The sequence below is a fragment of the Picosynechococcus sp. PCC 73109 genome (assembly GCF_001521855.1).
Lineage (GTDB): Bacteria > Cyanobacteriota > Cyanobacteriia > Cyanobacteriales > MRBY01 > MRBY01.
Genome location: NZ_CP013998.1, coordinates 2,341,701 through 2,572,386, shown reverse-complemented (window position 1 = coordinate 2,572,386; position 230,686 = coordinate 2,341,701). Strand labels below are relative to the sequence as shown.

Here is a 230,686-nt window from a genome sequence, read left to right as displayed (position 1 = left end):
GCCAAGTGCCTGGAAGTGTTGGAGTTTTCTGCCCGGAAGGTCGGCCCAAACGTATAAACATCTTTGAAAGCCATCGCCATCACTTCCGCTTCCAACTGACCGCTGACGGTGAGATAAGCCGGTCGCCCAAAGAAGTCTTCGGCATAGTCAACGGCTCCCTCTTTTGTCCGCTTCGGATTGGCCAGATCAAAATTGGTGACCGCAAACATTTCCCCGGCCCCCTCGCAATCACTGGCGGTAATAATCGGCGTGTGAGCCCAGATAAAGCCCCGTTCCTGGAAAAATTGGTGAATTGCGGTGGCACAGGCATTCCGCACCCGCATCACTGCCCCCATGGTGTTGGTCTTGCCCCGCAGGTGGCCGATAGTGCGCAAAAATTCAAAGCTATGGCGTTTTTTCTGGAGGGGATAGGTTTCCGGATCCGCTTCCCCGTGAACAGTGAGTTCTTTGGCCTGGAGTTCGATGCGTTGCCCCTTCCCCGGAGATTCCACCACTAGGCCCGTGGCTGTGACCGAAGCCCCTGTATTGAGCTTTTTAATGATGGCTTCGTAGTCGGCCAGATTGCCATCGATAATCACTTGGAGGCCATTCATCGTAGAGCCGTCGCTAATTTCAATAAAAGAAAATCCCTTTAATTCCCGTTTGGTTTTGACCCATCCCTCGGCGGTGATGGTGCTGTTGATGGCAGCGGTGTTGAGGATTTCCTTAATACGCATGGTCGTTGATCAAGTCTGAGGTAGAGGAACTGAAAACAAGTGCGCCCTTTATCTTATCGAGTTTGAGGGTTTCAGGGCAGAAATGGGGACGGTTTTGTAAAATCCATGGTGCGGCAGGTGCGTTGGCCAAACCAGCGGTAACGATTAGTCGCCACAAGCCGATAGAGCCAATCCCGGAAATTTTGCGGTAACGGTCGAGCCAAGGTGAACAGTTGCCAGGGGCCGCCCAGCCTTTGACAGATAGCTAAGCAAGCATCGGACGCATAATAGGTGTTCACTCCATCAAAATAGGCGATCGCCCAGTCTTCTGGATCTTCAGGGAGGGGTGGTAAATATTGCTGGGCCGTTTTCCCCTGGAGGGGGGCGAGATAAAACTTTTGGTCTGGGTCGATTTTAAGCATCAAATCCACAAAACCATTGCAAAGATTGCATTCCCCGTCAAAAAAAATAATCGGTTTTGCTTGATCAAACATTGAAGTATTTCGCAACGGGGTGGTAGGTAATGATCGCTGAAGTGGATTGTTCGGGATAAATTTGCTCACTTTCGTCCATGTACATGCCAATGCGGTCGGTTTTCAGGAGCTCTAACTGGGTGTATTGATCCAAAATATTCGGACAAGCCGGATAACCAAAACTGTAGCGAGAGCCTTGGTACCGCTGTTTCAACATATCTTTAATGTTGCCGGGTTCAGCATCCCCAAAGCCCAATTCCCATCGAATCCGAGCGTGACACCATTCTGCAAGGGCTTCCGCCGTTTGGACAGCGATGCCGTGGTAGTAGAGATAATCGGTGTATTCGTCGGCGGCAAAGAGTTTTCGGGCGTATTCCGTCGCAACTTCCCCCACGGTCACTGCCTGCATGGGAAATACATCTAAAACTCCCGATTCGGTAGACGCAAAGAAATCGGCAATGCACAGGCGTTTGCCGGATTTTTGCCGGGGAAATTCAAAGCGGGCTACTTCGCTAAGGGTCTGTTCGCTGACATATTCGTCGGGATCATAAATGATCAAGGTGTTGCCTTCCGATTGGCAGGGGAAATAACCATAAATCACTGTCGGATCAAGGATTTTTTCGGCGATCGCCTTTTGTTTCCATTGTTCTAAAAGCGGATGGACGGTGTCTTGAATGAACTGGTCATATTCCTCTTTAGATTGTTCTTTGGTTTTGCGGAATTGCCATTGACCCACAAATAATGCCTGAAGATCGAGATGCCAGAAAATTTCCTCTAGATCAATGTCTTCAGCCCGGAGAATTTTTGTCCCCCAGAAGGGAGGCCGGGGACGGGCGATATTATCCTCGACAAATTCAGAGCGACGGGTATCGATAACTTCTGGTTCTTGGGATTTGGTTTCTTCGACTGTAATTTCTTCGCCATCGCCGCTATAGGTGCGCTGGTTTGCCTCGGCATAGTCCCCTAGGAAACCATCAAAATCGTCCCATTGCTGCTCGGCCTTAGCGGGCATAAGTTTATCCATGAAATGGAGATCCGCGAAGGCATCTTTCCCGTAAATTACTTGTCCTTTGTAGGTATTTTGACAGTCTTGATAAACAAATTTTGGTGTGAGGGCCGCTCCCCCTAAAATCACGGGAACGGTAATGCCTTTTTCGTTAAAGGCTTCTAAATTGTCCTTCATAAAGGCAGTGGACTTTACCAACAACCCACTCATGGCAATACAATCTGCACCATTTTCTTCGTAGGCTTGGATAATGTTTTCAACGGGCTGTTTAATACCTAAATTAATCACTTTATAACCGTTATTGGACAGAATAATATCGACTAAATTCTTACCAATATCATGGACATCGCCCTTCACGGTGGCAATGATAAATGTGCCTTTGCCGCTATCATCACCCTCTTCTTTATCCATGTAGGGTTCGAGGAAAGCAACAGCAGCTTTCATGGTTTGGGCTGACTGCAAAACAAAGGGTAATTGCATTTGGCCAGAGCCGAACAGTTCACCAACAACTTTCATGCCGTCGAGCAGGAAAATATTAATAATATCAAGGGGTGGATATTGCTCCAGAGCTTCAGTTAAAGCCTCTTCTAAACCAAGTCGTTCGCCATCAATAATGTGCTGTTTTAAGCGTTCATTAACAGGCAGATTTTTATCAATGGCTTCGGATTTTTTCGCTTTTTTACCAGCAAATAATTCAGTGAGTTTTGTTAGCGGATCGTAGGTGCAAACTTCCCCCTCAAATTCGCGGCGATCGCCAATCAAATCGCGACAAATTTTGATATGCTCTGGATCAATTTTTGCCATCGGTAAAATCTTACTGGCGCTCACAATCGCTGAATCCATCCCCAACTGCATCGCATCATGCAAAAAGACAGAGTTCAACACCTGGCGCGCTGCCGGATTTAGGCCGAAGGAAATATTAGAAACCCCAAGGATAATGTGACAACCGGGCAATTCCTTGTGGATTCTTTCAATCGCGTCGAGGGTTGCCTGTCCGTTGTTTCTGTCTTCCTCAATCCCTGTGGAAATCGGTAAAGCCAAGGGATCAAAGAACACTTCATGGGCGGGAAGGCCATAGGCGATCGCCGCATCATAGGCACGTTTGGCAATCTCAAATTTCTTCTCGGCGGTGCGGGCCATTCCTTCTTCGTCGATGGTACCGATTACCACCCCGGCCCCGTATTTTTTCGCCAGGGAAAGCACCTGATAAAAACGCTCTTCGCCGTCTTCATAGTTGGTGGAATTGAGAATACATTTTCCGCCAGCCACCTTTAAACCAGCCTCCATTTTTTCCCATTCGGTGGAATCAAGCATCAAGGGCAGGGTGACGTTATTCACCAAGCGGGAAGCCAATTCATGCATATCGTGCACCCCGTCCCGCCCGACATAATCGACGTTCACATCGAGGACATGGGCACCTTCTTTTACCTGGGATTTGGCGAGGGACACCAGGCTGTCCCAATCTTCTTCGTTTAATAATGTGCGGCATTTTTTCGAGCCACTGGCATTTAAGCGCTCGCCAACAATTAAAAAGGAGTTGTCTTGGGTATAGGGTTGGGGACTATAGATCGAGGCCGCAGCGGGTTCATATTCAGGGTGACGCTCTTTTGGCGTGAGTTCAGCCGCAATTTCTGCTAAGGCTTGAATATGTTCGGGGCGCGTGCCGCAACAACCGCCGATCACCTGGACACCGAGATCCTCGACGAAGTGCATCATTGCCATCTTCATTTCGAGGGGGGTGAGCTTGTAGTGGGCCTGGCCGCCAACGTTTTCGGGCAATCCAGCGTTTGGGATACAAGACACGATGAAGGGGGAATGCTCCGACAAATATTTAACGTGTTCCTTCATCAGGTCGGGGCCAGTGGCACAGTTCAACCCTAAAATGTCGATCTTGTAGGGTTCGAGAATGGCAACGGCGGCGGCAATCTCAGTGCCCACCAGCATCGTGCCCATGGTTTCCATCGTCACCGAGACCATGATCGGCAGGCGATCGCCTTTTTTCGTGAAGGTGCGTTCAATGCCATTGAGGGCCGCTTTAATTTGCAATACATCCTGACAGGTTTCTACGAGCATCAGATCCGCGCCGCCATCATAGAGACCTTCGGCCTGTTCCGCAAAGGCATTTTCTAGGGTGTCGTAATCAATGTGGCCCAAGCTCGGTAATTTTGTCCCTGGCCCAATAGATCCGGCGACAAAACGGGGTTTTTCGGGAGTCGAAAATTCTGCCGTGACGCTTTTGGCGAGTTCTGCGGCCGCTTTATTCAACTCATAGGCTTGGTCAGCAAGGTCATATTCCGCGAGCACCACCGATGTACCACCAAAGGTATCCGTTTCGATTACATCGGCCCCAGCCGCCAGGAAAGCACGATGTACCGTCGCCACGGCTTCCGGCTTGGTTTTGACTAAATATTCATTACAGCCCTCATATTCGGCCCCCCCAAAATCTGCCGCCGTCAAATTCTGTACTTGCAGATTGGTGCCCATTGCCCCATCAAACACAAGGACAGGACGCTCAGGACTATGTAGGCGATCGAGGAAGGCACTTTTCATGGAGAAATGTTTCGGCGGTATTAGGATAAAAATAGATAATGGCGTCCTATATTTTAACCTGATTGCCCGGCCTGGGTTTGCTCATTTTCTCCAATTAATTGCGCAAAAGAGCTGCTGGAAGACTAATTTTCCAGACCTTCATCCAGCAACAATTGCAAAGTTTCCTACATCTCTGTTACGGAAGTCGTCGCTGTGCCAAAAGTTCTCACAACAATACTCGCACCAAGGTTGCCCAAAACCGTTGCTTCCCAAGGTGTTGCCCCAGCACAAAAACCTAGAACCCAAGCGGCGACCACCGTGTCCCCAGCGCCTGTAACATCGAAAACGTCAGTCTGATTGAAGGCTGGAATATATTCTTCCTGTAGTTGATTATCTACAGAATGGAAAAGGCTCATGCCATCTTCCCCACGGGTAATTAACATAAATTTCGCTTGAGTTTGCTCTAGAAGCGTTTGAGCCGCTTGATTGAGGGCAGTGGGGGTTTCGATGAGTTGTCCAACGGCCTGTTCTGCTTCTGGTAAGTTCGGTGTAAAAACCATCGCTCCCCGAAAACGGTGTAAATCCCTTTGGGCATCGACAATCACATGGGGGTGCTCAAGGGCAGCTTCAATAACAGCTGCGTTGAAAACACCATCCCCATAGTCAGAGCAGACCACCGCATCAACGTGGGGAATTTGACTGCGTATATAAGCGACTAATTGGCTTTGAATTTCGTGACTGGGGAGGGCGTCGGATTTACGGTCAATGCGGACAATTTGCTGGGTGACAGACTGGCGGGCATGGCCTGAGATTCGGGTTTTGGTAACGGTTGGACGCTGGGCTTCATGGATAATACCAGTGGTATCGATACCCGCAGCAGCAAAAATTCGGCAAAGGGCTTCTCCCTGGGAATCCTGGCCGACAATCCCAGCTACTTTAACCTGAGCACCAAGTTTTGCAAGATTGTAGGCAGCGTTGGCTCCACCGCCTGGAATTTGTTGGGTATGCTCATGGCGGAGGATTAACACTGGAGCTTCTCGAGATAGTCGCTCCACGGCACCTACCAAAAATTCATCGAGGGTTAAGTCGCCGATGACGAGCACTTTAACCCGCTGAAAATCAGCCAGACAGGCATTAAGGCGATCCTGGTGCGCCTGTAGTTTTTGGAAAAAAGCTGGGGTCATTGCAGGGATAAGTTAGGGAGTTTCATCGGGGGCGATCGCCTCAGTTTCAGTTGAAGCCTCCGGTGCTTTCGGGGTCGTACGCGCTGGGGCTGGCGGATTAGCCGGAGTCGAGTTTGTTGAATTGGTGGGGGCAGGTTGGGGTTTTGGCATAAACGCCGCACAAAAAGCAGGTTCGTATCTATAGTTCACGCTGACCCGGTAGTTGCTATTTTTCCCATCAAAACGGGCGTTACGAATATCTTGACTCGCTTGGTTATCCAAGGCATTTGTCCCAGAGCTTTGCACCAGGTTCCATTGGGAAGGACTACCTTCTGGGGACACGGTGACATTGTAAGTCGCGGTACCGCTAGCTTGGCTACTACAGGCCCCCTTGGGATAGTTTCCTGTCAGGCTACGATTGACTGCCGCTGTATTGCGGGCCGCCGTTTGGCTTGGGGGCGGTGTGTTGGCACTGGGTGTAGGAGGGCGGTTATTCGTATTATTCGTGCCACTATTACCGTTATTATTGCTACTGCCATTGTTATTGCGCAGTTCCCGTGGTTTAAGCAGATCGGCATCAAAGTACACTTCGCCCCTGTTGGGGTTATTGGTGCGGGGTTGGAGGGCGATCGCCGCTTCTTCCTCGAGTCGCCGTTGCCGTTCCACTAATTCCGGGTCGGGTTTGGTGGGAATCGTGAACTGTTGCTGTTGGCCAGAATTTCCATTGGGTCTGGGGGGTGTCAAGGTCGGTAAAGCACCCCGCTCTGTCTCTGTTGGTGCATTAGGAAGCTGGGAACTGGTCTGGTTCGGAACGTTCGGTGGTGGCGGTAAAAAGCTCATATTCCGGGGGGGCGGCGGTGGTGCAAACCCGGTATAGCTACTGGAGATTGGGGGTGGACTGAGGGGAATAAAGGAAAAACTATCTTGCCCTAAACTGGGAGCCATGGGTGTTGGTAGGGTATTGAGGCCAGTAATGTACGTCCCGTTGGGAGTCATTCCCTGACCATTTAAGCCAGACAAGTCCAAATTAAAATCTGGGCTCGCCTCGAAAATTGATAAATCTAAAGATGCTGTTGTCGAAGGGAGACGATTTTGCACCTCCGGGGGTAAATCCACCACCCTCACTACCGAACGCTCCTGGGACTCTGGGGGCGCATTGTCAAAGCTGGCCCACAGGGGAATCGTCGCTGCCGCCAACCCATGCAAGGCAATGGAACCGATGACGGCTGCTCCCTGGGGACGCCGGGCATAATCACCCAAATTTCTGAAGCTTTGGAAGAATTGGTCTCTGGGGCTAGCGAGGCTTTTGTCTAACATGAATCCAAAGGGGGCCGAGGGCAGATAGATGGCAAAAGATTGCTGTTCGATTCTAACTGATCACTCCAGCAAATTTGGCACAGAATCCATTCGCTAGAATGCCTTTAGAAATTCTTTCCAGGAGCAGCACTTTCCATGGCGAATCGCTTGGCCGACACCAAAAGTCTCTATCTCCGCAAACACGCGGATAATCCCATCGACTGGTGGTATTGGTGTGATGAGGCTTTGGCCCAGGCAAAGGCAGAAAATAAGCCCATTTTTCTCTCCATTGGTTATTCTTCCTGCCATTGGTGCACTGTGATGGAAGGGGAGGCGTTTTCTGATCCAGAAATTGCAGCTTATTTGAATACTCATTTCTTGCCGATTAAGGTGGATCGCGAGGAACGGCCAGACATCGACAGCATCTATATGCAGGCGTTGCAACTGATGACGGGCCAAGGGGGCTGGCCGTTGAATATTTTCCTGACGCCGACTGATTTGATGCCGTTTTATGGGGGTACCTATTTTCCTGTTTCCCCCCGGTATAATCGCCCTGGATTTTTGGATGTGCTGACGTCTCTGCGACGGTTCTTTGATGAGGAGCCGGAGAAACTCCAGGAGATTAAAACTGAAATTTTCACAATTTTAGACCGTTCTGCTCAACTGCCCCAGGGCCAAGCGCCCCTCGATCAAAATCTGTTTCTCAAAGGTCTAGAGCCTTGTACTGCCATTGTGGGCCGGGGTGATGCGGGGCCAAGTTTTCCGATGATCCCCTACGGGGCGATCGCCTTACAGGGAAGTCGTTTTACCTCGAATGCGCGCCATAACGGTTTGTTAGTGAGTACCAAACGGGGTTTAGACCTTGCCCTGGGGGGAATTTATGACCATGTGGGGGGCGGCTTCCATCGCTATACTGTCGATCCCCATTGGACGGTGCCCCATTTTGAAAAAATGCTCTATGACAACGGGCAAATCACTGAGTTTCTCACCAATCTGTGGGCGGAGGGGGTGACGGAGCCGGCCTTTAAAACGGCCCTAGAGGGAACCGTCGCTTGGCTCGCCCGGGAAATGACAGCCCCCCAAGGCTATTTTTACGCGGCTCAGGATGCCGATAGTTTTCTCGATGCCGGGCACCCAGAACCAGAAGAAGGCGCTTTCTATGTCTGGGATTATGACGAGCTCCAGACGCAACTCACTGCGGCACAATTTGCTGAATTGGAACAGGCATTTTTTATTGCGCCGGACGGTAATTTTGAGGGGAAAATTGTTTTAAAACGACGGCAATCCACAGCAATTTCGGAGAGCTTGCAAGGCATTCTTGATCAATTATTTACAGAGCGCTATGGTACGCCCCGGCAGACCCTCGATCAGTTTCCCCCCGCCCGCGATAACACCGAAGCAAAGGCAACAGCTTGGCCCGGCAGAATTCCGGCGGTTACAGATACGAAATTAATTGTGGCCTGGAATAGTTTGATGATTTCGGGATTGGCACGGATTTATGGGGTTTTGGGTCTCGAAAAAGCTTGGGAATTAGCCGTCAACTGTGTCAATTTTGTCCTCGAACACCAGTGGCAAGGGGGGCGTTTATATCGGCTAAATTTTGACGGGGAAGCAGACGGGATGGCCCAGTCGGAAGATTATGCTTTCCTCATCAAAGCTTTGTTGGATTTGCAGACTAATCACCCTGAGCAGACGCATTGGCTCGAAAAGGCGATCGCCCTCCAGACAGAATTCGATCAGCAGTTCTGGTCAACGGATTTGAAGGGGTATTTCAACAATCGCCAAAGTCCCGAACTCTTAATCCAAGAACGCAGTTACCAAGACAATGCCACCCCTGCGGCCAACGGCGTTGCCATCTGTAATTTGATGCGTCTTTTCTTGCTCACAGAAAACACCCAGTACCTCGACCGAGCCACGGATGCGTTGCAGGCCTTTGGGTCTGTGCTCGAAAAATCCCCGCAACAGTGCCCCACATTACTTTTAGCCCTGGATTGGTATTTGCATGGCACCATTGTGAAAGCGGAGTCGGCGCAACTGTTCAAGCTCAGAAAAACTCTGTTAAATACGGTGGTGCTCAAGCCTACCCAGGAGTTGCCAACGGGGAGTATCGCCCTCGTGTGTCAGGGGTTAAATTGCCTAGAACCGTGCCACAGCGAAAGCCAATTGACGACTCAACTGCAAGCCAGTTTACAGCGGTGAGGGGGGTGAATTAATCAACTTCGGTTACGCTGGATTTGCGATTCGATCTATATTCTTTCCATAAACGCCATGCCAGAGCATAGTCATTCTTCGCACCACTTGCCCCAAGATAATCGTCGGGAGGTACGGCGGGTGTTGTGGTTAACGCTGTGGCTGAACTTGCTCGTGATGACGTTAAAGGCTGTGGTCGGTTTGATCACAGGTTCCCTGAGTCTCCAGGCGGATGCTCTCCATAGTTTTACGGATAGTGCGAATAATGTACTGGGCTTATTTGCCAATAAGTTCTCTTCGCCGGAACCCGACCGAGATCACCCCTATGGCCACCAAAAGTTTGAAGCAGTCGGCGCTTTGGGGATTGGGATGTTTCTGGGGATTGCCTGCTTTGAAATTTTACAAGGGGCGATCACCAAATTAATTGCTGGGCAAAGTGAGATCAGCATCAGCCTGGGGGAACTGAGTTGGCTCATTGTCGTGCTGGGAATCAATATTTTTGTGGCATTCTATGAGCGGCGGGCAGGCCAACGGGTAGGCAGTGCGATTTTACTCGCCGATGCCAAACACACCATGAGCGATATTTGGGTGACGATCCTTGTGATGTTGGGTCTCTTAGGGGTCTGGCAAGCGAAGGTTTGGGGGCTGCCACAACTGCAATGGTTAGATGTGGTGCTGGCATTTCCCGTGGCCGCTTTAGTATTTAAAAGTGCCTGGGAAGTGCTCACTGATAATTTGCCCTGGTTAGTCGATGAAATGGCGATCGCCCCCGAAGCAATCCACAAACAAGTGATGACAATTCCTGGGGTGATTAACTGCCATGACATTGCATCACGGGGTTTGCGCGGTCGGCAAGTCTTTATTGAAATGCACCTTATTGCCGCCGCTGAGGATGTGGCCACTGCCCATGCCATTAGTGAACAGGTTGAACGCCATCTAGAACAAGTCTTTGCCCCAGCGAGGGTCACCGTTCACATCGAACCCAAAGCCTATAGCTCCGATCACATCGGCTTTGATGGCACCTCTTCTCACCCATAAAAAAGCCCCCACCAAAGGAGGCAATCCTTCCGTCAGGTATTGTGAAAATTCAGCTCTATTGCTGACGATTTTCCATTAAATTAGCCAGACGTTCGATGGCCGCCGTGAGGTTTTCTTGGGCCACAACTGCTGGATCGGGTGCAGGTGGCGGCGCGTCTATTTCTTCCATGGCTTTCGCTCGGTTAAATCGCCGTTGCATTTTTTCGATGGCCCGAATAACCAAGAAAATCGCAAATGCAATCACCAAAAAGTTAATTACAGCCGCCAAAAAAAGACCGTATTTAATGCCATTAAAAGACAATTCGCCCAGGGCATCTAAATTAGCTGCACTTAAGGCGGGTTGTAAGATCGCCGGCGTAATAATATCTGCAACTAAAGAATTGACAATTTGACCAAAGGCCCCGCCGATCACGACGGCCACTGCCAAATCAATCACATTTCCCCTCATGATGAAGGCTTGGAAATCACTCCAAAAACTACTTTTTTTTGCCATAAATGCTCATCCCTTAGTGATGGATTAAAAACGACAAACAAAGATAAAAATGTTATCGTCCCTATAAAGATAAGCGACCCGATCCAGCAAATCAATTTTCTTAACCAATTCTTAAAAAGAACCGGGGCGAAAAAGCAAAATCTAGCTGAAAACAAACCTTTAAATCAGCGCCGTCAACCGTCAAACAGTCGAAAATAAAATTACAAATTTTGTGCCCAACTTTACTTTAGGGCCGACAATCAATCACTTGTTGGCTATTTAGCCACCACTCCATAAACAATATACTTCACTGGCAAAAATTCACGAATAATGGCGTTGTAATATTTGTGTTACTTAATAGTGTTGCCGTTAATTTTTTATCTTAATTATACTTAAGAAGCCTGTTTTCTCAGTTGCCATCTACTAACTTCCTAATTTAATGAATAAAAGCACTGTGCTCTTGGCTCTAGGTCTTGCCGCGATGCTCTCCGGCACAGAGGCGATCGCCCAAAATCAGCCAGCAAAAACGATTACCGTGGGGGTTTATCAAAATGATCCCAAGGTTTTTATCGATTCAGGTGGGCGGCCCCGGGGCTTTTGGGTAGATATTACGAGTGACATTGGGCGTGTGGAAAATTGGGCAGTGACCTATGTTCCCTGTGAATGGAATCAATGTCTCCAACAAATTGAACAGGGGCAACTCGATTTGATGGTGGATGTCGCCTATTCCGACACGCGAGATGAAGTCTTTGATTTTAATACCATCATCGTTTTGTCAAGTTGGTCACAGATTTATGCACGACGAGGTGTTCATTTAGAGACGATTTTAGACCTCGACCAACGGAGAGTCAGCATCCTCGCCTCTGGGATTCAACAGGAAGTCCTCCGAGAAAGAATTAAAGCCTATGGCATTCAGCCAGAACTGGTGCCCATCGATAGTTATCCCGGGATGTTTGAGCAGTTAGAGACAGGGGAAGTTGATGCTGCCATTGTCAATAATTTTTTTGGGAATAAATTTAGTCCCGACTATCAAGTCAATAAAACCAATATTCTGTTTAATCCGGCCCGGTTACATTATGTCGTTCCCGAAGGCGATCCCAAGCAGCTCCTGCCTGGCATTGATCGGCAAATGAGTCGCCTCTTACAAGATCGTGATTCTGTCTATTATCAGGCGATCGCCCAATGGTTAGAGCCGCCCGAAAAATTTAATTGGATCAGCTTACAAAATTTTTTCTTTAGCCTAATTGTCTATCTACCATTTCTCTTTTTAGGATGGTTTATTCTCCGTAACTATAGCCTGAAAAAAGAAATTAAACGACGCAATCAAATTGAGACTAATCTCCTTGAAAGTCAACAGCGATACGCCAACCTCGCTAATACCGTTCCCATTGGGATCTTTCGCACTAATTTGCGTCATGAATGTATTTATGTCAACGATTACTATTGTAAACTGCTGGCAATTCAACCCGAAGAGGCTCTCCATAAAGGCTGGTTAGAAAAAGTCTATCCCGACGACATTGACTACGTTCGAGAACAATGGCTAAAATCTATTACTAACCAAGAACTATTTACCCTAGAATATCGATTTCAGCGCTCTGACGGTTCGATACTTTGGGTATATGGCCAGGGCACCGCTGAGCTTGATAGTAAGGGTGAACCCCAAGGCTATGTTGCGACCATTACCGACATCAGTACCCGGATCAAAATGGAGCAACAACTCAAACATGACGCCCTCCATGATCGTCTTACTGGCCTCGCCAATCGTAACCTACTAATTGAACGGCTCAACCTAGCCCTAAAACGTTATAAGCGATATCCCATCCATGAATTTGCAGCCCTGTTTTTAGACCTGGATAATTTCAAAGTAGTCAATGATAGTCTGGGCCATGTTGTTGGGGACGAATTACTCATCGAAGTCGCCCATTTACTCAAATCTTTTATTCGCGATACAGATTTAGCCGCCCGCCTAGGGGGAGATGAATTTGTCATTCTCCTAGAGGAAATTCACGGGGTAGAAGATGCTGTGCATATTGCCGATCGCATCCTCAATACATTGAATATGCCTTTCCAGATTTCTAACTACGGCGTTTTTATCACGACGAGTATTGGAATTATCATCGGTGACTCTCGCCATGAATCAGCCCAGGATCTGCTCCGGGATGCCGATATTGCCATGTACCGGGCCAAACAAAATGGGAAGTCACAGTACGCAATTTTTGATCCCCAGATGCACCTACAGGCGATGAAGCGTCTCCAATTAGAAGGGGAAATCAGATCTGCCATTGAAGAAAAGCAATTTGTTTTGTACTATCAGCCGATTATTAATTTAGAACAAGGCAACATTGAAGGGTTTGAAGCATTAATTCGGTGGCAACATCCCCAACGGGGTTTGTTATCCCCCTATGAATTTATTGATGTTGCCGAAGAAACAGGGCTCATTATTCCCCTTGGTGAATGGATTTTAGACGCGGCATGTCGTCAATTATTTGAGTGGCAACAAGCGTTTAAAACGCCCCTGAAAGTCCATGTCAATTTATCGGTTAAACAACTCCAAGATTCGCTGTTATTTTCACTGGATCGATTATTAGAACGCTATCCGGTTTTTCCTAACACCTTAGGATTAGAAATTACTGAGAGTATGCCAATTCAAAATATCGACATCACTTGTCGTTTGTTAAACCAAATTCGCCTCAAGGGAGTTTTTATTAGCGTTGATGATTTTGGCACGGGGTATTCTTGTTTAAGCTATTTACACCAGCTCCCCATTGATGCGCTAAAAATTGACCGGAGCTTTGTAAATATTTCTGAGTTGAATGACCGCAACCGGGTAATTGCAGAATCGATTCTCGCCCTTTCTAAATCCATTGGGATTAAAACTGTGGCAGAAGGTATCGAAACGAAACAGCAATACCAGTGGTTAAAGAGCCAGGATTGCCAGTTTGGTCAGGGTTATTTATTTTCTCGGCCTGTTTCTTTGGATCAAGCAACAGATTTGCTACAGGGTCACTCCTTCGAGGTGCTAGAGAAGTTGTGCTCTTCCTCGTAATGTTGCTCTGGGCAATTTCTTGGACAGGGTTTGCCGGAAATGTCAGACTAAAGGACAGTAACAAGTTTTGAGGTTTAGTTATGGAAATTCGCGGTAGTTCGCAAACGGCAGCGGCTTGGGCTGGTGAGGCGATCGCCTTGGGTTTTTTTGAAAGTGAAACGGTACTCACGGTACCCGAAAGTTTGACGGCCCTGGACGAACGCTTATCGGGGGTGATCTCGGAAGTAATCGTTGAAACGGAATTTAAAGGTAAATCCGGCGAGCTATCGGTGACCCGTCTTGGGAGTGGTGCGCCAATTAAGAAATTACTCTTGGTGGGTCTGGGCAATGCCGAGAAATGGAATAGTGCCGTCTTACGGAGTACCGCAGCGGCGATCGCCCGGGCTGTGAAAGGGGACAAAGCCATCACAACTTTGGGTTTGCAGTTGCCAGTGGCCGAAACTGAGGCGATCACAGCGCAAATGGTCACAGAAGGGATGTATCTGGGCTTTTATGAAGATAATCGCTTCAAATCAGAACAAAAAGACCCCCCAGCCCTCGAAGCTGTTGAAATCCTTGGCATTGGCGACCAACCAGCGGCGATCGCCTTGGGCACAAGTCTTTGTGAAGGGGTGATCTATGCGCGGGAATTGGTTAACGCTCCGGCTAACATTATTAACCCTGTGACCCTGGCCGCTTCCGTGGAAAGCCTCGCCAGCACCTACGGTATGGAACTGAATATCCTCGAAGAAGCAGACTGCGAAGCAGCAGGAATGGGATCTTTTCTTGGGGTGGCGGCGGCCTCGGATTTACCCCCAAAATTTATCCACCTCGTTTATAAACCCCCAGGCACACCCCGGAAGAAAGTGGCGATCGTCGGCAAAGGGTTAACCTTTGATTCTGGTGGCTATAACATCAAGCCCTCTGGCCCCAGCATCGCGATGATGAAAATGGACATGGGGGGCGCAGCGGCAACCTTTGGGGCGGCAAAGGCGATCGCCGAACTCAAACCCGATGTGGAAGTGCATTTCATTAGTGCGGCTACTGAAAATATGATCAGTGGTCGGGGGATGCGTCCGGGGGATATTCTCACGGCCTCCAACGGTAAAACCATCGAAGTGAACAACACCGATGCCGAAGGTCGCCTCACCCTCGCCGATGCCCTCGTTTATGCTGAAAAGCTAGAAGTTGATGCCATTGTGGACATTGCCACCTTGACCGGAGCCTGTGTCATTGCCTTGGGTGACGATATTTGTGGCCTGTGGAGTGACAATGATGATTTGGCCCAGGCGATCGCCACCGCATCAGAGAAAGCGGGCGAAAAATTCTGGCAGATGCCCCTCGAAGAAAAATACTTTGAAGGCTTAAAATCTCCCATCGCCGACATGAAAAACACCGGGCCACGGGAAGGCGGTTCGATTACGGCAGCGTTGTTCCTCAAGGAATTTGTCGAAAACACGCCCTGGGCACACCTCGATATTGCCGGGCCAGCCTGGTCAGAAAAAGACGCCGACATTTACAGCAAAGGCGGCACAGGGTTCCCGGTGCGTACCCTTGTGCATTGGGTACTGAGCTAATTTTTGCATCTAAAAGTTTAATTAAAAACCCCCTTGGCCAATCATTCCAGGGGGGCTGTTTTATGGAAATTATCTATTTCAGTAGTCTGAGATTAAAGGGATAACGATACATTTGCCCTTCTTGAACCTTGGTCGCCGCCAAGATCACCACCGCGATCTGAAAAATGGCGATCGCCACAATCAGCGCCAAAAAGATAAAGAAACCAATCCCCGTCACAATTGCCACCAGGGCAGCAAAGGGATTATTGCTGCCACCAATGCCCAACAGGATCATCAAAACAACTCCGGCGATGATCAAAATACTAAGAATAATTCCCGCCGCCAAACCATAAATGGTCATCGAAATCTGGAAATTAACCGATTCCTTTCCGTGGGCATCGATCAGCTCGGACTCCTCTTTTTTGAGATACCAGACCACCGCCGGCGCAATCACATTGACAAAGGGAATCGCCCCAATGCCGACAAAGGCCAAGACGATCCAAGCCAAACTCGACAGATGGCAGGCGATCGCCCAATTTCTTTCCTGTTCTGCATCCATAAATTTATAGTCCCTCCATATCTACCCCAAATATATAGCAGACCCCAGCTTAACTGACATCAAAAGCAACATTAAGCAATTTTATGGATTCAGCAGTAAAAGCAAAGACTTTACGAATTGATTCTGATGTGAGGGATGGATGATTTTCTAATATTTCAGCTTCAGACCATCCATTTGCAAAAAGACTTAAAAGGAATTCAACAGAAATTCTGGTTCCTTTAATTAATTACAGGCTTACCGACTAAAACATTAGAATCTGAATAAATATAACTTTGCCAATTCATAGTAGCTAGAGTCCAACATTTTTCAATAAAAAACAATTGCTTTTCTTTACTTTTTTATCTATCAATTTAGTGCTCAAATCTAATTGTATCTATAAAAATCCCCCTGAAATGAATCAGAGGGATTAAGTTAACTTAAATTAGCTTTGCAGATTTTGGAGTTGAAACTTCAGTCTTAGTAGTCGAAGTCACCGGCACCAGGAGCCGCACCAGCCTTATCTTTTTCAGGCTTGTCAACAACGATGCACTCAGTGGTGAGAACCATGCCAGCGATGGAAGCCGCATTCTGGGTTGCAGAACGGGTTACCTTAGCGGGGTCAACGATACCAGCGGCGAGCATATCAACGAATTCGTTAGTTGCTGCGTTAAAACCAGTATTGAAGTCTTTTTCCTTCACACGCTCAGCGATTACCGCACCGTTTTGGCCAGCATTTTCAGCAATGCGCTTCAGGGGGGCAGTCAGGGCACGGGCCACAATCAAAGCACCAGTGAGTTGCTCAGCAGTGAGGTTATCATTCGCCCAAGCTTCCAATTCGGGAGCGAGGTGCGCCAGAGTTGTACCACCACCGGGAACAATCCCTTCTTCAACGGCTGCTTTGGTCGCGTTGATCGCATCTTCGAGACGAAGTTTGCGGTCTTTCATCTCAGTTTCGGTTGCTGCACCGACTTTGATCACAGCGACACCACCGGAGAGTTTCGCGAGACGTTCTTGGAGTTTTTCTTTGTCGTAGGAAGAATCAGATTCTTCGATTTGACGGCGGATTTGCTCACAACGGGTCTTAACTGCCTGCTCGTTACCATCGGCCACAATGGTGGTGTTGTCCTTGGTGATGGTGATGCGGCGGGCTTTACCGAGCATATCAACGCTGGTGTTGTCGAGCTTGAGGCCTGCATCTTCGGTGATCAGTTGGCCACCGGTGAGTACAGCGATATCTTCGAGCATTTGCTTACGGCGATCGCCAAAACCAGGCGCTTTAACCGCAGCAACGTTGAGGACACCCCGGAGGCGGTTGACCACGAGGGTAGCAAGGGCTTCTTTCTCGATATCTTCAGCGATGATCACGAGGGGCTTACCTTGGCGAGCAACCTGTTCGAGGATTGGAACGAGGTCTTGTACCAGGGTGATTTTTTTGTCAGTGATGAGGATGAAGGGATCTTCAAGAACCGCTTCCATGCGCTCGGTGTCGGTGACGAAGTAGGGGGAAGTGTAACCCTTGTCGAAACGCATCCCTTCGGTGATTTCGAGTTCGGTTTCCATGGATTTCCCTTCTTCGAGGGAGATCACACCTTCTTTACCGACTTTGTCCATGGCCTTGGCGATCATGTCACCAACTTCCTTGTCGTTCCCCGCAGAGATGGCACCGACTTGGGCGATCGCCGTCGAATCTTCTACCGGACGTGCCTGGTCTTTGATGCGGCCAACGAGGAATTCAGTCGCTTTATCAATACCGCGCTTGAGAGCAATGGGGTTCGCACCAGCCGCGACGTTGCGGAGACCTTCTTTGACCATGGCGTGGGCAAGAACCGTTGCTGTAGTGGTTCCGTCACCGGCCACATCATTGGTTTTAGAAGCCGCTTGGCGAATCAAAGAAACACCGGTGTTTTCGATGTGGTCTTCGAGCTCGATTTCCTTGGCAATGGTCACACCGTCATTCACGATCTGGGGTGCGCCAAATTTCTTTTCGAGCACAACGTTCCGACCTTTGGGGCCGAGGGTTACCGCAACAGCTTCAGCGAGGAGGTCGATCCCTTTTTCGAGGGCGCGGCGAGCATCTTCGTTGTAAATAATAGATTTAGCCATAATGATTGAATTTCTAGGTTGAGCGTTTTACGAGAAAAAATAGAAAAATCTGAAACGATTGCTTAGGTCAAACCTAAAAATAATTACGCAACGGTTGCGAGGATATCTTTCTCAGAAAGAAGCACGTAGTCATCGCCACTGAGTTTGATATCAGTACCAGCGTACTTGGAGTAGAGAACTTTATCGCCAACTTTGACATCAACGGCGGAACGGCTACCGTCATCATTGCGCTTCCCTTCACCAACAGCCACAACTTCACCGATTTGGGGCTTTTCTTTGGCGCTATCGGGGAGGAGGATCCCACCAGCAGTTTTCTCTTCAGATTCGCTAACCTTTACGAAAACGCGATCGCCGAGGGGCTTGAGGGTAGAAACATTGATGCTAATTGCTGCCATGGATAATTTCTCCAGATCAATAAACGACTAAATTTAGCTAGATTGAAGTTTAGCACTCTCAATCTCTGAGTGCTAATTTAGCGGAGAAAATTAAATCCAGACAACTCCTGATAATGTACGGGTTCCCGAACTTTAGATCGCTCCAAAAATTGAACTGTATTGCTTCTCAGGGGAAACCCTGACAGAGACAGAAAGCTGTCTCTGCCATGACTCTAAAAATAAACAAGGATCTACTGTTTAACGATCGCCCCGAAATCTGCCAGAACCCGCGCGTGGTTCCGCAACAGCCCAAGGAGATTGAGGCGATTTTCCCGCACAGCAGGATCTTCTGCCATCACCAAAACACTATCCTCTCCATCAAAGAACCGTTCAACCGTGGGTGCCAGGGCCGCTAACCCATCGATCAGTTTTTGGTAATCCCGTTCGGTGCGGGCCGCTTCGGTGGTAGGTACGAGTTCCACTAAGCCGGCGTAGAGATCGCGCTCGGAATTTTGCGCAAATTTCTCCGGGTTAATTACCCCTGTCGGATCGAGACTATCCGTGCTGAGGTTCCCCTTGGCGGCCAACTTTGCAGAACGGTTCACAGTGGCGTAGATTTTTGCGAGTTGGCCATCGTCACGAATGCTCTGTAAAAAGGCAGCGCGATCGCCGACATCCAGTAAATCCGTTAAGGCCCGTTCAGTGTATTCTGTATCATCACCGAGCACCGCATTCACCAGGTCATAATCAATACCTTTTTCATCTTGGAGCAGAGTCTGAATCCGCTGAATAAAGAAGCTTTGCAGGGCTTCGAGGGGAGACGTTTTATCGGGGTGAGCCGTAACAAAATCCTTCGCCCCCTGGGCTAACAGTTCTCCAAGGTCAATTTCCAGACCCGCGTCCCAAGCGACGGTAATAATTGCATTGGCCGCCCGTCGCAGTGCAAAAGGATCCGAGGAACCAGAAGGAATCATCCCCAGACCAAAAATACTAAGCAACGTATCCAGGCGATCGCCCATGCCCACCACTTGACCCGCAAGGGTTTGGGGCAAAATATCATCAGCATTGCGGGGCAGATAATGCTCAAAAATCCCCTCGGCCACGGCAGGTGCTTCCCCACTGACCAGGGCATATTTTTGACCCATGATGCCTTGGAGTTCTGGGAATTCATAGACCATCTGGGTCACCAAATCCGCCTTACAGAGCATAGCGGTGCTGGCAATAATTTCTTTGTCCGCCTCAGACAGGCCAAGCTGTTCCGCAATCTGCTGGGAAATTTCCATAATGCGGTCTACCTTGTCCCGCATCGTCCCTAGTTCTTCCTGGAAGGTGACGGCTTCTAGTTGGGGCAAATAGGTTTCTAAATGTTCATCGCAATCGGCCCGGTAGAAAAATTGACCATCGGCTAACCGCGCCCGGATCACCCGACCATTCCCCGCAGCGATGATCTCTGATTTCTTAGGATCACCATTGGAAATCGTAATAAATTTCGGAAGAAGCTTCGTTTTATCTTGGCGATCGCGCACCGCAAAATACCGCTGGTGAGTGACCATCACCGTCGTAATCACCTCTGTGGGTAGCTCTAAAAACTCCGCTTCAATGTCCCCGACCACTGCCGTGGGATATTCCACCAAATTCACCACTTCAGCGAGGAGATCAGCGGGCATTTCTGCTTCACCACCAATCTCTGCCGCCGCCGCTTTGACGCCAGCAACAATTTTTTCTTCCCGCACCTGGGGATCAACTTCCACGAAAGCTTGTTGCAAAGTCGCCACATAATCAGCCGCATTGCTCAGGGTCACCTCCCCTTGATGTAAAATCCGGTGCCCACGAGAAATACGACCCGCTTCTAACTTACCGGAGCCATTCACCAATTCCAGGGGTAAAACAGCATCATTCCAAAGGGAAACCAGCCAGCGAATCGGCCGCGGAAAGCGCAGATCCCCATCGGCCCACCGCATAAAGCGCCGCCCTTCGAGGGCCGTAAACCAACCTAAAACCAGTTCCTGCAAAATTTCTGGGGTGGGGCGACCGAGGGTTTTCTTTTGGACAAAAACAAAGTCTCCTTTTTCCGTGGGGCGCACCTCCAGGGCGGAGAGTTCAACCCCCTGTTTGCGGGCAAAGCCTTCAGCGGCCTTGGTGGGTTGACCTTCTTTGAATGCGGCGGCAGCGGGGGGGCCTTTAATTTCTTCTTCCCGATCAGCCTGCTGGTCTGGCAACCCTTGGATTAACACAGCCAGGCGTCGGGGGGTTCCGTAGACTTCGATTTCGTCTGGGGTGAGAAAATACTCCGTGAGGCTATGGGAAACGCGGTCTTTTAATTGGGCGATCGCCGCCGCGACAAAATCAGCAGGGAGTTCTTCTGTACCAACTTCAATGAGGTAGGTTGCCATGGGAAACGAAATCAGGTCAATAATGAATCTTGATTAGTTTACCGTGAAGCCACAGGAAAAATAGTGCCCATGGCAATTCATTACCCGCGTAGTAAGAAAAAACGGGCGATCGCCGTTCTCGAAAAACTCCACGAACTCTATCCCGATGCCACCTGTAGTTTGGACTATGAAACCCCCGTGCAATTGATGGTGGCAACCATTCTTTCGGCCCAATGTACCGACGAGCGAGTAAATAAAGTTACACCGGCGCTCTTTGCCCGATTTCCTGATGCGGCGGCCTTTGCGGGAGCAGACGTGGCAGACATTGAACAGCTAGTGCGCTCAACGGGATTTTATCGAAATAAGGCGAAAAATATTCAGGGAGCTTGCCAGCGAATTATGGCGGTTTTCAATGGGGAAGTGCCGCAAACCATGGAAGAGCTTCTGACCTTGCCCGGTGTGGCCCGGAAAACGGCCAATGTTGTTCTGGCCCATGCTTTTGGGATTTGTGCGGGGGTGACGGTGGATACCCATGTGAAACGGCTGAGTAATCGTTTGCGCCTGACAAAATCTGAGAATCCGGTACAAATTGAACGGGATTTGATGAAATTAATTCCCCAGCCGGAGTGGGAAAACTGGTCGATCCGTCTGATTTACCATGGTCGTGCCGTCTGTAATGCCAGAAAACCTCAATGTGAGATTTGTGCGATCGCCAACCTTTGTCCCTCAGCCCCTAAACCCCAGCCAGTTTAAAGCTCTCATCAAAAGATAAAGCGACTAGGCACAAGCTGAATCCGGCCCGCATCCATTTCTGCCATCAAAAGTTCGAGGGCTTCATAATCCGCATCGGAAACATGGCCAAGGCGTGTCAACTCGGAGTTGATCGCGTTTTCAATTTCGGGGGTCATCTGTTTAATGAAAAGGGCTTTTTCCACTAAACGACGAATCATAAATGGCGTACTCACAATAGTAATGTTTCCCTAAATGAGGAACTGATTTCATTACAAAAGAAAGATTCTCTTATTGTCGCTGATTAAGGGTAAATAATGAATGGTCTAAATAGCGTAAAGTGGTGGAATTTGTTTAGGTCATGGTTCCATTTTCGAGGTGTTTACACAATTTCTCCCCGGTCTTAAATAATTTTTAAACTTCGGGCTTCTTTTTTTAGAAAAAATGTAAACAAACATACCGTTCTCGAAGCAATAAAGGATCTTTTGGTAACGAGATGTTTTTGTTCAGGATAAGTTATCATCACACCTGATTTTTGAGTCTCCCCCATACAATGGTTCTATCCCAAATCAAATGTTTAGCAGCCTTTTCAGGGTTTTCTCAACCGAAAAAGTTGTTTGATTTTTGTATAAAAGTTGTGACTAAGACGATGGGTAAACAGGGAAGTTCCCCTGGGGAGAGTCTACCGATGGATAAAAACCAACAGCCTGTTATTCTGCGCCCAAATTGTGCTTTGACAACCTCAAATCTTGACGTATTTTGGCGATCGCTCCATGGGGCCATTAACGACGAATTCAGTCGAGAAATTTTAGTCGATCTCCAGCAGGTAGAATTTATCGACAGTGCGGCGGCGGTGGTGCTCAGTCAGGGCACAAAATTGGCAGAATCCCATGGTAAACGCCTCGGCTGTTGTGGGATCAATTCCCAGGTGCGCATGGTATTGGAGCTGACCCAAATGGAGCAGTTTGTGCGCATTTTCAAAGATGAAGCCGCATTTTTGACACAGACATCCCAGTTACTCGCGGCCTAGCATCTCGAAAGCTCTCCGGTATAATGGGGGACTGAATTGTTTCCCTCGACTCCCTTGGAGGTTCATTACCTGTGGCAACGGCTCCCTGTCTTCCTCAACCGGCTGATTACGAAGCGCTGATTACGACGGATATTTTCAAACCAGCGCGCTACTTGGGTAATGAACTGGGGGCAATCCATAAGCCTTGGCAAGGGGCGGTGGTGCGTTGGGTGCTGACCTATCCGGAAGTCTATGAGGTGGGTTCCTCAAATTTGGGCCATATTCTGCTCTACAACGTGATTAATGCCCAACCTCGACAGTTGTGCGATCGCACTTATCTACCCGCCGCTGATCTGAGCGAGAAGTTAAAGGAAAAAAATCTGCCGCTGTTTGCCCTCGAATCCAGGCGATCGCTGTTGGAATTCGACATTCTCGGTTTTAGTTTGAGCTACGAGCTCGGGGCGACCAATATTCTGGAAATGCTTACCCTTGCCCAGATTCCCCTCACTTGGCAGGAACGGGAAATGGGGGATTATCCCTTTATTTTTGCGGGGGGGCAAACCGCTACATCCAACCCTGAACCCTACGCCGATTTTTTTGACTTTATCGTTCTGGGCGATGGCGAAGAACTTTTGCCCGAAGTGGGTTTCATCCTCGAAGAAGCCAAGGTGAACGGTTTGACTAAAGAAGAAACCCTTTTAGATTTGGCCCAGGTGCCGGGGGTTTATGTGCCTCGCTTCTATGCAATGGCGGCGGATGGTTCTGTGCACCCAATTCGTGACGAAGTGCCCAAACGCATTCTGCGCCGTGTCGCCACGCCAATTCCTGCCTATTCCATCGGCCTCGTGCCCTATGTGGAAACAGTTCATGATCGCCTGACGGTGGAAATTCGCCGGGGTTGTACCCGGGGCTGCCGCTTCTGCCAACCGGGAATGCTAACGCGACCTGCGACGGATGTCGAACCAGAGAAAGTCGTCGATGCTATCGAAAAAGGAATGCGGGCGACAGGTTACAACGAATTTTCTCTACTTTCCCTCAGTTGTTCTGACTATCTCTCGTTGCCAGCGGTAGGAGTCGAGATTAAAAATCGCCTCAAGGACGAAAATATTTCCCTATCTCTGCCCAGCCAGCGGGTGGATCGTTTTGATGAAAATATTGCCAATATTGTCGGTGGGACGCGTAAAGCGGGTTTGACCTTTGCTCCAGAAGCAGGCACCCAACGAATGCGGGATGTGATCAATAAGGGTTTGACCAATGAAGAACTGCTACGGGGTATCCAAACCGCGGTAAAAGAGGGTTGGGACAAGGTCAAGCTTTATTTCATGATCGGTCTCCCCGGAGAAACGGATCTTGATGTGTTGGGCATTGCGGAAACGGTGCAATGGCTGCGGCGGGAATGTGCGTCCCTGAGCAATCGCCGTTTAAACTTCAACATCACCATTTCTAATTTCACCCCAAAACCCCACACGCCTTTCCAATGGCATTCGGTTTCAACGACGGAATTTAAGCGTAAACAGGAACTGTTGCGGGAAGCTTTTCGACCGATTCGCGGCGTGAAGGTAAACTATACCGATGTGCGCATTTCAGCCATGGAGGATTTCGTTGGCCGAGGCGATCGCCGTTTGGGTAAAGTCGTCCGCCGAGCCTGGGAACTGGGGGCTGGCATGGATTCCTGGTGGGAGAATTTAGACAAAGCCTATGGCGCTTGGGAACAGGCGATCGCCGAATCCGACCTCACCTGGAAATACCGCAAAGTCGAAAGTGGCGAGTGGAATATCTTTGAAACCACCGACAATGATCCCCTCGACGCCCCCTTGCCCTGGGATCACCTCAACACAGGCATTGACAAGCAGTGGCTCAAGGACGATCTAAAGCGAGCCCTCGAAGCGGCAACCATTCCCGACTGTGCCTTTGATGGTTGTTCCCATTGTGGCGTCTGCAGCACCGATTTTGGCCATAATGTCGTCTATCAACCGCCCGAAATTCCCGAATTTGTCGGCCAATTCCAAAAGGATCAAGAACGCCTACAACGGTTCCGGGTTTGGTTTGGTAAGCAAGGGGATATGCGCCTGGTTAGTCACCTCGATTTAGTCCGTTTATTTGATCGAGCCGTGCGCCGCGCCTCAATTCCCGTGGCCTTTACCAACGGCTTTCATCCTAGCCCCCGCATTTCCATCGCCAATGCCCTATCATTAGGAGCCACCAGCTCAGGAGAAATTATTGATTTTGAGTTGCGCCAAGTTTTGGATCTAGAAGATTTCCGGCGACGACTCGCTGAACAGTTGCCCATCGATATGCCGATCTATCGCGTCGAGGAAGTGCCCGTCCGTTCTAAGGCCGCCACTGCGCTCCTTACGGAAGCAGAATACCTAATTGATCTTGAAACCGAAGAACCTGTTTCTCCAGCACAATGGGAAGCCTGGCTCGAAGCCATCCGTCAGACTCCGGAAATTCTCCTCGAAAAGAAAACAAAGTCTGGCAAAATTAAGCAACTGAATCTCCGAGAAATGTTAACGGCGATCGCCCTCGAAAAAGTCATTAGCCCCACCCAAGTCCAACTCCGCTATCGAGGTAGTTGCCGCAATGATGGCACTTTATTACAAGCAGATCATATTCTTTATATGATGCATACTATGAGTCAGCAAAATATAAAATTGCTTAAGGTACACCGCTTTACTCTGTACTTATCTGAAGATATTTAATCTAGCTTAATTGATATTATCATTTCGCTTAAATATAACACCATCATCTGACTCGACTTCTCTCATTTATGTTCAAAAGACTGTCGTTATTCAAAAAGCAGTTGATAGGTGAACAAAAAGCCATTTTGAGTAACATTTCGTGGTTGTCATTTGAATATGCTGTTCGGATGATAATCGGTTTTTTTATGAGTGCTTGGATGGCAAGATATCTAGGAGCTGCTCAATTAGGTACATTGAATTATGCCGGGGCAATTATTATTTTACTTCACCCCCTATCCAAGCTTGGATTAGATACTTTAGTTATTCGTTCTCTAGTTAATTTTCCTCAAGAAAAAAATAAAATTTTAGGCACTGTATTTTGGCTCAAACTTGTGATATCCAGCATTATTTCACTTGGGCTTATTGCTACAGGAGTTTATCTTTTTTTGAGAACAGACAATACTGAATTTAGCTTGATTTTTCTAATACTAAGTTCAAGTATTTTATTTCAAGCTTTTGAAGTCGTTAATTTTTGGTTTTCTGCTCAAGTTCAATCTAAATATATAGTTGCCATTAAAATTCTTGTATTCATAGTTGTCACTCTCAGTAAAGTTGCGCTCTTAATTCTACAAGTTCCATTGATTTATTTTGCCTGGATTATATTTGGAGAAGCTGCTCTGGAAGCAAGTGGTTTTGTCTTAGTTTATCAATTAAAAAAATGCCCGTTCAAACTTGAATGGAATACTGAAATTGCAAAATCGTTACTTCATGAAAGCTGGCCCTTAATCTTATCTGGTTTGAGCATCATCTTATATATGAAGACAGACTTAGTAATGTTGGGGAGCATTGTTGGAGAAGAAGCAGTTGGCATTTATTCATCCGCAACTAAAATATCTGAAATATGGTATTTTATTCCTAATATAATTATTGCTTCAGTTTCCCCTTCAATTTATGCAGCAAAAGAAAAAAACAAAAAACAATATTACGAAAAAATCAAAGACTTACTATCCTTTTTGATTCGTCTATCTTTGATGATTTCACTTCCCATTTTGTTCACTGCATCTCCTCTTATTTTGATGATTTATGGGCCAGAATATTTTGCTGCAGGGACAATCTTGAAAATTCATATCTGGGCAACATTATTTGTATTTATGGGAACAGGAATTTCTCCATGGTTTATTGCAGAGAAACTAAGCAATTATTCCTTCTGGATAACTTTTTCTGGTGCGTTACTTAATATCATTCTAAATATCTTTTTGATTCCTAAATATTCTGGCGTCGGTGCAGCAATTTCTACAGTTATTTCTCAGTTATTTTCTGGATTTTTAATTAACGCTTTTTTTTCACAGACAAGAATTGTATTTCGTCTTCAATTAAATACTTTAAATCCATTAAAATTTCCAAAAAAAATCAACAAAAACACCTAAAATGCGTCTTTAATATGATACTCGTAAACTTATCTATCTTATCTAAAAAGCCGACAGGGATTAGTATTTATGCTCGCAATATATCACCATACCTTTCTCAACTAAACTCTAAATTTCTTGTTTGTAATTTTGATAATCAATTTACAACTTTTAATTCTTATTTAATTCCAAAAGAACTTAGTCCAGATTTTGGCTTAAAGGGACATCTTAAACGGCTATATTGGACTCAGTTTAATTTGCCAAAGATTTATCAAAAACTAGAATCAAACTTGATTTTTTCTCCTTTACCAGAATCACCTATTTATACCACTGCTAAAACTGTTGTTATGGTTCATGATTTAATTCCATTACGCCATCCAGACAAGCGCTCTCCATTACACTATTATCAGAAATTTGTTTTACCTATTGTGTTAGATCAAAGTAAGCATATTATTTGTAACTCCCAAGCAACTGCAGATGACTTGATGAATTTTTTCAATATTTCTGCTACTAAAATTACACCCATTTATCTTGCTTATAATCCTAAAAATTTTTACATGCAATCGAATAAGTCAAAATCTAAAAAGCCTTATTTTTTATACTTGGGTCGCCATAACCCACACAAAAATCTCCCTAGAATGATTAAAGCATTTTCTCTGCTTAAGGATAAAGAAGATTATGAATTTTGGCTTATTGGGCCTAAAGATAAACGTTACACGCCACAGTTAATTGATTTGGTGAAAAATCTAGAATTAGAAAATCAAGTCTTGTTTAAAGATTATGTTTCCTTTCAAGACTTGCCTATGATTCTTAATCAAGCATTTTGTTTAATGTTTGTAAGCCTTTGGGAAGGCTTTGGCCTCCCTTTATTGGAAGCAATGGCTTGCGGATTACCTGTCATCACATCTAATCAATCTTCATTAGTCGAAGTGGCAAAAGATTCTGCCATCTTAGTAGACCCAAAAAATGTTCAAGAAATACGTAGTGCGATGGAACGCATCACCAAAGATGATAATCTTTATGCTGATCTAATGCAAAAAGGACTCCAAAGAGCAAGTATGTTTTCATGGGAAAAAACAGGACAAGAAACTAGACAAATTCTCCGGAATTTAAGTTGATTTTCGGGCTTGTTTTTTGATCTACTTTTTTAAGCCGCGTTAGGAGTAATTATTTAGAAGAAAGCCAACCATTTAATCTACCTTGAAAAATAAGCCAATGGAATTTAGCCCGCCATCCCTGCATTTTAGTTGCATAATATAAAGTTCCCAAAATTGGTCTTAATAAAGCGATTGCAACAAACCAAAATGGATAACTATGCTTTTTTAATACACGGCCCGTTCCTGGAGCATACCTTTTTGCGCGTGCCAATGCTTGTTGGTTATACTGGGTAATTGGTTCAAGATGGTAGACTTTTATTTCTGTATCATAATATAGTTTCTTATTTTGTGATAGCAAGTTTAGAAGATAATCAGTCTCATCCGAGCATTGCCAAGGAGAGTCTGCACCTGGTCCAAGTGTCTCATCAAAACCTTGGGCGTTTGCAAGTGCATAGGTTCGCAAAAAAATGGATGAAGTAATTCCTCTACGCCAGACATTAAACTTATGAATTTCTCCTGGATTCTTATCCCATCTGCTTGTTGTCAAATTTTCTTTTAGATCAATGGTACAACCACTTAAAGCATCCCAATTAATATTATTTAAAAACCAAGTATTGACTGACATTAAAAGTATATCTGGATACCAGCAATCGTCATCAGGAAAACTGACAATTTCACCAGATACATACCTAAATCCAAAATTCCTCCCCGCTGACACCCCCCTTTGATCATGCTTCAGGTAAATCAAATTGATCTCATTAAAATAACTTTCTAATGTTACTTTGAGTTTTGAAGTCTCATTTTGATCGACAATAATCAATTCAAAATCCTGATGTTTTTGTTTTATTAAAGAGTGAATTAGGCGCACGATTTTATCATGCCTATCTTCACCTAATGTGCTGGTGATTAAGGAGAATTTCATTTTCTAGAGAACACTTATAAAAAAAAAGGAGTTAAAATATAGCGGTTCCAAATAAAATATAAGAGTATTGCGACTTTATTTTCAGAACTACATGTAATGAAGATTCTTTTATAAGAATTTATTTAATCTAACAAAACTTTCAACAGAGCATAGTTGGATTTTTAATTTTATAATTCTATTTTCACGATTAGAGAAAGCTGTTACTGATTATCTCTCTTAAAAATTAAAATTCCTCGGCACATGCCGAGGAGAGTCAAGTCCAGACGAGAAATTCAGGTTTATTTTTTACCCAACACTTGAGACTTAAGAGAATTGAATTCTGCCAGCAATTCATCACGGTTTGAAGCTTTAAGTAAATAGCGATAGACAAACCATGCTGTGTAAGAGATACCAATCAGCTCAAAGGTGGGTGCTAATAGGGGAATATCGTTAATGGCACCGATTAGTGCGAAGGTCAGCTTGACGGTGATCAAAGCTGCCACGATCAAACCGACGGTGATCAGGGGTTGCTTATAGTCGGCGAAAAATTTCCCTAGCTCCTCAGGCAGTTCAGACAGAAAATCCGTGATGGGTTTGACTGCTTCTTGCCAAGGCTGCTCGGTTTGGGGGGAGGTCATGGGACCGGGTGCTTCGTTGTTAAACGGAGTTGTACCAGTTTCTACTTGGGTTTCAGGCTGTTGTTCCATCTTTCAAACCTATCCTTAACGATTTATATAGTACAGAGTGGTGATGGGGCAGTCTCACTAGGATGCAGCGGAGGTGCCTTTCAGATTTTGAGTAAGGGACGAATGATGCCCATATTATCAGACATATCTATAAATCTCTGTCTACATCCTACCGAGAGAATCAAGAATAGCTGATATAAAATGGCCTTGGCGATATCTCTTCCTTAATTTATTGGAAAAGAACTTTGGAAAGGCTGTCAATTTTTTGGTTTGTGCTGCGCCTAAACGCTTAAGATGCCTATGCTATGATGATGCCAATTTTTATGAAATCGCGTAGAACGTATCATAGATCTTAGCTATCCATGTCTGCAAAATTTTAGCCTCCGGTTTATATGAGCCAGAAACCTGATCCCTCGCAAGTGCAATCCGTTTCTCCCGTTGGCACCCAATCGCAGCCAGTGTTATCGACTGAAGCAGGTTTATCGGAAGTGTCTGGGACGCAAGATTTAAGCATGGAAACGACGGCAATCGCCAATGGGGATCCAGAGCAAGCAACGGCAGAGACAGAGACAGAAATCCTTGGGGTTCCGCGTAAACGCCAATTTCTTCTCCCCAATTGGCAATGGTTAGGGTTGCTCTTAATTTTCCTATCAGGGGGGGTCGGTTTTCTAGCGACATCGGTTCTCTTGAGCTTTAATGGCAGCAACAATTGCAGTGCCCTATTCTTGCCTTTAGCCTCCGCCACCACCCGCTTATATTGCGCCCAGATCGAAGCGGAGAAACAGACCCTTACCAGCTACCTAAAGGCGATTCGGATGGTGAGTGGTTTTTCGGAGAATCACCCCCTCCGGGCGGATATTGACCGCAACATTGAGGTGTGGGTTTCGCAAATTATTGCCCTTGCTGAGGTGGAATTCCAGGCGGGAAAGTTAGATGAGGCGATCGCCATGGTGCGCGATATTCCCGAAAAGGCCGGTTTTCAAGCAGAAATCGAGGCCCAAATCACGGCCTGGGAAGACATTTGGCAAGAGGGAGAAGCGATTCTAGCTAGCCTGCAACGGCAACTCGAAGCAGGAGATTTAAGCCAGGCGATGCGGACAGTCGTCCAACTCAGTTATTTAGACAATCGCTACTGGGCTACGGTGAAGTACGATGAGGCCATGGCGCAAATTCAGTTGGCTCGCAAGGAAACGGAGCAGCTAGAAGGGGCCTATGCAGCCCTGCGTCGGGGCGGTTTAGAAAATTGGCTCCAGGCGATCGCCCAGGCGAGCAACATTAGCCAAGATAGCTATGCTTACCCCCAGGCCCAACGTTTAATTAGTGACGCCCGCGAAAAAATCATTGACTACACCGACAACATCATTGATGAACGCCGCTGGGATGACTTACTGGCCCTCTGCGATCGCCTACCGGATCAACTGAACCTCGACAACGTGGTGGTCGATTGGCGAATTCTGGCCCAAGCTGGCCTTAGGGCGAACCAAGGAACCGTTAAGGATCTCGAAACAGCCCTGGTGCAAATCCAAAGTATTCAGCCCGCCAGTGCTGTCTATGACCAGGCCCAAGGTCTGATTAGTCGTTGGCAACGGGAAATTGAGGACGTGGCGCTCCTAGAACAGGCTGAGGAATTGGCCCAGGGGGGAAATATCGCCGACTATGAACGGGCGATCACCCAGCTCAACCGTGTCCCCTCAGGCAACCCCCGTTACGATGAAGCCCGCCAAAAAATTCGCCAATGGCGTCGCCAAATTGAAATCGCCGAAGACTCTCCCACCCTGGCCTATGCAAAAGATTTAGCGGCGACCAATCGTCTCCAGGAGGCGATCGCCGAAGCCCGCACGATCCAATCCGGTCGCGCCCTCTACAACGAAGCCCAAGAAAATATTCGTCAGTGGCGCAACACCATTGAACGGACTGAAGATCAGCCGATCTTTGACCGAGCTGTGGCCCTCGGCCAACAAAAACGCTTCGATGAGGCGATCGCCGTTGCCAACCAAATTGCCCCGAACCGTGTTCTTTATGACGAAATGCAGTCTAGGGTCAGGAGTTGGCGTCAAGAACAAACCGCGATCAATAATCTCAATCGCGCCTACCAAGTGGCCAATGGTAACTCTGTCTCTGCCTGGGTAGAAGCCATTAACCTTACCCAAGAAATTCCCAGCAGCGCTAGCCAACTGCGGGCCGAAGGAAAACAGGCCGCTGACCAATGGAGCTATCGGATCCTCTCTGTAGCCCAGAGCCAAGCCAATATCTCAATCCCCCAGGCGATCGCCACCGCTCGTCAAATCCCCCGCAATACCGCTGCCTACGACGCCGCCCAAACCCAAATCAACACCTGGCAACGTCTCACCACCCCCAGCCCTAGTCCCCAAACCATCGACGTTCCGACCAACCTCTAAGCCCCCCTTCTTCAGTTGCTCATGACCACCGAACACCCCCTTGGCTCTGTAATTCAAGGTTCTCTAAGCCAAGGCCTCGAAGTCCGTCTCCATGGCGATGTGTCCGTCGAAGAAATGCGCGTCGGTAAATTTCTCGTCGTCAAAGGGAGCCGCTCCCAATTTTTCTGTCTCCTTACCGATGTTTCCCTAGGCACCTCTAGCCCCCGCATCCTCGCCGATCCGCCCAATCCCAACGACGATTTCCTCCAAGCCGTCCTTGCCGGAACCAGCACCTATGGCACCGTCGAACTCGCACCGATGCTAATGTTTACCCCCAGCCAAGCAGAAGAGCACGAAACAGAAAACTTTGAGACCCTTGAACTACTGCCCGTAAAAACGATCCCCAGTCACTTCAGTCAAGTTTACGAAGCCAACGAACAGGACTTTCGACGAGTATTTGGTTGGGAGGACGATCCCCACCACAAAAAATTTGCCATTGGCCGTCCCCTCGATATGGATGTGCCCATTTGCCTTGACCTTGACCGCTTTGTGGAACGAAGTAACGGCATTTTTGGTAAGTCTGGCACCGGCAAATCCTTCCTAACCCGGTTATTGCTATCTGGCATTATCAAGCGACGGGCCGCCGTAAACCTGATGTTTGATATGCATTCTGAATACGGTTGGGAGGCCATTGAAGAGGGCAAAGGCGTCAGTACCGTTAAAGGTCTCCGGCAGCTTTTCCCCGGTCAAGTTGAAATCTACACCCTCGATTCAGAATCCACCCAACGGCGGGGGGTACGCGATGCCCAGGAACTTTACCTCAGCTTCGATCAAATTGAAATTGAAGATATTCGGCTCGTTGGTTTTGAGCTGGGGCTATCTGAGGCGAGTCTCGATAATGCCAACGTCCTCTATTCTGAGTTTGGTCGTACCTGGATTGTCAAACTTCTGGAGATGAGCAATGAAGATATCCGCCTCTTTTGCGAAGAACGCCAAGGCCATGCTGGTTCTATTATGGCTCTGCAGCGGAAATTAAAACGACTCGAAAACCTTAAATATATCCGCCAAACTTGCCCCTTTAACTACATCGACCAACTGCTTCAGAGCCTCGATGCAGGGAAACACGTCATCATCGAATTTGGCTCTCAATCTAATATGCTGTCGTACATGTTGGCGACAAATATGATTACCCGACGCATTCACGCCGCCTATGTGAAAAAAGCAGATCTGTACCTACAAACCAAAAACGTCCAGAATAAACCGACGCCCCTGGTGATCACCATTGAAGAAGCCCACCGATTTTTAGATTCTAAAATTGTCCACCAAACTATTTTTGGCACGATCGCCAGGGAAATGCGGAAATATTTTGTTACCCTCCTGGTCGTCGATCAGCGTCCTTCCGGCATCGACAACGAAGTCATGTCCCAAATTGGCACGCGGGTAACTTGTTTGCTCAATGACGAAAAAGATATTGATGCGATTTTTACGGGGGTCTCTGGGGGCGGCAACCTACGCTCTGTCCTGGCCAAATTAGATTCCAAACAACAGGCCCTCGTGCTTGGCCATGCCCTCCCCATGCCAGTAGTGATGCGGACGCGCTCCTATGACCAGACGTTTTACCAAGAAATTGGCTGCCATGACTGGCAAACTGTGACGGATGAAACCTTATTTGTCGAGGCGGATTTAGCGAAAGCGGATCTCGGCTTTTAGGAAGTTTGTTAAAAAAGTTTACAATAAATAAATATTTTATTGACCAAGTAGTCAAAAAGAACGATTAAATCCATGACAACGACTTTTGCAACCCTGCTAGAACCCTTTCACCTCTGGGATCTCCCTTTGACAAACCGTGTAGTAATGGCTCCCATGACCAGGGCCCGGGCCGGCAAAGACCGCATTCCCAACGCGCTCATGGCGGAATACTATGGCCAACGGGCTTCGGCGGGTCTAATTATTGCAGAGGCCACAACCATTTCAGAACAGGCCAATGGTTGGAATGAATCGCCAGGTGTTTACACGGACGCCATGGTTGAAGGATGGCAACTCACCACCCAAGCCGTCCACGCCAAAGGCGGCAAGATTTTCTTGCAATTGTGGCACATGGGCCGCGCTTCCCATAGCAGTTTCCATGGGGGTCAATTGCCGATCGCCCCTTCCGCAATCAAAATTAATAACGGCGAAGAAATTCATACGCCCCTTGGCAAACAGCCCTATGAAGTCCCCAGGGCCATTGAAACAGAAGAAATCCCTGGGATTATTGAGGAGTATCGTCAGGCGGCAATCAGGGCAAAAGCAGCGGGCTTTGATGGTATTGAGATTCACTCCGCCAACGGCTATTTACTCGATACATTCCTCCAATCGAAAACGAATCATCGCACGGATGCCTATGGGGGTAGCGCCACGAATCGTTGTCGTTTACTCCTCGAGATTTTAGATGCGGTAACAACGGTCTGGGATTCCCGTCGTGTGGGTGTTCGTTTTTCCCCCAATGGTTCCTTTAATGATATGGGTTCGCCCGATTTCCGTGAGCAGTTTACCTACGCTGCTAGTCAACTGAATCGGTACAATTTGGCTTACCTCCACGTCATGGATGGTTTGGCCTTTGGCTTCCATGAATTGGGAGAGCCGCTGACCTTGGCCGATTTCCGGGCCGTTTATGATGGTGTTCTAATGGGCAATTGTGGCTATGATCAAAAGAGTGCGGAAACGGCGATCGCCACTGGGCAAGCTGACCTAATTGCCATTGGCCGTCCTTTTATTAGTAACCCTGACCTCGTTGAACGTTACACCAATAACTGGGCCTTAAACCCCGATGCAGATATGGCCACTTGGTATGCCCCCACAGGCACGGAAGGCTATACCGATTTCCCGACCTATGCCGCCTAGGATGCTGGTCGATTTCCATTGCTGATAGGCAATTTAGCAAAAAGGACAGCCCTAGGGCTGCCCTTCTTTTATGTTTGAGATTGCGACACTACAATCTCAAATTGCCTTAAATAAAGCTGGGTTGGTGACGAATCAAGTTGAGAAACTCTTCACGGGTTTTTTGTTCTTTCTGGAAGCAGCCAATCATGGCACTGGTAACTGTCCAAGAACCGGGCTTTTGGACACCCCGCATGGACATACACATGTGAATCCCTTCCATCACCACCGCAACCCCTTGGGGGTCAAGGATTTCTTGGACCGCTTCTGCAATTTGTCGGGTCAGGCGTTCTTGCACCTGGAGGCGGCGGGAATACATTTCGACGATCCGTGCTAATTTGCTGAGGCCCACAACTTTTTGATTCGGGATATAGGCCACGTGGGCACGACCCATAAAGGGCAACATATGGTGTTCGCAGAGGCTAAAGAAATCGATGTCCCGCACCAATACCATTTCATTGTGCCCTTCATCGAAAATTGCACCATTGACGATGTCTTCAAGGGACTGGTTATAGCCTTGGGTCAGAAACTGCATGGCTTTTGCCACCCGCAGCGGCGTCTTTAGGAGACCTTCACGGTCAGGATCTTCGCCAACGGCTTCTAGCATCGTATGCACAGCCTCTGCCATTTTCTGCTGGCTTTCTTCTGTGGCAGGGCGGATGCTTGCTGCTTTGCCATTGTGGCTATTGCGGTCTGGCCGAGTCACCAGATCATTGAGGTCACGACCTAGAGCATCAGTCGCCATGGTTTTTGTAGAACCATTGAAGCCGCTTGAAGAAGATGTTGTCATAATTCGGTATGGAATGAAGAAGTAAAAGGAACTGGGGCAGGGGAGAGTAGATCCTCGCTAACAATAAACTGTTGGATTCCCTGCTTTAGAGATCATGGTCAATTCTTCAATACTGGGCTCAACGGATGGTCGAATCCCTTGAAGAATACTTTGGGGACGCTTTCGGAAATAAAAATCCTGGAGCGGCCAAAACTTTAGCCAGACATGACTAAGCTGCGTCATTCGATGACGGCACAGCCGGGTGGGTCTGGGGATCAGGAGTTGCGGAATGGCAATGGATGAGGCGTTAAACAAAATCCCGAACCTGCCATGCTGTTGAACATTGAGCTTGGATATCAGGGGGGCTGCCATCGCAAAGGAAGGAAGAAGGGCCAAGGGTTTGCAAGAATTTAGGGGCAGAGGCGATCGCCAAAGGTGGACAGAAGAGATCATGGGCAGGGAACTGCACTCAACATAGCGCGATGGGTGGGCAAAAAAATTAGCTTAGTCCATAGAAAATCCCAGAAAAAATGTCCACGACCTAAACTCTGTTTACCAATGGAGACGAAAGGATATTGGTGATTTCACTGCCTTTTGGGAGAACAAAATTGGGGGAAAGTCCCATAGTTCACATTAGGGCTCAGCGGCTTCTTATCCTAGCAAAATTTCGGAAATGTTACAAAATATTGCTAAATGATTAGAATCAGTACCCATGAATGCCAAACCAGATCCTAAAGTTAGGAACTCTCTAAAAACACACCAATTTTCCGGAACCGCTGGTAGCGCAATTCACGGCGGCGTTCTGGCGTCAGCTTCAGCAGGGTTTGGAGGTTATCTTGGATCGCTGCTTTCAGGAGTTGGGCGGCCCCAATGGGATCGGCGTGGGCGCAGGAGGCTGGCTCTGAGACAATTTCATCGATAATCTCAAGGCTTTTCAAATCCTCTGCTGTAATCTTTAGGGCGGCGGCGGCCTGCTCTGATTTCCCGGCATCTTTCCAGAGAATGGCGGCACAGGCCTCTGGGGTCGCCACTGTGTAAACGGAATTTTTTAACATCAAGACGCGATCGCCGACGCCAATCCCTAAGGCCCCACCGGAACCGCCTTCGCCAATGACCGTGCAAATAATCGGCACATCGAGGCTAAACATTTCCCGGAGGTTAAAGGCGATCGCCTCCCCTTGGCCCAATTTTTCCGCTTCTAAACCAGCCCAAGCCCCAGGAGTATCAATAAACGTTAAAATCGGCATCCCAAAGCGGTTCGCATGGTCCATCAGCCGCATCGCCTTACGGTAGCCCCCAGGAGCCGGCATGCCAAAATTCCGGGCGACATTATCCTTCGTATCCCGTCCTTTTTGGTGCCCTAGCATCATCACCGGTTGACCATCAAAGCGGGCCACCCCGCCAATGAGAGCCGGATCATCAGATCCACCGCGATCGCCATGGAGTTCAAACCATTCGTCCGCCATCATTTGAACATAATCAAGGGTGCTGGGACGCCGGGGATGCCGCGCCAATTGCAGCCGTTGGGCCGGGGTGAGGGTACTAAAAATTTCTTCCCGAAGCTGGTCTGCCCGCGCCTCTAGCTGTTGAATCTGTTCTGAAACATCAACATTATTCTCCGCAGCAAGATCACGAATTTGATGGATGCGTGATTCTAATTCCGAAAGAGGTTTTTCAAAATCAAGCAGAAACGTCCGGCGCTCCGTTTTCGGCATGGTGAGTTCAATTCACTGACAACTGTTCACAAATTAAACTCTATTATCCCCGGAAGCCTCCCCAACAGTAAAGGAATCCGTACTGCCACCCCCGAAAAGTTTTGCCAAAATAGAAAGTAAGCAGTTTTAACTTTTCAAGCATCAAATCACTTATTTATGAGCAACACCAGTAATTTTCGTGACGCCATTCGGCAGGCCAAAGGTCAAGCCCTGGTTGGCCCAGAAGTCATTAAAAATGCCCTACCCTACTTGGGGGGCGGCCTACTCCTGACAGCCCTCGGAACCTATGGTGGTTTGGGAGTAATCCAAAACAATCCTAGCATCTTTATGCCCACCTTCTGGGTTGCCCTGATCGCTGAATTGGCCCTCTTTTTCGTTGCCCGCGGCGTCGCTGAAAAGGGAAATAATAGCGTCGCCCTCCCTCTCTTGGCCGGCTACAGTCTACTTTCTGGGTACACCCTCACAGGGATTGTTGCCCTCGCCATTGGTACTGCAGGAGTTGGGATCCAAGGGGTTGGGATCGCAGCCCTCGGCTGTGGTATTACTTTCATCATTGGGCGCAATATTGGCTCAAACCTCTCCGATGAAGATGGTTTAGCCCTGGCCCAAACAGTACGCCTCGGAATTATTGCCTTGTTTGTGGTGCTGTTGGCCCAGCTTGGTTTTGCTTTCTTTGGAGTTTACACGCCCAGTTGGTTAGAGGTCGGGATCTCTGGCTTAGGGACACTATTATTTGCTGGTTCGGCGGTAGTTGACTTCTATGTGTTGCCTCGTGCCTACCGTAATGAGCAATATCTCTCGGCTGCTCTGTCGATGTATTTGACCTATATCAACCTATTTGTGTTTATTCTGCGCTTGTTGATTGCCATCAATAGCCGAGACTAACCCCCTTTGCCTTCGGCATCTCCCCCAGGGGAAGTTAGCCCCCACTGTCTGCGACATCTCCCCCTGGGGAGAATGGGCTCTCTGGTTCATCGGCCAGGGGGCTTTTTTATTGGGGTTGCAGCACCATCAGGGCGAGATCGAGGGTTTCTCTAAGGTGTTCGGGGTTAGGCAAGCCTTTAATGCGGGTGTTTAATCCTAGAAGGACATGGTAGAGATAACGGGCAGTTTTCGGGCTGTCAAAAGCGGGGGGCAGTTCTCCTTTGGCGATCGCCTGATTGAGGGTACTCGTAAAAATTTGCTCGACATTGGTGGCAATATCTTCCACGAGGGCGGCCACCTGGGGATCGTGGGGCGCGAGTTCAATCATTGCATTGACGACAAAACAGCCCCGACAACCGAGGAGTTTGGCATTGTCGGCGGTTTGATAAAACAAATTTCGGAGATTTTCGAGGGGGGAAGCGGAATAATTGAGCCGCTCTTCTAGCTGGCGCACTGCGATTTTGCCGTAGTAGGCGATCGCCTCCAGGAACAAATCATGTTTATTGCCGAAAGTATTGTACAGACTTTGCCGCTGGATCCCCATGTAGTCCAAAAGTTCCGCAAGGCTTGTGGCGCTATAGCCCTTTTCCCAGAACAATTCCATTGCCTTTTCAAGAGCGGCATTACGGTTAAAAGCAAGCTTTCGGCCCACCATGGCACAACCTAGATACAGTGCAGAAAAACTGGTTTTATCCTAAAGGAAATTTCTCTGCACCGTCAAAAAATCTTGTGATCAAGGGCAAGTGCCAGACCAGGGTATTGGTCGGTTTAGGGAGTTGCCATAGACCCCTTCAAACTGACAAGGCGTCGTAAAGGTCATCTCAAAATCTCTCACAGGGCCACCTAAAGGGGCACCAAGGAGTCCTAGTTGAACAGTTCCTTTGATTACATAGGCATTTTGATTTGCATCCCAACCCTCTGTGGTGATAGTCATGAAATCAGTGCTATCCGGGCCAAAGACCGTCGACAATCCCCAATCGATAGAGCCCTGCAGTTCCCCATTGGTATAGCTGTAAGTAGTTTCCCAAATTCCCCTTAAAGCAGGCCGGAATTGCCCAGAACCAGAAGGATTTCCGCTGGTAAATGAACCATTTCCAGTATTTCCCGTATTTGCGGTATTTCCGGTGTTAGACGAGTTGTTATTATTATTCGTGTTCGGCGTGCCAGGATTACGAGCCCGCTCATTGGCGTTGGTGGTGGTAGGGGGTACCGGAGCCGTGCCTAAGCCAACCACCTGCATACAGCCTTGAGTATTATCGTTAAACACTCGGAGTGTCGTAGATTCGCTACTTTGCATGAGTTTGGGGAGATACTGGGCAGCACGGACACCAGTATCACAAATCACATTCGGTTCTCCGGGACGAAGGGCGCGATCTTGCCAACTACATTCTCCCGGTTGCAGGCCTTGGGGAGCACTGCCCGTTGCTGGCCGGAAGACAATTTTCACCTTGTTACCGCTGGTATTGGTAATGCTTAAATTCCCGCCACCTCGACAGGTCAGGGGATAGTTTTGTTGGGCTTGGGCCGGGGCGATCGCCCCTTGGACAATTAGGAGAGAGGACATACCCAGATAGGCACAGGCTTCTTTAAAGACAGACATCGATTTCAGTCTCCAAAATAATGCTCAAGATAATGACATGGACAAAAAAACAAAAAGCGATGCAGAGGAGAAGCTTGAAGCCTATTTCAATTCCCCCTGCATCTTTCAGCCAAGCAGCGATTAGGCCACAACCATTTTATTGACAGGAACCAGTCCAGCCGCCACTTGTGCCGTTAGGGCGACTCCAGCTACCGGAAAACTCGCAAGCGGAGCTAAATGTCATTTCAAATGGCCCGGCATCATTACTATTTGTGCGACCCCAACGCCCTTCGACAACATAGGCATTACGATTACTGTCCCAACCTTGGGAAGTGATAGCAATGGTCTGGGTTTGGTTGCGATACCAACCTTCTTGCCAGTGGATATTGCCATAGTTAGACTGCCAAATCTGATTTAAGTTAGGGCGAAATTGTACTGCCGTTGGGATTCCAGGGGGGACATTGAGCACAGGGGGGTTGTTAAGGATCGGTGCATTAGCTTGCATACAGCCCTGGTTGTTATTAAAAACTTGGAGGGTTGCATATTCATTGCTTTGGACAAGTTTGCTGACATATTGCACTGCCCGGGCACTGGTATCACAAATGACAGTCGGCTCCCCGGAACGAAAGGCGCGATCCTGCCAACTGCATTCCCCTGGTTGTAGACCTTGGGGGGCACTACCAGCAGCGGCTCGAAAATTGATTCTGACGTTATTGTTGCCCGTATTGACGATGCTTAAGCCACCACCACCCCGACAGACGAGGGGGTAACTTTGTTGGGCTTGGGCCGGGGCGATCGCCAGGGGAATTGTCAACAAAGAAGCGGCACTGCAAAAAGCAGATATTTGTTTGTAGAAAGCCATGGTTTAGGGATTCCAGGAGGATAACTAAGGGACGAGATTACTTTAGTTGTAGTTCCCCTAAACAAATGCAAATATCTCGTTTTTTAACTAATTGCAGTGAATTTCTATGACGTTTATGGTGTTTTCCGTATTTTGGCGGAGGCTTTTTAAAAAGATCAAGCTAACAGAGATGGCATCAATAATTCTCCCTAATTGTCCAGGGTATTTGAGATTTTTTCGAGGGCGAGTTTTGCTGCGCCGACCATACCGGCATTGTTACCTAACTGGGCCTTGGTCAGTTTTAAATCCACCCGTGAAGAAGGCAGCACCCGCCGTTCAATTTCGGCGATCGCCGCTGGGAGGAAAAAGTCACTGCTGGCACTGATGCCGCCCCCCAGAATAATCATTTCCGGGGTGAAAATATAGATTAAGCTCGTCAGCCCGGCCCCCAACAGTTTGCCGTAGGTTTGCCAATGGGCGATCGCCTCAGCATCTCCCGCCTGGGCCAGTTCTCCTAATTCCCCAGGATCTTTACCAGAAATCCGCTTAACGCCATTGATCGAACAATATTGCTCGAAGGAACCATTATTACCGCTATTGCAGGGGGGGCCATCGGGATTGAGGGTAATCAGGCCCAACTCGCCAGCGGCACCGTAATGGCCCGTAAAAAGTTTTCCGTTGAGGATTACCGCCCCACCGACTCCCGTTCCTAGGGTAATGAGCAGGAGATTTTGGCGATCGCGCCCCGCCCCCAACCATGCTTCTCCCAGACCGGCACAGTTGGCATCATTATTTAACGTGGTGGGTAAACCTGTTTTTGCTTCCACCCAATCGGCGAGGGGCACATCCTGCCAACCACTGAGATTGATCGCAACCTTGGCAATGCGCGCTGTACCATCTACCGGGCCAGGAATGCCGATCCCCACCGCTTTACAACTACGATCTGAGTTGAGTTCATTGACTAAATTGGCGATCGCCTCGGCGACAGCGGTTGGGGTACTGGGTTGGGGCGTAGGTACTGCTTTTTCCGCTAAACAAAGACCAGCGAGGCTAAATTTCCCCCCTTTGATGGCCGTGCCCCCCAGATCAATCCCAATCACTGTGCTCATCTAGTCCAATGCTCCATCTACCAAATTATTCAGACCATACACATGACGACGACCCGCCAAGGCCACTAATTCTACGTCCTTTTCGTCACCGGGTTCAAAGCGTACTGCTGTGCCCGCCGGGATATTTAAACGCATTCCTTTTGTAGCCGCCCGGTCAAACCGCAGGGCACGATTGACTTCAAAAAAATGGAAATGAGATCCCACTTGAATGGGGCGATCGCCCGTGTTGGCCACCGTAACCACCTTTGTTTCTCGGCCTGCATTCAGTTCAATTTCCCCGGCTTGGGGGCGTAGTTCGCCTGGAATCATCGCCATGTCGCTCCAAAAACTGTTTTTATCCTACGCAATTATCAGGAAATGCAACAGAGCAAAAAGTCGCCAAAATATCCAAGCTAGACTGAAAAAAATTTACGGGGGCGATCGCCGATGAGCGGAACCTACACCATCAGAACCATGACCCGAACGGAACTGGATTTAGCCGTTGAGTGGGCGGCCCAGGAAGGTTGGAATCCCGGCCTACAGGATGCCGCCAGTTTCTATGCCGCCGATCCCACGGGATTTCTGGTGGGCTTGCTCGATGGGGAGGCGATCGCCAGTATTTCGGCGGTGAAATATGCCCCAAATTTTGCGTTCATTGGTTTCTATATCGTCAAACCAGAGTACCGTGGCCAGGGTTATGGTTGGCAAATTTGGCAAGCAGCGATCGCCTCCGTGGCTGGTCGCAATGTTGGTCTCGATGGGGTCGTCGCCCAGCAGGAAAATTACAAAAAATCGGGCTTTAATCTGGCCTATAACAACGTGCGTTACAGTGGCCTCGGTGGTGGCCAGGTTTCGGAATCTCCGGGCTTGAAGCCCTTGGCAGTGGTCAATCTTGAAGAAGTTTTTCAGTATGATCAGCGGTTTTTTCCAGGCGATCGCCGCTCCTTTTTAAAAGCTTGGCTGCAGCAACCGGACAGCACCACCTGGGTGATGGTCAATAATACTGAAATTACAGGCTATGGCATGGTGCGTCCCTGTCGTCGGGGTTATAAAATTGGCCCCCTCTTTGCTGACAATGCTGAAATTGCAGAAATTCTCTTTCTCGCCCTCAAAGGCAGTCTTCCCGCTGGTAGTGAACTTTTCCTCGATGTGCCCATGGTTAATCCAGAGGCGATCGCCCTGGCCCAACGCTACCAACTACAGCCCGTGTTTGAAACAGCACGGATGTATACCCAAGCGCCCCCAACAATTCCTGTCCAAAACATTTTTGGGGTGACCAGTTTTGAGTTAGGCTAGCCCATTCTGGAGTTTCAGGTCATGAAAAAAGCATATGTTTGAACACATATGCCTACCGTAAAAATTATTTAACTGACTTATTCGCCGTATTCGTTAAGAATTTCCTTTGCTTCCCGGACTGCATCCGCATTTTTGTTCTGGGCATCTTGCTGCTTGAGCATATGTCTCGCCCAAACCCGTTCCATCGCCCGGAGGGTTTCATTTTTTTCTTTACGCATCCGCATAGCCTTAAACTCCCTTTAAGAAAAACTTGATTTAGTTACTTTTGATACAGAAACTATCTTTTCTATATTATATGTAGCCACCGTCAAAGATTCAAGGGCTTTTTTGGGGTACAAGTCTTCTGAAAATGGGCAAAAAAAATCAGCGGCGATCGCTGACTTATACATTGATTGTCCCTAAAGGAAGGGCAACGAGCTCAACGGTCTAGAAAAGATCAAGGACACTCTGGGTATTTTCCCGGCGGCGCTCGTCCTTCGCTTCATATTCGGCCATGCAGCCATTTTGTTCGACCATCACACAACTGAGATAATCAGTGGCTTCAATCAAGGCCGCCCGGAGCGCTTGGCCAACGGGAGCGCGATTTGTTTCGGTGCGATCGCCACCAAGATTAATGCCAGCAAAACTCGCTGTTGCACCTCCGGAAGTCGAATCAGATTTTGCCTGTCCTTCAATGGTACGCGCATAGAGAACTTCCCCAGTGGTAGAGTCAACAACCCGTAGATCCACGGCAACGTAGGCTTCTTCACTAGAGCCACGGCCACCACCGCCGAGCCGGACGCCACCGATCCGAATACCACTGAGCCCAAAGCCAGTCGATTCTTCCTTGACCCCTTCTTCGTAGGAGGTGATCTGACCGAGCACGATGTATTGCGCCCCTGTGACTTGGCCCCGTTGGGCTCCCGTTTCTGGGCGAACAATTCCCAATTCAGCTAATTCCTGTTCTGACAGGACGGCCCCTAGGTTTTGCCGTTCAACGACGCGGAAGTTGCCAGTGGCAGTAAGCTCATTGCTGAGGGCATCGGCTAGTTCTTGGGAGGTGCTGCTGTTCCACCACCAATAGCTGCCATTGGTTTCGTTTTTAAATTCTGGGACAGAAATAGTCGGTTGCCACTGGGCCAGTGCTTTTTCGCCCCCAAGTCCTAGGGTAAGTGCGAGAAAGGCCAGGGCAGTAGAGCGACTTACGGATGTTAAAAGCTGATTGGTTTTCATGGGTTTCTTTCAGATGCTACGGAATAAGGACAAAGTTTTGGATGGTGCCGTATGCTTGCCCTTATATTTATACGCTTGTGTGTATATGCCGCATACTGACACTGATGCACTTCACTGCACTTAAACATATATTGACGCTTTTGTCCCCTGCTGGGGTTCCCGGTTTGAGGATTTTGTGGGGTGAAATATACTAAAAGGTCTGGAATTCGCTAGAAGCTGGCATTTTCGGTTTGACCACTGCTTTGGAGAAGGGAGTCCCCATGGCCCGTTACGCGCTTGTTCATGAATGGTTGACGCCCTACGCCACGGGGGGTTCAGAGCTGGTGGTGCGAGAAATGCTCCAGGACATTGAGGCGGATCTTTTTGCTCTGATTGATTTTGAGTCGTCTAACCCTGATAGCTATCTCTATGGTCGGGCGATCGCCACGAGTTTTTTACAAAAGTTTCCCCGGGTCAAGTACAGTTTACAAAACTATCTGCCGCTAATGCCCCTGGCGATTGAGCAGTTTAACCTCGAAGCTTATGACGTAATTCTGTCATCGTCCCATGCGGTGGCGAAGGGAATTTTGACACGACCCCACCAGCTACACATTTGCTATTGCCATACACCGATGCGTTATGCCTGGGATTTGACCTTTGATTATTTAGATCATTCTGGCCTCGGCAAGGGCGTTAAAGGAATTTTGGCGCGGTATTTTCTCCATCGACTACGGCAATGGGACGTGATCAGTGCCAACCAGGTGGATTATTTTATTGCCAATTCCCACTGGACAGCCCAAAGGATTTGGCGCTGCTATCGGCGACGGGCGACGGTGATTTATCCCCCGGTAAATTTGGAGCGCTTTGCCTACCGAGAGGAAAAGGATGATTTTTATGTGACGGTGTCGCGGTTGGTGCCCTATAAGAAAGTGGCGTTGATTGTAGAAGCGTTTAACCAGTTAGGCAAAAATTTGGTGGTCATTGGTGGCGGGCCAGAATTAGAAAAGCTGCAAAAGATGGCAAAACCCAATGTGCAAATCCTGGGGCGGCAACCGGATGAAGTAGTGGAAGATTATCTGGCACGGGCAAAGGCCTATGTTTATGCGGGCTGTGAAGATTTTGGCATTGTTTTAGTCGAAGCCCAGGCCTGCGGTACGCCAGTGATTGCCTTCAATCGCGGGGGGGCGGCAGAAATTGTCGCCGATGGGAAAACGGGGATTTTGTTTCCCCAGCAATCGGCCCAGGCGATCGCCAATGGAGTCGAGCGTTTTGAAGCCCAGGCCCAAGATATTCAGCCGGAAGTTTGTTTTGTGAGAGCTCAGCAATTCGCCGCTAACATTTTTCGGCAAAGCTATGTAGAATTTGTAGACAACTGTCAAGAAAAATGGCGCAAATGGCGATTGCCCCGCTCTATTTTTCCAGGGTTCGACCAGTGGTGAGGCGTGACCCTAACGGCCAGGCAGTTTTTGGTGTGTGGAGAGGATCGTAATGGCAGTTTATCGGCAGTTTGATGCGCTGAAATTTGTAGCTGGGCTAGCACGACAAGGCTCAGAATTTTTGTTTGCTCCCAGTGATCATCGCTCCCTGTCCCTGCGGCGCTGGCTCGATGGGGCGGTGGCGAAGCGCAGCTTTGATATTTGTTTTTCCTTCGGCGTTCTGGTGCTATTTTCTCCCCTCTATTTGGCGATCGCCCTGATTATTAAACTCACCTCTCCCGGCCCTGTTTTTTATGTACAACGGCGGGTCGGTAAAGATTTTCGCCCCTTTGGCTGCATCAAGTTTCGGACGATGGTCATTAATGCTGACGCCGTACTCGAAGAAATGTTGCGGCGATCGCCAGAGTTGCGCGCCGAATTTGAACAGGATTTTAAGCTCAAAAAAGACCCCCGCATTACTGGCATTGGCCATATTTTACGCCTCACCAGCCTCGATGAATTTCCCCAATTTTGGAATGTTTTAAAAGGCGATATGAGCATTGTTGGCCCCCGACCCCTCGTCCCCAAAGAGCTTTATAAATACGGTCGCCACATCGACAAAGTTTTGACCATTCGTCCGGGTCTCACGGGGCTATGGCAGGTGTCTGGGCGCAACGATATTCCCTACGGCACAAGGGTACGGATGGATTCTTATTATGTGCACCATCGCCATTGGTTTATGGATTTGTGGATTGTCTGTAAAACTGTTTTTGTGATGCTGTTCCCGAAAAATAACGGTGCCTACTAGGGCGAACTTTCTCGATAAAGCTTTTTGAGAATCGGGATTGTTTCCCACTGCTGGGGGCGAATCTGCTGCCAATCAAGGCCTTGGGGTTGCGGCTGGTTGTGGTGCGTTTGATAAATAGTTGTGGGGGTACAAAGCCAATCCAGGGGCCAGTCGTGGGCTTCTAGGGGTAACGCTGCGGGGGGCACCACCTGCAAATCGTGCACCGTGGTCACAATGGTCGTTTTTTCGTTCATCAGGCCAAAGTGCTGAAGCATCGCTAGTTCTAAATCGGCGAAACCTGCTCCTTTCCCCGTACGCCCGCCGGCCACACTCACCGCTACACAGCCCACCACTGCCAAATCAATGGTTTTCATTTCCGCGAATCTAACGGGACGGCCATATTTGAGGATGTTGTTTTTTTTAGCGACGATCGCCAAATCGAGACCTTGGGGTAGCTGCTCCCGCGTGATGGCAACAAAGCAAGATTCATTCACCAACTGCGGCACCGCCATATACAAGGTTTTTCCCGCAGCTAAGGCTTGGTGACGTACAGAGGCCTGGGGCTGATCGGGATTGCATTTAATCACCGTGGCCTGTTGCCAACTTGCCAAAGCAGTTAACCTCTCAGCGGCGGCGATCGCCCCGACGAAATTCGGAATATGGCCATGGGGAAGCGTTACCGTTGCTCCAGCCGTTGCCAAGCGATCCCAAATGGTCTGCCTAAGGCTTGCTTTTGCGGAGTTGTAATGCTGCCAAGGAGAATCTGCCATTGGTACTATTTGCGGTGGACGGGAAAATCGCGCCTGCGCCACAGTTGCCACCCCCAAACCCCAACAATTAGGGACGTAATCCCCGCATAGAGGGTGCCGCTGGGAAGCCCCGAAAAGGCGATCGCCAAACTCCCTGCCCAGAGGGTAAGGCCATAGATAAATAGAACCGTAGTGCGATGGGAAAAACCTGCTGCCAAAAGTCGGTGGTGCAGGTGCCGTTTATCCGGTTTGAAGGGGGAAGAGCCGCTACTAATCCGCGAAAAAACCACCGTGGTCATATCGATCAAGGGCACTGCCAAAATCACATAGGGCAAGAGCACCGCTGCCGCCGCCGTCGTTTTCACGAGGCCCACCACCCCCATCGCCGCCAGGGTAAAGCCCATAAAATAAGAGCCACCATCCCCCATGAAAATTTGGGCGGGGTTGAAGTTGTAGCGCAAAAAGCCGAGGGCCGATCCCGCTAAGGCCGCCGCAATAAAAGCCACCATGGGTTCGTTGAGATAGAGGGTCGTCACTAACAACACCGCCGCCGCAATCCCCGAAACCCCCGCCGCTAGACCATCGAGGCCGTCAATCCAATTGATCGCGTTGGCCATGCCCACAAGCCAAATTAGGGTCAAAGGTAGGCTCAACCAGCCCACAGAAAACACTTCCCCGGTAAACGGAATCGTCAAAAATTCGATTTGTACCCCCATTAACCAGGCGATACCCGCTGCGACGAATTGCATCAACAGTCGAGATAAGGCGCTTAATTCAAATAAATCGTCCCCAAAGCCAATCCCAAAAAAGGCGATCGCCCCGAACAGCACCCCCAGGATCGGCCATTGTTCCCCAGGAAACAAAGGGGGGAACCAATCCATCTGCCAAGCCGTCCCTAGGGAGACGAGGGTGCCCATAAAAATCGCCACGCCACCCAAGCGCACCATCGGTCGGTCATGGACTTTCCGCTCGTTGGGTCGGTCTACCCGGCCACTCCGTAAGCCAATCGCTTTCACAATGGGGGTACTAATCAGCACCACAACCAGGGCGATTAGACTCGTGACTAAATACAACAATTCCTTCGGCATATTGGCGTTGGCTAAGAACAGAGAGAGTAGAGCAAAACCGAAATAAGAAAAAACCCAGGTTACCTTTTTCATTAAACCTGAGCTTTCCATTATTTAAAAAGATATTAAAGAATTTAGGCGATCGCCGCTACCGGAATCTGCAAATGGGGGTAGAGGGGGAACTTTTCACAAAGATCCGCAACGCGACCCAGACAATCCTGTTTCACCGCTTCATCATCGGGATTCAACAGACGATCCGCAATGATGTTGGCAATTTCGGCAAAGTCCACTTCCTTGAGGCCCCGGGTGGTCATCGCCGGAGAACCGAGACGGATGCCGCTCCCAATCCAAGGCTTCTCAGGATCGAAGGGAACGGTGTTTTTGTTGGCGGTGATGTTGATCTCACTGATCAAAGCATCAGCCCGCTTCCCGTTCATGCCAATGGAGCGCATATCCACAAGCATCAGGTGGTTATCTGTCCCGTTAGAAACGAGTTTGAAGCCACGGCTGACGAGGGTATTGGCCATCGCCTGGGCATTAGCAATTACCTGGGCAGAATAGGCTTTAAATTCCGGCTTGAGGGCTTCGCCGAAGGCCACCGCTTTACCCGCAATCACATGCTCAAGGGGGCCACCTTGGCTACCGGGGAACACCGACTTATCAAATTTCTTGCCCAGGTCGGCGTCACGGGTCATGATCAACCCCCCCCGGGGGCCACGGAGCGTTTTATGGGTGGTAGTCGTCACCACATCACAGTGGGGAATTGGGTTGGGGTGATGGCCTGTTGCGACTAACCCCGCAATGTGGGCAATGTCCGCTATCAAATAGGCACCTACTTCATCGGCGATCGCCCGGAATTTATCAAACTCAATAATGCGCGGGTAAGCAGAATAACCACAGATGATCAGCTTCGGTTTTTCCCGCAGGGCAATTTCGCGGATTTCATCATAATCGAGGCGTTCTGTTTCTTTGTTCACGCCATACTGCACCACTTCAAACCATTTCCCCGACACATTCACTGGCGAACCGTGGGTCAAGTGGCCCCCATGGGACAAGTCCATCCCCATAATTTTGTCACCGGGTTCTAGGAGCGTTAGGAACACCGCAAAGTTTGCCTGGGCGCCGGAGTGGGGTTGAACATTGGCGTGGGCCGCTCCAAACAGTTCCTTGACGCGATCAATGGCAATTTGCTCTACTTGATCGACAAATTCGCAGCCACCGTAATAACGCTTATTGGGAAGACCTTCGGCATATTTATTCGTGAGGACAGAACCCTGGGCCGCCATCACCGCTGGGGAGGTGAAGTTTTCGCTGGCGATGAGTTCGAGGTGTACCCGCTGGCGGTTGAGTTCACTGGCAATCATCCCAGCAACAACGCTATCGGTTTGGGCTAAGAAATCAAGGTTAGTTTGGGTCACGGTGAGGTCTTCCTTTCGCAATCGCAAATAAAATTTAAAAATACTTCCTGCGGATGGCGCATTATACCATCGGCATCGCTAAAATTTTAACAAACATTCCTCGGCGGGCCGGACTAGGTGAATGGCGCTATGGCCCCCAAGGTTAAGCAGTGTAGCAAGTTTAACGAATTTATCAGCAGTTCCCTTTACAATAAAAATTAAGCAAGAGTGGTTGTTGGGTCCCATGGGAGGCAAGCGCAGATGTTGATGATCCTTACGGATGGACAGATCTTACCCACTGATCAAGTGTGCCAGGGCTGTTTAATGGCCGATCAAAGTGGCACCCCCCGCGTACGCCAGGGCAAATTATGTTGCGGCCATCTCATCAATGGCAATTTTCCCAAGGTGGCGACGACCTATGAGTGCCAGATGGGTTTTCGGATTGCGGATGTTGGTGATTAGGCTCCCTGTCTCCAGCGGACTTAATTCCAGAGATTGACCATAAAAAATCCCCCCAATTTTGAAAAATCAAGCGATGGGGGAAATATCAGGTAAAGATTATGTCTGGTATAGGCCTAAGCGATCGTCGGTGCCCCAGTACCCGTTGTATCTTTTGTTTCGCTAAAGAAAGCACTGTAGGCATATCCTGCGGCGATCGCCCCAAAAATAGGTGCTACCCAAAAGAGCCATAGCTGACCGATTAATTCGACGTTGCCACAAAAGAGAGCGACGCCCGTACTCCGAGCCGGATTGACCGAAGTATTTGGTGATTGGAATACTGATCAGGTGAATCAACGTTAAACCGAGACCAATGGCAACTGGGGCAAAACCAGCGGGGGCACGGCGATCTGTGGAACCCAAGATAATCATCAAAAACATAAAGGTCATGACAATTTCGGTAATCAAAGCCGCCAGTAAGCCATAGCCACCTGGAGAATGACTCCCAAAGCCGTTGGTAGCTAGGGGATTCGAGCCGGATAAGTCTAAGGCGCCATTGCCACTGCCGACCACCAAAATGACAAGGCCAGCTAAAGCTCCTCCCAACACCTGGGCCACGATATAGGGAAGTAATTCATGCCCAGGAAAGCGTTTGGCGGCCCAGAGGCCAAAGGAAACTGCCGGGTTAAAATGGCCACCAGAAATATGCCCGAAAGCATAGGCGCCAGTCACAACTGTTAAACCAAAGGCCAGGGAAACCCCCAGAAAACCCAGACCTAAGCCGTTGGAAAGGTCAGCGTCGGATAGGACAACGACGGCGGCAAAAACAGCACTGCCACATCCCCCCAGAACCAACCAGAATGTCCCTAGAAATTCTGCAATGTATTTCTTCATGTATGTCGCCAGTTACAAATAGACTACATACATAATTTTCTTTTCAACTCCAATGAAGAGGCGCTTTTTTGTCATAAGAGTTCACTAAAGATATTTACGTTCAGGCCTAGCCAATCAGCCCAGGATAAATTGCTGTGCAATGAGCTTACTTCGCGCTTTGCAGCACAAGACCAGAGGCGATCGCCATCACGATCAAGTTGGGTAACCAAGCCGCCAAAATAGGGTGCAGATACCCGGCTACGCCCACGGAACTGATCATAAAGGCGAGAAAATAATACCCAAAGATTAACCCCACACAGAGACCAAACCCTGTAGCTTTTCCGGCACTCTGGGGCCGTAAACCAATGGCAGCTCCCACCACACCCAGGGCGAGACAAATGAAGGGAAAGGAAATTTTCTCTTGGAACCGCACCCGCAACTTCCGCAGCCAAGCCTCATCCCGGTCAGGGTCAGCGGCGACGGTCTGCATATATTGTCGGAGCTGGGCTAGACTCATATCTTCGTGCTTGGGTAATTCTTCGTCCACCCGTAGCTCGTTGCTGAGTTGAATTTGGTGGCGGTCAAAGCGCAGCACATTCCGGTAGGAGCCGTCGATATCAATGAAGTAGATAATGCCATTTTGAAAGTTCCACTGATTACGGGCGAGATCCCAGCCAGCGGCATCGGCGGTGACAATTTGATTCAGGCTGCCGTTGGAGCGGTCGATGATTGTCAGATCTTTCATCTGTTGCCCATCAAATTCGGCGGCATAGAATAGGCGCTTGAGGACATCATCCTCGCCATATTCAGGATAAATAATTTTCTCATCTCGAAAGGGCGCTTGTTTTTGTAAAAAGGCTTGTTCAAGGGTTTGGGTGGCCTGGGCATTGGCGAGGGGGATCACTTGGTCTTTAAAAACGAAGGTGATTGCTGTGGCCAAGATACTGAAAATGAGGGCCGGTAAAACGAGGCGATAGACACTAATCCCCAGGCTGCGGAGGGCGATAATTTCACTGTCTCCAGAGAGGCGACTGTAAACAATGAGGGTCGCCAGCAAAACGGCCATCGGCAGGGCAAAACCGATAAATTCCGGCATTTTCAGAGCCATGACCTTCAGAGCCACATCAAAGAGCAACCGAGATTCTCGCACCTGGGCCAAAAGATCAAAGAGACTACCGACGGCGATTCCCAGGGCAGAAAATAGCCCCAAGCCAAACGCAAAGGCTAGATTGAGTTCACCGATGATGTAGCGGTCTAAAACGGCAAGATTTTTGAGCAAAGATTTCATTGAAGCGGCAGGGTGGCAATGGCTTGGGTGAAGTCGTTGATATTGTGGTTCAATTCTTTGGCGATCGCCAATCCCCTTTGGAGCGCAACGAGGGCGTCGGGGTAGCGGCCCGCCTGTTCATAGAGGGTGCCAAGGGTGCGGTAGGTTTCCATCATCCCAAAGCGGTTATAGCTCGCTTCCTGGACGGTGATCAGTTGTTCATAGACCTGGAGACCGGAGGCGTTTTTCTCTTGGGCCAGGTAAAGGGTCGCCAACTGGGTGAGGGCACTTTCGGCGGCGTCAAAATACTCCAGTTCCCAGGCGAGGGTAAAGGCATCGCGGCTAAAGCTTACGGCCTGGGGATAGTCCTGGAGTTGCCTGTAATTTTCGGCGATTTGTTGGTAGGTACGGATCAGTCGGGGCAAGTTTTGTTCTTGGAAATAAACAGCGGTGAGTTGCCGTTGCTGGGCGATCGCCTTTTCGGGCTGCTGGGTTTGCTCGTAGAGGGCGGCGAGTTGTTCCCGGTCTGCGTCCGTGAGGGCGTTGAGGGTTGCGATTTCTTCTAGGGCATTGAGGGCGGCCTTGGTGTTAAACCAATCTAGGGCCAATTGGGTAATTAGGCGCAAAATTTCTGGTTTGTAGGGATCTTCGAGGGTCTCTAGGTGCTGCCGATAGAGGGCGATCGCCCGTTGGGAATCCCGAATTTGTTCATAGGCCGTGGCCAGGGGCAGCAGGAGATTATAGTCTTGGGGGAAATTTTGTTGTTCGATGGCCACCAAACGTTCGGTAATGATCTGTACTGGCTCCGTTTGATTGTCTTCCCAGGCGATCGCCCCGATCCGCCCCAGGCTTTCCACTTCGGCTTGGCGATCCGGTAAGACTTGCCGTAACCGCAGTTGCCGCCACCACCGAGAAAAAGCCGCCTCTTTATTTCCTGCGGCCCATTGCTCGAACCCCTCAGCCTCTAGGGTGATGATTGTCTGGGTTAGTTGGGCCACCTGGGACTCACTCAAGGGGCGATCGCCCTGCTGGGTTGGGAGTAAAGGATCCTGAATTGGCCCTACCAGAGATGCCGCCGAAACCTGCCCGGCCCCCATCATTAAGCTGAGGCTAAGAAAAAGCAAAAGTTTGCGATAACAATTGGTCATGGGGTTTACTCTATTAACAATGGCGAGAAAGGCTTCCCGTCACAGTTTCGATCCTCTGCATAAAAAGTATATGTCCTCTGCGAAAACCGCCAGTAAACTCAAAACTGACCTCGATAATCCGCAATATTATTTTAATCGGGAACTCAGTTGGCTTGAATTTAACCGCCGCGTTCTCAGTGAGGGATTGGACGACCGCAACGTACTGCTAGAGCGCCTCAAATTTCTCGCCATTTTTAGCAATAACCTCGACGAATTTTTCATGGTGCGGGTTGCCGGACTGAAGCAACAAGTGGAGGCCGGGGTCAGCAAACTCTCCTTTGATGGGCGCAATCCAGCCGAACAACTCCAAGACATTTACGAACGCCTCAAACCCCTCGTCCAACTCCAGGATCAGCATTTTCAACACACCCTTAAGCCCCTCCTCGCCCAGGAAGGGATTCACCTCGTTGACTACCTCGACCTCAACCGGGAACAACGGAACTATTTCCATGACTTTTACCAGGAGCATATTTTCCCCGTCCTGACGCCCCTCGCCGTTGATCCGAGTCACCCATTTCCCCACATTTCTAACCTCAGCCTAAACCTTGCGGTGGTGATCAAAGAACCAGAAAACGAAGAACAAGAAAGATTTGCCCGGGTCAAGGTGCCAGGGAATTTTCCCCGGTTTGTCACATTACCCCCAGAGCTTTGCTATTACCCCGATCAAGAAAAAGTGATTTGGGTGGGGGTACCCATCGAACAGGTGATCGCCCATAATCTGGATACCCTCTTTCCCCAGATGAATATCCAAGAATGCTATGCCTTTCGGGTCACTCGCAATGCGTCTCTTTCGGTGGAAGAAGACGAAGCCGATGATTTGATGATCGCCATCGAGGAACAGTTACATAAGCGGCGGTTTAGCGGTTCTGTGGTGCGCCTCGAAATTCACCATTCTATGCCGGAAGATGTGCGGCAAATGCTCATCAAGGAAATGGATCTCCAGGACATTGATGTCTATGAAGTAGAGGGTTTAATTGGTCTAGATTCTTTATTTACATTCCTCGGTTTGCCCCTCAAACACCTCAAGGACAAACCCTGGTCACCCACTGCCCCGGCTTGGCTCGATGCGGGGAAGGGGAGCCGTTCTTCGGAAGATTTTGAGTCGGATTTTTTTGAGTTGATTCGCCAGGGCGATCGCCTTTTGCACCATCCGTACCATTCTTTTTCTGCCACCGTTCAGGCTTTCATTACCCAAGCGGCGAAGGATCCTGACGTGCTGGCGATTAAAATGACCCTCTATCGGACTTCCGGTGATTCACCGATTATTCAATCCCTCATCGAAGCCGCCCAAAATGGCAAACAGGTGGCGGTATTGGTCGAGTTAAAAGCCCGCTTTGATGAAGAAAATAATATTAACTGGGCCAGAACCCTCGAACAAAAAGGCGTTCATGTGGTCTATGGCCTGGCTGGGCTAAAAACCCACACCAAAATTGTCCTGGTGGTGCGCCAAGAGAAAGAGAAAAAAATTCGCCGCTACGTGCACATTGGCACCGGCAACTACAACCCGAAAACCGCCCGCCTCTATACGGATCTAGGCTTACTGAGTTGTCGTGAGGATTTGGGGGCAGATCTCACGGATTTGTTTAACTTCCTCACGGGTTATTCCCGCCAAAGTTCCTACCGTAAGTTATTGGTGGCCCCCGTCACCCTCCGGTCTCGCATGGTGGCAATGATCGAGCGGGAGATTGCCCATGTCAAAAATGGCGGCAGTGGACGGATCGTCGCGAAAATGAATTCCTTAGTCGATCTAGAAATGATCCAAACTCTTTATCGGGCGTCCCAAGCGGGGGTGGAAATTGATCTAATTGTGCGGGGGATCTGTTGTCTCCGTCCCGGTGTCGAGGGCCTCAGTGAAAATATCCGCGTCATCAGTATTATTGGGCGGTTCCTGGAACACTCGCGCATTTACTATTTCCAAAACGATGGGGCTGAGGAAATGTACATCGGTAGCGCCGATTGGATGACCCGTAACCTGAGTCGTCGGGTGGAAGCGGTGACCCCCGTAGAGGATCCCAAGTTAATTGGCGATCTCAACGAGATCCTGGGGATTATGTTGTCCGATAATCGCTTATCTTGGCAGCTCCAGCAGGACGGCCATTACCACCAAAAAGAACCCCATGCCGATGGCCACAGCGACAGCACCCACGATATTTTGATGCAGATGGCTCTCCAGGACAGCTTGGATTAGTTTTTGTTGTCACGCGTTTCAAATTCTGTGGTAGCATCCTAACGCTTTTGGCTTGAACTTTTTGTTACGGAGACACATTGAATTTAAGCGTTTTAAAACGGGAATGGTTTGCCAATGTGCGGGCGGATATTCTGGCTGGTGCAGTGGTGGGATTGGCGTTGATCCCGGAGGCGATCGCCTTTTCGATTATTGCTGGGGTTGATCCAAAGGTGGGCTTATATGCCTCGTTTATCATTGCGGTGATGACAGCCTTTTTGGGGGGCAGACCCGGTTCTATTTCGGCGGCCACGGGAGCGATGGCCCTGTTGATGATTGATTTAGTGAAAGATCACGGGTTGGAGTATCTCTTTGCGACGACCCTTTTGACGGGCGTGATTCAGGTGATCTTTGGGTTCCTCAAACTGGGCCGGCAGATGAAATATGTGCCGCGAGCGGTGGTTCTGGGCTATGTGAATGCCTTAGCGGTGTTGATTTTCTTGGCCCAACTGCCCCAACTGATCGGGAAATCGCCAATGGTTTATCTTCTCACGGCGTTATCCCTGGTAATTATCTATGGTTTGCCCCGGCTGACGACGGTGGTGCCTTCACCCTTGGTGACTTTGGCGGTGATGACGGTGGCGGCGATCGCCTTAAATCTAGACGTTCCCACGGTGGGCGATATGGGCGAACTGCCCACGGCCCTGCCCTTCTTCCGTTTACCCCAGGTGCCCCTGAACTGGGAAACGCTGCAGATTATTTTTCCCTACGCAATCACCCTGGCGATTGTCGGTCTCCTGGCCTCATTTTTAACGGCTTCCCTGGTGGATGAGTTGACCGATACCCCCAGTGACAAGAATCAAGAGGCGAAGGGACAGGGCTTTGCCAACATTCTCACGGCCTTTTTTGGCGGCATGGCGGGCTGCGGCATGATTGGCCAATCGGTGATCAATGTCCAGTCCGGTGGCCGGGGGCGTTTATCGACCCTATGTGCGGGGATTTTTCTGTTAATTGCGATTTTGGGTCTCCAGGATTGGGTGCAACAGATGCCCATGGCGGCTTTGGTGGCGATTATGATTATGGTCTCCGTTGGGACGTTCCGCTGGTCTTCTCTCAAAAATTTGTCCCGTCTGCCGCGCAGTGAATCCATGGTGATGCTAACGACGATGACAGTAATTATCCTGACCCGCAATTTTGCCCTGGGAGTCGCGACGGGCATTGTAATGAGTACGGTCTTTTTCTCCAATAAGATTGCCCAGGTTGTTTTGGTAGACAAGCGGGTGGAAGCTGGGGGCGATCGCCATGTTTATACTGTCCGGGGGCAAATCTTTTTTGTCTCTAAGGAAGAGTTTTTTGACGCCTTTAATTTTGAAGAAGTCGTTGATCAAGTCGTCATCGATCTCAGCGCCGCCCACCTCTGGGATCAAGGGGCTGTGGAAATGCTCGACCGCATCGTGGCGAAGTTTCACCGCACCGGGGCCGAGGTGGAATTGCTGGGCCTCAACGCTGAAAGTGCGAAACTGGTAGATAAGCTGGCCACCTATAGTAAAAAACACACCGCGAAAGTAACCCCGGCCCCCGTAGACGTTTCTTGAAAAGCTTGAAAAACCATGCAACGAATTTTGTTATGCACCGACGGCTCTAACTTTGCCCAGAGCAATTATCAATATGCCGCTTGGTTTGGCGATCGCCTGGGGGCCACCATCGACGTACTCCATGTCACCGATGCCCGGAGTAGGGCCGCCGCCGATGCCCGTAATTTTAGTGGCAGCATTGGCCTGGGAACGTCTGAAAGTCTCCTTCAACGTTTGGTCGCCCTTGAACATGAAAAAGCCAAGCTTGATCATGAACGAGCAAAATTAATTCTCCAAGAAGCCCAAGAAACCCTCACCGCTGCTGGCCAGCCCCCCGCAAAACTCCTCCATGAAGTGGGCTATTTTATTGATTGTCTCCAACACCTAGAACAAAATACCGATCTGATTATTTTGGGCAAGCGAGGGGAATCAGAAAATATCGCCCCCGATCACCTCGGAGCTAATTTAGAGCGTCTGATTCGGTCGAGCCATAAACCCTGCCTGGTCACCTCCCGCGAATTTCAACCCATCGATCGCCTCCTCGTCGCCTACGATGACAGTCCCAGTTGCCGCAAGCTCCTCGACTTTTTGAGTGAATGTGCCGCCCTCAAAGCCTTAGAAATCCATGTGCTGACCGTCACGAAAAAACCCGGTGATGCCACGACAAATCCCTGCCTTACCCAGGCCAAACAACGCTTGAGCGCCGCTGGCATTGAGGCCCATTACCACCTCGTTTCAGGCAACTCCGAAACGGCGATCGCCCAATTTTGTGACCAAGCCAAAATAAACCTGTTAGTGATTGGTGCCTATGGCCATAGCCGCATTCGCCACTTCGTCATTGGCAGCACCACCGCCCAAATTCTCCGGAGCAGTCGTATTCCCGTCTTCGTTTATCGCTAACTGTTTACCGACCTCCGAGGAACACTCCAGAAAGTAAAAATAAAAGTATCATCTGGGACATTACAAAAGAATCATTCCTATAATTTCTAGTTATGTAGTGCACAGGGATTGGCTGTTGGCCAGGGTGATGGCTTGGGATTACCACCATTGTGAGACCAACCATGGCAACAAGTATCTCTCTCTGTGTTGACTCGCAAGAGGAAATTATTAATGCATGACCACATCACGAACACCGGCGGCAAATGTCCAGTAATGCACGGTGCCCTGACCACGAGCAGCATGGCGACAAACATGGAGTGGTGGCCAAAAGCCCTCAATCTGGACATTCTGCACCAGCATGACCACAAAACCAACCCAATGGGCGCAGATTTCAATTATCAAGATGCAGTCAAAACCCTTGACGTTGACGCCCTCAAGCGGGATCTCCATGCACTAATGACAGACAGCCAGGACTGGTGGCCCGCAGATTGGGGACATTATGGTGGGTTGATGATTCGGATGACTTGGCACGCCGCCGGCACCTATCGGATCGCAGACGGTCGGGGCGGTGCTGGGACAGGGAATCAACGTTTTGCCCCGATCAACTCTTGGCCCGACAACACCAACCTAGACAAGGCCCGTCGCCTCCTCTGGCCGATCAAAAAGAAATATGGCAATAAATTGAGTTGGGCCGATTTGATTGCCTATGCTGGCACCATTGCCTATGAGTCCATGGGACTAAAGACCTTTGGCTTTGCCTTTGGCCGTGAGGACATTTGGCATCCTGAAAAAGATATTTATTGGGGTTCAGAAAAAGAATGGCTGGCTCCCAGTGATAACCCCCATAGTCGTTATTCTGGTGAGCGGGATCTAGAAAATCCGTTAGCTGCGGTAATGATGGGCTTGATCTATGTCAATCCTGAAGGCGTAGACGGCAACCCTGACCCCCTCAAAACAGCCCATGATATTCGTATCACTTTTTCGCGGATGGCGATGAACGACGAGGAAACCGTCGCCCTTACCGCTGGCGGCCATACCGTGGGTAAGTGCCATGGTAATGGGGATGCAACCTTACTTGGCCCAGAGCCCGAAGCCGCCGACCTCGATGACCAAGGTTTGGGTTGGCTGAATAAGACCCAACGTGGCATTGGTCGTAACACCGTCACTAGCGGCATTGAAGGAGCCTGGACGACCTATCCAACCCAATGGGACAACGGTTATTTTCGGCTATTGCTCAATTACGACTGGGAACTGAAAAAAAGCCCAGCAGGGGCCTGGCAATGGGAACCAATCAATATCAAAGAAGAGGACAAACCCGTTGATGTTGAAGATCCATCGATCCGCCTCAAGCCAATTATGACCGATGCCGACATGGCCATGAAAATGGATCCGAACTATCGACAGATTTCTGAGCGGTTTTACCAAGATCCGGCTTATTTTGCCGAAACTTTTGCCCGGGCCTGGTTTAAACTCACGCACCGGGATATGGGGCCGAAGTCCCGCTACATTGGCCCGGATGTGCCCCAGGAAGATTTGTTGTGGCAAGATCCGATTCCAGCGGGCAAGACGGACTACGATCTGCAAGCAGTTAAGGAAAAAATTGCGGCCAGTGGTTTAAGCGTTAGTGAAATGGTCTGTACGGCCTGGGACAGTGCGAGAACATTTCGGGGCTCAGACAAACGCGGTGGGGCAAATGGCGCGAGAATTCGCTTGGCTCCCCAAAAGGATTGGGCAGGGAATGAACCGACCCGCTTGGCTAAGGTGTTGCCAGTACTAGAGGCGATCGCCGCCGAGACTGGAGCCAGTGTCGCAGATGTAATCGTTCTGGCAGGCAATGTTGGCATTGAGCAAGCGGCCCAAGCGGCGGGAGTGGAGATTACGGTGCCCTTTGCCCCAGGCCGTGGTGATGCGACGGCGGAAATGACCGATGTCGAGGGATTCGCAGTGTTAGAGCCCCTCCACGACGGCTACCGGAACTGGCTCCAAAAAGACTATGTGGTCAGCCCCGAAGAATTAATGCTCGACCGCACACAGTTGATGGGACTGACCGCCCCTGAGATGACTGTTTTGGTCGGTGGGATGCGTGTACTGGGCACCAATTATGGCGGCACCAAGCATGGCGTGCTCACAGACCACGAGGGCGCATTGACCAATGATTTCTTCGTCAATCTGACGGATATGAAATATACCTGGAAGCCAGCCGGTAAGAATCTTTATGAAATTGGCGATCGCCACACCGGTGAAGTCAAGTGGACAGCCACGCGGGTTGATCTCGTTTTCGGCTGTAACTCTATCCTGCGGGCCTATGCCGAAGTCTATGCCCAAGACGACAGCAACGAGAAATTTATCCAGGATTTTGTTGCGGCCTGGACAAAGGTGATGAATGCAGATCGCTTTGATCTAGCTTGATTTCCGAGTTAAATCCCCACAGGATCGCGCTTTTTTGAGTGGGTGAGTGTGGGGATTTAGAAAAAATTACTGATCTAGCTTGAGAACTGCCATAAACGCCTCTTGGGGCACATCGACCGTACCAATCGACTTCATGCGCTTCTTACCTTTCGCCTGTTTCTGGAGCAGCTTTTTCTTCCGGGAAATATCACCACCGTAGCACTTGGCTAAAACGTCCTTGCGTAGGGCTGGAATATGCTCACTGGCAATGATTTTAGAACCGATCGCCGCCTGAATCGGAATCTTAAACTGGTGACGGGGGATTAATTCTTTGAGCTTCTCGGCCATTGCCCGTCCCACATTGTAGGCCTTGTCCCGATGGACAATCATCGCGAGGGAATCCACCGAATCTTTATTTACCAAAATATCCAGGCGCACCAACTGCCCAACCCGGTAGCCAATGAGCTGATACTCCATGCTGGCATAACCTCTGGTGCGGGACTTTAACTGATCGAAAAAGTCTGTCACTACCTCCGCCAAGGGAAGTTCATAGATGATATTTGTGCGGCTTTCGGTGAAATACTTCATATCCTTGAAAATGCCCCGTCGCGTTTGGCACAGATCCATAATGGTGCCCACAAATTCTTCCGGGGTAATCACATCCACTTGAATGTAAGGTTCTTCGATTTTTTCTCGTTTCTGGGGATCTGGTAATTGACTAGGGTTATCAATTTCCATCACTTCCCCATCCGTCGTGGTGACTCGATAAACCACCGAAGGCGCCGTTGTAATCAAATCCAGGTTATATTCCCGCTCCAAACGTTCTTGGACAATTTCTAGGTGAAGAAGGCCCAGGAAGCCACACCGGAAACCAAACCCCATGGCACTGGAAGTTTCTGGCTCAAAAGAAAGGGCCGCATCGTTCAGTTTCAATTTATCGAGAGCGTCCCGCAGATCTGAATATTGGTCGGCATCGGTGGGGAAAAGACCGCAGAAAACCATCGGTTTCGCTTCGGTGTAACCTGGTAGCGGTGCTGGTGCTGGGTGGACAGCAGAAGTGATCGTATCGCCGACCCGTGCATCTTCAACGGATTTGATCGCCGCCGCAAAGTAGCCTACTTCTCCGGCGTGGAGAGCGTCTACTTGCACTTGGTTTGGTGCGAGGACGCCCAGTTCATCGATTTCATATTCTTTTTTGGAGGCCATCAGGCGCACTTTGTCGCCTTTTTTAACTTCGCCATCCATTACCCGGAAATAAACAATTACGCCACGGTAGGGGTCATAGTAACTGTCAAAAATGAGCGCCCGCAACGGTTGATCGATGGTATCGGCCGGGGGCGGTACCTGTTGGACAATGGACTCTAAAATATCGTTGATGCCGAGGCCCTGTTTGGCGGAAGCTCGAATAATGTCAGTGCAATCTAAACCGACCACTTCTTCAATTTCCTCGGTAACTCGATCAGGTTCAGCACCGGGCAGGTCGATTTTGTTTAAAACGGGAATGATTTCTAGGTTGTTGTCCAGGGCGAGGTAAACGTTGGCAAGGGTCTGGGCTTCAACCCCTTGAGAGGCATCTACGACCAGTAACGCCCCTTCACAGGCGGCCAAGGAGCGCGATACTTCGTAGGAAAAGTCAACGTGGCCTGGGGTATCGATGAGGTTGAGGATATATTCTTCGCCATCCTTCGCCACATAACGCATCCGTGCGGCCTGGAGCTTGATGGTGATTCCCCGTTCCCGCTCCAGTTCCATGTTGTCGAGGAACTGTTCTTTCATATCCCGTTGCGCCACTGTTTGGGTGTCCTGGAGCATTCGGTCTGCCAGGGTTGATTTCCCATGGTCGATGTGGGCAATGATCGAAAAATTACGAATACGAGAGACAGGAACGTCAGTCATGGAAGATCCACTAATTTTTGAAAAACTTTACTTATTTTAACTAATGAAGGGAGCCTTCATCGCGGAAAGACGAGGGAAGGAGCCGGGATTGCCACGGATTTGGGGAGAATTTTCTGGAAAGTTAACGAGGGATTTAGGCTCGTTTGCGGCGACTAAGGCGAATCCCCTGTTCTTTGAGAATTTTACGCACGGTTTCGCGACAAATGTGTTTGACAATTTTTTGGGCTTTGAGTTCTCGCACCAGGAGACTGAGGGACCAATAGTCGTGGCCAGGGGGAGGCCCGTCGTGGTAGAGGGCAAGAAGTTTGGCGATCTTAGCGTCGCTGAGTTTGGGTTTGATTGGCGGTTGCGCCCTGGGTTTACGGCCGAGGGCTTGGGTTTCGCCATCGCTGACAAAAAGCTTACGGACACGGGCGACGGTATTGGGATGAACGCTCAGGGCTTGGGCGATTTGTTGATCTTGCCAGTTGCCATCGGGGTGGGCGCGGTCGGCCATGAGTAGAATACGGGCATGGAGCATTTTCTTGGCTGGTTGGTAACCATTACGGGCGATCGCCCAGAGTCTTTCCCGTTGTTCAGTGCTCAAACACACCTTGTATTTAGTCCGCCTGCCCATAGAACCCGATAAAATAAACTGAAAATTTGATTCAATACTGCTCAAAATTCACAAAAAATCGCCCTTAATTTACCATGACTATTGCACCACGCAGACAACCCGGCCGTGCCAAACGTAATCGTACCAGTCTGCTTTTTGAGCGAGGTATGGCTCTCTTGGCCTCTGTGAATTTGGTGTTAGTCCTCTTTGACCTGAGTTACATCCCCCTGCGTAATTTCTGGTTACAGGGCCGAGTTCAATTTTACGCACGCATCGCTAAATATGAATGGAAATTTCCCGCCGAGCCGGTGCGCATTCTCCCGGTTAATGTAACCCACGCCTATGACTGGGTAAAGGGCATCGAAGAAAATCGCGATACCGCCTACTATCTCCAACGGGTCGAAGATCTCCAAGCAAAAATTCAGCAGATTAACGATCTGACCCTCCGGTCTACAGGTTCAAATAATGGCATTGTCGGTTCTGGCGATCGCCAAGACATCACCACCCAACTCCGTCGCTACAACCAAGAACAAGAAGCCATCCTTGCCGAACTCCGGGAACTGAGCGTTGAGATGGTGGATACCAATCCCTTTGAAATCGCCAACAAAACAGGCACCCTTGAGAAGATAAAAAACCGGATGCGTCGTCACGTTTTTGGCGATGCCTCTGCCTCCTCCAAAGATGCCTTTCAACTCTTTTGGAGCAGTGAATATCTCTCAGAAAATGGCTGGCGTGAAGAATTCAACTTTTACGAACGCGAAATCGAACCCCTCCTAGAAACCAACTATTTCCGTCCCATTGGCGAAAACGGCAAATACATTGATAACTTTGGCATTCTCGATTTTCCCTTCTTTCTCGCTTTCCTCCTCGAATTTCTGGCCCGGAGTTGGTACATCAGTCGGCGTCGCACAGGCGTAAGTTGGTTTGATGCCATGCTCTGGCGTTGGTACGATATCTTTCTGCTGATTCCCCTTTTCCGTTGGTTACGGGTGATTCCTGTGATCGTTCGTCTCAATCAAGCCGACCTTATTGATCTCAGCGCAATCCAAAAGCAAGCCAGTCAAGGTTTTGTTGCTGGCATCGCCGAAGATATTACCGAAGTCGTTGTCATTCGGATTATCAATCAAATCCAAGGCTCCATCCACCGGGGTGAATTTGCCACTCTTTTGGCCCAAACCACCAGCCGAGAATATGTCGATTTAAATGACATTAATGAACCCGTCGAGCTCGCAAAGCTCATGGCCAACCTCTTAGTCCACCAAGTCTTACCCAAAATTCAGCCCGAGGCCGAAGCCGTCATTCGCCATACCCTGGATCGAGTCATTTCCATGTCCCCTGCCTACCAAGGCTTACAGATGCTGCCCGGCATTGGCGATCTTAAAGGCACCCTGGCCAAACAACTTTCCCATCAACTTTATCAAGTCACCGCAGACACCCTCAAAGCAGTCCTCGAAGAAGACCCCGTCTTTGAACAGCTGCTCGAAGAACTCTTAACCCAACTCACCAGCAGCATCACCTCCGAGATCCAAGGCCAAGAAAGCCTTGCCCAAATGGAATCATTGATCAATGACCTCCTTGAAGAAGTCAAGATTAATTATGTTGAGAGACTCTCTGAAGAAGATGTCGAAGACATTCTGGAACAAACCCGTGCCCTGCGGCAGATGACCCGTTAAATTCACCCATAAAAAAACGAGGGTAAATCACTTACCCCCGCTGTTTGTTTACATTGCCAATACGATTGAAATCACAATGGCGATCGCTTACTTGGTTTCAGAGAACTCTGCATCAATGACATCGTCCCCACCATCGTTGCCGCCACTACCACCGGGCGCAGCACCACCCGCTGCCGCATTCGGGTCAAACCCTGCAGCGGAAGGATCACCACCAGCTTGTTGGTAGATGTTGCTGCCAATGGTGTAGAGCAACTGTTGCAGTTCCGGCATTAATGTCGAGATTTTCTCATCATTTTCCTGGGCAACCGCTTCCTTGAGATCTTTAATCATTTGGTCAGCTTTGCTCTTGTCGTCGGCGGGCACTTTGTCACCGAGCTCTTCGAGTTGCTTTTCAGCTTGGTAAACGAGGGAATCTGCCTGATTCTTGCGGTCAATTTTTTCGCGGCGTTCCTTATCTGCTGCGGCATTGGCCTCTGCCTCGCTAACCATCCGTTCTACTTCATCGTCCGGTAATGTCGATGCACCAGTAATACTGATGGATTGTTCTTTACCAGTGCCCTTGTCTTTCGCCATGACGTTCAGAATACCGTTGGCATCAATGTCAAAGGTTACTTCGATCTGGGGTACACCACGGGGAGCCGGCGGAATGCCATCGAGACGGAAGGTCCCAAGGCTCTTGTTGTCCTTGGACATTTCCCGTTCACCCTGCAGGACATGGATTTCGACGTTGGTTTGACCATCAACAGCGGTGGAGAAGACCTCTGATTTTTTGGTCGGGATGGTGGTGTTTCTGGGGATAATCTTGGTCATCACGCCACCGAGGGTTTCTACACCCAAAGATAGGGGCGTAACGTCGAGGAGGAGAATATCTTTAACTTCACCCGCAAGGACGCCACCTTGGATCGCGGCACCAATCGCCACAACTTCGTCGGGGTTCACAGTCTGGTTGGGCTTTTTACCCAGCACGCGCTCAACGACATCTTGCACGGCGGGAATTCGGGTAGAGCCCCCAACGAGAACGATTTCATCGATGGCAGACTTGTCGAGTTTGGCATCACGGATCGCGTTTTCAACGGGGATGCGGCAGCGGTCGATTAAGTCAGCACAAAGCTCTTCAAATTTCGCCCGGGTTAGGCTCATGTCGAGGTGCTTCGGGCCATCTTGGGTCGCGGTGATGAAGGGGAGGTTGATGTCTGCTTGGGTAACGTTAGACAATTCGATTTTTGCTTTTTCAGCAGCTTCGGTCAGACGTTGGAGGGCTTGCTTGTCTTTGCGGAGATCAATGCCTTCGGTACGCTGGAATTCTTCGGCTAAGAAATCAACGATTTTTTTGTCGAAGTCATCCCCACCCAGGTGTGTATCACCGGAAGTCGCGAGAACTTCAAAGACACCGTCACCGACTTCCAGGATGGAAACGTCGAAGGTTCCACCACCAAGGTCAAAGACGAGGATCGTTTCGTTACTCTTCTTATCTAGACCATAGGCGAGGGAGGCAGCGGTGGGTTCGTTGATAATCCGCAGCACTTCTACCCCGGCGATTTTCCCGGCGTCCTTAGTGGCTTGACGTTGGGAGTCATTGAAGTATGCAGGAACAGTGATAACAGCCTGGGTAACGGGTTCACCGAGGTACTTACTGGCGTCTTCGATCAGCTTGCGGAGTACCTGGGCAGAGATTTCTTCGGGGGCGAATTTTTTCTCTTTGGCAGGGCAATCAATTTTTACGTTGCCGGTGCTGTCGCGTTCTACTTTGTAAGCAACTTCAGTGGATTCGTTGCTGACCTCACTGTGTTTGCGGCCGATGAAACGCTTCACGGAGTAAAAGGTGTTGCCAGGGTTCATCACGGCTTGACGCTTGGCGATTTGCCCTACGAGCAGGTCTCCGTTTTTGGCGTAGGCAACGACGGAGGGGGTAGTTCTAAATCCTTCTGCGTTGGCGATTACAGTCGGCTTACCGCCTTCCATAACGGATACGCAAGAGTTGGTGGTTCCGAGGTCAATACCGACGACTTTTCCCATAGCAGTGTGACTCCAAAGATCAGCGATTTAACTTGAATAAGACTTTCAAATATTGGTGCAAGTATGACGACTAGATATTCTAGGTTCGTTCATATGACTATTCCTATAGTGCTGTGCGATTTAAGGATCTTGATAGTGTAGGTTCCCGAACCTGTGGGGACGGTTTGGAACTTAAAAATCGAACTTGCAAGCATTGTAGCGTGGGGTTGGCCCAGGAATAATTTGGCCGAATACTAAGCGATCGCCCATGATATCTGGGGTCAGGTTGGCGGGTTCATTGACTACATTTACCTGAAGATGAGGGTTTTGCTTAGCTACTTGCAATCCCACAAGGCGTTCATAAAATTGACTTTGGTGTACCCGTTCGCAACCGATAATCGTAATTGAGTTTAACTGCGACAGTTCTTTTTGTTGGGCTGGGCTAGGCATGGTGACCTGACCAGAGGGGAACGTCGTCGCATCAGTAATTTTGTAAATGTGGAAAACAACATGGGCGATCGCCAAACCCAAAACAGCCTGGCGTTGCCAATTTGCCTGTTGGCGGAAATAATCCTTTAACCAAACCACAACTGGTAACAAAGCAAAAATTCCGAGGGGATAAATGAGACTGATGGCGATTTTCCCAAGACGATAGGTGGATTCTAATGGAATATAAGCCAGCAAATAGAAACTATATAAACCCATACCAGTACAACCAGCCAAAAGATCACGTTTAATTACAAAATCTTTGTTGCGGCTGTAGGCTCGATAGAGTTGCCAAAGGCAATAGACACTAAATAATAAACCTAAAACCACATTGAACCAAACGCCAAAATCCTTGTTTGCTCCCATAGGTTTCGGCTTTTCTTGAAAAAGACTCCAGGGATTAAGGGGTACAAAATTCGTTCCATGGGATTTCAGTGGATTAATGCTCTTTTGAATTTCATCAAGAATAAATTGAGAATTGAACAGTGTATAAAAGATTAAGCCACAAATCAAAATCAAAATAGCATATTTGCTGTAATCAAAAAATAATTGGTTTGGACTTCTTTCGCTGTATTTTAAATAAATTAAAGTTGTGCAAAAATATACAGCAATAGTAATTGGCAAAAATGCTGGATAAAAAGAAAAAACAACTACTTGAATGCAAAACAAGCAGAGGAAATTTTGGGCATTAAATAAATTCTCATGTAAAGAGGCATTTCGGGCTTGACGAAGAACCAAAGAAATGACAATAATAAACAAGGTATTTGAAAAGTAAGCACTTACTAAAAGCCAATATAATTGGGGGGAAGAAACTGCCCAAATCACTAAAGCAAGATCACTTAAATTCAAGGACTGATTCTGGTCAAGGGGAGTGGCACACCAGTCTTTAAAAAGGGCCATGAATAGAGTTGCTCCTAGCATGCCTTGAAATACTGTAATTCCAAAGGACAGATCAGAAAATAGATACGAAACTATTGCCCCTAAAAATGAACTAAACTTTTTGGGACTACCAAGAAAATAGGCACAAGCAGAATTGTCAGGAAATTTAAAACTATCCGTCATCCCATAAAAATTTAGATTAGTTGTAGTCATTGCGCCATAACGACGAACATAGGCCCAAAAATCAGGGTTTGTATTTAATACCAAAGTATCTAAATTAGAATGACGAGTAACCATGACCCATATTGAAAAAACAAGGCACCAAATACTCGTATAAATAACCAAATGACGATGGCGTTGGATTAAGCGAAATCCAAATAGATCAAAAGCCTTTCGTTGAGTATTTGGCAATAATAAAAATACCAGTCCAAAGACTAATTCAAGGATTACTGTTCCATAGAAAGCATTAAAGCAATGATTAAGATAGGCTGTTGATAAACTTAAGACAGCAATTGGCATTGCCCCAACTAAGTATACCGTTGTCAAGCCTAGTGGCCTAAAATAAAAGCAATCCAGCCCGGGAGAGGTAATTGTACTTGTATTAGGCTGCCATTTCTTGTTGCATAGATGGAGGCCATAAAATAATAATTGGCCATTGAGGTGACAAATAAACCAAAGAAAATATGTTGCCCCCAAGCTACTTAAAAATAGTAAACAAAGAAACGTTAACTTATCCATATTACAAGCTCAAAGAGGAAAATCCAAACTGGAGGAAGGATATTTACGAGTAGTTGATATTAATCATATCGTTACTCGTGTCGTAAATTTAGCTATCAGGAGAATGAGCCAAAATCCGAAAATTCAGTGCAAATTGACCAGGTAATGAGAGTATATTAGGTGAGAATAATTGCGGGGAATGCTCTTTAATTAAGTCTTTGATTAACCAGAAAATGAAAGTGATTTTAGAGTAGTCCTACCACAATAAAGATAGCGCTTTTCTGGACGAAAAGCGTGTGAAGAAGGTAGCATTCTGGTTCTTTGGCAAAATAAAGCACCCGGAGAATTTTCATAATAATAGTGCTTGCTGCAATGCCATATACATCATCTGCGATACCAACAATTAGGATATTTCTTTTTTGCAAAAGAGAGATTTCGCAAATAGGGCGGCAAAACTAAGCATTAAACTGAGATAGTGGAGATAAGCGACAACAGTACTTAATAATCATGATGCTATAAATAACATTGAAGAGATTTGATAGGGAGCATATATGGGGGCAATCTAACTGCTTTCAGGTAGATTGCTTTTTGCTTTATTGCCTCTTAGTTATTTTAGGGACTTACTCAAAAGTGACTATTTTAAGTCATGGAAAGTTAACGGAAGTCCGCTTGGATGCCGGGGCTGGCAATGTGCGTCACCCAAAGATCGAGGGCTGGGTCGTTTAATTCTTGGGCAACTTGGACTTTGAGGGCTTGGGCTTGGGCGAAGGTTTCGCAGAGGGCAAACACACTGGGGCCGGAGCCGGACATCATCGTGCCGATCGCCCCATGTTTGGTAAAGCAGTCACGCAGTTGTTGCACCTGGGGAAATGCGGGTAAAACGACTTTTTCGAGATCGTTATGGAGTTCATGGGCGATCGCCTGGATATTTTTTTGCTGAATGGCTTTGATTAGGCCGCCGGAATGGATTTGTGTTATGCGGGCATCCCAACTCGCCGCATCTTGGAGATAATGCTCCCCAAATTGAGCGCGGTAGGTTTGGTAGGCCCAGGGGGTAGAAACGGCAATGTTGTTGTATTTTGCGAGGACAATCGGGATGCCATCGAGATCGGGCAATGGGTCTAAAATTTCTCCCCGTCCGGTGGCGATCACCGTCCCCCCACCAATGCAAAAGGGCACATCTGAACCCAATTCTGCTGCTAAGGTTTGTAATTCCGGTTGGGTTAACCCCAAATCCCAGAGCAAATTCAACCCCACCAATACCGCTGCGCCGTCCGTTGACCCCCCAGCCAGTCCCGCCGCCACGGGGATATTTTTTTCGATGGTAATGTCAACTCCACCACCCACCCTGGCGTAGATATCCGCAAAGCGCGTCATCATTAACTGGGCGGCTCGGTAGGCAATATTGCTGGCGGTGAGGGGGACTTCGGGATGCTGGCAATAGAGATTGATATCGCCACTGCGGTTTTGTCGCACCTCAATCCGGTCGTATAAGCCAATGGTCTGCATCACCATCACCAACTCATGGAACCCGTCGGGGCGATCGCCCAAAATTTCCAGGTAGAGATTAATTTTTGCGGGGGCAGTCAGAAGATAGGCGGACATCACACAGTACCAAGCAGTAAATCGAGACCATTATCTAGTTTCCCTTGTTTTTTGGAAATCCTTCCCAATATGAGCCAAGCTTGACCCTTAATATTTCTTGAAAGATCCCCGGCGATCGCCCCCTACCCTTAAGGGCCAGCACCTTTCGCAGTAGCATAGATAGACGAATTGTTGTATGTGGCGGGGTAAGAACAATGCAAAAACCCATTCTTGTTGGCGGTTTAGGTTTAGCCTTATTTTTCGCAGTTTTGGGTCGCTGGCAGGGCAATATTTTCGACCTTGGCGAATGGCTATTTTGGGGGGCGATCGCCTGGGGCGGCCTCCTGCTTTGGCAGAAAAAACAACCCCAACACCCCCAGGACAATCCCCAAAATCCCCTCAAACGAAAAGACGTTGACCAAGCCATTGCAAACGCCCAACAGTGGGTGATGGCGCTCCAGCAAGAAGTGCCCGATCAAGATTTCACAACCCTTAGGCAAACCCTGGATAAGCTTAATCAAGAATTTCAACGGGACCACTTCACCGTGGCGATCGCCGGTGGCCGGGGCACTGGAAAAACAACCCTCCTCAGGCAGCTCCAAGCCACCGCACCAACTTATACCCTCCAGGAAACACCGCCCCTATTTACCGACCTCGCCAGCTATGACCAAGCGGCCCAAAACCAAGTCTTTGCCGCCGACCTGGTGATTTTCCTGGTGAATGGGGATCTGATGGCCTCCCAATGGCAAACCCTCAACCATTGGCACCAAGCTCGCCAGACAATCCTTATCGCCTTTAATAAGCAAGATCAATATCAGCCGGAGCAACGGGAATTGATCCTGAACCAACTGCGGAACCATTGTCAGCCGGCGATCGCTCCCCAAAATATCCTCCCCATCACCGCCGCACCCCAGGCCATCAAAGTTAAAAAAATCCAAGCCGATGGCACCGCCACCGAGCATTTTGAACGTCCTGATCCGGTCGTTGCCCCCCTACAACATCAACTCCAAACTCTCCTCAGTCAGCCCGAAACCCAACAACAACTGCTCTGGTCAACCATCTGGCGCACCGCACGGCTCACCCAGCACAATGCCAAGCAAACCCTCAATCAATTCCGACGGGAACGGGCTTTACCGATCCTCGAAAAATATCAGTGGTTGGCGGCTGGGGCGACCTTTGCCAATCCCGTCGCTGCTTTAGATTTACTCGCCACGGCAGCCGTAACAGGACAAATGATTATGGATGTGGGAGCGGTCTATCAACAGCGTCTTTCTCTGGGTCAGGCCCAGGCGATCGCCACCACCCTCGGCAAACAAATGATCCAACTTGGCCTTGTGGAACTCTCCACCCAAGCCGTCGGCGGGATGCTCAAAACCAACGCGATCACCTATCTTGCTGGGGGTGCTGTCCAGGGGGTCAGTGCCGCCTATCTAACCCACATTGCGGGGCTGAGTTTAATCCAGTATTTCCAAGAACAAAACCCCCAAACTGCCTCTGAATCTCTTAATTTCGAGAAACTCGGCCAGATTCTTAAGCGAGTTTTTGAGCAAAATCAGCGATCACAATTTTTCGGGAATTTCGTGAAAGGCACCCTAAATCGCCTATCCCCCCAAACGATTAGCTAAGATCTATAGCTAGCCCAAAAAATCATAAAATTCATAACCCCCCTAAATTCCCATGGATATCGAACTCGAAAACCTAGAGGCCTCCGTTGAAAATTTGTTATCTGCGGCGAAGACCCACCTCGAAGAAAAAAAATTACAGCAGCAGCGGGACGAACAATACCAAGATATTGTGCGCCAACGGGAAGCAAAACTGCACCCCCTGCTCAAAAAAGTCGAAGAGATGATCAGCACCTACCGGGCGGAGGGATATCATCATGCCGACATAATTCAACAATTACAAGAAAAAGCCGATGATATTCGCCGTGAAATAGCAGAAATACCCGAAAAGGCCACAGAAATTGTCGATGCCCAGCTTGTTCTCCGGGAAGAAAGACTTTTAGAAGAAAAAGCGCGGGAAAAAGTCCAACGCTGGCAGTCGGATCTCCGGGACGATCTGCTCGATATGATCTTTGAACAACAAGACTTTTTTAGTGCCACCGATGCGGCGATCGCCATCAAAGGCTATGTGGATGACCTCAAGGAAATAGGTTCCCTCGAAGAAGTGGTTGACGCCCTAATTAACCAAATAAACGAACACAGCGAAGAAGGCCCCGTGGCGCGACTGCGGGGAACCCATGAACAAACCCTAAACTTTATCTATAACAAAGCCCTCGAAAACCGTTCCCGTACAGAACACCATCCCAATATTCAACCCAAATCCCGCCACCGCAAATCGGATAAACGCCCGGAACTGTATGCAGACTTAGTTGGAAAAGTCTTAGTTTTTGGTGGACATGATCGCCTCCAAACCGCTGTAAAGAATCGCCTGCGCAGTTCCCAGGTGGAATTGCAATGGTATAGCGAACAGGATGGTCTACAACTTTCGGCCCAGGGGGAAGCCCAGGTTACCAATGTTGACCTCATTCTCATTATCACGGGCTACGCCAGCCATTCCATGACGGAGCGGGCCATGGAAGCCTGTAAAAAAGCAGACAGAAAATATGAAATTATCAACACCACAGGCATGACCAGGGTGCTAGAAGCCATCGAAGCAGGACTCAAAACCCAACAATTGGCGCAACTCTGGAATAAGTAATCGCTCTATGGCAGTTCCCCCGAAGTTTCTGATTCAAACGGCACAATTTGTCTGGCATCGCCTGTGGCAAACCCTGATGTCTCAATTGGCCCCCAGCGACCCAACGGGCAATTTTCAGCGGGTTGAGAGTCAATTTCGCCATTGGGTCGGTTCTGAAGAGTTTCCGCCAGAGCCAAATCGTTATCGACTCTACATTGGCCTTACTTGTCCCTGGGCGCACCGGACAGCCATTACCCGCATCCTCAAGGGTCTAGAGGACGTTGTGGATCTGAGTGTGGCGATCGCCGATGTGTCAGTGGGGGGCTGGCGTCTGGAAAATGACCCCACGGGCTGCCGCAGCATGAAAGAGCTTTATCAATTGGGCCAGGTGGGTTACAGTGGCCGCTGTTCTGTGCCGGTGCTGTGGGATTGCCAGACGTACCAAATCGTTAATAACGAGAGCGCAGAGATTATTGTGATGCTCAATGATGCCTTTAATCGGTTTGCGAAATTCCCAGAGCGAGACTTATACCCAGAACCATTACGACCAGAAGGCGATCACCTCAATGACCTCATCTATCACACTGTTAATAATGGCGTTTATAAATGTGGCTTTGCCCGCACCCAAGCCGCCTATGACCAAGCGGCAACGGCACTTTTTCAAACTTTGGATCAGTTAGACCAACGCCTAGGCGATCGCCGCTACCTTCTAGGCGACCAACTCACCCTCTGCGATATCCGCCTATTTACTACCCTCATCCGCTTTGATCTCGTTTACCATGGCCTCTTTAAGTGCGATCGCCGCCGCATCTGCGATTACAAAAATCTCTGGGGCTATCTACGGGATATCTATCAACTGCCAGGTGTTGCTGCTACCTGCCCCCTCAAAACAATCCAGCAAGAATATTACACTTCCCTCTTCCCCCTCAACCCCAGCGGCATTGTTCCCCTCGGTATCGATATTCATCGCTTTCAATCCTCCCATGACCGCCACACTTTAGCCATCAATTCCGACGATTCCTAACTCTGATAAGATTTTGGAGATTCATTGTTAGGCAGTGTTCTATGGTCAATCTTGAGGACATCAGACCCGTCAAAACCCCCTTTAAACAGGAAGAATGGCGGCCTATCCTGATTGTTAGCGGCATCTTTTTTATCATTTGTATGGCTTTGGTGCTGCACCGTCATTTCACATTCTATTCCTCCTATGACCAAGGCATCTTCAATCAGGTCATGTGGAATGGAGCCCATGGCCGTTTTTTTCAAAGTAGCCTCTCTTCACAGTTATCTACCAATGTTGTTCATGCAGGGGAAGTCCCAGATGTCAGCTACCATCGCCTTGGGCAACACTTCACTCCTGCTCTACTTCTGTGGTTGCCGATTTATTTCTTTTTTCCCCATGCTGCAACCCTAGCCGTACTTCTAGTTACCATGCTATCGGCAGCGGGTCTTGTTCTGTACCTATTAGCACGACATTATCTAGATCCAGTTCCTGCCCGTTGGATTACCTATAGCTATTACGGTGCAAATGCTGTAATTGGCCCAACTTTATGTAATTTTCACGATAATTTCCAGTTGCCTCTTTTTATGTTTACGTTGCTTTTAGCCATGGAAAAACGTTGGTGGTGGCTCTTTGGAATTATGTGTCCTTTGATCGTCATGATCCGTGAAGATAGCGGTATTGTTCTCTTCGGGGTGGGTGCTTATATGATCCTTAGTCGTCGTTTTCCAAAAATCGGAGCGGCGGTCTGTTTGTTTAGCTTTGGGTATATTCTGCTGCTAACTAATTTAATTATGCCGATCTTTTCCGAGGATATTTCTAAGCGATTTATGCTCGAACGATTTGGGCAATATACAGACGCGGCAGAGGCTTCCACCCTTGATATTTTATTGGCAATGCTCTCCAATCCATTGTTACTTCTTAGGGAACTGGTTACTCCTTTTGATCGGACAATTAAATATCTCGCAGGACAATTTTTGCCATTTGCTTTTGTCCCGGCAGTGGCTCCGAGTGCTTGGGCGATCGCCGGATTTCCCTTGCTCAAACTTCTGTTAGGAAAAGGGATGTCTGTTCTCTCGATTAATATTCGCTATGCCCTTGCCGTTGTACCAGGTATTTGTTATGGGGTAATTCTATGGTGGTCTGGGGAAGGCTTTAATAATTTTTTCCGGAAAAACCAGCCCCGTCATCCCCGACAAATCAGCCCATTTTTTAAAAAATTCTGGATTACTTGTTTAACCTTATCTATCGCTTTTACCATCACAGCTAATCCTAACCGGACACTTTACTTTATGATTCCGGATTCTTTATCTCCCTGGGTTTATGTGTCCCCGATTGAGCAATGGTCTCGCAGTGTTGATATTCAGGGCATGATTGGCCGTATTCCTCAGGATGCAAGCGTCTCCGCAACAACTTACATCATTCCTCATCTATCTAGTCGTCGAGAAATTATTCGTTTACCCGGCATCGAAATTAAAAACGATCAACAAAACATCGAAAAAGTTGATTTTATTGTGGCAGATCTATGGCGTCTAGTGCGTTATCAAGTCGCTTTTGATGAGGATTGGCAACGATTGAAAGATTATGTTGGGGTAATTGATCAAATTGTTGACCAAAATGAATATGGCATTATTGATTTTAAAGAAGGCGTTATTCTGTTAGAAAAAGGAAAAAGTTCAACACCTGATTCAAAACAGCAGTGGAGAGCCTATCGACAAACTTTGATCCCGATTTTAAGTAAAAACAATAATTGAATATAAAAAGCGACCCCCCAATATCTTTATGGTATTGGGGGTCAACGAGATAATGTAGAGATTTATTTTTGGGTATTCTGTTTAATCGAGGTCAGTATCATCATCGTCGTCATCATCTTCGAAGCCATCTTCATCCATCAGCTCAGATAAATCTTGATCGTCTGCCATCTCATCGATCAAGTCGTCTTTTTTCTCGCGGTAAATAATGCGACCGTTTTCTTCTAGCCATTCTAGTAATGATGTCTTTTGCTCGAGGGCAATCACGGAGGCAGGCGCGTATCGAGGTTCTTGGCGCAGGGAAGGATTTTTCATAGTCAAAACTAGGCGATCGCTACGGATATGTGAGCAGCTTTTTAGTATAGCTTATTCAGGATTCGGGCAGGACTTTGGATGGGGTTATTTTTTAAGCCAAAACCGTACAAGGAGTCCCTGGTGTCGGCTCCAAAACCAGGGTGTCGGGTTGTTTTTCGTGGAGCATCTGCTTAAAGTCAGCGACCGTACCTTGGGGTTTGAGGAATTTCATCACCAGCCCTTCAAAGTTGACATCTCCACCAGCGGCAGTGGGCAAAATGACCTGGGGTTTTAGCCATTCACAAACCTGTAGGGCACTGGCTTGACCTTTGATCACGGGGCCGAGGAGGGGCAGGGTGAGATTAATCAATGGCGTCACCACAACGTCAATCGGAGCGTACTGCTTCAACTCCGGGGAATGATAGCCGTGGGGTTCGTAATAGAGCGTTTGGCCAGTGCTGAGATCCTTGAGCAGGTAGCCATTTTCCAAAGTGGTTGGCCCCACCGGAGACCCTTTCAGAGCCAGAATTTCTAAATTATCAATGGTGTATTTCTGGTGATGCTCTAGGGTGTGGATGGTTTGATAACCCAGAGACTCCACGACCTTGGCCGCATTAGGGGAAGCGACAACGGGTAATGCATGATCCAACTGCTCTAGGGTAGGTACGTGGGCATGGTCCGGTAGCCCTTGGGACAGGAGTATTAAATCTATATTTTCGGGAATGGGACGATCCTGGGGGCGATCGCCTTTAAATAACCAAGGCGTATTCCCAAACATCAACGAACCCACTAGCCAAGGATCTAGCAAAATACGCTTTCCGGCCATCTCAATGAGCCAGCTATTACTGTCGAGGTATGTCAATTCCATGGGTCAGCCTAGAGTACTTATTTACAGATCTTAACAATTTCTGCCCTGGGGTTAACGGCGAGACTCCAATACGGCATGGGGATAAGCAATACGCTTATGGTTGTACTGCTCCCATACTTTTACAAAAACATCCACAATGGACGGCAACTCATTTTTTGCAATGCCAGATTCAGCTAATTGACCATCTTGCCAACGGGCTCGAAATATACGATTGACCATAATTGCCGCCTGGTCTGGGGTCGCTTCTTTCAAGGAACGTAGGGCTGCTTCACAACTATCTGCCAGCATTACCACCCCTGTTTCCCTTGATTGGGGGATCGGGCCAGCATAACGGAATAACTGTTCATCCACACTGTCTGGGGGGTGGCCTTCTTTTTCGGCAAGGGCACGGGCCTGGTGATAAAAATACGAAATTTGCATCGTCCCTTGGTGTTCTGGGATGAAGTCACGGATTGCCTTGGGTAGCTTGTGTTTTTTGGCCATTTTTTCCCCTTCCGTTACGTGCTTGCGAATAATCTCGACGCTTTCATAGGGGCTGAGTTGGTCATGTTTATTGGGGCCACCCTGCTGATTTTCAATAAAGCCTTCGGGGTCGTGGGTCTTGCCAATGTCATGGTAGAGGGTTCCGGCGCGGATTAATTCCACATCACAGCCTAATTGGCGACCAGCAGCTTCGGCGAGGGAGGCGACAAATAGCGTGTGTTGGAAGGTTCCGGGGGTTTCTTTAGCAAGCTTGGCGAGCAGAGGACGATTCGGGTTGGAAAGTTCAGCTAAGCGAATGGGGGTTAGCAGTTCAAAGAAGCGTTCTAGATAGGGGGATAGTCCGAGGGCAATAATAATCCAGACGGTGCCAGAGAAGCCAAAAATTAATGCCTCTGGCAAGAGGACATACCAGAGGGTCTCGGCACTGGCACTGGCAATGAGATTCCAGGCGAGGCTGACGACAGCTTGCATGGCCCCAATAGTGAAGCCAAGGCTGGCTTGTTCTTCGCGCGATCGCAATTTACCACTCTGTTGGGCGGCAATGATTCCGCCGACGGTGGCCGCAATGAGGTGATCCCATTTAATGTTTTCGTTGCTAATGCCCGTAATCCCGGATAAGAGGGCCACTTGGGTGATCGCAATGTGGGGATGGTAGAGGCTACCGGTGAGTAATCCGACGGCTGGTAAGTTGTTGTTGTAGGGAAATTTTGTTAGGCCCAGGAGGGGGGTACTCAGGCTAATGAGCAGCAGCAGCACCCAATCACGCCGCCGTAGGTTTTTCTTGGTTTTGGTAACGACAAGGATGGTTATGGCAACGCCACCGCTAACCAGGAGCGCATAACCGCCGAGACCCAACCAGTTAATTTGGCGATCGCTGAGGCCAAAGCCATCGAGTAGCACAAAATCTTCTTGGCTAATTTGCTCTCCCTTGGTGACAATTACCTCGCCCGAATCAATGCTTACAACGACGGGTTCTACGGCGAGGGCTGCCTGTTCGGAACGGCGTTTGGTTTCTTCGCGGTCTTCGATCAGGTTGGGGCGCAGGGTTTGGCTTAAAGTGTCGATGGCAAAGGCGCGCCCGGATCTATCGTTTTCGAGTTGTACCTGGATAGTTTCTTGGAGGAGGCTTGGGGAAATGCCTGGGGGAATCCCTTGGGTCAGAATGCGATCGCCAGCCTGGAGAATATCATTACGGACTTGCTCCCATTCTGCGTCAGACAGGCGGAGTAAAAAGGTTTGGTGGGTTTGAAACAGGTCGGTGTTAAAGGTGGTTTGGGCTTCGGCGATCGCCTGTTGATAGCCTTCCCGGGCCACCATGATCGTCGTGATCACCCTTTGCACTGCCGCAGGGCCAGCTCCCCCGGCATAGGCGTAGAGTTCCCGGGTTGGGGTCGCCAAATTTGCATCTGTGGGCAGCAGGGTATCAAGGGGCGGCAGGGGAGAAATTTCGAGTTGATCGGCGATCGCCAATACTGTTTCCCACTGGGCAGCGCTGGCTTGGCGGAGTGTTGTTTGGCTTGGAATCGATAAAATTTGGGGATCGAGAAAGGGAAATTCGCCAGAAATGGTACGGACTCGACTAATGTCATCGAGGAGGGTTTTGAGGTCTTGCTTGATAGCTGGCGTAACTTCTGGATCTCGCTTCAAACTAGGGATTGCGCCCTGGCGAATTTCCTGGCGTTTTGCCTCAGTGGTCTTGGTATCCTCAAATTCACCATCGCTAGGAGCTGTAATTGTCTTCGGGGCAATGGTATCCACCGCCAGTTGCGGCTGGTTATAAAAGCGATCGCCAATCACGCTAGTCAAGGATGTAACCGCTACCACTGCCAATACCGAAGCAGAAAGTTGACTAGGCGATTTCCGCCGGGTGGGAGATTGCCCTTGGCCCCGATGCTGTTTGGAATTAGACCAAAAATTCATATGCAAATTGAAAAAAGATGCGATTCATTCAGACGTCCACCCAGTGCAGAAAGATGCAATCGATCGCGGGATGCTAAACAAGGTGGCGTTGGGAAATAAGTTGAAGCTGGGGACGATATTGGAGAACGGACTGACTTGCAATAAGGGGTACCTGCTCCAACTGTAACTGATTTTCTGGGGGAAGTCCCGACCAGCGACTCCAAAACTGTAAGACTTGGGTTTCCATTGCCTCTAAATCATGGTGTAGCCGTAAACATAGGGATAAATGGCGATCGCCCCGGAGGACACCGACAAAAATGGCGACCCAAAGGCTGATAATACTCGATTCTGACCGGACTAGGGCGAAACTCTCTGACCAACGCCCGTCACCATAGGCGATCGCCCCATAAATTAGCAAAAGTTGTCGCGTTGCCTGATCAAGCTGTTTTTCGGCTCGAATCGTCCGACTGAAGCTTGTCCAGGTCTGTTGGGGAGTCCAGGGGGATGGTAGTAGTGTGCCGACCGGGGAATATTGCGCGATGTGGGTGCGGAATGTCCCAGGGGTGAGTTTTTCTCGGAAACAAGCACTCAAGGCCCCGGCCAAATCCAGCACCATAGGGTACTGCGCCGGGGGCAGGTCAAATTTTCCCAGGCGATCGCCTAAATCCTGGGGATCTTCATGGCAAAACACCAACAGTGGCAACAACAAAAACGCATTTTCTAAGGGTTCTTCGGTGAACGGGGGCCGCCAACTGCCCAGTGTGCCGGTTTCGCTGTATTGGTTCATCAGGGTCTGCATTGGAAGGAGCAGGGGCGAGGTGTCATGGCCCTCAAATTGGCTGGCGATCGCCAACATCATGCCCAATAATCGGTGATAAAGACTCACAATCATTCCTGAACCTCCCCTTCGGAAGCCTGCCACGCTTCCCAAAGATCCGGTCGTCGGGCCTGGGTGCGTTGGATTTGCTGGGCCAAACGCCATTCCGCAATTTTTTGGTGATTACCAGACCGCAAGACCGCTGGTACTTCCCACTCCCGAAACTTAGCAGGGCGCGTATATTGCGGATAGTCCAACAGCGGCACCTGGAAACTATCGGCTTTCAGGGATGCTTCTTTGCCCACCGTGCCCGGCAGTAAGCGAATCACACCGTTGAGCAACGTTAACGCCGGAATTTCACCACAGGTCAAGACAAAATCGCCCAAGGAAATCTCCCGGGTTACCAAATGCTCCCGCACCCGTTCATCGACCCCTTCATAATGGCCGCAGATTAGAACCAACTGGTCATAGGTGGTTAATTCCGCCAAAAGTTGTTGGTCGAGCCGTTGTCCCTGGGGCGTCATCAAGATCACTTCCCGCTTAGGTTGCACGGGTAAAGACTCGACAGCGGCGAAGAGGGGTTCTGGTTTTAATAACATCCCCGCACCGCCCCCATAGGGTTCATCATCAACACTCCGGTGTTTATCCGTCGTGAAATCCCTGGGGTTGGTGAAGTTAACGGTGGCAATGCCTTTCCCTAAAGCTTTTCCCAGGAGGCCGGACTGGAGCGGCGAGGTAAAAAAATCCGGAAAAAGGGTCACAAGATCGAAATGTAAAGCCATAGAAAAAGGGGGAGTGAAAGTGATGGTTTTTTGACCTAAAAAAGAATAATCAGCTAATTTGAGAATGACAAGGACTATGCAATAATTGTGGGGATTTTTCTGGATTTCTCTGGTTCTTTTGGTAAGGGTTCAGACCGCAGGAATCTGGTCAATGGCTCGGCCCCAATGGTGGCTTCACCAAGTGCAAACGGATCTGGAATTTCGCCTCTCACCTGTCCTCAAGATTAAACTAATGCCGTCAGAAACTTCTCTTGCTCAGCAAACTTCTTTTAAGAGTTCCATCCTTGTCATTGGGGGAGCGGAAGATAAGGTTCATGGTAAGGAAATTCTCGCTTCGTTTTTCCGACGGTCTGGGGGCACTGGGGCGGCGATCGCTATTATTCCATCGGCATCCCGCGAACCGTTACTGATTGGCGATCGCTACCAACGGATCTTTGAGGATATGGGCGTCGCAAAGGTTAAGGTCTTGGACGTGCGCGATCGCATCCATGCTGAAGATCGCTATTACCAAGAATTTGTTGAAGATTGTACTGGCGTCTTTATGACGGGCGGCGACCAGCTTCGCCTCTGTGGTCTACTTGCAGATACGCCATTAATGGAACGCATCCGTCAACGAATTCACAGCGGCGAAATCACCCTCGCTGGCACCAGTGCCGGGGCCGCGGTGATGGGCCACCATATGATCGCTGGGGGCAGTAGCGGCGAATCTCCTAACCGGGGTCTGGTGGATTTGGCCATGGGCCTGGGGATGATTCCAGAAATTATCGTCGATCAGCATTTTCACAACCGCAATCGCATGGTGCGTCTCCTGAGTACGATCGCCGTGCATCCAGACCGCCTGGGGATCGGCATTGACGAAGATACGGCGGCGGTCTTCGAGCAGGAAGGGTACTTAGAAGTCCTGGGCCGGGGGACAGTCACCATTGTTGATGCCCAGGATTTGACCCACACAAATCAGTCCCGTGTCGATACATCGGAACCGCTGAGTCTCCATAATTTGCATCTGCATATTCTCTGCCATGGCGATCGCTACGACCTCAAAAACCATCGGCCAATGTCCGGAAACCTTTAAATGATGGTCACTAACCGACAAATAATCCACGAACAAATTGTCCTAGAATAATTAGCAATTCTAGGGCGATCGCCAAATGTCATACTCCAGTTCACCATTTCCCCTTGACAGGCCACTGCTGCGGATAGCATTGGTCTAACGCCGCTTATCGTCCACCCAGCGGCATTTGCGCCCAGCCCCACCAGACTTTCAACCACGCCAACCTATGAGAATCCTCAAGACCCTAACCCTCAGAGGCCCCAATTATTGGAGTATTCGACGCAAAAAGTTGATCGTCATGCGTCTCGATCTCGAAGAAATTGCGGAAATCCCCTCCAACGAAATTAGCGGATTCTACGAAGCCCTCAGCGAAACCCTCCCGAGTCTCATCGAACACCATTGCTCCCCCGGTTGCCGGGGTGGTTTTTTAAGCCGTGTCCGGGAAGGAACCCTCATGGGTCACATCGTGGAACATGTCGCCCTCGAACTCCAAGAATTAGCGGGTATGCCCGTTGGGTTTGGTCGCACCCGGGCCACTGGCGATCGCGGTGTCTACAATGTCGTTTTTGAATATATCTACGAACAAGCCGGACGTTATGCCGGACGGGCTGCCGTACGTCTCTGTCAATCCATCCTTGATACTGGGCGCTATTCCCCCAAAGAACTAGAGCAGGATCTCGCCGATCTCAAAGATCTCTGTGCCAGCTCAGCCCTCGGCCCCAGTACCGAAACCATCGTCAAAGAGGCCGAATCCCGTGGGATTCCCTGGTCATTGCTCAGTGCCCGTTCCATGATTCAACTGGGCTATGGCCTACATCAGCGACGATTGCAAGCCACCCTCAGCAACCAATCTGGCATTTTAGCCGTTGAATTAGCCTGTGACAAAGAAGGCACCAAAAATATTCTGGCCGATGCGGGTGTCCCCGTGCCCCGTGGTACCGTGATTCGCTATTTAGATGACCTTGAGGATGCCATTGAAGATGTCGGTGGCTATCCCATTGTGATTAAACCCCTCGATGGCAACCATGGCCGTGGCATTACCATTGATATCAAAACCTGGGCCGACGCAGAGCACGCCTACGATCTCGCCAGCGAAGCCTCAAAAACCCGCTCCGTCATCGTAGAACGTTACTACAAAGGCAGTGACCACCGGGTATTGGTTATTAACGGTAAGCTCGTTGCTGTCTCCGAACGGGTACCAGCCCATGTGGTCGGGGATGGTCACTCAACCATTGAAACCCTCATCGAAGAAACAAATCGCGATCCAAATCGGGGCGACGGCCATGATAATGTCCTCACCCGCATCGTCATCGACCAAACAGCCCTAAAAGTGCTTGATCGCCAAGGCTTATCCCTGGACACCGTACTCCAGGACGGAGAAATTGCCTATCTGCGAGCCACGGCGAACCTCAGCACCGGGGGGATTGCTGTTGATCGTACCGATGATATCCACCCCTACAATGTGTGGCTCTTTGAGCGGGTGGCCAAAATTATTGGCTTGGATATTGCCGGGATTGATGTGGTTACTGAAGACATTACTCAGCCCCTCCCCGATACCGATGGGGTGATTGTGGAGGTCAATGCGGCCCCTGGTTTTCGGATGCACGTGGCGCCAAGCCGTGGTTTACCCCGAAATGTGGCGGCCCCGGTACTGGATATGCTCTATCCCGATGGTGCCCCCAACCGGATCCCCATCATTGCCCTGACGGGAACCAATGGCAAAACTACTACCACCCGCTTAACGGCCCATATCTATCGCCAAACGGGAAAAGTCGTGGGCTATACCAGCACAGATGGGGTTTACATTGGTGATTATCTCGCCCAAAAGGGTGATAATACTGGCCCCCAAAGTGCGGCGATGATTCTCCAAGACCCAACGGTGGAAGTGGCCGTCCTGGAATCAGCCCGGGGCGGTATTTTACGGGCTGGTTTAGCCTTTGATCGCTGTGATGTAGGAGTCGTCCTTAATGTCGCAGCAGATCACCTGGGTCTAGGGGATATCAATACCATTGAGCAAATGGCCCAAGTCAAGGGCGTGATTGCTGAAACGGTCAGTCCCGACGGCTATGCGGTTCTGAATGCGGATGATCCCCTCGTTGCCGCCATGGCCGAAAAGGTGCGGGGTAAGGTCACTTATTTTTCGATGCAGTCGGATAATCCCGTGGTTTTAGAGCACATACGACGGGGTGGACTGGCGGCGGTTTATGACAATGGTTATCTGACGTTGTTAGAAGGAGAATGGAAGCTACAAGTGGAGCATGTGAAGCACGCGCCGGTGACAATGGGGGGCATGGCTCCGTTTATGATCGCCAATGCCCTCGCTGCTTGTTTGGCCGCCTTTGCCCAGGGCGTTGATATTGAACATATTCGCCAGGGGTTACGCACCTTTAAGCCTTCGGCAGCCCAGACCCCAGGACGGATGAACCTTTTTGATTTGGGAACGCACCACGCGCTGGTGGACTATGCCCATAATCCGGCGGGTTATGAGGCCGTGGGTGCCTTTGTGAAAAACTGGCCCGGCGAACGAATCGGGGTGGTGGGTGGCCCTGGCGATCGCCGCGATGAGGATTTAATTTTGTTGGGGCGCATTGCCGCTGCGGTTTTTGACCGAATTATCGTTAAAGAAGACGATGACAAACGGGGCCGCCACGCAGGGGAAGTGGCAGATTTAATCCGCCAGGGGATTCAAGAAGAAAATCCCAATTGCCAATACGAAACCATTCTTGATGAACAACGGGCCTTGAATGTTGCCCTCGATGAAGCGCCCCAGGAGGCTCTGGTGGTGATTTTCCCCGAAAGTGTGACCAGGGCGATCGCCATGATTGAGCAGCGCCTACCCAGCCAAACTAACCCTGGCCTGAATGGGACGGCGACTGTCTCTTCCGAAGCTCCTGTGAATTCTCCCTCCATCGCTAGTTAAGGGGTTGTTTGTCTGTAACTCACCTATTTTTCAAACAAAAAACGAGCATCCTACGCCTGGAGATCAGAGGCGGGCGTTGCCCCCAGGGAAACTAAAGGAATCGTGCGGTAGTTGCCGAGGATTTTTAAAATTTCTGTGTGGGTCTGGAGTTCCGTCAGGGCTGCCTGAACATCGGGATTTGTGAGACAACCATCGAGATCGACAAAAAATAAATATTCCCCCAGGGAGCGTTTCGTGGGGCGCGATTCAATGCGGCTGAGGTTAATTTTGCGGCGGGCAAAGACCTCTAGGGCACTCACGAGAACCCCAGGAATTTTTGCGGGCAGGGTAAAGGCAAGGGAAATCACATCCCCAGCCGTCTGGATGTCCTTCCCTAAAACCCAAAACCGGGTGCAATTTTGCGGAAAATCACCAATGGCATCCACCACGATGGGTAAGTGGTAAAGATGTGCTGCCCGGGGCGCGGCGATCGCCCCTAGATGAGGATTGTCCTTGAGGCTACCCAAGACCGCCGTGGTTGAATTCGCTTCAATGAGGGCCGCATGGGGCAGATGTTTTTCCAGCCACCGTTGACATTGGGCCAAGGCCTGGGGGTGGGAGCGGACTTCTTTGATCTCGCTAAAGTCTGGGGCGAAGGAAATTAGGGCATGGTGGATGGGGAGAATAATTTGATGGCAGATGGATAAAGGGTGCAATTCCCAGACCAAATCCAAGGCGATCGCCACCGACCCTTGAATCGAATTTTCCACCGGGATCACCGCTAATTGCACCTCATCGTGGGCGAGGGCATACAAACTCTGGGCAATGCTTTGGCAGGGTACTAGATCCACAGCCGGCGATTGTTCCCGCTGCAACCATCCTTGATAGGTCTGTGCCGCTGCTTCGGCGTTGGTGCCCGCTGGCCCAAGGTGAGCGATTTTTATGGTCATACCCGACGATCAATCTGCGAATGTTTCCAATCCTACCAATTTTTAAGGGCGTTGCCGCTGCCGTGGTCGCGTCGTCCACCAGATCATCGCCCCACTGGCCAGGAGCAAAAGCAAGCCCAGGGCATTGAGAAAAGGATAGATCACCTCTAAATTCACAGGGCCAAAATGTCCCCGGTGGAGCTCTAGTAACCAATAAAAATCCGCCGTATTGCCCGTCAAAGAAGCCACTTGAAACAGGGATCCCGTCAACACCGTAATCAACAGAGGCGCGACCATAATCGGCACAAGACGGCGGTGGATTTGACGGAGATCGCGTTGGGGAAAAGCCATAGCTGCTGTTACCTCGAAAAATAATCCCCTCTATTGTGGGATGTTTTCCAGAGATTGGTGGGCTTGGGCCGGGGCTGTGGTTTGGAAATATTTGTGGGCCGTGTAGGCGAGGGTAACGACCCCTGTCAGAATTGCGCTTTCATCAATGTCAAAGAGGGGGTGGTGCAGGGGATAGTTCAAGCGGTTTTGGTGGCCGACCCCCAAGCGAAACATCGTCCCGGGGAGATTTTCGAGGTACATAGAAAAATCTTCGGCCCCCAGGGAAGGCTCCGGCAAAATTTCTACATGGCGATCACCCAGGGCTTCCCGACTCGCCTGTTCAAGGATTTTCGTCAAACCGGGATCATTTTGCACCGAAGGCACCCCCCGCTGGTAGTTGACCTTATATTTCGCGCCGTAGGTATTGCAGATGTTGGCGACAATATTTTCAATCCATTGGGGTAAATCCGCATGGGTTTCTGGGTGGAGCGATCGCACGGTGCCAGTCATGTGTACTTCATCGGCGATGACATTGGCGGCCCGGCCCCCGTTAATTTTGCCAATGGTGAGGACGATGGGTCGCAGGGGATTTTGGGTGCGACTGATCGACTGTTGCAGGGCCGTAACCACCTGGGCAGCAATCCAAATCGCATCAATGGCTTGGTGGGGTCGCGCCCCATGGCCCGATTCACCGTAGATAAAAATTTCTAAATCATCGGCGGCAGCCGTGAGGGCACCATAGCGAATCCCAATGTTTTTAGCGGGAATGGTCGGGAAAACGTGTAAGCCAATCACCCCATCGATCCCCACCAAGGCACCGTCATCAACCATCCATTTCGCTCCCTGGGCAATTTCTTCGGCGGGCTGAAATAAAAAACGAATATTACCGGCGATCGCCTCCGGAAGTTGGGCCAAGACCATCGCTGCTCCCAGACCCACCGTTGTGTGTACATCATGGCCGCAGGCGTGCATCACCCCCATGCGGGTAGAAGCGTAATCTAATTTTGTACATTCTTGGATCGGCAGCGCATCCATATCGACCCGGATCCCTAGGGTGCGCGGATCGGTGCCTTGGCCCCGGAGGTTACCAACCACCCCTGTTTTTCCCACGGACTCCTGTACCGCAATGCCGCAGGAAGACAAAACCCCAGACACATAGGCCGCTGTCTGTTGCTCCTCGCCGCTCAGTTCGGGGTGGGCGTGGATATGGCGACGGATTTCAATTAAACGGGGCGCTAAGGTTTCGGCAAGGCTTTTAATTTCGGCGAGCATAGGGGCGGTCAACTTTGGACTGGCAGTTGCAATGGAGGTTTAGCCTTTTATTTTAAAACAGCTAATTTGCTGGCGTTGCTCGGAGTTGTTGCTCACTGACGGCGATCGCCCCTGGATTTTTTTAAACCACCCCACAACAAAAATCCCCAGAAAAACTCCGGGGATCCAACAACCTTCTCCAAAACAAAAGACAAAACGACGAATTTTAAATAATGACAAGCTCAAATCAAACCAGCAAACACAGGTTTTTTAGATGGCACCCATGCTACCTAGGCCGAGGATTACCCCAGCACCGAGGATGTGTCCGAAACTCGTGGTTGCTAAGAGCGCAGGGAGACCCATGCCACCGAACATATCAGGCATCGGCAATTCGGGGCCTTCGGAGGGGTGCTTAATGGTGGCTTTCCCAATGGCGATCGCCAAAACATTGCAGATCACCATCACAACGGCGACTTTGGGGCTCCAGGCCATGGTGGTGGGCACAGCAGCGGCAACGGTAAGGGCAAGGGACATAAATCTTGACTCCTAAATAACGATTAAATAAATTTTGGATTTTTTAGCGTAATTGTCCCTAGTTTTGCCCAAAGCTGAGCCTTTGCTTTATTTCCTTTGCAATACTTAGCAACATCGTAAAGTTTTATAAATGGATCGCCCCCATCGGCTACTCAGCACGAATCAATGCCAGCTCAATTTCATCTTCTGTGGGCTGGGCGATCGCCGCCGTCACGTTGGGGCCAAAAAACCGTTCAATTTTTTCCTGGCGTGTCTGCCAATCTTCCAGGGAAAATAACGGCGACTTAAATTCCAGTACCAGTGCATAGCGTCCTTCCCGGGATTCCTCGCGGATGTGGTGTAACAGGGGTCGTTCTTCGTCCGTCGGGCTTAAGCCCAGGCGTTCTAGGGCATCATCTAAATGACAATCTTGACCATAGCGATACCGGGTCACATCTTTTCTGATTTGCTGTTGAGTTGCCGTTGCTTGGCTGTCCCGCAGTGCTTCTAATTCCGGTGAAAGCGCTTTGCTGTAGGCGATCGGTTTAATTTCCGCTGCCTTGAGGGCCAACCCCCCCAAAAGAATGGGGATGCCGTAGAACATTCCCGCCAAATTCAAGGTGGCATTACCAAAGCCATAGGCCGCAAAGCCGACCACCGAGAGAATACCTCCCACCACTAAACCCACACTACCCAGGGAAATTTTGCCGAACATCCAGTTGCCCCATTAATCCTAAAAAACACAAAACGTTACTAATCTTAACACGGTGATTTTAGGTCGTTGGCAAACTGTAATCGCTATTGGGCGTGGAAGGATCAGTAATTGTCGCCACCAAAGTCTTGATCACGTCCTTCGCGCCTTTGCCACCAGTGACAATCACCCGATGGGCTAAAACAAACGGCGCGAGGTATTTAATATCATCGGTCGTAATGAAATCTCGATCCGCCAAGAACGCATAGGCCTGGGCCGCCCGCTGGAGCGCTACCGTGCCCCGGGGACTGACTCCCAGAATGATGCCTTCGTAATTGCGAGATTTTTGGACAATTTTGACAATATATTCCTGGATCGATTTTTCGACGTGGATTTGATTCACAAGACTTTGGAGTTCACGCATCTCCTCTAGGGAAATACAGGGCTTGAGTTCCTCTGGGGCAATGCGGGATTGGTGGAGTTGGAGCATATCTACCTCCTCAGAAAAGCCAGGATAGCCGAGGGTAAGCGAAAGAATAAAACGGTCCATCTGGGCTTCTGGAAGTGGGAAGGTGCCCTGGTATTCGATGGGGTTCTGGGTCGCAATCACGAAAAAAGGTTTAGGCACTTTACGGGCTTCACCATCGACGGTCACCTGTTGCTCTTCCATCACCTCAAGAAGTGCGGACTGGGTGCGGGGGGTGGCCCGATTAATTTCGTCGGCGAGGAGGACATTGGCAAACACAGGGCCGGATAAAAATTCAAATTCACGACTACTGGGGTTCCAAATGTTGGTGCCTGTAATGTCACTGGGCAAGAGATCGGGGGTGCATTGAATCCGCTGAAAGCGGCCATTGACAGAACGGGCGAGGGATTTTGCTAAAAGTGTCTTGCCAACGCCGGGGACGTCTTCGAGGAGCACATGGCCGCCACTTAACATCGCCACGAGGACAAGACGAATGGCATCTTCTTTACCGACGATGGTTTTCGAGAGGTTATCGGTGAGGTCACGAATGCGTTCTTTCATGCTGATTGGAGGTGGTGGTGAGCAGGGTACGGGCGCGATCGCCATCCTGGTGAATTTGATTTTGGAGGGCCTGGAGGGAGGCAAATTTTTGTTCTGGACGCAGGTAATGGAGGAGATCAACCTTTAGGTTGGCCCCATAGAGATCCTGGTGATAATCCAAGAGGTGCACTTCCACCGTCGGCAGGGCAGTGGTTGTGACCGTGGGACGACACCCAATGTTTAGTATGCCCCATTGGGCGGTGGGCAAAACATCGCTGGTGACTTGCACCGCATAGACTCCGTATTTCGGTAAAAATTTCGTCGCTTCTCCCTGGAGATTGGCGGTGGGAAAACCGATTTGACGGCCTAATTTTTGACCATGGGTTACGGTGCCTTGGAGGGAATAGGGACGACCGAGCAGTTGATTTGCGTATTGAATTTGTCCCGTTGCCAGGGCTTCGCGAATGGCAGAACTACTAATTCTTGTTTCGGCTTCCCGGCACAGGGGCGTGATATGAACATCAATCCCAAAGCTTTTGGCGATCGCCTGGAGATCAGTGGCACTGCCACTCCGCCCTCGACCAAAGGAAAAATCACTCCCGACACTAATGGACTGGGTTTGTAACTGTTTGACGAGGATTTCGGCGACAAACTCCTGGGGAGAGAGGGCCGCGAGTTCCCGATCGAAGGGGAGTAACACCAATTGTTCGATCCCAAACTGCGCCAGAAAGGCTTGTTTCTCCGGGAGGGGCGTGAGGAGATGTTGGGGGTTCCCAGAGAAAAACTCCCGGGGGTGGGGGTCAAAGGTGACAACGGTGGCGTGGATTTTAGGAGAATTTGAAAAGCGATCGCCCACCACAACCCCTTGGGACAGCGCCCTTGCTTGGGTAACCGCCGGGGCAATGACCCGCTGGTGTCCCCGGTGAACCCCGTCAAAATTGCCCAGGGCAAGGCAAGTGGGTGTTAACGCTTCAGTTGTTGATGAGATTACCCGCACGCTTTACAGTCCGAAACATTTGACCGTATTTTATACCGATATCAGACGGATAGTGCTTGGGCAGACCCAGGCAGCCCAGGATTTCCTTCTCCGGAAGCTTGCAAAATAATGGTCTTTCCTTCTTGGGCGATCGCCGTTTGAGGAAAAATAGCCTGGGCTGCTGCTTGGACGCCATCGAGGAAATCATCACCATGGCTTGGATCATGGTGAAACAAAATTAATTGCTTAACGTTGGCGGCCTGGGCCACCTTCACCGTCTCTTGCCAGGTACTATGGCCCCAGCCCACTTTGCTATGGCGCGGATCATGATATTCCTCGTCCGTGTAGGTCGCATCCATAATGAGGACATCGGCTCCCTGGGCGAGCCGTAGCACTTGATCATCGAGGCGATCGCCGTAATGTTCCGTGTCTGTGATGTAGGCAACTCCCAAGCCTTGCCAATCGACCCGATAACCCACCGCGCCACCGGGATGATTCAAAGGCCCATTGGTGACTCGTACTTCTCCGAGGGACACCGTTTCCCCCAGGGCTAAGGCAACAAAATTTAACTCCGCCCGCATCACCTGGAGAGGCACCGGAAAGTTGGGATGGAGCATTTGGTCATGGAGCCGTTTTTGAATCGGGATTTCGTCGTCCGCAGTGACGCCATAGATATTGAAACGATTTTGCGGCTGAAAAGCGGGCGTAAAAAAAGGAAACCCCTGGATGTGATCCCAATGGGAGTGGGAAAAAAATAAATGGGCAGCAATCGGTACTGATTCAGCGACTAACGCTTCACCCAGCAGGCGCAGTCCCGTACCGCCATCAAAGATTAGGCGTTGATTTCCCGCGCACATTTCCACACAGGAGGTGTTGCCCCCGTAGCGGACGGTTTCTCGCCCGGGACAAGGAATACTGCCACGCACCCCCCAAAACTTGATCTTAAATTCCGTCTGGGCCTGGGCCATGGCTCGTAAATATTACGTGAACATTAAATGAATTGACGTGGGAAGGGTGTCTTGCCTGAGATCGTTGGTTTTTGGCGATGCTAAGACTGCCCTAGGGCTTCGATGCGGCTAGCATTTCTATTGGTAAAACAAGCAAGATAGTAAGAATAGCTACCGTTAGACTAACAAACCCTGCCATCGATTTAGGGGGTTTGCATCACTTACGTGGCGTGATTTGGATCACCAGATTAACGACCTAGGTGGTGCAGTTGATTAATAACCTCGGTACAGGTTTGGGTTACTTGGTTCAGGGATTCTTTTTTCACGGCTGGGGGTGGGGCGATCGCCTCACCGATGCGCACGGTTAAAGGTACCGATTGGGGCATTTTCTTTCCCTTGACTAAAATTTTCTCAGTGCCCCAAAGACTAATGGGTAATAGGGGAACCTGGGCTTTCGCCGCAATGAGGGCTGCACCGGGTTTAGGATCGGTGATTGTACCGTCTGGAGTCCGGGTTCCCTGGAGAAAAATACCCACGCCCCAACCTTGTTCGAGGGCTTTGATCGCCGCGCGGATCGCCCCCCGATCCCCGGCCCCCCGCTTCACTGGGTAAGCGCCATAGAGGGCGATCGCCTGCTTGAGAATTGGCACCTGAAATAATTCTTCCTTCGCCATAAAAGCCACCGGACGGCAGAGGCAATTGGACAAAATCGGCGGGTCAAAGTTACTAGCATGGTTACTCACCGCGATAAATGGCCCCTCCCTGGGCACATGCTCAACCCCATACACCCGGCCCCGAAAATACGTCCTAAACACCGGGTTCACAAAGCCCCATTTGAAAGCACGGTAGAGCATCAAACTACTCAAAGGTTCCCTGGCACGGGGAGATTCCAACTCAGGCATGGTGTAAAAAATCAGCAAAATGACGGGTTCGATCAGTCGATATTACCGTGATCGCCGGATCGATACCTAGACTCTGGGGACGAATTCAAAGAATTCCCGCCTTAACGGCCTGTGGTGATGGCATTCCTGATGATTTGTCGGGTTTTGCCCATTGGCTTTCGTCTTGGCCCCAAGCGTTATTTTGTAACTTAGGGAACTTAATTTTTTCTTAAGATTCTTCTGGGTCTCTAGAAACCCTTTTAAAAGTAAGGTTTTGCAGCAAAAAATGTTACTTGAATTACAAAAGAAAAAATCGAAAAATATCCTGTCAAAATGCGAATAGATAAAGAAATATCAAACTTTCAAGAAGAACTATTATGCTTAGCTTATGTCTTTGTAGTAGAGGTTACAACTACTGGGGATCAATCGGTGTTAGCTTATCATCGAGAGATATAAAAGACTATTTAAATACTTACCCAGGAAGACCATGGCTCAAATTCTTGATCCCATCCCAAATGATGACAACAAAGCTCTACTTTGCTGCTATGTAAATGCAACCAGTCAAATTCAAGTTGCGCGTATTACGAATGTCGAAGATTGGTATTTTGAGCGGGTTGTTTTTCCCGGGCAACGGCTAATGTTTGAAGCCATGCCCCAGGCGATCTTAGAAATTCATACGGGGATGATGGCGAGTGCTATTTTGTCGGATACGATCCCCTGCTATCGTCTGGCAATGCAAGAAACTGGCTCGGAAACAGATGAACCAGAGCCGGCCCCGGTAAATCAAGATATTCCTGCGGCTAGACCAGTGGCGATCGCCCCCTAAGTTTTTCCTTAAATTTTTGCCACGAGCCATCCTCCGGGGTGGTTTTATTTTGTCTTCCCCCATCGTTAAACCCCAAAGCCAAAATGTAAGATAGAATACCGCTCCTAACTCTATTTGACCTTGACCGCCCATGACTAAGACCCTGCCTTCTGTAACTGTAATTGGTGGTGGCCTCGCTGGCACAGAAGCCGCCTGGCAAATTGCCCAAGCCGGGGTTCCGGTCACTCTCTATGAAATGCGCCCCGTCCAAAAAAGTCCAGCCCACCATACCGCCGACCTCGCTGAATTGGTTTGTAGTAATTCTTTTGGGGCGGCCTCCAGCGATCGCGCCGCCGGATTGCTTCACGAGGAACTTCGTCGCCTCCAATCCGTGATCATCAGCACCGCCGACCAACACCGGGTTCCTGCGGGGGGAGCCTTAGCCGTTGACCGGGGCGTTTTTAGTCAAGATCTCACCCAAAAGCTTGCCGAACATCCCCTCGTCACCTTTCGCCGGGAACCCCTAGACCAAATCCCCAGCGAAGGAATTACTGTTTTAGCGACTGGGCCTCTGACCACCGCTGCCCTCGCCACAGAACTGCAACAATTCACCGGCTTGGAATACATGAGCTTCTTTGATGCCGCCAGTCCGATTATTGTTGGTGAAAGCATCAACCAAGACATTGCCTTTCTCGCCTCTCGCTACGACAAGGGAGAAGCTGCCTATCTCAATTGCCCGATGGATCCAGCCCAGTACCAGGCGTTTCGGGCGGCCCTTTGTGAAGCAGAGCAAGCAGAATTGAAAGATTTTGAACTGGAGACCGCGAAATTTTTTGAAGGCTGTCTTCCCATCGAAGAATTAGCTCGCCGTGGTGAAGATACCATGCGTTTTGGCCCCCTAAAACCCGTGGGTCTCTTTGACGCTCGCCTTGGAGATTTTCGCGCCCCCGAAAATAAAGGCAAACGTCCCTATGCAGTGGTGCAATTGCGCCAAGAAGATAAACAAGGTCAACTCTGGAATATGGTGGGTTTCCAAACCAATCTTCGTTGGGGCGAACAAAAGCGGGTGTTCCGGATGATCCCTGGGTTAGAAAATGCTGAATTTGTCCGCATGGGCGTGATGCACCGCAATACGTTTTTAAATTCCCCTGAGTTACTCGAAGCGACACTGCAATTTAAAAAACGCCCGACCCTCCTCGCCGCTGGCCAGTTAATTGGCACCGAAGGTTATACAGCGGCCGCAGCAGGGGGATGGCTCGCCGGAACCAATGCCGCGCGGTTAGCCCAAGGATTAACACCTTTGACCTTGCCGGAAACCACCATGATGGGCGCTCTCTTCGAGTTTATCCACAGTGCTTCTCCCAAGCATTTTCAACCGATGCCCCCCAATTTTGGCATTATTCCGCCCCTAACAGAGCGTGTACGGAGCAAGAAAGAACGGTATGGCGTTTATCGCGATCGCTCCCTCACTGACCTGGAGCAATGGCGGGAAGAATCTTGTCGTCCAGCCGCCTTGGTTTAATAACGTCGCCACCTTCCGGGTTCACCAAGATTTTTGACTCGGCAAGCGTACTTTGATGGTGCGCTTTTTTTGTCGATGGAAGGGTAGGCGATCACCAAAAAAAATCCCCCGATGATTACCGGGAGATTTACGGGTTAATTAGGCGTAATTCACATAATTCACATTAAACAGAAGTGAGTTGCTTTGCCGCCGCATTAACATTGGCTTCAGGGCTATCAGCCTCAGAAGGAGGAACCACTTGCCAGAACTGGGGTAAATAGCTAGCCCAATTTGCAAGAATTGCCTTGGCTTTCGGGCTACCGGTTTTCTCGGCGTGGGCTGTGATCAGATCCTTCAATTGTTTTTCCCCTGCTGCGGTACCGACCCGTTGAATGTTCACAATCTCTGTATTCATCTTTTCGGGGAGAGTGTTGTGTTCATCGAGAATGTAGGTGAGGCCACCGGTCATCCCTGCGCCCACATTACGACCCACATCACCGAGCACCACAATTACGCCACCGGTCATGTATTCGCAACAGTGGTCGCCAGTCCCTTCAACAACGGCTTTACCTTTTGAATTCCGCACCGCAAAACGTTCACCCGCACGACCATTGGCATAGAGGGTGCCGCCGGTAGCCCCATAGAGACAGGTATTGCCGATGATTACGTTATCTGCCGCTGCATATTGGGACTGGGTTGGGGGAACGATGATAATTTCACCACCATTCATTCCTTTACCCACATAGTCATTGGCTTCCCCTTCGAGGTGCATGGTCATTCCCAAGAGATTAAAGGCCCCAAAACTTTGACCAGCAGAGCCTTTAAAGTTGAATTTGAGTTCTCCCTCAAAACCTTCATTGCCGTACTGCTTGGCGATAAAACCAGAAACCCGGGCACCGACGGAGCGATCAGTGTTGATGATCTTGATCTCTTGACTCAGGGAGCCTTGTTCACGGATGGCCTGTTGAACCGCTGCATTTGCCAAAATCTCATCGTCTAGGACAGGGCCATTACTGTGCACATCACCGTGATTCAGCCAGTCGCGATTGTCGCGGACATCTGGCAGGTTGGTCAGGCAATCTAGGACGAGACCACTGGTCTTCGTGAGCTTGACGTTTTCACGGGGCTTGAGCAGATCGGCGCGGCCAATAATTTCATTGAGACTCCGGTAGCCGAGTTTGGCCAAGATGGCACGAATTTCTTCGGCGATGAAGTAGAAGAAGTTGACCACGTGCTCAGGAATGCCCTTAAAGCGATCGCGGAGGCGCTGTTGTTGGGTTGCGACCCCGACGGGACATTGGTTAGTGTGGCAAACCCGCGCCATGATACAGCCTTCGGCAATCATCGCGATAGAACCAAAACCGTATTCTTCGGCCCCCATGAGCGCCGCCATAATCACATCCCAACCGGTTTTGAGACCGCCATCGGCCCGGAGGATGACGCGATCGCGCAATTGATTATCCATGAGGGTCTTGTGCACTTCTGTCACACCCAATTCCCAAGGGCAACCTGCGTGCTTAATGGAACTGAGGGGCGAGGCACCGGTACCACCGTCATGGCCAGAAACCATAATGACATCGGCATTAGCCTTGGCGACCCCAGCGGCAATGGTTCCAATGCCAATTTCGGCAACCAGCTTTACGGAAACCTTCGCGGCAGGATTGATCTGGTGGAGATCGTAAATTAGCTGGGCGAGATCCTCGATGGAGTAAATATCGTGGTGGGGCGGCGGGGAAATGAGGGTCACACCGGGCTTAGAATTTCGCAGCATCGCGATGTATTCACTGACTTTTTTCCCGGGTAGTTGTCCCCCTTCGCCAGGTTTCGCCCCTTGGGCCATCTTGATCTCTAGCTGACGACCACTCATTAAGTATTCAGGGGTCACCCCAAAGCGGCCGGAGGCAATTTGTTTGATGGCGGAGTTGGCGGTGTCGCCGTTGCGCAAGCCGTGGAGGTGGGGCAAGGTGGGGGAATCGCCGCTCGCATTCACATCATCAAGGATCTTAAAGCGCACGGGATCTTCGCCCCCTTCGCCGGAGTTGGATTTGGCACCGAGGCGGTTCATGGCGATCGCCAAAGTTTCGTGGGCTTCCCGAGAGAGGGAGCCTAAAGACATCCCACCGGTGCAGAAGCGTTTGACGATACTTTCTACGGACTCGACTTCACTAAGGTCAATGGCTTGGCGATCGCTCTCGAAATCAAGTAAATCCCGGAGTGCCGTCGCAGGGCGATTTTCTAGATAATCCTGATAGTTGCCGTAGTGATCAAAGGCTTCTTGCTGATCGTCGTTGTAAGCTGCCACCGCCTTATGGAGGGCCTTGGTCATTTCAGGGGAATTCATGTGATATTCACCCCCCTTGCGGTAATTCACAAAGCCATAGTTGGCCAGTTTACTGCCGGAAAGTTCAGGGAAAGCACGACTATGGAACGCAATCCCTTCCTGGGATAGGTCGGCGAGGGTCATGCCACCCACCCGGGACGTGGTGCCCTTGAAGGCAACATTGATCACTTCCATGCCGAGGCCAATCGCTTCAAAGATTTGGGCACCATGATAGGACTGGAGCAGGGAGATCCCCATCTTGGACAGAATTTTTAGTAGCCCTGCTTCAATGGCATGGCGATAGTTGTCTTGGGCCTTTTCGATGGTCATGGCCGGAATTTGCTCGGCGGCCATTTGCTTCTGGACCCGGGGAATATGCCACCAGTGACGGACGGCTTCAAAGGCGAGGTAAGGACAAACGGCAGAGGCCCCATAACCCACGAGGCAGGCAAAGTGATGGGTACTCCAACATTGAGCTGTATCTACCACAATGGAGGCACTCAAGCGGAGGCCAACGCGTATGAGGTGGTGATGCACAGCCCCCACTGCGAGGAGAGGCGGAATAAAGCTGTGGTCTTGATCGACGGTGCCGTCGGTGCGATCGCTCAGGATAATAATTTTATTGCCAGCCCGCACGGCAGCTTCCGCCGCTGCACAGAGGCTTGTGAGGGCACCCCGGAGACCATCGGGGCCATTGGCGATCGCATAGGTCGTTGCCAGGGTCGTGCCCCCCAGTTGGCTATCCCGGACCCGTTGCAGTTCTGCTTCGTTGAGGACGGGGCTATTCAGCTTGAGCACCTTGGCATCTTCGGTGCCGCAATCCAAGAGATTACCCCGTTCGCCGAGGTACATGTTCAAGGACATGACCAGACTTTCCCGCAGGGGGTCGATGGGGGGGTTGGTGACCTGGGCAAAGCGTTGCTTAAAGTAGTCGTAGAGCAGACGGGGCTTGTCGGACAGTACCGCCAGGGGAATGTCATCGCCCATGCAGAAGGTCGGTTCTTTGCCCATCTCCGCCATGGCATTGATGATCATCTCGACGTCTTCGGCGGTGTAGCCAAAGGCCGTTTGGAGCCGGAGCAGATCGGTTTCGCTTTGCTGGCGATCGCCAACGAAATCTTGGGATTCGAGGACTTGACGATTTTCCTTGAGCCAGGTGCCATAGGGTTGGGATTCAGCAACCCGCTGTTTGATTTCCCAGTTTTTGAGGAGTTCTTGGGTTTGGAAATCAACGGCGACCATCTGGCCAGGGCCGAGGCGACCTTTTTCCACAATATCTTCGTCGAGGACATCCACAACCCCCGCTTCCGAAGACACAAGAATATAGCCGTCCTTGGTGATGCAATAGCGGGCCGGGCGTAAACCATTCCGGTCTAGGGTTGCACCGACAGTTTTACCGTCACTGAATACGAGGAGGGCCGGGCCATCCCAGGGTTCTTGCATACCCGCGTAGTAGTCATAAAAATCGGTGATTTCCGGGTGTTCTTTGAGGCTGGGTTGATTTTGATAGGCTTCTGGCACGAGGATCATCGCCGCTTCCATGGGCGATCGCCCGGCCCGAACCAACAGCTCCATCGCACTGTCTAAATTGAAAGAATCACTATTATCGGTATTGACAATCGGGTGGAGGGCTTCAATATCATCCTTGTTCCAACCGGGAATTTCGAGGATATTTTCCCGGGCCTTCATCCAGTTGATATTCCCGATGAGTGTATTGATTTCTCCGTTGTGACCCAACAAACGCATCGGGTGCGCCAAGGGCCACTTAGGCATGGTATTCGTGCTAAAGCGACGGTGGTAAACCGCAAATTCACTCTTATACAGCGGGTTGGTTAAATCTTTATAGAACTTGCCCAGGACTTCCGACTGCACCATGCCCTTATAAACGATGGTGCGACAGGACAAAGTACACACATAGAAAACATCAGTGAGGTGTTTCCCAATTTCCGAGCGGGCAATATAGAGGGCTTTATCCAGTTCATCGCCAGTCAATCCCTGTTCCGAGACCACAAACACCTGCTTCATCTGGGGTTGGTTTTCCCGCGCCTGAATACCTAGGGTTTCTGGGGCCACAGGTACATCCCGCCACCCTAAAATTTTGAATTGACGACGGGTCAGCACATCTTCAACTAACGCTTTTGCCGCTGCACATTCTGCTTCAGCCTGGGGGAGAAACACCATCCCAACGCCGTAGGTTTCGGGGGCTGGCTGGGTAATCCCCTCTGCTTGGAACCATTCAGCAAATAATTCGTGGGGCAACGCCGTCATCACCCCTGCACCATCACCGGATTCACGGTCGGCGGTACAACCACCCCGGTGCTCCATGCAGCCGAGGGCCGTCAGGGTTTGTTCAATTAATTTATGGGTTTTGCGACCATCTTTATAGGCCAAAAAGCCAACACCACAGGCATCCCGTTCTTCCACAAGCCAACGGGGACCAGTGTAGTAGTTTGTTGTTTCTTGATGATTGTTTTGGGAGAAGGTGCCTTGATGGTTCATTATGTCTCGGTCCATAGGTTAGGAATTTTAGGGTAGAAAAAACCTGGTGTGCTGTGGGGAGGGGACGTATTTTTGGGGACGACTGGCCTCTACACGAACCCACTGGAAATGCTTGACTAGAAATCTCCGTTGGGCTTATTTAGAATAGCGATATTTTGTCGGACGTCAAGTTTTGGGGACGATGATCTCTATCCACTGCTGATCATTCGTGGCTTTGGGCAGGATTTTAGCGACTGCATTTCCCCAGGGGATGACGTTAACGCTCTTTAATTTTTAACTTGACAAAATCTGCGCTAAAGACAGCGTAGCAATATTATAGGAAATAAATTCATTTAACAATAGGGAATACCGTTAAAGGGCAGTCGTTTGGGGGGCGTGAAACATTTCCCCTGGGATAAAGTCAGTGTTTGTTGATGTTGTAAGGAAAGAGTAGGCTTTGATGGGATTACGTCGTTGGCAATGGTTCTTGGGGACAGTGGGTTGTTTTGGGCTGAGTTTTGGGACACCTAATTTGCTGGTGGGAGACTTGGCAAGTCCACGGGCGATCGCCAATCCCGTGAGCCTTAATACCCAAATCCAAGCCAAGGGCAGTCAAATTCGCCTCAATGGGCAAACCCTCCGGGGAGCCTGGGCTCAGTGGTCAGAAAATGGCACAGTGCGTCTGGGGATTGAGTCGATGACCTTGGAAAAAACCCTGGGGATGGAATTGGGGAATGGCCTCGATTTGGGACAACAACCAGTCACCTGGTTTGACAATACTCCCTACCAATTGCCGATTCGCTTTGCCGCTCCCTACCGTTACCTTGATGTGACCGCTTTGGCCGCAGCACAACGGTGGCAGGCTCGGCCCAACGGCAATGTCCTTGAGCTGACGACGCCTAAGGGGCAAATTTTGAGTGTCCGCCAGGGGCAACAGACCTGGGGCACGCGCTTGGTCATTGATCTAGACCGGCCTGTACTCTGGCAAAAGGTGAGCCCCACAAAACTGCGGCTCCAGAGTGATTATGGAGTGACGGCCCAACGGCTTAGGGCGCAATTAACGGCGAATGCACTGCCGTTTACCCTCAACGATAGCAACGGTTTAACGGAACTTGTCTTTAAAGCGGGGGCCCCAGAGATCCAGGTCTTTAGTTTGGCGAATCCCCCCCGCCTAGTGGTCGATTTGCGATCGCAACCAGAAAATCAAAATCGGTCTGTGCAATGGCTCCCTGGGGTGCAGTGGCGACAGGAAAATTTTGCGGCCAGTTCTGGGCCTGTGCGGGTGACTTGGCTCGAAATTGACCCCACCCAACGGCAACTCCAGCTTAAGCCAATCACCCCGGATAACAACACAATTGTGGGGTTAGCGCCCCTGTTGATCCAGGCAGACACCAATCAGGCGATCGCCGCCATTAATGCGGGCTTTTTTAACCGCAATAACCAGTATCCCCTGGGCATTGTCCAAGGCAATCGAGCTTTGCGTTCAGGGCCGATTCTCAATCGGGGGGCAGTGGCCTGGGATAATGCGGGCCGCTGGGAATTTGACCGCCTCAAAGTCGAAACCGATATTGTTGCGGGCAATGGTGAACAGGTCAGGGTTGAACTGATCAATAGCGGCTATGTGAAAGCCGGGGCCGCCCTGTATGACCGCGCCTGGGGCAGTCGTTACACCACAGCCGTTGACAATGAAATTGTGCTGACGGTGATGACCTCTGGGGGCCGCGACCAGGTCATTCGCCAGGAAACGGCGGGGAAAGCGGGCCAAAACAGTTATGAAATTCCCCAGGGTGGTTATTTGTTGGTCTTCCGCTCCTTTCGCACTGGGGCGGCCAAATTTCCCGTGGGGGTGACCCTAGAACGCCGACCCAGATTTACCCCCAATAGTTTTGCGACGTTACCGAATATTGTCGGTGGTGGGCCGCTCCTTCTGAAAAATGGTCAGGTTGTTCTCAATGGCCAAGCAGAACAGTTTAGTACGGCTTTTAATATTCAGTCAGCTTCCCGCAGTGCGATCGCCAAAACCCGAGACAACAAAATATTGCTGGTGACCCTCCACGGCGCGGCAGAAGAAACGGCCGGGGCAACCCTCAACGAATGGGCGAATATTCTCCGCCGTCTGGGGGCCACGGATGCCTTGAATTTAGATGGAGGTGGATCTTCGGCCCTCGCCCTTGGTGCTAATTTAAGCGATCGCCACCCTACCACCGCCGGACGGGTTAACAACGGCATCGGCTTGTTTTTAGAATAGAACCGACGCACGCTAATCCCTGCCCAAATTACCGATGAATAAACGCCTTGTCCAAGTCATTGTCTTTGTGATGATCGTTCTGTTGCTAGTGCCCCTCCTGGCGACCCCTGCCTTTGGTGCCGATCTTGACCAGGGAGCCCAGATCTTTGAGGCCCATTGTGCTGGCTGCCATCTCAACGGTGGCAACATCGTCCGGCGCGGCAAAAATCTCAAAAAACGGGCCATGGCGAAAAATGGCTATACCAATCTCGAGGCGATCGCCAATCTTGTCACCCAGGGGAAAGGCAACATGTCAGCCTACGGTGACAAACTCAGTCCCGAAGAAATCCAGGCCGTCTCCCAATACGTTCTCCAGCAATCCCAAACCGACTGGAAATCCTAAAAATCAAAGTAAATGTAAGGGATATTCCCCTCTGGCCCAAAAATCAAAATACCGTAAAAACAGAGGGGAATTAGTGCCACTTTGAGGCCCCAACTTAGTTGGAGTTTCCATTGACGCTGCACCAGATAGGCTCCTCCCATCCCCAATAAGAGTAAGCCCAACAACACCAAAAAATCAGGTCTTGCTAAACCAAGCCCCTCCAAATAAATTTTTTGGGTAAATTGTAGATCCCCCGGATAATGCCATAGATGCCGCAAAAGCAGGACAGCACGGGGGCCATCTGGTAAGCGAAAGGGAATCCAACTCAAGAACACAAACCCCTGGGTCAAAAGCCATGCCCCCAATATTCCTGGGAGCGATGTCCAAAAATTCTCTAACCACAGCCAACGATTCGCAAACCACTGTCCCAGTCGATGAATCCCTAGGCCCAAACCGTGGAGACAGCCCCAGAGGACATAACCCCAGGCAGCCCCATGCCATAGTCCGGCTAAAAACATCACCACGAAAAGATTGGTACAGGTGCGCCCCAAACCTCGCCGGGATCCTCCCAGGGGAAAATACAGATAGTTGCGTAGCCAATCTCCTAAACTGATGTGCCAACGCCGCCAAAACTCTGCCAAACTCGTTGAAAAGTAAGGAAAATCAAAATTTGCAGGGAGCTGAAAGCCGAGCAATTTAGCACTACCCAGGGCGAGATCCACATAGCCGCTAAAGTCAAAGTAAAGCTGGAGGCTATAGGCCAGGATAAAAAGCCACAGATCACCGCTGCCCGCCCGTTCGAGATTATTGGCACAGAGTTCCACAAAAACCCCCAGATTATCGGCGATGAGGACTTTTTTCACCGCCCCACTGGCGATGAGCCATAATCCTTCGACCCCTTCGTCGAGTAATAAGCCTGCGGTTCTACGGCTTTGCCCAGAAAAAATATGAAAGCGAGTAATCGGCCCCGACAGGAGTTTAGGGAAAAATAATTTATAGCTGCTAAATGTCAATAGGGATTGGGCCGCAGGAGCACCCCGGTACACATCTACTAGATAGGCGATACATTCAAAGGTAAAAAAGGAAATCCCCAGGGGTGCGATTAGGGTTTCTGGGAAGGCGATCGCCCATTGTTCTAGTCCAGGCCAGGGCCAGAGCCACGCTAGATTCTCCAGGGCAAAAGGAATATATTTAAACCCAAAGAGCACCGCCAGATTTAGAAAAATACCTAAGCCCAGCCAATACCCAGGCTGCCATTGCCACAATCGAAAAGCTTGCCGCAAAGACTGGGGGCGATCGCCCGCTGGGCCTTGGCGCACAAGGAGTTTACCCCAAAAAAAGTTCAAGACCGTCAGACCCACTAGCAATGGTAAAAACTGTGGTTGTAGCAGGCTATAAAACAAGACACTAGCCAGTAGCAGCAGCCAGCGTTGCAAAGGTGGCCAAAACCGTCCCAAACCCCAATAGCTCACCACTGTTCCCAGGAGGAAACAGCCATAGCCGAAGGATACCAGCCTCATTGGTTCGTCAAAAAAACATCAGGGTCACCATAGCAGCCCTGTCTCAGAATTAATAGCCCTGGCCCGGATCAAAAGGTTCTACAATTTCGACTTCAACGGCCTTTTCAATTTCTGGTTCCGCCTCAATGACCAAAGGAGCCGACACGGGTTCTAATTCCGGTAAGGCGATGCGCTGGGGTGCTTTTTCTTTCACAAGGTCTGGCATTGGTTCTGCCTTATCTAGCCAGTATTCCGCCACCGGTAACGTGTGCTCTAGATCCTCTAGCAGTCGCGGAATAATCATCACCGCGTGGAGTTCACCGATCCGTTCTGCTTCGTGCATCCCCGCATCAATGGCCATCGCTACGTTGGAAACGGTACCGCGAATAATCGCCGTACACAGCCCATCACCGATGGTTTCATAGGAGGCCAGTTGTACATCAGCGGACTTTAACATCGCGTCGGCGGCCCCCACCATCGCCGGAAAACCACGGGTTTCTAGCAGACCGATAGAACGATTACTCAGGCGACTATAGCCCCGTTGCTGTTGGGCAATTTCTGCCAAGTGACTCCCAATGGGAAAAATGGCTTCGAGGTTTGGCAACGGTCGGGGAATGACTAATTTAGAAACGTATTGATCAAACTGAGCAGCGGTGCGGGCCCCCTCTTCGACGGCCAGGCGAACATCTGCTGTTTTCCCCCGAACCACGGCTGTACAGTAGCCGCCCCCTGTTTTTTCGTAGCCGACAAGGGTCACTGCCGCTGACTTGAGCATCATGTCCGCAGTGCCCACAATTGCCGGAAAGCTCTTAGTGGAAACGAGTCCCAAGGCACAATCTTGAAACGGATGCGCACGGTGGGGTGCTTGGCGGAGGGGTTGCCGACGGGCAGGAAAATTCATAGGAACTGGGGGAAGGATCGGTTTAGAACAGTCTCGCTTTATGATTAAGTTTATCGGGCAAATACTGATTTACCTATCATTTTACGTTATTCCACTTTTGATTCGGCTTTATGATTGGACAACCGCAATCTCCAGAACACAAACTCTCCCCTGAAGAAACGGACGCTTTATTCCGGTCACTACTCCACAAGGAAGGGACTTGGGTCGAGTGGGGCGTTGGTTGCCAACAACTCCAGCAGTCAGGCCATAGCGCCCAGGAAATTTTCGAGCAGACAGGTTTCCAGACGGCCCAGCAAAATATGATCATTGTGGCGGCCCAGGTGTACCAAAGCATCGCAAGCAGTGGTGTGCCCGAAGATCTGCTGGCCTATTGCCGTGGCCCCCGTTCTGATGTGCTGTATGAGCTACGGATCTTGAGTCATAGCCAAAGGGCGATCGCCGCCCAGGTGTGCCAGGCCAAAAGCCTTGAATTTGATGGAGCAAAGGAACTGGCCCGGGCGATGCAAGAGTTTGCCCGCTTACCCCAAATTCCCGATGGTTTCACGGAACACCCTGGGGATGCCGTTGCCTACCAAGCCTGGCGCTCCGCCAAGCAAAAAAAAGATTTACAAGACCGCACCCGCCTCATCGCCAAGGGATTAAAATTTGCCCATTCTGCCACCGCCCGGCAAAAAATCGAGCAACTCCTCAGTGACCTCACCACCAGCCCCACCAAGGCGGCTCCACTCCTCCCCCTCTACCGTTACGACGAAGATACCAATGTTCCCCTGCTAATTCCGGTGGCGGGATCTTTACCGTTAGAAAGCGATCGCCTGTTAAGCGTGCCCCCCCTCAAGCAAGCGTCTCCTTTTAATTTCGTGACAGTTGCCGCAGCGACAAGTCTGGTGCCGCTACCCAGTTGGCAAAATGTGCTGACAGCGGGGGATCCGGTAGTGATCTTCCACCAAACCGATCAACTGCCCCAGCCCATTCCTGGTAAGCCAGAACCCGTTTTGATTTTGCTCGATCGTCAACAAACTGTTTGGAATGACAACAGCTATTTTGCGGTGGATGCCGACGGCAAGGTGGAATTGGGTTGGTTTGCCGAAGTACCGATCGCCAAAATTTTAGGCCAAGTCCTCTTGGTGATGCGCCCGAAAAAAATTCTCGATGAGAATAACCTCCGGGAACCCTGGCAAATGGACGATTAAGCGCAAAAAATGCTGCTTTTGCCCGAATTCCTCTCTATTTAGCGCCAAAATTTTTATCGGGAAATTTCCCCTAACGGTGTACTAGATAGCATTACTTTTCTGGGCGATTGCGTTACAGTGTGAGATACAGAGCGTTATTCCTGAGGTGAAAAATGCCGCACTCGACCACTGCCTACACTGAAGCATCCCCAGATCACGCCATTTGGGATAGCCTGAAGCAGGCGATCGCCCGCAGTTCTGGTTTCAAGCGCTGGTATGCAAACCATTGCGAAATCCTCGCCCTTGAGAACCTCAGCGTCGATCAGCAAGTCACCATTTACCTCAAGGAAACCCTAGAGACCCTCGCTTATTAATCGCCCCTCTCAATAGGGATCTGGTGGGAAACTACCAGCAAATCTTCAAGTTTCGTTATTCGTTCCAAACATCTTTCAAGACCAAAATAGTCAGCGGCGTTTTCCCTTCGGTTTGCGGCTGGCTGTTTTTTTGTGGGGCGATCGCTGGTTTGGCTTGGCTTTTTTTACCAGGTTTTGTAAGGCTCCAATTTCCGCCGTCGTTAAATGCCGCCATTCCCCCGGCCCTAGACCAGTGAGGGTTAATTTCGCTGGCCCTGTACCTATGGCGACGCGCATAAGGCGTAATGTGGGATGCCCCACTGCGGCGGTCATCCGGCGCACCTGACGATTTCGCCCTTCCGTTAGGGTCAGTTCTAACCAGGCTGTCGGGACATTTTTCCGGAAGCGGATCGGGGGTTCTCGTGCGGGGATGGTTGGCTCAGGGGTCAAAAGATTGGCGATCGCCGGCCGCGTTTTTTTCCCTTGCACCATTACCCCCTGGCGCAACTGTTCTAAAGCCTGCCCGTCTGGAATATTTTCCACCTGTACCCAATAGGTGCGGGGGTGGGCAAATTTCGGTTCGCAAAGATAATGCTTCAAAGGAGCATCATTGGTCAATAATAAAAGCCCTTCGCTATCCAAATCCAAACGGCCTGCGGAATAAATATCTGGCACAGGCACAAAATCCTTCAACGTTTGCCGCTGTGACCCTTGGGGGCTATTATCAGTAAACTGACAAAGGACGTTATAAGGCTTGTGGAGCAAAACGTATGAGTGCTGCATTAGAACAAGAGATGACTACTAACATCATGCCCGAAGTCACCTCCCAGACACCAGAAAAAATCCAACTTCAGGAAACCCAACCCAGCCCCCTTGCGACTGCCCCGGCGGCAGCTCCTGAAACAAAAGCAGGGGAAAGTCCTCTCCTTGGCTTACTTTTGCTAGTGCCCTTTATTTTTCTGATTTTGATTGCAGCCGTTGTCGTTGAGCGCCTGGTTAAATGGGGTTTGCGAAAATTCTTTGCAAATCAAACCTCTCCAGCAACTTCAATGCCGTCGTCTCCCTTTGCCATCTCCCGTGGCTGACCCCCATTTTTGTTAAAAACGAAAAGTTTTCATGGAGTCACCCTCTCTCTTTTTTAAAGATTAGAAAAAGTTTGTTTATGATGTCGCCATAGCAATGCTTAAAATTTAAAGCCAAACTATCGAAAAAGGGAATTTTTTATTGCCTGGTGGCTTGCGCAAACTAAAAAATAGAACAATTGGCCCTTTGTCCTCTGTGACTCCGTGAAAATGCGGAGACTTACTTTACAAAAAAGATGAAGTAACGGGATCAAGTGGGTCGCTGTCGGCTGAAAGTGTGCCAAGACAAAACTGAAAAATATGACTTTTTTTATATAGAATAGGGTTGATCTCGACCTAAGGTTCTCGCAGTTTTGGTTAAAATCATTCGCCGTAAGTTCATTGGCCATGCGCCGACCTATGATATTGGACTCAGTCAAGACCATAATTTCTTATTGGGTCAGGGTTTTATTGCGGCTAACTGTTTTAATAAATCCCACTCAACGGCCTATGCCTACGTCACTTACCAGACTGCTTACCTGAAGGCGAACTATCCCGTTGAATACATGACGGCACTGCTCAGTGCCAGCAGTGGAAATAAGGATAAAGTCCGCAAGTACCGGGAAAATGCCGAGCGCATGGGTATCCTGGTCTTGCCACCGGATATTAACGAGTCAGACCTGGATTTTAAGCCCGTAGGTCAAGGGATTCGTTTTGGTTTGTCAGCGGTTCAAAACCTTGGTGAAAATGCGATCAATGCCATTTTAGCGGCCCGGGAAGCGGGGCCTTTTTTAAGTTTGTCTGACCTCTGTTCTCGGTTAGATTTGCGTGTTGTGAACCGCCGCGCCCTAGAAACTTTAATTACCTGTGGTGGACTGGATTCACTCCATGATAATCGCCAGGCAATGCTGAAGGGTCTGGATTTAATGATGGATTGGGCGCAGTTGAAAGCGAAAGAAAAGGCCAGTGGTCAAACGAATTTATTTGAAAGTCTGGGAGATACGGCAGCGGCATTTGATGAAGCCCCTGTGTTACCCAAAGTGGCTGATTTAACCTTAGAAGAAAAGCTCCGGCAAGAAAAAGAATTGCTGGGATTTTATGTTTCTGAGCATCCTTTAGAAAAGCTGCGGTCAACGATTTCGCCGATTTTATCGCCCATTAGCCTTACGGCGATCGCCAACCACATCAATAAAAAAGTCAGCGCCGTGGCGATCCTCACGGATATGCGCAAGATTTTTACGAAGGCCAACAATGAACCTATGGCCTTTATTCAATTAGAAGATATTTCGGGTCAAGTAGAAGGGATTGTCTTTCCCCGCACTTATCAGAAAGTTGAGCAACTCTTACAGCTTGATAGCCGTGTCATTGTGTGGGGCAAAGTGCAACAAAAAGAGGATCGAACGCAACTGATTGTGGACGATCTCGAACCCATTGAAGAGGTGCGAATGTTGATGATTCGCCTCTCTCCGAGTGAGCTTCATCACACCCAAAGTCAGCAGCGACTGAAGCAAATTTTGTCACAGCAGGCTGGGGATAAGAAGAAGCGGGGGCGGATCCCGGTGATCGTGATCGTTGGGAGGGGCGGCGATCGCACCTTTATTCGCCTTGGGCAAGACTATTGGGTCGAGGACGATCACCAGGCCCTCTTGGCACTCCGACAGGGGGGCTTCCATGTCTACCGCGAAAACCTGATTCCCCAGGCCCAAGCGAGCTAACCATTACTTCTACTTTTTAAAAGAAACCCATAAAACCCATAAATCCTATGTCTTACACTTACGAATATCCAAAACCGGGCGTTACCGTTGACTGTGTTGTTTTCGGCCTCGACGCCACCCACACTCTGAAAATGATGCTGATTCAGCGGGGCGTTGAACCCTTTAAAGGGGAATGGGCCTTACCGGGGGGTTTTGTACGCCTTGATGAATCCCTCGAAGAAGCGGCCATGCGCGAACTCCGGGAAGAAACGGGCGTCGAAAAAATATTTCTAGAGCAGCTTTACACCTTTGGGGCTCCGGATCGTGACCCCCGCGATCGGGTGATTACCGTAGCCTACTATGCTTTGATTAACCTAGAGGATCATCCAATTCATGCCCAAACGGATGCCGATGCTGTGGCTTGGTTCTCGCTGGATGAACTGCCCAATGTCGCTTTTGATCACCAGCAAATCATTGATGTGGCGACCCAACGGCTCCAGGGTAAACTCCGCTATGAACCCATTGGCTTTGAGCTGCTGCCCCGCAAATTTACCTTGACCCAACTCCAAAAACTCTACGAGCAGATTTTAGGAACCCAGTTGGATAAACGGAACTTCCGGCGCAAAATCCTTAAAATGGATCTCCTGATTAAATTAGATGAGTTGCAAACTGGGGTCGCCCACCGTGCGGCACGGCTTTACTCCTTTGATGAGGCTAAATATCAACGGCTCAAGGAGGCTGGCTTTAATTTCGAGCTTTAAGGCAGGTTTGGAGATCGTTCAGTTTGTCAGAGTCGCATCATTTTGAAGGCGATCGCCAAAAGTAGATGGAACCCATCGAGGAAAAACGCGATCCGAGTCTCTGGTATCGGCTTTACTGCGCAGGCTTAATGCTGGGCCAGGTGCTATGGCGTCTCCTGTGCGGGAAACTCCGGCGTGACCAGATCACGGAACAAATGCTAACGGCGGGACCGAAGGCGTTGGTGCCAGTGTTGCTGGTCGCTTTTTTTGGGGGCATGATCTTCACGATCCAAACTGCAAGGGAACTCACTACCTTTGGGGCCGAAAGTTTTGTCGGGGGAGCATTTGCGATCGCCTTTTGTCGAGAACTGGCCCCGATTTTGACTGCGAGTATCATTGCGGGTCAGGTGGGGTCGGCTTTTGCGGCGGAATTAGGCTCGATGAAAATTACCGAACAGATCGATGCTCTGTATATGCTCCGGTCTAATCCCGTTGATTATCTGGTGATGCCCCGGGTGGTGGCTTGCTGTTTGATGTTGCCGATTTTAACGGTCTTTGCCTTGGTGGTGGGGGTGATCGGGGGTACCGGAGCCGCCTATCAGTTCTATGATCTTGCCCCCATTAATTTTTTAACGTCCGTACAAACTTTTCTTCAGCCCCGAGACCTGATTAATGTCGGCGTCAAAGGGATTCTGTTTGGGCTATTGGTGGGGATTATCGGCTGCAGTTGGGGTCTGACAACCGTCGGCAGTACGCAGCAGGTGGGTCGCTCTGCCACTTCAGCGGTGGTGACGACTTGGATCGGTATTTTTATGTTGGATTTCTTTTTATCGCTCCTGTTGTTTCACCAATCTCCCCTGGGTTAAGGGAGTCCGCAAAGATTTACTCAGCCTGAGGTCAGGGGGATATGTTATTTTCCAAGGAGATTCTTTTATTCCGAGTGCTACATGTTACTGAGCGATGATCTGTTGTTGAATTTTAAGCGGTGTGAACGTCGGGCTTTTTTAGACTTGTATGGCGATCGCACTGAGCAGACATCGGAAAAAGATTTTCTCCAAAAATTACGCAAAGAAAACCAGCGCCAAATTCAGGAATATCTGGGTCAACGCCCCTACCACGAACCCGCCGCCGCCGATTGGGAAACCTGTGCTGCCGAAACAGAAGCCCTGATGGCCGCAGGGGTCGAATGCATTTATCGGGGGGTCTTACTCTATCACTTCGACCAATGGCCCGGTACCCCTGTTGAACAGTTAACCCTGGTGGGGAAACCCACGGTTCTCTTGCGACAGGCTGGCCCTTCCCGCTGGGGCAAGTGGCATTATCGACCGATCAGCGTCAAATTAGGCCAAAAACCAAAGCCAGAATACAAGCTGGTGGCGATGTTCCACACTTTTCTATTAGAGGCTATCCAAGGGCGATCGCCCCGCTTAACCCAACTCATTTTGCGGGCTCGCCGGCCCCACCGCGTTGACGTAGACCTCTGGGCCGACAAACTCCAGGAGACGATCACCGACTGCATTAACCTCCTATTACCCGAATTAGAGCCAGAAGTTTTTATTTCCCGGCAACGCTGTCACCTCTGCTCTTGGCACAACCATTGCTATGCGATCGCCCAAGCGGATAACCATTTATCCCTCGTGCCCGGCGTCACCCCCAACCGCTACGAATCCCTCCAGGGCATCGGCGTCAATACCCTCGAATCCCTCGCCCAAACCTCCCCCAAACATCTGGGCCAACACCTAGGCGCCGATATCGCCATGCAACTCCAACAACAGGCGCGGGCGATCGTCCACCAAGAAGTCGTCTGGCGCATCAATCGTCCCAACAAAACCCAGCCCATTCCCCAGGGAAGCGTCGAACTTTTTTTTGATATCGAAGCAGAACCCGACCGCAACGTTGATTATCTCCTGGGGGTGTATCTGGTCGATCACCAAAACCAAAGGGAAAAGTTTTACGGTTTTGTGGCAGAAACTTTAGAGGAAGAAGGCAAAATTTGGCAAGAATTTGTGGAATTTGTCACGCAATTTCCCGAAGCACCGATTTTTCATTTTTCCCCCTATGAACGGGACACCCTCAATCGCCTGGGGAAAAAATACGGCACACCGCCCCAGCAACTCCAAAAAATTGTGGGTCGCCTAATGGATATTCACCAATGGGTGACAAAATATCTCGTGTTTCCCGTAGAAAGTTATTCCCTCAAGGCCCTGGCCAATTGCCTCGGTTACCAATGGCGCGAACAGGGGGTCAGCGGCGATCAAACCGTTTGTTGGTATGACCAGTGGTTAGAAACGGGCGATCGCCAATTATTAGAGGCCATTGTCCGCTACAACGAAGATGATTGTCGGGCAACCCATCACCTCAAACAATGGATCACCAGCTTTCTAGAATCCCAGCAAAAAACCATGGTCTTAAGTTGATCCCGTGGGCTACAGTAAACCGCGATAGCGAATAAACATTAAAATCGCCGCCCAGGAACCCAGGGCAACCTTGACCGCCACGATGATATTGAGGATCGTGATCCAACCACCACTAAATAACGTGCCAAATTCACCGTGGGGGAGCTGAAAGCCCATCAGGGACAATGCTGCTAAGAGGAAAAAGACCAGTACCGAAATTTTTTCGAGAATCGCTGCATTCCACTTTTTATAAATGGCATCCATCCATTGGGGCGAAGAGACGATCGCCACCAAACCAATGGCCGTCCCCCCCGCAACACCAGCGGCAAAACCACCCCCAGGGCTGAGGTGTCCCCGAATGGCCAGTTCAATCCCAATCAGGGCCGCAATGGTCGCCCCCAACCGCGCCAGGACAATGGAAGGTGAATCGGTAAATTGCTTAACTTCCTTCGAGGGGTGTTCGTCGGCCAGTAAAAAACGCACGCCCATGATCGCCAGGGTAAAAACCATCACTTCAAAGCCGGTGTCGTAGAGGCGATTGCGCAAAATAATCCCCGATACGGCATTGGGGACCCCCGCTTCGGCGGCCACCACTTCGGCGATCGCCCCAATCTCCCCTTCCATCGCAAAATTCGGGAAGACGAGCATTTTCACAAATAAAGAAATACCAAAGGCAAGGTAGACCCACTTCATGATTAATGATTCTCCATAAGGGATTGCGGCGACGACGGCCCAACGACTTCAGGGGTAGGCTGTAGCTCTAGCAGTTGCAGTTCGATCACATCCGTCAGGGCTGAGGTTTTAAAGATTTCATAGAGCCGTGGTACACGGGTTTTCAGGACATGAAGGTGCCCATCGCCATCCACCTGCAAAATACAGTGCACATTTTTCTGCGCCAGGGCTTGACCCAGAGCTTGGGTATCTTCAAATACCACGGGTTCCAGGCGTAAATGATATTTACCCAGCACCTGCTTGAGCAGCGGGTTGATTTTTTGGATGAGATTAACGGTATCTGTGCCAGTGGCCAAAACCCCTAAACGCATACTCATCGAAGAACGCACGGCCACCGCATAGAGGGTAATGGACAGCATCGTCCCCACCAACGCTTCGGTTAAAGCCACATCCGCCGCCCCGAACATCGCGTACAGGAGTGCGGCGATCGCCCCCAGGATCCCTCGAATCACCAACGCATAGTAAGGATTTCTTTGGGCGACCAATAATCCCCCCGTCACGGGCAATAACAAGGCGATCGCCCCCACAAACCAGTCAAAATTAGATCCGTTCATCACCGCCTCCACGACTCGAACAATAGGCCAGCACATACCCCAGTACCGTATTCCAAATGGCGAGGGCAATAATCGCCAAAATCAGCAGGGGCCATTCCCTAGGAATTTTTAATAGTAGCCCCGCCATAATCGCCATCGAACCCAAGGTGTCAGAGACCGACAGAGTATGTAATTTAAACAACACAGAACGATTGCCCAGCAGGGGAGCCGTACCCCAAAACCAAAAGATCACCCCCACAATGATGCAGCCGTAGCTGAGGATATTGATCAAAGTGCTCATGGTAAATTCACCCGCCTCAAAATGTGAGCTAATAGCATTAACGCCGCATTGCCGACGCACAAAATTAGGACACCGACAACCCCGACCGTCCAGTCATCCCGCAGCACCGAAATCACCAAAATCATCACTGAGGTTTTACTGGCAATGCTGGCGAAGGCCAGGAGCTTTTGCCAAATATCTTGATCCTGTATTGCTTCATAAATCGGCAGCAGTAACGCGCCGATCATCGCCCCAAAAATCCAGGTCATTTGAGTTTCCTCCTTTGCACACGGTGAACTTCGTACCAGCCGTCTTTGTGATAATGCAGCACAATCGTTTTCGGGGTAAAGGTAATCAGAAAAATATCGAGAAAAATTAAGCCTGGAGTCCGATTTGGCTTCACCCGCTCCATGGTGACAGTTTCATAGAGATGGGGGCGAAAAATCATTTCAAAGGCTTCAAAATAGGCCTGGGGAATTGCAATGATAATTTCCCAAAACACATGGAGCCAATCTTTGATCTGAGCCGCATCAAAGCGTTTACCGGGCATCAAGATCGCAATAATCACGCCGATGAGAATATTGGCGGCACTCAGGTCTGCCGTGAGCAGAAACCAGATCATTAAAATCAGAAAAACATCGAGAATGCCGATCATAGGGTCACCATCCAAAATAATCCAGTTAAGACGACGCTCATGCCGCCGATCAGCTGCTCAAATTCTTCAAAGATCCGGGGCAGCTTAAATTCGAGACGTTTCATAATCAGCCAGTACAACACCCAGCCAACAGCAATTTTGATCAAGGCCTTGGGGATATTAGAAAATTCATAGGCTTCGAGATAAAAACCATTGCCTAGGATGACACCGCTTAATAAAAAGGCGATCACCCCCCAAAAGGTCACACTTTTTGCAGTAAATTTCGTCGCGGCGTCATGGGGAATAAACAAGAATTTGGCGAAGGCCAGGGCTGTCCCCACGGCGGCAATATTCAGACCCATTTCCTGCCAGGGGGCAATATTTTTAAGCAGTAGGGCCTTTGAGCTAAAGCCGAGCAGTAACGGCATCCCGACCATCGACAGGCAGGCGATCGCCAAGGGCAGCCACAGACTGCGAGAGATTGTGGTTTGGCGCAGTTCCTGGAAATTGCGGGTGGGCAATTGCCCCGCCATCAAAAATAAAGAAGATTTCACTAAACCATGGGAGAGGGCCGCCAAACCCGCCACTGCTGGTGCTGAGAGCAACAATCCTAATTTTGAGATGGTACTAAAAGCCAGTAAACGTTTGGCGTCGGTTTCGAGAATGGCAAAGGTAATCCCCAACAGAGCAGTGGCCAGCCCGAATAGCCTCAGCCACAGATCCAGGTCTGGCACCAAAATGCCGCAGCGCAGGAGGGGGAAAATTCCCGCTTTAACCACGACACCGGACAACATCGCCGATACGGGGGTTTCTGCTTCGGAGTGGGTTAGGGGCAACCAAAATCCCGAAATAAAGACGCCTCCCTTGGTGAGTAGGCCTAGGAAAATTAGGGCGATCGCATCGCTGGGGGCTTCGGCCAGACCCGCAAAAGCGAAGGATTTTGTTGCTTGGTAAACTAGCACCGCCCCAATGAGATAGAACAGCATCGCCGTATTGCTGAGGAATAAATACCTGAGACCAATCCAAATGGAACGGTCGGTGCGCTGGTAGGTCATCAACAGAAAAGCCGCAATGCTAATGGCCTCCAGGGCAACGTAGAGGCTAATCAGATCGGCGCAGACAAAAACGGCATTGAGGGCCCCGTGCAAAACCACCAACTGGGTAAAGAAAAAAGCACTTTTGTTACTTTTCCAGCAGTACACCGTCACGGCGATCGCCACCGCCGCATTGGTCAAAATAAAATAGCCGCTCTGGTCATCCACCAGTAGATCCACCCCATACATCCCCAGGAGCTTGAGGCTATAGGGTTCCGGCTGAAAAATTTGGACAAGACCAAAGATTAACGAACCAATAGAAACAAAAATCGCCAGATAACGATCAATCTTGGGTAGTAAATAAATACTAAAGCCCACCACAAAGGGAAAAATTACCCAGCCAATGGTCAATTCATTCATGGTTATCGTCCTCCCTAAACTAACGACCACTGAGAGTTGTCCTAAGCCAACACCAGCCAAAACAAACCCGTCAACACCAGACTCATCACCCCCACCAGATGTTCAAATTGCTCCACGACCCGGGGCAGCTTGACCGTAATCCGCTGGAAAATCAGCCCATAGGCCAGCCAACCGATGCCGATGGTGACTAACGCCTTGAGGATATTACTGGGTTGATAGGCTTCCAGGTAAAAGCTGTTGGTCACAAACAACCCCCCCAGGAGCAGCACAATCGCGCCATAAAAATTCGGCAAAATTTTGAGGCTGGGGTCTGTTTTTTTCGGGAGGAAAATGAATTTCGCAAAGGAAATCGCTGTCCCCACCGCCGCCACATTGAGGGCGAAGCTTTGCCAAGGCAGAATATTTTTCATCGTCAGAATTTTAGAACTGTAGCCCGCCAAAAAGGGCAAGCCAGAGATCGAAGCACAGGCTAACACCAAGACCCACCAGTACGCCCGGGGAATCGACTGTTCGCGTAAAACTTTAAAATTGCGACTGGGTAACTGTCCCGCCGTGAGAAAAAGCGCGCCTTTAACGAGGCCATGGGTGAGGGCATAAAACCCCCCCACCGCTGGCGCGGCCAATACAAAACCCAATTGGGAAACGGTGTGAAAAGCCAACATTCGTTTTGTATCTTTCTCAAAAACCGCATAACCAACCCCCAACAGAGCCGTACCCACACCGAATAATCGCACCACAGGATCAAGCTCTGGTACTAATAGGGCACAGCGAGCCAGGGGAAAAACGCCGGCTTTAACCACCACCCCTGATAAAAGGGCAGATACGGGGGTTTCTGATTCTCCATGGGTGAGGGGGAGCCAGAGGCCAGAGACAAAAATGCCCCCCTTGGTCAGTAAGCCGAGGAAGATTAAGGCGATCGCCTCCTTGGGGGCCACCGCCAAACCCGAAAAAGCAAAGGAATTACTCGCCTGGTAGACCAATACCGCACCAATGAGATAAAACAACATCGCGGTATTGCTAATGAAGAGATAGCGCAGGCCGACCCAGAGGGAGCGATCGCTGCGGGAATAGGTGATTAATAAAAATGCAGCAATCCCAATGCACTCTAGGGCGACATACAGACTGATCAAATCCGCACAGCAAAATGTTGCATTCACGGCCCCATGGAGGATCACCAGCTGGGTATAGAAAAAGGGTGATTTCTGCTTGTCAAAGCAATAAAGGAGTACAGCCCCCGTCACCAGCCCATTCATCAAAATGAAATAGCCGCTCAGTTCATCGAACATCAGGGTGACGCCGAAGCTATCCAAGAGTTCTAGGGTAAAAGGCTCTAGACTCCAAAGCAGACCGATACTATAGATCACCGATAGAGCGGCGATCGCCAAAGCAAAGTAACGGTTCCAGCGGGGCAAGAGATAAATACTGAACCCCACAACAAACGGCAACAAAATCCAAATAATTGTGATGTCGTCGATCATGGTGTGTGGCTTTTCTCGATTTCGCTGGTTTCTAAGGTCGGATTATCCCGTGACAACTTCATCACGCCCACGAGCATCAAGGCCTGAATCGAAAATCCGATCACAATCGCCGTCAAAATCACGGCCTGGGGCACCGGATCGGCATAGGCGATCGCCCCCTGGTCAGCATCCACAATGGGGGCAAAAATTCCCCCCCGGGCCGCCACAAGAATGTAATACGCAATCACCCCCGTACTCATCACATCCATGGCCAGGATTTTCATAATCAGATTTTTTTTGAAAATAATGCCGAAAAACCCAATGAAAATCACCGCAAACACACAGGCTTCGAGCGTAGACATCGACATGGCTGAATTCCCTCCGTCCGAGTGGGGGATGTCCCTGACGACAATCCCCCATTAATGATTTCCTACACCGACAAACTTTTCTCAAGGGCTTCCCGGTCGGCAGGCACATCCGGATCCTGGGGCTTATTTAAAACAGCCTGGAGGAGCGGCGGTGCTAAGAAAGTGGTCAAGATCACCATCACAATGATGGCTGCTTCTAAAGGCTTATCTAACACACCACTGGCAGAACCAATGCCCGCAAACACGAGGCCCACTTCTCCCCGGGGAATCATGCCAAAACCAATGGCCAAGCGATTCACGCCCGGCTGACCAAAGACAGCCCAGCCCGTGATTACCTTCCCGATAATCGCCACAATGATGAGGAACGCAGCAATCACTAATCCAGCGCGGTTGGCGGACTCGAAGGGGTTCAGAACACCGAGGTCTGCTTTTGCTCCCACGGTCACAAAAAAGATCGGCACTAAAAAGTCGGCAATGGGCATTACCTGACGGTCTAACTCTTTGCGGAGATCCGTTTCATCCAACACGAGACCCGCCGCGAAGGCCCCTAAAATGGCTTCTAAATGAATGAGGTTGGCAATGATCGCCATCACCAACGCAAAGGCAAAGGCCGGAATCAACAGCGCGCCACGGGTTTTTAATTTGGCGGCGATCGCCTCAAAACCTTGGTTAAAGAATTTACCAAGCAGAATCGAACCCAACAGAAAAGCACTGGCCCCAATAATCAGATAGACCACATTTAGAAGATCCACTTCCCCGGTCTTGGCCAAACTCGCGACGACCGCTAGAACAATAATCCCCAGCACATCGTCAATTACCGCCGCACCAACGATAATTTTGCCTTCGGTGGACTTCAACTGACCCAAGTCCGATAGCACCTTCGAGGTAATGCCAATACTCGTGGCCGTGAGGGCGGCCCCCGCAAAAATAGCAGGGATAATCGGCGTATGGAACAACGTCACTAGGCCCACCGTCCCCAAGAGGAAAGGTGCCACCACCCCGACAATCGCGACCACCGCAGCCTGGGAACCCACTTTACTCAGCTCCCGGAGATCTGACTCAAGGCCAATCTCAAATAACAGCACAATGACCCCAAGCTCTGCCAATACCGAGATCACTTCGCTTTGGCTGGCAAAAATATGCTCAAGGGCAGTGCCATCTAAACCACCAAGCTGCTGCAAAAACAGCATTAAACTTGAGTCGGCCGCCGTGGCCCCTGTTTCCGGAAAGACGATGAGGTGGAGCGCCGAGACCCCAACTAGAACACCTCCGACCAGTTCCCCTAATACAGGGGGTAAGCCGACCCGTTTGGAGAGTTCTCCCCCCAACTTACTCATGGCATAGATCACCACCAGGGTCATTAAAACGCCGGTTAAAACAAATGAACCATAGTCAGCTTCCGGGGTTGTCGCCAGGGACAGGGAAGGAACGAAATCCGTCAATCCTGGCAGACTACCAGAAAAGATTGTGGGACTTAGCATAGAATTTTTGCCTCAAACGTTGTGGTAAAAAGCGATCGCAAATATTGCAGGGATGGGACAAAAGTGAAAAGGGATAGGTTGCATCGAACCCGGAGAGGGCTATCTGCCGACCATACCGCACTAAGATAAGCCGGAAGGTTAGACCAAGATAGCCAGAGACCCACCGCAGATCAGGGCCTTAACCCATCTCTGAACTGGGAGCCGTCACACCATCCGCCAAATGGGGATAGATTCCGAGCACAGCATTCTTGAGGGCTTCTTCCCGCGACATTAAACATTTATCGGGGGGAACCCGCTTAAAGAGCTTGAGTTTTTCCAGACGGCGACGGGTTTGGCCCGCAGCACCGACGATATAAACCTGACGTTCTTTGTCGAGGGCCTCTTCAATGGCATTTTCTAAGGCTAGGGAGGCGGTCACCCCCATGTGGGGTACTTCACCGATATCAAAGACGAGGGCGTCACAATCACCCATCGCATTGTGTTCCCTGGCGATCGCTTTTGCGACCCCAAAGATCATCGGCCCACTGAGTTGGAACAAAAGAACGCGGCCTTGGCCTTCATCTAACCAACGTTTTTCAGTGGCAGTCAGGCGAATATTATCGTCAGCATCACTGACCGTTTGGACTTTTTCGGACTGGAGATTACTCATCCGTTCGATGGTGAGCACATTAGCCACAAAGACACCCACACCCACAGCAACAATCAAGTCAACCAAGACCGTCAACAGAATAACGCCGTACATAATGAAGGCACCTTTGGGGGAGATTTCGTGGGCTCGTTTCAGGAAACTCCAGTCAATGATGTCAATCCCGACCTTAAAGGCGATCCCAGCTAACACAGCCAGAGGAATGGTTGCCGTCAAACTCGCAGCCCCCAGGATCACAACCAGAAGCACAAAGGCTCGCACCAATCCGGAAAGTGCGGATCGACCACCAGACTGGATATTAACCACAGTTCCCATGGTGGCCCCAGCCCCGGCAATCCCGCCAAATAAGCCAGAAAAGAGGTTCCCTAGACCCTGACCAATTAATTCTTTGTTGGAATTATGTTCTGTACGGGTCAAGCTATCGGCGACGACAGACGTCAAGAGGGCATCGATACAACCGAGCATCCCTAGCACCGCCGCATCGAGAATCATCCTCTGGAATTCACCCGCACTGAAGCTCGGCCTGACCAGTTCTGGGAACCCGGCACGAATTTCACCGATGCGACGGAGATCGCTTACTTCTGGCGGGAAAACAAAAAAGGCGATTACCGTTCCCAAGACAAGGGCTACCAATTGGGGCGGGATTACCTTTTTAAACTTCTCTGGCATAAACCAGATGATCGCCACAGTGCCTAAAGCTAAGGCTGTTTCGCCCGGTTGAATATTACTCAGCAGTGTCGGTAAATTTTGGAGTGTGCCGATTACGCCGCCCCCCGGACTCGCCTGTCCCAGGAAGGGCGCTAACTGCAAAATGACCAGGATGATCCCAATCCCTGACATGAAGCCAGAAATAACGGTGTAGGGCATCATGGTGACGTACTTGCCGAGTTTGAGGGCGCCAAAAATAATTTGGAACACCCCTGCCATCATCACGACGGTAAAGGCGATCGCCAAACCTTCGTCTGGAGTAGCGGCGCTGGCTGTAAAGTGAGCAATCACAGCGGTCATAACCACCGTCATCGGCCCTGTGGGTTCAGAAATGAGGGTCGGGGTTCCCCCAAAGAGGGCGGCAAAGAAGCCCACAAGCACGGCACCCCAGAGGCCGGCTTCGGCACCGGCACCGGATGCCACCCCGAAGGCTAGGGCCATGGGCAACGCAATGACTGCCGCCGTTAGACCCCCAAAAATATCGCCTCGGATATTCCTAAAGTGAATTTTGTTGGTTATCTGCATGGTTACGCATTTGTCAGATTGATAGTGAGCAAAGTGATTAAACAAACCATATAGGATTCCTTGCTGGGCCTGCTGATTATGGGCTGGGTTGTTAGCACAACAAGAACATAGTTTAATATCTATGAAAAATTTATTTTGTATTGATTAACATCTAACCATAGCCCCCTACCAATTGTCTCCATTGGGAAAACTATCTTTTTGATGAATTGGATAAGTTTTTTTTATACAAAATATAGGGTAGCGATCGCCTATGGCCTGACGCAATAGGGAGATTTCTAGGCTTCAAGTTACAATGGCAAAACTTTGTGGGGCGTCTAAGGAAAGGAGATGTTATGAAAATTTTTTGGTCAGGCCTAACCATTGCCACCCTGGGAGCCAGCGCAAGTTTAGTCAGTCAGCCGGGCCTCGCCCAGGTACTCCAACCGACCACAACCCCAGCGGCGATCGCCTTACCGGATTACGGCCTGTGGCAAAACCAAGAACGCCAAAAGTTACTCAACGCCATTGACCATAGCCTGCGCTACATCGATACCAATACTGCCCAAGCGGATTACGCAGCGGTACAAGTCCCCGGCTTCAGTCGAGAAAAGGTGCGGCGATCGCTAGTGCGCTTTCGGCAGTTGGTGCAACAATATCCCGACCCCCGCCAATTACACCAAGCGATCCAGCGGGAATTTGTCTTCTATCGGTCTGTGGGTAAAGATGGCATGGGCCAGGTGGACTTTACCGCCTACTTTGAACCAGCCTACGTCGCCAGCCCCGTTAAAACTAACGAATTTCAATATCCCCTCTATCGTCAGCCCCCCGGTTTTAAAACTTGGTCACAACCCCACCCCGGTCGTGTGGCCTTAGAAGGCCGTGATGGTATTCCCCCCAGCGATAGTCCCTTGCGGGGGCATGAATTGGTTTGGCTAAAAAGTCGCCTCGAAGCCTATCTGATCCAGGTGCAAGGTTCCGCCCGGTTGCAACTGACCGATGGCCGCACCATGACCATTGGTTTTGATGGCAGTACCGATTATGAATATGTCAGCTTGGGCAAAGAATTGATTAATGAAGGGATTTTTCAGCCAGAAGAATTGAGCCTCCCCAAATTAATTGACTATTTTGAGGCGAACCCCGCAGAACTCAGTAATTACATTCCCCGCAATAATCGCTTTATCTTTTTCCGGGAAACCTTCGGGTCGCCGCCCATCGGTAGTATTGGGGTGCCTGTCTTAGCAGAGCGATCGATTGCCACCGACAAAAGCATTTTTCCCCCAGGGGCGATCGCCTTTATTGCGACCCAGCTTCCTTACCAGCGGGCCAATGGAGACTGGTTAAAACTCCCCGTTAGTCGTTATGTCCTCGATCAAGACACAGGCAGCGCGATCAAAGGGGCTGGCCGGGTTGATATTTTCCTCGGCACCGGGCAAAACACCCAAACCCGCGCTGGTCTCGTCAACGATCCGGGTAATCTTTACTATCTCCTCCTCAAGGATTAAGCCTCGCCCACTTTCTCAATCAAAAATCCCCCTAAATTTTTTCATCTAGGGGGACTGAATCTTAAGGTTTAAAAGCGTGTTAAATATCAACAACGGCCTTAGTTGGCGCCTGGAAATCGGCACATTCTTTGAGCAGGGCATAATCTAGCTCACTAGGAACATTGATCGGTTGGAAACCCGCCGGAACCATCTGCAACGTCGGGCGATCGCCACCAGCAGCGACAAACCCCTTAGCCACATAATCCAATTGGTAATCGTAGGCCACCTGCTCGTAGGGATCGAGGACGGCTAAATCTAACTTACCGTTGTTAATCGCGCCCGAAAAGCAAGCATATTCCGAATTCACTTGGTAAAAGACCCCTTGCACCCGGTTGTTGTCATTCACCTGGAGCACCATGTAGTCCTGGCCTAATTGTTGGGCAACGGGAGAAGTTCCATAAACAAAGACGGCACTTTGCTGCTGGGCAATCAAGCGGGTATTTAGGGATGCAAAAAAGTTTTCACTCCGACTCAGGGCACGGTGTTCGAGGGTTGCTCCCTGGGCTAAATTTGGGGCGATCGCCGTCAGACCTAAACCCAGCAGCAACGCCACTGGCCGCGCCACGAAATGCCCTGCGAATTTTCTTAACGTTTGCCACACCATATTGCGCTCCCTAAATCTCTATCAACTGCCAAAAATCTCGATTATGTCCCGAAAAATTCCCCAATTTTTGGATTACTGGCAAAAATTTTTCTGTGACTTTATTTGATTTCCTTATCTCTGACTGTAACGTAAATCGAAACCCTAATGGAAGGGGAAAAAAGCCTTTCTTCTCATAAGTTTACGATGTGATTTTTTGCTCACAAAAAAAGACCCGGCCGGGTCAAGAAATGTAAATATTCCCTGGGATTTAGATTGAATATTTTGAGCGGTAACCGTTAAGCTCGCCACCAGGAGAGTGATATTGAAGGCTTAATTTTGGAGGGCGCGGCGGATTTGTTGCATCAGTTGTGGCGCGGCAACGGCCCCTTCGATGCGGGAAACTAATTGTCCTTTGTTGTAGAGCACGAGGGTGGGATAGGCATGGACACCATGGTGGGAGGCAAGGGCCGGATAGCGATCGCCGTCTACTTTAACGATTTGAATTTCATTGGCCATTTGGGGACTGATTTCTTCGAGGGTTTTGCCCATAATTTGGCAGGGGCCACACCAAGTTGCATAAAAATCGACTAAAACAGGCTTTTCGGCAGCCTGTAACATTGCTTCAAAACTGGAAAATTGTTTTTTGACAGCCATGGAAAATAGCTCCGAAACGAGATTGCGAGGGGAATTGTTGCGATCGCACGACCGTAACTTCTATGATAACCCAGTCATCAAAACGCAAAGACTTTTGGAGAGATAGGCAATGGAGCTTTTACCCGCCGCGCAACAACGTCTGAAGGATCAAGTAGCCATCGTCACCGGGGCGTCTCGGGGGATCGGTAAAGCCACGGCGATCGCCCTCGCCACAGAAGGTGCAAAGGTGGTGATCAACTACGCCCGTTCCAGTGCCGCCGCCGAGGCATTGGTCGCGGAGATTCAGGCCGCCGGAGGCGAGGCGATCGCCCTCCAAGCCGATGTGTCCCAGGAAGATCAAGTCAACGATCTCGTCGAAAAAACCCTCGCCCAATGGGGCCAGATCGATATCCTTGTCAACAACGCCGGGATTACAAAAGATACCCTACTGATGCGGATGAAGCTCGATGCCTGGCAGGCTGTCATTGACCTCAACCTCACGGGCGTCTTTCTCTGCACTAAAGCCGTCACCAAACCGATGATGAAAAAACGCCAGGGCCGAATCATCAACATCACCTCTGTGGCCGGACTAATGGGGAACCCTGGTCAAGCCAACTACAGTGCCGCCAAAGCCGGGGTGATTGGTTTTACGAAGACTGTCGCTAAGGAACTGGCTAGTCGGAATATCGTGGTTAATGCCGTGGCCCCTGGTTTTATTACCACTGACATGACCGAAGGCCTCGAAGCCGATGAAATTCTCAAGTACATTCCCCTGGGCCGCTATGGTCAACCGGAAGAAATTGCCGGAATGATTCGTTTCCTCGCCGCTGATCCAGCCGCTGCTTACATTACAGGTCAGACTTTTAATGTGGATGGTGGCATGGTGATGCATTAAAGCGATCGCCTATTTCTTTTGCAAGATCCCCCAATGTTCATCCCCTTGCCGACTCGGCACAGAATTTTGAATTGGATCGAGGGCAAGAATCTTAAATTGTGGGGAAAACAACTGAATCACTTCCTGGGGGGTTGTGCCAAAGGGCGGGCCTCCCGTTTTGTTGTGGGTGTAGAAAATGCCGTAGAGTTTGGCCCCTGGTTTAAGGATTGTGGCCGCCAAGGTAACGTAGTCGGGACGTTGCTCTGGGGCGATCGCACAGAAACAGGTATGCTCGAACAGATAATCAAAGTGACTTTTATGACTTTTTTTAAGATCAAAAATATTTTCTTCGAGTAAAGTAAGAGTAACACCATGATCTTGACTTAATGCTTTCGCGGCGGCGATCGCCGCTGGGGCAAAATCAACCCCCGTTACTGAGAACCCCTGTTTTGCTAAAAACACAGCATCATGGCCCTGGCCACAACCTAAAACCCCCCATTCCCCTTGGGGTAATGGTGTTGTCTTTGCGAAAAAATCCTGGAGCGGTGGCGCTGCTTGGCCGAGATCCCAGCGATGTTGAGCCGTTTGATATTTTTCTTCCCAAAAATTTTTTTCTCGAACCATTACCATTGCCCAACCTTAAAGCTTAGTTGCAAAGCACTCATGAGTTTATTTAATCAGTATTACACTAATTTCCAGGGGCTTTCTTATCAAACTTTTCGGATTGATTGCCGTTTAGGGATCAGCAATCCCCCATCATTTCTCGTCTGATTTTCCTTTTTTTTCTGTGCGTCTTATTCCACCCTGCCCATGCAATATAATCCTGCTCTAATTCAAGCCCTCGGCGACATCGTCTATGAACGCTGTTTAACCTCAGGTGCAATGGTTTGGTACGGGGATTTTACGCGGGTTTTGGGGTATTCGGCGGCGGAAATGGGTAATGATTGTCAAACTTGGCTAGAGCGGCTCTATCCGGACGATCAAACGAAAGTTTTGGCCACCCTCGAACAAGCCTTCGCCCAACAGCAAGCCTACGAGTTGGACTATCGGTTTCAGCACCATGACGGTTCCTATGTTTGGATCCAAGACCGGGGAGTGCCCAAGGATATTACTGCGCAAGATTCGGATCAGTTTTGGGTAATTGGGGTGATGCGTGACATTAGCGATCGCAAACAGGTAGAGCTAGATATGCACAATGCCCTGATGCGCGAAAAAGAACTCAATCAACTGAAAACCCGCTTCATTGACATTGCCTCCCATGAATTCCGCACCCCTTTGACCTCGATTTTGGGCTTTACTGAACTCCTCGAACAATACGCCCACAAATTCAACCCAGAAGCACAACGGCGGCATCTACAGCGAATTAAAGGGGCGGCCCAACGGCTCCAAACCCTCGTTGACGATGTCCTTTCGGTCAGTCGCGTCGATGCAGGACAACTCACCCTAGAGCCAGCGCCCGTGCATTTTGAAGGGCTGTGCCAGGACATTATCGAAGAGTTGCAAGTGGTGTTTGGCCATACCCACCCGATCCAGTTTGATTTCGTTCCCCAATACCAAGGCGATCGCCGCCTCTTACCCGTCCTAGACGCCAAGATTATCCGCCACATTCTGTCTAATTTACTCTCGAATGCCCTCAAATACTCTTTTCCCGGTGAAGCCGTCAGCTTGGCAGTTTGTTGTGGCGATCGCCAAATCAGCATCACCATCACTGACCGGGGAATTGGCATTCCCCAAGCCGATTTACCCCATTTATTTGAACCCTTTCACCGGGCTCAAAATGTTGGCAAAATTCCAGGCACAGGCTTAGGACTACACATTGTGAAACGTTACATTGACTTACACAATGGTACGATTATGGTCGCAAGTCTCGTGAATTCTGGCACCACATTCCGCGTTAAAATTCCCTGCTCTTTCGTGAGTAAACCCTGACTGACGCATCAAGTCCCATGAGAAACATCTACTATGGTTGCCTCCTCACTTTCCCCCACCATTCTCGTCATTGAAGACGAAGATTCGATCCGAGAACTAATCGTCACCTTGCTCATTGCCGAAGATTATCAGGTTCTAGAAGCAGAAAATGGGCAGATTGGCGTCGGCCTTGCCATTGAAAATCGTCCAGATCTAATTATTTGCGACATCATGATGCCGGGCATGGACGGTTATGGTGTCTTAGAAGTGCTCCAAGCAGATCCAGAAACCGAAACGATTCCATTCATTTTTTTAACGGCCAAAGGTACGAAAGAAAACATTCGCCAAGGGATGAACTTGGGGGCCGATGATTACCTCACAAAGCCCTTTACCACCTACGAGTTACTTGACGCCATTAAAACACGTTTGCGGAAACATCGCTCCTGGCAGGGGTATTTTCAGCAAAAAAAACAAGCTGGCGATCGCCAACAAATCAACTACGCCGTTACCCACGATCCCATTACCCAGCTTCCCAATCAACTCGCCCTCCGGGATGACCTCAACCGCCTCCTAAAACAGTGGGAACCGTTCGTTCAGCAGCAACTCCAACCCCATGAGTCGTGGCAAATTCCCATTTTCTATCTGAGCGTTGATCGCTTTGAAAAAATCAACGAATTATTTGGCTATCAATTTGGTAATGCTGTCCTCAAACATATCGTGCGCCAGTTAGTGACGGTGGTGGCGGAGGAGGCCTATTTAGCCTGTTTAAATTACACAGATTTTGTGGTGATTTATCCCCCCAATTGTGCAGTGCATGAGGCCGAACTCAATCAAATGGCAGAGCAGATCCTAGAAGCCTTTGGCAGCCCCCTGACGGTCAATGGGCAAAAGATCTTGATCAATTGGTACATCGGGATGATTACCATGCCCTACCGGGAATACAACTTTGATAAGTACCTCAACCAAGCAAAAGAGGCGATGGAGACGGCGCGGCAACGGGGCAGCACGAACTATTATTTCCATTTCCAAGAAGCGCAAATTAATGCCAATCACCAAAATCTACTGCTTGATGCGGATCTCTACGACGCGATCCAAGACAATCAACTGACCCTGTATTACCAACCTAAAATTAGTACGACGACGGGCAAAATTGTTGGTGCAGAAGCGCTCATTCGCTGGTTTCATCCCACCTTAGGTATGGTTTCACCAGCTAAATTTATTCCCCTCGCTGAAAAAAATGGTTTGATCACCAGCATTGGGGAATGGGTGTTTCGGGCCGCCTGTCATCAGGCTCAACAGTGGATGCAAGGGGGAATTATCTATCCTAAAATCGCTGTTAACCTTTCTGGACGACAGTTCTATCAAGCTCAACTGGTCGGAAATCTGGTTGAAATCACCCAGCAGTATGGGATTAATCCGGCCCAAATCGAACTGGAAGTGACTGAAAGTATTTTGATCTCGGATGTGGAGTTGGCGATCGCCCATCTGCAAGCCCTAAAAAACTCCGGTTTTCCCATTGCCATTGATGATTTTGGGACAGGCTACTCCTCCCTGAGTTATCTCCAAAATTTCCCCTTCGATATCCTCAAAATAGACCGCTGCTTTGTCTGCAACGTCGCCCACAACATTACCAACTCCACCATCGTCAAACACATCATCATGATGGCGAAACAACTCGAACTGACCACCGTTGCTGAGGGGGTCGAAACCATGGCTGAATTGGAATTCCTCAAGACGCAACATTGTGACGAGATCCAGGGGTTTTTGTTTAGTCCGCCGGTGCCTGCCGAAAAATTCACAGCCATGCTCCAGACCGACCAAAACTTTTACGAGCCATGTCCTATCTCGCCTAATCCCGCCTAGCTTCCGACCCTGACGCTACGAAAGAACCGGAGTACGATAGGATTAAGCCTATTCCAAACTTTTTTCGTATCAGACATTTATTCACAATGACTGCAGAGCCTAATCCCGCGATCGCCTTTTCCATGGACGACTTTGAGCATGCCCTCACTGAACATGACTACCATTTCGAACAGGGACAAGTGGTCACAGGGAAAATTTTTGAACATCTATCCGATGGCGTCCTCGTGGATATTGGTGGAAAATCACCTGGGTTTTCTCCCCTCCGGGACGCACTCCTGGCAGGTGAAACAGATGCCCATACAGCTCTGCCCGTGGGCGAAACCGTTGAATTTTTGATTGTCCGGGGCCAAAATGCCGAAGGCCAAGTCACCCTGTCCCGCCGCAAATTAGCCGAACAGCGGGTATGGGAAGATCTCGCCCAAGCCGCCGAAGCTGGCAACTCCGTCCAGATGCGGGTCACAGGTAGCAATCGGGGCGGCGTCACTGGCGATGTCCAAGGCCTGCGGGGCTTTATCCCCAACTCCCACCTAGTCGATAAAAATATTGATAATCTGATGGGACAACTCCTGACGGTCAACTTCCTGGAGTTTGACCAAGAGCGTCGCAAATTGGTTCTGTCCCAGCGCTATGCCGCCCAAGCCGAAGTGATGCGTCGCCTGTCGATTGGGGCTTTAGTCAGTGGCACCGTGGTGAACATTAAACCCTACGGCGTTTTCATTGAACTTGATGGCATGACCGGGCTGCTCCACCGCAGTCAAATTAGCGCCAAGCCCGTTGACCAACTCGAAGCCCTTTTTAGTATCGGCCAAACGGTGCGGGTGCTGATCACGGACATCGAAGAAAACAATAATCGCATTTCCCTTTCCCTCCAGGCCCTCGAAAAATTTCCCGGTGAAGTGATTGAACAGTTTGACACAGTACAAACCAATGCCGAGGAACGGGTAGAGGCAGCCCGCAAAAAACTCAATCTGGTTTAAGGCATAAAAAATAAGGGAAAAGTTTCCCTTGTTAACCGGAATCAAAGAATTTGATTATTTGAGGTGGTTTTTTAGACCATCTTTTTTTTGGGCAAATTTTGCCAGCGACTATTCAAAATCCAAGTCCGCATGGAGGGAGCCAGATTCAACGAGGCTAGATTCTAGGTTCATGCGTTGTTCCATCTGGCCGAGGAAATAACCCGTCATCATGGCGGACGCCAGGAGATTTGCTAAATTTTCGCGGTCGGTGGTAATGCTCACTTGAAAATCATCTGGGGGTAAGACACCGATTAAGCCTCTGACATTGTGGGCGATGATATCTTTTATCTCCGAGCTAGCGGACTGGGCCACCCGTGCAAGTACGTCCGGATTTTGCTGTTGCAAGTATTCCATTAAATTGTTTGCGGCTTGTTCGTCAACGTCGGCGGAAAAGAAGTCAGAGTTAAAAATCATTCCTTAGTCCGAAAATATTACTGCTCACCCCCCACTTTAGCTTTTATTTATCAGACTGTACATGGTGGGTAGCCGGAGAGCTTAGGGAGAGCGCTAGGGGCCAATGGTGTAAATCACGAGGGCGATCGCCCCCAAAAATTCCCCAGGGAAGATCACCTGTAAAATAGATTACGCCCACAAACCCTGTTGTATTCATTTCGACGATGACCGTAAGCCCGCCTCGCCAACCCACTGATTTCCGTGTCAAGCTAGTCAACGGCCTTTTAGCGATCCGACCAATCGCCGCCCTGGCGAAAAACCGTGCTAGGGCAATGATGATTCAACGGGCCGAAAAGTTAGGGGTGCCCTGGCGGGAAAATGTGGCGACCTTGCAACAACGGGATTGGCAAGCAGATCTCGCGGCGGTTGAAAATCCAGATTTAGCTTATCCCGAATACTACCTGCGTTCCTTCCATGCCTATGAGTCCGGAAATTTGGGTTGGGAGCCGGCCCTAGAGGTCGAGTCGGCGGCCTATTCTGTCCATTCAACCTTGTTTGGGGAACCGAACGTCCAAGGGGATGCGTTGTTGCGGGACAGTTATCACCAAATTTTGAAATTTAACATTGATATTACCCCTGAAAAAATTGTCGATATTGGTTGCAGTGTGGGCATGAGTACGGAAGCATTGCAGCAGGTTTTCCCCCAAGCGCAATTGACGGGAGTAGATTTGTCGCCCTATTTTCTGGCCGTAGCTAAGTATCGCACTGCAAACCTGGGTGATCGTTTTACCTGGTGCCATGCTCCTGGAGAGGATACCAACCTGCCTGGACAATCGTTTGATTTAGTCTCCTGTTCTTTGATTTTCCATGAGCTTCCCCAAACAGCGGCGATCGCCATTTTCCGGGAAGCGAAACGACTCCTTAAGCCCGGCGGTTACTTCGCGTTGATGGACATGAACCCCCAGGCGGAAGTTTATAAAAAAATGCCCCCCTATATTTTGACGTTGCTCAAAAGTACAGAACCCTATCTGGATCAATATTTCAGCCTCGATGTGGCCGAGGAGTTGCAGCGGGCTGGGTTTGAAGCGCCCTTCATCCAAGAAAATACCGTCCGTCACCGCACGGTTATTGCCAAGGTCAGGGATTAAGCGATGGTGAAACGGGTTGTGATTTTAGGGGCGGGGGTTGTTGGGGCGGCGATCGCCTATGAGTTGAGTCAACTGGATCAGTTCGAGATTACGGTTTTGGACACAGCCCAACCCGCCAGGGGCTCGACGGGGGCTGCCTTGGGGGTGCTGATGGGGATCATCAGTCGCAAAACGAAGGGACGCGCCTGGACATTACGCCGCCGCAGTATGGAACGCTTTCCTGAGCTTTTAAAAGAACTCGCCGTCGCAGGTCAGCCAGTACCCCACAATCCCCACGGCATTTTGCAATTATTGCGGGAACCAGAAGAACTAGAAAAAGGCGATCGCCTCCGGGAATTGCGCCAAGCATCGGGTTGGCAGTTGGCAATCTGGGATCAAGAAATCATCCAACAACATTGTCCCCACCTCCAAGCCAAGGAAGCCGCTGGCGGCATTTTTTCGCCCCAGGATTTTCAGGTGCAGCCCGTCCCCTTCACCGAAGCCCTACTAGCCGTCGCCCAACGGAATGGTGCGCACTGCCACTTTGGCATTTCCCAACCCAGGTTGGAGATCACAGATCAACATTGTCAAAAAATCAGCACAGATCAAAACAGCTATCCTTGCGATTGGCTCATTGTCTCAGCGGGTCTGGGTTCCCTGGAAATTACGAAACATCTAAGCGAAAGCCTGTCCCTGGGGCCAGTGTTGGGGCAAGCTTTTCACCTGCGCGTGCCAAAAAATCTTGAACCGCAAACCCCTTTTCAACCCGTGGTTAGCTTTGAAGATATCCATGTGGTACCCCTGGGCCAAGGGGAATATTGGGTGGGGGCGACGGTGGAATTTCCTTCTGAAACAGGTGGAATCACTCCAGACATCACCCTCGCTGATCAAGTGCTCCAAAAGGCGATCGCCTTCTATCCGCTTTTAAAAAATGCAGAAATTCTCCGGCATTGGTCAGGGAAACGGCCCCGGCCCAACGGTCAAGGTGCTCCCGTTCTCAAAGGGTTAGCGGGTTACGACAATATCCTCCTGGCCACAGGCCACTACCGCAATGGCGTCCTCCTGGCCCCAGCGACGGCCCTAACGATTCGCGATTGGCTCCTGGCCCCAGAAACCATTCCTTTTTAGTTTGTCCCAGTCCCTAATTTTTCTCACGTAAACCATGACGACCTCCGGCACCCTTTATTTGGTGGGCACCCCCATCGGCAATCTCGATGACATGACTTTCCGGGCGATCGCCACCCTCAAAAACGTCGATCTGATCGCCGCCGAAGACACCCGACACACCGGCAAACTTCTCAAGCATTTTCAAATTGCCACCCCCCAAATTAGCTACCACGACCACAACCGTCATCAACGGCAGGCGCAACTCCTCGAAAAATTACGCAGTGGGCTAAATATTGCCCTCGTGAGTGATGCCGGATTACCGGGGATCAGCGATCCGGGCTTTGAATTGGTCGCCAGTGCGATCGATACAGAAATTACGGTGGTGCCCATTCCTGGGGTTAGTGCCGGACTCACGGGCTTAATTGCCTCTGGATTATCACCGGAAAAATTTGTCTTTGAAGGTTTTTTACCCCCGAAAAAGAAGGATCGCCATCAGTTACTAACGGAGTTATCCCAAGAACCCCGCACCCTGATTTTCTACGAAGCGCCCCACCGATTGGTAAAAACCTTAACGGATTTGCTGGAACATTTTGAAGGCGATCGCCCCCTTGTCTGTGCCAGGGAACTGACAAAACTCCATGAAGAATTTTGGCGCGGCCCCCTCGAAACCGCCCTCACCCATTACCAACAGCACAACCCCAAGGGAGAATTCACCTTGATCTTGGCCGGAGCAAGCCCACAAACTGACCACGAGGCACTGACCGATGCTGAAATTTTGGCCCAACTTCAGGCGTTAATGCAACAGGGCATGAGTCGTTCTGGGGCCAGTCGCACCCTCGCCCAACAGCTGAATTTATCCCGCCGCCACATTTACCAACTCAGCACAGAGCTAGAGGGTTAATTCTAGGAAGACGCTTGGGTTTTGGGCTTGTTGTTGTCTGCTTTAGCCTGGTAAGTAAATTCTTCGACAGCACCGGGTTCCCCTAAACGGTGGGGTTGCTGGTTGTTGATGGTGATATAAACGGCCCCTGCATTGCCGGAACGGACGCGCACACTTTCATCGGCGATCCATTGTTTTTGGGTGCCCTTGGCGAGGGTGCCTTCAAAGGCCGTTTGACCATCGATTTCGACGCGCATCCAGGCCATTTCCTGGGCGCGAATATCCACCACCACGGACTCTGGTACATCTGCCCCATTGTTGTTGGAGTCGATCGGGGCGGTGACTGACGGGGATAGTGCTGTGGTCTGGGCTGTGTTACGTTCCTGGCGGGCTGGGGTTGTGCTCTCCAGGAGAGCTGGATCAAGTTGGGGCGTCAGACTGGGGTTTTGGTTACGGACGATGTTGCCCAGGGATTGCACCGTGGCAACAATGATCAACAAATAGGCAAGGTACAGATGACTCGGCCGCAACTGGAAATGGTAAATAAATTGGCTCCAGCGGGGAATGTGCCAACGGTTCTGGGTTTCGGCTTGGGGAAATTCCTGGGCGATCGCCGTTCCATCGAGGCCAAGACATTCCGCATAGCAACGCAGGAGACCTTGGAGATAAACCGGTTCTGGGAGTTGCTCTAGGCGACCCGCTTCAATATTTTCAAGGAGTGCCCGACGAATGTTCGTTTTACGGGACACAAAGGCGAGGGACCAGTCTTTGGCGAGGCGTTGTTGCTGCAACTGGACACCAATTTGGGCGAGGTATTCTTGCTGGGGGATGGGGGAATGGATCGCTGTCTCCTTCATGCTTGGTACTCCCGGACTGGGGCGGATGAATGGAATGGGAAATTAGAATTATATTGGGATCGGAGCTGTTTGATCTCCGCTTTCGTTAGGGGACGGGCTTGGCCCCGTTGCAGATCGCCCAAGTGTAGGTTACCAATGGCGAGACGATGGAGTTTTACCACAGGAAAACCGAGCTGTTCAGCGACCCGACGGATCTGGCGGTTGCGCCCTTCGGTAAGCATGATATCAATACAGGTTTTATCTTGGGTAATGGTTTTGAGATGAATTTGGGTGGGCAAGGTACGGCGATCGCCCAACATTACCCCCTGACGCCACTGGTCGAGGACATGCTCTGGCACTTTCCCCTTGAGCCAAACGCGATAGGTTTTGGGAATGTGGTAGCGGGGGTGGGTCAGGGCCAGGGTGAAATTACCGTCATTGGTCAGCAGCAACGCCCCTGTCGATTGGGCATCGAGGCGGCCGATGGGATGGATTCCCTTTCCCTGTCGGAGCGGAGGCGGCAACAAATCTAAAACCGTCGATCGTCCCTTGGGATCAGCGCAGGTGGAAACCACCCCCTTGGGTTTGTGGATCAGGTAATAGTAATGTCGCGGGCGTTCGGTTGCCTTGAGGGGTTTACCGTCAACACAAAGGCGATCGCCTTCTGGATCGGCTTGATCACCCAATTGAACAGGTTTGCCATTGAGGGTCACCCGTCCAGCGAGAATGAGTTTTTCTGCGCCCCGCCGTGACGCAATGCCCCAACGGGCGAGAATTTTTTGCACCCTTTCAGCCATAGATTATGGAGTGCTGGTTTCTAAAAAGCCAGGAAAATTGCAAGTCATATTTTACAAATCTTAGCAGGTGTTGTTTCCCCGCATAAATACCTAAAATCAAAGGCGGATGTCGAAATTCCTTGACAAAAGTAAGCCAAAGCGTGGGCTGACCTTGATCGTTTACCCACGACATCCGGTGTAATTTCGTCGGCTTAACGACCAATGGTGATGTTCCCCACCCGGATGGGGACGCAGGCGTGGGTCATTTGGGCAATCTGCATCGGTTCGCCTTTGCCGCACATATCGGTGCCGCGCTGTTCTAATTCTGAGGCCGGGGCGATCGCCTCGACTTTATTCCAAAATTCTGTGGTCATGCTCTGGTAGGTGAGATTTTTGACCATGCCTTGAAGCTGGCCATTTTTAATCCGCCAGACGCCATTGCCGCCAAACTGGAAATTCCGCCGTTGCTGGTCAATGGAAAAAGTATCATCCCCGTCGATGAGATAACCATCTTTGGTATCGGCGATCATTGCCGCGAGGGTTGCTGTGCGATCGCCCCCTGGTTTCCCTGGTTCGAGGCCCAAATTCGGAATCCGCACCATGGGGACACTGGCCCAACTATCGGCAAAGGCACAGCCATTACTCTCCGGGCGGCCAAGGCGATGGGCGGTTTCCCGGTCGGTGAGATAATCCGTCAAAATACCATCTTTGACCACGTACCATTCCTGGGCCTTGACTCCTTCGTCATCATAGCCAGTGGTGCTGCGGCCACCGGGTTGGGTGCGGTCGGCCTTGAAATTGACCCAAGGGGCTGCGTATTGCAGTTGATTGAGATGATTTGTTGTGGCGAAGCTCGTCCCGGCAAAATTTGCCTCATAGCCATAGACCCGGTCTAGCTCCGTGGGATGGCCGACAGATTCATGGATCGGCAACCAGAGATGACTCGGCTTGAGGATCAAGGTGGTTTCACCGCTGGGGGCTTCGGGGGCGTGGACTTTCTCAATAGCTTCCTGGGCGACGCGCGCAACATTGTTCCGGAGGGTTTCCGGTTCGATGTGTTCGTAGCCGAGGTTCAAAGGCGATCGCTCGTATTTGCGACCCTGGGCGTCTCCATTGGCCACCGCCGTACAACCCATCCCGGCGCCACTGCGATAGAGCCGTTGTTCAATTAACGACCCTTCCGTCGACGCAAAAATTTTATCTTCTTGGGTAAAGCTCAAATAGGCATAGGCTTTTTTAATCTGGGGATCATGGCCTAAGAACCGATCCGTTAAATCGAGGAGGAGGTCTGTCTTTTCCGTGAGGGATACCGCAAAGGGATCAATTTGAATCGGCGTTTCGTAGCGATCGCGGTAGGCTGGCACTGGCACCAAGCGAATTGGTTCCCGTTGGCTGAGGCGACTGCCTTTAGCAATATCAATGGCCAACTGCACAACGCGCACAATTTCTGCGGTCGTCCGCCGGTGACTCGCGGCAAATCCCCAGGCCCCCTGCCATAGGACTCGCACCCCAAAACCAGCGCTCACATTATCACTGAGGCGTTTGAGGGAACGATCCTGGGCCCAGAGTCGCTGCTTGCGATAGGTACAAAGACGAATTTCGCCGTACTCACAACCCTGGTTTCGGATTAGCTGAATGGCGGCCTGGGCGAGGTCGCTAAACGTCATGTGCTGGGGGTGAGGCACGGCTTGAACCATGGTTTAAAAAAGAATGAGGTTGTTGTGATCTTAATGAATATTTTGGGCGATCGCCTGACCCGCGAGCCAACTGGTCGTCCAAGCACTCTGGAAATTGAAGCCCCCCGTAATCCCATCGATGTCGAGCACTTCCCCGGCGAAAAAGAGGCCAGGACAACGGCGACTTTCGAGGGTTTTGAAGTTCACTTCCTTCAGAGAAACGCCGCCACAGGTGACAAATTCTTCTTTGAAAATGCCTTTCCCTTGGATGTTGTATTGGCCCTGGGTTAATTCTTGGCAGAGGATATTCAATTGTTTTTTCGCCAGATCCGCCCAATTTTGATCAGGACTGATCCCCGCAGCTTGGGTCAAACTTTGCCATAGGCGCTTGGGAAGGTCTACTGGAGCAAGGGTCGTAATTTTCTTTTTGGGATGTTGAGTTTTAAAAGTTTGGATGTCTTGACGGAGGGTTTCTGGATTGATGTCCGGGAGCCAATTCACTGTGAGAAGCATTGTGTAACGGTGTTCGGCTAATGTGCGCGCCCCCCAAGCCGAGAGTTTTAAAACCGCTGGCCCACTCAGGCCCCAATGGGTGATTAGCAGTGGCCCCGTTTGCACGAGTTTTTTCTTGGCATCCAGCTTAATACTCACAATGGCCTTGGGCACACTCACTCCAGCTAGCCCCTGAAGTCGGGGATCATTGATCTGGAAGGTAAATAACGATGGTTGCGGCGGAATAATTTTATGGCCCAAGGTGGCGGCCAATCGATGCCCGGAAGGGTGACTCCCCGTCGCCAACAAAATAAAATCGGCAAAAAGGCGATCGCCCCCCTTGAGATTCACCTGAAATTGTCCTGTTTCATCTTGAATAATGCTTTGCACAACAGCCCCGGTGCGACATTGAATCTTTGCCGTAGTTGCCGCTGCGAGAAAGGCGCGAATAATCGTTTCGGAATCGTCCGTCACCGGGAACATTCGTCCGTCGGCTTCGGTTTTGAGCTTGACCCCTTCGGCCTTGAGCCAAGCAATCATGTCCTGGGGTTGAAACTGACTGAAGGCCCCCCGCAATTCCCGCTGGCCCCTCGGATAGGCCTTGACTAATTCCACGGGATCAAAGCAGTGGTGGGTGACATTACAGCGGCCGCCCCCAGAGATTTTTACTTTACTGAGAAATGTTTTACCCGCTTCGAGGATAATCACCTCTAACTTTGGGTTCGTCCGGGCAGCGGCGATCGCCCCAAAAAAACCCGCCGCACCACCCCCAACGACGATTAATCTTGCCATGGTTTGTTAGTAATTCTTTGTCCACTCCAGCCCATAGAGGATCCCAGAAAGGAGCGTCAGGAGCAACATGATATTGATAATGCCCCCCGGCAGTAGCGTAAAGGGCGGCACCCCAAACCCCCGCAAAATCCAGAGCAATAAAAAGCAGACGAGACAAGTAATAAAGAGGTAGAGAACACCGGAAGAATTGGAGCGATTCACAGGGCGACACACCGGGTCAAATAACGTCTCTAGTTTAACATTTGCCCCTTGGGGCCGCCCAAAACCCGCTATCATAAACAGTTGCAAAAATATCTAGATCAACACCCTCCTATGACCCAGCAATACCGGATCACCCTCCTCCCTGGCGATGGCATTGGCCCCGAGATTTTGGCCGTGGCAGTGGACGTTTTAAAAACCATTGGCCAACAATTTGATCTAGAGTTTGTTTTTACCGAAGCTTTGATGGGGGGCGCGGCCATTGATGCCACCGGGGAACCCCTCCCCCAAGCGACCCTAGATGCTTGTAAAGCCAGCGATGCGGTATTGTTTGCGGCCATTGGTGGCTACAAATGGGATAACCTGCCCCGGGCGCAACGGCCAGAAACGGGTCTATTGGGTTTGCGGGCGGGCCTGGGTCTGTTTGCAAATTTGCGTCCGGCCACGATTTTGCCCCAGCTCATTGATGCCTCTACCCTGAAGCGGGACGTGGTTGAAGGGGTCGATATCATGGTGGTGCGGGAACTTACTGGCGGTATTTATTTCGGGAAGCCCAAAGGCAGCGTCACTTTAGAAACGGGCGAGAAACGGGGCTTTAACACCATGGTCTATGACGAATCGGAAGTGGATCGCATTGCGAAAGTCGCCTTTGACATTGCCCAAAAACGGGGTAAACGTCTCTGTTCTGTGGATAAGGCGAATGTTCTGGATGTGTCGCAACTATGGCGCGATCGCCTCAATTTGATGGCCGAAAATTATCCCGATGTGGAACTGTCCCATCTCTATGTAGATAATGCCGCCATGCAGCTCATCCGCGCCCCCAAGCAGTTTGACACCATCGTCACGGGGAATCTGTTTGGGGATATCCTTTCCGATGCGGCCGCCATGCTTACGGGGAGTATCGGGATGTTGCCCTCGGCTAGTTTGGGGGCGGATGGCCCTGGGGTTTACGAGCCAGTCCATGGGTCTGCGCCAGATATTGCTGGCCAGGATAAGGCGAATCCCTTGGCGATGGTGCTCAGTGCGGCGATGATGTTGCGCTATTCTTTTGACCAACCAGAAGCAGCAGCCAAAATCGAACAAGCGGTACAAACGGTACTCGATCAAGGCTTCCGCACCGGCGATATTATGTCCGAGGGCATGACTCTCCTGGGTTGCAAAGGCATGGGCGAAAAACTCTTGGCGGCCCTCAATGCTTAGATTTTATCCTGGGCGTTGATGCTGAAAAAAATTCGGCGGGCTATTTTTTTGAAAACACTTTTTGGCCATGGGGAACCTGAACTTTTCGAGACGGATTCCCCTACTGTCAAATTCTCCAGACAAAAATACAATAAATGGGTAAGTTCTAGGGTTTCTTTTCGGAGAAGCGATGGGACTTTATCTTAATATTTATTGTTCTGTCCTATGCAACCCACTAACCCAAATCAATTTACCGAAAAAGCCTGGCAGGCGATCGCCCAAACGCCGGATCTTGCCAAACAAAATCAGCAGCAGCAGATCGAATCTGAACATCTGCTACAGGCATTGTTAGAGCAAGACGGCCTCGCGAAAAGTATTTTTACCAAAGCGGAGATTCCCCTCGCTAAATTGCGAGACCGCACAGCGACTTTTATTGCCCAGCAACCGAAAATATCCCAACCGAGCGAATCGGTTTATTTAGGCCGGAGTTTAGACCTCCTTTTAGACCGCGCCGATCAACACCGAAAATCCTTTGGGGATGACTTTATTTCCGTTGAACATTTAATCTTGAGCTATGCCAAAGATGACCGTTTTGGCAAAAATCTCTACAAAGAATTTGACCTCACAGAAAATAAATTAAAGACGATCATTACGCAAATTCGAGGTAATCAAAAGGTGACCGACCAAAACCCGGAAGGGAAATACGAATCCTTAGAAAAATATGGCCGTGATTTAACGAGTCTCGCCCGCAACGGCAAACTAGACCCGGTCATTGGTCGCGATGATGAAATTCGCCGCACGATTCAAATTCTCTCCCGCCGCACGAAAAATAATCCGGTTTTGATCGGGGAACCAGGGGTCGGGAAAACGGCGATCGCCGAAGGATTAGCCCAGCGGATCGTTAACCGCGATGTCCCCGAATCCCTAAAAGACCGCACCCTGATCGCCTTGGATATGGGGTCGCTCATTGCTGGGGCAAAATACCGCGGCGAATTTGAAGAACGCCTCAAAGCTGTTTTAAAGGAAGTCACCGATTCCGAAGGGCAAATTATTCTCTTTATCGACGAAATCCACACCGTTGTCGGCGCTGGAGCGACCCAGGGGGCAATGGATGCCGGGAACCTGCTCAAACCCATGCTCGCCCGGGGGGAACTGCGTTGTATTGGCGCGACGACCCTCGATGAATACCGTAAATACATCGAAAAAGATGCGGCCTTGGAACGGCGCTTCCAGTCGGTGATGGTCAACGAACCCAATGTGGTCGATACCATCTCGATTCTGCGGGGTCTGAAGGAACGCTACGAAGTGCACCACGGGGTCAAAATCGCCGATACAGCCCTCGTTGCTGCCGCGATGCTCTCCAACCGCTACATTAGCGATCGCTTTTTACCGGATAAGGCGATTGATCTGGTGGACGAAGCCGCTGCCAAACTGAAGATGGAGATCACCTCCAAGCCAGAAGAACTGGATGAAATTGACCGGAAAATTCTCCAGTTGGAAATGGAAAAACTCTCCATCCAAAAGGAAAAAGATGAAGTTTCCCTCGAGCGACTCGCCAAGCTGGAAAAAGAATTGGCCAATTTTAAGGAAGAGCAGTCCCAACTCAACGCCCAGTGGCAATCGGAAAAAGAATTTATCGACAAAATTCGCTTTCTTAAGGAGGAAATCGATAAAACCAACCTAGAAATTCAACAGGCCGAACGCAATTATGACCTCAATAAGGCGGCAGAGTTGCGCTACGGAAAGTTGACGAAACTGCAACAGAAAATCAAAGATATCGAGAGTAATCTTGCGGCCCAACAGGTGACCGGAGAATCTCTGCTACGGGAAGAAGTGATCGAGTCGGATATCGCTGAAATCATTTCAAAATGGACAGGTATCCCGATTAGTAAATTAATCGAATCGGAAAAAGAAAAGCTGCTCCACCTCGAAGCAGAACTCCACCGTCGGGTTGTCGGCCAAGAAGAAGCCGTTACCGCCGTTGCCGAAGCGATCCAGCGATCGCGCGCCGGACTCGCCGATCCGAACCGTCCTACGGCTAGCTTTATTTTCCTGGGGCCGACGGGGGTCGGGAAAACGGAACTCGCCAAAGCCCTCGCCCAATTCCTCTTTGATACCGAAGAAGCCCTGGTGCGGATCGATATGTCCGAATATATGGAGAAACACGCCGTCTCCCGTTTAATGGGAGCGCCTCCAGGCTATGTGGGCTATGAAGAAGGGGGCCAGTTAACGGAAGCAATTCGCCGCCGTCCCTACTCGGTGATTCTCTTTGATGAAATTGAAAAGGCCCATGCCGATGTGTTTAATGTGATGCTGCAAATCCTGGATGATGGCCGTTTGACCGATTCCCAGGGGCGGACAGTGGACTTTAAAAACACGGTGATCATCATGACCAGTAATATTGGTTCCCAATTTATCCTCGATATTGCCGGCGATGATGCCCGTTATGAGGAAATGCGCAATCGGGTAATGGAGGCGATGAATGCGAACTTCCGGCCGGAATTTCTCAACCGCATCGATGAACTGATTATTTTCCATGGTCTACAAAAGGATCAACTGCGCTCCATTGTTCAACTTCAGGTGAATCGCCTTGCCGAACGCCTCGCGGAACAGAAGATCAGCATTCAACTCACCCCAGAAGCCTATGATTTCATTGCTGAGGTGGGCTATAACCCGGTCTATGGTGCGAGACCCCTCAAGCGGGCCGTCCAGAAATATGTTGAAACGGCGATCGCCAAAGGGATTCTCAAGGGTGAATTTAAAGCAGGCAGTGCCATTACAGTCGATGTGAAAGATGAACGTTTGACTTTTCGTGTTTAAACGCCTTTGAAATTCATCTTCATCAACAAACCCTGTGTTAGCTTCTAAGCCTCTAACACAGGGTTTTGAGCTTCTAACTATTTATTTGTTTAAACTCAACGCAAGAAAAAGCCTAGCGTGGCATCACATTGATGTTTACCAAGCTCATGGCGTTGCCTTCTGGGTTGGAGACGATCACTTGATTCGTTGCAGGAATAAATTCAATCCCTTCTGGCTCAAACCCAGCCTCTTGATCGGCCCGAACAACATCAGGGTTGAGAACGACAGTATCGAGCAGCTGAACATTTCTGGGGTTGGAAATGTCATGGATTGTGATCGCATCTGAACGCTCGATCGCCACGAATGCCAGGGTACGACCATTTACAACACCAACAGAAACAACCTCAGGTTCCGGGCCTTTGCTGTTACAGCGCTGGGGCAAGCCGAGGGCAATGATGCTTTCTTCGATGGAATTGCCGCTATCTCCCAAAAGTGCACCCGTGGTTGCGTCAAAGACACTAATACTGCGGGTACCATGGGGACTTAAGGGAATTCCTTCGTAGGACTGGTTATTGACATTGGTCAAATTATCTTCATCGGCGGTGACAAAGTAGCGACCATCTAGGGTAATGGCAATGCCATCGGGTTCACGGGCAGAGGTGAATTCTTGTCTGAGGGATCGGTCATAGCTGCCAGAACGACAGCTTCCTTCTCCAACTTTATCTTGAACTAAACCGAAACCCGTACGAATGCCGACATCAAAGTTTTGCACCGAAAAGATATCAGGGGTTAGACGTCTGGGCAAAGGAGAGGGAATTTCAATGCGAGCGACAGCATTATTTTCTTGCAGTGTGGCGACAATAAAAGAGCTATCAGCCGCAATGCGAACCGTCTCAGGCTGTGGGTCGTGGGGGAAAAAGGGAATATTGTCGGGGGGAATGGGCACCTCGACCTGGGTCATGCGATTGGGGCCACGTCGGAGATCAATGATCGAAACGGTTCCAGCGCCGTTTTCTAGGTTCGTCAGATCTTCTTCGTTTTCTTCATCTTCATTGGCGACGGCAGCAAACTGACCATTCGGGGCGATCGCCACGGAGTCTGGGCCGCGACCTACAGTTACGTGCCCAAGGGGTTCTAGATCGGGGAGAGAGAGGGCCACGACCTTGCCTGGCATTTCGTCAAAGGTATCCAGATTTGCGTCATCTGCGTCTTTGACCCCGATGAGTGCGAAGGCCCCGTCTGGGCTAATGGAAACTCCAGTGAGTTCGGCGTCCGCAGAACCTGCGGGCAAAAATTCGTCCGTTAGGGTCCAAGTCCCTTCGACGGTTAAGGCATTATCTTCGATCGCCACTAAGGTCGCTGTTTTTGCGCCGACCACAAGGGCGTGGCGACCATCTTTTGTGACAGCGAGCATTTCTGCGCCGGCGAGATCCGTTAATGTGAAAACAACTTCACCTCGAATAGTTGCGTTTTGGGCGATCGCTTGGGGCGGAAAGATTAGCGTGCCCAATGGAAGGCCGGCAAGAGTTGATAAGAGAGCTAACTTGAAACCAGTTTGTAGCTTGGGCTTCACCATTGATGCCACTAAGCTTTTCACACCACTATTTAAGTTCATTACCTAATATTTATCTGATTAATACCACGACCCCAACGATACAATGGAAAGAGAATTGATTGAATTAAAAAGAAACTAAGCAAAGTTTAATTTTAGATTTTGTAAAGACTATTTTTTGTGATTTTATTATTGTTTTTTAGTCAAATATTTTTTAGCTAAGGTGCAACTAAAAGTAATTAAATCAAGGGGATAATGTCTTAATTAGGCGAAGGAATTAGAGCCATGCTGAAGCATTGTTAACCTTGACCTTCCCGCATGGATCCATGCTGGAGTTGCTTTCCTTTTTCTTTCTCCGGCACAATAGAAGACCGTGCAGTTTAGTCAGGGAAACATAACGATGGCCAGTCAGTGGGAAAATTTTCTAAAAAATCTGGGGAACTGGCGCGGTTCCTTTGGGGGGGTCAATCTAGATGGTGAGATCACCACGGAAGTCCCCTCTATTTTGACCCTATCACTCATCGACGAGAATCGGGATAAGGTGCTGTTTACCCTGCGGCGCTTTGAAAATGGCGGCTATGACAGCGAACCCACCAGCAATATGTCCCAGGAGTTTACCGGATTGGGGCGGCACACGATGTTTTTCGATACGGGCTCTTTCTCGAAAGGTTCCATGTGTCTCTCGTCCATCTCATCGTTCATTGCCGAATATGGATTTATCAAAGGCGATCGCCGGATGCGGATGGTGCAAATGTATGGCGATGCCTTTACCTTCAATAAATTGGTCTTTATCCGAGAATTTCGCGAGGGAAGCAATGCCCAGGAACGACCACCACTGACTGTGGAACAACTTTTGGGTACCTGGGAAGCGGAATACCACGTTTACACCCCCGACCTTGATCCCCCCAAGGTGCACCAGAGCCGCTTAACCCTCAGCAAAGAAGGCGATTATCTCCACCAGACCCTCGAATTAGAACACCAAGCCATCGCCTCCAAAGGACAGATCCAAGGCAACACAATCCGCTTCACGGAAGGCAGTACGCCCCGCAATCTGGTGCTATTACCCGATGGGGCTTCGATGAATGTGCCGCCCCAATTGGCCCAGCGGCAAGCTTTTTTTGTGGAAGCAGGTTGGCTCGTCAGCGACAACGAACGACAACGGATCATGCGCAATTACAATGACCGGGGTGAATGGGTTAGTTCGACGTTGATTTTTGAGCGACGGGTGGCCTAGGCTGCGGTTGGCAGAGAGTTTGGTGTAGTTGATAGCGGTATTCGGCATCGAGAAATTGGTGCTGGAGTTTTGTCCACTGGTGCCAAGTTTGGTGGCGATTATCGTGGAAAATTTGACAGAGGGTAGGCAACTCCTGATCGAACGTTTTACCGAGGGCTTTTTCTAGAAATGCTTGCAGCACTGCATCATCCTGGAGCAAACCGATGAGGGTTTGGACTTTCTTAATCGCCTGGAGCTGATCAGCATAATCTTCGCCATAAAAAGGCGCAAAAATTTCCATGGTGTAGCGCGATCGCTTGGCGGCCTTGCGGAGGTCATGGAGAATTGGGCTGTCGGTCGCAAAAAGTGTTTCTAATTGTTTTTTGGAAAGCTTCTTCGGACTGTAACCGACCCACCAACCGGGATGGAGCAACAGTTCGCTGAGTTGGGGCAATAGTAAATCCGGCAAGATCAGCTGAATATCCACCGAGGCGATCGCCTGATATTGGGGTTGATCTAACCAGGCCTGGGTCGCCCCTTTGAATTCCCCGTAACGGGCTGAGTTGAGAAATTTCCGCACCTTAGTCAGTTGTTTTTGACGACGCTTGGCTAATTTTTTGAGGGCAATTTCGAGAATTGTGACTTCAACGGTCGGCAGTTGGGGCAGATATCGCTCCCGAAAAGTCAGGGTCATCACATCCACATCCCGCAACTTCCCCAAAACCCGACCATAACGGCCCACCTGTTTCGGGGTCAGAGCTTCCGGTAAAACCAGGGCAGGGGCAAACCCCAACAACACACTCCGCAAGCGCCGCATCCCCACCCGCATTTGGTGCAATTCTTCCGGATCACGGTCAGCTAAAACCCCCGCTTCGTGGCTGAGGATTTTTTTGTAATGCTTGGCGATCGCCTTATGTGCCCAATCGCCAAAACTTTGTGTTTGGGGTGGCTGCATCATTTATGCCCAAATCAATCTCACCACCTCGATCTTAAGAGGTGCAATTTTAAAACCCGATTAAGAACACACAAGGCTTAATGATTCTGGGTTGCAGTGTTTTTCCTCCCAGAGCAAATCCCTAGTCCAATGTCTAAAGGAACTGTCGTGCTTCTGTCACCCATTGCTTGACCAACCCCAGGGGCGGCGCCAGATCCTTACGCTGGAGATTCGCCACCTGTAACTTCATAATATTTTGGTGGAGTCGCGAAAAGGATGTTTGGGCAAGCTGATTTACCGATGCCACGCCACTGTGCAATACTAGGCCGCAATATTGTGTGCCAATACTCGGTACTCTCGCCAGATCCGCCAGGGCCACCCATTTCAAAACGTAATTGGGATGAATTTTGAGGCGACGGGCTAACTGTTGTTTTGCCTGGGGTGTGCGAGTAGCTAACAAAAGCTGATGGGTGGTGCGAATCCCTTGGGCGGCGAGTTGGGTCTGTTGTTCTTTGCTCAGACCGGGTAACTCCGCAATCCGCCAATTACAGGAAGCCATAGGAATCCTTGTTAAAATGGAAGCACATGATATCAAGAAAAATTGTCGTTACCCTAAAACTTTAGAAAATTTATGACTGTTGGTATATCTGTCGAAAAAGGAAAGCAAGATACTCCTCCCTTAGAACTCCATTACCTCGGCGACAAAGTGCTACGCCAAAAAGCAAAACGCATCGCCAAAGTAGATGACGAAATCCGCACCCTGGCGAAGGAAATGCTGCAAACCATGTATTCTTCCCAGGGAATCGGTCTGGCTGCGCCCCAAGTCGGTGTTAACAAACGCATCATTGTCATTGATACCGATCCAGAAAATCCGGCCAATGCACCACTGGTTTTAATCAACCCTGAAATTAAAAAAACAGGTAAACAGCTTTGTTCTATGGAAGAAGGTTGCCTGAGCATTCCAGGAGTCTACCTTGGGGTGATCCGCCCGGACGAAATTGAAGTGAGCTATCGGGATGAGCAGGGTAAACCCAAACGTATCAAAGCTTCTGGGCTGTTGTCCCGGGTGATTCAGCATGAAATGGATCACCTCGATGGGGTGATGTTTGTGGATCGCGTCGAAAATGAAATTGCCCTCAGCAGCCAATTAAAACAACGGGGATTTGCCCTGAAATCGGTACAGCGCATCGCCTAAATTTTTTTGGCCTTTTCCATGTTTCAACATGACGGCAACTTAGTACTCTACGACGTTTGTGTGAGGCGATCGCCGTCCAGTGAAATAGACGTTCTGCCCTATGAGGTGGTCGTCTTTTTTATTGCCTAATATTGGGCAAGGTTGCGTTTTGTATCAAACAACGAAAAATTTACGTTTCGTTAACAAATGCCTGGGGTAGTCCAGAAGGATCGTTGCCACAAACATTGTTTTGAATCTCAGATTTTACAAAAGACAGAAGCTGGCTTTCGTCTATGGAAGGCGATTCACCTACTGCGGGGATTGTGTGGGGGCATCAAATTTGGCGATCGCCTTTTTGGACAGACCCCGCATTTATACTCAGGTTTATTTGTAAATCCATTTTTTGTTTATTGTCTTTATTTATATAAATCAAAGACATAAATAATGTCTAAAAAGTTTTTATCGTAGTTTTGAGTGATTTTTAGACTTTTAAGGGTTTTAAAAAAACTCTAAGTCTCTTTAGGTCTGTTTGAACGCTAAATCCCAAACCGTTGCACCTTTCCATTCCCCCAAGGATTGCCAATAATGCAGCTAACGGAATTTTTTAGGAGCACGCAATCCCATGACAATGACCCTCGCGGTTTACGGCAAAGGTGGCATCGGCAAATCTACCACCAGTTGTAATATTTCCGTCGCCCTCGCCAAACGCGGTAAAAAGGTTCTCCAAATTGGCTGTGACCCCAAGCATGACAGCACCTTCACTTTGACGGGCTTTTTGATCCCGACGATCATCGATACTCTCCAGGAAAAAGATTTTCACTACGAAGACATTTGGCCGGAGGATGTTATTTACAAAGGCTATGGCGGTGTCGATTGTGTGGAAGCAGGTGGGCCGCCGGCTGGGGCTGGCTGCGGCGGTTATGTGGTCGGGGAAACGGTCAAACTCCTCAAAGAACTCAATGCCTTCGATGAATACGATGTGATTCTGTTTGATGTGTTGGGAGACGTAGTTTGTGGGGGCTTTGCGGCACCACTCAATTACGCAGACTACTGTTTGATCGTGACGGACAATGGCTTTGATGCGTTGTTTGCGGCGAATCGCATTGCGGCTTCTGTGCGAGAAAAAGCGCGGACGCACCCCCTCCGACTGGCTGGTTTAATTGGGAACCGCACCTCGAAGCGGGATTTGATCGAAAAATATGTAAGCCATGTGCCGATGCCTGTGCTGGAAGTGTTGCCCCTCATCGAAGATATCCGGGTGTCGCGGGTGAAGGGAAAGACCCTCTTTGAGATGGCAGAAGGGGACTCGATGTTGGATTATGTCTGTGATTTTTATCTCAATATTGCTGATCAAGTCTTAGCGGCTCCAGAGGGAGTTGTGCCCAGCGAAGCTTCGGATCGGGAATTGTTTAGTTTGCTCTCGGATTATTATCTCAATCCGCCCGTCGAAAAGACCCAAGAGGATGAGCTGGATCTGATGATGGTCTAGGCCAGAGGATGCTGGGCTTGGTCTCGAAATCGCTGATCCGGCAATCGCTCACCTGGATCGTCCTCATGGGTTAAATTTTGCTTCAAAATAGAGGCGATCGCCCTAAACGGCACTAATGATCAAAAAAGGCGATCGCCAATGTCAAACAACCCTTGCAGTTGATTTACGAGGAGAGTAAATATTGTGAGCTTTTTCGAGCAAATTAAACCCAGCATCAAAACCAAATGGCTAGATTACTTTGAAAATAACCAAGACTGGCTAAATATCCTGATGGATCGTGGCGAATCTGTAGCGACCCCCGACGGTGGCCGTCGTCCCCAAGGTTCTGTGGTTCTCGGTGCCATCAGCGCCAAGGAACCCCGCCTCGCCGAAAGTCTTTATCTGTTTTCTTTAGTTGAAGCGAATTTTGACACGATTGTTGATGTTTTAGGGCTAAACTTTGACCCACTCTTGGAACTCCGAAACCTAGAGGAAAAAGGAGCGGCAGCAAAACCAATGATTACGCCTCCTACTCCTGCTCAGATTTCAATGCCAACCGAGTAGTCAAATAGTTTACATAATCCCCCTGAAATATGGGGGATCTAAAATAAATCATCCACATTCCCATCAATTATGAATATCACTAAAGATTTTACAGATTTAAAGAAAGAACTTAAAGAAAAATGGCTGGTTTACTGTGAGCGTAACGAAACTTGGATTTTCAATTTAATGGATTCTCATCGTCTCTGGGTTAAAACCCAAGAAAACATCGAGGAAGATTTAAAAAGCTTCATTGATGCAAATTGGCAGACTTCCCGACCGAATTCTGATTTTATGATTGGAGTTGTTTCGATACTTTCTCCTCAGATATGTGAATTTATTGAAGTGATTATGACAGCTACAACTGATCGAACTTCAATCATCAAATCATTAGATTTAGACTTTGATCCTTTTTTAGAGATTGAAAGAAGAAAATTTAGTCAAAATCAACAAGCAACTTTAATACCTGCTTCTTCTGAATTAGACGACATTCGTGAACAAATTAAACAAAATAGTGGAGAAACAACATGACCGTTGCTCAAGAAACCCCGAACTTAACCTTTGATTGCGAAACAGGCAATTACCACACCTTTTGTCCGATCAGTTGTGTCGCTTGGCTTTATCAGAAAATTGAAGATAGCTTTTTCCTAGTCATCGGTACCAAAACCTGCGGCTATTTCTTACAAAATGCCATGGGCGTAATGATCTTCGCCGAACCCCGCTACGCCATGGCTGAACTCGAAGAAAGCGATATTTCTGCCCAACTCAACGATTACGACGAACTCAAACGGCTCTGTCTGCAAATTAAACGCGATCGCAATCCCAGCGTGATTGTCTTTATCGGTACCTGCACCACCGAGATTATCAAAATGGATCTCGAAGGCTTTTCGCCGCGCCTCGAAGAAGAAATCGGCATTCCCATCGTAGTCGCCCGTGCCAATGGCCTAGATTATGCTTTCACCCAAGGCGAAGATACTGTCCTCGCAGCAATGGCGAATCGTTGTCCCAGCGAACCCCCGGCCCCAGCAAAAGAAAAAGAAGAAGATGCCGCTGCCGCCACTCGCTTCCAAAAACTTTTGAATTTGGGCCTCAAGAAAAAAGAAGACGCGCCCTCTGTGGCCACAGAACAAAAAGAGCATCATCCCTTAATTTTGTTTGGCTCTTTACCCGATCCCGTGGCGGCAAACCTAGAACACGAACTGAAGAAGCAGGGCGTTAAAGTTTCGGGCTGGCTCCCCACCAAGCTCTATACAGAATTACCCGTTGTGCAAGAAGGCTATTACGTGGCGGGAGTGAATCCATTTCTCAGCCGCACTGCCACTACCCTGATGCGTCGCCGCAAATGTAAGCTCGTTGGTGCTCCTTTCCCCATTGGCCCCGACGGCACCAGAGCCTGGGTTGAAAAAATCTGCTCCGTGCTGGACATCGAACCCCAGGGCTTGGCAGAACGGGAAGCACAAATCTGGGAGAGTTTAGAAGACTATCTACAACTCATTCGCGGCAAATCGGTCTTTTTTATGGGGGACAACTTACTGGAAATTTCCCTCGCCCGATTCCTGATCCGCTGTGGCATGACCGTCGCTGAAATTGGCATTCCCTACATGGACAAGCGTTACCAAAAAGCAGAACTGGATTTCCTCGCCCGCACCTGCCAAGAAATGGGAACGCCGATCCCCAAAATTGTCGAAAAACCCGACAATTACAACCAAATTCAACGGATTAACGCCCTGCAACCGGACTTGGTGATTACGGGCATGGCCCATGCGAATCCTTTGGAAGCGCGCGGGATCAATACGAAGTGGTCAGTGGAATTTACCTTTGCCCAGATTCACGGCTTTACCAATGCGCGGGATATTCTTGAACTGGTCACGCGCCCCCTACGCCGCAATACAAACCTCAAGGATTTGGGCTGGGATAAGTTAGTCCGCGAAGAAGTGCTCACCTGAATAACACCCACAATTTGAGTGCTAAACAAGGAGAATCATCAAGATGATGGTTCTTTTTTTATTGGGTTTTAACGGTTAAAACTTGGGGCGGCGTCGCATCGGGGGGATAGCGCAGTTGGATATTCACTAAACGGCGATCGCCTGGGGGCATTTCCAAGGTGACGAGGGGTTCTCCGGCTTGGCCACGCTTTTGCACAAGGTGGAAATAGTCGGTACGCAAACGGCCCGTATCATCTTTGTAGTTGACCCGCACTGGCCCCCGGAAAAAGGTCGCCGTCGGCAGGGGATCAAAAAAGCGCAAAGCCTCGTCGGTGGCATCTTGTTTGATGGGTGTTTCAAGGGCGATCGCCACGGTTTGGGTTGCCTCGGTGGGATTGTGGAGGGGCAGGGTCAAATCGTAGAGCACCCCATAGTTGCCGTGGGCGGCATAGGCAGTATCAGGATAGCGGCGCAACATTTCTGCCGTTTGGATTTGGCCCGTGCCATGGGTGCCGCCGACGAGGGTGCTAATGCCGTAGGAAAAAGCTTCCCCTGGGGCAGGAATCGTGAGATCCCAGGTGGGACTGTCATAAATTTGGGTTTTCCAAGTGCTGCCTTCAGAAACACCAGCCACCCGACCATAGATTAATCCCCCTGGAGCACCGGGAACGGAGGGAGGGCGATCGCGGGGGCTAGAAAGTTCCCCGGTTTCTAAGAGCGCTTGCCATTCTGCCAGGGTGGGAGGCCGGAAATCACCTTGACCATCGGGTTTTTCAAAGAGGGCTAAACTCGCCACATACACGGGGCCAGTGCTGTTTAACTCTAGGTAGGTCGAGCGGCCATTGAGGGGCGGTTCCAACTCCCGCACCGGAATCGGTAAATCAAAGATCATCTGGTAGCTATTGGGAGCAATCGTTAACTGCTTCGGGAACTGTTCTTGGAGACGACGGCGCAGCAGATTATCCATTACCCGACTGCCTGGCCCAGCGTAAACAGTCCCCCTCGGATTCGGCACTTGGGGATCGAGGGCAATAAAAGGGGCATCCGGTTGACTTAAATAACTGGCTCCATTGAGAAAATAAAGGGTAACGGGTTGATCGCTCGGATTGTAGGCGATCGCCCCAATGTGCAGACTGCGTAGATCCTCCGGGGAACCCTGGGCGACGTGGTGGGCAAACAGATCAAACCGTCCCGAAAAAGGAAAATCTAGGTGGGCATCTGGATGGGTTTTGCCAGTGGCGGGAAATGTGGACAGCAGAATTCCTTCCCCCAACACCTTTTCTGGGCTGTTGCTATTAAACACAGGGATTTGGTCTAACTGCCCTGGTAAAACTCGTACTTCCTGGGGACGGACAATTTCAACTGGGGGCGGCGCTTGGGCAACAAAGAAGGGAAAAAACATACCAACATTCCACACACATTGCCGCCCATTGTATTGAGTTTTTTCGCTTTTTGGGTAGTTACACGAGATTACGATCCGTGAGGATTTCGTAGCCTGTTTCCGTCACCAGCACCGTATGCTCAAACTGGGCCGACAGGGACTTATCGGGGGTAATCACCGTCCATTTGTCTTCGAGGGTAATGGTTTCCTTGGTTTTAGCATTGACAATCGGTTCGATCGCCAGCACCATGCCCGCTTCTAGGATGACATTGGGCAGGTCACGGGTACGGAAATTAAACACCGATGGCTCCTCATGGAGCGCTTGGCCGACCCCATGGCCTGTAAAGTCTTCCACCACCTGGTAACCGTAGCTGTGGACATGGTCTTCGACGGCCCCGGCAATATCCAGGAGCGTATTGCCTGCTTTTACCTGCTCAATGCCTTTGTAGAGCGCTTCTTCGGCTGCCTGCATTAGCCGTTTGGCCTCTGGTTTAATCTTTTTGCCAACGCCGACGGTAATACAAGAATCGCCATGGTAGCCATTGAAGAAGGCACCTGTATCGACTTTGACGATATCCCCTTGGTGGATGCGTTTATCGGCCCGGGGAATGCCATGGACCACTTCATCGTTGATCGAGATACAGATCGAACCGGGAAAACCGTAGTACCCTTTAAAGCTTGGTGCCGCACCCATTTCGCGAATCCGCTGTTCGGCATAGGCATCCACTTCGAGGGTGGTCATTCCTGGCTTGATGATCTCACTCACTTCCTTAAGGACGGTGGCGACAATCCGCGCCGATTGCCGCATAATCGCAATTTCAGCGGCGGTTTTGATTTTGACTTTGCTTTTTTTACGGCGACGGGGGAGGCCCACTTGGGCTTTTTTGGGTTCGGGAATGAGGAGGTTGAGTAACTGTTTCAATGGAGTACCTTGAGGAAATCAATGGCAGATTGGGCAATTATTGCGGCGGCGGGATCGAGATCCGCGACAATGCGCCGGGCATGGTAAAAATCTTGGCGATCGCCATTGAGGTAATCGTCTAATTTTTGGCCCGTAAACGAACCGTCGCGTAGCCCTAGCACGAGGATGATCGCCGCGAGGTGAGGTTCAGCAGCAAAGTCTGGGTGATCGACAAGGTTAACCCCGGTGCGATCGCCCCACCGGGTATAGTTTAACCGACCCGCAATTTTTACGAAGCCCCGGCCCTGGTAGCGCAGTCCATCACCCGGTTGGATATTCCCCAAATCGCGGCGACTTTCGAGGTTTGGGTCTGGGGTCGGCTCCACAAGACTGGCACCAAAATCGCCTGCATGGCCCGCCGTAGCGAGAATATAGGCCACCTGGGTCGGTTCGATGATCCCGCAACGTTGGCAAGTTTCTAAAAGCATCGGGATCGTTTTGCGGGCGGCATCCTGATGGGGATAATTTTCTAAGGAGGCAATCAGGCGATCGCCACAGCTTTTGAGGGGGCGTAGGGGCAAATAAACTTCCACCCATTGATTCAAAAGCGTCATCCAAGTTTGAGCACCAACGACGCCATCAATGGTTAATTCCGCAATCATCTGAAAGCGTCTAACCGCCTGTTCGGTTTGGGAACCAAAGTGACCATCAATGGGGAAATGCTCCAGGGACAGCAGCCGCTGCAACAAGCGTTGTAAATAACGCACCGAGGCGTGGAGTTGAGGCGTCGCTAAACCATCGCCCAAGTGAAGGATGGGATATTTGCGGTCACTGGCTTGGAAGTCCCCAGTGGCAAAATGTTGCAAATCAGCATATTTTTTGGCGATCGCCTCTTGATCCCAAACGAATTTCTCCAAAGCTTCCCAGGTGGACAGCCCCACAATGCCGTCGGCCACCAGTTTTTGGCGCACCTGAAAAAACTTCACCCCATTTTCCGTTTGCCGACCAAACTTTCCGTCCAGCTTAGCCGTTTCTGGGATAAATAAACCCCGTTGCAGCAATTTTTGCAGGTAATATACGGCCTGCTGTTGGGGCGAAATTTCAAAGCCAGCCCCCCGGCGCAACAGCAGTTTTTCGGGCCGATCTTGTTGTAAAAGGGAAGCGGGTTTCGGGGTCTGTTGGGGTGGAGGTTCAGCCGTCGCGGGAGAAGCTAAAAATAATTGTTGGTAACGTTCAATGGTTTGCCAGGTGCGGGGATCAACGGTGCCTGTTTTCGGCAATTTATTCGCCCGTTGAAATGACCGCACCGCCGCTTCCGTGGTGCGCCCAAAAATGCCGTCAATCACCGCTGAACGGGGTAAAAATCCGGCGGCCCGCAAAAAAGCTTGCAAATAACCCACATCATCATTGGCGATCGCCTGGCATTGCAGTTGCCGGGGGCGTTTGAGGGAGGGACGTTCACAAACAGTGGTGGCGGACTCACGGTGACGCTTCATACTATGATTGGGGGTGATGGGAGGGGCGATCGCCTTCCATTGTAAGAAATGAAAAAATAAACCACCGCCACCATGTTCAGAATTCTTCACTTCGCCGATATCCATATGGGCAGCGGTTTTTCCCATGGTCGGGTGAACCCAGAAACCGGCCTCAATTCCCGCCTCGAAGATTTTGAGCAGACCCTGGGGCTTTGTATCGACCGGGCGATCGCCGACCCCGTAGACCTCGTTATTTTTGCTGGGGATGCCTTCCCCGATGCCACCCCCGCCCCCTACATCCACGAAGCCTTTGCGGGCCAATTTCGCCGCCTCGTCGCCCACAATATCCCGGCAGTGCTCGTCGTCGGCAACCATGACCAATATTCCCAAGGCAATGGGGGCGCTAGTTTAAATATCTATCGCACCCTGGCGGTGCCTGGCTTTATCGTGGGCGATCGCCTCCGCACCCACACCCTCGAACTGCCCAAAGGCCCCCTGCAAATCATTACCCTGCCCTGGTTGAACCAAGCCACCCTCCTCACCCGGCAACAAACCGAAGGCAAAACCCTCAACGAAATCCACCAGATCCTCCTTCAGAAACTCGAACCGATTCTCGAAGCAGAAATTCGTCGTCTCAATCCCGAAATTCCCGCGATCCTGGTGGGTCATCTCATGGCCGACCGCGCCAACCTAGGGGCCGAGCGCTTCCTCGCTGTAGGCAAAGGCTTTAATATTCCAGTGGCTTTCTTGAACCGTTCCGAACTTGATTATGTGGCCCTCGGCCATGTACACCGCCACCAAAACCTCAACCCCAGCAATGATCCCCCCATCATCTATCCTGGCAGCATTGAACGGGTTGATTTTAGCGAGGAAAAAGAAGCAAAAGGCTATGTTTTAATCAACCTCCGCAAAGGTCACGCGAACTGGGAATTTGTGCCCCTCCCGGCCCGGGCGTTCCGCACGATCAAAATCGATGTGAGCGACGCAGACGAGCCAGAAACCGCAATTCTCAACGAAATTGCACAGGTTTCGATCACCGATACCGTTGTCCGTCTCATCTACAAAATTCGTCCCGAACAAACAGAACTCATCGACCAACGTGCCCTCAGAAAAGCCCTCAAAGCCGCCCACCAAGCTTCCATTCAAGCGGAACTGGTGAGCCAACTGTCCCGGCCCCGTCTACCGGAACTGGGCATTGGTCAATCCCTCGATCCGATGAATGCCCTAGATACTTACCTCACGAACCGCGAGGATTTGCAGGATATTGCCCTGGCTATGCGCGAAACCGCCACAGAACTGATGTCACAAACCTCAACTTGAAACTTAAAACACTAATGGCCAATGCCCACATAGCGGAACCCCAGGGTTTCGAGGGCGTCTCGGTCGAGGAAATTCCGGCCATCGATAATCAACCGATTTTGGAGGCGATCGCCTAACTGTCCATAGTCGAGGTGCAAAAATTCTTGCCAGTCCGTGACTAAAACCAGAGCATCACAGGTATCTGCTAACATTTCTGGGCTATCTTCGATAATTACTCCTGATAGGCCGTGGCCAATACCATTTTGGGACACAATCGGATCGTAGGCTTTCACCCGTGCTCCTAGACGATTAAGTTCTGCAATCAGCTTCAGGGATGGAGCATCGCGCATATCATCGGTGTCTGGCTTGAAGGTTAACCCCAACAAACCAATGGTTTTCCCCTTAAGAATTTTCAATTCCTGTTGGAGTTTTTCGACGACGATTAATTTTTGCCGATTATTCACCGTCACTGCCGCTTCGAGGAGTTGCGCCTGGTAGCCATAATCTTCGGCAGTGTGTACTAAAGCGGCCACGTCTTTCGGGAAGCAGGAACCGCCCCAACCCAAGCCTGCCTGGAGAAATTTATTACCAATGCGACTATCGAGGCCGATGCCCTTCGCCACCTGAAGAATGTCTGCCCCCACGCGATCGCACACATTCGCCACTTCATTAATAAAGCTAATTTTCGTTGCGAGGAAAGCATTGGCGGCATATTTAATCATTTCGGCGGAATTGAGATCGGTTTCCACCACCGGAATCGGTTTGGGATGTTCTGGCGCGCTAAATTGCCCTTGGATGAGGGGATCATAAAGCTGTTTCATCAAGGCGATCGCCTTGGAGTTGCTACTACCTAGAACAATGCGATCGGGGTTAAAAGTATCGAAAATTGCTGACCCTTCCCGCAGAAATTCGGGGTTACTAACCACATCAAACTGCACCGTATGGCCGTTTTGCTTCTGTTTGACTCCATCGAGGACAATCATCCGCACCCAGTCCCCTGAACCAATCGGAACCGTTGATTTGTTAACAATTACTTTGTAACTATCGGCGGGTAAATGTTCACCAATACCCTTCGCCACGGCCTCCACATAGCGGGTGTCGCTTTCCCCCGTTGGCAAGGCTGGGGTACCCACAGCGATAAACAGAATTTCCCCATGATTGACACCAAAACTGAGGTCTGTACTAAATTGCAAGCGTCCGGTGGCCATTTCTTGCTGCATTAGTTCCGCTAGACCGGGTTCATAAATCGGTGATCGCCCCGCCTGCATGAGTTTGATTTTCTGCTCATTATTATCAATGCAAATGACATCATGGCCCATGTGCGCCAGGCAAACCCCTGTGACCAAGCCCACGTAACCCGTTCCAATTACACAAACTTTCATCGCAATCTCTAGTGAATTTCTAGTGTTGTTGTCCGTTAGTTATTCTGCGAGGCGATCGCGGAAATAGGCGATCGTTTTTTCTAAGCCCACCTTGAGGGGCACCGTCGGCTGCCAATCCAAGTAGGTTTTAGCACGGGTAATGTCCGGTTGCCGTTGACGCGGATCATCCTGGGGCAGCGGCTCAAAGACCACCTCAACATCAGGATTGACCATATTCTGAATCGTTTGGGCCAACTCCAAAATCGTGTACTCATCGGGATTCCCTAAATTGACAGGGCCGATAAAGTCTCGGTTCATCAAACGAATCAAACCTTCGACCAAATCACTTACGTAGCAAAAACTCCGGGTTTGGGAACCATCCCCATAGACCGTCAGTGGTTTGTCTTGCAAGGCTTGGACGATAAAGTTACTCACCACCCGCCCATCATTCGGCAACATATTGGGGCCATAGGTATTAAAAATTCGGGCGACACGGATATCAACATCATTGGAACGGTGGTAATCAAAAGCCAGGGTTTCCGCCATCCGCTTCCCCTCGTCGTAGCACCCACGAACCCCAATTGGATTCACATTGCCATGGTAAGTCTCGGGCTGGGGATGGACATCTGGATCGCCATAGACTTCAGAGGTAGACGCCAACAGAATTCTCGCTTTGACCCGTTTGGCTAACCCCAGCATATTTAGGGTGCCCATGACATTGGTTTTAACGGTTTTGATGGCGTTGAACTGGTAATGGATCGGTGAGGCAGGACAAGCGAGGTGATAAACCTGATCCACTTCGAGGCGGATCGGTTCGGTGATGTCGTGGCGCACCATTTCAAAGTAGGGGTTGCCAATCCACTGCAAAAGGTTATGCTTGCGGCCTGTGTAAAAGTTATCGAGGCAAATGACTTCATGGCCTTCGGTCATCAGGCGATCAATGAGATGGGAGCCGATGAACCCTGCGCCGCCGGTCACTAGAATTCGCATGGTTAGTTCTGGAACGATGACTGTTCAGATGGTTTTCCTAACGGTAGCGAGAGATAGACACTTTGTCTAGCCATCTAGTTCTCCTTCGAGGATCGTGGCGATCGCCTGCCTGGTATTTTCTTTGAATTCGCGGATATTCACGTTATTGAGAATAAAAATGGCACTGAACATCCCCACGGCTTGGAGCACAAAAACAGAGCTGTAGGCCAAGAGGGGGGTTTGAAAAATTGCCCGCCCAATATCTAACACGACTCCCCCCATTAAAGTGGCGATCGCCCGGGACATCGCTTGGGCCAGCGCCCAGGTGCCAATGAAAGTACCAGCGGTTTCGGCGGCCGTGAGATCAAGCATTAAACTAATCGCGCCAATGGTGCCGATCCCCGTGGCCATCCCAAAGAGAACGAGGGCATATCTGAGGATCTGCGGCTGTTGGGTGAACCCTGCCAAAATGATTAAAAAGAAACAAGCCGCTGTGAGCAAACAACCTAAACGGGCAGTATTTTTTTTCCCTAGGCGCGGCACCACCAAAAATCCGGTCACGCTATACCCCACGAGGACACCGATCCCCCAGTAGGAATTAAGCAGGGTACTCTCGCCGATGGACATCCCAAACACTTCACCGCCATAGGGCTCCAGCACCGCTTCTTGCATAAATAGGCTGATTGTAAAAGTTACCAGAAAGCTAAAGAAAATGGCTGTTTGTGGACTGCTACGGACGACTTTAATAGAATCCCGAAAGGTGATTTGGTCTTCCCGCGTTGTGGGGGCAGTCCGCCGACTAAAGCGAGAATATTTGCGTTCGATCCCAAGGATACCGAGTAGCCCCAAACCAAAGGCGATCGCCGGCACGACTAGAAACAGAGAATTAATTGGCCCCTGTAAACTTTCGATGGGCGTATTCAGGAGCTTTTCCCCTTGGGTGATGATCGCTCCGGCATTGGCTCCCAGGATGACCCCGGCCTGTTGTACCTGATCGAGGAAAATACTGCCACTAATCCCGCCAATCACAACCCCCAGCAACAACATTGACCAGACCACCGCCACAATTTTTGAGCGATTATTTTCATCGGAAATATCTACCAACAGCGCCGTAAAGGGGGTGGATGTAGAACTGAGGGCAAGGCCATAGAAACCGAGCACTGCTCCCAGGGCGATCGCCCATAGCAACATCTCTCCAGACCAGGCCCAACCGCCATTTTCCCGCACCGCTAGGGCCAACTGCCAGACAATTTGTACCGCCACAAAAACCGCCGAACCGAACAACACCGTCCCAATCCAGACATAACCACTGCGGTGGAGCTTAAAAATCTTTTTGCTGTCGGACAGTTGCCCGAACCACACCCGCGCGGGGGCCATAAATTGTGGTACCGCCAAAGCCCCCGCCGTCACCGTCGCCGGAATATCCAGCTCACTAATCATCACCCGGTTGAGTACCGCCAGGGTCAACACCGCCATCAGACCCAAGCCCAGATTAAAAAGTCCCAGGCGAAACATGGTAAAGGGGCCAACAGTGGGTAAATTTTGCGCGGAGGTAGAGCTAAGTTCAGAAGTGGTCATGGGGCGATCGCCACAGGGCTTTAAGAATCACGGAAAACACCCTACATTCTAGAATGCATCGGCCTCGAATGCCCCTTCCAAGTAAGTAGCTAGGCGGAAACCCTGGGGGAAGGTTGCAGTTTTGCTATGGGTGACAAGGGCCACATCAAAGCGACAACCGTAGGTTTCATATTGGGGAAAATTGCCGAGAAATTGCATTGCCGCCCGAATGGTTTTGCGTTGTTTGCTGGGGGTGATCGCCAGTAAGCCTTGATGGTCTAAACTGCGCTGTTGTCGGGTTTTGACCTCTACAAAAGCGAGAATTTTTGTCTGGGCATGGAACGCCACCAAATCCAATTCTCCCCAACGACAGCGCCAACGGGTTGCGACAATTTGCCAACCTTGGCTTTCGAGGTGCTGCTTTACAAAAAGCTCTCCCTGCTCACCAACGGCAAGGGCCGCTAATTTTTCGGGTGAAGGGGTGTCGGCCATGGCAAATGCTTACATCCCTCCAGATTCTGAATAGCCCTGGAGATTTTCCGGATTTTGCTCCTGGAGTAGACGGGTCACCAAATCGCGATATTTATTCAACTCATATTTATAGATCACGAGGTATTTCCCTGCATTGAGGCGATTACGATAGGGTAGGGCATCGCCACTCCCCACCGCCAAGCCAACGGTTGTGCCGACGAAATAGCTCCCCATGGCCCCGCCAACAGCCCCAGCGAGACCCCCGACAATATGATTACCCGGTGTGCCAGCCCAGGCGAAGGTATCTAACCCCGTAATGTAATCGAAGACAAAACCCCCAAAGAAGCCGAAGGGGATTAGCCAATAGGCCATCAATTTTGCTCGCTTGCGCCCCTGCTTAGAGGGATCGATAAAGCCAAATTCATCGGCGGTTTGGTAGCCTTGACCAACAATAGCTAGATTTTTGGTGGGAACTTTAGCTTTTTCCAGTTGGGTATAGGCTTCTTCGGCGGTCATACGGTCTGGGAATACGGCGATCAGATAATTCATAGCAACGACAAACCAATGGAATCTTCAAAGTTTGATTGTAGGCGATCGCCTTGAATGATTCTTTGGGAACATCGACAAACAAGGCATGAAACCAAATTCACCGTAACTCTTTGGCCCTAGGATGAAGTGATAAGCGATTACCCTGTACAATCATGCCTGCCTTGATCCCCTTTCGAACCGTAGCATTGCTGATGGGCACCTCCTTATCCTTCATGGGGATATACACCCTGTCTAGCGATTTACCAGGATTGGCAGCAGTTCCACCATCCCTCACCACAGTACCGGAGACGGTTGATTTCCAGCAGCATTTCCAAGCCCTGGAAGTCGAGGGGTCGATCCTAATCTACGATCTGAAAGCCAACCGGACTTTTCAGTACAATGCCCACCGCAACCGCACCGCTTTTCCGGTCGCGTCAACTTTTAAAATTCCCAATTCCTTGATTGCCCTCGAAACGGGGGTAATCCCCAATGAGCTGGCGTTGCTCACCTGGGATGGGATTACGCGGGAATTACCGGTGTGGAATCGAGATCTGAATCTAAAGGAAGCCTTCAAATATTCGGCGGTATGGTTTTATCAAGTTTTGGCCCGCAGGACAGGCCATGACCGGATGAAACAGTGGATCGAGGCGATCGCCTATGGTAATCAAACCATTGGCACTCCAGAGAATATTGATCAGTTTTGGCTTAATGGCACATTACAAATCACGCCCCAAGGTCAAGTGGACTTTTTGCGCCGTCTCTATGCCAATGAGTTACCTTTCTCAGCTAAGGCGATCGCCACGGTCAAGGAAATCATGATCGCCGAGCAAACCCCCAATTACACGATTCAAGCAAAAACAGGCTGGTTTGGTTTTGGGAACCCCGAAGTTCAGAATATCGGTTGGTATGTGGGCTATGATGATGTGTACTTTTTTGCGACCAACATTGATATCAACAGTCCCCAAGATGGTTCCGCTCGCCTGGAGGTTACCCGTCGCTGTTTACAGGAATTGGGGATTTTGCCTTGACCGCTTCCGCCCTTCAGCGTGGCAATTGATCAATCGGCTGTATGCTTTCCACCGCACCATACTGTCCCAGGCAACTACAGGGTTGTCCGCCAGAGTTCTGTGGCGATGTGCTGCTGGATTGATAGCCATGATAACGACAATAGTCGTGACAACGTTCTTGTGGAGATTTGGGGCCGAGGTTGCCATTACCCAACTGATGGAGCAAGATAATCGCGATTGGTAGTAAGGTTGCCCATAGAGATAGCCAAAGGTGTTTGCTTTTAAACCCTGACCTCGCCTCTAATTTTTTGCCGACACGGTAGCCCGCTACGGTAATTGTTAGCCATGAGCCAGAGAATATTAACAAAAACAAGACAGATATCAGCGGCTCTATCCACGTTGGCCATGGATTGTCGCCAAAGACATATAACCAGAGTATTCCGAAGACAGTACCCATTATTATCCAAGTACCCAGTAGAGAGACAGAGAAGCCAGGTAATAGAAACAATAATGAGTAGATATAGCGCTGTTTCATCTAAAAGGTTTTGGGAGCCTCAGGTGAGGGTGGTGAGGGCGATCGCCAATTGGTCGATGTCTGCGGTGGTAGTGAAGTAGTGTGTACAGGCGCGGATACAGTCCGGGAAGCGGATCGTCCGGAGACAAAACCCCTGGGCTTCGAGGGCTTTGACAATATCACTGTGGCTTTGGGCTGTATCGACTTGAAAGGAGACTAACCCCGAAGCGGGTGGCGTAGCCTTGAGACATTGCACCTGGGGGATCGCGTTGAGTTTTTCCCAACAGTAGGCACTGCGATCGCAGATTTGTTGATAACGGCTGGCCGTATCGCCCCATTGTTGGTGGAAATGGATCGCCTCCATTAAGCCAACGTAGAGAGGATAAGCGGAAGTTGCGACTTCATAACGGCGGGCATCCTGGGCGAGGGCTACTTCAGTTGTTTTCTCCCACTGGGTTACCCCCCGCCAGCCAATAAAGGTCGGTCGATGCTGGGCGATCGCCTCGGTGGAAATATAAAGTCCGCCGACCCCAGCCGGGCCGCACCACCACTTATGACCCGTAAAGGCATAGAAATCGACCCCCAAGGCTGGCAAATCGAGGGGTAGCATCCCGAAGGATTGGGCCGCATCCACCAGCACCAGGGTATTTTGGCCATGGCAGAGGGTACAAATTTCCTTTAAAGGCAATATCTGGCCTGTATTCCAAAAAAGATGGCTAATCACCAAGAGGCGGGTTCGGGAGGTTAAATGTTGGGCGATCGCCGCCGTGGGATCACCGCCATTGAGGGTGTCAAAGAGGGGACAAATGCGAATCTTCACGTCGAAGCGGGCCGCAATCTCCTGGACAATGCCGACAATGCCTGGATGCTCACAATCACCGAGGAGGATTTCGTCCCCCGGTTGCCAGTTGATTCCCCAGAGGGCAATGTTGCAGCCAGCGGTTACATTTTCGGTGAGGGCAATATTTTGGGGTTGAGCTTGGAGTTCAGCGGCGATCACCCCCCGCAATTTTTGAATGATGCCCGTTTCCCATTGACCCTGGGCGAGGGAAAAAGGCCCCTGTTGTTCGCCCTGGTGATAACTGTCGAGGATGGCATTAAGGCTCGACTGGGGTAACGGCCCCTGGCCACCGTAGTTAAAGTAAGTTTTGTGGGCAAGGGCAGGAAACTGTTGGCGATGTTGGTGCAGATCGGGCATGGGAGAATGAATGAAATTATGGGGGTAAAAATGAACAGGGTTATTGCTGGGGCGAAAACTGACGGGTATTGGGATCGTAGCGCCAGGAAATATTATCGGGATCTTTGGCCTGACTCCATTCAGCAAAATTATCACGGCCCCGGCGTTTGCGGAGGGTACTGGGATGTACGGAAAAACGTTTCGCGAGTTCCGTTTGAATCATCGGTGCTGGCGGTGATTTTGGAGTTAAGGGTGGTGGCGTGGGTTCCTGGGGATCTGGCTCTGGGATTTCGGGATCACTGCCATTGAACATACTGCCCAGGGCACCGCTCGTCAAAAAATAATAAACAATGCCTGTTTTTTGATAAACCACAGCCTGGGCGGCGTACTCTTTTGCTTTGCGTTCGAGAAACCAACGGACATCATTCCCCGATAAGCCCGTAGCCAGGGTTAAGTCGGCTACGGTAATTTTCCCTTGGTTGGCTTCGATCAGGCGACGGAAATCGGGGGTGAGGGTGATTGAGAGTTGTTGCCAGCGGTACTGTTGCCAGAGATACCAGGCCACCACACAGGCGATCGCCACCACACAGATCGTCCAAACACTGAAAAATACAGTCATTAACAGGGTGCAGGGAATGATCAGGATCAAGGGGCTTTTCGCATCTTTCTCCATTGGTTTTGTCAGGCAGTGCTGGTGAGAAGGGTCTACTTGCTAAGTTTAAACGGGGTTGCTTAAATGGGGCTGCTCGATACAGACAATGTGAGGCGCTGGAACATGGTCTGGCGTGCTTGGCGGGCCAGTTGATCGTCGAGGGGATCAAGGTGAATTTCGGTGTTGTACTTCCGTTCCAGGGCTTTTTCGAGGAGCCAATCGGCCAGGAACGGATTTTTCGGTAGCAGTGGCCCGTGGGCATAGGTGGCGATCGCCTTTTGGTAGAATGCCCCTTCCCAACCATCTTCGCCGTTGTTACCGTAGCCCTTGAGGACTTTGCCTAGGGGTTGCACCTCTCCTAAGTAAGTACGCCCACCGTGGTTTTCAAAGCCGATGGCAATGAGGCGATCGCCAAGCTTGGCCTTTAATTCTGTGGCGAGGGGTTCGGCCGTGATTTCAAAGGCGACATTCCCGATGCAACGTTTTGCCCCAAAGCCTGGATGTTTGCTGACAAGATCTAAGATGCCGAGACCTTCGATGCGTTGGCCGAGGGCAGGTTCATAATATTTACCGAGCAGTTGTGGTGAGCCGCAGGTGAAGACCCCTGGCACTTGATCTTCGATGAGGGCTTTTAATTGTTCTGCCTTGGCCCCCTGGAGATCCCGCATGACAATCTCCTGTTGGCGGTCTTGGGCGCCGCCGCCCACAATCAAATCTACTTCTTCCCAAACGTTTAGGGGCGCTTCTTTATCGAGGGGGATCACTTCAACGGTAATCTGTCGCCATTGGGCCCGTTTTTCTAGGCAAATCACATTGCCGCGATCGCCATAGGTGCCCATGAGGGTGGGGTAGAGCCAGCCGAGCTTGAGGTGCATCGTCATTGAGCCATTCACCGAAAAAAAGAATGCCCCTTATCTTAACCCCTGGGGGTCAACTCCGAAAAAGGCGGGTGTATTGGGTTTCGTGGTTCATACTCGCCAAACTTAAACCCCAGGTACAGGCATAAAGATCCATCTCTTTTTGCGTCACCAAAGTTTCTGCCGTCTCAATAATTAGGGGTTGTAACTGGTAGATGATCCGTTGGCCCTGGGTCTGACCCAAGGGGATCATTTTTACTCCCGCACTCACCAAGTTACTCAGCCAGCTATGGAGATAACCTAAAACAGCTTGCTGCGGCTCAATGTCCCAGAGGGCGATCGCTATCCCAAAGGCGATCGCATAATGGCAGTTTTTGCCGATCTGCTCCCGGCAAGCCCCTAGCTGTGGTCGTTTGTTTTCGTCTAAATCCCCCAATAGTTTCAACAAACTATTGCCCATCTGGATACTTTGTTGCCGGAGTTCCTTGGTTTCCCGCGTCCCATTCAACCAACTATTCCAATACTGCAATTGGGTCAAATCATCAGCGGCGATCGCCTGTACAATCCGCAGCATAACGCTCACTTCAGCGCGGATCGAACCATAACGCAGGTGCAACCCCAACCAATCCTGAAAGCTTTCTATTTCAGGACATCCAGCCGACTCTACCAAATATTCCAAACCCTCCGAATAGTTATAAGCTCCAAGGGGAAAGTTTGAATTAATCAGTTGCCAGAGAATCAGTTGTTGCACCAGTGACCTCGTATGGACTAGAGAAAATCACGCTTAAGGTAGGGCCGCAGCACCTCTGGTACAGCCACCGTTCCGTTCGGTTGTTGATAATTTTCGAGGATTGCCGCCATGGTGCGACCGATCGCCAAGCCAGAACCGTTGAGAGTATGGACAAACTGGGTGCCTTTTTTCCCTGCTTCCTTAAAGCGAATCCCCGCCCGTCGCGCTTGGAAATCATAGAAATTAGAACAACTAGAAATTTCCCGGTAGATGTCTGCGGAGGGGAGCCACACTTCCAGGTCATAGCATTTCCCGGCACTGAAACCGAGATCGCCACTACAGAGTTCAAGAACGCGATAGGGCAGCTTGAGGGCTTGGAGAATCGCCTCGGCATTGGCAACGAGTTTTTCGTGTTCTGCCGCCGAGGTTTCAGGATGAACAAATTTTACAAGTTCGACTTTATTAAACTGATGCAGCCGAATTAGCCCACGGGTGTCTTTGCCATAACTACCCGCTTCCCGCCGAAAACAAGGGGTGTAGGCACAATGGTAAATGGGCAAATTTTCCGCTTCGAGGATTTCATCACGGTAGAGATTTGTGACGGGCACTTCAGCAGTGGGAGTTAGCCAGAGATCATCGTCGGCACAGCGGAAACTTTCCTCGGCAAATTTTGGCAGTTGTCCTGTTCCAGTAAGGGAGTCACTATTAATCAACACCGGGGGCATTACTTCCACATAGCCCGCCGCAATTTGCTGATCTAACATGAAGTTGATCAAAGCCCGTTCTAGGGCTGCCCCCGCACCGACGAGGCTCACAAAGCGACTTTGGGCAACTTTTACTGACCGGGCAAATTCGAGAATACCGAGCTGTTCACCGATTTCCCAGTGGGGCAAGATGTTTTCATTGGTGGGCTTATGTTCTTCTCCCCAGCGGCGCACTTCGACATTTTCAGTTTCATTGGTTCCTACGGGGGTGCTTTGATCCGGCAGGTTCGGCAGCGCTAACAGCAGATTGTAAATTTGGGCTTTGAGTTCTTTTTCCTGGGGTTCGAGGTCGGCGAGCTTTTGTTTGATTTCATTCCCCTCCGCTTTGAGGGTGGCAATTTCTTCGCCTTTGGGATCGGCACCGCCTTTAATCTTTTGGCCGATGAGTTTACCGATTTCGTTGCTGCGGGCCTGGAGTTGGCTGCGATCGCCTTCGAGGGTGCGTTGTTGAATATCTAGATCAAGAATCGGTTGAATATCGTATTCTCCCGCTTTACGGGCATCGAGGCGTTCTTGGACAAGGGTCGGATTGTCGCGGAGGAGTTTAATGTCTAGCACGGACTTTGCTTTGCTGCGGTTGAATCACCCAACATTATTCATGATGGGCTAGTAATAATCAATCAAATCCTGCTTGGTACTGTCTCTAGGGACACCTCTCTAACTCCCCTAACGGAATAGTCTACCCTCCGCCTTCGGCACCTCCCTCTAGGGAGGATTTTTAGAACTTTCCAGTGCACCGGCTAATTATCCCCTCCTGGGCTTATCTTGTAGGGGTTTAAAAACACAAAGCCCAAAAGAGAAAAATGACGTCAACAAAAAGATAATAAGAGCAAAAATGGAATTTAACCTTACCTTGACCCAACTCAGACCCCAGATAAAAAAAGCCTCCATCGGGCTTGCCAGTTGATTACCAATCAAGCAGGCTTATCATTCTCCCAAGCCTTGGGAAATGGCTTTCGGCAAACAATTGCAGGGATATTCGCTCGAAACCAACTCACGCCAAAGGTCATGCTATCAGGTCATCAACAGGAGACAATCAAACGGGCAGTCAAGAGTGAGGGTGAGTACATCATCGCTGTCCAAGATACGACCTATTACAACTATACGGGACATCAACAACTGTCAGGCATTGGCAAAATCCAAGGAAAAATCAAGGGTTTATTACAACACAACCTCATGCTGCTCAATCAACAAGGGATGCCGTTAGGGGTGTTCTATCAGGAATATTGGACAAGAAAAGGAGGCAGTATGGACTTGGCAGAGGGGGAAAAAGAAAGTGAAAAATGGTTTAAAGGATTAGAGGCCTTGAGAGAGGAAACCACCGAGGTAGAACACAAGATAGTGCTAGTGGAAGACAGAGAGGCAGATATATTTGACTTTTTCAAAGCGGAACGAGGCGACAAAATAGAACTATTAGTCAGGGTGCATGAACCGAGAAAGCTGGAATTGGTCAGGGATGGTAGGGTGACATCGTTGCCAGAGTTGAGTCAATATCTGCCGGAATATGGGGAAAAAACAGTACAGGTACGACGCAAGAATCGAGAAGTAGCAGTGAGAGTAAGGCTAAAAGCAGGGGAGGTGAATGTATATCCCCGGGCGGACTTGAGTCCAGCAAGGCATAAAACTCAAGGGTTATCGGTCGTGATAGCAGAGGAAATCGACTGTGTGGATGTCAAAACTCAGGAGAGAGTGGAGCAAGAGGCCGCAGGCACATCTTGGTTATTACTGACGAGTCTAGCTGTGGGCAATCGGGAGGAGGTGGAAAGAGTAGTGGAGTTTTATGCCATGCGTTGGCGCATTGAGCAATTTCATTTCACGTTGAAATCAGGAGGGTTAAGGGTAGAGAAATTACAGTTTGACGATGTGCATACCCTGACTAATGCTTTAAGTTTCTACTCTGTGATAGCGTGGCAGATAATGGCCATCACCTATCAAGTAAGGGAAAACCCAGAGCAAGTAGCGACAGAGGTACTACCAGAAGAAGAAGTGGCATTGCTGGAGAGAGTAACAAGGCGAAAAGTCGGGACAGCGAAAGATGTAATGGTGGCGTTAGGGAAACTAGTGGGTTTTGCACCGTCAAAACGACAACCTTTGCCTGGAACTAAAGTCGTAGGGCAAGCCCTAGAACGTTTTTATTTCATTAAACAGGGTTTTGAACAGTCTAAGGTTTCTCCCCTTCAAAACCCTACAAGATAAGCTCCTGGGAGGGGCTACGGGTGGGTTGACTGAGAACACCCCTCTAACTCCCCTACGAGGGGAGAATGGCACCCTCCGGTCTTCGACCACCTCCCTCAAGGGAGGATTTGGGCAGGGGGATTGCGACATTTTGCGGAGAAAGCACGCCTCTTTGGTATGATGCTGGGATTCTAAACATTTCTACATATAGAAGCGAACAACTCATGGCACCAGATTTCCCATGGTTGACGGCAATCATTGCCCTGCCAGCTCTTTCGACCCTATTGATCCCGTTGCTTCCTGATAAGGAAGGAAAAACTGTACGTTGGTACGCCCTAATCGTCGGTTTAGTCGATTTTGCGCTGATGTGCTTTGCTTTTTGGCAACATTTTGACCCCCAGGCGACTGAGTTTCAATTGGCAGAGAGTTATCGTTGGCTGCCGTCCTTGGGAATTCAGTGGAGTGTGGCGGTGGATGGCATTTCCGCGCCCCTTGTTCTCCTCGCTGGTTTTGTGACGACCCTCGCGATGTTTTCGGCCTGGCAAGTTAATCAACGCCCCCGGCTTTTTTATGCCTTGATGCTGCTGCTCTATTCGGCGCAGATTGGAGTATTTGTCGCCAAGGATTTATTTTTATTCTTCCTAATGTGGGAGATCGAACTGATCCCTGTGTATCTCCTCGTTTGTATTTGGGGTGGGAAACGTCGTCGTTATGCAGCGATGAAGTTTCTCCTCTACACAGCCGCAGCTTCTATTTTCATTCTCGTTGCGGCCCTGGCCCTGAGCTTGAATCTTCCCGGTGGCCCGAACTTTGATCTAGGGGCGATCGCCCAACAGGATTATCCTCTGGGATTACAAATGTGGCTCTATGCTGGGCTGTTAGTTTCCTTTGGCGTGAAGTTAGCGATTTTTCCTCTCCACACCTGGTTGCCCGATGCCCATGGCGAAGCTTCCTCTCCCGTTTCCATGCTCCTGGCTGGCGTCCTGCTGAAAATGGGGGGCTACGGTCTCATGCGCTTCAATATGGAACTGCTACCCGACGCCCACGTGCGGTTTGCGCCCCTGTTGGTGATTTTGGGGGTGGTCAATATTGTTTATGGTGCGTTTAGTTCCTTTGGCCAGACCAACATGAAACGCCGCCTCGCCTACTCCTCTGTGTCCCACATGGGATTTGTCCTGATTGGCATTGCCTCCTTTACGGATCTAGGGATCAATGGGGCGATGCTGCAAATGCTCTCCCACGGTCTGATTGCGTCGGTGCTCTTTTTCCTCGCGGGAGTCACCTATGATCGCACGAAGACGATGGTCCTCGCGGAAGTGGGGGGCCTTGGTCAGGTTATGCCCAAGGTTTTTGCGATGTTTACGGTGGGGGCTTTGGCTTCCCTGGCACTACCGGGCATGAGTGGTTTTGTGGGGGAACTCTCGGTATTTGTGGGCCTCGCCAGCAGCGATACCTATAGCGCAACCTTCCGTACAATTACGGTTTTCCTTGCCGCCGTCGGCGTAATCCTCACGCCCATTTATCTGCTCTCGATGCTCCGGGAAATGTTCTACACCCGCGAGATGGATCTCAGTTGCGATCTTGGTCAACCGACCAATGTGGCGATCGCCGGGAATGCCCCCGTGTGTTTTGGGAATGACTGCGTATTACCGAGCAATGCCATTTATGAAGATGCGCGGCCCCGGGAAATCTTTATCGCCACTTGTTTTACCGTTTTGATTATCGGCGTGGGACTCTATCCGAAACTGCTGATGCAAATGTACGATGCGAAAACCCAAACCCTCAATACCAGTGTGCGTCAGGCCCAGGCGATCGCCAAGCAACCCAGCGAACCCATCGCCGCTTTACAAGCCCCAGAATTAAGCCCCCTGCGCTAAATCTGTGTGCAGTTTTCAATGAAGTAATCTTCCTAAGTCCCCGATCCGTCGGGGATTTTTTTGTGCTTGAACCCGAGGCGCAAAAAAATAGAAGCGCTTCCCAGGGGAAACACTTCTAAATGTTCTATTTATCTAATTGCCCAAGGTGGGCCGAGAAATTCTAGTAGAGTTCTTCCTCTTTGTTAGTTTCGATGGTGACATCAGATTGAGGATAAGCAATACAGGTCAGAACGTAACCTGCTTCAATTTGATCATCATCGAGGAAGGACTGTTCGGATTGGTCAACAGTACCGGAAACGATCTTACCAGCACAGGTGGAGCAAGCACCGGCACGGCAGGATGCAGGAAGGTCATAACCAGCATCACCGGCGGAGTCTAGAATGTATTCATCATCGGGAGCGTCGTAGGATACTTCGCCGTCGGGAGTGATGAGTGTAACCTTATATGTAGCCATTAGTGTTTCCTCTGGTGTAACAGGGTGTTTACAAGGATTTCATCCGGCCATTCGTAGAGTGTGCTTGGGCCTAAGCCTTGGGCAACCCACTAAATGCCTTCTGAAATTGATGGATCATTTTCTGATGATAAAGGAAAACAAAAGAGAACGAATGTCGCATTAGGAATGAAGTTAGCCCACACACTTTATATAAGACTGACTTATGTTTTTTGGAGCAACAAAATTAGAGCAATAGAAGAATCCCTATAGCTTGCAAATCCGAGTGCTTCAGCGACCTAAGTCATGGAATGTGGTTATCGCCCCTTGTCATCTTCCTTTAAAACTGCATCAGGAATACTTATGCGATCGCCGATGGATCGCCCAATTAGTAGAGATCTTCTTCTTTGTGAGTCTCGATCACACAGTTAGATGTGGGGTAAGCGATGCAAGTGAGCACATAACCCGCGGCCACCTGTTCAGGGCTGAGGAAATTTTGATCACTCTGGTCAACGGTGCCCGAAATAAGTTTCCCGGCACAACTAGAACAAGCCCCGGCTCGGCAGGAATAGGGAATATCGATGCCTTGGTTTTCGGCTTCGTCGAGGATATACATATCATCGGGAACGCTGACGGTATATTCACCTTCGGGGGTTTTCAGAGTAACTTCGTAACTTGCCATTGCGGTAATGTAATTTTGCAACTAGGGTTTTCAGTTTCCATTAAACCCGTTTGGGGGCTCCGGGAAAATACCTGCCCCAGCAAGCACACAGCAGTTTGAGGAAAAAGCGTTAGGCGATGGCAAAATTTCGAGTGGGCATTGTCGGTACTGGTTACGCAGCTAAACGGCGGGCAGAGGCCTTTTTACGGGATGGACGGGCAAAACTAATGGCCGTGGCGGGTCAATGGCAAACGGCACGGGAGCAGTTCGCCAGCAACTATGATTTAGCGGCGATCGCCACCTGGGAAAACCTAATCCAGCGGGACGACTTGGATTTAATCGTTGTGTGTACGGTCAACCGACGCCATGGGGCAGTGGTGCGGGCGGCCCTCGAAGCGGGGAAACACGTAGTAGTGGAATATCCTTTGTCCCTCGATCCCACCGAAGCGGCTGAATTGATTCAACTGGCCGAGGCGAAAAAACGACTCCTCCATGTGGAGCATATTGAACTGTTGGGGGGACTGCACCAAACGATTCGGCAGACCTTACCGGAACTGGGCGCGATCACCTATGGCCATTACATTACCCTTGCTCCCAAAGCGAAAACCCTACCCTACTGGACATACCATTACGAGGATTATGGTTTTCCGTTTGTGGCAGCGCTCTCGCGGGTAAACCGATTGCTGGATCTCTTTGGCACGGTCGAAACAGTCACCGGGGCGGCCCAATTTCTCCCGGCGGAGTTGCCCGGCTATTATCAAAATTGTCTCTGTACGGCGCAACTGAAGTTTCAAAGTGGTGTGATTGCCCACCTCACCTACGGTAAAGGAGTCTTGATCCCCAAAGGCGATCGCCGTTTTAGTCTCTATGGCGATAAAGGCACTTTAGAATTCAACGGCAACCAAGGCACCCTAAGCCAAGGCGATCGCCAGACAAACCTCGATGCGGGCAGTCGGCGCGGCGTTTTCTTGCAGGATACGGTGGCAGTGCTGGATCATTTAACCGCAGGCAAACCTCTCTATATCCAGCCAGAACAAAGTTTGTACGCTCTCCAGGTGGCCGCCCAAATCCAACGGGCTGCCCTGGGCCAAACCTAAATATTTCCCCGACTTCACCGCTCTCGGCCCATGCCGCTCGATAAAATAGAGTCACGATTTACCTTGGGAAAATTATGGTTGCGTTGTTCTCTGCCCAACACAGGACAAAATTTTGGGGGCCAGTTCTGCTGCTGACTTTGATGCTGCTGAGTAGTTGTGGTGGTGGTGAAAATTCCCCAGAAGAGGCCGTTGTCCCTGAGTCTCAACCCCTGCCCACGGAAGAAATCCCCGTAGAAAATGCGCCCCAAGTTCCTAACGCGAAAAATAACAATAGCCCCCCCAAAGATAATCTGGTGGTGCAGGGGGAGCCGATCCAAAATGCGCCCGCCGACAGTGCCGCCCCCAAGATCACCAATAAAACGACCCTAGAGGCCGGGGCCTATTGCTACCGCACCGAAGAGCAAACCATCCAGGCGATCGCCGAACTGCTCGTAGAACCCACAAACGATGTCAGTGGCACCCTGGAAGCGACGATTACCAACGATGCAGCGGGCTACTACACTTCCTATAACCAGAGAATTGCCGGGGTCTTGGACACAGAAACCCTAAGCGCCGCCGTTGTCACCAACATTGAAAACGATGTGCAAAACTCCCAGGAAACCTGGACGTTGAATCGGAATGTGTTTAGCAATGGCCGGGATATGAACCTGAAGCGGGTGAGTTGCGAAGAAATTATCGCCCTGAAAGCTAACCGCAAAAATAGTCCCTAGTGGCTGTGGTCATGGCTGGGTTCTGCCAGCGGTGCAGCGGTGGGCATTGTTGAGTTTTCGCTCGGTAAACTGTGCTGGTGGGGTTCGTTGAGGGTCATATTTTGCCGCCCAAAGGAATAAAGCCCCATGGAAACGGCCCCCACACTCAAGGCTCCCATGGAAACCAGGCCACAGGAAATCACCCCCATCGCCACAACTCCTAGGGAAATAATGCCGTGGGTCGCGACCCCAATCGCAACGATCCCGTGGGCAGAGATACCAATTGCAATGGTGCCGTGGGCGGAGATGCCAATGGAAAGAAATTTGGTTTTCGAGAGGGGAGAAGGCTTGGTGATTTGGGTTTCTGGGTTAAAAGTCGTCATCGGTACTGCACAAAATAATTTTTAAAAAAGAGGATTTAAAACCTAAGAAGTTACCGCCCAATATAACGAAGCTAAGGCGATCGCCACCGTTGCCCCCACCAAAGTATTGAGAATGTTCACCACCTCATTGGTAAGAACCGCAAATTTTTCTTGAACCGTTGCGCCGATTACGCTTTCGATATTCGTCGCCACAAAAGCCGCCACCACACACCAGAAGATTCCTAGCAGATCGATCAGACCAACGCCATACCCCACCAAGGCGATCGCCACCGAAGCCACCATCCCGGCCAGAGTTCCTTCTAAGCTCACGGCCCCTTCTGTACCCCTGGGGACGGCTTGGAAAGTGGTGATTAAAAATGTGCGTTTCCCGTAGGCTTTACCCACTTCACTGGCGCTTGTATCAGAGAGCTTTGTGCAAAAACTCGCCACATAACCGAGCAAGAGTAAGAGTTGGATATTTTCTGGGGCAATTAGAGTGCCCAAGGCGCAAATTGTCCCGACTAGGGCCGACCCCCAAACATTTTCTGGCCCCCGCAAACCACCCCGACCTTCAGCGATCCCAGCGGCTTCTTTAATGTTTTTGCCAATTTTTGTCACCCCTACCCCCACAAAAAAATAAAACAGTACGACGCCATAGCCCTGCCAACCGAGACAACCCCAGACCAGCACCCCCAACAGCCAAGCGTGGAGATAACCCCAGGGGGTCAGTAATTTTTTCGGCACCAAAAAGGCAAGCAAAATCAGGGTTGAATTTAAGGCGATCGCCACGAGCCAGTTATTTGTCAAAAGATCCATCACGAAAACCAAACTTATTTTTCAATATCTTATTGAATCGCCTGACCCCGTTGACTTTCTAGCTAAGGGGAGAGTCTATGATGAAAGCAATTGTATTTGCGGTGTTAGTAATGGTGAAAAAATATTGGTTTGCCATCGGGGCGATCGCTCTTTTACTGGGCGTTGGTGGGATCGCGGCCTTTAGTCAATCCCAGGCCCAGGGAGATCAACGCCGCCTTGTTGAAAGTCAAATACCGGTGCCTAGCCAGGCGATCGCCGCAGAGGTTTACCGGACGCCCACCTGCGGTTGTTGTGGTGCCTGGGTGGATCATGCTGAAGCCAATGGTTTCACCTTTACAGATAATATTCAGCCGGATATTAGCGCGATCAAAGAACAATTTGGCATCACCCCAGAACTTGCGTCTTGTCACACCACCATTGCCAATGGTTACGTGTTTGAGGGTCATATTCCCGCCGCCGATATTCAACGGTTTTTAGCAAATCCGCCCGCCGATGTTGTTGGGTTAACCGTGCCAGGGATGCCCATCGGTTCTCCGGGGATGGAAGCAGGCGATCGCCAACAGCCCTACCAAGTTTTGGCACTCCATGAAGATGGCACGACTTCTGTCTTTCAGGAATATCCAGGTAATTAAGGGTTACAGACAATGGGCATTAAGCGGCGTGAGTTTCTCGGTTTAACGGCCTTGGGCGCAACAGGAGCATTGCTTTGGCAGGAGCGCAATCTCCTCCGAAGCCGAAACTCTAGTCCTTTAGCCGCCCCCATACCAGAGATTTATCGCAGTGAAGGGGGTTCCCTGGAAATTAACCTCGAAGCCCGCTATGAAGATGTAATCCTTGGGGGAGAACCCACGCGCAACATGATGACCTACAACGGTCAAATCCCTGGCCCCCGCCTAGAAGTTCAACCGGGCGATCGCCTCACAGTTCATTTCACCAATCGCCTCGATCAACCGACAAATCTACACTTTCACGGACTGCACCTTTCCCCACAAGGCAACCAAGATAATGTGTTCCTCCACATCGCACCAGGGGAAACTTTTCACTACGAACTGGAAATTCATCCCCAACAGCGGGCTGGCACTTACTGGTACCACCCCCACCACCATGGTTTTGTCGCCGAACAGTTATTTCAGGGGTTAGCTGGGCTGATCGTTGTGCGGGGGGACTTGGATGAACTGCCAGAAATCCGCGCCGCCCAAGAGGAATTTTTTGTTCTCCAGGATTTTAACCGCGATCGCCCACCCCAAGGAATGATGGGCTCCCACATGAATTTGATGGCGGGTCGAGAAGGGAATCTAATTACGGTCAATGGCCTTTTTCACCCAGAAATTGCCGTGACCAAAGATTTGCTGCGGCTGCGGTTACTGAATGCGTCCCCCTCGCGGTTTTATCGCCTCCAACTCTACGGCCAAAAGCTCATTCAAATTGCTGGGGATGGCGGCGCTTTTTCTCAGCCCCTGGAGCGGGATGAATTACTTTTAACCCCAGGTCAACGGGCGGAGGTGCTCATCAAAACCCAGGATCTACCGAAAACGCCGATCCATTTACTCAACCTTCCTTATCAACGCGCCCAGATGGGGATGATGGGCCAGCAATACAACAATGCCACTGTGGCGATCGCCGATTTTACCCCCAGTGCTCAAACCTTCGCCCCGGTGCAAATTCCCGCCCAATTAATTCCCGTTGAACCTTTACCGGAGCCGAGCCGAACCCGTCGTTTTACCCTGAACCATGGCATGGTGCCAGGACAGGGAATGGCTTTTTTGATCAATGGGGAAGCCTACCGGGATCAACCCCAAACCACCGTCCGCTTGAACGATGTGGAAGATTGGGAAATTGTGAATACGGGCACAATGGATCACCCCTTCCATGTCCATGTGAATGGCTTTCAAGTGGTGAGCCGCAACGGTGTACCGGAAGAAAATATCGCCTGGGCGGATACGGTACTGGTGCGGGTCGGGGAAACGGTCAAAATCAGAATCGCTTTCCGGGATTTTGCAGGGAAGACGGTTTACCACTGTCACATTCTCGACCATGAAGACCTCGGCATGATGGGCCAATTGGAAATTCTACCCGCTTCATAAAATGTGAAATTTCGGCCTTGACTCTCTAGTGCACTAGAGCTTTTACCCTAAAAAGTAGCGTTTGGATCATCGAGGAAAGTTCGCCATGGAAACCCGCCAGTTTCAGATCAAAGGGATGAGCTGTGCTGCCTGTGCCACCACCATCGAAACCGCCCTCCAGAACACCGCCGGGGTACAGGTTGCCCAAGTAAATTTTGCCGCCGAGCAACTGCGGGTGGAATTTGACGGCAGCCAATTGAATGGTGAAACTCTCCAGCAGGTGGTCAGCGATGCGGGCTACGAAGCGATTCCCCTCATGGAAGGCGATCGCCAAAGTCAACTCGACCAACAGGAACGGGAACGGGCACAGCAATTGCGCAAATTAGCCCATAAGGTCTGGTTGGCGGGGGCCTTGAGTGCGGTGTTAGTGGTGGGCAGTTTACCGATGATGCTGGGGACAGAAATTCCGGGAATTGCCCATTGGTGGCACAATCCCTGGTTGCAGTGGGCTTTGACAACGCCGATTATGGTCTGGCCAGGGCGAGATTTTTTCGTTGGTGCCTGGAAAAGCCTCAAAAAACGCACTGCCGATATGAATACCTTGGTGGCTCTGGGGACAGGGGTGGCCTATGGTTATTCGGTGCTGGCGACGGTGTTTGCGGTTCAGTTTCAAGCCTGGGGCTTCATTGGGGAAGTGTACTTTGAAGTTGCTGCGGTGATTATTACCCTCATTCTTGTGGGCCAATGGCTCGAACGGAAGGCACGGGGGCAAACGGCGGCAGCGATCCGGGAGCTGATGGGCTTGCAAGTGAAAACAGCGCGGGTGCTGCGGGGTGAAACTACCGTTGATATTCCCATAGAACAGGTACAGGTGGGCGATCGCCTGTTGATCCGACCGGGGGAAAAAATTCCGGTGGATGGCGAAATTTTAGAAGGAGATTCCACCTTGGATGAAGCTTTGGTGACGGGAGAATCGTTGCCCGTGGAAAAAACCGTTGGCGATCGCGTCATTGGTTCAACCTTGAATAAAACAGGTCGTTTGATCCTAAAGGCGACCCATGTGGGGGAAGATACGGTTTTGGCGCAGATCATTCGCCTCGTCCAGGAAGCCCAGGGGAGCAAAGCACCGATCCAAAAGTTAGCGGATCAAGTGACCGCTTGGTTTGTGCCCGCCGTGCTGGTGATTGCGCTGGTTACTTTTAGCCTTTGGGCGATCGCCGGTAATCTTTCCCTGGCGATCACGACTTTAGTGAGCGTTTTAATTATTGCTTGTCCCTGCGCCCTGGGGTTAGCGACGCCCACCTCGATTATGGTCGGTACGGGGGTTGGTGCCCAGCACGGCATTTTGATTAAAGATGCCCAAAGTCTGGAACTCGCCGCCCACCTCAGCACCATTGTCCTCGATAAAACGGGTACCCTCACCCAGGGGAAACCCAGCGTCACCAACTGCCACAGCCTGATTGATGAGGCGCAACTGTGGTCTTGGGTCGCCAGCGTGGAACAATCTTCGGAGCATCCTTTGGGGGAAGCGATCTTTCAGCACGCCCAGATCAAAAACGTGCCCCTCGTTTCCCTGGAAAATTTTCAATCCCAAACGGGGCAAGGGGTACAGGCCACAATTCAGCAGCAAAATATCTACATTGGTACGGCCCATTGGCTACGGGATCTAGGCATTGACACAGAACAATTACAGACCCAGTCAACAGCCTGGCAAAACGAAGGGAAAACGGTGATTTGGGTCGCCATCGACCACCAACTCGCGGGCCTGATTGCCCTGGCTGACCAGCTTAAACCCACTAGCCCCAACGTCGTCAAACAGTTACAAAAATTGGGTTTAAAGGTTGTCCTACTCACCGGAGATAATCCCCGCACCGCCGCGGCGATCGCCAAACAGGTGGGCATTGATCAGGTGCAAGCAGAAGTGCGCCCCGACCAAAAGGCTGCTGTGGTGCAACAATTTCAAAATCAACGGGAAGTGGTCGCCATGGTGGGGGATGGCATTAATGACGCTCCAGCCCTGGCCCAGGCGGATTTAGGGATTGCCATCGGCACGGGTACTGATGTGGCGATCGCCGCCAGTGATCTCACCCTCATTTCTGGGGATTTAGCAGGAATTTTAACGGCGATTAAACTGAGTCGCGCCACCCTCCGCAATATCAAACAAAATCTCTTTTTCGCCTTCTTCTACAATGTCGCCAGCATTCCCATCGCTGCGGGGATTCTCAGTGCTTGGGGAATTTTTCTGAACCCGATGATCGCTGGGGCGGCCATGGCCTTTAGTTCTGTTTCGGTGGTGACCAATGCCCTACGTTTGAAAAAAGTTAGTCAACGGCTTTAAGGTTCACTGGATGACAATTATAGATTTCTTCACGTTTCAAGAATCCACTTACTTCAATGGGTCTTTCTGTAAGTGCTTCTAAGATGTCTTTTTCTTGATGATGAGAGGTGTTTTTTTTCAGTTGTTTTTTAGACTTGAAAGCATTAATGATAACTTGAAGTTGATTAATTTGTTCAGCAGCCAATCCAGTAACATCAAATTGCATAAGCATTTTGTATAATCCTTCCATTGATCAGAACAAGATTCTAAGAAGCGGCTTGATAGGAGAAAACGTCCATTGTGATTGTTCTTGCTGGCTGTTGATCTTCATGGAGCATTTTGCGGATTTTTTCTGTTGTTTCACGACTAAAAGTTTCTTCTCCGCATTGTTGGCAGACTTCCACAGGGATATTTTCAACTAAATAAAATTTACCGTTGATTTGAAAAACTTCACTGGTCACTTCTTGTTTTGAATGCTTAGATTGGCAAACATGACATTGAAACATTTCTACTTTCTCCTTATTTTGTAATTGTCCCATTCGTTTAAATCTGGTTCGTATAGAGTGATTATTTTTAATAAGTTGGTTTCCAATTTTGAAACTTGTAAATGTAAAGCGCGATTATTATAGGTGAACCCAAGCAAAAGACAGCTAGGGGAATATTTATCGTCAGGGTAATCTTCAATGATTTCTATGGTGTCGGCTATTTCTTTTAATTCTTGTTCACTGATATTTCTTTCAACTGCCCGTTTAAAAGCATGACGACTAAATTCAAATTTTCCTTTTTTAAGCTTATGTTTAATTTGATCGATAATCATTTTTGGCCATAATTCCGAATCATAAATTGATGAATAAAACGTTTTATTAGATTATAGAGTTTGGTTGAACTAATTATTTTGGTGGGTTATCGATCGCCCAGGGGCCAACTATATTTTCGCCATTTTTTTCTTCGGCCAGTGTGAGGTGCAACCATAAAGGTTTTTCGAGGATATCGTCGTCTTTTTTGAAGCAATAGGCTTTGAGCATAAGGACATCCATCGAGCTTTTTGTGATTTTTATAGCTGAAACTCTTACTAGGAATCCGAAATGCAGGATAAATCTTCTCGACTTCACCACATCTGGTGCCAGAATTTTAGACCTTGCTTCATATCAAATCTCCTGGATTATGGAGTTCATAGGCAAAAGAGTGCTCCTTCAATTAAAGAAGTGGCTTAATTGTTAATTTAATTTTCTTGATTTTTTTAAGAGTCTTACTCATCTGCGAGGCTCCATGTTTCATGAACAAATCGTTAGAAAATTCGATGATAAATTTTTCAAGATCTTCAACATCACATGGTTCTTTTGTCCCGCCCATCCATGCGTGGAATTCCTGATGAATTTCATCTTTAATCACAATTAAATTATTGTGATGATCGGCTAAATTTGGGTATGTTTTTTTGTCAAAAACGTGGTGTACTGCTAAGTTGAATGGATTTGCAGCAGTTTTTCTTTCTCCTGTTATCTGACAAACACCTCTTGCACTATTTTTAGCTTTTTGCATGGCTGACTTGATTTTCTTGTCTCTTTGCTCACGATCTTCCATCAAACGCTTAATTTCACCACCGATTTGCTGAGAAACTAAATTACACCATTCCCTACGATGCCTATTTGTCAGTGTTTGACCGAGATTTGAACTTACTCTAGCGATACCGACACCACTAAAACATTTATGATCCTTTTCATCTATAATAAAGTGCTTATCTAGTTGAAGTGGTTCTCTGTTAGGCGTTTTCATTTCTGCATCAAATGCTTTATTTAATGTATCTTGTCTACGACCTAAGCCTAATATTTCTCTTGTATATCTTTGCGTGATGAAAGCTTTACCGGACTGAAATATTACTGCATTTTTTTCGTCTACGATATCTATAATCTTTTTTTGAACGAGCATGCTTCTAATGCGTCTATCTCGTCCGGTAACCCAACGCTGTAGTTTTCTTAATAAGTTTTTACCCTCATTTTGATCAATGTATTTACAAATAGCATAAGCACCTTGAGGACTAAAAATTCTCTTTTTTAGCTTTTGATTGACCCATATAAAATGTTCTTCATAATTTAAGTCCCATTCATCTTCATCATTTGAATCGAAGAAATCACATATTTCATATAGCCTTTCCAAGTTTATAGATAATGCCTCTGCTAATTCTTTATCTTTAATATTAAAAGATTGTGTTTTTGCCATAGCGTTTTCACTTTAATCATCAATATGCTGCTAAAAGACTATCTCGCATATGTTGAAGTTTTGCAAATATTTTTTGATCTCCACCATGATCAGGATGATATTTTAATGCTAGCTTCCGGAAAGCCGTCTTAATATCTTCAGCGGATGCTTCTTGGGGATTCAGTTCAAAAACTTCCCAAGGTCTAAAGTTTTTAAATATGTTAATCCCATTTATGCAACCATAACCAATATCATTTTTTTCACTTTCTGGGATGTCAACCCACTCTCGATAAATTTTCTTCCACGATGTTTTTAGATTCAACTTTAAGTTTTCATCTTTAACATAAAGTTTGAAATTCCCATTTTTTTTCAATTCTTGATAATTTTTACAGTTAAATGCTTTCACAACCGCATTTTTTAGCTGTTGCATACTCAGCTCAACAGGCTTAAATTTGCCTCCATTTACATATTCAGCAAACTCTAACAATACTCTAGGATCATAGTTATATTTATCAGCAATATCAGCTATTTTTTCCTTGACGTAATTAATATTAGGGCGCGTTTTTCTTTTACTTTTCGCCATAAATTTGCTTTAAATTACCATACTTGAATATGCACCAAAATAACACACTATCTATTAAGTGGATGAAATATAACAGCAAGTATAAGCAACTGTTACATTTCTTAGATTTCTTATCTTGTCTAATCTGCATTCCAAAATGTCTGTGCCTCTGACTTCTCATCCCCCTGGATATAGGCATTACAGTAATCTACAAACGCCTGGAGAGAATCACGGGTTACTGCCATCGGTCACTCAGCCCACAAGAAAAAACAATACAAAGATTCCTCCATAGTATCGCCCAACCCCAACACCATCCACCCAAAAACCACCGACAGAATTCACTATGAGCAAGTATGATAAAAGTCATACCCTGCAGCTTGAGTCAAGCGCCCATAAAAAAAACACTGTACATCTCGGATGAGCTGTGGCAGGAGCTTGATCAATACCTCCAAACTCACCCCGAAGAAAATGCCTCTAGCCTCGTCCAGAGCGCCCTCAGAGATAAGCTACGTCCCCGGAATGGTCAGGATTTGCTAGATTTAGCAGGCCTAGTTCGTAATGCCCCTGTAGATGCTTCGACAAATCCCTGACTTGCTCAGAAGGATAATTTATCACAGCAAAATAAGACCCCCACAAAACTTCTGTAAACCAGCAATTTCGCAGGGGAATTTCAATAAAAATGCGCTATTGAGTCTGACTTTAGGCTTCGACTTTAATGTTGACCTTCGTTTCCTTATCAGCAGTTTCTTGGTAGAGCTTGAATCCAGAGACGAGATCCTTTTCTCCGGTAATCAGACGGGCACCCCGACCTCTAGTGAAGTAGTTCCAACCCCACTGGAGCATCACCACCATCTTGTTATCAAACTCAATCAGGTAGTAAACGTGGGCGAAGATCCAAATTAACCAGGCCAGGAACCCAGAGAATTTCACAAAACCGAGATCCACAACGGCGGCATTTTGGCCGATAACAGCTAGGCTACCCAATTCCATATAACGAAAAGGCGCCATCTCCTGACCATTGACCCGTTGTTTGATCAGTTTTGCCACATATTCCCCTTCTTGCATCGCCACTGGCGCCACCCCAGGTAGAGGCCGTTCATTTTGGTGGGGGAAGTTGGCCAAGTCCCCAATCACAAAGACATCGGGGTAGCCCGCAACGCTTAGGTTCGGCTCGACGATGACCCGACCAGCTCGGTCTAGGGTCGCGCTTAAACGGTCTTCGAGGACTTTACTCATGCCAGACGCTTTCACCCCAGCGGCCCAGACAATAGTTTTCGCGGCAATTTCAAGCTGGTCATCGCCCTGCTTAAAGGTGACAAGGTGGTCTTCGATATTCGTCACGAGGCTCTTGGTTTGTACCTGCACACCCAGATTTTCCAGGGATTTTTGCGCTTTTGCCGACAAACTTGGATCGTAGGGGGGTAAAACCCGATCCATCCCTTCTAGGAGAATAATCCGGGCGCGGGTGGTATCAATTTTGCGGAAATCTTTTTTCAGAACGCTGTAGGCAATTTCGGCGATCGCCCCGGCCAATTCTACCCCCGTCGGGCCACCACCCACGATCACAAAGGTCAACCAAGCCTGTTGGAGTGCCGGATCTGTTTCTTTTTCCGCCGCTTCAAAGGCCATAAAGATGCGGTGGCGAATTTCGAGGGCATCTTCAACGGTTTTTAGGCCCGGTGCGTAGGGTTTCCAATGGTCATTCCCAAAATAGTGGTGGCTGACCCCCGTGGCGACGATCAAACTGTTATAGTTGACGATCCCTTCGTTCATTACCACCGTTTTGCTGTCGGGATCAATGTCTACAACTTCATCAAGGAGCACATGGGTGTTTTTGTTGCCGCTGAGGACACCGCGCAGGGGCGAGGCGATATCCGCCGGGGAAAGGGTACCTGTTGCTACTTGGTACAGCAGCGGTTGGAACAGGTGGAAGTTCCGTTTGTCGATCAGGGTGACATCCACGGCAGCCTCATATTTACCGAGGGTTTTCGCGGCATAAAGACCACCAAAACCGCCACCGATAATCACCACTTTATGCTTGTCTGTCTGGGGGGTGAGATTGGGGAGTTGGGTATTGACCATGGGTTCGCTGGGGTTGGGGAAAATATAAACTTTTATTTCAATCGGCCTGTGTTAGGTAAGAATACTAACAGAAATCTACCCAAAGAGATAAAAGGTGAGATTTCAATGGTGCTATTGCTCGAAAAAATAGGGCGGAGACGGTTAATTTAATGCAGCGTTTGGTGGTTTCTGAGGCGCAATTTACTGATCTTTCTAGGGTTAATTTAACAACAGAACAACGGCATTATCTGCTAAGTGTGCTACGGTTGCGCGCGGGCGATCGCCTGGTTGTGTTAAATGGTTTAGGCCAAGCTTGGCTTGGTGAACTGACGGAGACTGAGCAGATTCAATTAATCGAATCCCAGCACCTCCAAACAGAATGCCCGATTCCAGTGAAATTAGTGGCTGCTCTGCCGAAAAATGGCTTCGATGAAGTGGTGCGTTGCTGCACAGAATTGGGGGTGACGCATATTTATCCAGTAATTTCTGAGCGGACGATTTTAAAACCGAGTGAGAATAAGTTAAAACGTTGGCGCAAAATTGCCACCGAAGCCGCAGAACAATCGGAACGGGCGATTGTGCCAGAAATTGCCGCACCCCAACCTTTTTTAAAACTTTTAGAAACCCTTTCCCCAGAGCAAACCTATCTCTGTGGCGCACGGGAGAAATCGCTGCATCTCCTCGATGCGTTACCTAAAACGCTCCCGCCAGCAATTACGGTACTGATCGGGCCGGAGGGGGGCTGGACAGAAACGGAAATCCAACAGGCGATCGCCAAAGGTATTCCAGTCGTTTCCTTGGGAAATTCGATCCTGCGGGCCGTGACAGCATCAATTACGGCGATCGCCTTAGTGAATAGTTACTGTCGTCCGGGGAATTAACTGGATTTAACTTTGGGAATCCCGCCGGGATTTTTCGATGGCGATCAAGGTTTTGCGGAGGGACTCAATTTCCCCCTGGAGCTGACTCGTATAAGTCGCGTTACTCTGGGCTGCCGTGAGGAGTGCCGCTGCCTGGAACGCTGTATCGGGGGTAATATTCCCCTTGTAGGTCATCATGATGCGTTGATAATGTTCGCCAAGGTCATCGTGCATGATGCTTATAAAATCAGCGAATTCACTCATTTTCCCGCTTCTCCAAACCATTAGGGGGTTTTACTTACATGGCCATGGTAGCGGAGATGCAAGGCGATCGCCGGAGAAATTTACCGAATGTATTTTTTTTCGTCCGCCCTCAGGCCACAATAGTGAAGATTTTTCACCGTTGGAATTTTCCCAGTTTAATGAGCAACTCCATTAACCCCATCGTTTGGCAAGAAGACCGCGTCCTCCTCGTGGATCAAACCCTGCTCCCCCTCGCCTATAAAGTCGTCGAAATTAAAACCTACCAGGCTATGGCTGAGGCGATCCGCACGATGATTGTCCGGGGAGCGCCGGCGATTGGGGTTTCGGCGGCCTATGGTCTATACCTGGGGGCAAAGGAGATCCAAACCACAGATCGCACCATTTTTCTGGAAAAATTAGAGGCGATCGCCGCAACCCTCCGGCAAACCCGTCCCACCGCAGTCAATCTTTTTTGGGCCATTGATCGGGTAATGGCAACGGTTCAAGATGCGACTGGTAGTATTCCTGAGTTGCAAAATTTAATTCTTGATACCGCCAAGGCGATTCACAATGAAGACCTCGCCACCTGCCAGGCGATCGGTGATCAGGGGTTGGTGGTTCTTCCCGAAACCCCCGAAAAATTAACGCTCCTCACCCATTGCAATGCGGGTGGTTTAGCCACAGCGGGTTATGGTACAGCTTTGGGGGTAATTCGTTCGGCCTGGCGAGAAAATCGTTTAGGGATGGTCTATGCTGACGAAACCCGACCTCGGCTCCAGGGTTCCAAGCTCACCACCTGGGAATGCGTCCAGGAAGGGATTCCGGTGACGCAAATCTGTGACAACATGGCGGCCCACTGTATGCAACAGGGTCGCATCGATGCGGTGGTGGTCGGTGCTGACCGGATTACGGCTAATGGCGATGCCGCGAATAAAATTGGCACCTACAGTTTGGCGATCGTTGCGAAGGCCCACAATGTTCCTTTTTTCGTGGCGGCTCCTTTATCGACGGTGGATTTTTCCCTCAGCGATGGTAAGCAAATTCCCATTGAGGAGCGGGATCCTAAGGAGGTTTATCAAATTGGTGACACGCGCATTTGCCCGGAAGGGGTGCAATTTTATAATCCGGCTTTTGATGTAACCCCGGCCCACCTGATTACGGCGATCATTACAGAAAAAGGCGCTGTGGCTCCCGACCAGTTGATTCATCTCAAAGGTTAAAAACCGACCCCTCTATCCCCTCCCAAGCGGTGAAGATGACTTCAAAATAGCTGGGTCAAAATGGGCAGTAAGCCCAACACACTAAAGCCCAGCAAAAAATACAAACTCTGTTGTCCCGTTTGGCGATCACCAAAGGAGCGGGCATAAATGCCTTTCACCGCATTGTTACTGGCCGTCGCAATCAAAATCGAAATACTGGCTAGGGGTAAAGACAAGGACTGGCCCGCCGATTGGGTCAAGCTCAGAATAAAGGGATCTACGTCGGTGATCCCCATAATCGCCGCAAAGGAATACACACCGCGATCGCCTAAATAATCGACGATGTACCGGGTCAAGAGGGAGATCACCACAAAGAGTAGCGCAAAACTAAAGGCCGCCTTCAATTCCAAGGGGTTGCCCTGGGGATGGGTCGCGGCGATCGCCTGGGGATCAGTCCCATTTTTTTTCCGGAGGGCGATCGCCAAGCCCCCCACAACTCCCACCAGCCCTAACAGGAAAAACGAACCCATCAGCCGTTCCGACAAAGCTCCATTAAACAATTCCAACAGCAGAATTAAGCGCCAATACATCATCCCCGAAGCCATCACCATTCCCCCCACATACCGCTGGGAATTTGCGGGATCGACGCTGGAACGTTTCGCCAGGGCGACGGTGGTCACAGTCGAAGAATAGGCTCCCCCCAAAAGGGCCGCCAGCGGAATGCTACCTTGACCCTTAATGAGCCTTTGGAGCAGAAAGCTGCCGTAGGAAACGGTACTCACAGCCACCACCACCAGCCAAGTTTTAAAGGGGTTGAGATCAAAGGTGGTCAGGGCTTGATTGGGCAAAATAGGCAAAATAACGATGGTCAGCAGCAGAAATTTGGTGAAGGTGAAAATATCCTCCTCAGAAAACCGCTCGGCTAATCCTTCGAGAAAAGTCTTCAGTTCCAACAAAATCAAACTGGCGATCGCCAAGGAAGACGCCACCCAAAAATGCCCGTGGTAGACCAGCGCCCCCAGAATATAGGTCGCCAAACCCGCCATCTCCGAAGTAAGACCAACCCGTGACGTTTCCGCCTTGTGCCAGTAGGAAATCATCATAAAGCCACCAATTACCGCCAAACCGCCGATCACTGCCAGCATTTGGGTTTGGGCCAAAAAAGCGACACTATAGCCAATCAGACCAATGAGCGGATAGGTGCGCACGCCCCCAAAGGCATAGCCCTTATTGAGTTTGTGTTCCTCCCGTTCAAGGCCAATGAGAAACGACAAAAATAAAACCACCAGAAGCTTATAGGCATCTGCTGGGACGAGGCTGAGGAGTTGGGAGCCCATTACCAAAAATGTGTTGCGATTTTACGATAGCGATATTTGCCGCTCCGCACCCAATGACAAGCAAATGATTGTGCTTGGGGCCGAACGCAATGTACTCACCTTACCAGCAGCCGAGGTAGTAAACATCTTCGTAGTGTTCGGTGCAACCTTCACTGCCAATATTATTCAAAATATTCATGCTGGTGTTGTGGAGCATTGAACTGACATAGGATTGCTGTTCGGCGGAAACCGTAACGCCTCCACTCGCCATTAGCTGGGCTTGGTATTGCTGGAGGTAGGCGATTAAAACATTCACCATCACCCCCGAATAAGGCCAAGGGGTAATCGCCGCTTCGATAGTGTTTGGGTCAACGGCGATCGCCTGATTATTTTGCATGGTGTAGGTGGCAGTGGGGGTCAGGGCATAGAGAATTTTTGGGTCATTATTGGCGTTGGCCTGGGCGAAAAAAACCGTCACCTGACTCGGCGAAAAATAACTGATTCGTCCTTGGGCATCCAGATAAATTAAACCCTGATCATCGGAAAAAGGGCCAATAATCCCAGTATTGGGGGGGACAGGAGGAAAGCCGAGCTGTTGGGCCACAAAGACGGCATTGGCATCCCCTTGGAACTGAATTCCCACTGGATTAGCTTGGGCTGGTGCACAGATCATTTGCCCCATGAGACAACCAAGGCCCACACTGGCACTCAGATAACGACGCAAAACCTGGAACATCACAGCTTTCTCCCTCAGTAATACTTTATTTCAAATAATCACAACAGCATTGGGGGCACTTTTCAGGATTTTTCCGCCGCCCGAAAATCTGCTCCATTAGTATAGTGAGCTTTTCCCAGAAGCCTTTTAGATTGCAACAAAAGACAAAATTTTCACCGACAGCCCAGGACAAATTCGGTAGCGATCTTAACGGCCTTGGGGAACAAACTGCATAGGTTCTGGGGGGCCGCCACTACAACCCCGTGGAGGTTAGTCCCTAATCTCTCAATTTATTCTCCTTTGCAATGGAGCAAAACCATGAAATCAACACAAGGTATCGGCGTACAGTTGTTGGATGGTCTGTCTTTGGGGTTGATGGTGCTGTTGTCTGGTGCCCCAGCGGCGATCGCCACCCCCACAGAAATGACCTGTCCAGAGGGATGGCGTCTCCATACCCAAGAACTCAATCCCCAGATCCGTGTCTGTTTACCCAAAAATATCCACCTCCCAACGCTCGCGGATCTCAGCCGACAACCGGCCCAGGTGCAGGTGCAACAACTGCGAATTATCCAAACTGGCGCTCAGATCGATCCGAGCCACCCCAAGGAATCCCACATTCAAAGTTCGAGCCGTACTTCAATCCAGGTTTACCAACATACCAGCCAGTAACAATTTGGCGAGTTGTCGGGGGTTGATATTGTGCCAGAGTCAGCAAGCTCTGGTTTTTTGTTGGCGAAAGTGACTGGGGAGATTTTTTCTGAATCTAGATATTCCTTGGAGTGGCAGGAGTATTCAGGCCGTTGGCAGCCGATTTTTTTAAAAAGTTTTTTAAAAATTGACCGCAATTAACAAAAGAGGTTTTCTGGGCTGGTTAAAGTAGGGAATCAAGCAAGATTTTTGCCATAATTTTAAGGCAAGCTTGCGTTTATCTTTGCGCCTCCAGTCTCCTCACACCCATGCTAAATCAATCTTTTCGTCAGTGGAGCCTCTACACGACTTTCCTTATCCTCGGGGGAAGCCTGGGGTTTTTGGGCCATGCCTATTGGTTCCAAAGACAGCTAAATGCATCTTTGCAGGCCTATGGTGAGTTTCGTCAATATGAGCAATCCCTGGCTGCGCTGGATCTCAACCAAGACTCGGTAAATTTTATTGCTGAAGCGGTCAAAACCGTTGGGCCGACCGTTGTGCGCATTGATGCCCTAGATCAGACGGAGGCCTCGGCATCACCCACACCATTATTTAAGAAGTTTTTTCAATTAGAAGAAGGATTTCCCACCTTTGACGGCGATCGCCAACCCCAAGGCACAGGCTCCGGTTTTATTCTCAGTAGTGATGGCCAACTGGTGACCAATGCCCATGTGGTGGGAAATAGCTCTAAGGTAAAGGTGACTCTCAAGGATGGCCAGGTCTTTGAAGGACAAGTGATGGGTGTTGATGAGCTAACAGATATTGCCGTGATTAAAATCGACGCCACGGGGTTGCCTACCGCAACGCTAGGGAATGCGGCGGGTCTGACCCCAGGGGAATGGGCGATCGCCATTGGTAATCCCCTCGGTTTTGACAACAGTGTCACCGTCGGCATTATCAGTGCCCTTGACCGCCCCAGTGCCCAGGTCGGCATTCCGGACAAACGGGTACGCTTTATCCAAACCGATGCCGCCATTAACCCTGGTAATTCCGGTGGCCCCCTCCTCAATGTGCGGGGGGAAGTGATTGGCTTAAATACAGCGATTCGCGCCGATGGCCAAGGTCTGGGATTTGCCATTCCCATCGAAACCGCCCAACGCATTGCCCAGCAACTCTTTACGGAGGGGAAAGCGACCCACCCTTACCTGGGGATTCGGATGCTGGCATTGGACGGAGAAGGGAAAAATCGATTGCGGGAAACCCTGCCCGCCATGGCCCAGACGCTTGATTTAAATCAGGAAACAGGGGTGTTGGTGATTGAGGTTGCCCCAGATTCTCCGGCGGCGATCGCCAATATCCAGGTGGGAGATATCCTCAAGCAGGTGGGGGATCAACCCGTCCTGACCGCCTTTGATGTCCAGGATGTCGTAGAACGGAGTAGCATCGGTGCTGATTTACCCATTGATCTCAAGCGCCGGGGCAAAATGCGGCAGTTAACCGTCCAGCCTACGGAGTTTCCGAGTTAGGTCCAGGGTTATGGATCAATGGTGGGCCTTAATGATTGGCAACTCCCGTCTCCATTGGGCGACATTTACGGGGGATACCTTGCAAACGGTGCACCACACAGCCCATGGCACTTGTCCCCCTGGTGTGAAACAGTTGCACTATCTGGCCTCGGTCGTCCCCCAACAAACCACTTGGATACAGGCTCATTTTCCCACCGCCAAGCCCATTACCTTGGCCGATATTCCCCTCGAAAATCTCTATCCCCAATTGGGGATTGATCGCGCTCTTGCGGTCTGGGGGGCCGGACAACGGTATGGCTTTCCCTGTTTAGTGGTTGATGGGGGGACGGCCTTAACCTTTTCAGCGGCCAACGGCGATCGCCAATGGATCGGTGGTGCGATTCTACCGGGTTTAAACCTCCAGTTTCAAAGCCTCACCCAGCACACTGCCGCCTTACCCAAAGTCCATTTACCGACGCAATTGCCCTCCCGTTGGGCCAATGATCCCGCCGGGGCGATCGCCAGTGGCATTACCTACACAGTCCTTGCTGGGGTCAAAGATTTTATCCGCGCTTGGCAAGCCGAGTTTCCCCAGGGTCAGATCTTCAGCACTGGGGGGGATGGGGCGTGGCTGGTCCAACAGTTACCTATTTTGAATTACGATCCGGGGCTTATTTTCCACGGATTTGCGGCCTTGAGACGTAATCGCTGATCCTAACGGAGTTGGTAAACCTTGCCATCGAGCAGTAGGCGGGTAATGCCCTTGGCCGCGAGACAACCGCTCGTTTTGAGGAAAAGGTCGCCATTGGGAATTTTGATGATTTTTTGGGTGCGCCCCCGGATAAACCGTTTGGCGACACGGTGGTTATCAAAAATGGGGAGGGTTTTTTGGCTAATTTCTTCGTCGGGAATTTCCCCTAAATCCTGAAAATCCTGCATTGGCCGGGCGATCAACTCCGACAAACGATCCGTCACCACATAACAATTGCGGGGGAACTGGGCTGCTTCGAGGGGCAAAATTTCCACCGTTTCCGAGTGGGCGACCGGGGTCACATCAAATTCTTCATCGTCGTCGTCATCATCATCAAATTCCTCATCGTCGTCATCATCATCAAATTCATCGTCATCACCGATGTCTTCCCCCAATAATTCCTTGAGGGCCTGTTGGCGATCGCCCAACTGAATTTCCTGGGCTAGGGCGAGTAAATCCGGATTAATTTCGATCTCCTCAAAGGTTGCAGCTTCTGGTTCAGGCTCAGAATCCTCTAGGGCCAATGCGGTCACTGCATCGGAGGTGTCCAGCTCTGGGATTGCCTCTGGCTCTGGGTCACGGGATTTACGTCTGGTGCGCCGCCGTTCCGTTTTGGGTGGCGTGTCCTCGGCTGTATCGGTAGATTCTGGAGTTGTTTCAACCCGTTTGACTAGCTTTGGTTTTTCCACGGTTTTAGCCGTCGATGGCTCCGGTTCGGGGGTTGATTTTGTCCCACGGTTGCCACGACCCAGGCGTTTGCGTTGGATCAATTCCTCATATTCACTGGCACTGAGACGACTCTTAAGAAAGCGACTAATGGTAGAGCTGCTCACGCCATAGCGGGACGCCAAAGTAGAAGTCGTTTCTGCCGTTTCACGGTAGGCAACGAGTAATTCTTCTTTGTCATGGTCGGTTAGTTTGCGGGGACTCATAGCGTCGATACAAAATGCAGATAAAGGTGAGCAGCCTGGGTCAAAGCGTGCCAGCATATTAGTTTAACCTGTGTGCTCTATTAGTGTATCCCTTCAAGGAACCAGCGGTTGCGGGATACACAGAATTTCTCCAGAAATTCCTGCAATTATCGCGGTGTCGGGAATTGTAATTGGTTTTTCTCTAGGGGGATGTTTCTGTGGAATCTTCTGGTACCACCGTGGGGCCAGTGGGAGGGATTTTTTCGCGGACAATTAGGGCCTGGAGCACATCATGGACGACGGGAGCGGCGACAGTCCCCCCAAAGGAATTGGGCTCTGTGGGTTCATCGGCAGCGGCAAAGACCACATAGCGGGGATTATCGATGGGGAAGATACTGACGAAGCTTGTGATGTAAGCCCCCGGAATATATTGGCCGTTGCGTGCTTTTTGGGCCGTGCCTGTTTTCCCACCAATCCGATAGCCGGCAATTTTTGATTTTTCGCCACTGCCATCGTCCACAACGGTTTCCATCATATCGAGTACAGTTCTCGCCACCGCCGGGGAAAAAATTTGTGGGTTCTCCGAGGCTGCCGTGGTTGCCGCAAGCTGCTGGGCACTATTGGGGATTTCTGCTTTGGGAGTGACGGTTTGGAGTTTTCCTTGGCTATTGAATAGTCCCCGCACCAGATGGGGTTCGACGAGGGTGCCACCATTGGCGATCGCCCCATGGAGTTGCACCAGCTTGATGGGCGTCACAGTTAACCCTTGGCCAAAGGAATTCACGGCTGCTTCAACGGGGCTAGCGGTGAATTTTTCGCGACTCTTGAGGGTGCCTGTCACTTCCCCCGGTAGATCAATGCCTGTGGGCTCGGTGAGTCTCAAGCTTTGCAGTCGGTCATAATAATCATCCCGGGACAGATTTTGCATCAACCGAATCATCCCCACGTTACTAGAAACCCGCAAAATCCCTGCCACATCAATCACACCGTTTCCGGCACCGTTGTAGTTTTTCATCCGGTGGGGGCCAACCTGAATTGATCCCGGATCATTCACTGACGTGTTGGGGGTAATCACCCCGGCATCGAGGGCGAGGGCGACATTGATCGGTTTAAAGGTAGACCCCGGTTCATAGAGATCTGTGACTGCCCAATTTTTAAAAACACCATAATTTTCAGGCTGAACTTGGGCGTAATTGTTGGGATCGTAGTTGGGTTCTGTCACCAGACTCAGCAGTTCCCCAGACTGGGCATCCATGACAATGACAACACCCCGTTTCGCTTTGTAGGCAGCCATCTGTTTTTGCAGGGCTTGGCGGGCGGCCTTTTGGAGGGGGAGATCGAGGGACAGTTCCAATTCCCAGTCATCATATTTCATCGCCTCTGCCTGGAGGTTCCCTGGCAGGATCGCCCCATTGCCATTGCGCCGGAGACTCAGGGAAATGGGCTCCCGTTGGATTAAGCTTTCCTGGGCAAGTTCAATGCCAGCCCGGCCCAGGTGGTCGTCTTTTTGGACATAGCCGGTAATTTCTGCGGTTGCGTCCCCCTGGGGATAGAACCGACCGTATCGTTCCACCAGTTCTAAGCCATCAATGCGTAATTGGCGAATGGCGCTGACCTTGGTGGCGTCGAGGCTGGCCCGCAACAAGATCCCGCTTTTTTGGCGGCGCAAGGTGGTCTCTAGGTCTGCGGGGGAAATATCCCCCAAAATAGGAGCGAGATAATGGGCAACGGCCTTCGGGAGGTCTGTGGGGGCGATCGCCCCCGGGAGATTGTCTACTAGCTCCTGGGGAAGTCGGAAACCGACGGGGTGGGCGTAGAGGGTATGGGAAATGCGGTCTAGGGCCAGAATATTGCCTTCGCGGTCAACGATAGTCCGCCGGGGAATGTAGGGGCGGAGGGTAATCTGATGCTGGGACTGGGCGATCGCCCCTAGCTTGTCGTAGTCAATGATCTGTAGGTAGAACACCCGGACAGCCAAAGCCAATAACCCCACCACAAAAATGCCCCAGACGAGGAATAAACGCCGTTGGAGCAGCTTCGGTGCGGGCGGCCGAGACCGGATGGCTTGTTGCTTGCGCCGATACAGTTGCCGTCGTTGTTGGTGGGAGTGGGGGGAAGGCATGGTCATCGGTTTGACCCCTGATTGCTAAGGGCAAATCTGCTCAACACTCTACCAAGAAACCAATGATTAATAGCCAATGGGAGATTGTTCGCGGACGTGGGGGAGAGTATCTTGGGGCGCGGCGGGGAGAGAGACCTGGGTAGGCGTTTTGACATAAACGCTGTGGGCTGGGGTTGGCGCCACAAGTCCTGCGGTCGGTTGCTCTGCCTGGTGCTGGAAAAATTCGCCGAGGCTGGCACTGGTGGCGATGAGATCTGCCTCGTAATCTTGGAGTTGGAGGAGGTGACTAAACGCTTCACTCCAGCCCTTTTGGTAATAGGCTTTCCCGGCATATAAACCCATGGCCGTTGTCACGGCGGCGATCGCCACCCATTGGGTCACCTGCTTACTGATTCGGAGCGTTTGTACCAAAGGGGTTGTAGAGGGCTGTTCTGGCCGCGCTGGCAAGCTGCGAACCTTGGACTCTACCACTTTGAGGGGTCTGGATTTTTGCGGACGGGAGGGGGAAACCTGCCAGGGTCGAGGTGCAACTGCCATATCTACTTTCTATCGCCTCACACAAAAGATGTTGTCATTATGGGGTATTGTAGTCGCGCCTTGATCGATTTTCCCGTGTTTTTTTCGATTTTTACTAATTTTTCAAAAAAGCAATATTGATGTACTTTTCTTTCTAAGAAAAATATAAAGAAAGATATCAATGGGCAAAAAAAGTTCCCTGATTTTTATGATTTTTATGAAGTGGTTATGGCGAACAATCGGTGGCGATCGCCTATGGTAGTTCCCCTTGTGGAGCGGGCTTTAGGCGGTTTGACCAAGTTTGGCCCTGGGCGCGGATGGCCTGCAATTCATCTGGGGAGAGCCGTTCTAAATTTTTGAGGATTAAATTCATCCGACCTTGGCTGCGGAGTTGACCTTGGTGACGGTCGAGGAAGTGCCAGTAGAGGGTATTAAAAGGACAGGCATTTTCTCCGTGGCGATCGCCTTTGTGGTAGCGACAGTCGCGGCAGTAATCACTCATTTTATTGATGTAGTTGGCGGAGGCGGCGTAGGGCTTACTGGCAAGGATTCCCCCGTCAGCAAACTGCCCCATGCCAATGACATTGGTTTGCATCACCCAATCGTAGGCATCGATAAACGCGGCGTGGAACCAAGCTTCTAGGGCTTGGGGATTGACTCCCAAGATCAAGGCAAAATTGCTGAGGATCATCAAGCGTTGGATATGGTGGGCATAGCCCGTTTGTTCTACTTGTTGTAAGACTTGTTTGAGGCAGTTGAGATCGGTTTTGCGGCTGTCCCAATAAAAATCCGGCAGGGGCTGTTGGTGGTTGAAATGGTTTTTCTGGGCATAATCAGCGCCCACGTAATGGTAGAAGCCATGGAGATATTCCCGCCAGCCCAAAATTTGCCGGATAAAACCTTCGAGATTATTGAGGGCGATCGCCTTTTGTTCTCGGATTGCCTCTGCTTTTTTGATCAATTCCCAGGGATCCAACAGACCCAGATTGAGATAGGGCGAAATCAGACCATGCCAGAGGGTATATTCCCCCGTGACCATCGCGTCTTGGAAAGTGCCAAATTTTTCTAAGCCCGTAGCGAGGAAATGCTCAAAGACCTGGAGGGCTTGGGTGCGGGTCACGGCCCAACGGAAAGGTTCAAGCTGCCCGTAGGTGACAAGACCTAAATCTTTAATCCGGTTGATCACGGCTTGGGTCAGCTCATCGGGCGCAAAGGTCAGCGGTCGGGGAGGATTGAGGTCTTTTTTAGGAGGCTTGCGATTGTCCTTATCAAAGTTCCACTGACCCCCAAGGGGTTGCTGCGCTTCATCGAGCAGGATATTAAACCGTTTGCGACCCGCCCGATAAAAGTCTTCGAGGACGAGGCGTTTACGATTCTTGGCCCAGTTGTGAAATTCTGCCCGCGACCACAGGAAGTGATTATTAGGAATGAACTTGAGGGAACAGGGGAAATCTAAGGTCTGGATAAAAGTCTCGAAGGGGCGATCGCTAGGCTGCATCACCCACAATTCCGTGATCCCCGCAGTGGCAATCCAGTCGGTTAGGGCACTTTGAAAATCAGCGGCGATCGCATAATGGACAGACCAACCGGCCTGTTCTAGCTCCTGGGCAAAGTGACGCATGGCCGACCAGACCAGCACCAACTTTTGACCGTGGTAGGGCCGTTGGCGGGCATAGTCTGCCGCTTCGATCAACAGAACCGGCGTTGTTGAGCGTTGGTCTTCCCGTTGTTGGAGGGCGGCTTGGGTGGCCCACAGTTGATCCCCCAGTACCCAAATCCCGACGGTCATGGGCTTTTCTCTCCCGAAAAATGTTGTTGGAGAGTGTAACACAGGCTTTTTGGGGACTGCGACAGCTTGGTTCCAAGACAATTAAATTTCTGTGAACCCGTGGGCGATCGCCAGAAAAACCCTTTAACGTGAAAAGGAATCCCCACAATTACAGGTATTTTTATGTCCGGCGAAGAACTTTTAACCCTGGCGACCCTCCTTAGCCCTGGGTTGGCCCTGTCGTTTATTGTGATGATCTGTTTTGCGAAGGGGGGCTAGCTTTGGATTGTTTTTTCGGTGGCTTTGATCAAGGTCTCCTGGAGGAGGGGCGAAAGATCTTTATTTAAACGGCCCACCCGGATAAATTCGGCATAGGTGTCCGCCTCGATATCCAGGAGGGTATCGCGCAACTGCTTCATATCCAGTTCTTGCAGTTGGGGATGGCTGCCTTTGAGTTTTTCAATTTTTTCTTCGATGGTTTCTAGCTCCCCTTCGACGAGATCCCGTTCATAGCGGTAAAATTCCTCGTCCACATCGGCAGCGAGGTTTAACTGGTCGAGGTAATTTAATACTCGTTTGAGGGCGACGCGGCGGGCAAGATACTCAGAATATTTCTGGCGAATCGGTTGATCACCAATCAAATCGAGTTTTTCTAAAACCCACTGGGTTGTCAGGCCCTGTACCAGGAGAGTGAATAGCACCACCCCGAAAATGATGTTGATAATTTCTTGGCGATCGCCGAGCACCACAGGCACGCTTAAGGCTACGGCAATGGAAACTGATCCCCGCAGACCGCCCCACCACAGCACCGTTTGTTCAGAGAGGCTCAAGGGGTTATTGCTAAATTGATTGGAGAGCCAACCCAAACCATAGACGGAAATGGCCCGCGTCACCAACACAGCGGCGATCGCCACAAAAATTGCATCTAAGCTTTCCCCCAGGGTGCCAAAATTGACCTGATCACCAATCAGCAGAAACACAATTGAATTCACAAAAAACGCGAGGAATTCCCAGAATTCCGAAACGACTAGGCGAGTGCGGGGATTCATCCCAATATTCGAGCCAAAATTCCCCAAAATCATCCCCACAGTCACCACCGCAATTACCCCAGAACCGCCCAATTCCTCCGTCAATAGGTAAGTACCATAGGCAGATACCAGGGTTAAAGATTGCTCCACGAGGGGAATATCAAATCGTTGGGTCAAGAAAGAAATGCCAAAACCAATCAAACAACCGAAGCCGACACCAATGCCCACAAAGACTAGGAAAGTTGCCACCGTCGCCGACATCGAAAAAGTCTGGGTACCGAGGGGAATTCCCACCAGCAACAGAAACGCTACGACTGCGACTCCATCGTTAAAGAGGCTTTCCCCTTCCATCACCATCGTGAGTTTTTTACTGGCCCCCAACTCCCGGAACAAAGCCACCACCGACACCGGATCCGTCGCCGAGAGGGCCGCCCCCGCTAGCAAGGCAGAACTCAGGGCCAAGCTCGTCCACTGACTGAGGGCAAAACCAATCCCAAAGATGGCGATCGCCACCCCAGCCAAGGCAAACAACGCAATCGGCAACCATTGTTTCTGGAGTTCGCGCCAACGAATATTCCAAGCAGCTTCAAACAAGAGCGGTGGGAGGAAAATTTCAAGGATTAGCTCCGGCGAAAGATTCACTAAACGCACATTAATAAAAGCCAAACCCAGCCCCACAATCACCAACAAGAGGGTATAGGGGATCTGACGCAACCAACTAAAAATCCGTGAAAAGGTTGCAACGGTTAGGGAGATCGATAAAACCAACACAAACTGTTGCAAGTTTGTTGAAATCGCCGCTTCTGCAAGTTCTGCTAAAACAATCATGACCAAAGGCATGTCTAGATAATCTCTACAGATGCTAACAGGCATTGACCTCTGTCATCAGAAATATCAAGAGTCTTTAAATTTTTGAAGGCGATCATTAGCCCAGAACATCTTGTATTTCAAAGGTATATTGCATAGAAAAGCATTTAATTCACGCTTCCGTCACCTTGTTGTTTTTGTGTCAATTTAATAATTACAAAATGTTGACTTTTAGCATTGACTTGAATTCTTTATGAATCTTTTATGTAGAATAAAAGCCCAATCAATTGTTAATACAATAATAAAACAATGGATAAAAGTATATTTGAAGAATTTATCGATTATTACATTAAGGCTTGGCAAAATTATACAAACTTTAGTGGTAGAGCCCGCCGCAAAGAATTCTGGTATGTTTTTATCATCAACCTTTTGATTTCCCTTATCTTGGGTGTTTTCCAGGAAACATTTCTTGGGGCGATCGCCTCTTTGGTTAGTATTATCTATTCCTTAGCCTTTATTTTACCTGGAATAGCCCTTAGCATCAGGCGTTTGCATGATACTGGCCGCAGCGGTTGGTGGCTCTTAATTGGATTTGTACCAATTATTGGTGTAATTGTCTTAATTGTCTTCTTTGCTTCCGACAGTCAACCGGGCCCCAATCAATATAGTGCTGACACGATGGCATAACTTTTAAAAACTAACCTGCAAAAGGATAAACACCCCAAACCGTTGTTGGTAAAGGGTGTTTTTTTTAAATCGAAAAATTAAAGGGTGATCGGTCTAGTTGGGGACAACTAAATTTTCTGAGCCATTAACAACTTTAGCCGCAATGATCTTGTCAGCTTTGCTGAGGCTTTCGAGAACATCCTGGCCAGCGACGGTATAGCCAAACACAGAGTAACGACCATCCATTAAGTTAAATCCGGGCGGCGCTAATTCATTGTCAAATTTGAAGAAGAAAATCTGGGAAGAACCACCATTGGCATCATCGGCGGGACGGGCCAGAGCCAAGGCACCATAGGCATTAAAAGGAAGATTGATCTCTGCTAGGTAAATGCCGAGGTCTTCTAGGGTTGCCCCATAGGTCGCTTCATGGTCGCCAGTGAGCATAATTTCCATGGGGATGGCGCGGTACTCATTGGTTTTCGGGTCAATGAAACCATCGGCATCACCTTCAGGATCACCCGTTTGCAGAATGTAGAGATCTTCAGCCCGGTTAAATGGTAGGCCATCATAGAAGCCCCGCTGCACCAAATCAACAAAATTTCCGGCATTGATCGGGGCGTTGTAACCGTCAACGACAACGGTAATGTCCCCTTGGGTGGTTTCGAGTTCGACGGTGGCCCGACCCAATAGGCGCGGTAGATTGGCATAGTCTTCGGGGATCGTGGTCGGATATTCGGCGATCATATTTTCTTCGATCGTACCGACTTTGTTGAGGATTTCCCGACGTTTTGTCCAGATCACTTCACGGTCTTTGGCGGCGATCGCCTCTCTCATGGTGGCGACATCCTGTTCCATTTCATCTAGGAGCGTTTGGGCCTGTTCCTTAAAGCTCGGTACGACATCTTCGAGGATGCCATCTTGGCTAATGGATAGGACGCGGCTGGCTTTCTTGGCATTGGCAGCAATCGGCCCCCAGCGTTTCGCCCGTAGATCCTTGGACATAAATTCCATGCTGTCCTGGAGGCGGCGAATGGGCTGATTTTCAATGGGCAGGGCGTAGCGGAGGATGGCTTCGGGATCAGTGATCGCATCCCCTTGGGCGAGGGAGGCGAGGGTGAAACTCGGTTGCGGTAAAGCTGAGGCCGGTTGGGTCACGCCAAAACAAACGGCGATCGCCAAAGCCACAGATAGGCAATAGTTTAAAAATTTGGTCATGACGGAGGGAAATGAGTTTGTTTGAAAGAGTGCAGCTTGACTGGTCTCTTGTCATATTCTGCGTTTCCCTCTGGGCTTGTCAACAAAACATCACGACTCTTCAGATTCTTGCCACAACAAACCCCCCTGGGCTAACCTAGGAGGGCTGTTTTCTCTTCTTACGAGCCTGGAGAGATTCGAACTCCCGACCTGCTGATCCGTAGTCAGCTGCTCTAATCCGCTGAGCTACAGACCCATGGAGAAGAGTTGTGTTGTTTGACCAACAGTCATCTAATCTAACAGACGTTTTGGGTAAATGCAAGAGTTTTCTGAAAAAAAGATTTCCCTCCCTCCCCTGAGCCATCTCAACGCCCACGGTGAAGCGCAGATGGTGGATGTTTCTGAAAAAAATGTGACGAAACGGGAGGCGATCGCCACGGGGATAATCACCATGACCCACGCTTGCTTTACGGCGATCCAAGCGGGAGATGCCCCCAAGGGTGATGTTTTAGGTACAGCTCGCATTGCTGGGATCATGGCAGCGAAACAAACCTCGAACTTAATCCCCATGTGCCACCCGCTACCGATTAAGAAAGTGACAGTCAATTTTATTGCTGACGCAAACTTACCCGGTTATCGCATCGAGGCCAGTGTGACGACCAAATCCGAGACGGGTGTCGAAATGGAGGCGTTGACGGCGGTTTCCGTAGCGGCCTTAACCCTTTATGACATGGCGAAGGCAATGGATAAAGGGATGGTGATTTCTGAGATTCAACTGCTGAAAAAAACCGGGGGCAAATCCGGCGATTATACCCGGCAAGCCTGAAGAAAATCCTTGTGATAGGATCACCTGTGTTCCGTAAATGTGATGGGTAAAACCTATGCCTCGCAGTTGGCCGCGCAAACCTGACCGTAAAACTGATCCTGAATTCCGTCGCGCCGAAGACCGGATGAATTTTATTGTCCATGTGATGGTCTACCTCGCGATTAATTCGCCCATTTGGTTTACTGCCATGATTCAAACGACGGTAGAGCGTCCCTGGGTAAAACCGTTTAGCCTTGTTTGGCTGGGCATTCTAGGGTTACACCTGCTTTACATTACGGCGATCGCCGATTATTCGGAGGCTTCCAATGGCTAGCACAATTCAAATCGAAAAACTCGCCGCAGAGATTGGTGAAAATATTTATATCGATGTGTCTGGGTGGCATTTATATTTAGCCGATGCCCATTTACATACCACCGTCGCTGAGAAAATTTTCCCGGCCATTGAAGACCGTACAGTGGACGAAGCAAAAGTGATGGATGTTTTACGCTCGATCCAAGTTCCCCTGGGTGGTAAACAAGCTTTTGTCACCCTGGCCCAACTGATCCCCGCCGCCGGCCAAGGGGATCTGCTCAAGCTCCTCGAAGACTATCAAGACAATTGGTAAATTAAAGCGATCAATGGCAGAAATTATTCTGTTAGAAAATGCAGCCGCCACCCAAGCTCTTGGGGTAAAACTGGGGCAAAGGTTGCCAAAAAACTCAGTGATCTTGCTCAAGGGCGATCTGGGGGCCGGAAAAACGACCCTCACCCAGGGCATTGGTTTAGGTTTAGGAATTACTGAGGCGATCGCCAGTCCGACTTTTACCCTGGTGAACGAATATCACACCGGACGGATTCCCCTGTATCACTTGGATTTGTACCGCCTTGAACCTGCCCAAGTCGATGGTCTCTATCCCGAAACCTACTGGGAAGGCGAAGAATGTGACCCTGGCCTGACGGTCATTGAATGGTCAGAACGCTTACCCTATCTCCCGGAATCTTATTACCAAATTGAATTGAGCCATACTCGCAATGATCAGCGGCAAGCGACTGTGTCTGCGGTCAATGCGGATTTAAAATTGCTTGTCTCTTAGAAATTTTCAGCTAAAGTTAAGGACGAACCATCAGCCTGGGGCGCACCATGGAATTTCTCGCAATCTTAATGTCCGGTTTTTTGACGGCCCTTTCCCCAGTGGGCTTGATCCTAGAGGAAGTCAGCGGTAAACGCATTGGCGATCGCCTCCAAGCCGCAGAAACCTTTGAAGTGCGGGTCGATAATGTTCCTAGTCACCAACTTCTCAAGGGCAAAATTGACCGCGTTCAGATTGCTAGTCGTGGCGTTGAACTTTTTCCTGGCCTACGTTTTGAGGTTCTAGAACTTGAAACCGATCCCCTCAGTTTTGACCTGGCTAAAGTTCGCAGTGGCAAACCTGGCCCCGGTGTTTTGGATCAGCCCCTCCAGGCAGGCGTGCGCTTTGTTCTCACCGAAACTGATCTAAATCAAGCCTTAACGTCTCCACAAGTTACGGCCTTGATACAACCTCTCATTAATCGTCTGCTCACCCGTCCCGGTAGCACCAATCCACCCCGTTTCCAATTAGAAAATGCCACCGTCGATTTCCTCGGTGAAAACCGTCTCCAGTTCACCGGAGAAATGTTCCAGATCAATCCTGAAACAGGCGAAGCAGAGCGGGCGACGCTCCAACTCAGTTTTACCCTCGGCCTCGCATCTGGTAGCCAATTCCAACTCACAGACTTTGAAGGGGCAGTGAATGATCAACCCCTCCCTCCGCCCCTCCTTAATGGCTTTGCCCAGGGGTTTAGCCGCCGCTTCAATCTGCGGATCTTCCAAGACCGGGGTTTAACGGCCCGCTTTCTCCAACTTCAAACCGGCGATCGCCAAATCCAGGGGGCGATGTTCGTTCAGTTGGCTAACCCCACCCCCCAATAAATAACAAAATCTAATCACAGCCCTCAAAATTTTTGAGGTTTTCCTTTGCTCCAATCCATAGGTATAAGAGTATAGTTTACCTAGATTGCATAGCCTAAAAACAATATCTAGGACACCGGAGCTCAGTCACCATGGATCAAAACTGGATTGCTTTTCTCATTACCGCTGATGTCATGGCCTTTTTGCTCATTTTGGGATTGCGGACATGGCTCTTGCCAGAAGAAAAATAAAAGCTTTCGTCGAATAGCGCAAAAAGAAATCCTCCATACCCTGGAGGATCTAATTTATCAATCTCAATTTTGTTTTAGAGCTTTATTTCTGGAACTTGTTCCGGAGAAAAATAGCTGTGCCATTCATCGCCAATAACACCACCATCAAAACAATAATCCCCGCTGCTGCCACCGTGTGAAACTCTTCTTGGGGGCGGGAAACCCAGTTGAAAATTTGAATCGGCAGCGCCGTAAATGGCGTCTGGAGCCCTTCTAGGGATAAAGAAGGCAAGAAAGCGATAAAGGTCAAGGCCCCTAGGGTAATCAGCGGGGCTGTTTCACCGATTGCACGGGAAAGGGCCAAGATAGTCCCTGTTAAAATCCCCGGTAGGGCGAGGGGAAAAATTTGTTCGCGCACCACTTGCCATTTGGTCGCTCCGAGGGCTAAACCAGCTTGTCTGAGGCTATCGGGTACAGCCTTGAGGGCTTCGCGGGTTGCAACGATTACGATCGGCAAGATCAATAGGCTGAGGGTCAAAGCACCAGCTAAAACACTGCGTCCCCCTGTCATTGGAGAAAGGAGCCGGACAAAAACCTGTAGCCCCAAAAGACCATAAATAATTGAAGGAACGGCAGCGAGATTGTTGATGTTGACTTCAATGATTTTCGTGAAAGTATTTTCAGCGGAAAATTCCTCTAGGAAGATCCCCGCACCCACACCGATGGGAAAGGTGATTATGGCAGTTAAGATCATCAACCAAATTGTCCCGACAAGGGCTGATTTGAGGCCGGCATCTTCGGGGCGTCTAGAGGGAAAGGAAGTTAACAATTTCCAATCGAGGCGCGGCAGACCATCGAAAAAAACGTCGATCAAGAGAACGGCCAGCACCACAATGCTTAAAATTACAGCGATCCAACTGAGAGTTTGAAATGCGGTATCCCAGCGGTAACGGGTTTTAAGACGAGTATCGAACAGGGTGTTCGTATTTTGAGAATTGGGAGGGTTACTATTCATTCGTATTTCTGTCTATAGCGACGCACAACCCAGTAACTGAGGATGTTTAGGGTCAGGGTGATCAAGAATAAAGATAAACCAACGGCATAAATGGTCTTAAAAGCCAAACTGCCAGCCGGGGCATCCCCAAGACTAACTTGAACAATAAAAGCAGTCATGGTGGCGATGGGCACCGTGGGATTCAGGGTGAGGGTCGGGTTTAAACCAGCGGCAATGGTCACAATCATGGTTTCTCCGACGGCCCTAGAAATAGCCAAAATAAAGGAAGAAACAATCCCGGACAAGGCGGCGGGTAAGACGACATTCACGATGGTTTCTCGTTTGGTGGCCCCCAGTCCGTAGGAACCTTGGCGTAGGCTATCGGGCACGGCATAAATTGCATCTTCACTGAGGGAGGCAACCAAGGGCAAAATTGAAATCCCTAACACTAAACCGGCACTCAAGGCATTGAAGGGAGAAAGCCCTGGAATAATCGCCCGTAGCGCTGGAGTCACCAATAACAGGGCAAAATAACCATAGACAACGGAGGGCACCCCTGCCAGAATTTCGAGGGCAGGCTTGAGCCATTTTCGGATCCCAGGGGAAGCATATTCACTTAAGCAAATAGCGGCCAACAGACCCAACGGCAAGGCCACGGAAATGGCGATCGCCGTCGTCATCAGGGTGCCAGAAACCAGTACAAAAATACCAAATTGTGGATCGACAAATAGCGGCGTCCAGCGGGTATCCGTTAGGAAAGTAAACAGGGAAACCTCATTAAAGAAGCCCGCCGCATCGACGACCAATGTGATGACAATCCCAAACGTGGTTAACACTGACACCAGGGCAAATAAACCAAAAAGCCCCACGATTAAACGTTGGCTCCATTTACTAAATGTCCGTGTTGTCCGCCAGAGTCCCGCATCAGCAAGGGGGGGGAAAGGACTAGTTGTCATAATTTTTAAATACTTATGATTTATCTACCAACACCACTGCAAAACAGCGGTATTCATTCAAAGCATAAAGGGAGTCGGGCCTTTTCTGAATGAATCTGCCCCACTCCCCAGCGAAACCTAAAAATAAAACCTAGAGAACTTCACCTAATCGAACACCGACGGTGGAACCACCATTAAAGATCGAACCAGTAGTGCGAGCAGCAAGGCGTTCCTGGGCCTTGGCGTAGATTTCAGAATTGAGGGCAACATAGCCAACTTCAGAAACGAGGGAAGAATTTTCTTCAGCCGTGTAGAAGTCCATGAAGGCTTGAACCTGGGGCTTCTCATCCAAAGACGCTGCACTAACGTAGATGAAAATTGGGCGAGCCAAAGGCTGATAGGTAGAGTCGTCTACCGTCGCAGTGCTAGGAGCCACACAGCCATCACCATTGCTGGGATCGCCGTCATCAATGGCAGCCGCATTCAAGTTGTCAGCATTTTCTTCGTAGTAAGCCAAACCGAAATAGCCCATGGCGTTGGGATCATTCACAACCCCTTGGACAACAACGTTGTCATCTTCACTGGCAGTGTAATCACCCCGGCTAGCCCCTTCTTCACCATTGATGGCGTCGGTGAAGTAGTCGAAAGTTCCAGAGTCAGTCCCTGGCCCATAGAGAGTGAGGGGAGCATCCGGGAAGCCTTCCCGTACTTGACTCCAGTTGTTAATTTGAGAATCAGGAGACCAAATGCTAGCCAATTCTTCGGTGGTTAAACAAGTGGCCCAATCGTTTTCGGGGTTAATAACCACGGAAATCGCATCATAGGCGACGGGAATTTCGATATATTCGATGCCAGCCTGTTCACAAGCTTCGATTTCTTCGGTGGAAATCGGGCGGGAAGCGTTAGAAATATCGGTTTCGCCAGCGCAGAACTTAGAAAAGCCACCACCAGTCCCGGAAACCCCAACGGTTACGCGGGTATCGGGGTTTGCGATTTGGAATTCCTCGGCCATGGCTTCGGTAATCGGGAAAACGGTACTAGAACCATCAATGAGGACATCGCCAGACAAACCAGACGCACTATCTGCAGGAGCATCAGTTGTGCCAGTGCCTTCAGTCGGTGTTTGGGTAGTGTTACAAGCTGCAAGTGCAGCGGTAAGGGTGAGGCCAGCAAGACCCAAAGATAAGGTACGGAGGCGAGTAGCGCTCTGTTTCATAGTTTCCTCTATTGTGTACTGTGCAATTAAGCGTAAGTGAGCGATGGATTAAAACTTTTTAGCGAGATTGAGGCTTTCAGGCATTGACTGCTAGTCAGAGATTAAGATTAGAGCGATTTTTCTAGGCTTAAACTCTCTGAAGCTCTGATGAATTTGTAAACCTTCGAAAAAATGAATTGAGATTCACAAAACTTTTCAAGATGTTTATACCATAACTACAGAAAATCAATGCAGAATTTATGTTTGTTTTTTCTCTCCTCTCTCCAAAAAGTCCATCAGCCTTAAGCAAAGTTTTTAGGGAGGTTAAATGAAGGTTAATCTTTGCAAAAGTCGAGGTAAATTCAGGGGGAGATTTTCAGCCAAATATCAAGGCAGTGAACAGTTTAATTTGATTTGACTGCTAAAAATCTTGGGCGACATTCAGGGCAGCATGGGAGGCATTTAGATTGTTGATGGTTCAAGAAGTAATCTTTTTTTGAAGGACTGACTTAAATCGCGAAAAACCAGTTTACAATAGCATTATTTTAGCAATCGTAAAATAGTTTTTATGCCCAAAAAAATAGTTTCATTTTGACTAAAAAGTAATGTACTTTTTTTGAAAATATTGTACTTTCAGTTTTTATGGAAAGCTGTGGGTTCGAGACAGCAGAAATGAAGTTAATTCCCAATGGTTATTCACGGCAAGTTTACGGATCAATGCATTGATTGTCTTTTTGGCGATCGCCTTTTGGCCGAGGGAGTCACTGACGCGGGTTCAATCCCCGGAGTTTTAGGAAGCATAAAGTTTTAAAAAGCTTACCGGACAAGGTTTTGGGGGGCGATCGCTAAAAAAATGAAAAAGTCTGCGATACTGGTATCCGGTCAATTGTCAGAAGGGAAAAATTATGGCAGGTAGCGAAGTCAAAGCCGACTATTGGATTAATGAGTACATTACGCCCTGGGATATTTATAGTCACGGGATCACCAAGATTTTGGCCTATAAACAAACCCAATTTCAGGAGATGGCGATCGTTGAAAGCGGTGCCTATGGTAAAGCCCTGGTGCTGGATGGAAAATGGCAGTCCTGTACCGGCGATGAATTTCTCTACCATGAACCCCTTGTTCATCCGGCGATGATTGCCCACGGTGCGCCGAAAAAAGTGTTAATTCTCGGTGCTGGGGAAGGAGCAACTGTGCGGGAAGTGCTGCGCTGGCAGTCCGTCGAAAAGGTGATGATGGTCGATATCGACGGCGAAGTAGTAGAAGCCTGTAAGGAATATTTGCCGGAGATGCACCAGGGGGTCTTTGATGATCCACGCCTCGATCTGCGCATTGAAGATGCCTTTAAGATTTTAGAAACCACCACCGAGAAGTGGGATGTGATCATTTCTGACCTGTCTGATCCCATCGAGGAAGGCCCTTCCTTTAAGCTCTTTACCAAGGAATATTTCACGCAACTGAAGGATGTGCTCGCGCCCGGTGGGGTTGTGGCAGTGCAGGCTGGCCCCACGGCTCCGGCGAATCTGCGGCTCCATGCCCGGCTGGTGAACACCCTCAAGGCCGTTTACACCAATGTTTCCTCCTACTCGACGCCCATTTCGAGCTACGGCTCCCCCTGGGGTTTTGCGATCTGCACCGATGGGGATTTGAATCTGCGCCCCGACCCGGAAGCCGTGGATCAACTGTTAGCTGAACAAACTACCGGTGGCTTTAAGATTATCGATGGCTTAACCCTGTTGGGGATGTTGCAAACTTTCCGCCATGTCCGCGAGGCGATCGCCACCCACACCGAAGTCTTTACCCTAGCGGAACCGCCGAAATTCTTCGGGAAAGGTCACAAAGCGCAGTAGAGACATTTTTCTAAGTTCTCTCCAGTTTTAAAAACCCCCCTAACTCCCCTCTAGGGCCACTCCTCTAGCTCCCCTCTAGGGGAGAAGGTTTTTGGGATTTTTGGGCGGCACGGGTCATGATCCAGGCGAGAACGGCCAGGAAGAGAATGCCCCAGAGACCACCGAGGGGATTGCCATCAACGCCTGTTAGCCAAGGGGAAACGCCTTCTTTGGATTGAATCAAACCCCCCACATTAAAAATGTAATAGCCCCAAACTAAGCCCCCATGGAGACCGATGGGTTTGCCGAGGCGACCAAAGCGCGATCGCTTCGCCCAAACTAAAGTCAATCCCAATAGCACCAAACCGGGAAATACCGGGAGCGTTCGGATCATCTCCGGGAGGGGTTTCAGGAAATGTAAAACCGCAAAGGCGATCGCACTGCCCCAAAGCACTATTTTTGAGCCATAGTCCCGCTCTAGCTCGTCATAAACCCAGCCCCGAAAGACCAATTCTTCTGCGAGGGCCACCCCCAGACCGCTCAAGGCTCCTTCGATCGCAATGCGAATCAAGGCCGTTGTAGGCGGAATAATGTCGATAAACCCCAATACATCTTCAAAAATCAGCAAAGCCCAGGTGAACCCCAGGCCATAGGCCAAACCTGTAACCAAATCCACGCCATTCGCCCGTTGCCATACCAAACCATAACGCCGGAAGGGTTGCGTTTCCCCGTGGACTTGCTTCACCCAAAAGGGCAGGTAAAACAAAAATTCCACAAACAACAGTCCCATGGTCAGGATGGTGGTCAGGTTTTCGTCGGCGCGAAAAATCAGGTACAACGGAGCCGCGAGGGGAAGCCAGATGATCCCCAAACTCAAGAAAAAAAGTCCCAGCCGCAGGGGTGCTGGGGTGGTTTTACAGAGATGCCAAAATCGTTTCAAGGGAAAAAGTCGTTGAGGTTTGCCACTTTCTATTTAATCTGTTTCTGGGCCGCAATCTGGCGATCGCCTTGATTAAAAAGGCAAAATATTTCTACTCGTCCGGCTCGATGGTGCTGGTGAGGCCGTGCATTTTCAAGGTTTCACAATAAAATTCCGCGTGCTCCTGCACACAGGTGATCACCAGGGCAATGCCGTTGGTGTGGGCTTCCATCATGATACTGACCGCCTGGGGTTGGGTCAGACCGGCCACCGTTTGCATCAAGGTCTGTACCACATGTTCCATGGAGTTAAAGTCGTCGTTATGGAGCAGTACCCGGTAGCGGGGGGCTGGTTTACGGATGGTCGAAGTGGAACGTTGTTCGATCACACCGGTAGACATGATGAAGAAACCTCCTAGGCAATATTGGATTCAAGGGAAAAGATGAACTTTTACTGTCTCGGCAACTGTTGAGTTTTTGCCGCAGTAAACAATGTCACAATCAAAAACCGTCGCTTAGGTTATAGCACAAATTTCACGGGAACCTCACCCGGCGATCGCCCCAGAACCCCCCGGAAGAAAACGATACAATGGCAGTAGTTAACATTTATTTACAAAAAAATCTCCGATGAGTGCGACCGTTTCCCCCCATGTTCTCGCTGAAAATCCCCCCAGTCAGTTTTGGCGATGGCGGGGTTACGACATCCACTATGTCCAGGCCGGCACCAGCCAAGGCAAACCGCCTTTGCTCCTAGTCCATGGCTTTGGGGCCTCCACAGATCACTGGCGCAAAAACATTACGGTACTGCAAGGGGATTTTTCGGTGTGGGCGATTGACTTACTCGGCTTCGGGCGATCGCCAAAGGCTCCCGTTGTTTACAGCGGCGCTCTGTGGCGGGATCAACTGCGGGATTTTATTAACGAAGTGATTGGTGAACCCGTGGTGTTAGCCGGGAATTCCCTGGGGGGTTATGCGTCCCTTTGTGCAGCAGCCCAATGTCCAGAGGTGGCCAAGGGGTTAATTCTCCTCAATAGTGCTGGCCCCTTCAGTGACCAAGTAAAAGCCCAACCTTCTCCCTGGAAAAAAGCCCTCCGTAAGGTTCTGTTTAGTCCCCTTTCGACCCAGCTTATTTTCCAATACACCAAACGGCGCGCCACCATCCGCAAAACCCTGCAAAAGGTTTACGTCAACCAAGGGGCGGTGACCGAACGTTTGATCGACGAAATTCAGCGCCCTTCTAACGATCCGGGAGCAGCCAAAGTTTTCGCGGCGGTTTTTAACACCCCAGAAGGAGCCAAAGTCGATCATCTCCTGGAAGCACTAGATCGACCGTTATTGATGATTTGGGGCGAAAAAGATCCCTGGATTCGGGCGCGGGAGCGGGGCGCAAAGTTTAAACAACACTGTCCTAGCCTCGTGGAACATTACCTGGAGTCCGGCCACTGTCCCCACGACGACACACCGGAACTGGTCAATCCTTTAATTCGCGATTGGCTCAACCAAACGTTTTAGGAAATCAAGCAATTTTGATGCAATGACGATGGCGACCACCTTTAATCTTTCCCCCCTCATCCGCATTACCCTATTGAGTCTCTATGTTTCACTCACAGTCCCGATTCCGTTTTTAGCGGACGTCACCCAAGCTCCTGTTTCTCCAGTGCTCCTCTGGGTTGGTTTGGGGTTGGGGGCGATTTTTCTTTATGGTGCCCTCAGTGAAAAAGTCTGTCTGGATGAAACCGGAATTACCGTCACCTATCCGACTTGGTTCCGCTGGCTGACCCGTAAGGGCTGGTCATTGCCCTGGGAAAAAATCGACCAACTGAAAATGCGCACCACCGGTCAAGGGGGCTTGGTTTATTATTTCGCCACCCCAGAACGCGATCGCGCTTATTTGTTACCGATGCGGGTGGCAGGTTTTGCGAAGATGGTGGGCTTGATTGAAGCACAAACCAATATTGATACCAGCGATGTGCGGCCCCTGTCTCAACCGTGGATGTACATGATTTTGCTGGGGTTTACTGTGCTGCTGTGCCTCGTGGATGGTTGGGCGATCGCCACCGCCTTGACTTTGTCCTAAGCTCCGGACATTATCTGCGGTTTTGGGCTTCAGATCTGAGATTTCCTTCTAATGTGGAAACAAAGTCATCTGCAAGGGAAGGAAGAAAAAACATGGTGCGAGTCAAACCTTACTTATTTTGTTTGGCGATCGGGTGTTGGCTGGGTGCTACCCCAGGGGCGATCGCCAATCCGGAACCCGGCTGGGAACCCTGGCGACCCAACGAAACAGAAGACGACAACTGGTCGTTTAGTGCGGGGTTTTCTAATCTGGAACTGGGGGGCTACATGGACTACGAATATACCTGCACCCAAGCCGCCACAGCAGCGGAGCAAGAACCCGTTTTTGAATATCGCTTAAATAGTTTAGTGAAAGCCATTGGCACAGGTCAGGTGCAATATCGCTGCCTCGTCAATGATCAAGTCGTTGCCCAGCACACCAGTACAGCCACCTTAAATGATCAGCCCTCTCGCGGTTGTTTGATCGTCCAGAGTGATTTGGGGACGGGTCTTAATGTTAGGCAGGAACCCACTGTCTCAGCGCCAGTTGTGGGCTTTCTCAGCAACGGTAGCCAGATTATGGTGACAGGATCGCCCGCCTACCTCAGTGAAGACACCACCGGGCGAACTTGGCTTTATATTCCCTTTCAGCAGGATTACGCCTGGACATCTGTCATGGCCGAAGCTGGTGGTCACATTAATTACCGTTTCTGTGATTAATCAGGCTCAATTTTGGGTTTACGATTCCCCAGGCGATCGCCACTGCCTTAACCTGGGCATAACACGCTAAAATCAGGGTTCTGTTTCGGGACTTGGGCGACAGAAAAAGAATGTATTTGCAAACCTTGCACCTCCGTAATTTTCGCAACTACCACCATCAGCACATTGATTTTTCGGCCCAAAAAACCATCTTGATCGGCAACAACGCCCAGGGAAAATCAAACCTCCTTGAAGCCGTTGAACTCCTGGCCAGCCTCAAAACCCACCGCACCAGCCGGGACGCCGACCTAGTGAAACAAGGGGAAGCCACCGCCCGCATCCAAGCCCAAATTCAGCGCGGCTATGGCACCGTTGACTTTGATCTATTGCTCCGCAACCAGGGGGGACGCACCCTCAAGCTCAATGGCGAAACCCTCCGTCGCCAACTCGATGGCCTCGGTACCCTGAATGCCGTGGAATTTTCCTGCCTTGACTTAGACCTTGTGCGGGGTGGGCCTGACTGTCGTCGCCAATGGATTGATAATCTTTTGATCCAGTTAGAACCTGTCTATGCTCGGATTTTGCAGGAGTATCAACAGGTGCTGAAGCAACGCAATGCCCTCTTAAGGACGGCCAAAAAACTCCACCGGAACCAAGCGGCGATCCCCGCTGATTTGACCCAACAGTTGACCCTCTGGGATCTCCAGTTAGCAGCCACCGGTTCGCGGGTCACCAGAAGGCGATCGCGGGGGTTGCTTAGACTGATGCCCCTGGCCCAAGCTTGGCACCATGATATTAGTAGCCAAACTGAAACCCTAGCAATCACCTACTGCCCCAATATTCCCTGGCAACAGGATGACCCCTATCATGTGCAACAGGCCTGCCTCGACAAAATAGAACAACGCCGCCAAGCAGAACAACACCAGGGCAGCAGCATGGTTGGCCCCCACCGGGACGAAATCGAATTTTCCATTAACGGCACCCCCGCCCGCTTCTATGGCTCCCAGGGACAGCAACGCACCTTGGTTTTAGCGCTCAAACTCGCCGAGCTGCAACTCATTGAGACGATCATCGGAGAACCCCCCCTGCTACTCCTAGATGATGTCCTGGCTGAGCTTGATCCCTCCCGCCAAAATCAACTGCTGGATACGATTCAAACCCGTTTCCAAACCCTGATTACAACCACTCACCTCAATTCCTTTGGGGCAGACTGGCTAAAGCATTCGCAAATTTTGACGGTAAACCAAGGCACCTTACAACCCTATGCCCGTCCCCTGTCGGAAACCTACGGCCCCTGAGGTGGATTGGCTCCCCACGACAGATGACAATCCTGGAATTCGATCATAATGTAAGGATATTTGCTCTTTTTGGTGTGAGCTGACCATGATTGCCAATCCTTCTAGTTCTCCGAGCTTCGATAACGTTACGCCCCTACCCCAGAGTGGTGCTTCGGTACCCATTTCTGTTTATCAACAACTAGCCGAGAAACTCCGGGCCACCCAAGCGGAGATGACAGCCCTCCAGCAGGAAAATCAACAGTTGCGGGTGCATAACCGGAAGCTATATAACCAGGTGCATCAGGTGGTGCAATCTACAGAACGCCTCAAGGAAATGGTCAACCGCCATGATTTTGGCATTGAGCCACTGCCACCGGTTACCCCCCACCACCGTCCCCCACAGGGAAAGCCAACTGTGAATAATGTGGTCGCGGCTCTACCGACGCCAGAACCAGTACGGCAGTTTACGACGGTACCGCCGGAGCAGTTTGAGAGTGGGACGGATTTTGATGCTGGGGTGAGTGCTTGGGTGCTCTTGGTAGCGGCGATCGCCATGATTTTGACAGCATTTGGGGCAGGATACATGGTAGTTTTACCTCTGCTGAACAATAACAACGCCCCATCCCGATAAGCTGGGATTGGTACTTTTTTCTAGACATAATGGCAACAATTCAAGCTTTACGAGGAACAAAGGATATTTTTGCGCCGGAGATCGCCTACTGGCAGCAGGTGGAGGCGGTGGTGCGCGATTGCCTCGGCCGGGCGATGTACCAGGAGATCCGCACGCCCATTTTTGAGCAGACCAGCCTGTTTGAGCGGGGGATCGGTGAGGCGACGGATGTGGTCAGTAAGGAAATGTATTCTTTCACAGACCGAGGCGATCGCCCGATTACCCTCCGACCTGAAGGGACAGCAGGGGCAGTCCGGGCCTATATCGAGCGGAAATTGTTTGCCCAGGGTGGTGTGCAGCGGCTGTGGTATACGGGGCCGATGTTCCGCTACGAAAGACCCCAGGCGGGCCGCCAACGGCAATTTCACCAGGTGGGGGTCGAGGTGCTTGGCAGTGCGGATCCCCGCGCCGATGTGGAAGTGATGGCGATTGCCACGGAAATTTTGCAGAAACTCGGCCTGAAAAATCTCAGCCTACAATTAAACTCGGTGGGTAATGGCGGCGATCGCCAACGGTATCGTGAAGCGTTAGTAGACTATCTAACCCCTTTTAAGGCGGATCTCGATGCCGATTCCCAGGAGCGGCTCGAGCGCAATCCCCTGCGCATTTTGGATAGCAAAGATCAAAAAACCCAGGAAATCGCCCAAAATGCCCCCAGTATCCTGGATTATCTGGGGGATGACTCAAAAAAACATTTCGACCAAGTGCAAGCTTCCCTCACGGCCCTGGGCATTGATTATGTGTTAAACCCTTGCCTCGTGCGAGGCCTAGACTACTACACCCACACCGCCTTTGAAATCCAATCCAGCGACCTCGGTGCCCAGGCCACGGTCTGTGGAGGCGGGCGTTATGATGGCCTCGTGGCGGAATTGGGTGGCCCCGAAACGCCAGCAGTGGGTTGGGCCATTGGTTTGGAGCGTTTGGTGATCCTGTTACAACAATTGGGAGAAGCCTCCGGCCCCCAACTAGATTTTTACCTCGTTTCCAAAGGAGAGCAGGCCGAGGCCGCCGCTGTGATTTTGGCCCATAAGTTGCGTTTTGCGGGGTTCTCGGTGGAGCTTGATCTCAGTGGTAGTGCCTTTGGGAAGCAATTTAAACGGGCTGACCGCAGTGGGGCGATCGCCTGTTTGGTGCTCGGCGATGAAGAGGCCGCCAACCAGCAGGTACAACTCAAGTGGCTCCAGACCAAGGCCCAAAAAACCCTGGCCCAAGCGGATCTGTTGGGAAATCTTGAGCAGTGGCGTCAAAAAATTCAGCAGGCAAAACATTAGAACCCCAGAGGAGGCGTCGATGGTGCACTGGCAATTTCTGCTACAAAAAAAAGGCGATCGCAATTGGGACATCCTCCAGACCGAGACCCTGAGTTTAGCGCCTGGGGAGTATCGTCTAGCTGCCCGGGGCGACGCCCAAGTAGAAATTCACTGTGAGATTTGCTTCCCCCAAGGACAAAGGTCGCAGCGCACAGATGTCACCACCGACCAGGGCTTATTTGCGATCATGCCCCTGCAACACCTCGGCACTGGAGAATGGGTGATCATCTGCCGGAGCCTTGAGGTGACTAACCCCTGGGAGAAACGTCTCACGCTCCAGGTCACCCAGCCAACATTTAAGCCGTTGCCGCTGCCCCCAAACCCCAATGTCTTTTCCTTTGAAACAACGTTTTCCTTGGCAGACAGTCACCCAGAAACAGCCGATCAGTCTACCCAAAAAACAAGCGACGATGCTCCATCTCCACGGGAGGAAACGGCAGCAACACCCGTGATGAATTCTTTGGCCGACGCTGACCAAAGTGCGGCGAACCATGAAACGTTAGAAGAATTAGCCGGAGTAGATGAGGCTCCCACTCTGTTAGGAACATCCACACCACCAGCATCCCCAGAACTGCGTGAAGAGGAACACGCCACCGCCCTGCTAGAAAATTCCCTCACGGCATTGGATGAGCTGCTCAGGGAAGAATTAGAGCCGATTTGGGCAGAAATGGATCAAGTGGCCCAAGCTCAAATTGCCGCTGCACCATCTGCGCCGCCCACTTTGGATATTCCTCCGGCCCCACTCCCCTATCGGATTGTCCTAGAGCAAACCGTTTATCCCTGGGATAAAACCCAGGCACCAGAACTCCGGGGAGAAATTCAACCCAATCCCGCCGCTGGCGATCGCCAACCAATTTCTGGGCCTGGCACCCTAAGGTTTACCCTCCGGGATCCCCAGACAGCCACAGTGGTAACCACCTTAACGGCGGCGATCGCCCTTGATGATTTTCCCTGTGCCTTTAGCCAAACCATTACCATCGATGGGTCTTTGACAACCCTGCTCCTGGTCGGAGAAATCACCCTACACACAGAGGCAGAGGTATTACTCGCCCAGCAAACCTTTAGCCTCATGGCAGATTATGGGGCGATCACCAACCAACTCCAAGCAACCGCGCCCCCAAAACCAGACTCCTCAGCGCCAACTACGCCCACACCCAAACCCCTCAAGCTTCCTACCCCTGAGGCCGTGGCCCTTAGTCCCCAGCCCCAAAGTCAGCAAACCCCGACCATTCTGCCCCCCAAGCTCAAAACCAAAGGTCAAAAGTCAACCACGGGCCTGCAATTGCCCAACTTCACTGCCAAGGCAACTGTGCCTGATGTTCCCCCGTCAGACCAAACTGAACCGACCGATGAAGCACCTGTCAGCTCCTCGGATCATGCCCTCAAAGCCTTAGAAGATAATGACCCCCAGACAGCGGCACCAGCAATAGACACAGATACTGCTGCACAAGACTCTAATCCCCCTGCTGCCGAAGCCTCAGAAACGCCTCCGGCAGAGGATTTGGATTGGAATTCACGGTTTTTTACCCGGTTAAATGCCCTGGCCGTGGATGGGGAAGATTCCACCTGGTTAATGCCGGAGCCGGAACCGCCGACAGTCCCCCCTGAAGCAACCCTAGAAGCAGAGAACCCAACACCGACACCATCGCCCCGCTTGGAAATTGTTGTCGATAGCCTCTGGGATGAACAACTTGAAGTCCAAAGCCCAGAAGAGGTACCGGAAGCTACCCCAGAAACGACGTCTGAATTCCCTGAGCCGGAAATGCCTTTCGCTCCAGAAACACAAACTGACCCACCACCATTACCAGTCCCAGAACCCCAGCTGCACCTTGATAAAACGGCTTACCAGGTGGCAGATTTAGCCGTTGTTGAATTGAGTTTACCCGCCGGGGGCGATCGCCTCCATGGACAACTGTGGCTCCAGGATCGCCAAACGCGGGAACTTTTAGCCGGGCCATTTCAACTAATGACCTTTACCCCAGGCCCCGAAGGACGGCTCTATTGTCGCCAAGTGGTTTCGATTCCCCCCGGTGCTTTGGCGTTGAGGTTTGAGGCGATCGCCCTTGACCCCCACTCCCAGCAAGAAAGCCGTAAAGTGAGCCAAGACTGTCAGGTGTTGCCAACCGCAGCCACGAACGGAGACTGGCCTGCCCTCGAATCTGGAGAATCTTGGTGATGTTACCCTTGGGCAAAGAATCGTTCTACTCGGTTTGTCTGGCATAACGGAGCATTTTGATGAAAAAACCCATCCTGATCATTGCGAGTTCAATTTTGGCCCTCGGTGTAGTGGGGGGTGGAGCTTTGCTAGCAACGGAAAACTGGTTAGGCCAGCGCCTGGAAACGGAACTCGAAAGCGAACTCACCGAGAGCATGGGCATTGAGGCAGCAGTGGGTCAGACCGAGGTGCAACTCCTCCAACGCCGGGTGATGTTCCATGATTTGGCCTTTGCGAATGTGCCGGGCTTTTCTGGGGAAAATCTATTGGTAATTCGTCACATCGAACTGCAAAACCCCCAACTGCAAGGCAAACCCCTCCAGGTAGCGATCGCCAACCTCGAAGGGGTCACGGTCAACATCGAAGGCGATCTAAATGACTTGCCGGATCCGCGCCTCGTGGGTGCCCTACCCAATGTCAACATCGCCCAATTGATCGAACAACTAGAGCCACAGATCCAAGCTTCCACCACGGCCGATGGTCAACCCACCACGACATTTACGGTGGATCAACTAGCGGTGCAAAATATCCAGGTGAATTTAAACCTCACAGTGCCCTGGCAGGAGCAGGCGATCGCCCGGCAGATTACCGTACCGGATGTTAGCCTTACGGGGGTGACGAACCTCAACCTAGGTGACAAATTAGGCGAAAGTCTTGGGGCGGCCCTCACCGAAGAATTATCCTTGTTTTTCTTTGAAGAAATTTTGCCCGGTTCTTTCCAATATGCCCAGGAATCTTTACCTGGAAACCTAGACCTCTCCGGGTTTGAACTGCCGGACACCATCGAAATCCCATCCCCCCAGCGCCCCTAGCCTGACCTTGGGGAACAATTGCAGCACTTTTGAATTCTTTGCGCTGCAACGGGGTCGTGTAGTCCCTGGAAATTTTGGCTATCCTTAAGACGGCAAAAGGCGATCGCCACGATTCCGATTTCTAGTTATTTTGTCATTGTTTCAAGTGTGAGTATTTTATGGATCAGCGGCCACCATCAACGGGAACTTGCCCCAAAAAAATTACCCAGGCCCGACAGCAACCTTGGCGTCACCGTCTCCAGGCCTTTTGTCTCGCCCTTGGTTTGGGTGGCCTTTCCCTCGGTATCGATCCCTTCACCGCCCAGGCCCAAGTCAATAATCAACTAGACGAATATTGCCGCCTCAATGCTGGGGCGATCGCCGCGAAAGATCAACGGCGTGCCGCCGCTATCCAAGGCGATCGTAGCGCCCAAGCCGAGTACCAAGCGCTCCTACAACAACACAAAGATCAACTGCAGCGTTGCCGACAAACCTATTGGCCACGGCACCAGGCCATGTGGCTCCGCGTCTATCCTTGCGACACAAAAGCCGGGATGATTGAGCGGATTCTCGACGACATTGTCAATAAAGGTTATGACCAGCTCTATCTCGAAGTCTTTGCTGATAGCCAGGCTCTGTTACCCAAAAACCAAAACAATACCCCCTGGCCGTCCCGCATCCAAACCCCCGGCCTCGAAAATCGCGATGTGATGGCTGAAATCATCGAGAAAGGTCGGGCGCGTGGTCTAGAGGTCTATGCTTGGCTATTTGGGATGAACTACGGCTATGTCTATGGAAATCGGGGCGATCGCCAAAGTGCCATGGCCCGGAATGGTTACGGTGAAACAAGCCTCGACTTTGTCCAAGATGGTGCCCAAGCCTTCGCAGATCCCTACAATGCGATCGCCCAGGCCGACTATAAAAATCTTGTCAATCAAATGCTCCAGCGGCAACCCGATGGCATTTTATTCGATTACATCCGTTACCCCCGTGGCACCGGTGCCCGTTCCGTGGCAGCTTCCGTGGCGGATCTGTGGATCTATAGCCCTGCCTCAGCCCAAGCCCTCTACGACCGCGCCGAAAATCGCCAGGGTCTAACCCTCATCGAAAAATATCTCCGCCAAGGCAACATTACCGTCGGGGATGTGGCGGCAGTTTTAGCCCAATATCCCGAAGAAGGTACGCCCCGGTGGCAGGGTCGAAAAATCCTGGGAGATGAAGCCGATCTAGACGTCAATGCCCTCCATCAACGCCTTGTCGCTGAACTTTGGTATCTCACCGTCAGCCATGCAGCCCAAGGGGTCGTGGATTTTGTGAATAGCGCCGCCGCCCAGGCCCAAAGTCGTAATATTCCTGCGGGGGCCGTATTTTTCCCGGGGGGTAATCAACCTGTTGGCCAACGGGGTTTTGATTCTCGCCTCCAACCTTGGGATAAATTTCCTGGTTCGATGGAGTGGCACCCCATGGCCTATGCCGTCTGTGGCAACAGCAGTTGCATCGTTGACGAAATTAACCGGGTGCGTCAGTTTGCGCCAGCGGGGACAAAGATTATTCCGGCCTTGGCGGGAGATTGGAACCGTGCCCAGGACAATCGCCCTTCCCTCAAGGATCAAATGGCCGCCATCAAAGCTAGCTTCCCGGACATTACCCAAGTGAGTCATTTTGCTTACTCTTGGCAGGAACCACAATTTGATAATGACCGCAAATTTTGTCGCGTCTAGAATACTGGGGGGATTGGCTCGGTGACGAGGTACTTAGAGATTCATTGCATAGGTGTCATGAACGATTCAAGCACACCCCACAATAGAATCTAGTCATCGGTAGCCAATTATTTCCCCTAATCTTTTCTCTGTGATGGTTTTGTCGTCATTATCTCGTTTGTCTTCCCGTTTTTTGATTCATCAACCGGAACCTTGGTGGAAGCACGTGGTCGTGGCGATCGCCTATTGTGTTACGGCCCTGTTTTCTCACAATTTTACGGTTTACCCAGAAACAGGTTCGACGCCCATTTGGATTCCGGGGGGGCTAGCGGTGGGCTTCCTGGTCGTTTGGGGGCTACCCATGTGGTGGGGGGTCTTGGGGGGCATTTTGGTCGCAGAGATCGTCATTTACCAAGCCTGGCTCAGCTTGCCTAATTTGTTGATGACCCTCGGCATTACGGCGATCGCCACCGCCGGAAAAGTCCTAGCAGCCTATTGGTTACAATGTCGCAACCAACACCGTTATTTTTTAGACCGACCGGAGACGACCCAAAATTTTATCCTCTACAGTTGTATCCTGAGCCACCTCCCTGTGGCGATCGCCTGTGCCCTCATCGTTTGCCTGGCCGGAAAAGCCCCTTGGTCGCTGTACCCAGAAATTGCTGGGACTTGGTTTCTCAGTGACAGCTTTGGCATTCTCATTTTTGCGCCTCTGATTATTGCCACCCAGCATGGCTACCGTGAATTTATCCATCACCTCAAAAAATATTGGTTAGCGGCCATCAGCATCGCCGCCCTGACCCTCGGCATTAGTCACCTGGTGATCAACGGCTACCACGGTGAATATCTCCTTGCCCCTCTCCTGGTGTGGACAACCTTTCAGTTTAAAGAAGTTGGCGCAACACTCCTGATGGTGATGATCGTTTTGATGGTGGCGATCAGCACCGTCCAGGGCTATGGCACCTTTGTGGGGGAGTCGTTACGTAATTCCTTGCTGCTTTCGCAATTTTTTATTGCCTGCATTGGCCTGATGACGTTGATGTTGATTGCGGTACTAAACGAAAAAAAGCAAGCCAAAGCCGATCTCAAGGCGATGAATCAAACCCTTGCCAGCCAAAATCAACGCCTCGAAGAGCTGGCAACCCAGAAAGAATTGGCCCATCAGCAGCGGGAAAATCTCTTGGTTAAATATAATCAAGCCCTAAAACGGCAACTAAACCTTATCCAGGCTAAACAAGCCGCAGAAATGGCGGCCCAGGAAAAGAGTGAATTTCTCGCCAACATGAGCCACGAGATTCGCACGCCCCTAAATGGGGTGATTGGTGTGGCCCAATTGCTACTAACCATGGATCTCAAGGATGATCAAGCAGAATTGGTCGCCATTATTGAAGACAGTGGTAAAACCCTACTGAATATCATCAACGATATCCTTGATTTTCTCCGCATTGAGTCGGGCAGCCTCCGCTTAGAAGCCCGTTGTTTTTCGTTTCAGGAACTGTTGAAATCTGTCTTTACCCTCCTGAAAGTGCAGGCCGACCAAAAGGATATTGATTTGCAATATTGCGTGGCGGATTCGATTCCCAATATTTTGATGGGGGATGATCTACGGCTGCGGCAAATTTTGTTTAACCTTTTGGGTAATGCCCTCAAATTTACGGCAACGGGATCTGTGCAATTGGTTATCACAAGCCACACGGTGCCGTCCCTGAGCGATCCCCCAACGGAGGAACTGAGTTTTCAAATTTTAGATACGGGCATTGGTATTCAAGTTGCCCAACTCAATCAACTATTTCAACCTTTTATTCAGGCTGATGCTTCCATTAGTCGTCGCTACGGGGGTAGTGGCTTGGGGTTGGCGATCGCCAAACGTCTGGTGAATCTCATGGGTGGCAAAATTTGGGTTGAGAGCAATGGTGAGCTGGCCGGTGATCCACCGCCAGACTGGTTTACCCCCGGTGAACTCGATCCCCAGAGTTATGGGGCTTCTTTTTACTTTACGTTTTTGAGCCATCCCGTCTCAGAGCTAGATGGTGCTTCCAAACAAAATTGAACGCGCGGAATAATTACGCAGAGTGGAGGAGGGGGGCTGCTCCCAGGAGCTTTTGGGTGTAGGGGTGTTGGGGATGATTGAAAATGTCGGTAGTCTGGCCTAATTCAACGATTTTGCCCTGGTTCATCACCGCAATGCGATCGCACAAAAATTTCGCCACCCACAGATCATGGGTAATGAATAGATAAGTTAGATTAAACTCCGCTTTTAGGGCTTGCATTAAATCTAAAACCTGGGCCTGGATACTCGCATCGAGCATACTCACGGGTTCATCACAGATCACAAGGCGCGGCTCGGTAATCAAAGCCCTGGCAATGCCCACCCGTTGCTGTTGCCCCCCAGACAATTGCCGGGGATAACGAGCATAATATTCTTCAGCGGGCGTTAAACCGACCTTTTCGAGCATTTGCAAGACCTTTTCTTTAACCGCTGGCCCCGTCGCTAACTGGTGAATGTGGAGGGGATCGCCGATATTTTCCCCTACGGTCATCAGGGGATTTAAAGAAGCATGGGGATCTTGAAAAATCATCTGGAGGTGCCGCCGCTCCGGTCGCATTTGTCCCACCGACAGTCGGTTTAATTCTTTCCCTGCAAAGATAACTCTGCCCCCGGTGGGTTTGATCAGTTGCAAAATTGTCCGGGAGAGGGTAGATTTGCCGCAGCCGGATTCCCCGACAAGGCCCAAAATTTCCCCTTCATAGATGTCAAGGTTAATCCCATCGACGGCGCGGATCACCTGGGTTTTTTGGCCGGTGATTAACCGTTGAAACAGGTTGCTCTCCAGTGTGTAATGTTGCTCTAGGTTTTCGAGGGAGAGGATCGGTTGTTTCTCTTGATGAGAAGAAATTTCTTGATCGCTGTGGAGGTGGAGGGCGGCTTCCAGGAGGGATTGGGTGTAGGGATGCTGGGGGTCATTGAAGATTTGCTTAACGGGGCCAGTTTCGACGATTTGACCTTGGTGCATCACGGCGATGTCCGTGCAATATTCGGCGACCATGGCGAGATCGTGGGAAATCAGCAACAAGCCCATCTCCCGTTCGGCGCAGAGACGGGTCAGTTCCTGGAGGATTTCGTTGGCGACGGTGACATCGAGGCTGGTGGTCGGTTCGTCAGCGATGATGAATTTTGGATCGAGCAGCAGGGCCAGGGCGATCGCCACCCGTTGACGCATCCCACCGCTAAATTCGTGGGGATATTGATGCCAGCGGTTTTCGGGAATGCGCACAGCCGCCAGGGTTTCAATGGCTTTTTGTTTCGCGGCTTGGGCGCTGAGGTCGGGGCGGTGGCAACGGAGGGTTTCGAGGCAGTGGTTGCCGATGGTCATCAGGGGATCGAGCCTGGTCATTGGGTCTTGGAAAATCAACCCCACCACTTCGCCCCGGTAGTGGCGTAGGGCTTCGCCCTGTAAATTGAGGATTGGTTTGGTTTGAAAAGTGGCATTGCCAGTTACCTGGGAACCCCGTGGCAGCAGTTGCAACAGGGCGCGACCAATGGTGGATTTACCGCAGCCGGATTCCCCCACGAGGCCGAGGCGATCGCCTTGATTCACCTGAAAAGACACCCCAGCAACGGCCCACTGTAAAGCTTGACCCTGGGCGGGATAGGCGATGTGCAGATCTTGAACCTGAAGCAGAGGAGGGGTCATGACGAACTTACCAAGGAACACTGACCCTCTGATTTTAAGGGGATTTCTGGCCCTGCCGAGTATTTTTCCAGATAAACAGTATATTTTTAGAGACTCTTCCAATGGCTACTATGCGATCGCTTTATTTCCTCGTCCCCGGTGTCAGTAAAAAATTTGCCAGCGGTGGCCTCTTTGCCGAAATCAAGACCTGTGAACTGGCCCAACAACTGCAATCGGCCCATTTAGTCACCTACCGAGAAAAATCCCCAGATCACCTTTATTTACCGGAACTGCTGCCCCAGGTGCTGCCCCAGGAAGCTATTTTTGTGATCAGTTGGGGCTTTGATATTTCGCGTCTAGTCAAACAACTGCGATCGCATCCGGTGGTTTACCATGCCCACAGCACGGGCTATGGGTTTAAACTGCCCAGTCGTATTCCCATTTGGGCGGTGAGTCGCAATTCCCTGGGCTATTGGGGGCAACGGGCACCGAATAATCCTTTGTTTTATCTACCCAATCAAATTTCCCCGGAGTTCGAGAACTGGCAGCAAGAACGGGATATTGATGTATTGGTGCAAACCCGCAAAACTTCTAGCTATGTGCTTCAGCAACTGGTGCCCTACCTCCAGCAACGATGTCGCGTAGAAGTGATAAATTCCTTCGTGCCAGACCTTGCGGCCCTCTTTAATCGCAGTAAAATTTATCTCTATGATTCGGCGGAATATTGGCTGAATAATGCGGTGAGTGAAGGCTTTGGTTTGCCACCCCTAGAGGCGATCGCCTGTGGTTGTCAGGTCTTTAGTAGCGTCAACGGTGCTTTAGCAGATTACTTAGATCCGGGCTTCAATTGTCAAAAAATCAGTACCTATTGTGTCGAATACGATGGCGATCGCCTTTTGGCCGCCCTCAACAATCCCCCAGCCGCCACCAATGCCCAAGCCCTCTTGCAGGAATACCGCACCGAAACGATTCTGATCCGGTTTGCCACCATTCTCCAGGAGGTTAATCATTTCTTTGATTACCAAGGCCAATACTCAGGCAATATCCAACTCCAGCGACAAAATCCTCTCCTGGTGCGCCTCCGCTTAGCCCTCCGCCAACAACTTGCCCGGTGGCGCGCCTAATGCCATTTCATTTTTTTGATCTTTTATAAATGCTTTTTTGTAATCTTGATCGGCCATGACCATCGCCAGAACCATTTGCCTCGGCTTTCTCGGAGCTATTCTATTGGGTACGTTGCTTTTAATGTTGCCTTTTTCCACCGCCTCCGGGGAATGGAATAGTCCCCTCGTCGCCCTATTTACCTCGACTTCCGCCGTTTGTGTTACAGGATTAATTGTGGTGGATACAGGCACAGCCTTTTCCAACTTTGGCCAGGGAGTTATTCTCCTGTTAATCCAACTGGGGGGACTAGGCTACATGACCCTCTCGACATTTTTAATGTTGCTGCTGGGGCGTCGGTTTGACTTGGCCCAAAAATTTGCCATTAAAGAATCCTTTGACCAACCCTACAACCAAGGGACGCGCAACTTAATTCGTTCGATTATCGCCACGACCCTAATTGGGGAACTGACGGGGATTTTCCTGCTTTTTGGGCGGTTTAGTCGAGATTTTGATCCTGGTGAGGGGTTATGGCTCGCAATTTTTCACAGCATCAGCGCCTGGAACAATGCGGGCTTTAGTTTGTTTGCGGATAGTTTAGTGGGCTATCAAAATTCTCTCCTGGTGAACGGGGCGATCTCTGGCTTGATCATTTTTGGTGGCATTGGTTATGAGGCGATTATCGAAATGTATCTGTGGCTGCGGCACCGTCTCCAGCGCAAAAGCCGACGCTTTACCTTTTCGTTGAATTTTGAAGTGGTCACCTCTACCACCTTCTGGCTCCTGGGTCTGGGGACTGTGGCTTTTTTGTTTGTGGAATGGGCCAATCCAACCACCTTTGCGGGGATGAGTTGGGGTGATAAGGCGATCGCCGCTTGGTTTCAATCGGTGACCACCCGCACCGCTGGGTTTAATAGCATTGACATCGGCAAGCTGAGTACCGCCGGACTGTTTATCACCATGGGTTTGATGTTTATTGGGGCGAGTCCCAGTGGCACCGGGGGCGGGATCAAAACAACCACCATTAATATCCTGGCGAATTGCACCAAATCCGTGCTCTATGGTCAAACCCGCGTCACTGTTTTTGACCGTGAAATTGCCCAGAGTATCGTTTTTAAGGCGATCGCCGTTGTGTTCGGTTCTGCCACCGTGATCACCATTGCCACGGCGATTATTTCCATCAGCAACCCTGAGATCGAATTGATTGCGATTTTGTTTGAGGTGATTTCGGCCTTTGCCACCGTTGGCCTGTCCACGGGGATTACTGCCAGCCTTTCCGCTGTCGGTCAACTGACCCTAATTGCCACCATGTACTGTGGTCGGGTCGGGGTGCTCTTGCTGATGTCAGCCATCGTCGGAGAAATCACCCCACGCCGCATTAGCTATCCCGAAGAAAATTTATTGGTGGGTTGAGCCGCAGCACCTCGGCCAGAGGAATGTCCCAAGGCTTCACCAGCGCTTGAAATTCGAGTAGGATCATCGGTTAAGATGCGGCGATCGCCTCCACAGCATTTTGAACCTTTCGCAATCACATTAGCCACGAGTTAACAACCATTTGGGTTTTGGAGTAAAACAAACGGTGAATTTACGGAATTGGAATTTTCTCTTTCAGGGTTTTCGGCAGGAAGAAAGTCGTCAGTTTGCGGTCATTGGCCTGGGACGATTTGGTCGCGCCGTCTGCACAAAATTACACAACATGGGCTACGAAGTCCTTGGCACCGATATCAACCCGAAATTAGTCGCCCAGGTGGTTTCTGAAAAACTCGTCTCCCACGCAATGCAGTTGGATTCCACCGAGGTGATGGCCCTGCGTCAGGCGGGCATTTTTGAGTTTGACACCGTCATTGTGGCGATTGGGAATTACCTCCAAGAAAGCATTGTCACGACCCTAAACGTGAAGGAAGGGGGCGTCGAACATGTGGTGGCTAAGGCCTCCTCGGAGGTACATGGCAAGCTCCTAAAACGGGTGGGGGCCGACCGGATTGTTTACCCAGAATATGAAGCCGGGGCCGCCCTCGCGATGACCCTCACAAAACCGTCAATCCTCGACCGCTTTGATATTGACGAAGAACACAGCATTGTTGAGATTAAAATCCCAGAGGCTTTCCATGATAAAACCCTAGCGGAACTGTCTCTACGGGCCAACTACGGGGTGAATGTGTTAGCAGTGGGCAATGAAGAGCATTTTGAAATTAACCCTGGGCCAGAGCATCGCCTGGATAAGTCGCTAATGATGATGGTGATTGGTACTAATGACGCGATCCATCGCCTACCGTTGTCCTAAGTTGCCCCGTCCCATGACCAAACCCTATCAACGGATCCCCATCGCAACCAGTGATGACCCCCTGGTATCAATCCCCGCAGGTCTTTTTTCTTTGGTGACGCCCCACCCCTACATGGCTTTGGGGGCTGATTATGGGGGGCGATCGCCTTATTTTTTGCGCCGTCAGGTGCTTGAAAAGCTCATCCAAGCCCAGGATTTTTTACAGGCCGCCCATCCAGAGTTACGGATTCAGATCTTTGATGCCTACCGACCGATCCCGGTGCAGCAGTTTATGGTGGACTACACTTTCACCCAGCTAAAAGGCGATCGCCCCCTAACTCCCCCCGAAACAACCCAGATTTGGGAGCAGGTGTTGCAATTTTGGGCCGTGCCGAGCCGCGATCCAGCGACCCCACCGCCCCACAGTACCGGCGCGGCCCTTGATGTCCGTTTGGTAAACCGCGCTCAGGAACCTCTGCCGATGGGAGGAGAGATTGATGACATTGGCGATCGCTCCTACCCAGATTTTTATGCCGCCGCCACCAGTCCCTCAGAGCAGCAGTACCATCACAATCGCCAACTGCTTCGGCAGGCCATGGAACAGGCAGGCTTTGTGATTCACCCCAACGAATGGTGGCATTTTTCCTATGGGGATCAGCTCTGGGCCTGGCAAACCCAAAGGGCGATCGCCCACTACGGTAGAATCTAGGACACAATTTTTCTGATAAATAATGGCGCGCAAACCCTGGTTAGAACTGCCCTTGGCAATCTTTTCCTTTGGCTTTTATAAAGTCAACAAGTTCCTAGTTGGCAATCTCTACACTTTGTATTTGGCGCTGAATAAAAAAAATGCAAAAGAATGGCGCATTATTGGAGAAAAATCCCTCCAAAAATTCCTCAGCTTACCCGTTTTAATGACCAAAGCACCCCGCTGGAATACCCACGCCATTATCGGTACCCTGGGGCCACTTTCTGTGGAAAAAGAACTCACCATTAACCTCGAAACCATCCGTCAGTCCACGGAAGCTTGGGTCGGTTGTATCTACGACTTTCCGGGCTATCGCACGGTGTTGAATTTCACGCAACTTACCGACGATCCCAGCCAAACAGAACTCAAGATCTCCTTACCCAAGGGCAAATATACCGTCGGTTTACGCTACTACCACCCCAAGGTGAATCCCCGCTTTCCGACAGTTAAAACAGACCTAGATCTAACCGTAGCGACCTTGGTCGTTTCGCCCCAAAATAACGACTTTTATCAAACCCTAGCCCAGAAAACAAATCTTTATTTTCGTCTGCTCCACTACTACATTTTTACGCTATTTAAATTTCGGGATGTCTTACCCGCAGCTTTTGTCAAAGGAGAATTTCTGCCCGTTGGCGCCACCGATACCCAATTTTTCTACGGCGCTTTAGATGCAGCAGAACATTTAGAAATTACCATCCAATCACCTTGGCTGCAGACATTTGATTTTTATCTCACCTTCTATAACCGCGCTAGTTTTCCCCTGCGTTGGCAAAAAATCACCGAAAAGTTGACCTGTGATCCCCTGGGAGAAAAAGGCTACTATCTAATTCGGATGCGGCCCCGTACCCAAGCAGCCGAGGCACAATTACCGAGCGTTGTGGGCGAAGAAACCCAGGTTACGCCCCACCAGAAAAAACTGGCAATTCAGTCGTTATAGATAGCCATGTTCCTGGAGGAAGTCGAGGCCAATGTCCGGGGCTTTTTGCTCCCGTTGGTAACTGACAAATCGCTGGACATATTTTGCGAGGATATCCCCTTCTAGGTTTACCCAACTGCCCGGCTTGAGATAGGCCAAATTCGTTTCGGCGTAGGTATGGGGAATCACGGCTACTTTGAACCACTGGCCCAGGCGATCGCATTCGGCCACCGTTAGACTAATGCCATTGACCGCAATGCTGCCTTTAGACACCAAACAAGGGGAAATATTCATGTCCCAAGTCGCTTGATAATCGGCGATCGCCGTAAACCACAATTCCCAGGCACGGGCAGTTTCGACAACTTTTTCTAAAGCACCAATGGTATCCACATGGCCTGACACAAAATGACCGCCGATCTTACTGCCCACCCGCAGGGACGTTTCAATATTCACCCAATGGGAACGGGAAACGGCATCACCGAGGATGGTTCGTTTTAGGGTTTCGGGGGAGGCCGTAGCAACAAACCCCTGTTCGGCAATGGTTTCGACGGTCAGGCAAACGCCATCTACGGCCACACTATCACCGAGGGCCAGATCCGACATCACTTGACTGGCCCCATGGCCCTGGATATCGATGGCAAAGCGATCGCCACCAAGGGCTTTAACGGTACCAAGGGCTTGAATCAATCCAGTAAACACAGGGCGTGATGCGATCGCAGTAAAAGGGCCATTCGATTGTAGCGGGAATTGACCGAAAATCAGGCCCAACATCCCCCCAGAATATCGAAGCTGTAGGATACTAGTTAGTAAGGGAATCAAATATTGCTCCCGTTGCCATCCCTACCCCGAGGCCCAGATCCATGATTGAAATGCACGTTGCTGGCATTGCCCTTGATGCCATTACTCGGAGCCCGATCATTCTCCTGAAGGATGCCTCGGAACGGCGTGCCTTACCGATCTATATTGCCCAGGATCAAGCCCGCTCAATTATGAATGTCTTGGAGCAAAAAACACCGCCACGGCCCCTCACCCATGATCTCTTTGCGGATCTATTGGAAGCTTGGGATCTCACCCTCGATAAAATCATTATCCATGCCCTAGAAGAACACACTTTCTATGCGGTGCTTTGTACCTCCCAGGGGGAAGAAACCCAAGAAATTGACTGTCGCCCCAGTGATGCGATCGCCATTGCCCTACGCACCGAAAGTCCGATCTGGGTTGTGGAGGAAGTGATTTCTGAGGCTTCAATTCCCGTAGACCGAGATGCCGATGAAGAAGAACGACAAGCCTTTCGCGCCTTTGTCGATCAACTCAGCCCCGAAGATTTAATTCGCCACAGCCAATCCGCCAACCCAGAGGAAAGCTAAACCGAAGGAGGGTTCAAGGCGGATGACAATTTTTGTCTACAGCTACAGTGACCCACTCCTGGATGCCGCCCCAGAACCGGAACTATGGGGGGTCGAAGTTGATCGCATTTATAGCGATTGGGGGCAACGGCAACAGCTCATCCAGTTACTCACGGATCTCGACACCGGCGATCGCCCTGATTATTTACTACTACGTCGCCTCGATGAATTGGGGGATAACCTCAGCGAGATTGGCGATCGCCTCCAGCACATCGAAAATTATGGTGTGGGAATTATCGCCACCGAACAAAACTACCAAAGCGATCAACCGCTGGATCAAAAAGCCCTGGGTCAACTCTTTCAAACCATTGGCGATCGCCTCAGACAACAAAAAATTCAACGGGGCCACGCCAAAAACCGCCGCCAATTTTTGCCACCCCCAGGCAAAGCCCCCTACGGTTACAAACGGGGCCAAGACCGTTACCTCATCGACCGCAGTACCGCCCCTGTGGTGAAAGATTTTTGTGAACATTTCCTTCTCTTCGGTTCCCTGCGGGGGGCCGTGCGTCACCTAGAACAGCGCTTTGGGAAAAAAATTGCCGTATCCACCGGGCGCAACTGGTTAAGCAATCCCGTCTACCGGGGGCAGCTCCATTACTGCGACGGAACAACCATTCCCAAAACCCACGCCGCAATCCTCACCGACAACGAAGCCGCCCAAATTGATCGCCTCCTGCGCCGCAATCGTCCCCTCGCCCCCCGCAGTGCCAGTGCTCCCCGTTGTTTAGCCGGGCTGGTGCAATGTCAAACCTGTGGCAGTGCCCTCACCATTAGCCGTGTCAGTCGGCGTAATCATTCCAAAACCTATCTATACCTGCGTCCCCTCGCCTGCCCCTGCAAGCCCAAATGCCGGGCGATCGCCTACGACAAAATTTTCCGGGCCACCGTACAAAGCATTTGCCAGGAGTTCCCCGCGATCGCCCAGCAATACCAAGGCCCCTCCCTGGATCAGCAACAGGGCCAGATTCAACAGGAGATTCAACAAAAGGAAAGCCTCATTGCCGCCCTCCCGGATCTCACGGCCCAGGGCATTTTTGACCCAGAAACGGCTGTCCAACGCCGCTATGTGCTGCGCAGCGAAATTAGCCAACTGCAAACCCAATTAAACCAACTCCCCCCCGCTAACCTGGGGGCGATCGCCAAAACCATTACCCTCGAATCTTTTTGGTATGACCTATCGGAAGCCGAGCGACGCTTTTACCTGCGGGAATTTATCGAACAAATCCAACTCCACCGTACTAGCCGTGACGATTGGCAAATCCAGTTAAAATTCATTTTTTCGACCAGTTTCCGATACACTGATGAATGATTTAATTCAACTAAACCCTTATTAGTACAGCGATAATTGGCATGGAAATCGGGCAAAAAGTACAAATCTACCGTTTGCGGGATCGTGTTGGTAAAGATCTCGCCGATAAACTCGGTAAAGTAGGCACCATCACAGACTTTCGCGTCACCGACGGTAGCGGCATTGGGGCGATCGTGACCTTTGATGATAAAACCGCCACTTGGTTTTTTGGGGATGAACTGCGTCCCGCATCCTAGGACACATTTTTCTAACTGCCCAATTAGACCACCGAGGCGTCTCCCGTGGGGGGACGTTTTTTGTCGGTGCGCCAAAGCCAAAATTTCACCATAAGCCGAGGGTAATTACCCTCACGCCTGAAACTTTTTTGCGGCACAATGGTCATCAAAGACGATCTATGCGCAACTCCATTGCCGATAAGCTCATGAAAAAACCTGCTCTACTAACTCTCATCTGTGGTTTTAGTGTCGCGATCGCCAGTGTGCCCTTCGCGCCGAGCCAAGCTCAAACTGCCAGCGATCTCGAAGGGAACTATCAACAAAGCGAAAATTCTTCCCTCTATGGCAACACAGATGGCTTCAATCCCTATGATTTGATCCACATGATGCGCTTAGGCAATAAGGATCCAGAACAATTCCGCGAG

211 protein-coding genes, 1 tRNA gene and 1 pseudogene (2 of these 213 only partly in view) are annotated in these 230,686 nt (G+C 50.1%); 96 read left to right on the top strand and 117 right to left on the bottom strand.

What is annotated here, in order from left to right:
- The 5 genes from asnS to AWQ23_RS12285 form a co-directional block, all read right to left on the bottom strand.
- Positions 1-716: the 5' portion of an asparagine--tRNA ligase gene (gene asnS / locus AWQ23_RS12305; RefSeq protein ID WP_062435870.1), read on the bottom strand. 667 nt of this gene lie to the left of the window's left edge; 716 of the gene's 1,383 nt are visible here — the first part of the coding sequence; the start codon lies at positions 714-716; its stop codon lies beyond the left edge, outside the window.
- Between the two features lie 71 nt (positions 717-787).
- Entirely contained in the window at positions 788-1,189 is a 402-nt protein-coding gene (locus tag AWQ23_RS12300) for a thiol-disulfide oxidoreductase DCC family protein (RefSeq protein ID WP_062435868.1), read from the bottom strand.
- Positions 1,182-4,724 (bottom strand): methionine synthase, encoded by a 3,543-nt coding sequence (gene metH / locus AWQ23_RS12295; protein WP_062435866.1) that lies wholly within the window; start codon positions 4,722-4,724, stop codon positions 1,182-1,184. Before metH ends, AWQ23_RS12300 begins: the two co-directional genes overlap by 8 nt.
- A 164-nt stretch (positions 4,725-4,888) precedes the next feature.
- On the bottom strand, positions 4,889-5,887 hold the full coding sequence (locus AWQ23_RS12290; RefSeq protein WP_062435864.1) for a bifunctional heptose 7-phosphate kinase/heptose 1-phosphate adenyltransferase: 999 nt from the start codon (positions 5,885-5,887) through the stop codon (positions 4,889-4,891).
- A 12-nt stretch (positions 5,888-5,899) separates the two neighbouring features.
- On the bottom strand, positions 5,900-7,183 hold the full coding sequence (locus tag AWQ23_RS12285; RefSeq protein ID WP_062435862.1) for a TonB family protein: 1,284 nt from the start codon (positions 7,181-7,183) through the stop codon (positions 5,900-5,902).
- 135 nt (positions 7,184-7,318) lie between these two features.
- Here AWQ23_RS12285 and AWQ23_RS12280 point away from each other — a divergent pair, with 135 nt between their 5' ends.
- Together AWQ23_RS12280 and AWQ23_RS12275 are read left to right on the top strand one after the other, a co-directional pair.
- A complete protein-coding gene (locus AWQ23_RS12280; protein ID WP_062435860.1) occupies positions 7,319-9,361 on the top strand; it encodes a thioredoxin domain-containing protein in 2,043 nt (680 codons plus the stop codon).
- Positions 9,362-9,430: 69 nt separating this feature from the next.
- Complete coding sequence (locus tag AWQ23_RS12275) at positions 9,431-10,390, top strand: cation diffusion facilitator family transporter (RefSeq protein ID WP_062435858.1); 960 nt, start codon at positions 9,431-9,433, stop codon at positions 10,388-10,390.
- 55 nt (positions 10,391-10,445) lie between these two features.
- Here the strand turns inward: AWQ23_RS12275 and mscL are convergent, their stop codons facing one another.
- Positions 10,446-10,883: a large conductance mechanosensitive channel protein MscL gene (mscL, locus tag AWQ23_RS12270; protein ID WP_012308058.1), complete on the bottom strand. Its 438-nt coding sequence runs from the start codon at positions 10,881-10,883 to the stop codon at positions 10,446-10,448.
- Between the two features lie 418 nt (positions 10,884-11,301).
- Between mscL and AWQ23_RS12265 the strand changes: the two genes are divergently transcribed.
- Together AWQ23_RS12265 and AWQ23_RS12260 are read left to right on the top strand one after the other, a co-directional pair.
- Positions 11,302-13,908 carry an EAL domain-containing protein gene (locus AWQ23_RS12265; protein ID WP_062435855.1) on the top strand — a complete coding sequence of 869 codons (2,607 nt, stop codon included), beginning with the start codon at positions 11,302-11,304 and terminating at the stop codon, positions 13,906-13,908.
- An 80-nt stretch (positions 13,909-13,988) separates the two neighbouring features.
- Positions 13,989-15,464: a leucyl aminopeptidase gene (locus AWQ23_RS12260; protein ID WP_062435852.1), complete on the top strand. Its 1,476-nt coding sequence runs from the start codon at positions 13,989-13,991 to the stop codon at positions 15,462-15,464.
- Between the two features lie 73 nt (positions 15,465-15,537).
- Here AWQ23_RS12260 and AWQ23_RS12255 read toward each other — a convergent pair whose 3' ends face one another.
- The 5 genes from AWQ23_RS12255 to glyS all read right to left on the bottom strand — a co-directional run bounded on the left by AWQ23_RS12255 (position 15,538) and on the right by glyS (position 20,851).
- On the bottom strand, positions 15,538-16,002 hold the full coding sequence (locus tag AWQ23_RS12255; protein ID WP_012308055.1) for a DUF4870 domain-containing protein: 465 nt from the start codon (positions 16,000-16,002) through the stop codon (positions 15,538-15,540).
- A 49-nt stretch (positions 16,003-16,051) separates the two neighbouring features.
- Entirely contained in the window at positions 16,052-16,225 is a 174-nt protein-coding gene (locus tag AWQ23_RS15775; protein ID WP_397428320.1) for a DUF433 domain-containing protein, read from the bottom strand.
- A gap of 233 nt (positions 16,226-16,458) precedes the next feature.
- Complete coding sequence (gene groL / locus AWQ23_RS12250) at positions 16,459-18,084, bottom strand: chaperonin GroEL (protein WP_030006933.1); 1,626 nt, start codon at positions 18,082-18,084, stop codon at positions 16,459-16,461.
- A gap of 83 nt (positions 18,085-18,167) precedes the next feature.
- Positions 18,168-18,479: a co-chaperone GroES gene (gene groES / locus AWQ23_RS12245; RefSeq protein ID WP_012308053.1), complete on the bottom strand. Its 312-nt coding sequence runs from the start codon at positions 18,477-18,479 to the stop codon at positions 18,168-18,170.
- Positions 18,480-18,709: 230 nt separating this feature from the next.
- Positions 18,710-20,851 (bottom strand): glycine--tRNA ligase subunit beta, encoded by a 2,142-nt coding sequence (gene glyS / locus AWQ23_RS12240; RefSeq protein WP_062435849.1) that lies wholly within the window; start codon positions 20,849-20,851, stop codon positions 18,710-18,712.
- Positions 20,852-20,920: 69 nt separating this feature from the next.
- Here glyS and nth point away from each other — a divergent pair, with 69 nt between their 5' ends.
- Positions 20,921-21,583, top strand: coding sequence for an endonuclease III (gene nth, locus AWQ23_RS12235; protein ID WP_062435846.1), 663 nt, complete (start codon positions 20,921-20,923; stop codon positions 21,581-21,583).
- A gap of 8 nt (positions 21,584-21,591) precedes the next feature.
- Here nth and AWQ23_RS12230 read toward each other — a convergent pair whose 3' ends face one another.
- Positions 21,592-21,780 (bottom strand): hypothetical protein, encoded by a 189-nt coding sequence (locus AWQ23_RS12230; protein ID WP_198158658.1) that lies wholly within the window; start codon positions 21,778-21,780, stop codon positions 21,592-21,594.
- Positions 21,781-22,196: 416 nt separating this feature from the next.
- Here AWQ23_RS12230 and AWQ23_RS12225 point away from each other — a divergent pair, with 416 nt between their 5' ends.
- From AWQ23_RS12225 to AWQ23_RS12210, 4 genes are all read left to right on the top strand, one after another.
- The gene (locus AWQ23_RS12225) at positions 22,197-22,589 is read left to right on the top strand and encodes an STAS domain-containing protein (RefSeq protein WP_159457021.1); all 393 of its coding nucleotides are present in this window, start codon (positions 22,197-22,199) and stop codon (positions 22,587-22,589) included.
- 71 nt (positions 22,590-22,660) lie between these two features.
- Complete coding sequence (locus AWQ23_RS12220) at positions 22,661-25,270, top strand: TIGR03960 family B12-binding radical SAM protein (protein ID WP_062435843.1); 2,610 nt, start codon at positions 22,661-22,663, stop codon at positions 25,268-25,270.
- A 68-nt stretch (positions 25,271-25,338) separates the two neighbouring features.
- Positions 25,339-26,676, top strand: coding sequence for a flippase (locus AWQ23_RS12215; RefSeq protein ID WP_062435840.1), 1,338 nt, complete (start codon positions 25,339-25,341; stop codon positions 26,674-26,676).
- Positions 26,677-26,690: 14 nt separating this feature from the next.
- Positions 26,691-27,773, top strand: coding sequence for a glycosyltransferase family 1 protein (locus AWQ23_RS12210; RefSeq protein ID WP_062435838.1), 1,083 nt, complete (start codon positions 26,691-26,693; stop codon positions 27,771-27,773).
- A gap of 49 nt (positions 27,774-27,822) precedes the next feature.
- On the opposite strand, the gene AWQ23_RS12205 is transcribed toward AWQ23_RS12210, so the two are convergent.
- Both AWQ23_RS12205 and AWQ23_RS12200 read right to left on the bottom strand, forming a co-directional pair.
- Positions 27,823-28,674, bottom strand: a complete 852-nt coding sequence (locus AWQ23_RS12205; RefSeq protein WP_062435835.1) for a glycosyltransferase family 2 protein — start codon at positions 28,672-28,674, stop codon at positions 27,823-27,825.
- 278 nt (positions 28,675-28,952) lie between these two features.
- Positions 28,953-29,360 carry a CAAD domain-containing protein gene (locus tag AWQ23_RS12200; protein WP_012308044.1) on the bottom strand — a complete coding sequence of 136 codons (408 nt, stop codon included), beginning with the start codon at positions 29,358-29,360 and terminating at the stop codon, positions 28,953-28,955.
- 371 nt (positions 29,361-29,731) lie between these two features.
- Between AWQ23_RS12200 and AWQ23_RS12195 the strand changes: the two genes are divergently transcribed.
- From AWQ23_RS12195 to AWQ23_RS12185, 3 genes are all read left to right on the top strand, one after another.
- Positions 29,732-31,738 (top strand): hypothetical protein, encoded by a 2,007-nt coding sequence (locus AWQ23_RS12195; protein WP_232308905.1) that lies wholly within the window; start codon positions 29,732-29,734, stop codon positions 31,736-31,738.
- Positions 31,739-31,759: 21 nt separating this feature from the next.
- On the top strand, positions 31,760-33,427 hold the full coding sequence (locus AWQ23_RS12190) for an ATP-binding protein (protein ID WP_062435832.1): 1,668 nt from the start codon (positions 31,760-31,762) through the stop codon (positions 33,425-33,427).
- A 63-nt stretch (positions 33,428-33,490) separates the two neighbouring features.
- The gene (locus AWQ23_RS12185; protein ID WP_315862687.1) at positions 33,491-34,600 is read left to right on the top strand and encodes an alkene reductase; all 1,110 of its coding nucleotides are present in this window, start codon (positions 33,491-33,493) and stop codon (positions 34,598-34,600) included.
- A 106-nt stretch (positions 34,601-34,706) separates the two neighbouring features.
- Here the strand turns inward: AWQ23_RS12185 and folE are convergent, their stop codons facing one another.
- Both folE and accA read right to left on the bottom strand, forming a co-directional pair.
- Positions 34,707-35,426, bottom strand: coding sequence for a GTP cyclohydrolase I FolE (gene folE, locus AWQ23_RS12180; RefSeq protein ID WP_012308040.1), 720 nt, complete (start codon positions 35,424-35,426; stop codon positions 34,707-34,709).
- Between the two features lie 716 nt (positions 35,427-36,142).
- Complete coding sequence (gene accA / locus AWQ23_RS12175; RefSeq protein WP_062435826.1) at positions 36,143-37,120, bottom strand: acetyl-CoA carboxylase carboxyl transferase subunit alpha; 978 nt, start codon at positions 37,118-37,120, stop codon at positions 36,143-36,145.
- A gap of 156 nt (positions 37,121-37,276) precedes the next feature.
- Here accA and AWQ23_RS12170 point away from each other — a divergent pair, with 156 nt between their 5' ends.
- On the top strand, positions 37,277-38,005 hold the full coding sequence (locus tag AWQ23_RS12170; protein WP_062435823.1) for a Bax inhibitor-1 family protein: 729 nt from the start codon (positions 37,277-37,279) through the stop codon (positions 38,003-38,005).
- A gap of 106 nt (positions 38,006-38,111) precedes the next feature.
- Here the strand turns inward: AWQ23_RS12170 and AWQ23_RS12165 are convergent, their stop codons facing one another.
- The 5 genes from AWQ23_RS12165 to AWQ23_RS12145 form a co-directional block, all read right to left on the bottom strand.
- Complete coding sequence (locus AWQ23_RS12165) at positions 38,112-38,699, bottom strand: TetR/AcrR family transcriptional regulator (RefSeq protein ID WP_062435820.1); 588 nt, start codon at positions 38,697-38,699, stop codon at positions 38,112-38,114.
- A 78-nt stretch (positions 38,700-38,777) separates the two neighbouring features.
- Positions 38,778-39,644 carry a hypothetical protein gene (locus AWQ23_RS16215; RefSeq protein WP_071884931.1) on the bottom strand — a complete coding sequence of 289 codons (867 nt, stop codon included), beginning with the start codon at positions 39,642-39,644 and terminating at the stop codon, positions 38,778-38,780.
- Between the two features lie 136 nt (positions 39,645-39,780).
- The gene (locus AWQ23_RS16210) at positions 39,781-40,485 is read right to left on the bottom strand and encodes a hypothetical protein (RefSeq protein WP_071884930.1); all 705 of its coding nucleotides are present in this window, start codon (positions 40,483-40,485) and stop codon (positions 39,781-39,783) included.
- 188 nt (positions 40,486-40,673) lie between these two features.
- Positions 40,674-41,573 (bottom strand): ROK family protein, encoded by a 900-nt coding sequence (locus AWQ23_RS12150; protein WP_062435817.1) that lies wholly within the window; start codon positions 41,571-41,573, stop codon positions 40,674-40,676.
- Positions 41,574-41,882: an urease subunit beta gene (locus AWQ23_RS12145; protein ID WP_062436680.1), complete on the bottom strand. Its 309-nt coding sequence runs from the start codon at positions 41,880-41,882 to the stop codon at positions 41,574-41,576.
- A gap of 117 nt (positions 41,883-41,999) precedes the next feature.
- Between AWQ23_RS12145 and AWQ23_RS12140 the strand changes: the two genes are divergently transcribed.
- Positions 42,000-42,848, top strand: a complete 849-nt coding sequence (locus AWQ23_RS12140; protein WP_062435814.1) for a GNAT family N-acetyltransferase — start codon at positions 42,000-42,002, stop codon at positions 42,846-42,848.
- Between the two features lie 77 nt (positions 42,849-42,925).
- On the opposite strand, the gene AWQ23_RS16035 is transcribed toward AWQ23_RS12140, so the two are convergent.
- Positions 42,926-43,072 carry a hypothetical protein gene (locus tag AWQ23_RS16035; protein ID WP_156785474.1) on the bottom strand — a complete coding sequence of 49 codons (147 nt, stop codon included), beginning with the start codon at positions 43,070-43,072 and terminating at the stop codon, positions 42,926-42,928.
- Positions 43,073-43,274: 202 nt separating this feature from the next.
- Positions 43,275-44,060 (bottom strand): CsgG/HfaB family protein, encoded by a 786-nt coding sequence (locus AWQ23_RS12135; RefSeq protein WP_062435813.1) that lies wholly within the window; start codon positions 44,058-44,060, stop codon positions 43,275-43,277.
- A 260-nt stretch (positions 44,061-44,320) separates the two neighbouring features.
- Here AWQ23_RS12135 and AWQ23_RS12130 point away from each other — a divergent pair, with 260 nt between their 5' ends.
- Complete coding sequence (locus AWQ23_RS12130) at positions 44,321-45,478, top strand: glycosyltransferase (protein WP_062435810.1); 1,158 nt, start codon at positions 44,321-44,323, stop codon at positions 45,476-45,478.
- Between the two features lie 49 nt (positions 45,479-45,527).
- The gene (locus AWQ23_RS12125; protein ID WP_062435808.1) at positions 45,528-46,262 is read left to right on the top strand and encodes a sugar transferase; all 735 of its coding nucleotides are present in this window, start codon (positions 45,528-45,530) and stop codon (positions 46,260-46,262) included.
- Here AWQ23_RS12125 and AWQ23_RS12120 read toward each other — a convergent pair.
- From AWQ23_RS12120 to glyA, 3 genes are all read right to left on the bottom strand, one after another.
- Positions 46,259-47,011 (bottom strand): 5-formyltetrahydrofolate cyclo-ligase, encoded by a 753-nt coding sequence (locus AWQ23_RS12120; protein WP_062435806.1) that lies wholly within the window; start codon positions 47,009-47,011, stop codon positions 46,259-46,261. The two genes, AWQ23_RS12125 and AWQ23_RS12120, sit on opposite strands and share 4 nt — an antisense overlap.
- 5 nt (positions 47,012-47,016) lie before the next feature.
- Positions 47,017-48,078: a glycosyltransferase family 4 protein gene (locus tag AWQ23_RS12115; protein ID WP_012308027.1), complete on the bottom strand. Its 1,062-nt coding sequence runs from the start codon at positions 48,076-48,078 to the stop codon at positions 47,017-47,019.
- A gap of 113 nt (positions 48,079-48,191) precedes the next feature.
- Positions 48,192-49,475: a serine hydroxymethyltransferase gene (gene glyA / locus AWQ23_RS12110; RefSeq protein ID WP_062435804.1), complete on the bottom strand. Its 1,284-nt coding sequence runs from the start codon at positions 49,473-49,475 to the stop codon at positions 48,192-48,194.
- Positions 49,476-49,715: 240 nt separating this feature from the next.
- On the opposite strand from glyA, the gene AWQ23_RS12105 reads away from it, so the two are divergent.
- Positions 49,716-49,916 (top strand): hypothetical protein, encoded by a 201-nt coding sequence (locus tag AWQ23_RS12105; protein ID WP_012308025.1) that lies wholly within the window; start codon positions 49,716-49,718, stop codon positions 49,914-49,916.
- Positions 49,917-50,029: 113 nt separating this feature from the next.
- Here AWQ23_RS12105 and aqpZ read toward each other — a convergent pair.
- The 3 genes and pseudogenes from aqpZ to AWQ23_RS12090 form a co-directional block, all read right to left on the bottom strand.
- Positions 50,030-50,786, bottom strand: a pseudogene (aqpZ, locus tag AWQ23_RS12100) (aquaporin Z).
- Between the two features lie 145 nt (positions 50,787-50,931).
- On the bottom strand, positions 50,932-52,053 hold the full coding sequence (locus AWQ23_RS12095; protein WP_062435802.1) for an LptF/LptG family permease: 1,122 nt from the start codon (positions 52,051-52,053) through the stop codon (positions 50,932-50,934).
- Positions 52,050-53,180: a lipopolysaccharide assembly protein LapB gene (locus tag AWQ23_RS12090; protein ID WP_062435800.1), complete on the bottom strand. Its 1,131-nt coding sequence runs from the start codon at positions 53,178-53,180 to the stop codon at positions 52,050-52,052. Before AWQ23_RS12090 ends, AWQ23_RS12095 begins: the two co-directional genes overlap by 4 nt.
- 70 nt (positions 53,181-53,250) lie before the next feature.
- On the opposite strand from AWQ23_RS12090, the gene ppk1 reads away from it, so the two are divergent.
- From ppk1 to katG, 4 genes are all read left to right on the top strand, one after another.
- On the top strand, positions 53,251-55,407 hold the full coding sequence (gene ppk1 / locus AWQ23_RS12085) for a polyphosphate kinase 1 (protein ID WP_062435799.1): 2,157 nt from the start codon (positions 53,251-53,253) through the stop codon (positions 55,405-55,407).
- Positions 55,408-55,484: 77 nt separating this feature from the next.
- The gene (locus AWQ23_RS12080; RefSeq protein WP_012308020.1) at positions 55,485-56,978 is read left to right on the top strand and encodes a SulP family inorganic anion transporter; all 1,494 of its coding nucleotides are present in this window, start codon (positions 55,485-55,487) and stop codon (positions 56,976-56,978) included.
- Positions 56,979-56,993: 15 nt separating this feature from the next.
- Entirely contained in the window at positions 56,994-57,857 is an 864-nt protein-coding gene (locus AWQ23_RS12075; RefSeq protein ID WP_062435797.1) for a universal stress protein, read from the top strand.
- 210 nt (positions 57,858-58,067) lie between these two features.
- The gene (gene katG, locus AWQ23_RS12070) at positions 58,068-60,245 is read left to right on the top strand and encodes a catalase/peroxidase HPI (RefSeq protein WP_315862665.1); all 2,178 of its coding nucleotides are present in this window, start codon (positions 58,068-58,070) and stop codon (positions 60,243-60,245) included.
- Between the two features lie 66 nt (positions 60,246-60,311).
- Here katG and lepA read toward each other — a convergent pair whose 3' ends face one another.
- Entirely contained in the window at positions 60,312-62,120 is a 1,809-nt protein-coding gene (gene lepA, locus AWQ23_RS12065; protein ID WP_012308017.1) for a translation elongation factor 4, read from the bottom strand.
- Positions 62,121-62,253: 133 nt separating this feature from the next.
- Positions 62,254-62,706 (bottom strand): helix-turn-helix domain-containing protein, encoded by a 453-nt coding sequence (locus AWQ23_RS12060; protein ID WP_198158656.1) that lies wholly within the window; start codon positions 62,704-62,706, stop codon positions 62,254-62,256.
- A gap of 104 nt (positions 62,707-62,810) precedes the next feature.
- Between AWQ23_RS12060 and AWQ23_RS12055 the strand changes: the two genes are divergently transcribed.
- A complete protein-coding gene (locus AWQ23_RS12055; RefSeq protein ID WP_062435795.1) occupies positions 62,811-64,388 on the top strand; it encodes a hypothetical protein in 1,578 nt (525 codons plus the stop codon).
- A gap of 87 nt (positions 64,389-64,475) precedes the next feature.
- On the opposite strand, the gene dnaK is transcribed toward AWQ23_RS12055, so the two are convergent.
- The 4 genes from dnaK to ispE all read right to left on the bottom strand — a co-directional run bounded on the left by dnaK (position 64,476) and on the right by ispE (position 70,070).
- Positions 64,476-66,404, bottom strand: a complete 1,929-nt coding sequence (dnaK, locus tag AWQ23_RS12050; RefSeq protein WP_012308014.1) for a molecular chaperone DnaK — start codon at positions 66,402-66,404, stop codon at positions 64,476-64,478.
- 171 nt (positions 66,405-66,575) lie between these two features.
- Positions 66,576-68,486, bottom strand: coding sequence for a hypothetical protein (locus AWQ23_RS12045; RefSeq protein WP_157072229.1), 1,911 nt, complete (start codon positions 68,484-68,486; stop codon positions 66,576-66,578).
- A gap of 224 nt (positions 68,487-68,710) precedes the next feature.
- Positions 68,711-68,890 carry a DUF2214 family protein gene (locus AWQ23_RS16530; protein ID WP_062435789.1) on the bottom strand — a complete coding sequence of 60 codons (180 nt, stop codon included), beginning with the start codon at positions 68,888-68,890 and terminating at the stop codon, positions 68,711-68,713.
- Positions 68,891-69,119: 229 nt separating this feature from the next.
- Complete coding sequence (gene ispE, locus AWQ23_RS12035; protein WP_062435786.1) at positions 69,120-70,070, bottom strand: 4-(cytidine 5'-diphospho)-2-C-methyl-D-erythritol kinase; 951 nt, start codon at positions 70,068-70,070, stop codon at positions 69,120-69,122.
- A 194-nt stretch (positions 70,071-70,264) separates the two neighbouring features.
- Between ispE and AWQ23_RS12030 the strand changes: the two genes are divergently transcribed.
- Genes AWQ23_RS12030 through AWQ23_RS12015 form a run of 4 tightly spaced genes read left to right on the top strand, consistent with a single transcriptional unit; the run spans position 70,265 to position 75,482 of the window.
- Positions 70,265-71,674 (top strand): DUF697 domain-containing protein, encoded by a 1,410-nt coding sequence (locus AWQ23_RS12030; RefSeq protein ID WP_062435783.1) that lies wholly within the window; start codon positions 70,265-70,267, stop codon positions 71,672-71,674.
- A 52-nt stretch (positions 71,675-71,726) separates the two neighbouring features.
- The gene (locus AWQ23_RS12025; RefSeq protein WP_012308010.1) at positions 71,727-72,749 is read left to right on the top strand and encodes a DUF2325 domain-containing protein; all 1,023 of its coding nucleotides are present in this window, start codon (positions 71,727-71,729) and stop codon (positions 72,747-72,749) included.
- A gap of 7 nt (positions 72,750-72,756) precedes the next feature.
- On the top strand, positions 72,757-73,752 hold the full coding sequence (locus AWQ23_RS12020; protein WP_062435779.1) for a glutathione S-transferase family protein: 996 nt from the start codon (positions 72,757-72,759) through the stop codon (positions 73,750-73,752).
- A 41-nt stretch (positions 73,753-73,793) separates the two neighbouring features.
- Positions 73,794-75,482 (top strand): DUF2079 domain-containing protein, encoded by a 1,689-nt coding sequence (locus AWQ23_RS12015; RefSeq protein WP_062435776.1) that lies wholly within the window; start codon positions 73,794-73,796, stop codon positions 75,480-75,482.
- A gap of 81 nt (positions 75,483-75,563) precedes the next feature.
- Here AWQ23_RS12015 and AWQ23_RS12010 read toward each other — a convergent pair whose 3' ends face one another.
- The 5 genes from AWQ23_RS12010 to trmD all read right to left on the bottom strand — a co-directional run bounded on the left by AWQ23_RS12010 (position 75,564) and on the right by trmD (position 80,622).
- Positions 75,564-75,794: a DUF3134 domain-containing protein gene (locus AWQ23_RS12010; protein ID WP_041443620.1), complete on the bottom strand. Its 231-nt coding sequence runs from the start codon at positions 75,792-75,794 to the stop codon at positions 75,564-75,566.
- Between the two features lie 91 nt (positions 75,795-75,885).
- Positions 75,886-76,641, bottom strand: coding sequence for an MBL fold metallo-hydrolase (locus AWQ23_RS12005; RefSeq protein ID WP_062435773.1), 756 nt, complete (start codon positions 76,639-76,641; stop codon positions 75,886-75,888).
- 51 nt (positions 76,642-76,692) lie between these two features.
- The gene (locus tag AWQ23_RS12000) at positions 76,693-79,044 is read right to left on the bottom strand and encodes an HD family phosphohydrolase (protein WP_062435772.1); all 2,352 of its coding nucleotides are present in this window, start codon (positions 79,042-79,044) and stop codon (positions 76,693-76,695) included.
- Between the two features lie 73 nt (positions 79,045-79,117).
- The gene (locus tag AWQ23_RS11995; protein WP_062435769.1) at positions 79,118-79,915 is read right to left on the bottom strand and encodes a hypothetical protein; all 798 of its coding nucleotides are present in this window, start codon (positions 79,913-79,915) and stop codon (positions 79,118-79,120) included.
- Positions 79,912-80,622 (bottom strand): tRNA (guanosine(37)-N1)-methyltransferase TrmD, encoded by a 711-nt coding sequence (gene trmD / locus AWQ23_RS11990; RefSeq protein ID WP_030006894.1) that lies wholly within the window; start codon positions 80,620-80,622, stop codon positions 79,912-79,914. Before trmD ends, AWQ23_RS11995 begins: the two co-directional genes overlap by 4 nt.
- A 232-nt stretch (positions 80,623-80,854) precedes the next feature.
- Here trmD and AWQ23_RS11985 point away from each other — a divergent pair, with 232 nt between their 5' ends.
- Both AWQ23_RS11985 and cphA read left to right on the top strand, forming a co-directional pair.
- Positions 80,855-81,694 (top strand): cyanophycinase, encoded by an 840-nt coding sequence (locus AWQ23_RS11985; protein ID WP_012308002.1) that lies wholly within the window; start codon positions 80,855-80,857, stop codon positions 81,692-81,694.
- 205 nt (positions 81,695-81,899) lie between these two features.
- Complete coding sequence (cphA, locus tag AWQ23_RS11980) at positions 81,900-84,593, top strand: cyanophycin synthetase (RefSeq protein WP_062435766.1); 2,694 nt, start codon at positions 81,900-81,902, stop codon at positions 84,591-84,593.
- 50 nt (positions 84,594-84,643) lie between these two features.
- On the opposite strand, the gene pheA is transcribed toward cphA, so the two are convergent.
- From pheA to AWQ23_RS11935, 9 genes are all read right to left on the bottom strand, one after another.
- The gene (pheA, locus tag AWQ23_RS11975) at positions 84,644-85,522 is read right to left on the bottom strand and encodes a prephenate dehydratase (RefSeq protein ID WP_062435763.1); all 879 of its coding nucleotides are present in this window, start codon (positions 85,520-85,522) and stop codon (positions 84,644-84,646) included.
- Between the two features lie 42 nt (positions 85,523-85,564).
- Positions 85,565-85,852, bottom strand: coding sequence for a hypothetical protein (locus AWQ23_RS11970; RefSeq protein WP_030006891.1), 288 nt, complete (start codon positions 85,850-85,852; stop codon positions 85,565-85,567).
- A gap of 30 nt (positions 85,853-85,882) precedes the next feature.
- Complete coding sequence (locus AWQ23_RS11965) at positions 85,883-87,103, bottom strand: M20 family metallopeptidase (protein WP_062435759.1); 1,221 nt, start codon at positions 87,101-87,103, stop codon at positions 85,883-85,885.
- 249 nt (positions 87,104-87,352) lie between these two features.
- Positions 87,353-87,616, bottom strand: coding sequence for a photosystem I reaction center subunit PsaK (psaK, locus tag AWQ23_RS11960; protein WP_062435756.1), 264 nt, complete (start codon positions 87,614-87,616; stop codon positions 87,353-87,355).
- 148 nt (positions 87,617-87,764) lie between these two features.
- Positions 87,765-88,310: a DUF2854 domain-containing protein gene (locus AWQ23_RS11955; protein ID WP_030006889.1), complete on the bottom strand. Its 546-nt coding sequence runs from the start codon at positions 88,308-88,310 to the stop codon at positions 87,765-87,767.
- 58 nt (positions 88,311-88,368) lie between these two features.
- Entirely contained in the window at positions 88,369-89,313 is a 945-nt protein-coding gene (locus AWQ23_RS11950; protein WP_012307995.1) for a MoxR family ATPase, read from the bottom strand.
- Positions 89,294-90,289 carry a bifunctional riboflavin kinase/FAD synthetase gene (locus AWQ23_RS11945; RefSeq protein WP_062435753.1) on the bottom strand — a complete coding sequence of 332 codons (996 nt, stop codon included), beginning with the start codon at positions 90,287-90,289 and terminating at the stop codon, positions 89,294-89,296. The genes AWQ23_RS11950 and AWQ23_RS11945 overlap by 20 nt, the downstream gene beginning before the upstream one ends.
- A gap of 41 nt (positions 90,290-90,330) precedes the next feature.
- Positions 90,331-91,236 carry an MBL fold metallo-hydrolase gene (locus AWQ23_RS11940; protein WP_062435750.1) on the bottom strand — a complete coding sequence of 302 codons (906 nt, stop codon included), beginning with the start codon at positions 91,234-91,236 and terminating at the stop codon, positions 90,331-90,333.
- A gap of 227 nt (positions 91,237-91,463) precedes the next feature.
- Positions 91,464-92,117: a 1-acyl-sn-glycerol-3-phosphate acyltransferase gene (locus AWQ23_RS11935; protein WP_062436674.1), complete on the bottom strand. Its 654-nt coding sequence runs from the start codon at positions 92,115-92,117 to the stop codon at positions 91,464-91,466.
- Between the two features lie 466 nt (positions 92,118-92,583).
- Between AWQ23_RS11935 and AWQ23_RS11930 the strand changes: the two genes are divergently transcribed.
- Together AWQ23_RS11930 and trmFO are read left to right on the top strand one after the other, a co-directional pair.
- On the top strand, positions 92,584-92,922 hold the full coding sequence (locus AWQ23_RS11930) for a DUF1830 domain-containing protein (RefSeq protein WP_062435747.1): 339 nt from the start codon (positions 92,584-92,586) through the stop codon (positions 92,920-92,922).
- A gap of 130 nt (positions 92,923-93,052) precedes the next feature.
- Complete coding sequence (trmFO, locus tag AWQ23_RS11925; RefSeq protein ID WP_062435745.1) at positions 93,053-94,423, top strand: FADH(2)-oxidizing methylenetetrahydrofolate--tRNA-(uracil(54)-C(5))-methyltransferase TrmFO; 1,371 nt, start codon at positions 93,053-93,055, stop codon at positions 94,421-94,423.
- 163 nt (positions 94,424-94,586) lie between these two features.
- On the opposite strand, the gene gltB is transcribed toward trmFO, so the two are convergent.
- Entirely contained in the window at positions 94,587-99,221 is a 4,635-nt protein-coding gene (gene gltB / locus AWQ23_RS11920) for a glutamate synthase large subunit (RefSeq protein WP_062435742.1), read from the bottom strand.
- A 439-nt stretch (positions 99,222-99,660) separates the two neighbouring features.
- Here gltB and AWQ23_RS11915 point away from each other — a divergent pair, with 439 nt between their 5' ends.
- On the top strand, positions 99,661-101,448 hold the full coding sequence (locus AWQ23_RS11915; RefSeq protein WP_062435740.1) for a phosphodiester glycosidase family protein: 1,788 nt from the start codon (positions 99,661-99,663) through the stop codon (positions 101,446-101,448).
- A 34-nt stretch (positions 101,449-101,482) separates the two neighbouring features.
- Positions 101,483-101,830 carry a c-type cytochrome gene (locus AWQ23_RS11910; RefSeq protein WP_062435737.1) on the top strand — a complete coding sequence of 116 codons (348 nt, stop codon included), beginning with the start codon at positions 101,483-101,485 and terminating at the stop codon, positions 101,828-101,830.
- On the opposite strand, the gene AWQ23_RS11905 is transcribed toward AWQ23_RS11910, so the two are convergent.
- Positions 101,827-103,329, bottom strand: coding sequence for an MBOAT family protein (locus AWQ23_RS11905; protein WP_062435735.1), 1,503 nt, complete (start codon positions 103,327-103,329; stop codon positions 101,827-101,829). The two genes, AWQ23_RS11910 and AWQ23_RS11905, sit on opposite strands and share 4 nt — an antisense overlap.
- Positions 103,330-103,378: 49 nt before the next feature.
- Complete coding sequence (locus tag AWQ23_RS11900) at positions 103,379-104,209, bottom strand: BMC domain-containing protein (protein ID WP_012307985.1); 831 nt, start codon at positions 104,207-104,209, stop codon at positions 103,379-103,381.
- 110 nt (positions 104,210-104,319) lie between these two features.
- On the opposite strand from AWQ23_RS11900, the gene raf1 reads away from it, so the two are divergent.
- Both raf1 and AWQ23_RS11890 read left to right on the top strand, forming a co-directional pair.
- Positions 104,320-105,399: a RuBisCO accumulation factor 1 gene (raf1, locus tag AWQ23_RS11895; protein WP_062435732.1), complete on the top strand. Its 1,080-nt coding sequence runs from the start codon at positions 104,320-104,322 to the stop codon at positions 105,397-105,399.
- Between the two features lie 152 nt (positions 105,400-105,551).
- On the top strand, positions 105,552-105,752 hold the full coding sequence (locus tag AWQ23_RS11890) for a hypothetical protein (protein WP_012307983.1): 201 nt from the start codon (positions 105,552-105,554) through the stop codon (positions 105,750-105,752).
- Positions 105,753-105,842: 90 nt separating this feature from the next.
- Here the strand turns inward: AWQ23_RS11890 and AWQ23_RS11885 are convergent, their stop codons facing one another.
- On the bottom strand, positions 105,843-106,514 hold the full coding sequence (locus AWQ23_RS11885) for a pseudouridine synthase (RefSeq protein WP_062435729.1): 672 nt from the start codon (positions 106,512-106,514) through the stop codon (positions 105,843-105,845).
- On the opposite strand from AWQ23_RS11885, the gene AWQ23_RS11880 reads away from it, so the two are divergent.
- From AWQ23_RS11880 to AWQ23_RS11860, 5 genes are all read left to right on the top strand, one after another.
- The gene (locus tag AWQ23_RS11880) at positions 106,502-106,816 is read left to right on the top strand and encodes a hypothetical protein (RefSeq protein ID WP_062435726.1); all 315 of its coding nucleotides are present in this window, start codon (positions 106,502-106,504) and stop codon (positions 106,814-106,816) included. The genes AWQ23_RS11885 and AWQ23_RS11880 overlap by 13 nt on opposite strands.
- A gap of 350 nt (positions 106,817-107,166) precedes the next feature.
- Complete coding sequence (locus tag AWQ23_RS11875) at positions 107,167-108,507, top strand: OB-fold nucleic acid binding domain-containing protein (RefSeq protein ID WP_062435723.1); 1,341 nt, start codon at positions 107,167-107,169, stop codon at positions 108,505-108,507.
- A gap of 47 nt (positions 108,508-108,554) precedes the next feature.
- Positions 108,555-109,247: an NrtR DNA-binding winged helix domain-containing protein gene (locus AWQ23_RS11870; protein ID WP_030006879.1), complete on the top strand. Its 693-nt coding sequence runs from the start codon at positions 108,555-108,557 to the stop codon at positions 109,245-109,247.
- A 65-nt stretch (positions 109,248-109,312) separates the two neighbouring features.
- A complete protein-coding gene (locus tag AWQ23_RS11865; RefSeq protein ID WP_062435721.1) occupies positions 109,313-110,092 on the top strand; it encodes an ABC transporter permease in 780 nt (259 codons plus the stop codon).
- Between the two features lie 81 nt (positions 110,093-110,173).
- Positions 110,174-111,643, top strand: coding sequence for a TM0106 family RecB-like putative nuclease (locus AWQ23_RS11860; protein WP_062435718.1), 1,470 nt, complete (start codon positions 110,174-110,176; stop codon positions 111,641-111,643).
- A 9-nt stretch (positions 111,644-111,652) separates the two neighbouring features.
- Here the strand turns inward: AWQ23_RS11860 and AWQ23_RS11855 are convergent, their stop codons facing one another.
- From AWQ23_RS11855 to AWQ23_RS11810, 10 genes are all read right to left on the bottom strand, one after another.
- Positions 111,653-112,315 carry a Na(+)/H(+) antiporter subunit B gene (locus tag AWQ23_RS11855; RefSeq protein ID WP_012307976.1) on the bottom strand — a complete coding sequence of 221 codons (663 nt, stop codon included), beginning with the start codon at positions 112,313-112,315 and terminating at the stop codon, positions 111,653-111,655.
- A gap of 2 nt (positions 112,316-112,317) precedes the next feature.
- Entirely contained in the window at positions 112,318-112,908 is a 591-nt protein-coding gene (locus AWQ23_RS11850) for a DUF4040 domain-containing protein (protein ID WP_062435715.1), read from the bottom strand.
- Positions 112,895-113,179 carry a monovalent cation/H(+) antiporter subunit G gene (locus AWQ23_RS11845; RefSeq protein ID WP_041443973.1) on the bottom strand — a complete coding sequence of 95 codons (285 nt, stop codon included), beginning with the start codon at positions 113,177-113,179 and terminating at the stop codon, positions 112,895-112,897. Before AWQ23_RS11845 ends, AWQ23_RS11850 begins: the two co-directional genes overlap by 14 nt.
- 5 nt (positions 113,180-113,184) lie before the next feature.
- Positions 113,185-113,436 carry a hypothetical protein gene (locus AWQ23_RS11840; protein WP_012307973.1) on the bottom strand — a complete coding sequence of 84 codons (252 nt, stop codon included), beginning with the start codon at positions 113,434-113,436 and terminating at the stop codon, positions 113,185-113,187.
- A complete protein-coding gene (locus AWQ23_RS11835) occupies positions 113,433-113,822 on the bottom strand; it encodes a Na+/H+ antiporter subunit E (RefSeq protein WP_062435712.1) in 390 nt (129 codons plus the stop codon). Before AWQ23_RS11835 ends, AWQ23_RS11840 begins: the two co-directional genes overlap by 4 nt.
- Complete coding sequence (locus tag AWQ23_RS11830) at positions 113,819-115,255, bottom strand: cation:proton antiporter (RefSeq protein WP_062435709.1); 1,437 nt, start codon at positions 115,253-115,255, stop codon at positions 113,819-113,821. The genes AWQ23_RS11835 and AWQ23_RS11830 overlap by 4 nt, the downstream gene beginning before the upstream one ends.
- A 41-nt stretch (positions 115,256-115,296) precedes the next feature.
- On the bottom strand, positions 115,297-116,730 hold the full coding sequence (locus AWQ23_RS11825; protein ID WP_062436672.1) for a cation:proton antiporter: 1,434 nt from the start codon (positions 116,728-116,730) through the stop codon (positions 115,297-115,299).
- Positions 116,730-117,080, bottom strand: coding sequence for a cation:proton antiporter subunit C (locus AWQ23_RS11820; protein WP_198158653.1), 351 nt, complete (start codon positions 117,078-117,080; stop codon positions 116,730-116,732). Before AWQ23_RS11820 ends, AWQ23_RS11825 begins: the two co-directional genes overlap by 1 nt.
- 62 nt (positions 117,081-117,142) lie before the next feature.
- On the bottom strand, positions 117,143-118,561 hold the full coding sequence (locus AWQ23_RS11815; protein WP_062435703.1) for a cation:proton antiporter: 1,419 nt from the start codon (positions 118,559-118,561) through the stop codon (positions 117,143-117,145).
- 178 nt (positions 118,562-118,739) lie between these two features.
- Positions 118,740-120,440: a SulP family inorganic anion transporter gene (locus tag AWQ23_RS11810; RefSeq protein ID WP_062435700.1), complete on the bottom strand. Its 1,701-nt coding sequence runs from the start codon at positions 120,438-120,440 to the stop codon at positions 118,740-118,742.
- A gap of 332 nt (positions 120,441-120,772) precedes the next feature.
- On the opposite strand from AWQ23_RS11810, the gene AWQ23_RS11805 reads away from it, so the two are divergent.
- Positions 120,773-121,921: a murein transglycosylase A gene (locus AWQ23_RS11805; protein WP_062435697.1), complete on the top strand. Its 1,149-nt coding sequence runs from the start codon at positions 120,773-120,775 to the stop codon at positions 121,919-121,921.
- Between the two features lie 79 nt (positions 121,922-122,000).
- On the opposite strand, the gene AWQ23_RS11800 is transcribed toward AWQ23_RS11805, so the two are convergent.
- Together AWQ23_RS11800 and AWQ23_RS11795 are read right to left on the bottom strand one after the other, a co-directional pair.
- On the bottom strand, positions 122,001-122,564 hold the full coding sequence (locus tag AWQ23_RS11800) for a hypothetical protein (RefSeq protein WP_062435694.1): 564 nt from the start codon (positions 122,562-122,564) through the stop codon (positions 122,001-122,003).
- Between the two features lie 309 nt (positions 122,565-122,873).
- Positions 122,874-123,197 (bottom strand): co-chaperone YbbN, encoded by a 324-nt coding sequence (locus AWQ23_RS11795; protein WP_012307964.1) that lies wholly within the window; start codon positions 123,195-123,197, stop codon positions 122,874-122,876.
- Between the two features lie 109 nt (positions 123,198-123,306).
- Between AWQ23_RS11795 and fabG the strand changes: the two genes are divergently transcribed.
- Positions 123,307-124,071: a 3-oxoacyl-[acyl-carrier-protein] reductase gene (fabG, locus tag AWQ23_RS11790; protein WP_062435691.1), complete on the top strand. Its 765-nt coding sequence runs from the start codon at positions 123,307-123,309 to the stop codon at positions 124,069-124,071.
- 9 nt (positions 124,072-124,080) lie between these two features.
- On the opposite strand, the gene AWQ23_RS11785 is transcribed toward fabG, so the two are convergent.
- The gene (locus AWQ23_RS11785; RefSeq protein ID WP_232308904.1) at positions 124,081-124,674 is read right to left on the bottom strand and encodes a methyltransferase domain-containing protein; all 594 of its coding nucleotides are present in this window, start codon (positions 124,672-124,674) and stop codon (positions 124,081-124,083) included.
- Between the two features lie 186 nt (positions 124,675-124,860).
- Between AWQ23_RS11785 and AWQ23_RS11780 the strand changes: the two genes are divergently transcribed.
- From AWQ23_RS11780 to AWQ23_RS11770, 3 genes are all read left to right on the top strand, one after another.
- Positions 124,861-125,979, top strand: coding sequence for a HAMP domain-containing sensor histidine kinase (locus AWQ23_RS11780; RefSeq protein WP_062435686.1), 1,119 nt, complete (start codon positions 124,861-124,863; stop codon positions 125,977-125,979).
- A gap of 33 nt (positions 125,980-126,012) precedes the next feature.
- Complete coding sequence (locus tag AWQ23_RS11775) at positions 126,013-127,821, top strand: bifunctional diguanylate cyclase/phosphodiesterase (RefSeq protein WP_062435683.1); 1,809 nt, start codon at positions 126,013-126,015, stop codon at positions 127,819-127,821.
- Between the two features lie 86 nt (positions 127,822-127,907).
- Entirely contained in the window at positions 127,908-128,798 is an 891-nt protein-coding gene (locus AWQ23_RS11770) for a S1 RNA-binding domain-containing protein (protein ID WP_062435681.1), read from the top strand.
- Between the two features lie 108 nt (positions 128,799-128,906).
- Here the strand turns inward: AWQ23_RS11770 and AWQ23_RS11765 are convergent, their stop codons facing one another.
- Both AWQ23_RS11765 and AWQ23_RS16030 read right to left on the bottom strand, forming a co-directional pair.
- On the bottom strand, positions 128,907-129,251 hold the full coding sequence (locus tag AWQ23_RS11765) for a DUF760 domain-containing protein (protein ID WP_062435678.1): 345 nt from the start codon (positions 129,249-129,251) through the stop codon (positions 128,907-128,909).
- A 43-nt stretch (positions 129,252-129,294) separates the two neighbouring features.
- Positions 129,295-129,447 carry a hypothetical protein gene (locus AWQ23_RS16030; protein ID WP_157072227.1) on the bottom strand — a complete coding sequence of 51 codons (153 nt, stop codon included), beginning with the start codon at positions 129,445-129,447 and terminating at the stop codon, positions 129,295-129,297.
- 7 nt (positions 129,448-129,454) lie between these two features.
- Here AWQ23_RS16030 and AWQ23_RS11760 point away from each other — a divergent pair, with 7 nt between their 5' ends.
- From AWQ23_RS11760 to rsmI, 3 genes are read left to right on the top strand one after another with little or no spacing between them, the layout of a single operon-like run.
- Positions 129,455-130,378 carry a class I SAM-dependent methyltransferase gene (locus AWQ23_RS11760; RefSeq protein ID WP_062435675.1) on the top strand — a complete coding sequence of 308 codons (924 nt, stop codon included), beginning with the start codon at positions 129,455-129,457 and terminating at the stop codon, positions 130,376-130,378.
- Between the two features lie 3 nt (positions 130,379-130,381).
- Positions 130,382-131,485: an FAD-binding oxidoreductase gene (locus AWQ23_RS11755; protein WP_083500714.1), complete on the top strand. Its 1,104-nt coding sequence runs from the start codon at positions 130,382-130,384 to the stop codon at positions 131,483-131,485.
- 34 nt (positions 131,486-131,519) lie between these two features.
- Complete coding sequence (gene rsmI, locus AWQ23_RS11750; protein ID WP_012307955.1) at positions 131,520-132,365, top strand: 16S rRNA (cytidine(1402)-2'-O)-methyltransferase; 846 nt, start codon at positions 131,520-131,522, stop codon at positions 132,363-132,365.
- Positions 132,366-132,367: 2 nt separating this feature from the next.
- Here the strand turns inward: rsmI and AWQ23_RS11745 are convergent, their stop codons facing one another.
- The 5 genes from AWQ23_RS11745 to AWQ23_RS11725 form a co-directional block, all read right to left on the bottom strand.
- Positions 132,368-133,201, bottom strand: a complete 834-nt coding sequence (locus tag AWQ23_RS11745) for a RodZ domain-containing protein (RefSeq protein ID WP_045441842.1) — start codon at positions 133,199-133,201, stop codon at positions 132,368-132,370.
- Complete coding sequence (locus AWQ23_RS11740; protein WP_012307953.1) at positions 133,198-133,977, bottom strand: pseudouridine synthase; 780 nt, start codon at positions 133,975-133,977, stop codon at positions 133,198-133,200. The genes AWQ23_RS11745 and AWQ23_RS11740 overlap by 4 nt, the downstream gene beginning before the upstream one ends.
- A 191-nt stretch (positions 133,978-134,168) precedes the next feature.
- Entirely contained in the window at positions 134,169-135,653 is a 1,485-nt protein-coding gene (locus AWQ23_RS11735; protein ID WP_062435672.1) for a TldD/PmbA family protein, read from the bottom strand.
- Between the two features lie 30 nt (positions 135,654-135,683).
- Positions 135,684-136,916, bottom strand: coding sequence for an NAD(P)/FAD-dependent oxidoreductase (locus AWQ23_RS11730; protein WP_062435669.1), 1,233 nt, complete (start codon positions 136,914-136,916; stop codon positions 135,684-135,686).
- Positions 136,917-136,922: 6 nt separating this feature from the next.
- Complete coding sequence (locus AWQ23_RS11725) at positions 136,923-137,192, bottom strand: hypothetical protein (RefSeq protein WP_198158652.1); 270 nt, start codon at positions 137,190-137,192, stop codon at positions 136,923-136,925.
- A 36-nt stretch (positions 137,193-137,228) separates the two neighbouring features.
- Between AWQ23_RS11725 and leuB the strand changes: the two genes are divergently transcribed.
- A complete protein-coding gene (gene leuB / locus AWQ23_RS11720) occupies positions 137,229-138,314 on the top strand; it encodes a 3-isopropylmalate dehydrogenase (protein WP_012307950.1) in 1,086 nt (361 codons plus the stop codon).
- Positions 138,315-138,518: 204 nt separating this feature from the next.
- Entirely contained in the window at positions 138,519-141,113 is a 2,595-nt protein-coding gene (gene clpB, locus AWQ23_RS11715; RefSeq protein ID WP_062435666.1) for an ATP-dependent chaperone ClpB, read from the top strand.
- A 112-nt stretch (positions 141,114-141,225) separates the two neighbouring features.
- On the opposite strand, the gene AWQ23_RS11710 is transcribed toward clpB, so the two are convergent.
- Positions 141,226-142,602, bottom strand: coding sequence for a choice-of-anchor I domain-containing protein (locus AWQ23_RS11710; protein ID WP_157072226.1), 1,377 nt, complete (start codon positions 142,600-142,602; stop codon positions 141,226-141,228).
- Positions 142,603-143,044: 442 nt separating this feature from the next.
- Between AWQ23_RS11710 and AWQ23_RS11705 the strand changes: the two genes are divergently transcribed.
- A complete protein-coding gene (locus AWQ23_RS11705) occupies positions 143,045-143,878 on the top strand; it encodes a DUF3598 family protein (protein WP_062435660.1) in 834 nt (277 codons plus the stop codon).
- Here AWQ23_RS11705 and AWQ23_RS11700 read toward each other — a convergent pair.
- Together AWQ23_RS11700 and AWQ23_RS11695 are read right to left on the bottom strand one after the other, a co-directional pair.
- Entirely contained in the window at positions 143,841-144,815 is a 975-nt protein-coding gene (locus tag AWQ23_RS11700) for a CHAD domain-containing protein (protein ID WP_071884929.1), read from the bottom strand. The genes AWQ23_RS11705 and AWQ23_RS11700 overlap by 38 nt on opposite strands.
- A 130-nt stretch (positions 144,816-144,945) precedes the next feature.
- Positions 144,946-145,350 (bottom strand): DUF4332 domain-containing protein, encoded by a 405-nt coding sequence (locus AWQ23_RS11695; RefSeq protein WP_030006849.1) that lies wholly within the window; start codon positions 145,348-145,350, stop codon positions 144,946-144,948.
- Between the two features lie 72 nt (positions 145,351-145,422).
- Between AWQ23_RS11695 and def the strand changes: the two genes are divergently transcribed.
- The 5 genes from def to AWQ23_RS11670 all read left to right on the top strand — a co-directional run bounded on the left by def (position 145,423) and on the right by AWQ23_RS11670 (position 149,919).
- Entirely contained in the window at positions 145,423-145,986 is a 564-nt protein-coding gene (def, locus tag AWQ23_RS11690) for a peptide deformylase (RefSeq protein WP_062435641.1), read from the top strand.
- Positions 145,987-146,587: 601 nt separating this feature from the next.
- The gene (gene bchL, locus AWQ23_RS11685) at positions 146,588-147,454 is read left to right on the top strand and encodes a ferredoxin:protochlorophyllide reductase (ATP-dependent) iron-sulfur ATP-binding protein (RefSeq protein ID WP_012307943.1); all 867 of its coding nucleotides are present in this window, start codon (positions 146,588-146,590) and stop codon (positions 147,452-147,454) included.
- Positions 147,455-147,637: 183 nt separating this feature from the next.
- On the top strand, positions 147,638-147,997 hold the full coding sequence (locus AWQ23_RS11680) for a DUF5331 domain-containing protein (protein ID WP_062435638.1): 360 nt from the start codon (positions 147,638-147,640) through the stop codon (positions 147,995-147,997).
- A gap of 69 nt (positions 147,998-148,066) precedes the next feature.
- Positions 148,067-148,504: a DUF5331 domain-containing protein gene (locus tag AWQ23_RS11675; protein ID WP_062435634.1), complete on the top strand. Its 438-nt coding sequence runs from the start codon at positions 148,067-148,069 to the stop codon at positions 148,502-148,504.
- Positions 148,501-149,919, top strand: a complete 1,419-nt coding sequence (locus AWQ23_RS11670) for a ferredoxin:protochlorophyllide reductase (ATP-dependent) subunit N (protein ID WP_062435628.1) — start codon at positions 148,501-148,503, stop codon at positions 149,917-149,919. The genes AWQ23_RS11675 and AWQ23_RS11670 overlap by 4 nt, the downstream gene beginning before the upstream one ends.
- A 58-nt stretch (positions 149,920-149,977) precedes the next feature.
- Here the strand turns inward: AWQ23_RS11670 and AWQ23_RS11665 are convergent, their stop codons facing one another.
- Genes AWQ23_RS11665 through AWQ23_RS11655 form a run of 3 tightly spaced genes read right to left on the bottom strand, consistent with a single transcriptional unit; the run spans position 149,978 to position 153,781 of the window.
- Positions 149,978-151,300, bottom strand: a complete 1,323-nt coding sequence (locus AWQ23_RS11665; RefSeq protein ID WP_062435625.1) for a DUF3370 domain-containing protein — start codon at positions 151,298-151,300, stop codon at positions 149,978-149,980.
- Between the two features lie 58 nt (positions 151,301-151,358).
- A complete protein-coding gene (gene map / locus AWQ23_RS11660) occupies positions 151,359-152,201 on the bottom strand; it encodes a type I methionyl aminopeptidase (RefSeq protein WP_062435622.1) in 843 nt (280 codons plus the stop codon).
- Positions 152,198-153,781, bottom strand: coding sequence for a peptidoglycan-binding protein (locus AWQ23_RS11655; RefSeq protein WP_198158651.1), 1,584 nt, complete (start codon positions 153,779-153,781; stop codon positions 152,198-152,200). The genes map and AWQ23_RS11655 overlap by 4 nt, the downstream gene beginning before the upstream one ends.
- Between AWQ23_RS11655 and sbcD the strand changes: the two genes are divergently transcribed.
- Positions 153,749-154,975: an exonuclease subunit SbcD gene (sbcD, locus tag AWQ23_RS11650; protein ID WP_062435615.1), complete on the top strand. Its 1,227-nt coding sequence runs from the start codon at positions 153,749-153,751 to the stop codon at positions 154,973-154,975. The genes AWQ23_RS11655 and sbcD overlap by 33 nt on opposite strands.
- An 11-nt stretch (positions 154,976-154,986) precedes the next feature.
- Here sbcD and AWQ23_RS11645 read toward each other — a convergent pair whose 3' ends face one another.
- The 5 genes from AWQ23_RS11645 to AWQ23_RS11625 all read right to left on the bottom strand — a co-directional run bounded on the left by AWQ23_RS11645 (position 154,987) and on the right by AWQ23_RS11625 (position 159,861).
- Positions 154,987-156,336: a UDP-glucose/GDP-mannose dehydrogenase family protein gene (locus tag AWQ23_RS11645; RefSeq protein ID WP_062435613.1), complete on the bottom strand. Its 1,350-nt coding sequence runs from the start codon at positions 156,334-156,336 to the stop codon at positions 154,987-154,989.
- A 39-nt stretch (positions 156,337-156,375) separates the two neighbouring features.
- Positions 156,376-157,305, bottom strand: a complete 930-nt coding sequence (locus tag AWQ23_RS11640; RefSeq protein ID WP_062435610.1) for a UDP-glucuronic acid decarboxylase family protein — start codon at positions 157,303-157,305, stop codon at positions 156,376-156,378.
- 66 nt (positions 157,306-157,371) lie between these two features.
- On the bottom strand, positions 157,372-158,862 hold the full coding sequence (locus tag AWQ23_RS11635; protein WP_062435607.1) for a BCD family MFS transporter: 1,491 nt from the start codon (positions 158,860-158,862) through the stop codon (positions 157,372-157,374).
- Between the two features lie 48 nt (positions 158,863-158,910).
- Positions 158,911-159,333, bottom strand: coding sequence for a YraN family protein (locus tag AWQ23_RS11630; protein ID WP_062435604.1), 423 nt, complete (start codon positions 159,331-159,333; stop codon positions 158,911-158,913).
- Between the two features lie 9 nt (positions 159,334-159,342).
- Complete coding sequence (locus tag AWQ23_RS11625) at positions 159,343-159,861, bottom strand: hypothetical protein (protein ID WP_062435601.1); 519 nt, start codon at positions 159,859-159,861, stop codon at positions 159,343-159,345.
- A gap of 152 nt (positions 159,862-160,013) precedes the next feature.
- Between AWQ23_RS11625 and blaOXA the strand changes: the two genes are divergently transcribed.
- Positions 160,014-160,868 (top strand): class D beta-lactamase, encoded by an 855-nt coding sequence (blaOXA, locus tag AWQ23_RS11620; protein ID WP_062435599.1) that lies wholly within the window; start codon positions 160,014-160,016, stop codon positions 160,866-160,868.
- 533 nt (positions 160,869-161,401) lie between these two features.
- On the opposite strand, the gene AWQ23_RS11615 is transcribed toward blaOXA, so the two are convergent.
- The 5 genes from AWQ23_RS11615 to serS all read right to left on the bottom strand — a co-directional run bounded on the left by AWQ23_RS11615 (position 161,402) and on the right by serS (position 166,099).
- Positions 161,402-162,559 carry an aminotransferase class V-fold PLP-dependent enzyme gene (locus tag AWQ23_RS11615; protein ID WP_062435595.1) on the bottom strand — a complete coding sequence of 386 codons (1,158 nt, stop codon included), beginning with the start codon at positions 162,557-162,559 and terminating at the stop codon, positions 161,402-161,404.
- Positions 162,560-162,599: 40 nt separating this feature from the next.
- Positions 162,600-163,157: a hypothetical protein gene (locus AWQ23_RS11610; RefSeq protein ID WP_223209904.1), complete on the bottom strand. Its 558-nt coding sequence runs from the start codon at positions 163,155-163,157 to the stop codon at positions 162,600-162,602.
- Between the two features lie 113 nt (positions 163,158-163,270).
- The gene (locus AWQ23_RS11605) at positions 163,271-164,065 is read right to left on the bottom strand and encodes a type 1 glutamine amidotransferase (RefSeq protein ID WP_062436667.1); all 795 of its coding nucleotides are present in this window, start codon (positions 164,063-164,065) and stop codon (positions 163,271-163,273) included.
- 55 nt (positions 164,066-164,120) lie between these two features.
- The gene (locus tag AWQ23_RS11600; protein ID WP_062435592.1) at positions 164,121-164,798 is read right to left on the bottom strand and encodes an urease accessory protein UreF; all 678 of its coding nucleotides are present in this window, start codon (positions 164,796-164,798) and stop codon (positions 164,121-164,123) included.
- Between the two features lie 17 nt (positions 164,799-164,815).
- A complete protein-coding gene (gene serS, locus AWQ23_RS11595; protein ID WP_062435590.1) occupies positions 164,816-166,099 on the bottom strand; it encodes a serine--tRNA ligase in 1,284 nt (427 codons plus the stop codon).
- A gap of 345 nt (positions 166,100-166,444) precedes the next feature.
- Between serS and AWQ23_RS11590 the strand changes: the two genes are divergently transcribed.
- Together AWQ23_RS11590 and AWQ23_RS11585 are read left to right on the top strand one after the other, a co-directional pair.
- A complete protein-coding gene (locus AWQ23_RS11590; RefSeq protein WP_062431542.1) occupies positions 166,445-167,737 on the top strand; it encodes an IS4 family transposase in 1,293 nt (430 codons plus the stop codon).
- A gap of 203 nt (positions 167,738-167,940) precedes the next feature.
- Complete coding sequence (locus AWQ23_RS11585) at positions 167,941-169,593, top strand: NAD(P)H-quinone oxidoreductase subunit 4 (RefSeq protein WP_062435587.1); 1,653 nt, start codon at positions 167,941-167,943, stop codon at positions 169,591-169,593.
- A 160-nt stretch (positions 169,594-169,753) separates the two neighbouring features.
- Here AWQ23_RS11585 and petF1 read toward each other — a convergent pair whose 3' ends face one another.
- On the bottom strand, positions 169,754-170,047 hold the full coding sequence (gene petF1 / locus AWQ23_RS11580) for a ferredoxin PetF1 (RefSeq protein WP_012307922.1): 294 nt from the start codon (positions 170,045-170,047) through the stop codon (positions 169,754-169,756).
- A 364-nt stretch (positions 170,048-170,411) separates the two neighbouring features.
- Positions 170,412-170,705, bottom strand: coding sequence for a ferredoxin (locus AWQ23_RS11575; protein WP_012307921.1), 294 nt, complete (start codon positions 170,703-170,705; stop codon positions 170,412-170,414).
- A gap of 116 nt (positions 170,706-170,821) precedes the next feature.
- Between AWQ23_RS11575 and AWQ23_RS11570 the strand changes: the two genes are divergently transcribed.
- Together AWQ23_RS11570 and AWQ23_RS11565 are read left to right on the top strand one after the other, a co-directional pair.
- Positions 170,822-171,781, top strand: coding sequence for a Gfo/Idh/MocA family protein (locus AWQ23_RS11570; protein WP_062435585.1), 960 nt, complete (start codon positions 170,822-170,824; stop codon positions 171,779-171,781).
- Between the two features lie 74 nt (positions 171,782-171,855).
- Positions 171,856-172,491: a hypothetical protein gene (locus AWQ23_RS11565; RefSeq protein ID WP_062435581.1), complete on the top strand. Its 636-nt coding sequence runs from the start codon at positions 171,856-171,858 to the stop codon at positions 172,489-172,491.
- Here AWQ23_RS11565 and AWQ23_RS11560 read toward each other — a convergent pair.
- Together AWQ23_RS11560 and AWQ23_RS11555 are read right to left on the bottom strand one after the other, a co-directional pair.
- Positions 172,488-172,853, bottom strand: coding sequence for a hypothetical protein (locus AWQ23_RS11560; protein ID WP_062435579.1), 366 nt, complete (start codon positions 172,851-172,853; stop codon positions 172,488-172,490). The two genes, AWQ23_RS11565 and AWQ23_RS11560, sit on opposite strands and share 4 nt — an antisense overlap.
- Positions 172,854-172,895: 42 nt before the next feature.
- Positions 172,896-173,648 (bottom strand): TIGR00297 family protein, encoded by a 753-nt coding sequence (locus AWQ23_RS11555; RefSeq protein WP_062435564.1) that lies wholly within the window; start codon positions 173,646-173,648, stop codon positions 172,896-172,898.
- A gap of 77 nt (positions 173,649-173,725) precedes the next feature.
- Here AWQ23_RS11555 and AWQ23_RS11550 point away from each other — a divergent pair, with 77 nt between their 5' ends.
- The 3 genes from AWQ23_RS11550 to AWQ23_RS11540 all read left to right on the top strand — a co-directional run bounded on the left by AWQ23_RS11550 (position 173,726) and on the right by AWQ23_RS11540 (position 178,049).
- Entirely contained in the window at positions 173,726-174,280 is a 555-nt protein-coding gene (locus AWQ23_RS11550) for a DUF411 domain-containing protein (RefSeq protein WP_232308902.1), read from the top strand.
- Between the two features lie 12 nt (positions 174,281-174,292).
- Positions 174,293-175,732 (top strand): multicopper oxidase family protein, encoded by a 1,440-nt coding sequence (locus AWQ23_RS11545; protein WP_062435561.1) that lies wholly within the window; start codon positions 174,293-174,295, stop codon positions 175,730-175,732.
- A gap of 85 nt (positions 175,733-175,817) precedes the next feature.
- A complete protein-coding gene (locus AWQ23_RS11540; RefSeq protein ID WP_062435558.1) occupies positions 175,818-178,049 on the top strand; it encodes a cation-translocating P-type ATPase in 2,232 nt (743 codons plus the stop codon).
- On the opposite strand, the gene AWQ23_RS11535 is transcribed toward AWQ23_RS11540, so the two are convergent.
- The 6 genes from AWQ23_RS11535 to AWQ23_RS11515 all read right to left on the bottom strand — a co-directional run bounded on the left by AWQ23_RS11535 (position 178,033) and on the right by AWQ23_RS11515 (position 180,807).
- Positions 178,033-178,260 (bottom strand): hypothetical protein, encoded by a 228-nt coding sequence (locus AWQ23_RS11535; protein WP_157072224.1) that lies wholly within the window; start codon positions 178,258-178,260, stop codon positions 178,033-178,035. The genes AWQ23_RS11540 and AWQ23_RS11535 overlap by 17 nt on opposite strands.
- A gap of 34 nt (positions 178,261-178,294) precedes the next feature.
- A complete protein-coding gene (locus tag AWQ23_RS11530) occupies positions 178,295-178,567 on the bottom strand; it encodes a YgiT-type zinc finger protein (protein WP_223209903.1) in 273 nt (90 codons plus the stop codon).
- The gene (locus tag AWQ23_RS11525; protein ID WP_071884928.1) at positions 178,537-178,845 is read right to left on the bottom strand and encodes a DUF4258 domain-containing protein; all 309 of its coding nucleotides are present in this window, start codon (positions 178,843-178,845) and stop codon (positions 178,537-178,539) included. The genes AWQ23_RS11530 and AWQ23_RS11525 overlap by 31 nt, the downstream gene beginning before the upstream one ends.
- Positions 178,846-178,918: 73 nt before the next feature.
- Positions 178,919-179,065, bottom strand: coding sequence for a hypothetical protein (locus tag AWQ23_RS16025; protein ID WP_157072223.1), 147 nt, complete (start codon positions 179,063-179,065; stop codon positions 178,919-178,921).
- A 160-nt stretch (positions 179,066-179,225) separates the two neighbouring features.
- A complete protein-coding gene (locus AWQ23_RS11520) occupies positions 179,226-180,245 on the bottom strand; it encodes a hypothetical protein (RefSeq protein ID WP_062435553.1) in 1,020 nt (339 codons plus the stop codon).
- A 19-nt stretch (positions 180,246-180,264) separates the two neighbouring features.
- Positions 180,265-180,807 carry a DnaJ domain-containing protein gene (locus AWQ23_RS11515; RefSeq protein ID WP_062435551.1) on the bottom strand — a complete coding sequence of 181 codons (543 nt, stop codon included), beginning with the start codon at positions 180,805-180,807 and terminating at the stop codon, positions 180,265-180,267.
- A gap of 332 nt (positions 180,808-181,139) precedes the next feature.
- On the opposite strand from AWQ23_RS11515, the gene AWQ23_RS11510 reads away from it, so the two are divergent.
- Positions 181,140-181,376 carry a hypothetical protein gene (locus AWQ23_RS11510; RefSeq protein ID WP_083500712.1) on the top strand — a complete coding sequence of 79 codons (237 nt, stop codon included), beginning with the start codon at positions 181,140-181,142 and terminating at the stop codon, positions 181,374-181,376.
- A gap of 109 nt (positions 181,377-181,485) precedes the next feature.
- Here the strand turns inward: AWQ23_RS11510 and AWQ23_RS11505 are convergent, their stop codons facing one another.
- Positions 181,486-182,868, bottom strand: a complete 1,383-nt coding sequence (locus AWQ23_RS11505) for an NAD(P)/FAD-dependent oxidoreductase (protein ID WP_062435548.1) — start codon at positions 182,866-182,868, stop codon at positions 181,486-181,488.
- 149 nt (positions 182,869-183,017) lie between these two features.
- On the opposite strand from AWQ23_RS11505, the gene AWQ23_RS11500 reads away from it, so the two are divergent.
- Positions 183,018-183,728, top strand: coding sequence for a 16S rRNA (uracil(1498)-N(3))-methyltransferase (locus tag AWQ23_RS11500; protein ID WP_062435545.1), 711 nt, complete (start codon positions 183,018-183,020; stop codon positions 183,726-183,728).
- A gap of 6 nt (positions 183,729-183,734) precedes the next feature.
- On the opposite strand, the gene AWQ23_RS11495 is transcribed toward AWQ23_RS11500, so the two are convergent.
- The gene (locus AWQ23_RS11495) at positions 183,735-183,971 is read right to left on the bottom strand and encodes a hypothetical protein (protein ID WP_062435542.1); all 237 of its coding nucleotides are present in this window, start codon (positions 183,969-183,971) and stop codon (positions 183,735-183,737) included.
- 158 nt (positions 183,972-184,129) lie between these two features.
- Here AWQ23_RS11495 and mtnA point away from each other — a divergent pair, with 158 nt between their 5' ends.
- Positions 184,130-185,170, top strand: coding sequence for an S-methyl-5-thioribose-1-phosphate isomerase (gene mtnA / locus AWQ23_RS11490; RefSeq protein ID WP_062436658.1), 1,041 nt, complete (start codon positions 184,130-184,132; stop codon positions 185,168-185,170).
- Between the two features lie 41 nt (positions 185,171-185,211).
- Here the strand turns inward: mtnA and AWQ23_RS11485 are convergent, their stop codons facing one another.
- Together AWQ23_RS11485 and AWQ23_RS11480 are read right to left on the bottom strand one after the other, a co-directional pair.
- Positions 185,212-186,486, bottom strand: coding sequence for an MgtC/SapB family protein (locus tag AWQ23_RS11485; RefSeq protein WP_030007367.1), 1,275 nt, complete (start codon positions 186,484-186,486; stop codon positions 185,212-185,214).
- A gap of 100 nt (positions 186,487-186,586) precedes the next feature.
- The gene (locus AWQ23_RS11480; RefSeq protein WP_062435539.1) at positions 186,587-187,201 is read right to left on the bottom strand and encodes a hypothetical protein; all 615 of its coding nucleotides are present in this window, start codon (positions 187,199-187,201) and stop codon (positions 186,587-186,589) included.
- A 297-nt stretch (positions 187,202-187,498) separates the two neighbouring features.
- Here AWQ23_RS11480 and AWQ23_RS11475 point away from each other — a divergent pair, with 297 nt between their 5' ends.
- The 3 genes from AWQ23_RS11475 to AWQ23_RS11465 all read left to right on the top strand — a co-directional run bounded on the left by AWQ23_RS11475 (position 187,499) and on the right by AWQ23_RS11465 (position 190,024).
- On the top strand, positions 187,499-187,849 hold the full coding sequence (locus tag AWQ23_RS11475) for a hypothetical protein (RefSeq protein ID WP_030007365.1): 351 nt from the start codon (positions 187,499-187,501) through the stop codon (positions 187,847-187,849).
- Between the two features lie 287 nt (positions 187,850-188,136).
- A complete protein-coding gene (locus AWQ23_RS11470; protein WP_062435535.1) occupies positions 188,137-189,333 on the top strand; it encodes an HhoA/HhoB/HtrA family serine endopeptidase in 1,197 nt (398 codons plus the stop codon).
- A 10-nt stretch (positions 189,334-189,343) separates the two neighbouring features.
- Positions 189,344-190,024: a pantothenate kinase gene (locus AWQ23_RS11465; protein WP_071884927.1), complete on the top strand. Its 681-nt coding sequence runs from the start codon at positions 189,344-189,346 to the stop codon at positions 190,022-190,024.
- 2 nt (positions 190,025-190,026) lie between these two features.
- On the opposite strand, the gene AWQ23_RS11460 is transcribed toward AWQ23_RS11465, so the two are convergent.
- The 5 genes from AWQ23_RS11460 to AWQ23_RS11440 form a co-directional block, all read right to left on the bottom strand.
- Positions 190,027-190,995, bottom strand: a complete 969-nt coding sequence (locus tag AWQ23_RS11460; RefSeq protein ID WP_071884926.1) for a hypothetical protein — start codon at positions 190,993-190,995, stop codon at positions 190,027-190,029.
- A gap of 181 nt (positions 190,996-191,176) precedes the next feature.
- The gene (locus AWQ23_RS11455) at positions 191,177-193,102 is read right to left on the bottom strand and encodes a penicillin-binding protein 2 (protein ID WP_062435531.1); all 1,926 of its coding nucleotides are present in this window, start codon (positions 193,100-193,102) and stop codon (positions 191,177-191,179) included.
- 60 nt (positions 193,103-193,162) lie between these two features.
- Positions 193,163-193,633, bottom strand: a complete 471-nt coding sequence (locus AWQ23_RS11450; RefSeq protein WP_012307895.1) for a hypothetical protein — start codon at positions 193,631-193,633, stop codon at positions 193,163-193,165.
- Positions 193,634-193,865: 232 nt separating this feature from the next.
- The gene (locus tag AWQ23_RS11445; RefSeq protein ID WP_062435528.1) at positions 193,866-195,401 is read right to left on the bottom strand and encodes a cryptochrome/photolyase family protein; all 1,536 of its coding nucleotides are present in this window, start codon (positions 195,399-195,401) and stop codon (positions 193,866-193,868) included.
- A 254-nt stretch (positions 195,402-195,655) separates the two neighbouring features.
- Positions 195,656-197,236 carry a Na+/H+ antiporter gene (locus AWQ23_RS11440; protein ID WP_062436653.1) on the bottom strand — a complete coding sequence of 527 codons (1,581 nt, stop codon included), beginning with the start codon at positions 197,234-197,236 and terminating at the stop codon, positions 195,656-195,658.
- Positions 197,237-197,524: 288 nt separating this feature from the next.
- Between AWQ23_RS11440 and AWQ23_RS11435 the strand changes: the two genes are divergently transcribed.
- Entirely contained in the window at positions 197,525-197,902 is a 378-nt protein-coding gene (locus tag AWQ23_RS11435; RefSeq protein WP_198158648.1) for a DUF805 domain-containing protein, read from the top strand.
- Between the two features lie 93 nt (positions 197,903-197,995).
- Here AWQ23_RS11435 and AWQ23_RS11430 read toward each other — a convergent pair whose 3' ends face one another.
- Together AWQ23_RS11430 and AWQ23_RS11425 are read right to left on the bottom strand one after the other, a co-directional pair.
- Complete coding sequence (locus AWQ23_RS11430; protein ID WP_062435526.1) at positions 197,996-199,096, bottom strand: peptidylprolyl isomerase; 1,101 nt, start codon at positions 199,094-199,096, stop codon at positions 197,996-197,998.
- A gap of 161 nt (positions 199,097-199,257) precedes the next feature.
- A tRNA-Arg gene (locus AWQ23_RS11425) sits at positions 199,258-199,331 on the bottom strand.
- Positions 199,332-199,391: 60 nt separating this feature from the next.
- On the opposite strand from AWQ23_RS11425, the gene moaC reads away from it, so the two are divergent.
- Genes moaC through AWQ23_RS11400 form a run of 5 tightly spaced genes read left to right on the top strand, consistent with a single transcriptional unit; the run spans position 199,392 to position 201,832 of the window.
- Positions 199,392-199,901 carry a cyclic pyranopterin monophosphate synthase MoaC gene (gene moaC / locus AWQ23_RS11420; RefSeq protein WP_062435523.1) on the top strand — a complete coding sequence of 170 codons (510 nt, stop codon included), beginning with the start codon at positions 199,392-199,394 and terminating at the stop codon, positions 199,899-199,901.
- Between the two features lie 55 nt (positions 199,902-199,956).
- Complete coding sequence (locus tag AWQ23_RS11415; RefSeq protein WP_012307888.1) at positions 199,957-200,214, top strand: 2TM domain-containing protein; 258 nt, start codon at positions 199,957-199,959, stop codon at positions 200,212-200,214.
- Positions 200,207-200,506 carry a DUF3181 family protein gene (locus AWQ23_RS11410; protein WP_062435521.1) on the top strand — a complete coding sequence of 100 codons (300 nt, stop codon included), beginning with the start codon at positions 200,207-200,209 and terminating at the stop codon, positions 200,504-200,506. Before AWQ23_RS11415 ends, AWQ23_RS11410 begins: the two co-directional genes overlap by 8 nt.
- Before the next feature lie 13 nt (positions 200,507-200,519).
- Positions 200,520-200,975, top strand: coding sequence for a tRNA (adenosine(37)-N6)-threonylcarbamoyltransferase complex ATPase subunit type 1 TsaE (gene tsaE, locus AWQ23_RS11405; protein ID WP_062435519.1), 456 nt, complete (start codon positions 200,520-200,522; stop codon positions 200,973-200,975).
- Between the two features lie 47 nt (positions 200,976-201,022).
- Complete coding sequence (locus AWQ23_RS11400; protein ID WP_062435516.1) at positions 201,023-201,832, top strand: DUF2993 domain-containing protein; 810 nt, start codon at positions 201,023-201,025, stop codon at positions 201,830-201,832.
- Between the two features lie 312 nt (positions 201,833-202,144).
- Here AWQ23_RS11400 and pstA read toward each other — a convergent pair whose 3' ends face one another.
- From pstA to AWQ23_RS11385, 3 genes are all read right to left on the bottom strand, one after another.
- Positions 202,145-203,056 (bottom strand): phosphate ABC transporter permease PstA, encoded by a 912-nt coding sequence (gene pstA, locus AWQ23_RS11395; RefSeq protein WP_012307883.1) that lies wholly within the window; start codon positions 203,054-203,056, stop codon positions 202,145-202,147.
- Complete coding sequence (pstC, locus tag AWQ23_RS11390; RefSeq protein ID WP_012307882.1) at positions 203,053-203,991, bottom strand: phosphate ABC transporter permease subunit PstC; 939 nt, start codon at positions 203,989-203,991, stop codon at positions 203,053-203,055. The genes pstA and pstC overlap by 4 nt, the downstream gene beginning before the upstream one ends.
- A gap of 130 nt (positions 203,992-204,121) precedes the next feature.
- Entirely contained in the window at positions 204,122-205,186 is a 1,065-nt protein-coding gene (locus AWQ23_RS11385) for a PstS family phosphate ABC transporter substrate-binding protein (protein WP_012307881.1), read from the bottom strand.
- An 884-nt stretch (positions 205,187-206,070) separates the two neighbouring features.
- On the opposite strand from AWQ23_RS11385, the gene AWQ23_RS11380 reads away from it, so the two are divergent.
- Positions 206,071-207,015 carry a spermidine synthase gene (locus tag AWQ23_RS11380; protein WP_030007349.1) on the top strand — a complete coding sequence of 315 codons (945 nt, stop codon included), beginning with the start codon at positions 206,071-206,073 and terminating at the stop codon, positions 207,013-207,015.
- A gap of 64 nt (positions 207,016-207,079) precedes the next feature.
- Here AWQ23_RS11380 and AWQ23_RS11375 read toward each other — a convergent pair whose 3' ends face one another.
- Positions 207,080-207,934, bottom strand: coding sequence for a type II CAAX endopeptidase family protein (locus tag AWQ23_RS11375; RefSeq protein ID WP_062435513.1), 855 nt, complete (start codon positions 207,932-207,934; stop codon positions 207,080-207,082).
- Between the two features lie 91 nt (positions 207,935-208,025).
- Positions 208,026-208,313, bottom strand: coding sequence for an ATP-dependent Clp protease adapter ClpS (clpS, locus tag AWQ23_RS11370; RefSeq protein ID WP_012307878.1), 288 nt, complete (start codon positions 208,311-208,313; stop codon positions 208,026-208,028).
- A gap of 226 nt (positions 208,314-208,539) precedes the next feature.
- Between clpS and AWQ23_RS11365 the strand changes: the two genes are divergently transcribed.
- The 10 genes from AWQ23_RS11365 (at position 208,540) to AWQ23_RS11320 (ending at position 220,679) form a co-directional block, all read left to right on the top strand.
- Complete coding sequence (locus AWQ23_RS11365) at positions 208,540-209,424, top strand: alpha/beta fold hydrolase (RefSeq protein WP_062435510.1); 885 nt, start codon at positions 208,540-208,542, stop codon at positions 209,422-209,424.
- Positions 209,425-209,446: 22 nt separating this feature from the next.
- Complete coding sequence (locus AWQ23_RS11360) at positions 209,447-209,989, top strand: hypothetical protein (protein ID WP_315862664.1); 543 nt, start codon at positions 209,447-209,449, stop codon at positions 209,987-209,989.
- Positions 209,990-210,081: 92 nt separating this feature from the next.
- The gene (locus AWQ23_RS11355) at positions 210,082-210,687 is read left to right on the top strand and encodes an SH3 domain-containing protein (RefSeq protein WP_062435500.1); all 606 of its coding nucleotides are present in this window, start codon (positions 210,082-210,084) and stop codon (positions 210,685-210,687) included.
- 110 nt (positions 210,688-210,797) lie between these two features.
- A complete protein-coding gene (recF, locus tag AWQ23_RS11350; protein WP_062435497.1) occupies positions 210,798-211,964 on the top strand; it encodes a DNA replication/repair protein RecF in 1,167 nt (388 codons plus the stop codon).
- 85 nt (positions 211,965-212,049) lie between these two features.
- A complete protein-coding gene (locus AWQ23_RS11345; RefSeq protein ID WP_030007343.1) occupies positions 212,050-212,574 on the top strand; it encodes a hypothetical protein in 525 nt (174 codons plus the stop codon).
- 29 nt (positions 212,575-212,603) lie between these two features.
- Positions 212,604-213,884: a histidine--tRNA ligase gene (gene hisS, locus AWQ23_RS11340; RefSeq protein WP_062435493.1), complete on the top strand. Its 1,281-nt coding sequence runs from the start codon at positions 212,604-212,606 to the stop codon at positions 213,882-213,884.
- 19 nt (positions 213,885-213,903) lie between these two features.
- Entirely contained in the window at positions 213,904-216,099 is a 2,196-nt protein-coding gene (locus AWQ23_RS11335; RefSeq protein WP_062435490.1) for a hypothetical protein, read from the top strand.
- A 59-nt stretch (positions 216,100-216,158) separates the two neighbouring features.
- Positions 216,159-216,950, top strand: a complete 792-nt coding sequence (locus tag AWQ23_RS11330) for a hypothetical protein (protein ID WP_062435488.1) — start codon at positions 216,159-216,161, stop codon at positions 216,948-216,950.
- Positions 216,951-217,108: 158 nt separating this feature from the next.
- Positions 217,109-218,650 (top strand): hypothetical protein, encoded by a 1,542-nt coding sequence (locus AWQ23_RS11325; RefSeq protein ID WP_062435485.1) that lies wholly within the window; start codon positions 217,109-217,111, stop codon positions 218,648-218,650.
- Positions 218,651-218,807: 157 nt separating this feature from the next.
- Entirely contained in the window at positions 218,808-220,679 is a 1,872-nt protein-coding gene (locus tag AWQ23_RS11320) for an MASE1 domain-containing protein (RefSeq protein WP_232308901.1), read from the top strand.
- Positions 220,680-220,692: 13 nt separating this feature from the next.
- On the opposite strand, the gene AWQ23_RS11315 is transcribed toward AWQ23_RS11320, so the two are convergent.
- Positions 220,693-222,312, bottom strand: coding sequence for an ABC transporter ATP-binding protein (locus AWQ23_RS11315; RefSeq protein ID WP_315862686.1), 1,620 nt, complete (start codon positions 222,310-222,312; stop codon positions 220,693-220,695).
- Positions 222,313-222,425: 113 nt separating this feature from the next.
- Here AWQ23_RS11315 and AWQ23_RS11310 point away from each other — a divergent pair, with 113 nt between their 5' ends.
- From AWQ23_RS11310 to AWQ23_RS11290, 5 genes are all read left to right on the top strand, one after another.
- Positions 222,426-223,427: a glycosyltransferase gene (locus AWQ23_RS11310; RefSeq protein ID WP_232308900.1), complete on the top strand. Its 1,002-nt coding sequence runs from the start codon at positions 222,426-222,428 to the stop codon at positions 223,425-223,427.
- Between the two features lie 55 nt (positions 223,428-223,482).
- Positions 223,483-224,817 (top strand): TrkH family potassium uptake protein, encoded by a 1,335-nt coding sequence (locus tag AWQ23_RS11305; RefSeq protein ID WP_030007335.1) that lies wholly within the window; start codon positions 223,483-223,485, stop codon positions 224,815-224,817.
- 166 nt (positions 224,818-224,983) lie between these two features.
- Positions 224,984-225,688: a TrkA family potassium uptake protein gene (locus tag AWQ23_RS11300; protein ID WP_012307864.1), complete on the top strand. Its 705-nt coding sequence runs from the start codon at positions 224,984-224,986 to the stop codon at positions 225,686-225,688.
- 13 nt (positions 225,689-225,701) lie between these two features.
- Positions 225,702-226,376 carry a M15 family metallopeptidase gene (locus AWQ23_RS11295; RefSeq protein ID WP_062436647.1) on the top strand — a complete coding sequence of 225 codons (675 nt, stop codon included), beginning with the start codon at positions 225,702-225,704 and terminating at the stop codon, positions 226,374-226,376.
- Between the two features lie 22 nt (positions 226,377-226,398).
- Entirely contained in the window at positions 226,399-227,352 is a 954-nt protein-coding gene (locus AWQ23_RS11290) for a DUF6208 family protein (RefSeq protein ID WP_062435474.1), read from the top strand.
- On the opposite strand, the gene ribE is transcribed toward AWQ23_RS11290, so the two are convergent.
- A complete protein-coding gene (gene ribE / locus AWQ23_RS11285; RefSeq protein ID WP_062436645.1) occupies positions 227,347-228,030 on the bottom strand; it encodes a riboflavin synthase in 684 nt (227 codons plus the stop codon). The two genes, AWQ23_RS11290 and ribE, sit on opposite strands and share 6 nt — an antisense overlap.
- A gap of 161 nt (positions 228,031-228,191) precedes the next feature.
- Between ribE and AWQ23_RS11280 the strand changes: the two genes are divergently transcribed.
- The 4 genes from AWQ23_RS11280 to AWQ23_RS11265 all read left to right on the top strand — a co-directional run.
- Complete coding sequence (locus AWQ23_RS11280) at positions 228,192-228,698, top strand: bifunctional nuclease family protein (RefSeq protein WP_030007331.1); 507 nt, start codon at positions 228,192-228,194, stop codon at positions 228,696-228,698.
- 22 nt (positions 228,699-228,720) lie between these two features.
- Complete coding sequence (locus tag AWQ23_RS11275; RefSeq protein WP_062435471.1) at positions 228,721-230,046, top strand: recombinase family protein; 1,326 nt, start codon at positions 228,721-228,723, stop codon at positions 230,044-230,046.
- A gap of 41 nt (positions 230,047-230,087) precedes the next feature.
- Entirely contained in the window at positions 230,088-230,282 is a 195-nt protein-coding gene (locus AWQ23_RS11270) for a DUF2862 domain-containing protein (protein ID WP_012307858.1), read from the top strand.
- 158 nt (positions 230,283-230,440) lie between these two features.
- Positions 230,441-230,686, top strand: partial view of a hypothetical protein gene (locus tag AWQ23_RS11265; RefSeq protein ID WP_062435468.1) — the 5' portion only. Its footprint extends 150 nt past the window's final position; 246 of the gene's 396 nt are visible here — the first part of the coding sequence; its start codon is at positions 230,441-230,443; its stop codon lies off the right edge, out of view.

Coding starts and splice junctions, on each gene's coding strand:
- AWQ23_RS12300 (WP_062435868.1), bottom strand. CDS start 1,189: ATGTTTGATCAAGCAAAACCGATTATTTTTTTTGACGGGGAATGCAAT.
- metH (WP_062435866.1), bottom strand. CDS start 4,724: ATGAAAAGTGCCTTCCTCGATCGCCTACATAGTCCTGAGCGTCCTGTC.
- AWQ23_RS12290 (WP_062435864.1), bottom strand. CDS start 5,887: ATGACCCCAGCTTTTTTCCAAAAACTACAGGCGCACCAGGATCGCCTT.
- AWQ23_RS12285 (WP_062435862.1), bottom strand. CDS start 7,183: ATGTTAGACAAAAGCCTCGCTAGCCCCAGAGACCAATTCTTCCAAAGC.
- AWQ23_RS12280 (WP_062435860.1), top strand. CDS start 7,319: ATGGCGAATCGCTTGGCCGACACCAAAAGTCTCTATCTCCGCAAACAC.
- AWQ23_RS12275 (WP_062435858.1), top strand. CDS start 9,431: ATGCCAGAGCATAGTCATTCTTCGCACCACTTGCCCCAAGATAATCGT.
- mscL (WP_012308058.1), bottom strand. CDS start 10,883: ATGGCAAAAAAAAGTAGTTTTTGGAGTGATTTCCAAGCCTTCATCATG.
- AWQ23_RS12265 (WP_062435855.1), top strand. CDS start 11,302: ATGAATAAAAGCACTGTGCTCTTGGCTCTAGGTCTTGCCGCGATGCTC.
- AWQ23_RS12260 (WP_062435852.1), top strand. CDS start 13,989: ATGGAAATTCGCGGTAGTTCGCAAACGGCAGCGGCTTGGGCTGGTGAG.
- AWQ23_RS12255 (WP_012308055.1), bottom strand. CDS start 16,002: ATGGATGCAGAACAGGAAAGAAATTGGGCGATCGCCTGCCATCTGTCG.
- groL (WP_030006933.1), bottom strand. CDS start 18,084: ATGGCTAAATCTATTATTTACAACGAAGATGCTCGCCGCGCCCTCGAA.
- groES (WP_012308053.1), bottom strand. CDS start 18,479: ATGGCAGCAATTAGCATCAATGTTTCTACCCTCAAGCCCCTCGGCGAT.
- glyS (WP_062435849.1), bottom strand. CDS start 20,851: ATGGCAACCTACCTCATTGAAGTTGGTACAGAAGAACTCCCTGCTGAT.
- nth (WP_062435846.1), top strand. CDS start 20,921: ATGGCAATTCATTACCCGCGTAGTAAGAAAAAACGGGCGATCGCCGTT.
- AWQ23_RS12230 (WP_198158658.1), bottom strand. CDS start 21,780: ATGATTCGTCGTTTAGTGGAAAAAGCCCTTTTCATTAAACAGATGACC.
- AWQ23_RS12215 (WP_062435840.1), top strand. CDS start 25,339: ATGTTCAAAAGACTGTCGTTATTCAAAAAGCAGTTGATAGGTGAACAA.
- AWQ23_RS12210 (WP_062435838.1), top strand. CDS start 26,691: ATGATACTCGTAAACTTATCTATCTTATCTAAAAAGCCGACAGGGATT.
- AWQ23_RS12205 (WP_062435835.1), bottom strand. CDS start 28,674: ATGAAATTCTCCTTAATCACCAGCACATTAGGTGAAGATAGGCATGAT.
- AWQ23_RS12200 (WP_012308044.1), bottom strand. CDS start 29,360: ATGGAACAACAGCCTGAAACCCAAGTAGAAACTGGTACAACTCCGTTT.
- AWQ23_RS12195 (WP_232308905.1), top strand. CDS start 29,732: ATGAGCCAGAAACCTGATCCCTCGCAAGTGCAATCCGTTTCTCCCGTT.
- AWQ23_RS12190 (WP_062435832.1), top strand. CDS start 31,760: ATGACCACCGAACACCCCCTTGGCTCTGTAATTCAAGGTTCTCTAAGC.
- folE (WP_012308040.1), bottom strand. CDS start 35,426: ATGACAACATCTTCTTCAAGCGGCTTCAATGGTTCTACAAAAACCATG.
- accA (WP_062435826.1), bottom strand. CDS start 37,120: ATGCCGAAAACGGAGCGCCGGACGTTTCTGCTTGATTTTGAAAAACCT.
- AWQ23_RS12170 (WP_062435823.1), top strand. CDS start 37,277: ATGAGCAACACCAGTAATTTTCGTGACGCCATTCGGCAGGCCAAAGGT.
- AWQ23_RS12165 (WP_062435820.1), bottom strand. CDS start 38,699: ATGGTGGGCCGAAAGCTTGCTTTTAACCGTAATGCCGCTCTTGAAAAG.
- AWQ23_RS16215 (WP_071884931.1), bottom strand. CDS start 39,644: ATGTCTGTCTTTAAAGAAGCCTGTGCCTATCTGGGTATGTCCTCTCTC.
- AWQ23_RS16210 (WP_071884930.1), bottom strand. CDS start 40,485: ATGGCTTTCTACAAACAAATATCTGCTTTTTGCAGTGCCGCTTCTTTG.
- AWQ23_RS12150 (WP_062435817.1), bottom strand. CDS start 41,573: ATGAGCACAGTGATTGGGATTGATCTGGGGGGCACGGCCATCAAAGGG.
- AWQ23_RS12145 (WP_062436680.1), bottom strand. CDS start 41,882: ATGATTCCAGGCGAACTACGCCCCCAAGCCGGGGAAATTGAACTGAAT.
- AWQ23_RS12140 (WP_062435814.1), top strand. CDS start 42,000: ATGAGCGGAACCTACACCATCAGAACCATGACCCGAACGGAACTGGAT.
- AWQ23_RS16035 (WP_156785474.1), bottom strand. CDS start 43,072: ATGCGGATGCGTAAAGAAAAAAATGAAACCCTCCGGGCGATGGAACGG.
- AWQ23_RS12135 (WP_062435813.1), bottom strand. CDS start 44,060: ATGAAAACCAATCAGCTTTTAACATCCGTAAGTCGCTCTACTGCCCTG.
- AWQ23_RS12130 (WP_062435810.1), top strand. CDS start 44,321: ATGGCCCGTTACGCGCTTGTTCATGAATGGTTGACGCCCTACGCCACG.
- AWQ23_RS12125 (WP_062435808.1), top strand. CDS start 45,528: ATGGCAGTTTATCGGCAGTTTGATGCGCTGAAATTTGTAGCTGGGCTA.
- AWQ23_RS12120 (WP_062435806.1), bottom strand. CDS start 47,011: ATGGCAGATTCTCCTTGGCAGCATTACAACTCCGCAAAAGCAAGCCTT.
- AWQ23_RS12115 (WP_012308027.1), bottom strand. CDS start 48,078: ATGCCGAAGGAATTGTTGTATTTAGTCACGAGTCTAATCGCCCTGGTT.
- AWQ23_RS12105 (WP_012308025.1), top strand. CDS start 49,716: ATGTTGATGATCCTTACGGATGGACAGATCTTACCCACTGATCAAGTG.
- AWQ23_RS12095 (WP_062435802.1), bottom strand. CDS start 52,053: ATGAAATCTTTGCTCAAAAATCTTGCCGTTTTAGACCGCTACATCATC.
- AWQ23_RS12090 (WP_062435800.1), bottom strand. CDS start 53,180: ATGACCAATTGTTATCGCAAACTTTTGCTTTTTCTTAGCCTCAGCTTA.
- ppk1 (WP_062435799.1), top strand. CDS start 53,251: ATGTCCTCTGCGAAAACCGCCAGTAAACTCAAAACTGACCTCGATAAT.
- AWQ23_RS12075 (WP_062435797.1), top strand. CDS start 56,994: ATGCAACGAATTTTGTTATGCACCGACGGCTCTAACTTTGCCCAGAGC.
- katG (WP_315862665.1), top strand. CDS start 58,068: ATGCATGACCACATCACGAACACCGGCGGCAAATGTCCAGTAATGCAC.
- lepA (WP_012308017.1), bottom strand. CDS start 62,120: ATGACTGACGTTCCTGTCTCTCGTATTCGTAATTTTTCGATCATTGCC.
- AWQ23_RS12055 (WP_062435795.1), top strand. CDS start 62,811: ATGACTATTGCACCACGCAGACAACCCGGCCGTGCCAAACGTAATCGT.
- dnaK (WP_012308014.1), bottom strand. CDS start 66,404: ATGGGAAAAGTCGTCGGTATTGACCTCGGAACCACCAACTCTTGCGTA.
- AWQ23_RS12045 (WP_157072229.1), bottom strand. CDS start 68,486: ATGGATAAGTTAACGTTTCTTTGTTTACTATTTTTAAGTAGCTTGGGG.
- ispE (WP_062435786.1), bottom strand. CDS start 70,070: ATGTCCGCCTATCTTCTGACTGCCCCCGCAAAAATTAATCTCTACCTG.
- AWQ23_RS12030 (WP_062435783.1), top strand. CDS start 70,265: ATGCAAAAACCCATTCTTGTTGGCGGTTTAGGTTTAGCCTTATTTTTC.
- AWQ23_RS12025 (WP_012308010.1), top strand. CDS start 71,727: ATGGATATCGAACTCGAAAACCTAGAGGCCTCCGTTGAAAATTTGTTA.
- AWQ23_RS12020 (WP_062435779.1), top strand. CDS start 72,757: ATGGCAGTTCCCCCGAAGTTTCTGATTCAAACGGCACAATTTGTCTGG.
- AWQ23_RS12015 (WP_062435776.1), top strand. CDS start 73,794: ATGGTCAATCTTGAGGACATCAGACCCGTCAAAACCCCCTTTAAACAG.
- AWQ23_RS12010 (WP_041443620.1), bottom strand. CDS start 75,794: ATGAAAAATCCTTCCCTGCGCCAAGAACCTCGATACGCGCCTGCCTCC.
- AWQ23_RS12005 (WP_062435773.1), bottom strand. CDS start 76,641: ATGGAATTGACATACCTCGACAGTAATAGCTGGCTCATTGAGATGGCC.
- AWQ23_RS12000 (WP_062435772.1), bottom strand. CDS start 79,044: ATGAATTTTTGGTCTAATTCCAAACAGCATCGGGGCCAAGGGCAATCT.
- AWQ23_RS11995 (WP_062435769.1), bottom strand. CDS start 79,915: ATGATTGTGAGTCTTTATCACCGATTATTGGGCATGATGTTGGCGATC.
- trmD (WP_030006894.1), bottom strand. CDS start 80,622: ATGGCTTTACATTTCGATCTTGTGACCCTTTTTCCGGATTTTTTTACC.
- AWQ23_RS11985 (WP_012308002.1), top strand. CDS start 80,855: ATGCCGTCAGAAACTTCTCTTGCTCAGCAAACTTCTTTTAAGAGTTCC.
- cphA (WP_062435766.1), top strand. CDS start 81,900: ATGAGAATCCTCAAGACCCTAACCCTCAGAGGCCCCAATTATTGGAGT.
- pheA (WP_062435763.1), bottom strand. CDS start 85,522: ATGACCATAAAAATCGCTCACCTTGGGCCAGCGGGCACCAACGCCGAA.
- AWQ23_RS11970 (WP_030006891.1), bottom strand. CDS start 85,852: ATGGCTTTTCCCCAACGCGATCTCCGTCAAATCCACCGCCGTCTTGTG.
- AWQ23_RS11965 (WP_062435759.1), bottom strand. CDS start 87,103: ATGCTCGCCGAAATTAAAAGCCTTGCCGAAACCTTAGCGCCCCGTTTA.
- psaK (WP_062435756.1), bottom strand. CDS start 87,616: ATGTCCCTTGCCCTTACCGTTGCCGCTGCTGTGCCCACCACCATGGCC.
- AWQ23_RS11955 (WP_030006889.1), bottom strand. CDS start 88,310: ATGTTCGGCAAAATTTCCCTGGGTAGTGTGGGTTTAGTGGTGGGAGGT.
- AWQ23_RS11950 (WP_012307995.1), bottom strand. CDS start 89,313: ATGAAAGAACGCATTCGTGACCTCACCGATAACCTCTCGAAAACCATC.
- AWQ23_RS11940 (WP_062435750.1), bottom strand. CDS start 91,236: ATGGCCCAGGCCCAGACGGAATTTAAGATCAAGTTTTGGGGGGTGCGT.
- AWQ23_RS11935 (WP_062436674.1), bottom strand. CDS start 92,117: ATGCCTGAGTTGGAATCTCCCCGTGCCAGGGAACCTTTGAGTAGTTTG.
- AWQ23_RS11930 (WP_062435747.1), top strand. CDS start 92,584: ATGGCTCAAATTCTTGATCCCATCCCAAATGATGACAACAAAGCTCTA.
- trmFO (WP_062435745.1), top strand. CDS start 93,053: ATGACTAAGACCCTGCCTTCTGTAACTGTAATTGGTGGTGGCCTCGCT.
- gltB (WP_062435742.1), bottom strand. CDS start 99,221: ATGAACCATCAAGGCACCTTCTCCCAAAACAATCATCAAGAAACAACA.
- AWQ23_RS11915 (WP_062435740.1), top strand. CDS start 99,661: ATGGGATTACGTCGTTGGCAATGGTTCTTGGGGACAGTGGGTTGTTTT.
- AWQ23_RS11910 (WP_062435737.1), top strand. CDS start 101,483: ATGAATAAACGCCTTGTCCAAGTCATTGTCTTTGTGATGATCGTTCTG.
- AWQ23_RS11905 (WP_062435735.1), bottom strand. CDS start 103,329: ATGAGGCTGGTATCCTTCGGCTATGGCTGTTTCCTCCTGGGAACAGTG.
- AWQ23_RS11900 (WP_012307985.1), bottom strand. CDS start 104,209: ATGAATTTTCCTGCCCGTCGGCAACCCCTCCGCCAAGCACCCCACCGT.
- raf1 (WP_062435732.1), top strand. CDS start 104,320: ATGATTGGACAACCGCAATCTCCAGAACACAAACTCTCCCCTGAAGAA.
- AWQ23_RS11890 (WP_012307983.1), top strand. CDS start 105,552: ATGCCGCACTCGACCACTGCCTACACTGAAGCATCCCCAGATCACGCC.
- AWQ23_RS11880 (WP_062435726.1), top strand. CDS start 106,502: ATGAGTGCTGCATTAGAACAAGAGATGACTACTAACATCATGCCCGAA.
- AWQ23_RS11885 (WP_062435729.1), bottom strand. CDS start 106,514: ATGCAGCACTCATACGTTTTGCTCCACAAGCCTTATAACGTCCTTTGT.
- AWQ23_RS11870 (WP_030006879.1), top strand. CDS start 108,555: ATGTCTTACACTTACGAATATCCAAAACCGGGCGTTACCGTTGACTGT.
- AWQ23_RS11865 (WP_062435721.1), top strand. CDS start 109,313: ATGGAACCCATCGAGGAAAAACGCGATCCGAGTCTCTGGTATCGGCTT.
- AWQ23_RS11860 (WP_062435718.1), top strand. CDS start 110,174: ATGTTACTGAGCGATGATCTGTTGTTGAATTTTAAGCGGTGTGAACGT.
- AWQ23_RS11855 (WP_012307976.1), bottom strand. CDS start 112,315: ATGAAGTGGGTCTACCTTGCCTTTGGTATTTCTTTATTTGTGAAAATG.
- AWQ23_RS11850 (WP_062435715.1), bottom strand. CDS start 112,908: ATGAACGGATCTAATTTTGACTGGTTTGTGGGGGCGATCGCCTTGTTA.
- AWQ23_RS11840 (WP_012307973.1), bottom strand. CDS start 113,436: ATGACCTGGATTTTTGGGGCGATGATCGGCGCGTTACTGCTGCCGATT.
- AWQ23_RS11835 (WP_062435712.1), bottom strand. CDS start 113,822: ATGATCGGCATTCTCGATGTTTTTCTGATTTTAATGATCTGGTTTCTG.
- AWQ23_RS11830 (WP_062435709.1), bottom strand. CDS start 115,255: ATGAATGAATTGACCATTGGCTGGGTAATTTTTCCCTTTGTGGTGGGC.
- AWQ23_RS11820 (WP_198158653.1), bottom strand. CDS start 117,080: ATGTCGATGTCTACGCTCGAAGCCTGTGTGTTTGCGGTGATTTTCATT.
- AWQ23_RS11815 (WP_062435703.1), bottom strand. CDS start 118,561: ATGCTAAGTCCCACAATCTTTTCTGGTAGTCTGCCAGGATTGACGGAT.
- AWQ23_RS11810 (WP_062435700.1), bottom strand. CDS start 120,440: ATGCAGATAACCAACAAAATTCACTTTAGGAATATCCGAGGCGATATT.
- AWQ23_RS11805 (WP_062435697.1), top strand. CDS start 120,773: ATGAAAATTTTTTGGTCAGGCCTAACCATTGCCACCCTGGGAGCCAGC.
- AWQ23_RS11800 (WP_062435694.1), bottom strand. CDS start 122,564: ATGGTGTGGCAAACGTTAAGAAAATTCGCAGGGCATTTCGTGGCGCGG.
- AWQ23_RS11795 (WP_012307964.1), bottom strand. CDS start 123,197: ATGGCTGTCAAAAAACAATTTTCCAGTTTTGAAGCAATGTTACAGGCT.
- fabG (WP_062435691.1), top strand. CDS start 123,307: ATGGAGCTTTTACCCGCCGCGCAACAACGTCTGAAGGATCAAGTAGCC.
- AWQ23_RS11785 (WP_232308904.1), bottom strand. CDS start 124,674: ATGGTTCGAGAAAAAAATTTTTGGGAAGAAAAATATCAAACGGCTCAA.
- AWQ23_RS11780 (WP_062435686.1), top strand. CDS start 124,861: ATGCAATATAATCCTGCTCTAATTCAAGCCCTCGGCGACATCGTCTAT.
- AWQ23_RS11775 (WP_062435683.1), top strand. CDS start 126,013: ATGGTTGCCTCCTCACTTTCCCCCACCATTCTCGTCATTGAAGACGAA.
- AWQ23_RS11770 (WP_062435681.1), top strand. CDS start 127,908: ATGACTGCAGAGCCTAATCCCGCGATCGCCTTTTCCATGGACGACTTT.
- AWQ23_RS11765 (WP_062435678.1), bottom strand. CDS start 129,251: ATGATTTTTAACTCTGACTTCTTTTCCGCCGACGTTGACGAACAAGCC.
- AWQ23_RS16030 (WP_157072227.1), bottom strand. CDS start 129,447: ATGAATACAACAGGGTTTGTGGGCGTAATCTATTTTACAGGTGATCTT.
- AWQ23_RS11760 (WP_062435675.1), top strand. CDS start 129,455: ATGACCGTAAGCCCGCCTCGCCAACCCACTGATTTCCGTGTCAAGCTA.
- AWQ23_RS11755 (WP_083500714.1), top strand. CDS start 130,382: ATGGTGAAACGGGTTGTGATTTTAGGGGCGGGGGTTGTTGGGGCGGCG.
- rsmI (WP_012307955.1), top strand. CDS start 131,520: ATGACGACCTCCGGCACCCTTTATTTGGTGGGCACCCCCATCGGCAAT.
- AWQ23_RS11745 (WP_045441842.1), bottom strand. CDS start 133,201: ATGAAGGAGACAGCGATCCATTCCCCCATCCCCCAGCAAGAATACCTC.
- AWQ23_RS11740 (WP_012307953.1), bottom strand. CDS start 133,977: ATGGCTGAAAGGGTGCAAAAAATTCTCGCCCGTTGGGGCATTGCGTCA.
- AWQ23_RS11735 (WP_062435672.1), bottom strand. CDS start 135,653: ATGGTTCAAGCCGTGCCTCACCCCCAGCACATGACGTTTAGCGACCTC.
- AWQ23_RS11730 (WP_062435669.1), bottom strand. CDS start 136,916: ATGGCAAGATTAATCGTCGTTGGGGGTGGTGCGGCGGGTTTTTTTGGG.
- AWQ23_RS11725 (WP_198158652.1), bottom strand. CDS start 137,192: ATGATAGCGGGTTTTGGGCGGCCCCAAGGGGCAAATGTTAAACTAGAG.
- leuB (WP_012307950.1), top strand. CDS start 137,229: ATGACCCAGCAATACCGGATCACCCTCCTCCCTGGCGATGGCATTGGC.
- clpB (WP_062435666.1), top strand. CDS start 138,519: ATGCAACCCACTAACCCAAATCAATTTACCGAAAAAGCCTGGCAGGCG.
- AWQ23_RS11705 (WP_062435660.1), top strand. CDS start 143,045: ATGGCCAGTCAGTGGGAAAATTTTCTAAAAAATCTGGGGAACTGGCGC.
- AWQ23_RS11700 (WP_071884929.1), bottom strand. CDS start 144,815: ATGATGCAGCCACCCCAAACACAAAGTTTTGGCGATTGGGCACATAAG.
- AWQ23_RS11695 (WP_030006849.1), bottom strand. CDS start 145,350: ATGGCTTCCTGTAATTGGCGGATTGCGGAGTTACCCGGTCTGAGCAAA.
- def (WP_062435641.1), top strand. CDS start 145,423: ATGACTGTTGGTATATCTGTCGAAAAAGGAAAGCAAGATACTCCTCCC.
- bchL (WP_012307943.1), top strand. CDS start 146,588: ATGACAATGACCCTCGCGGTTTACGGCAAAGGTGGCATCGGCAAATCT.
- AWQ23_RS11675 (WP_062435634.1), top strand. CDS start 148,067: ATGAATATCACTAAAGATTTTACAGATTTAAAGAAAGAACTTAAAGAA.
- AWQ23_RS11670 (WP_062435628.1), top strand. CDS start 148,501: ATGACCGTTGCTCAAGAAACCCCGAACTTAACCTTTGATTGCGAAACA.
- AWQ23_RS11665 (WP_062435625.1), bottom strand. CDS start 151,300: ATGTTTTTTCCCTTCTTTGTTGCCCAAGCGCCGCCCCCAGTTGAAATT.
- sbcD (WP_062435615.1), top strand. CDS start 153,749: ATGTTCAGAATTCTTCACTTCGCCGATATCCATATGGGCAGCGGTTTT.
- AWQ23_RS11655 (WP_198158651.1), bottom strand. CDS start 153,781: ATGGATATCGGCGAAGTGAAGAATTCTGAACATGGTGGCGGTGGTTTA.
- AWQ23_RS11645 (WP_062435613.1), bottom strand. CDS start 156,336: ATGAAAGTTTGTGTAATTGGAACGGGTTACGTGGGCTTGGTCACAGGG.
- AWQ23_RS11640 (WP_062435610.1), bottom strand. CDS start 157,305: ATGCGAATTCTAGTGACCGGCGGCGCAGGGTTCATCGGCTCCCATCTC.
- AWQ23_RS11635 (WP_062435607.1), bottom strand. CDS start 158,862: ATGACCACTTCTGAACTTAGCTCTACCTCCGCGCAAAATTTACCCACT.
- AWQ23_RS11630 (WP_062435604.1), bottom strand. CDS start 159,333: ATGGCCGACACCCCTTCACCCGAAAAATTAGCGGCCCTTGCCGTTGGT.
- AWQ23_RS11625 (WP_062435601.1), bottom strand. CDS start 159,861: ATGAATTATCTGATCGCCGTATTCCCAGACCGTATGACCGCCGAAGAA.
- blaOXA (WP_062435599.1), top strand. CDS start 160,014: ATGCCTGCCTTGATCCCCTTTCGAACCGTAGCATTGCTGATGGGCACC.
- AWQ23_RS11615 (WP_062435595.1), bottom strand. CDS start 162,559: ATGCCCGATCTGCACCAACATCGCCAACAGTTTCCTGCCCTTGCCCAC.
- AWQ23_RS11610 (WP_223209904.1), bottom strand. CDS start 163,157: ATGACTGTATTTTTCAGTGTTTGGACGATCTGTGTGGTGGCGATCGCC.
- AWQ23_RS11605 (WP_062436667.1), bottom strand. CDS start 164,065: ATGCACCTCAAGCTCGGCTGGCTCTACCCCACCCTCATGGGCACCTAT.
- AWQ23_RS11585 (WP_062435587.1), top strand. CDS start 167,941: ATGGCACCAGATTTCCCATGGTTGACGGCAATCATTGCCCTGCCAGCT.
- petF1 (WP_012307922.1), bottom strand. CDS start 170,047: ATGGCTACATATAAGGTTACACTCATCACTCCCGACGGCGAAGTATCC.
- AWQ23_RS11575 (WP_012307921.1), bottom strand. CDS start 170,705: ATGGCAAGTTACGAAGTTACTCTGAAAACCCCCGAAGGTGAATATACC.
- AWQ23_RS11570 (WP_062435585.1), top strand. CDS start 170,822: ATGGCAAAATTTCGAGTGGGCATTGTCGGTACTGGTTACGCAGCTAAA.
- AWQ23_RS11565 (WP_062435581.1), top strand. CDS start 171,856: ATGGTTGCGTTGTTCTCTGCCCAACACAGGACAAAATTTTGGGGGCCA.
- AWQ23_RS11560 (WP_062435579.1), bottom strand. CDS start 172,853: ATGACGACTTTTAACCCAGAAACCCAAATCACCAAGCCTTCTCCCCTC.
- AWQ23_RS11555 (WP_062435564.1), bottom strand. CDS start 173,648: ATGGATCTTTTGACAAATAACTGGCTCGTGGCGATCGCCTTAAATTCA.
- AWQ23_RS11550 (WP_232308902.1), top strand. CDS start 173,726: ATGATGAAAGCAATTGTATTTGCGGTGTTAGTAATGGTGAAAAAATAT.
- AWQ23_RS11545 (WP_062435561.1), top strand. CDS start 174,293: ATGGGCATTAAGCGGCGTGAGTTTCTCGGTTTAACGGCCTTGGGCGCA.
- AWQ23_RS11540 (WP_062435558.1), top strand. CDS start 175,818: ATGGAAACCCGCCAGTTTCAGATCAAAGGGATGAGCTGTGCTGCCTGT.
- AWQ23_RS11535 (WP_157072224.1), bottom strand. CDS start 178,260: ATGCTTATGCAATTTGATGTTACTGGATTGGCTGCTGAACAAATTAAT.
- AWQ23_RS11530 (WP_223209903.1), bottom strand. CDS start 178,567: ATGGGACAATTACAAAATAAGGAGAAAGTAGAAATGTTTCAATGTCAT.
- AWQ23_RS11525 (WP_071884928.1), bottom strand. CDS start 178,845: ATGATTATCGATCAAATTAAACATAAGCTTAAAAAAGGAAAATTTGAA.
- AWQ23_RS16025 (WP_157072223.1), bottom strand. CDS start 179,065: ATGGATGTCCTTATGCTCAAAGCCTATTGCTTCAAAAAAGACGACGAT.
- AWQ23_RS11520 (WP_062435553.1), bottom strand. CDS start 180,245: ATGGCAAAAACACAATCTTTTAATATTAAAGATAAAGAATTAGCAGAG.
- AWQ23_RS11515 (WP_062435551.1), bottom strand. CDS start 180,807: ATGGCGAAAAGTAAAAGAAAAACGCGCCCTAATATTAATTACGTCAAG.
- AWQ23_RS11510 (WP_083500712.1), top strand. CDS start 181,140: ATGATAAAAGTCATACCCTGCAGCTTGAGTCAAGCGCCCATAAAAAAA.
- AWQ23_RS11505 (WP_062435548.1), bottom strand. CDS start 182,868: ATGGTCAATACCCAACTCCCCAATCTCACCCCCCAGACAGACAAGCAT.
- AWQ23_RS11500 (WP_062435545.1), top strand. CDS start 183,018: ATGCAGCGTTTGGTGGTTTCTGAGGCGCAATTTACTGATCTTTCTAGG.
- AWQ23_RS11495 (WP_062435542.1), bottom strand. CDS start 183,971: ATGAGTGAATTCGCTGATTTTATAAGCATCATGCACGATGACCTTGGC.
- mtnA (WP_062436658.1), top strand. CDS start 184,130: ATGAGCAACTCCATTAACCCCATCGTTTGGCAAGAAGACCGCGTCCTC.
- AWQ23_RS11485 (WP_030007367.1), bottom strand. CDS start 186,486: ATGGGCTCCCAACTCCTCAGCCTCGTCCCAGCAGATGCCTATAAGCTT.
- AWQ23_RS11480 (WP_062435539.1), bottom strand. CDS start 187,201: ATGTTCCAGGTTTTGCGTCGTTATCTGAGTGCCAGTGTGGGCCTTGGT.
- AWQ23_RS11475 (WP_030007365.1), top strand. CDS start 187,499: ATGAAATCAACACAAGGTATCGGCGTACAGTTGTTGGATGGTCTGTCT.
- AWQ23_RS11470 (WP_062435535.1), top strand. CDS start 188,137: ATGCTAAATCAATCTTTTCGTCAGTGGAGCCTCTACACGACTTTCCTT.
- AWQ23_RS11465 (WP_071884927.1), top strand. CDS start 189,344: ATGGATCAATGGTGGGCCTTAATGATTGGCAACTCCCGTCTCCATTGG.
- AWQ23_RS11460 (WP_071884926.1), bottom strand. CDS start 190,995: ATGAGTCCCCGCAAACTAACCGACCATGACAAAGAAGAATTACTCGTT.
- AWQ23_RS11455 (WP_062435531.1), bottom strand. CDS start 193,102: ATGACCATGCCTTCCCCCCACTCCCACCAACAACGACGGCAACTGTAT.
- AWQ23_RS11450 (WP_012307895.1), bottom strand. CDS start 193,633: ATGGCAGTTGCACCTCGACCCTGGCAGGTTTCCCCCTCCCGTCCGCAA.
- AWQ23_RS11445 (WP_062435528.1), bottom strand. CDS start 195,401: ATGACCGTCGGGATTTGGGTACTGGGGGATCAACTGTGGGCCACCCAA.
- AWQ23_RS11440 (WP_062436653.1), bottom strand. CDS start 197,236: ATGATTGTTTTAGCAGAACTTGCAGAAGCGGCGATTTCAACAAACTTG.
- AWQ23_RS11435 (WP_198158648.1), top strand. CDS start 197,525: ATGGATAAAAGTATATTTGAAGAATTTATCGATTATTACATTAAGGCT.
- AWQ23_RS11430 (WP_062435526.1), bottom strand. CDS start 199,096: ATGACCAAATTTTTAAACTATTGCCTATCTGTGGCTTTGGCGATCGCC.
- moaC (WP_062435523.1), top strand. CDS start 199,392: ATGCAAGAGTTTTCTGAAAAAAAGATTTCCCTCCCTCCCCTGAGCCAT.
- AWQ23_RS11415 (WP_012307888.1), top strand. CDS start 199,957: ATGCCTCGCAGTTGGCCGCGCAAACCTGACCGTAAAACTGATCCTGAA.
- AWQ23_RS11410 (WP_062435521.1), top strand. CDS start 200,207: ATGGCTAGCACAATTCAAATCGAAAAACTCGCCGCAGAGATTGGTGAA.
- tsaE (WP_062435519.1), top strand. CDS start 200,520: ATGGCAGAAATTATTCTGTTAGAAAATGCAGCCGCCACCCAAGCTCTT.
- AWQ23_RS11400 (WP_062435516.1), top strand. CDS start 201,023: ATGGAATTTCTCGCAATCTTAATGTCCGGTTTTTTGACGGCCCTTTCC.
- pstA (WP_012307883.1), bottom strand. CDS start 203,056: ATGAATAGTAACCCTCCCAATTCTCAAAATACGAACACCCTGTTCGAT.
- pstC (WP_012307882.1), bottom strand. CDS start 203,991: ATGACAACTAGTCCTTTCCCCCCCCTTGCTGATGCGGGACTCTGGCGG.
- AWQ23_RS11385 (WP_012307881.1), bottom strand. CDS start 205,186: ATGAAACAGAGCGCTACTCGCCTCCGTACCTTATCTTTGGGTCTTGCT.
- AWQ23_RS11380 (WP_030007349.1), top strand. CDS start 206,071: ATGGCAGGTAGCGAAGTCAAAGCCGACTATTGGATTAATGAGTACATT.
- clpS (WP_012307878.1), bottom strand. CDS start 208,313: ATGTCTACCGGTGTGATCGAACAACGTTCCACTTCGACCATCCGTAAA.
- AWQ23_RS11365 (WP_062435510.1), top strand. CDS start 208,540: ATGAGTGCGACCGTTTCCCCCCATGTTCTCGCTGAAAATCCCCCCAGT.
- AWQ23_RS11360 (WP_315862664.1), top strand. CDS start 209,447: ATGACGATGGCGACCACCTTTAATCTTTCCCCCCTCATCCGCATTACC.
- AWQ23_RS11355 (WP_062435500.1), top strand. CDS start 210,082: ATGGTGCGAGTCAAACCTTACTTATTTTGTTTGGCGATCGGGTGTTGG.
- recF (WP_062435497.1), top strand. CDS start 210,798: ATGTATTTGCAAACCTTGCACCTCCGTAATTTTCGCAACTACCACCAT.
- AWQ23_RS11345 (WP_030007343.1), top strand. CDS start 212,050: ATGATTGCCAATCCTTCTAGTTCTCCGAGCTTCGATAACGTTACGCCC.
- hisS (WP_062435493.1), top strand. CDS start 212,604: ATGGCAACAATTCAAGCTTTACGAGGAACAAAGGATATTTTTGCGCCG.
- AWQ23_RS11335 (WP_062435490.1), top strand. CDS start 213,904: ATGGTGCACTGGCAATTTCTGCTACAAAAAAAAGGCGATCGCAATTGG.
- AWQ23_RS11330 (WP_062435488.1), top strand. CDS start 216,159: ATGAAAAAACCCATCCTGATCATTGCGAGTTCAATTTTGGCCCTCGGT.
- AWQ23_RS11325 (WP_062435485.1), top strand. CDS start 217,109: ATGGATCAGCGGCCACCATCAACGGGAACTTGCCCCAAAAAAATTACC.
- AWQ23_RS11310 (WP_232308900.1), top strand. CDS start 222,426: ATGGCTACTATGCGATCGCTTTATTTCCTCGTCCCCGGTGTCAGTAAA.
- AWQ23_RS11305 (WP_030007335.1), top strand. CDS start 223,483: ATGACCATCGCCAGAACCATTTGCCTCGGCTTTCTCGGAGCTATTCTA.
- AWQ23_RS11295 (WP_062436647.1), top strand. CDS start 225,702: ATGACCAAACCCTATCAACGGATCCCCATCGCAACCAGTGATGACCCC.
- AWQ23_RS11290 (WP_062435474.1), top strand. CDS start 226,399: ATGGCGCGCAAACCCTGGTTAGAACTGCCCTTGGCAATCTTTTCCTTT.
- AWQ23_RS11280 (WP_030007331.1), top strand. CDS start 228,192: ATGATTGAAATGCACGTTGCTGGCATTGCCCTTGATGCCATTACTCGG.
- AWQ23_RS11275 (WP_062435471.1), top strand. CDS start 228,721: ATGACAATTTTTGTCTACAGCTACAGTGACCCACTCCTGGATGCCGCC.
- AWQ23_RS11270 (WP_012307858.1), top strand. CDS start 230,088: ATGGAAATCGGGCAAAAAGTACAAATCTACCGTTTGCGGGATCGTGTT.